The organism is Sphingomonas sp. Leaf231, assembly GCF_001421995.1.
Classification (GTDB): Bacteria; Pseudomonadota; Alphaproteobacteria; order Sphingomonadales; family Sphingomonadaceae; genus Sphingomonas.
Genome location: NZ_LMLS01000001.1, coordinates 55521 through 281451 on the forward strand (window position 1 = coordinate 55521; position 225931 = coordinate 281451).

Annotated in this window: 223 protein-coding genes, 1 tRNA gene and 2 pseudogenes (2 of these 226 only partly in view); 117 read left to right on the forward strand and 109 right to left on the reverse strand. The window is 67.0% G+C overall.

What is annotated here, in order from left to right:
- The 5 genes from trpB to ASE95_RS00340 form a co-directional block, all read left to right on the forward strand.
- Positions 1-1061 carry the 3' portion of a tryptophan synthase subunit beta gene (gene trpB, locus ASE95_RS00320; RefSeq protein WP_056629874.1) on the forward strand. It extends 169 nt beyond the left edge of the window, so only the last 1061 of its 1230 coding nucleotides appear in the window; its start codon lies beyond the left edge, outside the window; the stop codon is at positions 1059-1061.
- The gene (gene trpA / locus ASE95_RS00325; RefSeq protein WP_056629877.1) at positions 1058-1858 is read left to right on the forward strand and encodes a tryptophan synthase subunit alpha; all 801 of its coding nucleotides are present in this window, start codon (positions 1058-1060) and stop codon (positions 1856-1858) included. The genes trpB and trpA overlap by 4 nt, the downstream gene beginning before the upstream one ends.
- Positions 1855-2721 carry an acetyl-CoA carboxylase, carboxyltransferase subunit beta gene (accD, locus tag ASE95_RS00330; RefSeq protein WP_056629880.1) on the forward strand — a complete coding sequence of 289 codons (867 nt, stop codon included), beginning with the start codon at positions 1855-1857 and terminating at the stop codon, positions 2719-2721. The genes trpA and accD overlap by 4 nt, the downstream gene beginning before the upstream one ends.
- Positions 2722-2740: 19 nt before the next feature.
- The gene (locus tag ASE95_RS00335) at positions 2741-4060 is read left to right on the forward strand and encodes a bifunctional folylpolyglutamate synthase/dihydrofolate synthase (protein WP_056629884.1); all 1320 of its coding nucleotides are present in this window, start codon (positions 2741-2743) and stop codon (positions 4058-4060) included.
- A 69-nt stretch (positions 4061-4129) separates the two neighbouring features.
- The gene (locus ASE95_RS00340; protein WP_056629887.1) at positions 4130-4582 is read left to right on the forward strand and encodes a DUF6628 family protein; all 453 of its coding nucleotides are present in this window, start codon (positions 4130-4132) and stop codon (positions 4580-4582) included.
- A 4-nt stretch (positions 4583-4586) separates the two neighbouring features.
- Here ASE95_RS00340 and ASE95_RS00345 read toward each other — a convergent pair whose 3' ends face one another.
- Positions 4587-5933 carry an MFS transporter gene (locus ASE95_RS00345; RefSeq protein WP_056629891.1) on the reverse strand — a complete coding sequence of 449 codons (1347 nt, stop codon included), beginning with the start codon at positions 5931-5933 and terminating at the stop codon, positions 4587-4589.
- Between the two features lie 50 nt (positions 5934-5983).
- A complete protein-coding gene (locus tag ASE95_RS00350) occupies positions 5984-6433 on the reverse strand; it encodes a response regulator (protein WP_056629896.1) in 450 nt (149 codons plus the stop codon).
- Positions 6434-6529: 96 nt separating this feature from the next.
- Here ASE95_RS00350 and ASE95_RS00355 point away from each other — a divergent pair, with 96 nt between their 5' ends.
- Positions 6530-7666, forward strand: coding sequence for a pseudouridine synthase (locus tag ASE95_RS00355; protein WP_056629897.1), 1137 nt, complete (start codon positions 6530-6532; stop codon positions 7664-7666).
- Positions 7663-8202: a 16S rRNA (guanine(966)-N(2))-methyltransferase RsmD gene (gene rsmD / locus ASE95_RS00360; protein WP_056629900.1), complete on the forward strand. Its 540-nt coding sequence runs from the start codon at positions 7663-7665 to the stop codon at positions 8200-8202. The genes ASE95_RS00355 and rsmD overlap by 4 nt, the downstream gene beginning before the upstream one ends.
- A 22-nt stretch (positions 8203-8224) precedes the next feature.
- Here the strand turns inward: rsmD and ASE95_RS00365 are convergent, their stop codons facing one another.
- The 3 genes from ASE95_RS00365 to ASE95_RS00375 all read right to left on the reverse strand — a co-directional run bounded on the left by ASE95_RS00365 (position 8225) and on the right by ASE95_RS00375 (position 12728).
- Positions 8225-9508: an MFS transporter gene (locus ASE95_RS00365; RefSeq protein ID WP_056629902.1), complete on the reverse strand. Its 1284-nt coding sequence runs from the start codon at positions 9506-9508 to the stop codon at positions 8225-8227.
- Positions 9509-9789: 281 nt separating this feature from the next.
- A complete protein-coding gene (locus ASE95_RS00370) occupies positions 9790-10284 on the reverse strand; it encodes a DUF5872 domain-containing protein (RefSeq protein WP_056629905.1) in 495 nt (164 codons plus the stop codon).
- Between the two features lie 47 nt (positions 10285-10331).
- A complete protein-coding gene (locus ASE95_RS00375) occupies positions 10332-12728 on the reverse strand; it encodes an ATP-dependent helicase (protein WP_443025394.1) in 2397 nt (798 codons plus the stop codon).
- Between the two features lie 122 nt (positions 12729-12850).
- On the opposite strand from ASE95_RS00375, the gene ASE95_RS00380 reads away from it, so the two are divergent.
- Positions 12851-13363, forward strand: a complete 513-nt coding sequence (locus ASE95_RS00380; protein WP_327196688.1) for a GFA family protein — start codon at positions 12851-12853, stop codon at positions 13361-13363.
- 81 nt (positions 13364-13444) lie between these two features.
- Positions 13445-15079 (forward strand): inorganic phosphate transporter, encoded by a 1635-nt coding sequence (locus ASE95_RS00385; protein WP_056629910.1) that lies wholly within the window; start codon positions 13445-13447, stop codon positions 15077-15079.
- A 375-nt stretch (positions 15080-15454) separates the two neighbouring features.
- Here ASE95_RS00385 and ASE95_RS00390 read toward each other — a convergent pair whose 3' ends face one another.
- Complete coding sequence (locus tag ASE95_RS00390; RefSeq protein ID WP_056629913.1) at positions 15455-15796, reverse strand: hypothetical protein; 342 nt, start codon at positions 15794-15796, stop codon at positions 15455-15457.
- 78 nt (positions 15797-15874) lie between these two features.
- A complete protein-coding gene (locus ASE95_RS00395) occupies positions 15875-17998 on the reverse strand; it encodes a prolyl oligopeptidase family serine peptidase (protein WP_235528104.1) in 2124 nt (707 codons plus the stop codon).
- A 121-nt stretch (positions 17999-18119) separates the two neighbouring features.
- Between ASE95_RS00395 and ASE95_RS00400 the strand changes: the two genes are divergently transcribed.
- Positions 18120-19529 carry an MFS transporter gene (locus ASE95_RS00400; RefSeq protein ID WP_056629916.1) on the forward strand — a complete coding sequence of 470 codons (1410 nt, stop codon included), beginning with the start codon at positions 18120-18122 and terminating at the stop codon, positions 19527-19529.
- A 219-nt stretch (positions 19530-19748) separates the two neighbouring features.
- Here the strand turns inward: ASE95_RS00400 and ASE95_RS00405 are convergent, their stop codons facing one another.
- From ASE95_RS00405 to radA, 13 genes are all read right to left on the reverse strand, one after another.
- Positions 19749-19931 carry a CsbD family protein gene (locus tag ASE95_RS00405; RefSeq protein WP_056629920.1) on the reverse strand — a complete coding sequence of 61 codons (183 nt, stop codon included), beginning with the start codon at positions 19929-19931 and terminating at the stop codon, positions 19749-19751.
- Positions 19932-20024: 93 nt separating this feature from the next.
- On the reverse strand, positions 20025-20165 hold the full coding sequence (locus tag ASE95_RS17465) for an entericidin A/B family lipoprotein (protein ID WP_156347826.1): 141 nt from the start codon (positions 20163-20165) through the stop codon (positions 20025-20027).
- A 64-nt stretch (positions 20166-20229) separates the two neighbouring features.
- Positions 20230-21111 carry a hypothetical protein gene (locus ASE95_RS00410; protein WP_056629923.1) on the reverse strand — a complete coding sequence of 294 codons (882 nt, stop codon included), beginning with the start codon at positions 21109-21111 and terminating at the stop codon, positions 20230-20232.
- Positions 21112-21145: 34 nt separating this feature from the next.
- Positions 21146-21337 (reverse strand): CsbD family protein, encoded by a 192-nt coding sequence (locus ASE95_RS00415; protein ID WP_056629926.1) that lies wholly within the window; start codon positions 21335-21337, stop codon positions 21146-21148.
- On the reverse strand, positions 21334-22854 hold the full coding sequence (locus ASE95_RS00420) for a helix-turn-helix transcriptional regulator (RefSeq protein ID WP_056629928.1): 1521 nt from the start codon (positions 22852-22854) through the stop codon (positions 21334-21336). The genes ASE95_RS00415 and ASE95_RS00420 overlap by 4 nt, the downstream gene beginning before the upstream one ends.
- Positions 22855-22859: 5 nt before the next feature.
- Complete coding sequence (locus ASE95_RS00425) at positions 22860-23225, reverse strand: CsbD family protein (protein ID WP_056629931.1); 366 nt, start codon at positions 23223-23225, stop codon at positions 22860-22862.
- Between the two features lie 37 nt (positions 23226-23262).
- A complete protein-coding gene (locus tag ASE95_RS00430; RefSeq protein ID WP_235528105.1) occupies positions 23263-23679 on the reverse strand; it encodes a hypothetical protein in 417 nt (138 codons plus the stop codon).
- A gap of 288 nt (positions 23680-23967) precedes the next feature.
- Positions 23968-24222, reverse strand: a complete 255-nt coding sequence (locus tag ASE95_RS17470) for a hypothetical protein (RefSeq protein WP_156347827.1) — start codon at positions 24220-24222, stop codon at positions 23968-23970.
- A 200-nt stretch (positions 24223-24422) separates the two neighbouring features.
- A complete protein-coding gene (locus ASE95_RS00435; protein ID WP_056632794.1) occupies positions 24423-24740 on the reverse strand; it encodes a DUF423 domain-containing protein in 318 nt (105 codons plus the stop codon).
- 11 nt (positions 24741-24751) lie between these two features.
- Positions 24752-26515, reverse strand: coding sequence for a cation:proton antiporter domain-containing protein (locus ASE95_RS00440; RefSeq protein ID WP_056629939.1), 1764 nt, complete (start codon positions 26513-26515; stop codon positions 24752-24754).
- A complete protein-coding gene (locus ASE95_RS00445) occupies positions 26515-27006 on the reverse strand; it encodes an iron-sulfur cluster assembly scaffold protein (RefSeq protein WP_082449374.1) in 492 nt (163 codons plus the stop codon). Before ASE95_RS00445 ends, ASE95_RS00440 begins: the two co-directional genes overlap by 1 nt.
- Positions 27003-27557, reverse strand: a complete 555-nt coding sequence (locus ASE95_RS00450; protein WP_056629944.1) for a CvpA family protein — start codon at positions 27555-27557, stop codon at positions 27003-27005. Before ASE95_RS00450 ends, ASE95_RS00445 begins: the two co-directional genes overlap by 4 nt.
- 40 nt (positions 27558-27597) lie before the next feature.
- Positions 27598-28968 (reverse strand): DNA repair protein RadA, encoded by a 1371-nt coding sequence (gene radA, locus ASE95_RS00455; protein WP_056629948.1) that lies wholly within the window; start codon positions 28966-28968, stop codon positions 27598-27600.
- A gap of 159 nt (positions 28969-29127) precedes the next feature.
- On the opposite strand from radA, the gene ASE95_RS00460 reads away from it, so the two are divergent.
- Positions 29128-29781, forward strand: a complete 654-nt coding sequence (locus tag ASE95_RS00460) for a hypothetical protein (protein WP_156347828.1) — start codon at positions 29128-29130, stop codon at positions 29779-29781.
- Between the two features lie 118 nt (positions 29782-29899).
- Here ASE95_RS00460 and alaS read toward each other — a convergent pair whose 3' ends face one another.
- On the reverse strand, positions 29900-32563 hold the full coding sequence (alaS, locus tag ASE95_RS00465; RefSeq protein WP_056629953.1) for an alanine--tRNA ligase: 2664 nt from the start codon (positions 32561-32563) through the stop codon (positions 29900-29902).
- Between the two features lie 156 nt (positions 32564-32719).
- Between alaS and ASE95_RS18130 the strand changes: the two genes are divergently transcribed.
- Positions 32720-33439, forward strand: coding sequence for a choice-of-anchor E domain-containing protein (locus ASE95_RS18130; protein ID WP_056629957.1), 720 nt, complete (start codon positions 32720-32722; stop codon positions 33437-33439).
- Here the strand turns inward: ASE95_RS18130 and ASE95_RS00475 are convergent.
- On the reverse strand, positions 33436-34692 hold the full coding sequence (locus ASE95_RS00475) for a M24 family metallopeptidase (protein WP_056629961.1): 1257 nt from the start codon (positions 34690-34692) through the stop codon (positions 33436-33438). The genes ASE95_RS18130 and ASE95_RS00475 overlap by 4 nt on opposite strands.
- 72 nt (positions 34693-34764) lie before the next feature.
- On the opposite strand from ASE95_RS00475, the gene ASE95_RS00480 reads away from it, so the two are divergent.
- Positions 34765-36087 (forward strand): dicarboxylate/amino acid:cation symporter, encoded by a 1323-nt coding sequence (locus ASE95_RS00480; RefSeq protein WP_056629964.1) that lies wholly within the window; start codon positions 34765-34767, stop codon positions 36085-36087.
- An 87-nt stretch (positions 36088-36174) separates the two neighbouring features.
- On the opposite strand, the gene ASE95_RS00485 is transcribed toward ASE95_RS00480, so the two are convergent.
- Complete coding sequence (locus ASE95_RS00485) at positions 36175-37683, reverse strand: YifB family Mg chelatase-like AAA ATPase (protein ID WP_056629968.1); 1509 nt, start codon at positions 37681-37683, stop codon at positions 36175-36177.
- Positions 37684-38103: 420 nt separating this feature from the next.
- Between ASE95_RS00485 and rpmH the strand changes: the two genes are divergently transcribed.
- Genes rpmH through yihA form a run of 5 tightly spaced genes read left to right on the forward strand, consistent with a single transcriptional unit; the run spans position 38104 to position 41217 of the window.
- The gene (gene rpmH / locus ASE95_RS00490; protein ID WP_028056723.1) at positions 38104-38238 is read left to right on the forward strand and encodes a 50S ribosomal protein L34; all 135 of its coding nucleotides are present in this window, start codon (positions 38104-38106) and stop codon (positions 38236-38238) included.
- 47 nt (positions 38239-38285) lie between these two features.
- Complete coding sequence (rnpA, locus tag ASE95_RS00495) at positions 38286-38639, forward strand: ribonuclease P protein component (RefSeq protein ID WP_056629971.1); 354 nt, start codon at positions 38286-38288, stop codon at positions 38637-38639.
- The gene (yidD, locus tag ASE95_RS17150; protein ID WP_082449380.1) at positions 38636-38848 is read left to right on the forward strand and encodes a membrane protein insertion efficiency factor YidD; all 213 of its coding nucleotides are present in this window, start codon (positions 38636-38638) and stop codon (positions 38846-38848) included. Before rnpA ends, yidD begins: the two co-directional genes overlap by 4 nt.
- An 18-nt stretch (positions 38849-38866) precedes the next feature.
- On the forward strand, positions 38867-40570 hold the full coding sequence (gene yidC / locus ASE95_RS00500; protein WP_056629976.1) for a membrane protein insertase YidC: 1704 nt from the start codon (positions 38867-38869) through the stop codon (positions 40568-40570).
- On the forward strand, positions 40567-41217 hold the full coding sequence (yihA, locus tag ASE95_RS00505) for a ribosome biogenesis GTP-binding protein YihA/YsxC (protein ID WP_443025396.1): 651 nt from the start codon (positions 40567-40569) through the stop codon (positions 41215-41217). Before yidC ends, yihA begins: the two co-directional genes overlap by 4 nt.
- Before the next feature lie 7 nt (positions 41218-41224).
- On the opposite strand, the gene ASE95_RS17480 is transcribed toward yihA, so the two are convergent.
- On the reverse strand, positions 41225-41380 hold the full coding sequence (locus tag ASE95_RS17480; protein WP_156347829.1) for a hypothetical protein: 156 nt from the start codon (positions 41378-41380) through the stop codon (positions 41225-41227).
- 145 nt (positions 41381-41525) lie between these two features.
- Here ASE95_RS17480 and ASE95_RS00515 point away from each other — a divergent pair, with 145 nt between their 5' ends.
- Positions 41526-42203 (forward strand): glutathione S-transferase family protein, encoded by a 678-nt coding sequence (locus ASE95_RS00515; RefSeq protein ID WP_056629981.1) that lies wholly within the window; start codon positions 41526-41528, stop codon positions 42201-42203.
- 70 nt (positions 42204-42273) lie between these two features.
- On the forward strand, positions 42274-43407 hold the full coding sequence (gene dapE / locus ASE95_RS00520; RefSeq protein WP_082449386.1) for a succinyl-diaminopimelate desuccinylase: 1134 nt from the start codon (positions 42274-42276) through the stop codon (positions 43405-43407).
- Here dapE and ASE95_RS00525 read toward each other — a convergent pair.
- From ASE95_RS00525 to ASE95_RS00535, 3 genes are read right to left on the reverse strand one after another with little or no spacing between them, the layout of a single operon-like run.
- Positions 43390-43929 carry a Smr/MutS family protein gene (locus tag ASE95_RS00525; RefSeq protein WP_056629985.1) on the reverse strand — a complete coding sequence of 180 codons (540 nt, stop codon included), beginning with the start codon at positions 43927-43929 and terminating at the stop codon, positions 43390-43392. The genes dapE and ASE95_RS00525 overlap by 18 nt on opposite strands.
- Positions 43904-45199 carry a murein transglycosylase A gene (gene mltA, locus ASE95_RS00530; RefSeq protein ID WP_082449389.1) on the reverse strand — a complete coding sequence of 432 codons (1296 nt, stop codon included), beginning with the start codon at positions 45197-45199 and terminating at the stop codon, positions 43904-43906. The genes ASE95_RS00525 and mltA overlap by 26 nt, the downstream gene beginning before the upstream one ends.
- A gap of 22 nt (positions 45200-45221) precedes the next feature.
- Entirely contained in the window at positions 45222-45866 is a 645-nt protein-coding gene (locus ASE95_RS00535) for a Tim44/TimA family putative adaptor protein (RefSeq protein WP_156347899.1), read from the reverse strand.
- Between the two features lie 170 nt (positions 45867-46036).
- Here ASE95_RS00535 and secB point away from each other — a divergent pair, with 170 nt between their 5' ends.
- The 4 genes from secB (at position 46037) to ASE95_RS00555 (ending at position 49606) form a co-directional block, all read left to right on the forward strand.
- On the forward strand, positions 46037-46540 hold the full coding sequence (gene secB, locus ASE95_RS00540) for a protein-export chaperone SecB (protein WP_056629990.1): 504 nt from the start codon (positions 46037-46039) through the stop codon (positions 46538-46540).
- A 27-nt stretch (positions 46541-46567) separates the two neighbouring features.
- Positions 46568-48157, forward strand: a complete 1590-nt coding sequence (murJ, locus tag ASE95_RS00545) for a murein biosynthesis integral membrane protein MurJ (protein ID WP_056629993.1) — start codon at positions 46568-46570, stop codon at positions 48155-48157.
- Between the two features lie 5 nt (positions 48158-48162).
- On the forward strand, positions 48163-49170 hold the full coding sequence (gene trpS / locus ASE95_RS00550) for a tryptophan--tRNA ligase (RefSeq protein WP_056632804.1): 1008 nt from the start codon (positions 48163-48165) through the stop codon (positions 49168-49170).
- Between the two features lie 151 nt (positions 49171-49321).
- Positions 49322-49606 carry a PspC domain-containing protein gene (locus ASE95_RS00555; RefSeq protein ID WP_056629995.1) on the forward strand — a complete coding sequence of 95 codons (285 nt, stop codon included), beginning with the start codon at positions 49322-49324 and terminating at the stop codon, positions 49604-49606.
- A 16-nt stretch (positions 49607-49622) separates the two neighbouring features.
- Here the strand turns inward: ASE95_RS00555 and dnaA are convergent, their stop codons facing one another.
- The 3 genes from dnaA to mutM form a co-directional block, all read right to left on the reverse strand.
- A complete protein-coding gene (gene dnaA, locus ASE95_RS00560) occupies positions 49623-50999 on the reverse strand; it encodes a chromosomal replication initiator protein DnaA (protein WP_235528106.1) in 1377 nt (458 codons plus the stop codon).
- A gap of 460 nt (positions 51000-51459) precedes the next feature.
- Positions 51460-51723: a 30S ribosomal protein S20 gene (gene rpsT, locus ASE95_RS00565; RefSeq protein ID WP_056629997.1), complete on the reverse strand. Its 264-nt coding sequence runs from the start codon at positions 51721-51723 to the stop codon at positions 51460-51462.
- Positions 51724-51821: 98 nt separating this feature from the next.
- Positions 51822-52637: a bifunctional DNA-formamidopyrimidine glycosylase/DNA-(apurinic or apyrimidinic site) lyase gene (gene mutM / locus ASE95_RS00570; RefSeq protein ID WP_056630002.1), complete on the reverse strand. Its 816-nt coding sequence runs from the start codon at positions 52635-52637 to the stop codon at positions 51822-51824.
- A 46-nt stretch (positions 52638-52683) separates the two neighbouring features.
- On the opposite strand from mutM, the gene ASE95_RS00575 reads away from it, so the two are divergent.
- The 7 genes from ASE95_RS00575 to ASE95_RS00605 are packed head-to-tail and all read left to right on the forward strand — an operon-like array spanning position 52684 to position 58730.
- Entirely contained in the window at positions 52684-53415 is a 732-nt protein-coding gene (locus tag ASE95_RS00575) for a class I SAM-dependent methyltransferase (RefSeq protein ID WP_056630005.1), read from the forward strand.
- Entirely contained in the window at positions 53412-54950 is a 1539-nt protein-coding gene (gene ubiB, locus ASE95_RS00580; protein WP_056630007.1) for a 2-polyprenylphenol 6-hydroxylase, read from the forward strand. Before ASE95_RS00575 ends, ubiB begins: the two co-directional genes overlap by 4 nt.
- Positions 54944-55993, forward strand: a complete 1050-nt coding sequence (locus tag ASE95_RS00585) for a hypothetical protein (RefSeq protein ID WP_056630010.1) — start codon at positions 54944-54946, stop codon at positions 55991-55993. Before ubiB ends, ASE95_RS00585 begins: the two co-directional genes overlap by 7 nt.
- Positions 55990-57171: a bifunctional phosphopantothenoylcysteine decarboxylase/phosphopantothenate--cysteine ligase CoaBC gene (gene coaBC, locus ASE95_RS00590; RefSeq protein ID WP_056630014.1), complete on the forward strand. Its 1182-nt coding sequence runs from the start codon at positions 55990-55992 to the stop codon at positions 57169-57171. Before ASE95_RS00585 ends, coaBC begins: the two co-directional genes overlap by 4 nt.
- Positions 57161-57610 carry a dUTP diphosphatase gene (dut, locus tag ASE95_RS00595; protein ID WP_056630017.1) on the forward strand — a complete coding sequence of 150 codons (450 nt, stop codon included), beginning with the start codon at positions 57161-57163 and terminating at the stop codon, positions 57608-57610. Before coaBC ends, dut begins: the two co-directional genes overlap by 11 nt.
- Positions 57607-57969, forward strand: a complete 363-nt coding sequence (locus ASE95_RS00600; protein ID WP_056630021.1) for a hypothetical protein — start codon at positions 57607-57609, stop codon at positions 57967-57969. Before dut ends, ASE95_RS00600 begins: the two co-directional genes overlap by 4 nt.
- Entirely contained in the window at positions 57966-58730 is a 765-nt protein-coding gene (locus ASE95_RS00605; protein ID WP_056630024.1) for a HesA/MoeB/ThiF family protein, read from the forward strand. Before ASE95_RS00600 ends, ASE95_RS00605 begins: the two co-directional genes overlap by 4 nt.
- A 7-nt stretch (positions 58731-58737) precedes the next feature.
- Here the strand turns inward: ASE95_RS00605 and galU are convergent, their stop codons facing one another.
- Positions 58738-59607, reverse strand: a complete 870-nt coding sequence (galU, locus tag ASE95_RS00610) for a UTP--glucose-1-phosphate uridylyltransferase GalU (RefSeq protein WP_056630026.1) — start codon at positions 59605-59607, stop codon at positions 58738-58740.
- Positions 59608-59773: 166 nt separating this feature from the next.
- Between galU and ASE95_RS00615 the strand changes: the two genes are divergently transcribed.
- Both ASE95_RS00615 and ASE95_RS00620 read left to right on the forward strand, forming a co-directional pair.
- Complete coding sequence (locus tag ASE95_RS00615; RefSeq protein WP_056630029.1) at positions 59774-60532, forward strand: metallophosphoesterase family protein; 759 nt, start codon at positions 59774-59776, stop codon at positions 60530-60532.
- Between the two features lie 75 nt (positions 60533-60607).
- Positions 60608-60853: a hypothetical protein gene (locus tag ASE95_RS00620; RefSeq protein ID WP_056632810.1), complete on the forward strand. Its 246-nt coding sequence runs from the start codon at positions 60608-60610 to the stop codon at positions 60851-60853.
- A gap of 744 nt (positions 60854-61597) precedes the next feature.
- On the opposite strand, the gene ASE95_RS00625 is transcribed toward ASE95_RS00620, so the two are convergent.
- Genes ASE95_RS00625 through hisI form a run of 4 tightly spaced genes read right to left on the reverse strand, consistent with a single transcriptional unit; the run spans position 61598 to position 64697 of the window.
- Positions 61598-63397 (reverse strand): acyl-CoA dehydrogenase C-terminal domain-containing protein, encoded by a 1800-nt coding sequence (locus ASE95_RS00625; RefSeq protein WP_056630031.1) that lies wholly within the window; start codon positions 63395-63397, stop codon positions 61598-61600.
- A 4-nt stretch (positions 63398-63401) separates the two neighbouring features.
- Entirely contained in the window at positions 63402-63821 is a 420-nt protein-coding gene (locus ASE95_RS00630; protein WP_056630034.1) for a MerR family transcriptional regulator, read from the reverse strand.
- Between the two features lie 31 nt (positions 63822-63852).
- Entirely contained in the window at positions 63853-64338 is a 486-nt protein-coding gene (locus ASE95_RS00635) for a hypothetical protein (RefSeq protein WP_056630037.1), read from the reverse strand.
- Positions 64335-64697, reverse strand: a complete 363-nt coding sequence (hisI, locus tag ASE95_RS00640) for a phosphoribosyl-AMP cyclohydrolase (RefSeq protein WP_056630039.1) — start codon at positions 64695-64697, stop codon at positions 64335-64337. The genes ASE95_RS00635 and hisI overlap by 4 nt, the downstream gene beginning before the upstream one ends.
- A 129-nt stretch (positions 64698-64826) precedes the next feature.
- Between hisI and purF the strand changes: the two genes are divergently transcribed.
- Positions 64827-66284: an amidophosphoribosyltransferase gene (gene purF / locus ASE95_RS00645; RefSeq protein WP_056630042.1), complete on the forward strand. Its 1458-nt coding sequence runs from the start codon at positions 64827-64829 to the stop codon at positions 66282-66284.
- Entirely contained in the window at positions 66284-66997 is a 714-nt protein-coding gene (locus ASE95_RS00650; RefSeq protein WP_056630044.1) for an SDR family NAD(P)-dependent oxidoreductase, read from the forward strand. Before purF ends, ASE95_RS00650 begins: the two co-directional genes overlap by 1 nt.
- Positions 66998-67157: 160 nt before the next feature.
- On the opposite strand, the gene ASE95_RS00655 is transcribed toward ASE95_RS00650, so the two are convergent.
- From ASE95_RS00655 to ASE95_RS00665, 3 genes are read right to left on the reverse strand one after another with little or no spacing between them, the layout of a single operon-like run.
- Positions 67158-68369 carry an SAM-dependent methyltransferase gene (locus ASE95_RS00655; RefSeq protein WP_056630047.1) on the reverse strand — a complete coding sequence of 404 codons (1212 nt, stop codon included), beginning with the start codon at positions 68367-68369 and terminating at the stop codon, positions 67158-67160.
- 13 nt (positions 68370-68382) lie between these two features.
- Complete coding sequence (locus ASE95_RS00660) at positions 68383-69723, reverse strand: cryptochrome/photolyase family protein (RefSeq protein ID WP_056630050.1); 1341 nt, start codon at positions 69721-69723, stop codon at positions 68383-68385.
- 8 nt (positions 69724-69731) lie between these two features.
- Complete coding sequence (locus tag ASE95_RS00665; RefSeq protein ID WP_056632813.1) at positions 69732-70652, reverse strand: histone deacetylase family protein; 921 nt, start codon at positions 70650-70652, stop codon at positions 69732-69734.
- A 42-nt stretch (positions 70653-70694) separates the two neighbouring features.
- Here ASE95_RS00665 and ASE95_RS00670 point away from each other — a divergent pair, with 42 nt between their 5' ends.
- The 8 genes from ASE95_RS00670 (at position 70695) to ASE95_RS00705 (ending at position 79205) form a co-directional block, all read left to right on the forward strand.
- The gene (locus tag ASE95_RS00670; protein ID WP_056630053.1) at positions 70695-71678 is read left to right on the forward strand and encodes an alpha/beta hydrolase; all 984 of its coding nucleotides are present in this window, start codon (positions 70695-70697) and stop codon (positions 71676-71678) included.
- 31 nt (positions 71679-71709) lie between these two features.
- Positions 71710-72207: an RNA pyrophosphohydrolase gene (locus tag ASE95_RS00675; RefSeq protein WP_056630056.1), complete on the forward strand. Its 498-nt coding sequence runs from the start codon at positions 71710-71712 to the stop codon at positions 72205-72207.
- A gap of 16 nt (positions 72208-72223) precedes the next feature.
- Positions 72224-73282: a DUF481 domain-containing protein gene (locus ASE95_RS00680; RefSeq protein WP_235528107.1), complete on the forward strand. Its 1059-nt coding sequence runs from the start codon at positions 72224-72226 to the stop codon at positions 73280-73282.
- Positions 73283-73305: 23 nt separating this feature from the next.
- Positions 73306-74508, forward strand: coding sequence for a hydrolase (locus tag ASE95_RS00685; RefSeq protein ID WP_200918705.1), 1203 nt, complete (start codon positions 73306-73308; stop codon positions 74506-74508).
- A complete protein-coding gene (locus ASE95_RS00690; RefSeq protein WP_056630060.1) occupies positions 74505-75521 on the forward strand; it encodes an arginine N-succinyltransferase in 1017 nt (338 codons plus the stop codon). Before ASE95_RS00685 ends, ASE95_RS00690 begins: the two co-directional genes overlap by 4 nt.
- Positions 75518-76771: an N-succinylarginine dihydrolase gene (locus ASE95_RS00695; RefSeq protein WP_056630062.1), complete on the forward strand. Its 1254-nt coding sequence runs from the start codon at positions 75518-75520 to the stop codon at positions 76769-76771. The genes ASE95_RS00690 and ASE95_RS00695 overlap by 4 nt, the downstream gene beginning before the upstream one ends.
- Complete coding sequence (locus ASE95_RS00700) at positions 76768-77007, forward strand: hypothetical protein (protein ID WP_056630065.1); 240 nt, start codon at positions 76768-76770, stop codon at positions 77005-77007. The genes ASE95_RS00695 and ASE95_RS00700 overlap by 4 nt, the downstream gene beginning before the upstream one ends.
- 62 nt (positions 77008-77069) lie before the next feature.
- Positions 77070-79205, forward strand: a complete 2136-nt coding sequence (locus tag ASE95_RS00705; RefSeq protein ID WP_056630068.1) for a TonB-dependent receptor — start codon at positions 77070-77072, stop codon at positions 79203-79205.
- A 481-nt stretch (positions 79206-79686) separates the two neighbouring features.
- On the opposite strand, the gene ASE95_RS00710 is transcribed toward ASE95_RS00705, so the two are convergent.
- The 4 genes from ASE95_RS00710 to ASE95_RS00725 all read right to left on the reverse strand — a co-directional run bounded on the left by ASE95_RS00710 (position 79687) and on the right by ASE95_RS00725 (position 82586).
- Positions 79687-80202: a GNAT family N-acetyltransferase gene (locus tag ASE95_RS00710; RefSeq protein ID WP_056630071.1), complete on the reverse strand. Its 516-nt coding sequence runs from the start codon at positions 80200-80202 to the stop codon at positions 79687-79689.
- Between the two features lies 1 nt (position 80203).
- Positions 80204-80626, reverse strand: a complete 423-nt coding sequence (gene ndk / locus ASE95_RS00715) for a nucleoside-diphosphate kinase (RefSeq protein WP_022686546.1) — start codon at positions 80624-80626, stop codon at positions 80204-80206.
- A 77-nt stretch (positions 80627-80703) separates the two neighbouring features.
- Positions 80704-81144 carry a DNA polymerase III subunit chi gene (locus tag ASE95_RS00720; protein ID WP_056630073.1) on the reverse strand — a complete coding sequence of 147 codons (441 nt, stop codon included), beginning with the start codon at positions 81142-81144 and terminating at the stop codon, positions 80704-80706.
- Positions 81144-82586 carry a leucyl aminopeptidase gene (locus ASE95_RS00725; protein WP_056632822.1) on the reverse strand — a complete coding sequence of 481 codons (1443 nt, stop codon included), beginning with the start codon at positions 82584-82586 and terminating at the stop codon, positions 81144-81146. The genes ASE95_RS00720 and ASE95_RS00725 overlap by 1 nt, the downstream gene beginning before the upstream one ends.
- Before the next feature lie 152 nt (positions 82587-82738).
- Here ASE95_RS00725 and ASE95_RS00730 point away from each other — a divergent pair, with 152 nt between their 5' ends.
- From ASE95_RS00730 to rsmA, 4 genes are all read left to right on the forward strand, one after another.
- Positions 82739-84979 (forward strand): LPS-assembly protein LptD, encoded by a 2241-nt coding sequence (locus ASE95_RS00730; protein ID WP_200918706.1) that lies wholly within the window; start codon positions 82739-82741, stop codon positions 84977-84979.
- Positions 84980-85058: 79 nt separating this feature from the next.
- Positions 85059-86468, forward strand: a complete 1410-nt coding sequence (locus ASE95_RS00735) for a peptidylprolyl isomerase (protein ID WP_056632825.1) — start codon at positions 85059-85061, stop codon at positions 86466-86468.
- A gap of 10 nt (positions 86469-86478) precedes the next feature.
- A complete protein-coding gene (gene pdxA / locus ASE95_RS00740) occupies positions 86479-87480 on the forward strand; it encodes a 4-hydroxythreonine-4-phosphate dehydrogenase PdxA (protein WP_082449395.1) in 1002 nt (333 codons plus the stop codon).
- Entirely contained in the window at positions 87477-88301 is an 825-nt protein-coding gene (rsmA, locus tag ASE95_RS00745; protein WP_056630079.1) for a 16S rRNA (adenine(1518)-N(6)/adenine(1519)-N(6))-dimethyltransferase RsmA, read from the forward strand. The genes pdxA and rsmA overlap by 4 nt, the downstream gene beginning before the upstream one ends.
- A gap of 193 nt (positions 88302-88494) precedes the next feature.
- On the opposite strand, the gene ASE95_RS00750 is transcribed toward rsmA, so the two are convergent.
- The 4 genes from ASE95_RS00750 to ASE95_RS00770 all read right to left on the reverse strand — a co-directional run bounded on the left by ASE95_RS00750 (position 88495) and on the right by ASE95_RS00770 (position 93953).
- On the reverse strand, positions 88495-89019 hold the full coding sequence (locus tag ASE95_RS00750) for a tetratricopeptide repeat protein (protein ID WP_056632831.1): 525 nt from the start codon (positions 89017-89019) through the stop codon (positions 88495-88497).
- 33 nt (positions 89020-89052) lie between these two features.
- Entirely contained in the window at positions 89053-90204 is a 1152-nt protein-coding gene (locus ASE95_RS00755; RefSeq protein WP_056630083.1) for an RsmB/NOP family class I SAM-dependent RNA methyltransferase, read from the reverse strand.
- A 477-nt stretch (positions 90205-90681) separates the two neighbouring features.
- The gene (gene guaB, locus ASE95_RS00765) at positions 90682-92139 is read right to left on the reverse strand and encodes an IMP dehydrogenase (protein WP_056630091.1); all 1458 of its coding nucleotides are present in this window, start codon (positions 92137-92139) and stop codon (positions 90682-90684) included.
- Positions 92140-92342: 203 nt separating this feature from the next.
- Positions 92343-93953, reverse strand: coding sequence for a phosphoenolpyruvate carboxykinase (locus ASE95_RS00770; protein ID WP_056630095.1), 1611 nt, complete (start codon positions 93951-93953; stop codon positions 92343-92345).
- A 183-nt stretch (positions 93954-94136) separates the two neighbouring features.
- Here ASE95_RS00770 and ASE95_RS00775 point away from each other — a divergent pair, with 183 nt between their 5' ends.
- From ASE95_RS00775 to ASE95_RS00805, 7 genes are read left to right on the forward strand one after another with little or no spacing between them, the layout of a single operon-like run.
- A complete protein-coding gene (locus ASE95_RS00775; RefSeq protein WP_056630098.1) occupies positions 94137-94841 on the forward strand; it encodes a response regulator transcription factor in 705 nt (234 codons plus the stop codon).
- On the forward strand, positions 94810-96384 hold the full coding sequence (locus ASE95_RS00780; RefSeq protein ID WP_056630101.1) for a sensor histidine kinase: 1575 nt from the start codon (positions 94810-94812) through the stop codon (positions 96382-96384). The genes ASE95_RS00775 and ASE95_RS00780 overlap by 32 nt, the downstream gene beginning before the upstream one ends.
- A complete protein-coding gene (locus ASE95_RS00785) occupies positions 96381-96878 on the forward strand; it encodes an HPr kinase/phosphorylase (RefSeq protein ID WP_056630105.1) in 498 nt (165 codons plus the stop codon). The genes ASE95_RS00780 and ASE95_RS00785 overlap by 4 nt, the downstream gene beginning before the upstream one ends.
- The gene (gene rapZ / locus ASE95_RS00790) at positions 96875-97771 is read left to right on the forward strand and encodes an RNase adapter RapZ (RefSeq protein ID WP_056630108.1); all 897 of its coding nucleotides are present in this window, start codon (positions 96875-96877) and stop codon (positions 97769-97771) included. Before ASE95_RS00785 ends, rapZ begins: the two co-directional genes overlap by 4 nt.
- A gap of 47 nt (positions 97772-97818) precedes the next feature.
- Positions 97819-98226: a PTS sugar transporter subunit IIA gene (locus tag ASE95_RS00795; RefSeq protein WP_056632835.1), complete on the forward strand. Its 408-nt coding sequence runs from the start codon at positions 97819-97821 to the stop codon at positions 98224-98226.
- Positions 98223-98492: an HPr family phosphocarrier protein gene (locus tag ASE95_RS00800; RefSeq protein WP_056630111.1), complete on the forward strand. Its 270-nt coding sequence runs from the start codon at positions 98223-98225 to the stop codon at positions 98490-98492. The genes ASE95_RS00795 and ASE95_RS00800 overlap by 4 nt, the downstream gene beginning before the upstream one ends.
- 19 nt (positions 98493-98511) lie before the next feature.
- Entirely contained in the window at positions 98512-99309 is a 798-nt protein-coding gene (locus ASE95_RS00805; protein WP_056630115.1) for a TrmH family RNA methyltransferase, read from the forward strand.
- A gap of 27 nt (positions 99310-99336) precedes the next feature.
- On the opposite strand, the gene ASE95_RS00810 is transcribed toward ASE95_RS00805, so the two are convergent.
- The 4 genes from ASE95_RS00810 to recR form a co-directional block, all read right to left on the reverse strand.
- Positions 99337-99480, reverse strand: a complete 144-nt coding sequence (locus ASE95_RS00810) for a hypothetical protein (RefSeq protein ID WP_156347830.1) — start codon at positions 99478-99480, stop codon at positions 99337-99339.
- A 121-nt stretch (positions 99481-99601) separates the two neighbouring features.
- The gene (locus ASE95_RS00815) at positions 99602-100981 is read right to left on the reverse strand and encodes a DNA recombination protein RmuC (RefSeq protein WP_056630121.1); all 1380 of its coding nucleotides are present in this window, start codon (positions 100979-100981) and stop codon (positions 99602-99604) included.
- A 64-nt stretch (positions 100982-101045) separates the two neighbouring features.
- Entirely contained in the window at positions 101046-101579 is a 534-nt protein-coding gene (def, locus tag ASE95_RS00820) for a peptide deformylase (RefSeq protein WP_056630124.1), read from the reverse strand.
- A 32-nt stretch (positions 101580-101611) separates the two neighbouring features.
- On the reverse strand, positions 101612-102208 hold the full coding sequence (recR, locus tag ASE95_RS00825) for a recombination mediator RecR (RefSeq protein WP_056630126.1): 597 nt from the start codon (positions 102206-102208) through the stop codon (positions 101612-101614).
- 52 nt (positions 102209-102260) lie between these two features.
- Here recR and fmt point away from each other — a divergent pair, with 52 nt between their 5' ends.
- Together fmt and truA are read left to right on the forward strand one after the other, a co-directional pair.
- Positions 102261-103166 (forward strand): methionyl-tRNA formyltransferase, encoded by a 906-nt coding sequence (gene fmt / locus ASE95_RS00830; protein ID WP_056630130.1) that lies wholly within the window; start codon positions 102261-102263, stop codon positions 103164-103166.
- Entirely contained in the window at positions 103163-103954 is a 792-nt protein-coding gene (truA, locus tag ASE95_RS00835; protein ID WP_056630133.1) for a tRNA pseudouridine(38-40) synthase TruA, read from the forward strand. Before fmt ends, truA begins: the two co-directional genes overlap by 4 nt.
- Here the strand turns inward: truA and ASE95_RS00840 are convergent.
- From ASE95_RS00840 to dapA, 10 genes are all read right to left on the reverse strand, one after another.
- Complete coding sequence (locus ASE95_RS00840) at positions 103894-105072, reverse strand: class I SAM-dependent RNA methyltransferase (RefSeq protein WP_056630137.1); 1179 nt, start codon at positions 105070-105072, stop codon at positions 103894-103896. The genes truA and ASE95_RS00840 overlap by 61 nt on opposite strands.
- Complete coding sequence (locus ASE95_RS00845; protein ID WP_056630141.1) at positions 105069-106442, reverse strand: bifunctional ADP-dependent NAD(P)H-hydrate dehydratase/NAD(P)H-hydrate epimerase; 1374 nt, start codon at positions 106440-106442, stop codon at positions 105069-105071. The genes ASE95_RS00840 and ASE95_RS00845 overlap by 4 nt, the downstream gene beginning before the upstream one ends.
- Positions 106443-106480: 38 nt before the next feature.
- Entirely contained in the window at positions 106481-108202 is a 1722-nt protein-coding gene (gene ilvD / locus ASE95_RS00850; RefSeq protein ID WP_056630144.1) for a dihydroxy-acid dehydratase, read from the reverse strand.
- 50 nt (positions 108203-108252) lie between these two features.
- Positions 108253-108600, reverse strand: coding sequence for a response regulator (locus ASE95_RS00855; RefSeq protein WP_056630147.1), 348 nt, complete (start codon positions 108598-108600; stop codon positions 108253-108255).
- Between the two features lie 76 nt (positions 108601-108676).
- Positions 108677-111088 (reverse strand): response regulator, encoded by a 2412-nt coding sequence (locus tag ASE95_RS00860; RefSeq protein WP_056632838.1) that lies wholly within the window; start codon positions 111086-111088, stop codon positions 108677-108679.
- A gap of 17 nt (positions 111089-111105) precedes the next feature.
- Positions 111106-113160 (reverse strand): M13 family metallopeptidase, encoded by a 2055-nt coding sequence (locus tag ASE95_RS00865; protein ID WP_056630149.1) that lies wholly within the window; start codon positions 113158-113160, stop codon positions 111106-111108.
- A 63-nt stretch (positions 113161-113223) separates the two neighbouring features.
- Positions 113224-113784: a DUF2062 domain-containing protein gene (locus tag ASE95_RS00870; RefSeq protein WP_235528109.1), complete on the reverse strand. Its 561-nt coding sequence runs from the start codon at positions 113782-113784 to the stop codon at positions 113224-113226.
- 2 nt (positions 113785-113786) lie between these two features.
- Complete coding sequence (gene smpB, locus ASE95_RS00875) at positions 113787-114269, reverse strand: SsrA-binding protein SmpB (RefSeq protein WP_056630152.1); 483 nt, start codon at positions 114267-114269, stop codon at positions 113787-113789.
- A gap of 39 nt (positions 114270-114308) precedes the next feature.
- Positions 114309-114647 (reverse strand): hypothetical protein, encoded by a 339-nt coding sequence (locus ASE95_RS00880; protein ID WP_056630155.1) that lies wholly within the window; start codon positions 114645-114647, stop codon positions 114309-114311.
- Positions 114648-114652: 5 nt separating this feature from the next.
- Complete coding sequence (gene dapA, locus ASE95_RS00885; RefSeq protein ID WP_056630157.1) at positions 114653-115534, reverse strand: 4-hydroxy-tetrahydrodipicolinate synthase; 882 nt, start codon at positions 115532-115534, stop codon at positions 114653-114655.
- 245 nt (positions 115535-115779) lie between these two features.
- Between dapA and ASE95_RS00890 the strand changes: the two genes are divergently transcribed.
- The 5 genes from ASE95_RS00890 (at position 115780) to ASE95_RS00910 (ending at position 121114) form a co-directional block, all read left to right on the forward strand.
- Positions 115780-117627: a lytic transglycosylase domain-containing protein gene (locus ASE95_RS00890; protein ID WP_082449398.1), complete on the forward strand. Its 1848-nt coding sequence runs from the start codon at positions 115780-115782 to the stop codon at positions 117625-117627.
- 250 nt (positions 117628-117877) lie between these two features.
- Entirely contained in the window at positions 117878-118363 is a 486-nt protein-coding gene (greB, locus tag ASE95_RS00895) for a transcription elongation factor GreB (RefSeq protein ID WP_056630161.1), read from the forward strand.
- A 48-nt stretch (positions 118364-118411) separates the two neighbouring features.
- Positions 118412-118654, forward strand: coding sequence for a hypothetical protein (locus tag ASE95_RS00900; protein ID WP_056630166.1), 243 nt, complete (start codon positions 118412-118414; stop codon positions 118652-118654).
- 31 nt (positions 118655-118685) lie between these two features.
- The gene (locus tag ASE95_RS00905) at positions 118686-119483 is read left to right on the forward strand and encodes an NYN domain-containing protein (protein ID WP_056632844.1); all 798 of its coding nucleotides are present in this window, start codon (positions 118686-118688) and stop codon (positions 119481-119483) included.
- A gap of 2 nt (positions 119484-119485) precedes the next feature.
- Positions 119486-121114, forward strand: a complete 1629-nt coding sequence (locus ASE95_RS00910; RefSeq protein WP_056632847.1) for a M28 family peptidase — start codon at positions 119486-119488, stop codon at positions 121112-121114.
- Positions 121115-121354: 240 nt separating this feature from the next.
- Here ASE95_RS00910 and ettA read toward each other — a convergent pair whose 3' ends face one another.
- On the reverse strand, positions 121355-123034 hold the full coding sequence (ettA, locus tag ASE95_RS00915; protein ID WP_056630168.1) for an energy-dependent translational throttle protein EttA: 1680 nt from the start codon (positions 123032-123034) through the stop codon (positions 121355-121357).
- 108 nt (positions 123035-123142) lie between these two features.
- Between ettA and ASE95_RS00920 the strand changes: the two genes are divergently transcribed.
- From ASE95_RS00920 to ASE95_RS00940, 5 genes are all read left to right on the forward strand, one after another.
- On the forward strand, positions 123143-124540 hold the full coding sequence (locus ASE95_RS00920; RefSeq protein WP_056630173.1) for a M20/M25/M40 family metallo-hydrolase: 1398 nt from the start codon (positions 123143-123145) through the stop codon (positions 124538-124540).
- A gap of 162 nt (positions 124541-124702) precedes the next feature.
- On the forward strand, positions 124703-124966 hold the full coding sequence (locus tag ASE95_RS00925) for a hypothetical protein (protein WP_056630175.1): 264 nt from the start codon (positions 124703-124705) through the stop codon (positions 124964-124966).
- A 24-nt stretch (positions 124967-124990) separates the two neighbouring features.
- Complete coding sequence (locus ASE95_RS00930; RefSeq protein ID WP_156347831.1) at positions 124991-125251, forward strand: hypothetical protein; 261 nt, start codon at positions 124991-124993, stop codon at positions 125249-125251.
- 117 nt (positions 125252-125368) lie between these two features.
- A tRNA-Pro gene (locus ASE95_RS00935) sits at positions 125369-125445 on the forward strand.
- A gap of 98 nt (positions 125446-125543) precedes the next feature.
- Positions 125544-127571, forward strand: a complete 2028-nt coding sequence (locus ASE95_RS00940) for a hypothetical protein (protein ID WP_156347832.1) — start codon at positions 125544-125546, stop codon at positions 127569-127571.
- A 413-nt stretch (positions 127572-127984) separates the two neighbouring features.
- On the opposite strand, the gene ASE95_RS00950 is transcribed toward ASE95_RS00940, so the two are convergent.
- The gene (locus ASE95_RS00950) at positions 127985-131758 is read right to left on the reverse strand and encodes a hypothetical protein (protein ID WP_056630196.1); all 3774 of its coding nucleotides are present in this window, start codon (positions 131756-131758) and stop codon (positions 127985-127987) included.
- A gap of 193 nt (positions 131759-131951) precedes the next feature.
- On the opposite strand from ASE95_RS00950, the gene ASE95_RS00955 reads away from it, so the two are divergent.
- On the forward strand, positions 131952-132962 hold the full coding sequence (locus ASE95_RS00955) for a hypothetical protein (RefSeq protein ID WP_056630198.1): 1011 nt from the start codon (positions 131952-131954) through the stop codon (positions 132960-132962).
- Here ASE95_RS00955 and ASE95_RS18405 read toward each other — a convergent pair.
- The gene (locus ASE95_RS18405; RefSeq protein WP_268795783.1) at positions 132959-133090 is read right to left on the reverse strand and encodes a hypothetical protein; all 132 of its coding nucleotides are present in this window, start codon (positions 133088-133090) and stop codon (positions 132959-132961) included. The two genes, ASE95_RS00955 and ASE95_RS18405, sit on opposite strands and share 4 nt — an antisense overlap.
- Positions 133090-133836 carry a helix-turn-helix domain-containing protein gene (locus ASE95_RS00960; protein ID WP_082449775.1) on the reverse strand — a complete coding sequence of 249 codons (747 nt, stop codon included), beginning with the start codon at positions 133834-133836 and terminating at the stop codon, positions 133090-133092. Before ASE95_RS00960 ends, ASE95_RS18405 begins: the two co-directional genes overlap by 1 nt.
- 84 nt (positions 133837-133920) lie before the next feature.
- Between ASE95_RS00960 and ASE95_RS00965 the strand changes: the two genes are divergently transcribed.
- Positions 133921-134775, forward strand: coding sequence for a hypothetical protein (locus ASE95_RS00965; protein WP_056630206.1), 855 nt, complete (start codon positions 133921-133923; stop codon positions 134773-134775).
- Between the two features lie 450 nt (positions 134776-135225).
- On the opposite strand, the gene ASE95_RS00970 is transcribed toward ASE95_RS00965, so the two are convergent.
- Positions 135226-138402: a hypothetical protein gene (locus tag ASE95_RS00970; protein ID WP_056630215.1), complete on the reverse strand. Its 3177-nt coding sequence runs from the start codon at positions 138400-138402 to the stop codon at positions 135226-135228.
- A gap of 275 nt (positions 138403-138677) precedes the next feature.
- Between ASE95_RS00970 and ASE95_RS00975 the strand changes: the two genes are divergently transcribed.
- Genes ASE95_RS00975 through ASE95_RS00985 form a run of 3 tightly spaced genes read left to right on the forward strand, consistent with a single transcriptional unit; the run spans position 138678 to position 141863 of the window.
- A complete protein-coding gene (locus ASE95_RS00975) occupies positions 138678-140225 on the forward strand; it encodes an LA2681 family HEPN domain-containing protein (protein ID WP_056630219.1) in 1548 nt (515 codons plus the stop codon).
- A gap of 49 nt (positions 140226-140274) precedes the next feature.
- Complete coding sequence (locus ASE95_RS00980) at positions 140275-141408, forward strand: hypothetical protein (protein WP_056630221.1); 1134 nt, start codon at positions 140275-140277, stop codon at positions 141406-141408.
- Positions 141405-141863, forward strand: coding sequence for a hypothetical protein (locus ASE95_RS00985; protein WP_056630228.1), 459 nt, complete (start codon positions 141405-141407; stop codon positions 141861-141863). The genes ASE95_RS00980 and ASE95_RS00985 overlap by 4 nt, the downstream gene beginning before the upstream one ends.
- A 195-nt stretch (positions 141864-142058) precedes the next feature.
- On the opposite strand, the gene ASE95_RS00990 is transcribed toward ASE95_RS00985, so the two are convergent.
- The 5 genes and pseudogenes from ASE95_RS00990 to ASE95_RS18140 all read right to left on the reverse strand — a co-directional run.
- Positions 142059-142454 carry a lysozyme inhibitor LprI family protein gene (locus ASE95_RS00990; protein WP_056632850.1) on the reverse strand — a complete coding sequence of 132 codons (396 nt, stop codon included), beginning with the start codon at positions 142452-142454 and terminating at the stop codon, positions 142059-142061.
- 43 nt (positions 142455-142497) lie between these two features.
- Complete coding sequence (locus ASE95_RS00995) at positions 142498-142974, reverse strand: hypothetical protein (RefSeq protein ID WP_056630236.1); 477 nt, start codon at positions 142972-142974, stop codon at positions 142498-142500.
- A 12-nt stretch (positions 142975-142986) separates the two neighbouring features.
- Positions 142987-143688 carry a hypothetical protein gene (locus ASE95_RS01000; RefSeq protein ID WP_156347834.1) on the reverse strand — a complete coding sequence of 234 codons (702 nt, stop codon included), beginning with the start codon at positions 143686-143688 and terminating at the stop codon, positions 142987-142989.
- Positions 143689-143740: 52 nt separating this feature from the next.
- Complete coding sequence (locus tag ASE95_RS18135) at positions 143741-144967, reverse strand: hypothetical protein (RefSeq protein ID WP_235528218.1); 1227 nt, start codon at positions 144965-144967, stop codon at positions 143741-143743.
- A 31-nt stretch (positions 144968-144998) separates the two neighbouring features.
- Positions 144999-145931, reverse strand: a pseudogene (locus ASE95_RS18140) (S8 family serine peptidase); the annotation flags it as partial.
- Between the two features lie 519 nt (positions 145932-146450).
- On the opposite strand from ASE95_RS18140, the gene ASE95_RS01010 reads away from it, so the two are divergent.
- Complete coding sequence (locus ASE95_RS01010; protein ID WP_056630243.1) at positions 146451-147578, forward strand: DNA N-6-adenine-methyltransferase; 1128 nt, start codon at positions 146451-146453, stop codon at positions 147576-147578.
- A 375-nt stretch (positions 147579-147953) separates the two neighbouring features.
- Here ASE95_RS01010 and ASE95_RS01015 read toward each other — a convergent pair whose 3' ends face one another.
- The 3 genes from ASE95_RS01015 to ASE95_RS01025 all read right to left on the reverse strand — a co-directional run bounded on the left by ASE95_RS01015 (position 147954) and on the right by ASE95_RS01025 (position 151979).
- Positions 147954-148586, reverse strand: a complete 633-nt coding sequence (locus ASE95_RS01015; RefSeq protein ID WP_056630251.1) for a hypothetical protein — start codon at positions 148584-148586, stop codon at positions 147954-147956.
- On the reverse strand, positions 148586-149116 hold the full coding sequence (locus ASE95_RS01020) for a hypothetical protein (RefSeq protein ID WP_056630254.1): 531 nt from the start codon (positions 149114-149116) through the stop codon (positions 148586-148588). The genes ASE95_RS01015 and ASE95_RS01020 overlap by 1 nt, the downstream gene beginning before the upstream one ends.
- 145 nt (positions 149117-149261) lie before the next feature.
- Positions 149262-151979: a MobA/MobL family protein gene (locus tag ASE95_RS01025; protein WP_056630257.1), complete on the reverse strand. Its 2718-nt coding sequence runs from the start codon at positions 151977-151979 to the stop codon at positions 149262-149264.
- Positions 151980-152380: 401 nt separating this feature from the next.
- Here ASE95_RS01025 and ASE95_RS01030 point away from each other — a divergent pair, with 401 nt between their 5' ends.
- Together ASE95_RS01030 and ASE95_RS01035 are read left to right on the forward strand one after the other, a co-directional pair.
- Positions 152381-153382, forward strand: coding sequence for an alpha/beta fold hydrolase (locus tag ASE95_RS01030; RefSeq protein WP_056630260.1), 1002 nt, complete (start codon positions 152381-152383; stop codon positions 153380-153382).
- A gap of 5 nt (positions 153383-153387) precedes the next feature.
- Positions 153388-154431 (forward strand): serine hydrolase domain-containing protein, encoded by a 1044-nt coding sequence (locus ASE95_RS01035; protein ID WP_056630262.1) that lies wholly within the window; start codon positions 153388-153390, stop codon positions 154429-154431.
- A 2-nt stretch (positions 154432-154433) separates the two neighbouring features.
- On the opposite strand, the gene ASE95_RS01040 is transcribed toward ASE95_RS01035, so the two are convergent.
- Positions 154434-155690 (reverse strand): winged helix-turn-helix domain-containing protein, encoded by a 1257-nt coding sequence (locus tag ASE95_RS01040; RefSeq protein WP_082449404.1) that lies wholly within the window; start codon positions 155688-155690, stop codon positions 154434-154436.
- On the opposite strand from ASE95_RS01040, the pseudogene ASE95_RS18145 reads away from it, so the two are divergent.
- Positions 155664-155780, forward strand: a pseudogene (locus tag ASE95_RS18145) (LysR family transcriptional regulator); the annotation flags it as partial. The gene ASE95_RS01040 and the pseudogene ASE95_RS18145 overlap by 27 nt on opposite strands.
- On the opposite strand, the gene ASE95_RS01045 reads toward ASE95_RS18145, so the two are convergent.
- The gene (locus ASE95_RS01045; protein ID WP_235528110.1) at positions 155760-157172 is read right to left on the reverse strand and encodes an aminotransferase-like domain-containing protein; all 1413 of its coding nucleotides are present in this window, start codon (positions 157170-157172) and stop codon (positions 155760-155762) included. The pseudogene ASE95_RS18145 and the gene ASE95_RS01045 sit on opposite strands and share 21 nt — an antisense overlap.
- Before the next feature lie 111 nt (positions 157173-157283).
- On the opposite strand from ASE95_RS01045, the gene ASE95_RS01050 reads away from it, so the two are divergent.
- Together ASE95_RS01050 and ASE95_RS01055 are read left to right on the forward strand one after the other, a co-directional pair.
- The gene (locus ASE95_RS01050; RefSeq protein WP_056630269.1) at positions 157284-158126 is read left to right on the forward strand and encodes a PhzF family phenazine biosynthesis protein; all 843 of its coding nucleotides are present in this window, start codon (positions 157284-157286) and stop codon (positions 158124-158126) included.
- On the forward strand, positions 158126-158722 hold the full coding sequence (locus ASE95_RS01055) for a DJ-1/PfpI family protein (RefSeq protein ID WP_056630272.1): 597 nt from the start codon (positions 158126-158128) through the stop codon (positions 158720-158722). Before ASE95_RS01050 ends, ASE95_RS01055 begins: the two co-directional genes overlap by 1 nt.
- Here ASE95_RS01055 and ASE95_RS01060 read toward each other — a convergent pair.
- Together ASE95_RS01060 and ASE95_RS01065 are read right to left on the reverse strand one after the other, a co-directional pair.
- Positions 158719-159567, reverse strand: coding sequence for a DUF3883 domain-containing protein (locus tag ASE95_RS01060; RefSeq protein WP_056630274.1), 849 nt, complete (start codon positions 159565-159567; stop codon positions 158719-158721). The two genes, ASE95_RS01055 and ASE95_RS01060, sit on opposite strands and share 4 nt — an antisense overlap.
- A gap of 31 nt (positions 159568-159598) precedes the next feature.
- Positions 159599-160321, reverse strand: coding sequence for a helix-turn-helix transcriptional regulator (locus tag ASE95_RS01065; RefSeq protein ID WP_056630277.1), 723 nt, complete (start codon positions 160319-160321; stop codon positions 159599-159601).
- A 70-nt stretch (positions 160322-160391) separates the two neighbouring features.
- On the opposite strand from ASE95_RS01065, the gene ASE95_RS01070 reads away from it, so the two are divergent.
- The 4 genes from ASE95_RS01070 (at position 160392) to ASE95_RS01080 (ending at position 163760) form a co-directional block, all read left to right on the forward strand.
- Positions 160392-160961: a glutathione S-transferase family protein gene (locus tag ASE95_RS01070; RefSeq protein WP_056630278.1), complete on the forward strand. Its 570-nt coding sequence runs from the start codon at positions 160392-160394 to the stop codon at positions 160959-160961.
- 779 nt (positions 160962-161740) lie between these two features.
- On the forward strand, positions 161741-162277 hold the full coding sequence (locus ASE95_RS01075) for a GAF domain-containing protein (RefSeq protein WP_156347835.1): 537 nt from the start codon (positions 161741-161743) through the stop codon (positions 162275-162277).
- Positions 162278-162313: 36 nt separating this feature from the next.
- On the forward strand, positions 162314-162781 hold the full coding sequence (locus tag ASE95_RS17490) for a hypothetical protein (protein ID WP_156347836.1): 468 nt from the start codon (positions 162314-162316) through the stop codon (positions 162779-162781).
- On the forward strand, positions 162774-163760 hold the full coding sequence (locus tag ASE95_RS01080; protein ID WP_056630286.1) for a sensor domain-containing diguanylate cyclase: 987 nt from the start codon (positions 162774-162776) through the stop codon (positions 163758-163760). Before ASE95_RS17490 ends, ASE95_RS01080 begins: the two co-directional genes overlap by 8 nt.
- A gap of 26 nt (positions 163761-163786) precedes the next feature.
- Here the strand turns inward: ASE95_RS01080 and ASE95_RS01085 are convergent, their stop codons facing one another.
- From ASE95_RS01085 to ASE95_RS01095, 3 genes are all read right to left on the reverse strand, one after another.
- A complete protein-coding gene (locus tag ASE95_RS01085) occupies positions 163787-164005 on the reverse strand; it encodes a hypothetical protein (protein WP_056630290.1) in 219 nt (72 codons plus the stop codon).
- A gap of 23 nt (positions 164006-164028) precedes the next feature.
- Positions 164029-165627, reverse strand: coding sequence for a M61 family metallopeptidase (locus ASE95_RS01090; RefSeq protein ID WP_056630293.1), 1599 nt, complete (start codon positions 165625-165627; stop codon positions 164029-164031).
- 70 nt (positions 165628-165697) lie between these two features.
- Entirely contained in the window at positions 165698-165988 is a 291-nt protein-coding gene (locus ASE95_RS01095) for a hypothetical protein (RefSeq protein ID WP_056630295.1), read from the reverse strand.
- A 124-nt stretch (positions 165989-166112) separates the two neighbouring features.
- Here ASE95_RS01095 and ASE95_RS01100 point away from each other — a divergent pair, with 124 nt between their 5' ends.
- A complete protein-coding gene (locus ASE95_RS01100; RefSeq protein WP_056630298.1) occupies positions 166113-168440 on the forward strand; it encodes an FdhF/YdeP family oxidoreductase in 2328 nt (775 codons plus the stop codon).
- A gap of 138 nt (positions 168441-168578) precedes the next feature.
- Positions 168579-169925, forward strand: coding sequence for a PQQ-dependent sugar dehydrogenase (locus ASE95_RS01105; RefSeq protein WP_235528111.1), 1347 nt, complete (start codon positions 168579-168581; stop codon positions 169923-169925).
- A 113-nt stretch (positions 169926-170038) separates the two neighbouring features.
- Here the strand turns inward: ASE95_RS01105 and ASE95_RS01110 are convergent, their stop codons facing one another.
- Together ASE95_RS01110 and ASE95_RS01115 are read right to left on the reverse strand one after the other, a co-directional pair.
- The gene (locus tag ASE95_RS01110; protein WP_056630301.1) at positions 170039-170584 is read right to left on the reverse strand and encodes a sugar O-acetyltransferase; all 546 of its coding nucleotides are present in this window, start codon (positions 170582-170584) and stop codon (positions 170039-170041) included.
- 2 nt (positions 170585-170586) lie between these two features.
- Positions 170587-171267: a DUF1349 domain-containing protein gene (locus ASE95_RS01115; protein WP_056630305.1), complete on the reverse strand. Its 681-nt coding sequence runs from the start codon at positions 171265-171267 to the stop codon at positions 170587-170589.
- A gap of 109 nt (positions 171268-171376) precedes the next feature.
- Here ASE95_RS01115 and ASE95_RS01120 point away from each other — a divergent pair, with 109 nt between their 5' ends.
- The 3 genes from ASE95_RS01120 (at position 171377) to ASE95_RS01125 (ending at position 172995) form a co-directional block, all read left to right on the forward strand.
- Complete coding sequence (locus tag ASE95_RS01120; protein ID WP_200918707.1) at positions 171377-171910, forward strand: TetR/AcrR family transcriptional regulator; 534 nt, start codon at positions 171377-171379, stop codon at positions 171908-171910.
- Positions 171907-172029 carry a hypothetical protein gene (locus tag ASE95_RS18410; protein ID WP_268795784.1) on the forward strand — a complete coding sequence of 41 codons (123 nt, stop codon included), beginning with the start codon at positions 171907-171909 and terminating at the stop codon, positions 172027-172029. Before ASE95_RS01120 ends, ASE95_RS18410 begins: the two co-directional genes overlap by 4 nt.
- A gap of 153 nt (positions 172030-172182) precedes the next feature.
- Positions 172183-172995 carry an NIPSNAP family protein gene (locus ASE95_RS01125; protein ID WP_162234650.1) on the forward strand — a complete coding sequence of 271 codons (813 nt, stop codon included), beginning with the start codon at positions 172183-172185 and terminating at the stop codon, positions 172993-172995.
- A 55-nt stretch (positions 172996-173050) separates the two neighbouring features.
- Here the strand turns inward: ASE95_RS01125 and ASE95_RS01130 are convergent, their stop codons facing one another.
- Together ASE95_RS01130 and ASE95_RS01135 are read right to left on the reverse strand one after the other, a co-directional pair.
- Positions 173051-173602 carry a DUF2161 family putative PD-(D/E)XK-type phosphodiesterase gene (locus ASE95_RS01130; protein WP_200918708.1) on the reverse strand — a complete coding sequence of 184 codons (552 nt, stop codon included), beginning with the start codon at positions 173600-173602 and terminating at the stop codon, positions 173051-173053.
- 131 nt (positions 173603-173733) lie between these two features.
- Positions 173734-175131, reverse strand: a complete 1398-nt coding sequence (locus ASE95_RS01135) for a hypothetical protein (protein ID WP_200918709.1) — start codon at positions 175129-175131, stop codon at positions 173734-173736.
- Positions 175132-175483: 352 nt separating this feature from the next.
- On the opposite strand from ASE95_RS01135, the gene ASE95_RS01140 reads away from it, so the two are divergent.
- Positions 175484-176053 (forward strand): hemerythrin domain-containing protein, encoded by a 570-nt coding sequence (locus ASE95_RS01140; RefSeq protein WP_056632864.1) that lies wholly within the window; start codon positions 175484-175486, stop codon positions 176051-176053.
- Between the two features lie 142 nt (positions 176054-176195).
- Here ASE95_RS01140 and ASE95_RS01145 read toward each other — a convergent pair whose 3' ends face one another.
- Positions 176196-176540 carry a hypothetical protein gene (locus ASE95_RS01145; RefSeq protein ID WP_235528112.1) on the reverse strand — a complete coding sequence of 115 codons (345 nt, stop codon included), beginning with the start codon at positions 176538-176540 and terminating at the stop codon, positions 176196-176198.
- A 39-nt stretch (positions 176541-176579) separates the two neighbouring features.
- Positions 176580-176900: a hypothetical protein gene (locus ASE95_RS01150; RefSeq protein ID WP_056630316.1), complete on the reverse strand. Its 321-nt coding sequence runs from the start codon at positions 176898-176900 to the stop codon at positions 176580-176582.
- 206 nt (positions 176901-177106) lie between these two features.
- Here ASE95_RS01150 and ASE95_RS01155 point away from each other — a divergent pair, with 206 nt between their 5' ends.
- The 8 genes from ASE95_RS01155 (at position 177107) to ASE95_RS01190 (ending at position 186846) form a co-directional block, all read left to right on the forward strand.
- On the forward strand, positions 177107-179572 hold the full coding sequence (locus ASE95_RS01155) for a TonB-dependent receptor domain-containing protein (protein ID WP_056630319.1): 2466 nt from the start codon (positions 177107-177109) through the stop codon (positions 179570-179572).
- A gap of 163 nt (positions 179573-179735) precedes the next feature.
- On the forward strand, positions 179736-180095 hold the full coding sequence (locus tag ASE95_RS01160; RefSeq protein ID WP_056630322.1) for a hypothetical protein: 360 nt from the start codon (positions 179736-179738) through the stop codon (positions 180093-180095).
- A gap of 51 nt (positions 180096-180146) precedes the next feature.
- Positions 180147-180482 carry a hypothetical protein gene (locus ASE95_RS01165; protein ID WP_056630325.1) on the forward strand — a complete coding sequence of 112 codons (336 nt, stop codon included), beginning with the start codon at positions 180147-180149 and terminating at the stop codon, positions 180480-180482.
- Between the two features lie 212 nt (positions 180483-180694).
- Positions 180695-183103, forward strand: coding sequence for a hybrid sensor histidine kinase/response regulator (locus ASE95_RS01170; RefSeq protein ID WP_200918711.1), 2409 nt, complete (start codon positions 180695-180697; stop codon positions 183101-183103).
- A 117-nt stretch (positions 183104-183220) separates the two neighbouring features.
- Entirely contained in the window at positions 183221-183589 is a 369-nt protein-coding gene (locus ASE95_RS01175; protein WP_056632874.1) for a hypothetical protein, read from the forward strand.
- A gap of 10 nt (positions 183590-183599) precedes the next feature.
- Positions 183600-184889 (forward strand): sensor domain-containing diguanylate cyclase, encoded by a 1290-nt coding sequence (locus tag ASE95_RS01180; RefSeq protein ID WP_200918713.1) that lies wholly within the window; start codon positions 183600-183602, stop codon positions 184887-184889.
- A complete protein-coding gene (locus ASE95_RS01185; RefSeq protein ID WP_056630333.1) occupies positions 184886-186046 on the forward strand; it encodes an AMP-binding protein in 1161 nt (386 codons plus the stop codon). The genes ASE95_RS01180 and ASE95_RS01185 overlap by 4 nt, the downstream gene beginning before the upstream one ends.
- A gap of 20 nt (positions 186047-186066) precedes the next feature.
- On the forward strand, positions 186067-186846 hold the full coding sequence (locus tag ASE95_RS01190) for an EAL domain-containing protein (RefSeq protein WP_443025398.1): 780 nt from the start codon (positions 186067-186069) through the stop codon (positions 186844-186846).
- A gap of 39 nt (positions 186847-186885) precedes the next feature.
- Here the strand turns inward: ASE95_RS01190 and ASE95_RS01195 are convergent, their stop codons facing one another.
- The 3 genes from ASE95_RS01195 to ASE95_RS01205 form a co-directional block, all read right to left on the reverse strand.
- Entirely contained in the window at positions 186886-187536 is a 651-nt protein-coding gene (locus ASE95_RS01195; RefSeq protein WP_056630336.1) for a glutathione S-transferase, read from the reverse strand.
- A 72-nt stretch (positions 187537-187608) separates the two neighbouring features.
- Positions 187609-188097: a metallophosphoesterase family protein gene (locus ASE95_RS01200; protein WP_056630339.1), complete on the reverse strand. Its 489-nt coding sequence runs from the start codon at positions 188095-188097 to the stop codon at positions 187609-187611.
- A complete protein-coding gene (locus ASE95_RS01205; protein ID WP_235528113.1) occupies positions 188094-189176 on the reverse strand; it encodes an SPL family radical SAM protein in 1083 nt (360 codons plus the stop codon). Before ASE95_RS01205 ends, ASE95_RS01200 begins: the two co-directional genes overlap by 4 nt.
- 208 nt (positions 189177-189384) lie before the next feature.
- Here ASE95_RS01205 and ASE95_RS01210 point away from each other — a divergent pair, with 208 nt between their 5' ends.
- Together ASE95_RS01210 and ASE95_RS01215 are read left to right on the forward strand one after the other, a co-directional pair.
- The gene (locus ASE95_RS01210) at positions 189385-191481 is read left to right on the forward strand and encodes a hybrid sensor histidine kinase/response regulator (RefSeq protein WP_056630345.1); all 2097 of its coding nucleotides are present in this window, start codon (positions 189385-189387) and stop codon (positions 191479-191481) included.
- Between the two features lie 71 nt (positions 191482-191552).
- Complete coding sequence (locus tag ASE95_RS01215) at positions 191553-192503, forward strand: cation diffusion facilitator family transporter (protein ID WP_235528114.1); 951 nt, start codon at positions 191553-191555, stop codon at positions 192501-192503.
- On the opposite strand, the gene ASE95_RS01220 is transcribed toward ASE95_RS01215, so the two are convergent.
- On the reverse strand, positions 192500-193165 hold the full coding sequence (locus ASE95_RS01220; protein WP_082449413.1) for a DsbA family protein: 666 nt from the start codon (positions 193163-193165) through the stop codon (positions 192500-192502). The genes ASE95_RS01215 and ASE95_RS01220 overlap by 4 nt on opposite strands.
- Positions 193166-193337: 172 nt before the next feature.
- Here ASE95_RS01220 and ASE95_RS01225 point away from each other — a divergent pair, with 172 nt between their 5' ends.
- The gene (locus ASE95_RS01225) at positions 193338-194057 is read left to right on the forward strand and encodes a response regulator (RefSeq protein ID WP_056630351.1); all 720 of its coding nucleotides are present in this window, start codon (positions 193338-193340) and stop codon (positions 194055-194057) included.
- Positions 194054-195340 (forward strand): sensor histidine kinase, encoded by a 1287-nt coding sequence (locus tag ASE95_RS01230; RefSeq protein ID WP_156347838.1) that lies wholly within the window; start codon positions 194054-194056, stop codon positions 195338-195340. Before ASE95_RS01225 ends, ASE95_RS01230 begins: the two co-directional genes overlap by 4 nt.
- Before the next feature lie 11 nt (positions 195341-195351).
- Here ASE95_RS01230 and ASE95_RS01235 read toward each other — a convergent pair whose 3' ends face one another.
- The 3 genes from ASE95_RS01235 to ASE95_RS01245 form a co-directional block, all read right to left on the reverse strand.
- Positions 195352-196191 (reverse strand): amidohydrolase family protein, encoded by an 840-nt coding sequence (locus ASE95_RS01235; RefSeq protein ID WP_235528115.1) that lies wholly within the window; start codon positions 196189-196191, stop codon positions 195352-195354.
- A 22-nt stretch (positions 196192-196213) separates the two neighbouring features.
- Positions 196214-197524, reverse strand: coding sequence for an L-fucose:H+ symporter permease (gene fucP / locus ASE95_RS01240; protein ID WP_327196689.1), 1311 nt, complete (start codon positions 197522-197524; stop codon positions 196214-196216).
- Between the two features lie 113 nt (positions 197525-197637).
- Positions 197638-199452, reverse strand: coding sequence for a DUF885 domain-containing protein (locus ASE95_RS01245; protein WP_056632893.1), 1815 nt, complete (start codon positions 199450-199452; stop codon positions 197638-197640).
- Positions 199453-199598: 146 nt separating this feature from the next.
- Between ASE95_RS01245 and ASE95_RS01250 the strand changes: the two genes are divergently transcribed.
- Together ASE95_RS01250 and ASE95_RS01255 are read left to right on the forward strand one after the other, a co-directional pair.
- Entirely contained in the window at positions 199599-201380 is a 1782-nt protein-coding gene (locus ASE95_RS01250; RefSeq protein WP_056630363.1) for a cation:proton antiporter domain-containing protein, read from the forward strand.
- Between the two features lie 56 nt (positions 201381-201436).
- On the forward strand, positions 201437-202582 hold the full coding sequence (locus tag ASE95_RS01255; RefSeq protein WP_056630365.1) for a glycosyltransferase family 4 protein: 1146 nt from the start codon (positions 201437-201439) through the stop codon (positions 202580-202582).
- A 43-nt stretch (positions 202583-202625) separates the two neighbouring features.
- Here the strand turns inward: ASE95_RS01255 and ASE95_RS01260 are convergent, their stop codons facing one another.
- Positions 202626-202916: a DUF2218 domain-containing protein gene (locus tag ASE95_RS01260; RefSeq protein WP_056630367.1), complete on the reverse strand. Its 291-nt coding sequence runs from the start codon at positions 202914-202916 to the stop codon at positions 202626-202628.
- The gene (locus ASE95_RS01265) at positions 202913-203536 is read right to left on the reverse strand and encodes a PadR family transcriptional regulator (RefSeq protein ID WP_056632896.1); all 624 of its coding nucleotides are present in this window, start codon (positions 203534-203536) and stop codon (positions 202913-202915) included. Before ASE95_RS01265 ends, ASE95_RS01260 begins: the two co-directional genes overlap by 4 nt.
- 124 nt (positions 203537-203660) lie before the next feature.
- Here ASE95_RS01265 and ASE95_RS01270 point away from each other — a divergent pair, with 124 nt between their 5' ends.
- The 4 genes from ASE95_RS01270 to ASE95_RS01285 all read left to right on the forward strand — a co-directional run bounded on the left by ASE95_RS01270 (position 203661) and on the right by ASE95_RS01285 (position 207990).
- Entirely contained in the window at positions 203661-204995 is a 1335-nt protein-coding gene (locus ASE95_RS01270) for a replication-associated recombination protein A (RefSeq protein ID WP_056632899.1), read from the forward strand.
- A gap of 114 nt (positions 204996-205109) precedes the next feature.
- Positions 205110-206165, forward strand: a complete 1056-nt coding sequence (locus ASE95_RS01275; RefSeq protein ID WP_056630370.1) for a type III polyketide synthase — start codon at positions 205110-205112, stop codon at positions 206163-206165.
- Positions 206165-206848 carry a methyltransferase domain-containing protein gene (locus ASE95_RS01280; RefSeq protein WP_200918714.1) on the forward strand — a complete coding sequence of 228 codons (684 nt, stop codon included), beginning with the start codon at positions 206165-206167 and terminating at the stop codon, positions 206846-206848. The genes ASE95_RS01275 and ASE95_RS01280 overlap by 1 nt, the downstream gene beginning before the upstream one ends.
- Entirely contained in the window at positions 206830-207990 is a 1161-nt protein-coding gene (locus tag ASE95_RS01285; RefSeq protein ID WP_235528116.1) for an NAD(P)/FAD-dependent oxidoreductase, read from the forward strand. The genes ASE95_RS01280 and ASE95_RS01285 overlap by 19 nt, the downstream gene beginning before the upstream one ends.
- A gap of 75 nt (positions 207991-208065) precedes the next feature.
- Here the strand turns inward: ASE95_RS01285 and rplS are convergent, their stop codons facing one another.
- The 4 genes from rplS to ASE95_RS01305 are packed head-to-tail and all read right to left on the reverse strand — an operon-like array spanning position 208066 to position 209811.
- Entirely contained in the window at positions 208066-208449 is a 384-nt protein-coding gene (gene rplS, locus ASE95_RS01290) for a 50S ribosomal protein L19 (RefSeq protein ID WP_056630377.1), read from the reverse strand.
- Entirely contained in the window at positions 208446-209180 is a 735-nt protein-coding gene (trmD, locus tag ASE95_RS01295) for a tRNA (guanosine(37)-N1)-methyltransferase TrmD (protein ID WP_056630381.1), read from the reverse strand. The genes rplS and trmD overlap by 4 nt, the downstream gene beginning before the upstream one ends.
- Entirely contained in the window at positions 209177-209581 is a 405-nt protein-coding gene (locus ASE95_RS01300) for a type II toxin-antitoxin system VapC family toxin (RefSeq protein ID WP_235528117.1), read from the reverse strand. The genes trmD and ASE95_RS01300 overlap by 4 nt, the downstream gene beginning before the upstream one ends.
- Complete coding sequence (locus ASE95_RS01305; RefSeq protein ID WP_443025399.1) at positions 209548-209811, reverse strand: AbrB/MazE/SpoVT family DNA-binding domain-containing protein; 264 nt, start codon at positions 209809-209811, stop codon at positions 209548-209550. The genes ASE95_RS01300 and ASE95_RS01305 overlap by 34 nt, the downstream gene beginning before the upstream one ends.
- A gap of 92 nt (positions 209812-209903) precedes the next feature.
- Here ASE95_RS01305 and ASE95_RS01310 point away from each other — a divergent pair, with 92 nt between their 5' ends.
- Entirely contained in the window at positions 209904-210824 is a 921-nt protein-coding gene (locus ASE95_RS01310; RefSeq protein WP_235528118.1) for an NAD(P)/FAD-dependent oxidoreductase, read from the forward strand.
- Between the two features lie 7 nt (positions 210825-210831).
- Here the strand turns inward: ASE95_RS01310 and rimM are convergent, their stop codons facing one another.
- From rimM to ASE95_RS01330, 5 genes are all read right to left on the reverse strand, one after another.
- Positions 210832-211275 (reverse strand): ribosome maturation factor RimM, encoded by a 444-nt coding sequence (rimM, locus tag ASE95_RS01315; RefSeq protein WP_056630387.1) that lies wholly within the window; start codon positions 211273-211275, stop codon positions 210832-210834.
- Positions 211276-211306: 31 nt separating this feature from the next.
- Complete coding sequence (locus ASE95_RS17975; RefSeq protein ID WP_200918715.1) at positions 211307-211450, reverse strand: hypothetical protein; 144 nt, start codon at positions 211448-211450, stop codon at positions 211307-211309.
- Positions 211451-211507: 57 nt separating this feature from the next.
- Entirely contained in the window at positions 211508-211930 is a 423-nt protein-coding gene (rpsP, locus tag ASE95_RS01320) for a 30S ribosomal protein S16 (RefSeq protein WP_056630390.1), read from the reverse strand.
- Positions 211931-212053: 123 nt separating this feature from the next.
- Complete coding sequence (gene ffh, locus ASE95_RS01325) at positions 212054-213565, reverse strand: signal recognition particle protein (protein ID WP_056630393.1); 1512 nt, start codon at positions 213563-213565, stop codon at positions 212054-212056.
- Positions 213566-213767: 202 nt separating this feature from the next.
- Positions 213768-214340, reverse strand: a complete 573-nt coding sequence (locus tag ASE95_RS01330; RefSeq protein ID WP_082449425.1) for a DUF924 family protein — start codon at positions 214338-214340, stop codon at positions 213768-213770.
- Between ASE95_RS01330 and ASE95_RS01335 the strand changes: the two genes are divergently transcribed.
- The 3 genes from ASE95_RS01335 to ASE95_RS01345 are packed head-to-tail and all read left to right on the forward strand — an operon-like array spanning position 214339 to position 217159.
- Positions 214339-215517, forward strand: a complete 1179-nt coding sequence (locus ASE95_RS01335) for a MiaB/RimO family radical SAM methylthiotransferase (RefSeq protein WP_056630399.1) — start codon at positions 214339-214341, stop codon at positions 215515-215517. The two genes, ASE95_RS01330 and ASE95_RS01335, sit on opposite strands and share 2 nt — an antisense overlap.
- Positions 215514-216446 (forward strand): signal recognition particle-docking protein FtsY, encoded by a 933-nt coding sequence (ftsY, locus tag ASE95_RS01340; RefSeq protein ID WP_056630402.1) that lies wholly within the window; start codon positions 215514-215516, stop codon positions 216444-216446. The genes ASE95_RS01335 and ftsY overlap by 4 nt, the downstream gene beginning before the upstream one ends.
- Positions 216443-217159, forward strand: coding sequence for an inner membrane-spanning protein YciB (locus tag ASE95_RS01345; RefSeq protein WP_235528119.1), 717 nt, complete (start codon positions 216443-216445; stop codon positions 217157-217159). The genes ftsY and ASE95_RS01345 overlap by 4 nt, the downstream gene beginning before the upstream one ends.
- 24 nt (positions 217160-217183) lie before the next feature.
- Here ASE95_RS01345 and ASE95_RS01350 read toward each other — a convergent pair whose 3' ends face one another.
- The 5 genes from ASE95_RS01350 to pspF form a co-directional block, all read right to left on the reverse strand.
- A complete protein-coding gene (locus ASE95_RS01350) occupies positions 217184-218518 on the reverse strand; it encodes a PQQ-dependent sugar dehydrogenase (protein ID WP_056630405.1) in 1335 nt (444 codons plus the stop codon).
- Complete coding sequence (locus ASE95_RS01355) at positions 218515-218940, reverse strand: DUF2231 domain-containing protein (protein ID WP_056630408.1); 426 nt, start codon at positions 218938-218940, stop codon at positions 218515-218517. The genes ASE95_RS01350 and ASE95_RS01355 overlap by 4 nt, the downstream gene beginning before the upstream one ends.
- Positions 218941-219021: 81 nt before the next feature.
- On the reverse strand, positions 219022-221181 hold the full coding sequence (locus ASE95_RS01360; RefSeq protein ID WP_082449431.1) for a TonB-dependent siderophore receptor: 2160 nt from the start codon (positions 221179-221181) through the stop codon (positions 219022-219024).
- Positions 221182-221413: 232 nt separating this feature from the next.
- A complete protein-coding gene (locus ASE95_RS01365; RefSeq protein ID WP_056630412.1) occupies positions 221414-222025 on the reverse strand; it encodes a superoxide dismutase in 612 nt (203 codons plus the stop codon).
- Positions 222026-222086: 61 nt separating this feature from the next.
- Positions 222087-223151, reverse strand: coding sequence for a phage shock protein operon transcriptional activator (gene pspF / locus ASE95_RS01370; protein ID WP_056630415.1), 1065 nt, complete (start codon positions 223149-223151; stop codon positions 222087-222089).
- Here pspF and ASE95_RS17495 point away from each other — a divergent pair.
- The 8 genes from ASE95_RS17495 to ASE95_RS01405 all read left to right on the forward strand — a co-directional run.
- Positions 223138-223440 (forward strand): hypothetical protein, encoded by a 303-nt coding sequence (locus tag ASE95_RS17495; protein WP_156347839.1) that lies wholly within the window; start codon positions 223138-223140, stop codon positions 223438-223440. The genes pspF and ASE95_RS17495 overlap by 14 nt on opposite strands.
- An 86-nt stretch (positions 223441-223526) precedes the next feature.
- On the forward strand, positions 223527-224189 hold the full coding sequence (pspA, locus tag ASE95_RS01375) for a phage shock protein PspA (protein WP_056630418.1): 663 nt from the start codon (positions 223527-223529) through the stop codon (positions 224187-224189).
- A 1-nt stretch (position 224190) separates the two neighbouring features.
- Positions 224191-224472, forward strand: a complete 282-nt coding sequence (pspB, locus tag ASE95_RS01380; RefSeq protein WP_056630421.1) for an envelope stress response membrane protein PspB — start codon at positions 224191-224193, stop codon at positions 224470-224472.
- Positions 224472-224852 (forward strand): envelope stress response membrane protein PspC, encoded by a 381-nt coding sequence (pspC, locus tag ASE95_RS01385; protein ID WP_056630424.1) that lies wholly within the window; start codon positions 224472-224474, stop codon positions 224850-224852. The genes pspB and pspC overlap by 1 nt, the downstream gene beginning before the upstream one ends.
- Before the next feature lie 24 nt (positions 224853-224876).
- On the forward strand, positions 224877-225167 hold the full coding sequence (locus tag ASE95_RS01390; RefSeq protein WP_056630427.1) for a hypothetical protein: 291 nt from the start codon (positions 224877-224879) through the stop codon (positions 225165-225167).
- Positions 225168-225182: 15 nt separating this feature from the next.
- Positions 225183-225482, forward strand: a complete 300-nt coding sequence (locus ASE95_RS01395; protein WP_235528120.1) for a hypothetical protein — start codon at positions 225183-225185, stop codon at positions 225480-225482.
- Positions 225483-225512: 30 nt separating this feature from the next.
- The gene (locus tag ASE95_RS01400) at positions 225513-225761 is read left to right on the forward strand and encodes a hypothetical protein (protein ID WP_156347840.1); all 249 of its coding nucleotides are present in this window, start codon (positions 225513-225515) and stop codon (positions 225759-225761) included.
- 26 nt (positions 225762-225787) lie between these two features.
- Positions 225788-225931, forward strand: the 5' portion of a protein-coding gene (locus tag ASE95_RS01405) for a hypothetical protein (RefSeq protein ID WP_056630433.1). Its footprint extends 90 nt past the window's final position; 144 of the gene's 234 nt are visible here — the first part of the coding sequence; the start codon lies at positions 225788-225790; its stop codon lies beyond the right edge, outside the window.

The window sequence follows — 225931 nt, forward strand, 5'->3', positions numbered from 1 at the left end:
TCGAACATTACGTCGGCCGTCCCTCGCCGCTCTATTACGCGGAGCGGCTGACCGACACGTTGCGCGACAGCGCGGCCGACGGCATGGGTGCGCAAGTGTGGTTCAAGCGCGACGAGCTGAACCACACCGGTGCGCACAAGATCAACAATTGCATCGGCCAGATCCTGCTCGCCATCCGCATGGGCAAGACGCGCATCATCGCCGAGACGGGTGCGGGGCAGCACGGCGTGGCGACCGCGACGGTCTGCGCGCGCTTCGGCTTGCCGTGCGTGATCTACATGGGCGCCAAGGACGTCGAGCGGCAGCAGCCGAACGTGTTCCGCATGAAGCTGCTCGGTGCGGAGGTCCGCGCGGTCGAAAGCGGCGCGCGCACGCTGAAGGACGCGATGAACGAGGCGCTGCGCGACTGGGTCGCCAACGTCCACGACACCTTCTACATCATCGGCACCGCCGCCGGTCCGCATCCCTATCCCGAGCTGGTGCGCGATTTCCAAAGCGTGATCGGCCGCGAGGCGCGTGCGCAACTGCTCGACCGGACCGGGCGTCTGCCGGATCTGCTGGTCGCCGCGATCGGTGGCGGGTCGAACGCGATCGGGCTGTTCCACCCGTTCCTCGACGATGCCGACGTCAAGATGCTCGGCGTCGAGGCGGCGGGCGAAGGGCTGGACGCCCGGCATGCCGCCAGTCTGGCGGGCGGCTTTCCCGGCGTGCTCCACGGCAACAAGACCTATTTGCTCCAGGACGACGACGGCCAGATCGCGGAGGCGCATTCGATCTCGGCAGGGCTCGACTATCCCGGCATCGGTCCCGAACATGCGTGGCTGAAGGATAGCGGGCGCGTCGAATATACTGCGGTCACCGATCGCGAGGCGCTCGACGCGTTCCAGCTGCTGTGCCGGACCGAGGGGATCATCCCCGCGCTCGAACCGTCGCATGCGATCGCGGCGGTCGCGCACCGCGCCAAGGACATGCCACGCGACGTGATCATCCTCGCCAATCTGTGCGGGCGCGGCGACAAGGACATCTTCACCGTCGCCGACGCACTGGGGGTGCGGATTTGACCCGCCTTGCCGACGCCTTCATCGCCGATCGTCCGGCGCTGATCTGTTTCGTGACCGCGGGCGACCCCTCGGTCGCGGCGACCCCGGGGATCCTCGACGCCCTGGTGGAGGGTGGTGCGGACGTGATCGAGCTGGGCATGCCGTTCACCGACCCGATGGCCGATGGCCCCGCGATCCAGGCCGCGAACATCCGCGCGCTCGCCGGCGGGGTCACCACCGCCGACATCCTGACGATCGCGCGTAATTTCCGCGCCCGCCACCCGCTCACCCCGCTCGTCGTGATGGGCTATGCCAATCCGATGCTGCGGCGCGGACCGGAATGGTTCGCCACCGCGCTGCATGACGCGGGGGTGGACGGCGTGATCTGCGTCGATATTCCTCCCGAGGAGGACGATGCGCTCGGCCCGGCATTGCGCGCGATGGGGATAGACCTGATCCGCCTTGCGACGCCCACCACCCGCGACGGGCGCGTGGCGGAGGTGTTGAACGGGGCCGGCGGCTTCGTCTATTACGTTTCGGTCGCCGGGATCACCGGCAAGCAACAGGCGCAGCAGGCGTCGATCGAGGATGCCGTGGGGCGGCTGAAGCGGGCCACCGACCTGCCTGTCGCGGTTGGCTTCGGCGTCCGCACCCCGGATCAGGCGCGCGCGATCGGCCGCGTCGCGGACGGCGTGGTCGTCGGCTCGGCGATCGTCGAGATCGTCGCCGAACACGGTGCCGCTGCGGCCGCGCCGGTCACTGCCTATATCAAGACGCTGGCGGCCGCCGTGGCCGACGCACGAAAGGTTCCGGCATGAGCTGGCTCAGCAACGTTCGCAACGCGCTGTCGGGGATCGTTCCCGGCGCGGCAAAGGCGCAGACCGCCGATCACCTGTGGCACAAGTGCAAGGGCTGCGGGACGATGGTGTTCACCCGCGAGTTGGAGGAGAACCTTTACGTCTGCCCGACCTGCGATCATCACGAGCGGATCGGGCCGGGCGAGCGCTTCGCGCATTTGCTCGACCCCGCCAGCGTCGACGTGCTGCCCGCGCCGCGCTCGACCGAGGATCCGCTGAAGTTCCGCGATTCGAAGCGATACGCCGATCGACTGAAGGCGGCGCGCGCCGCCACCGGCGAACAGGATGCGTTCGTCAACGCGCGCGGTACGATCGCCGGCCACCGCGTCGTCATCGGCGTGCAGGATTTCGCGTTCATGGGCGGATCGATGGGTCAGGCCGTGGGAGAGGCGTTCATCCAGGGCGTCGAGACCGCGGTGAAGGATCGTGCGCCGTTCATCGTCTTCACCGCTTCGGGTGGCGCGCGGATGCAGGAAGGCATCCTCAGCCTGATGCAGATGCCGCGCAGCACCGTCGCGATCCAGATGCTCCACGATGCCGGGCTGCCGTACATCGTGGTGCTGACCGATCCGACGTCGGGCGGGGTCATGGCCGCCTATGCGATGCTCGGCGACGTGCATATTGCCGAACCGAAGGCCACGCTGGCGTTCACCGGGAGACGCGTGATCGAAAGCACGATCCGCGAAAAGCTGCCCGATGATTTCCAGACCAGCGAATATTACCTCGAACACGGGCTGATCGACATGGTCGTCCATCGCAGCGAACTGCGCGATCGTCTGGTCACCGTGATCAGCTATCTGTGCGGCGACCGCAAGGCGGCCTGACCCCCGGATCGAGCGCGCGATGGCCGATCACGCCGTCTCCACCAACCCGCACGTTCAGGCGCAGCTCGACCGTTTATGGTCGCTGTCGCCGGGTGCGGATGTGCTCGGCCTGGAACGGATCACGCGGCTGCTGGCGCGGCTGGGCGATCCGCACCAGGCGCTGCCGCCGGTGTTTCATGTCGCGGGGACGAACGGCAAGGGCTCGACGTGCGCCTTCCTGCGCGGCGCGCTGGAGGCGGCGGGGCACCGTGTCCATGCCTATACCAGCCCGCATCTGGTGCGCTTCAACGAACGCATCCGCCTTTCCGGGCGGCTGATTGACGACGACGCGCTCGCCGCGCTGCTCGGCGAGGTGCTGGACCGCGCTGACGGGATCGGCGCCAGCTTCTTCGAGATCACGACCGCCGCCGCGTTCCTCGCCTTCGCGCGCACCCCCGCCGATGCGTGCGTGATCGAGGTCGGCCTGGGCGGGCGGCTCGACGCGACCAACGTCCTGCCCGCCCCGCTCGTCTGCGGGATCGCCGCGCTCGGCATCGATCACCAGGCGTTCCTCGGCGACACGCTTCACGGCATCGCCGCCGAAAAGGCCGGGATCGCCAAGGTCGGCGCTCCGCTGGTTACCATGCGCTACCCAGATCCGGTCGCCGCGCCGATCGCGCGCGCTGCCCGCACCGCGGGCGCGCCGCTTCTCCCGCTCGGCAGCGCGTGGAACTACGACGTCACCGATGCCGTCCGTTATCGCGATGCACAGGGGGAATTGACCCTTCCGCTCCCGACGCTGCCGGGCGCGCATCAGGCAGGTAATCTGGCGCTCGCCACCGCGATGCTCCGCCACCAGCGCGTGCTGGCCATGCCGGCCCAGGCGCTGCACCACGCCGCACGTAACGCACGCTGGCCGGCGCGGCTGCAACGCCTCTCCTGCGGCCCGCTGACTGCGCCGTTGGGCGACACGGCGGTTTGGCTAGACGGCGGGCACAATGCCTCGGCGGGCGAAGCGATCGCCGCCGCGCTCCCGAACTTGATCGGCGCGGGCCGCCGCCTCACCGTTGTGCTCGGCATGCTGTCAAACAAGGATGCCGCCGGCTTCCTCGCGCCCTTCGCCGATTCGATCGATACGCTGGTCGCGCTGCCTGTTCCCGGTCACGCGCATCATGCGCCGGAGGCGCTGCTGTCGATCGCCGCAGGTCTGGCGATACCGCACCGGCGAATCGCCGCGTCGATCGGGAACGCGGTCGGACAGGTCGCCGCCGCCGTTCCGGAGCCGGGGACGCTCCTGATCGCTGGCTCGCTGTATCTGGCCGGCGAAGTGTTGAGGGCCAACGACGAACTGCCCGATTGACCGAACGTTTGCGATTGACTTGCAATAGCGGACCGGCGACCTTGTGCGAACAAGAGGAGTCGCCTGTACATGACCCAGCCAACCGCCGCCCATCTCGCCGCCGATCTGGCCACCAACGTCCTGCCGCACGCGCTGCCCGAATGCGGCAACGCACGTGCCGTCCTGTTCGCCATGCGCCGCATGGGAGCCAACGGCCTGTCGGATGCGCGGGCCGCACACGGCTTCTTCACCGCTTTCGGTGAAGCGTTTCGCCGGCCGCTGTTGCTGATGCGCGCGTTGATGGCGGACATGGCGACCAATGCGGCGGTGCCGATCGCCATCGCGCCGTGCTGCTGCGCGCGCATGACCCCGTCCGAACATGCGCTGCTGGCGATCGTGGCGCGGGTCGAGACACGCACCGACAATGCCCGCTTGCTGTTGCAGGACCTGCTGGGGCAGCGCCATGTCGATGCCGTGCTGGCCAGCGCCGCCGCGCTGGCCGCCGCCTTCGCCGACGAGGGGCGGCCCGTCGCGATGGGGTGAGGCGTCAGGCCGACATGCCGTCGCGCGCGTCGCCCGGCCCCTCGGTCCCGGCGCTGCCCACCGATCGGTCGACCAGCCCCGACCGGCTCATCCACCAGAACAAGGCGACGCCCGGCAGCGCGAGGACGACAGTCAGCAGGTAGAAGTCGACATAGCCGATACGTTCGACCACCGCCCCCGCGCTCGCGCCCGTGATGACGCGCCCCACCACGCTCGCCGCCGCGGAAATCAACGCATATTGCGCGGCGGTAAAGCGCAGGTCGCACAGCGCGGAGAAATAGGCGACCACCGTGACCCCGCCGATGCCGGAGGCGATGTTCTCGAACGTCATCGCCGCCGCCAGCCCGGCATTGCTGTGCCCCGCCGCCGCCAGCATCGCGAAACCGGCGTTCGACACGCCCATCAGCACCAGGCTGAGCAGCACCGATCGTTTAAGCCCCAGCCGCGCATATAGCGCGCCGCCCATGAAGATGCCGATCAGATACGCCCAGAACCCGACACCGACATCGTACAACGCAATCTCGTCGTTGCTGAACCCGGTATCGTTGAGGAGCAATCGGAGAACCAGCTGCCCAAGCGTGTCGCCGATCTTGTGGATCAGGATGAACGCCAGGACGACGAAGGCACCGGGCCGCGCGAAGAACTGCACGAACGGTCGCCAGATCGCCGCCAGCGCTGCGTTGATGCCGCGCCGCGCCTCGACATCGCGGTGCCGGCGGGGCTCGCCGACGATCAGCCCGGCCAGCATCGCCGGCAACGCCAGCACGGCGGTGGAAAGATAGGCTGCGGTCCAGCCGTGTCGCGCCGCGACGAACAGCGCCAGCGACGCAGCACCCGCCGATCCGATCCGCCAGCCATATTGGCTCATCCCCGATCCGACGCCCAGCTGGCGCGGCTCCAGGATTTCGATGCGATAGGCATCGATGACCACGTCGAACGTCGATCCGGCGATGCCGACCAGTATCGCCGCCGTCACGGTCGCGCCGATGCTGGCGCGCGGATCGACGATCGCCAGATTGGCGACCGCGGCGATCACCAATATTCCGGCGACCAGGAGCCACGACACCCGCTGCCCCAATGCGCCCAGCACCGGCAAGCGGACGCCGTCGACCACCCACGCCCACAGAAACTTGATGTTGTAGACGAGGAACGCGAGGCTGAAGGCGGTAACGGTCTTCTTGTCGATCCCGCCCTGCGCCAGTCGCGTGGTCAGCGTCGCGGCGATCATCGCATAGGGAAAGCCCGACGACACGCCCAGCGCGAACGCCGCCAGCGGTCCACGCTCCAGGTAAGGCCGCACGCCGTCTACCCAGGTCCGCTTGTCCGTTCGTCCGCCCGTGCCCGCCGCCATTCGCACCCTACCTCGCTGAAGCAAGGTACCGGCTTAGCGGCAAAACGGCGTCAGGTAAGCCCGCTCGTCGTCGGCCCGCCGCCGAACAGCCGCAGCCCGCCCGGCAGCCGGGTCAGCGCCTTGCCCTCCGCCGCCATTTCGATTGCATCGATCGATCCGAGCAGATCGCGCTGCGAATAGGGTTTGGCGAGGCAACCGACCGCCACTGTCGCGGCATCGGCGGGGCACGCGCCCGTTACGAACAGCACCGGAATACCGCGCGTCGACGCCGCACGTGCGACGTCCAGCCCGCTGCCATCGGCGAGATTGACATCGACCAGCACCAGATCGATGGCAGATCCACCTTCGATCAACCGTACCGCATCGGCCACGCGGTCGACTGTGGCGACGATGGTGAAGCCCTGATCGCTCAGCATTCGCTCGGTATCGAACGCGATCAGCGGCTCGTCCTCCACCACCAGCAGCTTTTCGATCGATCGCTGTCGCCGTCCGAACAACATCGCCTGTTTCCGCCCCGTTTTCTGTTTCGCCAACCGAACGATCGGACGGTGCAATTATTTCCCGCATCTTTCGGCGCGATCGGCTAAGCGCACGCGATGGCCGACGAACGTTCGCAACACCGCATCGCCAAACTGCTCGCCCGCGCCGGTATCGCTTCCCGGCGCGAGGTCGAACGGATGATCGCCGAGGGCCGCGTCGCCAAGGACGGTGTGCCGCTCGACACCGCCGCGACGGTGCTGGCCTCGCTCGACGGCATCACCGTCGATGGCGAACCCGTCGCCCCGGCCGAGCCGACGCGGCTGTTCCTGTTCCACAAGCCGACTGGCGTGCTGACCGCGGAACGCGACTTCACCGGGCGCCCGACGATCTACGATCGCTTGCCCAAGGATTTGCCGCGGCTGGTGCCGGTCGGCCGCCTCGATCTGAATACCGAGGGGCTGCTGCTGCTCACCACCGACGGTGAGCTGAAGCGCCAGCTGGAACTGCCCGCCACCGGCGTCGAGCGCACGTATCGCGCCCGCGCATATGGTCAGGTCAGTCAGGCCCAGCTGGAGGAACTGATCCACGGCATCGAGATCGAGGGTGTCCGCTACGGCTCGATCGACGCCAATCTCGAACGCCGCACCGGTGCCAACGTCTGGGTCGAAATGACGCTGAGCGAGGGCAAGAACCGCGAGGTGCGCCGCGTGCTCGAACATCTCGGCCTGCGCGTCAGCCGATTGATCCGCACCCGCTACGGCCCGTTCGTGCTGGGCGATCTGCCGGTCGGCGACATCGGGGAGGTGCGCGTCGCCGATCTCGTCGCCTTCCGCCAGACGCTGAAGACGGCCGCGAAACTACGCCCGCCGGTGCAGGACGTCGCCGTCCCGGGCGCGCGACGCGGCGCGGGCCGCCATGCCCCCGTCGCCCGCCCGGCGATCGGCCGGGGCGCGGGCGAGCGACCGCGCGGACCGGTTCGGCCGAGCGACGCCCCGCCCCGCCGTGCCCCGAACTACGCCGGCGGCGCGTCCGCCGCGCCCCGTGCACCGGTACCCGCGGGACGCGGCCCCGCCGCCACTGCGCGCCCGGCCGCGCCCACCCGCGCACCCAAGCCCGCCGCCGCGCCGCCGGTCGCCGAGCAACCCACCGCGCCGACGCGCCCCGATCGCATCAAGCGGCAGGCCGGCTGGGCCAGGCCGAAGCCGAAGACCGGGCCGAAACCCCGCAACGGCGCGCCACGGGGGCGCAAGTGAGGATCATCGCCGGCCAGTGGCGCGGGCGTCCGCTCGCCGCGCCCAAGGGTGACGCCACCCGGCCCACCGCCGATCGCACGCGTGAGGCGTTGTTCTCGATGCTTGCCAGTCGCGTCGGCAGCTTCGAAGGGCTGGCGGTGGCGGACCTGTTTGCCGGCTCCGGCGCATTGGGTCTGGAGGCATTGTCGCGCGGTGCGGCGACGTGCCTGTTCGTCGAACAGGACAAGCCCGCGCTCGACGTGTTGCGCGCCAACATCGCCAAGCTGGCGGCAAGCGGCACCGACGTCCGTGCCGCCTCCGTGCTGGCGCTTGGCCCGGCGCGTGCGCCGCTCGACATCGTCATGATGGACCCGCCCTACGGCACCGGCGCGGGTGTCGTCGCGGCGGACAAGCTGGCGCGGCTCGGCTGGATCGGTCCCGCGACATGGGTGTCGATCGAAACCGAGCGTGGCGAGGGCGAGGTACCCGCCGGCTTCACGCTCGACGCCGACCGCACCCATTCGCGTGCGCGGCTGATGCTGCTGCGTCGCGCCTGAGTCGCTCGCCTGATCCGCGGCGTCAGCCGCGCCGCGGTCGCATCGCCAGCAACGCGGCCAGGCTGACCAGCGACATCGCCGCCAGATACACGCCGACCAGCGACAACCCGCCATGCCGCGCCAGCGTCTCGGCGGCGACCGGGGTCAACCCGCCACCGATGATCCCGGCCATGTTGAACGCCAGGCTCACCCCGGTATAGCGGACCCGCGCCGGGAACAGTCCCGGCAGCCACGCGCCCAGCGGTCCGTAGACGAAGCCCATCGCGAACAGCGCCAGCGCAAGGCTAGCGAACACCAGCACCAGCGATCCGGAGCCGAGCCCCGGCGCCAGCACGAACCCCGCTACGACCGCGCCGACGCAGCCCCAGCTCAGCACGTGGCGTGCGTCGCGCCGGTCCGCCCAGATGCCGGACAGCACGATGCCGACCGCCATGAACAGGATCGCGCCCAACTGCATCGCCAGCATCGTCGGCCGTGCGATCCCCAGCCGGGTCGTGGCATAGCCCAGCGCGAACGCGGTTGCGATGTAATAGACCGCGAAACACGCGATCGCGCCCAATGTGCCGCCCAGCGCCGCGCGCCAATGATCGCGCAGCAGCTCGCCCATCGGCACCGCCGGTGGCGGCCCCTCCTCCAGCACCTGCGCAAAGGCCGGCGTCTCGGCGATCTTCAGACGCACCCACAGCCCCAGTCCGACGAGCACGATCGACAGCACGAACGGGATGCGCCAGCCCCACGCCATGAAGTCGGCCGGCGTCATCATCAATCCCAGCAGCAGGAACAGCCCGTTGGCCGCGATGAACCCCACCGGCGCGCCCAGCTGCGGCACCATGCCATATCGGCCGCGCCATCCCGCGGGCGCGTTCTCCACCGCCAGCAACGCCGCCCCGCCCCATTCACCACCCAGCCCGAACCCCTGTCCGAACCTCAGCACGCACAACAGGATCGGCGCGAGGTAACCGACCTGCGCGTAGGTCGGCAGGAACGCGATCGCCAGCGTCGACCCGCCCATCAGCATCAGGCTGACGACCAGCGTCGACTTGCGCCCGATCCGGTCGCCATAATGGCCGAACGCCCACGCACCCACCGGCCGCGCGAAGAACGCCACCGCCAGGCTGGCATAGGCCGCCAGCAACTGGGCCGACGGATCGCCCGCCGGAAAGAACAGCGGCCCGAACACCAGCGAAGCGGCGGTCGCATAGATGTAGAAGTCGTAGAACTCGACAGACGTGCCGACCAGACTGGCGAGCAGGATTCGGCGGTGGGAGGCAGCGGCTGGCGCGATGCGCGGGGCGGAAACGGACATCCACCTCCTTTCCGCTCCACGACCGCCCGCCGTCAACGCGCAAAAAAAGCTTCGCGTGTCACGAAAACCGTCCACCAGGACACATGACAGCAATATTGCCACGTTAGATCGGGGTTGCGGCACCGCCCCCCTGGCGGGTGCCGCGATCTGCCGGGCACTCCCCCTCGCCCGGCTATTCCCTGAACTATGGGGCGGCCCGTGCGGTCGCCCCGCCTTTTCCTTGTAGCGGCGTCCGCGCATCTTCGCTTGCGGATGGCGGACGGCGGACGGCGGACGGCGTGTCAGGGGACCAGGGCTTCGCGTAACTGGGCCTTGTTCATTTTCGATCGTCCCGGGACGTTGCGCTTCCTGGCCTCGGCATACAGATCGTCGCGCGAACGATGGTCGCGCGACGCCGCGGTTTTCGCGGAGATGGCGTCCGGCTGCGCGGAGAATTGATGCCCCTTCCTGGTGTCGGCGCGCTTCTTCGCGCTGGTTCGGGCATATTCCTGCGCGGACAGCCCGTCGCGCGCGTCCTTGGGCAAGTAACGCTCGCCGCTATCCGCGCTGCGCTCGCCCGATTTCGTGCCCCATTCCTCCCGGGTCCATTGCCGAAGCGAATTGTCGTCATCCTTGGTGCCGACATACCCGCCCCCTTGCTTCTTGTATTCGGCGACCGCCAGCTGCGCCTTGCGAGCCGACCATTGCCCTTTCCGCCCACCCTTCGCGCCGGCGGTGACCTCATCCTTCACTTTTTCCCACAGCGCGGGATCCGTCTTCTCGGCTGTCTCGGACATTGGCCGACCTCCCGATTGCGCAACGTTCGATGCCCCAAAGTGTGCCGTCACCCCGCCGTGACGAAGCTGTCCATCACCCGCTTGCGCCCGGCCTGTTCGAAATCGATCTCCAGCTTGTTGCCTTCGATCTCCGCGATCGTGCCGTACCCGAACTTCTGGTGAAACACGCGCTGCCCGGTCGTCAGGTCGTCGCGCCCCTTGTTGCCGATCGACACCGCCGATGCGCGGCTTTCCACCACGCGCGCCGGCTCGCGGGAAAAGGTGCGGCTGGACCAGTCGCCGCCCGGCTTGCCCGCGTTCAGCGTCCCCGCCGCGCGCTGCCACCCCGGCCCGCGCCCGGTGCCGCGCGCGACATCCGCAAACGGATCGGCGCGTTCGGACCAGTTCGCGCGCCACAGGCTCTCGCCGCCGGCCATGCTGGTCTCGGTGTCGATATGCTGCGGCGGCAATTCGCCGACGAACCGCGACGGGATCGAGCTGTTCCATTGCCCGTAGATGCGGCGGTTGGCGGCGTGGAGGATCGTTGCCCGTCGCCGCGCGCGCGTGATCGCGACATAGGCCAGCCGCCGTTCCTCCTCCAGCGACCGCGTCCCGCCTTCGTCGATGGCACGCTGCGAGGGAAACAGGCCCTCTTCCCAGCCGACGCAGAACACCGTGTCGAACTCCAGACCCTTGGCGGCGTGGATCGTCATGATCGTCACCTTCGGATCGTCGCGCGTGGCCTCATTGTCCATGACGAGGCTGACATGTTCCAGGAACGCACCGAGGTTTTCATATTCCTCCATCGCGCGCACCAGTTCGGTCAAATTCTCCAGCCGCCCGGCAGCATCGGTCGACTTCTCGGCCTGCCACATCGCGGTATAGCCGCTTTCGTCGAGAATCTGCCGCGCCAGTTCGGGATGCGGCAGGTCGCGCGCCATGTCGCGCCACCGCGCCACGTCGCCGACGAAGCGACCCAGCGCCTTGCGCGCCTGTGGCGTCAGTTCATCGGTATCGAGGATGCGCGCCGCCGCGATCGACAACGGCAGCCCCTCGGCCCGCGCCAGCTGGTGCAGCTTGGCGATCGCCTTGTCGCCCAGTCCCCGCTTGGGGGTGTTGACGACGCGCTCGAACGCCAGATCGTCGGCGGGTTGGTTCACGATCCGCAGATAGGCCAGCGCGTCCCTGATCTCGGCCCGCTCATAGAAGCGGAAACCGCCGACGATCCGATAAGGCAGCCCGATCGAGATGAACCGGTCCTCGAACTCGCGCGTCTGGTGCTGCGCGCGCACCAGGATCGCGACATCATCCAGGCTCTTGCCCGCGCGCTGCACCGCCTCGATCTCGTCGCCGACGCGCCGCGCCTCTTCCGGACCGTCCCATACGCCGAGCACGCGCACCTTTTCGCCCGCGTCCAGCTCGGTCCACAATTCCTTGCCCAGCCGGCCGCCGTTGTTGGCGATCACCCCCGCCGCCGCGCCGAGGATGTGCGGGGTGGACCGGTAATTCTGCTCCAGCCGGATCACCGCCGCGCCAGGGAAGTCCTTCTCGAACTTCAGGATGTTCTCGACCTGCGCGCCGCGCCACGAATAGATCGACTGATCGTCGTCGCCGACGCAGCAGATGTTGCGCCGTTCCTGCGCCAGCAAGCGCAGCCACAGATACTGGACCGAGTTGGTGTCCTGATATTCGTCGACCATGATGTAGCGGAAGCGTTGCTGATAATGGTCCAGCACGCTCTGGTCGCGCTTCAGGATGGTCAACACGTGGAGCAGCAGGTCGCCGAAGTCGCAGGCGTTCACCGCCTTCAACCGCTCCTGATATTGCTGGTACAATTCGCCGCCGCGCCCGTTGCCGTACCGCTCGCTCTCGCCCGCGTCGACGTCGGCGGGCACCAGCCCCTTGTTTTTCCATTCGTCGATCAGCCCGGCCAGCGACCGCGCCGGAAAGCGCTTTTCATCGATGTCCGCCGCCAGAATCAATTGCTTGAGCAGCCGCAGCTGGTCGTCGGTGTCGAGGATCGTGAAATTGCTTTGCAGCCCCACCAGCTCGGCATGGCGGCGTAGCATCTTCGCGCCGATCGCATGGAAGGTACCCAGCCACGGCATCCCCTCCACGGCGTCGCCGACCAGCCGCCCGACACGCTCGCGCATCTCGCGCGCCGCCTTGTTGGTGAAGGTGACCGACAGGATCTCCGACGGATAGGCCTTGCGGGTGAACAGCAGGTGCGCAAGCCGCGCGGTCAGCGCGGCGGTCTTGCCCGTGCCCGCGCCCGCCAGCACCAGCACGGGCCCATCGGTGGTCAGCACCGCCTGCCGCTGCGGCGGATTGAGGCCGGAAAGATAAGGCGGTTCCTGCGCGGCGGTACGAATATCGGTCACGCCCGAACAGGTAGGGAACGCGGCGGACGGGGGCAAGCAAAACGGCAGTTCGTTACCAGATCGAAATCGTCGTGGTGCCGGCATGCGGCGGTAAGCTATCGCGGCTGGGCGCACGGCGGGGGCGGACCTGCCGCACCGGCAGGTCGTTCGCCTCGGGCGGAGACGACGCCCGGCGCAGGGGCGGACCCGCCGCAGGAGCTTCGATCATGATCCGTTTCGAGCACGGCCGCGCGCGCGGCCGTGCCGACGCCTGCCTTGCGCATCGGCCTGCATCGTGCCAGACGGAACATACCGGCAACACGATCAGGAGAGCGGGAATGTCGATCACCGGCCAATGTCATTGCGGCGCGATCCGGTACACGGCGGAAGGCGCGGACGAACATCATGCGCTATGCCATTGCGCGGATTGCCGGCGCTGGTCCGGCGCACCGATGGTCGGCTGGATCGCTTTCCGGGAGGAGCAGGTGACCATCACCGGCACGGCGACCGTCTATTCCTCCTCCGAACATGGTCGCCGCGCCTTCTGCCGGGATTGCGGCACCGGACTGTTCTATCGGAACGCCGTCGTGTTGCCCGGGATCGTCGACATTCAGTCGGGTACGCTCGACTCGCCACAGGATCGTGCGCCCGCCGCGCAGATCATGTGCCGGGAAAAGCTGCCGTGGCTCGCCGAGGTCGAGACATTGCCGGCCTTCGACACCTATCCCGGAGTCGATTGATCCATTTTAAAGCTGGCGCATGATCCATGATCGCTGCACGTCATCAAACTGTCACCGTGAAGGCCGACAGGCCGACTCATCATGGCATCCACTGTCCTCGCGACGTCGTCCTCGCCCCCTTCGGCGGCAGTGCGGTCGTTCGACGCCCCGATCCATCCGGCGGCACGCCCGGTGTTTCTGGCGATCGTCATCGTCGGCTTCGCCTATGCGGGGATCAGCGTGCTGGTCGATACGCAACAGGTCGGGGAACAACTGGCGTTCGGCGTGTTCGCGTTCCTGGGGCTGGCGTTGCTGATCGCGCTCGGGTTCGAGTTCGTGAACGGCTTCCACGATACGGCCAATGCGGTGGCGACGGTGATCTATACCAACGCCCTGCCCGCCAATGTCGCGGTGGTCTGGTCCGGGTTCTTCAACTTTCTGGGTGTGATGGCGTCGTCCGGCGCGGTCGCCTATTCGATCATCACCCTGTTGCCGGTCGACCTGATCCTGAACGTCGGGTCGGGCGCAGGTTTCGCGATGATCTTCGCGCTGCTGTTCGCGGCGGTGATCTGGAATCTCGCCACCTGGTACGTCGGCTTGCCGAACAGTTCCAGCCACACGCTGATCGGCTCGGTGCTCGGTGTCGGGCTCGCCAATCAGTTGCTGACCAGCGGTGCCGGCGGCACCTCGGGCGTTGACTGGAGCCAGGCGACGAAGGTGCTGACCGGCCTGTGGATGGCGCCGCTGATCGGGTTCGGGGCCGCGGCGCTGCTGCTCGTCGTGATTCGCCACCTCACGCGCAATCCGCAATTGATGAAGCCGCCGGAGGGCGATGCACCGCCGCCACGCGGCATCCGTGCATTGCTGATCTTCACCTGCACCGCCGTTTCGTTCAGCCATGGCTCGAACGACGGGCAGAAGGGCATGGGCCTTATCATGCTCATCCTGATCGGCTGCGCGCCCACCGCCTACGCCCTGAACCGCACGATCCCTGCCAGCGAGATGCCGGCCTTCGTGCGCAGCGCGGCGGCGGCGGATGCGGTGCTGGTCCGCCACGGCGCGACCGCGATCGATCCCGCCACCGCCCGCAACCAGCTGAAGGATGCGCTCGCCAGTCGGCGGGTGATGACCCCCGCGGTCTATGGCGCGACCGTCGCCGTCTCGCGCGATCTGGCGCAGCGCGTGTCGGGCTATGGCTCGCTGGGCAACGTCCCCGCGCAGGCAGCGCCCAACATCCGCAACGATATGTATCTGGTGATGGACGCCACGCGGATGATCGCCGCCGCCCCGTCGAACCGGATGGGCGAGGCGGAAACCACGACGCTCGCCGACTATCGCAAGCAACTGGAGAAGGGCACCCGCTTCATCCCGCTGTGGGTGAAGGTCGCGGTCGCGCTGGCGCTGGGGCTCGGCACGATGGTCGGGTGGAAGCGGATCGTTGTCACGGTCGGCGAGAAGATCGGCAAACAGCACATGACCTACGGCATGGGCGCGTCGGCGGAGCTGGTGGCGGCTGCCACGATCCTCGCCGCCGATCGCTTCGGCCTGCCGGTATCGACGACGCACATCCTGTCGTCGGGCGTCGCGGGTGCCTCGGTCGCCAGCGGTCAGGGGCTGCAACGCCGCACGTTGTTGCAGCTGGCGGCGGCCTGGCTGATGACGTTGCCGGTCGCGATGCTGCTGGCAGGCACGCTCTACTGGCTGCTGCTCACGATCGTCCGCACCGCGGGCCTCTGACGGCCACCGCCGGCGCCGTGGCGGGCGGTCGCGACATCTGCGACTCGCCCTGCCAGCCTCGCGCGGCTGGCGCACTCCGGGTCACGCCGAACAGCGTCCGCTGTCCCGACCAACGCGTATGTAACGAACCGCGTTGGTGGGCCAACGCGGCACCTGGCGATCTCATCGACGGGCGACCTCCGCCTCTTGGCGATCGCCCACCTCGTGACGCCGCTGCGGACATGATCCCGGTTACCGTGCTTGCTGCGTCCCGGGAACACGTCCTGCATGGAAGATGCTTCGCCGATGAGGAGCCCGTGGAGACCGGCAGGATAAGGTAGGCCGCGGACGAACCATCCCCCAGCAGCCGCATGCGCAGTAAAAACCCGTGCTGGATCAGACGTCGACCGCCAGCAACGTCACGCCAGCATATTTCGCATCGCCGGCCACGAACAGCTCGCTGGGGGTAAATCGCCGTGGCGTGATCCGTAAGCCGGATAGCCCCGCCAGTTTGAACGCGCCGATCTTCGCCTCCTTGGGCGGCTGGCCGTCGCGGTCCAGCGTCAGCGCATCGAGATAGATTTCGCCGTGCTTCGTATAAAGCACATGCGGGGCCAGCGTCACGCTGCCGCGATTGTACGTTGCAGCGATCGCCTGTTGCTTGACGATCGCCTCGAAGACGATGGGAACGGTGTCGGGCACGGCCGGCGCGGGCCGGCTTTCGGTTTCGGCGCTCATCCCGCGCGCCTTAGCCGAATATGCCGCACCGCAGCAAGATCGCATGGGGAAACGCAGCGTTCCCCCTTGCGACCCAACCTATCGCGCCATCAGCTTCTGCGCGAAATACGTCATCTGCAACGCCTGCAAACGTGCGCCCTGCTCGATGTCCGCATCACCCGAATGGCCGCCGGCGGTATCCTCGTAAAAAAGATACGGCAGTCCGTATTCCTTCAGCCGCGCCGCGAACTTGCGCGCATGCTGCGGGCCGACGCGGTCGTCCTTGGTGGTCGTCCAGATATACGGCTCTGGATAGGCCACCCCGCGCCGGATATTGTGATAGGGCGAGATCTTGGCCAGGAACGCGCGTTCCTCGGGCACCGTCACCGAACCATATTCGTCGACCCACGACGCGCCCGCGGCGATCCCTTCGTAACGCAGCATGTCGAGCAGCGGCACCTGGATGGTCACCGCCTTCCACAATTCGGGGTGCTGGTTGAACTGCACGCCCATCAACAACCCGCCGTTCGACCCGCCATAGATGCCGAGCTTCGCCGCGCTGGTGAAGCGCCGCGTCATCAGATCGCGCGCCACTGCGGCGAAATCGTCGTAGATCACCTGCCGCTTGGTCTTGCGGCCCGCATCGTGCCACGTCGGCCCGAATTCGCCACCGCCGCGGATATTGGCGAGCACATACGCGCCGCCGCGCTCCAGCCACAACTTGCCGGTCGATGCCGAATAACCGGGCAGCATCGGCAGCTCGAACCCGCCGTACGCGGTCATGATCGTCGGCGTCGCGCCGTCACGTGCGGCGTCGCGGCGGTGAACGATGAAGTACGGCACCTTCGTCCCGTCGCTCGACACCGCCTCGTACTGTTCGGCGACCAGTCCGGCGGCATCGAACTTCGCCGGCAGCGCCTTGACCTGCACCGGCGCCGCGCCGCTTCCGGCATCGAAGCGCGCCAGCGTCGTCGGCGTCAGGAAACCGGTGGTGACCAGGAACGCGGTATCGTTGCGCTCCGACGTGCCGGCGATCCCGAAGCTGGCATTGTCGGGCAGCGCCATCGGCCGCGCGGTCCAGCCCGCCGCACCAGGCGTGAACACGGTGATCCGCCCGCGCACGTTGTCGGTGTAATCCAGGATCAGATGGTGCCGCGTCGCCTCCACCGCCGCCACCGCCTGGCGCGGCGTCGGTGCGAAGATCAGCGTCGGCGCGATTCGTCCCGCCTGCAGGTCGGTCAGCGACACCGATGCGACCGCGCCGGTGGGGATCGCGCCCCACGGCTCGCTGGTGGTGAACACCACCCGCCCGTCGACCATCGCGGCGGGGGCGGTACGCGCCGGCAGGTCCAGCTTCGTCACGCCGGCCGGCGTCCACAACGCACGCTCGGCACCGAAGAACGTCTTCTGCCGCTCGATGAACACCGCACGATGACCCTGCCCGTCGGTCATCACGCTGGCATAGCTGCCCAGCTGGTCCTCCGGCGCGCCGCGAAACACCTCGGTCGCCGCCGACAAAGGCGCACCGCGCACCACCTTCTTCACGACAAAAGGATAGCTCGACGCGGTCATCGTTCCCGCGCCCCAGTCGCGGCTGACCAGCAACGTGTCCTTGTCGACCCACACCGCGCCCTGCTTGGAGGTCGGCAGCACGAAGCCGTTGGCGACGAACGCGCCCGCCGCCAGATCGAACTCGCGATAGGTCACCGCATCCTCACCGCCCTCGGACAAGGCGATCAGGCACAACCGCTCCTCCGGGTCGAGGCAGGTCATGCCCTTGTAGACCCACTTGCGCCCTTCGGCCTTGCTCAGCGCATCCACGTCCAGCAGAGTGCGCCACGCCGGCTGCGCGGCGGCGTAATCGTCGGTGGTCGTCCAGCGCAGCACGCCCTGCGGATGATCGGCGTCGCGCCAGAAATTGATGATGCGCCCCATCGCCTGCTGCGGCATCGGGATACGATCCTTGGCGGCGGCGATCGCCAGCGCCTCGGCATAGAAGCTCTTGTAGCGCGGATCGTTCTGCAACCGCGGCAACGTGCGTGCATTCTCCGCCGCAACCCACGCCTGCGCACGCGCGCCGTCCTTGTCCTCCAGCCAGATATAGGGGTCGCCCCCGTTCGCGCCGTTGCCGGGGCCGCGTTGCGCCAGCGCCGCATCGGCGATCGCCCCCGACGCCACCAGCGCCGCCCCCGCCAGCCACATTCCGATCCGTGCGCGCGCCATGCCAGTCCTTCCATTCGTCATGATGGTCTTTTGCGATACCAACGCGCCGGGAACAACCCCGGCGGCAGCGCGTCCACCCGCGCAGGATGAGGCCCCCATCGCCGCCCCGCCGTCGCCCGCTATGACGACCACCGCCGCACCGGACGGCTTGCCCCTGCCGCGCCGCTACGCCGCGATCGCCTCGTTGTGTTTCGGCACCGCGCTGGTCATCATCGACGGCGGCGTCGCGAACGTGGCGTTGCCGACGATCGCACGCGACCTGCACGTCGGGTCGTCGTCGGTCGTCGCGATCGTCACCGTCTATCAACTGATGCTGGTCATGCTGATGCTGCCCTTCGCCGGTCTTGGTGACCGCATCGGGCTGAAGCGCATGTACCAGCTGGGCCAGCTGATCTTCACCGTTGCGACGTTGTTGTGCTTCTTCGCGAAAAGCCTGCCGTTTCTCCTCGTGGTGCGCGCGGTGCAGGCGATCGGCGCGGCGGGTGCGCTGGCGGTCGCCTCGTCCCTGATCCGGCAGACCTATCCCGCTGCGCAGCTCGGGCGCGGGCTGGGCGTCAACTCGGTGGTGGTCGCCTCGTCCGCCGCCGCGGCGCCAACGATCGGCGGGCTGGTGCTGTCGGTCGCTCCATGGCCATGGGTCTTCGCCAGCGCGATCCCGTTTGCGGTCGCCTCGCTCGTGCTCGGTCGTGCCCTGCCCGATCCGGCGCCGAACGACCGTCCGTTCGACGTTACCGGCGCGGTGATGTGTGCGGCGATGTTCGGGCTGGTGATCGGCGGCGCGGAAAGCGCGGTGCATGGCGACAGCCCGGTCGTCTCGGTCGCCATCGTCCTGCTCGGCCTCATGATCGGGCGTATCTACGTTCGGCGCGAACGGACGAATGCGCAGCCGATCCTGCCGGTCGACCTCCTGTCGCGCCCGGTGATCGCCTTGTCTACGATCGGCGGGTTTACCGCGTTCACCGCCTCCATGACGTTGCTGCTGTCGACACCGTTCCGGCTGACGCACGAATATGGAATGACCGCCGCGGCGGTCGGCGCGGCGATCGCGCCGTGGCCGCTCACCAACATGATCGTCGCGCCGCTGATGGGCTGGCTGTCGGACCGGGTGCCGGCCGGCCTGCTCGGCGGGATCGGCATGGCGATCTCCGGCACGGCCTTGCTGCTGATCGGCTTCATGCCCCCCGATCCTTCGTGGTTCGACATCGCATGGCGCATGTCGTTGTGCGGCGCAGGGTTCGGGACGTTCCTGCCCCCGAACGCGCGGCTCATCATCGGTTCGGCCCCGCGGGAGCGCGCCGCCGCGGCCGGCGGGCTGGTCAGCACCGTGCGGTTGGTCGGTCAGACCACCGGTGCGACGCTCGTCGCTGCGTTGCTGGCGCTGAACGTGGGGGCGGGCGCGACGCCGGCGCTGGTCGCCGCCGGCCTGGCGCTGGTCGCGGGACTGTGCAGCCTGGCGCGCCTGCGCCCGTCGATCCGTGATCCGCATCGCGACGAAGCGGACGACGTACAGCCGGCCGCAGGGGTACGATGAGAACACACCGCACGCGTCGATCAGATCTATCGCGCACGAGACGATCGTTCCCGAACAACGCCGCCGCGTGTGTCACGCCATACAGGCGTCACCCGGGCGTGGACGATTCGGGGATTTCGACTGTTACCCCGACAACAATGTCCGGGTGTGGAGCCGAAACTCACGCCGCCCGGACATCGTGCCCGGCAGGGCCGTCGAACCGACAGCCCCGCCCGATCGTCAGATCTTGTCGCCGAGCGCGCCCTTGACGCTGCCCTTCACGTCCTGGCCGGTGCCCTTCAGCTGCTGGGCATCGCCCTCCGCTTCGAGCCGCTCGTTGCCGGTTGCCTTGCCGACTTCTTCCTTGATCGTGCCGACGACCTTGTTTGCCGCCGCGCTGATCTTGTCGCTGAACTCGCCCATGATGACCTCCTTTAAAAGCCTGCCGATCGTGACAGTCGTGTTATGAACCCGGCGCGGGGCGTCGTCGTTCCACGGCGCGCCCTGCCGCGGCCATTACTTCTCGTTCTGGCCAGACGCATCCGACACCACGGACCCCGCGGACTTCATGTCCTTGCCCGCACCGTTCACCGTGTTGCACGCGGTGAGCGCGATCATCGCGGTCAGGGCGATGGTCGTTCCGATCTTCCCGGTCATGGCATTCTCCTTGGTGATGAAGAGGGGGTGCGGCGGGCCGGATACGCCGGCCCGCCACCTTCGATCAGCGCAACCTGCGACGGGTCGCCGTCGTTGCGCCGAACGTTGCCGCCGCCGCACCGACCAGCAAGGCCAGCACCAGGACGGACGACGTTCCCGCCGCTGCGCCTGCGGCCTTGTCGGTCGCCGACTTGGCGGTGGCGACGGTCTGGTTCTTGGTCTGGACGAACTGCTGCTTGGCGCGCGTCACTTGCGCCTGCGCCTCGGGGCGGCTGATCCTGCGCTGCGCCGCCACGATATCGACGATGCGGCGTTCGGCCCGCTGACCATCGGTGCCGCCGCGTGCGAGCGCCGGCAACTGGCTCGCGATTTCCTTCTGCGCCTGCTCCGGCGTCATCTGCGCCGGATCGGACGGCGCGTCCGACAGGTACGCCGCCGCCTCGCTGCGAATGTCGCCTTCATCTACGCCGGCCACCGATGCCGCCGCCGGCACCGCTGCCGCAACGGTGGTGCCCGCGCCGCCCGCGACCGCGCCGACGGTGCGGAACGCCCCGCCGATGATCCCGCCGACCGCCGAGGTGAGCAGATACAGCGTCAGGATCAATGTCACGCCCCATACGACCAGCCCGTGGACCAGCGCGTCGAACCGCTCGTGCACGCCCGCCACCCGCGCCGCGGCGTAACCGCCAGCGCCCAGCGCGACGACGGTGGTGACCAGCCAGTAGATCCCGGCCCCGATCCCGAACCCGGCCGCCCCCGGCGTCGTCCCCGCGACCGGATCGACCATCGTCAGCCCGATGCCGGCGCCAAGGATGCCCAGCACCAGCTGTACCGCGACGGCGATGACCACGCCGGCGAAGATCGCGCCCCACGATACCCGGGTATGCGTATCGCGCAGACGCGCGTCGTCAACCGGCGCGAGGCCGGTGGTTGCAATGCTAACCATGTTTACTCCTGTTGAAATCGAATGATCGCCGCGGTCAGCGCCGCGATGATGGTGTTTCCTGCGCGTCGGGGGCGTCGGCATCGTCCTGCTCGCCGGCACCGGCCTGCTTCTTGGCCGTGCCCTGCGCCTGCGCCACATCGTCGCCGATCAGCTTGCCGATCGCCTCCTGTACGGAACCCTTGGCCTTCCGCGCCCCGGCTGCATCGCGATCCCGCCCGGCGGTCATGCTACCGTCTCCGGAGCCGCCCTGCTGATCGCCACGCCCTCCCCGTCGAAGCCGCGTGCCCGCGCCCAGGCGACCGCCGCGATGCGACGGTTGACGCCGATCTTGCCATAGATCCGCGCGACATGGTTGCGCACGGTGTTGCTGGCCACGTTCAGCGATCGCGCGATCGTCTTGTCGTCATACCCGCGACAGATCAGCGCCAGCACATCGCGCTCGCGCGCGGTCAGGTCGTCCAGCCCCGGCCCGTCGACCTCCACCCTGGGCGCGCGCAGCCGGGCCAGCTTGTCCATCACGGTGCGGCTGAACCAGCTGGTGTCCTTCATCACCGCCTCGATCGCCTCGACCAGCTCCATCTCGGTCGCCTTGCGCTGGGTGATATCCTGGAACGCCCACAGGACGCATGCTTCGCCGCCCAGCCGGATCGCCTCCGTCGACACGATGCAATCGATCCTCGCACCGTCCTTGGCGTGGATGCACGCGTCGTGCGCCCGCAGGTCGTGGCCACCGTCGATCGCACTTTCGATGCGCTCGCGCACCGCGCCGCTCTCCCACAACTCCACCTCGCCCAGCGGTCGGCCGATGATCTCGGTCGCGTCATAACCGGTCATCCTGGTGAAGCTGGTGTTGACCTCGCACAGCAGATGGCCGTCGCGCACGCCGATCGCCATCGGCACCGGCGCCAGCTGGAACGTGCGCGTGAAACGCTCCTCGCTCTGGCGCAATGCGCCCTCCGCCTTGCGACGCGGTTCCAGATCGGCGAAGGTGAACAGCATGCACGGCTGATCGCCCATGTCGATCGGCTGCCCTGCTACGATCACCAGCCGGGTGCCGCCGTCCGACAACTCCAGCTCCGCCTCCATCTGCGGGATGGTCCGTCCCTCGCTCAGCCGCTCCTTGGCCAGATCGCGGCGATCCGCATGCCGCAGCACGTCGATGTCGTAGACGGTGCGCGACAGCACCTGATCGCGCGACCGGCCGATCATCTCCAGAAAACCCTGGTTGACCTTCACGAACCGCAAATCCTTCAGCCGACAGATGACCGCGGGCGCGGGATTGGCATTGAACGACTGTTCGAACCGGTCTTCCGCCTCGAACTTCGCGGAAACGTCCTGGATGACCAGCACCAGACATGCCGGCTCGCCATCGTCGTCGTCGTTCAGCACCAGGCTGCGGACCTGATGCACCCAGCGCGGCTCCTCCTCGCCGGCGACGGTCACCTCGACCACCACTTCTGAAAAGGCGTCGCCCGCCACCACGCGTTCGATGGGATAATCGTCCGCAGCCAGCCGGTGGTTGTTGCGGTAACGCAGTTGGAAGCGCGCCCGATATTCGTCGACTGTTGCGCCAAGTTCGGCGATGTCCTTCACCCCATGCATCGCCAGGGCGGCATCGTTCGCCCACAACAGGCTCTGGTCGGGATCGATCAGGATCACGCCCTCGTCCAGTCCGACGATGATCTGCCGCAAATGCCGCAGGTCGGCGGTTTCACGCAGGGTCTTGAACGATGCCTCGGCCATCGGGATCAGGCGCGCCGGGCGTGAACGAACCACGCCAGCGCATAGCCGCCGATCGCGGCCGCCACGGCCCACAAGGCGGGCTGGTCCCTGGCGGTCTGCGCTGCGGCCCGGCCGCCGTGCTGCGCGCTGTCGGCAAGCCGTGCGCCCGCCACCTTCAACCGGTCACGCGCCTCTTCCGCCAGTTCGGGCGCACTGTCGATCGCGTCGGAGGCGATCGATCGCGCGCGGCCATACGTGTGCTGCGCAGCCCCTGCGACCTGATCGACCACGCCGTTGACCTTCCAGTCGCGACTGTCGATCGTGTCGCCGACGGTCTTCTCCACCTTGCCGGCGACGTAGCGGGTTCCGCCCTTGAATTCGTCGTTGTTCATAATCGTATCCTTTGAAAATCAGGTCCGTGCGCTGCACTCAGGGCAGCACGCCGCAACCCGCCGCGGCCTTGCCCACCGCCACAGCGATGGCCGGGTCCTTCAGCTCGCCGGCGACCCGCAGAAGATCGCCCACCGTCAACACACCGGGGTCCGTGTCGCCCTTGCGATACGCCGCGGCAGCCCGGCCGAGTTTCTGCAGCTGACCCAGCGACAGGTCGCGCTGCAACCGCGTGCCGACGCAATCGGCGCGCTGCTCGTCCAGGCCGTAACGCTGCAGTCCGCTGGAGACGCGCGTCGCCGGCGCGGCACAACCTGATATCGCCGTTGCCATCAGCAACGCGGCAACCATGACTTTCATCGTCCCGTATCTCCGCGACCGATGTCGCTGAGACACGACCGGTTCGGGCGCATCAACCGTCCACCATGCTTCGCGTTCCTGGTCCTGTTGCGCCATGACAGGAGCAGGAAATACCATTTGAGATCATCATCGGCCGCCGTTCGGCAGTCCCGTTGCATTAATCGAAGTCGTTGATCCGCGTTCACGCGAGACTTCGCGATGCTCCCGCGAGATTCGGGCGGGACCGCACTTTTGCCGTCCCATTCGGGTCCGTAGCGGCTCGCCATCCCGCTCGCACCAGAGCGGTCACCGGCGCGAAAGGGGAACAGCGCGACCCGCTTCGAACGAACGCCTTCGCCTCGCTCCCGGTTAACTCTCCTGCCGTCGCGTCACTCGCGCTTTGGTTCAGGTGCGCAATGCAGGCTGCTTGTCGTCACGGCGACTGCCGCGGGATTCCGGCACATCCAGCCCTTCGGGATCGGCGTCCCGGACCGGCCGCATGATCGGCTTGCCAAGCATACATCCCCGATGGCCGCGAACGGCGGGTGCGGGCCGAGACTGCGGATCGTGACGGGTCTGGAACTCGGCGTCGGGCATCACGGCCTCGAAGTCGAAACGCCTCTCCCAAATCCCGCCCCGCCAGCGACCTGCCAGAAACATCGCACGATCGCATGATCCGCCGCGCAACGGGGAGTCTCGGGTGCGCGCGCGAGCAGGCGACACCCCCGCCGCCCTCGTCGCGGCCGCGACCTTCGCTAGGTGGAGGAACCGGCGTAACGGCACGCTTGCCTGATCCCCGGAAACGCGCGCCGCTGCCGCTCGTCCCCGATGCGTCGCCAACAAGACCGCCCGACGCGGCGTTACCCGCGCATCCCGCTCCACGCCAGCCACATCCACCCCGCGATCAGCAACGTTCCGCCGATCGGCGTCACCGCGCCCAGCCAGCGCGGCAGACCCAGTGCCATCAGGTACAGCGTCCCCGCGAAGATCGCACCGCCCGCCAGAAACAGCCACGCCGGTCCCCGCATCTCCATCCGGACCGCGACCAGCGCCGCCAGCGCATGAACCAGCTGGTAATGCGCGCCGGTCTTCAGCCACTCGACCGCGGCGCCCGACGCACCGTGCGCGCCGAACGCGCCCGCCGCCACGGCCAACGCGCCCGACAGGGCCGCCAGCATCACGATCACGCTCACGGCCGTTCACCCCCGCCCCATGGATGCTGCTCGACGACCATCGCCCGCGCGGCGCGTATGTCCCCGGCCTCGACCTGGATACGCAAGCGTTCCTTGTCCCGGGCGCGGTACATCTGCTCGGCACGGTCGATCTCGGCCGGCGCGATGCCCAGCCCACCCATCGCGAGCCGCGCCATGCGCACCGCCGATTCCAGCACCTCGCGCACCACCGCACGCGCGGGTCCCGGTTTCAGCTTGACGAGGGCACGTCGGTCGAACGCCCGCACGTACAGGGCGGCATTCGGAAACGCCTCGTGCACCGCCTCCAGCTGTTCGGGCGAAAGTTGGTCTCCGTCCATGCAGAACAGGATCAACTCGGCGTCCGCAGCGCCCGCCTGCCGCAACAGATCGAGCCGGGTGCCGTCGCCGTAATAGACCTTGGACCCGAACTCTGCGGCGATGTCGATCATCTCGATATCGGTGTCGATCAGCGTGACGGGGATATCCTGCGTCATCAGCATCTGGCCGACGGTCTGCCCGAAGCGTCCGTAGCCGACGATGATCGCATTGGCCCCGTCCGCCCTCGGCCCGTCGCGACCGTCCGAAACGGCGATCGGTTCCTCGCGGAACCGCCGCGTGAACATCATCAGGAACGGCGTGGTCGCCATCGACAGCGTGATGATCGCGCCGAACAGGCTGGCGGCGTCTGGTGCGATCAGCAACGCGTTCTGCGCCTGCGCCAGCAACACGAAACCGAACTCGCCGCCCTGGCTCAGCAACAGCCCCAGCGCCAGCGCCTGCCGCCACCCCATGCGAAACACGAGTCCCAGCAAGGTGATGATCCCCGCCTTGGTCGCGATCAGCGCCGCCGCCATCGCCACCACAAACACCGGGCGCTCGGCGATCGCGCCCAGATTCAGCATCATGCCCACCGCCAGGAAGAACAGCCCGAGCAGGATTGCGCGAAACGGTTCGACATCGGCTTCCAGTTCGTGGCGATACGGGCTGTCGGCCAGCATCACGCCCGCCACGAACGCGCCCAGCGCTGTCGAAAGGCCCAGGAACTCCATCACCGCCGCCGCGGCGATCACCGTGAACAGCGCGGCGAAGACGAACATCTCCCGCTCGCCCAGATTGCCGATCAACCGGAACAGCGGGCGCAGGATGAACCGGCCTGCCGCCACCAGCCCGCCGATCGCGACGACCGTGTACAAGCCCAGCAGCCAGCCGGACGGTCCGCCGACCTCGGCGGGATTTCGGCTCATGGCGGCGATGATCGTGATCATCGGGATGATCGACAGGTCCTGGAACAGCAGGATCGAAAACGCGCGCTCACCGAACGGCGTGCGCAGCCGACCGGCGGATTGCAGCATCGGCAACACCTGCGCCGTCGACGACAGCGCCAGCGGCATCCCCACCGCCAGCGCCGCCGCCAGCGAGAAGCGGGCCGCCAGCGCCAGGATCGCGGCCAGCACGAAACCGCAGGCGACGACCTGGATCAATCCCAGTCCGAAGATATCCTCTTTCAGCCGCCACAGCCGCTGCGGGCTAAGTTCCAGCCCGACGATGAACAGCAGCAGCGTAATGCCAAGCTCGGCGAACCCCAGCTTGCTCTCGGCATCGCCGACCAGCCCCAGCAACTGCGGTCCGACGATCGCGCCCGCCACCAAAAAGCCCAATGTCGCGCCCAGGCCGAGCCGGCGGAACACCAGCACGAACACCAGCCCCGACCCAAGCAGGATCGTCCCGTCGCGGACCATCGAAACGCCGGCATGTTCCATCAATCGTGCCCAGCCGGCGCGTCACCGATGCGAATCTGCCCATTTCGGGTAACACTGTCCTGCGCCCGGCCCGCCCGCGCCTGCTCCGCGGCTTCCGCCGCCGCCTCGAACGCCAGCCGGATCGAGGCGTGTCGCGCGGTCAGTTTCAGCCCCGGGGTAAACAGCGCCATACCCGGCCAATCCGGCACGTCTCCGGTGCCAGCAAGCCACTTCGTCAGTTCATCGCGCGCGACGATAATCTCTTCTACCGAGCGGCCGACGACATGTTGCGCCATCAGCGTCGAGGATGCTTGTCCGAGTAAACACGCCCGAACCTGCGTGCCGACCGCGGCGATCCGGCCATCCTCGCCCAGGCGCACGTCCACCGTCACGCGGCTTCCACAAACCGGAGAGCGACGTTCGGTCGATCCCGTCGCATCGGCCAGTCGATCCGGGAAGGGGTTTCCGATCGCCAGAGCGCTGATTTCAGGCGTGTATAATTCAAGGCTCATGATGTTGGGTCACTCTGGCGGGGGGCGGTTCGGGGGCCGAACACCGGCTGGCCCTTGCGGCGGCGATCGACGAAGTCGGCCACCGCCCCGCTGGTTGCGGCAAGCAGCGGATAGGTTCGCGCACTCTTCAACCAGATCGGCCGTCGACTCGGTCCGCCCCCGACCAGATCGAGCGCCAACACCAGGAAGAGATAGGCAAGACTGGCCAGAATCAATCCTTTGAGCGCGCCGAAGCCGAAGCCCAGCGCGCGATCGATCGGTCCCAGCACCGATGTGCGGGTGCGCGCGGCGATCGCATTGATGACGATCCGGCTGAGCAGGTAGGTGCCGCCCGTCAGCACCACGAACGCCAGCACCGCGGCACCCGACACGCTGGCGATCGATCCGGCCAACGCCTTCGCAAGGGGCAAGTGAAAGATCTTCAACGCGAAAATCATCGCCACCCAGGCGAATAACGCCAGCACTTCACCGACGAACCCACGCCGCATGCCCCCGATCGCCGCCAGTGCGACCAGCACGAAAACGGCGATGTCGAGCGGTTGCAGGTTCATGCGCCTTCCTTATGGCCGGTTGATGCGCTCGGCTAGTGGCTCAACCGCGGCCGAGCATATGGTCGACGAACTGCCCCAAGGTACGGAAGGCCGACTGCCGCATCGCGCCCTTTTCGACCGCCGCCGGCAACAGGGCACGCTCGAATCCAAGCTTGGCGGCCTCCTTCAGCCGCAGCGGAGCATGTGCGACCGGGCGAAGTTCACCCGACAGCGCAATTTCCCCGAAGGCCACCGCGTCGACCGGCACCGGGCGCTCGCTCAGCGCCGATACCAGTGCCGCCGCCACGGCCAGATCCGCAGCAGGATCCTGAATGCGATACCCGCCGGCGACGTTCAGATAAACCTCGCACGTCGAGAAGCTGAGCCCGCATCGTGCCTCCAGCACCGCGAGGATCATCGCAAGGCGCCCCGAGTCCCACCCGACTACCGCGCGGCGCGGCGTCGCCCCGCTCGCCAATCGTACCACCAGCGCCTGGATCTCGACCAGAACGGGCCGCGTGCCCTCCAGCGCGGGAAAGACGGTCGCTCCCGTCACACCCTCCTCACGCTGGGTCAGGAACAGGGCGGAAGGGTTTGACACCTCGACCAATCCGTCGCCCGCCATCGCGAACACGCCGATCTCGTCTGTACCACCGAAGCGGTTCTTCAGGCTACGCAGGATGCGATATTGGTGGCTACGCTCACCCTCGAAGCTCAGCACCGTGTCGACCATATGTTCCAGCACGCGCGGCCCCGCGATGCTGCCGTCCTTTGTGACATGTCCGACCAGCACCACCGCCGTGCCGCGTTCCTTGGCGAAGCGGATCAGTTCCTGCGAGGACGCGCGCACCTGGCTGACCGTGCCCGGTGCCCCTTCGATGAGGTCCGAATGCATCGTCTGGATCGAGTCGATGACCAGCAAACGCGGCGGCGTTCCCTGACCCAATGTGGTCAGGATGTCGCGCGTGGACGTGGCCGCTGCCAATTGCACGGGGGCATCGCCCAGCCCGAGCCGCCTTGCCCGCAACCGCACCTGATCGGCCGCTTCTTCGCCAGAAACGTAAGCAACATCATGCCCGGCCCGGGCCAGCGCCGCCGCCGCCTGCAACAACAGCGTCGACTTGCCGATACCGGGGTCGCCGCCGATCAAGGTCGCGGATCCGGCCACCAGTCCGCCGCCCAACGCGCGGTCGAATTCGGCGATGCCGAACGGCAATCGATCCGGCAACGTCGCCTCGGCATCCAGGGCGGAAAGCACGATCGTGCGTCCGCCGCCCTGCAAATTATGCTTTGCCTGGAACGGCGTGGCAGCAACAGCCGGGGCTTCCTCCACCAGCGTGTTCCATTCGTTGCAATCCGCGCATTGACCCTGCCAGCGGTGGCTGACCGATCCGCATGACTGACATACAAATCTCTTCTGAACCTTGGCCATGCGTTCACGTAGCGCATCAGGAACGATCAGGGAACACCGCTATCATGAACAAGTCGTTCATCGCACGTGCAGGCAGCAGGGCACAGTTTCGGAACCGAGATCGCAGCCGACCGTTTCGGTGTCGATCCATCTTTTCATCAACGAGTATGGGAGTTCCTCGTGAAGAACTTTGCTATCTTCGCCCTCGCCACCACCGCTTTCGTGTCCGGCGCTGCCAGCGCGCAGGCTCCGGCGCAGGCACCCGCCACTGCCGCGGCTCCCACCGGGGCGGCTGTAACGACCGGTGCCACGGTCTATGACACGTCGGGCGGGGTGGTTGGCACCGTGGAGAGCACCGACGGCACCACAGCCATTGTCAACACCGGCACGGTCAAGGCGGGTATTCCGCTGACGTCGCTTGGGCAGGGCGCGCAGGGTCCGGTGCTGGCGATGACCAAGGCGCAGCTTGAGGCGGCAGCTGGTCAGCAGCAGGCGCAGGCGACCGCCGAGTTCAAGTCGAAGCTGGTTCCCGGTGCGACGGTGTACGGCACCGGCGGCACGCAGCTGGGCACGATCAAGTCGGTGGACGCCAGCGGCGTGACCCTCACTACGGCGGATGGTGACGCAGTGCTGCCGGTCACCGGCTTCGGTCCGGGACCGCAGGGCATCTTGCTCGGCATGACTGCCGAACAGCTTAAGGCCGCGATGAGCGCAGCCGCGCCGGCGGCGTCGGCCGGTGCCGCCACCGATGCTGCAGCCACCGATCAGGCGGCCGCAACGACCGAGGCGACCACGACGACGACAACTACCAAGTCGAAGCGCAAGCCGCGTTAATCGCATGAGCGTCGGAGTCCAACGCTCCGCTGCTCATTCGCCAGAAAGCCGCCGCCGGTACTTTCATCGTACCGGCGGCGTTTTTGCATCTACATGGCCGGCAGACAGTCGAAGGCTATCAGAGTGTTGGCGGACCTTGTTCCAGTGCGGAGCGAACCGCAGCGACCGCATCGGCGGCCTTGTCGCCACCCGGGCCCCCACCTTGCGCCATATCGGGTCGTCCACCACCGCCCTGCCCGCCAAGTACCGGCACGGCTATCCGCAGCAGGTCGACCGCGCTGATCCGGCCGAGCAGATCATCGGTGACACCGACCGCAATCGAGGCACGGCCTTCGTTGACTGCGACCAGCACCGCCACCCCGGAGCCGATCCGCGTCTTGGCCTCGTCGACCGCGCCACGCAGTCCCTTTGCTTCGAAATCGAGTAGGACCTGCCCCACAAAACCCACGCCGCCGACCATTTCCGCAGCGGCCGCATCGCGGCCGCCGCCGCCGCCAAGCGCTAGCGACTTCTTCGCATCGGCCAATTCACGCTCCAGCCGACGTCGCTCCTCGATCAACGCGGCCACCCGTGCGGGCACCTCGTCCGGGGAGGTCTTCAATGCAGTCGCGGCTTCCCGCAATTTCTCGTCGCGCGCGTTGAGCCAGCTCCGCGCCGCTTCACCGGTCAACGCCTCGACCCGCCGCACGCCCGAGGAAACCGCGCTCTCGCCGATGATTTTGAAGATACCGATGTCGCCCAGCGCCCGTACATGCGTGCCGCCGCACAACTCGATCGAATAGGTCGTGCCGTCGTCGGCATTCCCCATCGACACGACCCGCACCTCGTCGCCGTATTTCTCACCGAACAACGCCATCGCGCCCATCTCGATCGCTTCATCGGGAGTCATCAGGCGTGTCTCGACGCTGCCATTGCCGCGCACCTGCGCGTTCACCGCACGTTCCGCCTCGGCCAGTTCCTCTGCCGACATCGCACTGGAATGCGACACGTCGAAGCGCAGGCGTTCCGGAGCGACCAAAGACCCCTTCTGCGCTACATGGGTGCCCAGCTTCTGACGCAGTGCTTCATGCAACAGGTGCGTCGCGGAGTGATTGGCCCGGATCGCGGCCCGGCGTGCGACATCGATCGCGAGCCGTACGGGATCGCCGATCTTCACTTCCCCGGCAGAAATCGTCGCACGGTGGACGAACAGCTTGCCCAACTGCTTCGACGTGTCGGCAACTTCGGCCTGCAAACCACTGTCATTGGAGATCTTGCCGGCATCACCGACCTGACCACCACTCTCGCCATAGAATGGGGTCTGGTTGACGATCACGTCGACCTGCTCCCCCGCGCCCGCACGCTCGACGCGCTCGCCGTCCTTGACCAAGGCCAGCACGACGCCTTCACCGACCTCGCTGGCATAACCCGTGAATTCGGTCGGCCCGACCTCCTCGACCAGATCGAACCACAGCTCGTCGGAGGCGCGCGCACCTGACCCCTTCCATGCAGCGCGGGCGGCCCGCTTCTGCTCGGCCATCGCGGCATCGAAGCCCGCACGGTCGACCTTGAAATCCTGCGCGCGCAGCGCATCCTCGGTCAAATCATAGGGAAAACCATAGGTATCGTAGAGGCGAAACGCCGTGTCGCCGGCCAGCGTATCGCCCGCCTTCATCCCTGCGGTGGCATCGTCGAGCAGGCGCAGTCCCTTGTCGAGCGTCTGTCGGAAGCGCGTCTCCTCCTGGCGCAGCGTAGCCTCGATAAGCGGTTGGGCGCGGACGAGTTCCGGATAGGCCGCCCCCATTTCCGCCACCAGTGCGGGCACCAGCCGGTGCATCAACGGCTCCTTGGCGGCCAGCAGATGCGCGTGTCGCATCGCCCGGCGCATGATCCGGCGCAGCACATAACCGCGCCCTTCGTTGGCGGGCAGCACGCCGTCCGCCACCAGAAAGCCGGCGCAACGCAAGTGATCCGCGATGACACGGTGGCTGGCCTGGTTCTCTCCCGTGGTGGCGGTGTGCGTCATCGCGCCGGAAGCGGCGATCAGCGCCTTGAACGTGTCGGTGTCGTAATTGTCGGTCACGCCCTGCATGACGGCGGCAATCCGTTCCAGGCCCATGCCGGTGTCGATCGAGGGGCGCGGGAGATCGCCGACGATCGCATCGGCCTCCTGCACGAACTGCATGAACACGAGATTCCAGATCTCGACGAAACGATCGCCATCCTCATCGGGCGATCCGGGCGGACCACCGGCGATATGCTCGCCATGGTCGTAGAAAATTTCGGAACATGGCCCGCATGGCCCATCCGAACCCATTGCCCAGAAATTGTCCTTGGTCGGGATGCGGATGATGCGATGATCGGGCAGGCCGGCGATCTTCTTCCACAAATCGAACGCCTGATCGTCGGTGTGGAATACGGTCGCCGTCAGCTTGTCGGGCGAAAGCCCCCATTCTTTCGTCAGCAGCGTCCATGCATGGGTGATCGCCTGCTCCTTGAAATAGTCGCCGAAGCTGAAATTGCCCAGCATCTCGAAGAAGGTATGATGCCGCGCGGTGTAGCCGACATTGTCGAGATCGTTGTGCTTGCCGCCTGCCCGAACGCATTTCTGCGATGAGCTGGCGGTCGAATATGAGCGCTTTTCCAGCCCGGTAAACACGTTCTTGAACGGCACCATACCGGCATTGACGAACATCAGCGTCGGGTCGTTCTGCGGCACCAATGGCGCGGAGGGTACGATCTGGTGGCCGGCAGAGCCGAAATAGTCGAGGAACGAGCGGCGGATGTCGTTGGTAGCGGTCATACATGGTGACTTAATCCGCGAAACCCGCCGTGCCTAGTCGCCTCGACAGCGCCGCTGTTGCGCGAAAGTCACCTTCCGCCTCTTTCCGCCAAGTCGCCTTGTGACACGCACATGGGTGTGCAAGGCGGATCAAGAAGCAGGTGGGGGTTAACGACAATGAAAGGTTCATTCTGGCTCGCCGCGGCAGCGGCGGCTTGCCTGACGAACGCTGCGTGGGCTGCGACGATCATTCAGGTGGATAGTGAGCAGGGCGCCTTGCGCGGGTTCGACGGATTCGACCCCACACAAGGCACGCTCAACAAGGTCACCCTGACCGTCGACTTGACGAAGACGCGCGCATGGGTGGTGAGCGCACCATCCGGCGGCATTACCTCGGCGAGCATCGACTGGGCGATCGACGGCAAGTGGCTGTTTCGGTCCGACAATGACGCGCTCGGTCGCCCGCTCGTATCGCTGACCGGCACCGGCCGCAGCGACGTGATGCTGGATCGGGCATTCGACGATGTGTCGTTCGGATATTTCGAGGTCACCGCCACAGGAAGCGCAAGCTACGATTTCGACCCGGCGGAGTTCGTCGGCAGACGCACCACGTTCGATGGCTTCGATCTCGGTTACCTGATCGACTCGGGCGATACGCGCTTTTCGGGCGTGCCGCTTGGCGGAGAGATCAACCAGCTGTCGGAGGGTTGCGGCGTGCTGGGGGGCGAGCCGCTGCGGTTGCCGGAAAGCCTGTGCGGCGCCGCGAACTACACGTTGACGTACGACTACACGCCGGCCGTTCCCGAACCCGGGACATGGGCGATGATGCTGACCGGGTTCGTCGTGACCGGCGCGGCGCTGCGTCGGCGGCGTCGAACAGCGTCCGCATTGGGCTAGACAGGTCGATCGATCGAGGCCGGCGGGGTGCTGAACCACGCCGGTCCATCGGCGGCCATGTGGAAGCAATCCTCCAGTCGCACGCCGAACTTACCGGGCAGGTACAGCCCGGGCTCATCGGAAAAGCACATGCCCTGCGCCAGTCTGGTTTGCTCGCCGTGGACGAGGTTGACCGGCTCGTGCCCATCCATGCCGATCCCGTGACCGGTCCGATGCGAGAGGCCGGGCAAACGGTAGCCCGGTCCATAGCCCAGCCGCTCGTAGAAGGCGCGCACCGCATCATCCACAGCGCCGGCCGCCACACCGTTTCGCGCCGTGCTGAATGCCAGCGCCTGCCCGGCCCTGACCTGATCCCATACCTTGCGCTGCTCCGCGGTCGCCGTGCCGTGCACCCAGGTACGCGACACGTCGGACTGGTAGCCCAGCACGGTGCAACCGCAATCCATCAGCACCACTTGTCCGCCATCGACGCGAACGACCTCGCGGCTGCCATGCGGCAGCGCGGAGGCCGGACCGATCAACGCTAGGGCGAATTCCGGATCGCCGCCCAGCTTCCGGGTTGCGGCGTTCATCAGCGCGCCGATCTGCGCTCCCGTCATCCCCTTCTCAACCCGCGGATAGGTCCAGCGATAGGCGGCGATCGTCACGTCGGTCGCCAGTTGCATCAGCGCGATCTCGGCCGCGGTCTTCACCATGCGACAGCCGCGTACGACCGGGTTGGCGCTGACCAGTCGAGCACCGGGCAACGCGCGGGCCAGTCCGTCGAACGCAAAATAGCGGGCGCTCTCCTCGATACCCACCGATCGCCCCGCCAGCTTCCGGTCGCGCAGGAAGCCCGCGACCACTTTCAGCGGATCTTCATCCTCCTGCCAGACGCGAACCTCGGCGGGCACGGCCAACGTCTGTTGTACCGAAGGTTCCTCGAAGAAAGGCGTGACGATACACGGCTCGCCCTCCACCGGCAGGATCGCCGCGGTCAACCGCTCGCTTCGCCCCCAACGGACACCGGTGAAATAGATCAGGCTCGATCCGGGCTCGATCAGGATTGCACCGATACCGTTCGCGCGCATGAGCGTTTGCGCCCGCTCCAGCCGTGCCGCCCGCTCCGCCGCGCCGATCGGCGCCGCATTGGTGGTCAGGTCTGTAAGTGCCTCAAGGTCCGGCCCGGCGGCACGTACTGCGGACGCAGCCAGAAGCGCCACACCGCCGCCGAGCAGCGCGCGTCGGGTCGGGCGAAAGGACGGATGGGTCATGGCCGATAGCGATACGGCGCTTGACCGCGCCGCCGCAATCCCCTTCCTAGCGAGCACGTACGGGAGCATCGAATGGCCAAGCGGCTGACCTTCTACATTCTTGCCGGGCTGGTGCTCGGGCTGATCGTCGGACTTGGGCTGAACGGCTGGCTCGACGACGGAACGCCCGCGGCACAGGCGCGGACGACCGAGATCGCCGGATATTTCTCGATACTGACGACATTATTCCTGCGCCTCATCAAGATGATCATCGCTCCTCTGGTATTCGCGACACTGGTGTCGGGGATCGCGCAAATGGGCGATACCGCCGCACTCGGCCGGATAGGCGCGCGGAGCCTGGCGTGGTTCATCTCGGCAAGCCTGTTGTCGCTCAGCCTCGGGCTGGTGATGGTCAACCTGTTGCAGCCCGGCGTCGGCGTCGGCCTTGCCCTGCCGCCCGCAGGGCAGTCGAGCGGACTGGAGACCGCGGCGTTCAACCTCAAGGACTTCTTTACCCACATCGTGCCGGCATCGATGGTCGACGCGATGGCCAAGAACGAGATCCTGCAGATCGTCGTGATGTCGGTCTTCGTCGGCGTCGCGATCACCGCCGTGGGCGAGAAAGCGGCGCCGCTTGTGAAAGCGATCGATGCGCTGGTGCACGTCATGTTGCAGGTCACCGATTACGTCATGCGCGTTGCTCCGGTCGCGGTCTTCGCGGCGGTCGCGGGTACGCTGACCGAGCGCGGACCGGCGGTGATCGGCCAGCTCGCCTATTTCATGGGCAGCTTCTACCTGACCCTGCTGGCACTCTGGGCGGTGCTGCTCGGCATCGGCTTCCTCTTCATCGGCCCGCGTATCCGCGAGCTGATCCGCCATGTCCGCGAACCGTTGCTGGTGGCGTTCTCGACCGCGTCGTCGGAAGCGGCATATCCGCGTATGCTGGAGGCGCTCGACCGCTTCGGCGTGCCCCCGCGCATCGCCAGTTTCGTGCTGCCGCTCGGCTATTCGTTCAACCTCGACGGCTCGATGATCTACATGACGTTCGCGTCGATCTTCATCGCACAGGCTTATGGCATCGACATGTCGATGGGTCAGATGGTGACGATGCTGCTGGTGCTGATGGTCACCAGCAAGGGCATCGCCGGCGTGCCCCGCGCCAGCCTGGTCGTGATCGCCGCGACGTTGCCGATGTTCAACCTGCCCGAAGCGGGGCTGCTGCTGATCCTGGCGATCGATCACTTCCTCGACATGGGCCGCACCGCGACGAATGTGATCGGCAACGCGGTGGCAAGTGCGGTAATCGCCAAGTGGGAAGGCGGGCTTGACCCTCGTGAACCCATCGCTGTCGATCCGCCCGCCGCCCCCGCGGGCAATGGGCCGGCTCGCCCGGTGGAGAGCTTCCGCGACGTGTGAGCCGCTTCCGTGGGGTGACGGCGTGGCGACACCTTCGCGGAGAGAACCGGGCACGCCTGCCCTGCCCGCGCCGATTTCCGCAAAAGCTTAGTTGCGTGGCGGCTGGCGTCGATAACTCAGCGCCTCGGCGACATGGATACGGCCAATCGTTTCGACGCCGGCAAGGTCGGCGATCGTTCGCGCCACCCGAAGTATTCGTGTATAGCCCCGCGCCGACAGCTTCATCGCGACCGCAGCTTGCGCGAGCAGGGCCCGCCCCGCCTCATCCGGCGTGGCGAAGCGCTCAAGCGCCTCGCCGTCCAGTTCGGCGTTGGTGCGCAGATGCAGCTCGGCCATGCGCGAGGATTGTATCGCCCGCGCCGACGCCACCCGCGCCGCGACCTCGGCCGATCCCTCGGCAGGCGGCGGCAACGCCAGATCGACCGCACTGACGGCAGCGACCTCGACATGCAGATCGATACGGTCCAGCAGCGGTCCGGAGACCTTGGCCTGGTAATCCGCCGCGCATTTCGGCGCCCGCGCGCAAGCGAGGCTGGCATCGCCAAGATGACCGCACCGGCACGGGTTCATCGCCGCGATCAATTGCACGCGCGCCGGGTAGGTCACATGTGCATTGGCCCGCGCGACGCTCACCGTACCGCTTTCGAGCGGCTGGCGGAGCGAATCGAGCACCGCGCGCTGGAACTCGGGCAGCTCGTCGAGGAACAGCACCCCGTGATGCGCCAGACTGACTTCGCCGGGCTTCACCTTCAATCCCCCGCCCGTCAGTGCCGCCATGCTCGCGGAATGGTGTGGGCTGCGGAATGGACGATCGCGGGTCAGCGCACCGCCCGGCAGTGTACCGGCGACCGACTGGACCATCGACACTTCCAGCGCCTCCGCTGGATCGAGCGGTGGCAGGATGCCAGGTAGGCAAGCCGCCATCAACGACTTTCCGGCCCCCGGCGGACCGACGAACAGAAGATTGTGTGCGCCAGCGGCGGCAATCTCCAGCGCGCGCTTCGCAACTTCCTGACCCTTCACCTGCCGTAGATCCGGGCCGCTTCGCGCGGAGGTCACCTCGCCTGGCTGCGGCGGCGCCAGCAAGCCGTGCCCCTTCAGATGGTTGAGCAAGCCCAACAGGTCTGGCGCGGCGACCACCTCGATGCTGCCACTCCACGCCGCTTCGGAGCCCTGCGCCGCGGGGCAGATCAGTCCCCTGCCCGTCTCGGCAGCATGGAGCGCGGCCAGCAGCACCCCCGGTGACGAAGCCAGTCGGCCGTCGAGACCCAGTTCGCCGACCACCACATAATCTGCCAACGCCTCGGCGTCGACCACGCCCATCGCCGCCAGCAGCCCGAGGGCGATTGGCAAGTCGAAATGCGAGCCCTCCTTGGGCAGATCGGCGGGGGAAAGGTTCACCGCAATCCGTTTCGGCGGCAGCGACAAGCCCATCCCGGCGATCGCGCCGCGCACCCGCTCCCGGCTCTCTCCGACTGCCTTGTCCGCAAGGCCGACGACGTTGAACGCCGGCAGGCCCGGGATCAGTTGGACCTGAACCTCGACGCTGCGCGCCTCCAGCCGCAGATAGGCTACTGTCGATACGATTGCGACCATGGTTCCCCCCGATGGTGTTCATAGCGGGTTTGGGCGCCCAGGGAATGGCACGCGGTGACTCGCAACCGCAACACACCTGCGCCAGATCTTTCGATATCTACAGCGGGCACTCGGCGGCGCGCTGCTCCTGCTTGCCGCCATCATCGCGCCGCTACCCGGACCGGGAGGCGTGTTTCCGATGGCAGCTGGCCTGACTCTCATCCTCCGCAACTCGGCACGAGCGATGGGCGGGTTCGCGCGGGCAAAACGACGCTGGCCGGGGACCGGGGGCGTCGTCGATCTGGCGATGCGGCGGGGCAGCGCGCGCGCGATCGTGCCGGTGCGCGTTGACTTCGACGCAGGCCTCCCCTAACGGCGATCTTCTTTCGGGCTGTCCGCAGGGGCGGCCTCTTTTGACATTCGATTTTCGGGACATGAACGATGAAGCGGACCTTTCAGCCGAGCAATCTGGTGCGCGCCCGCCGTCACGGCTTCCGCGCGCGGATGGCCACGGTCGGCGGCCGGGCGGTGATCCGTGCGCGCCGCGCCCGTGGCCGCAAGAAGCTGTCGGCGTAATCAACACGGACGCCGACCCGGCTGCGACTCGCGTCGCGGTCGGGCGGATGACCAGTCGGCCGGATTATCTGGCCGCGAATGCCGGGCGTCGGGCTCCGATGCCCGGCTTTGTGCTTCTCGTGAATATCCGCGACGACGGCGATGACGCCATGCGTATCGGGATCACGGTCACAAAGAAGGTTGGCAACGCGGTGGTGCGTAATCGCATCAAACGCCGCTTCCGCGCACTCGCCCGTGAAATCCTGCCCGAACATGGTTGGCCGGGTGCCGATCATGTCCTGATCGGACGCGAGGCGGCCTTGACCGCGGACTGGAGCACGCTGCGCGAGCATCTTGCCAAAGCGCTGGCGAAGAGCCGGACGATAGCGCCCGGTGGTAACCGGTCCAGGCCGAAACGGTGATGGCACGATTGCTGATCCTGCTGGCACGTGGGTGGCAACTCGGTCCGTCGTTATTGCTGCCCTCGTCGTGTCGCTTTCAGCCGTCATGTTCCGCCTATGCAATCGAGGCGCTTCGCCGCTATGGCGCTGGCAAAGGTAGCTGGCTGGCGGTGCGCCGCATCGCGCGCTGTCATCCCTGGGGCGGGCACGGTCATGATCCGGTGCCATAAGGAAAGCGTGGGACGCTGGTGAAGCAAGAAAGCAAGAACTTCGTGCTGTTCGCGGTGATCGCGGCGCTGATCCTGTTTGGATGGCCGCTGATCCAGAGCCGCGTCTTCCCGGCGGCGAACCCGCCCGCGACGAAGATCGTCGATGGGAAGAGCAAGCCGGTGCCCAACCCGGCGGCGGACCCCACCGCGGACTCGTCTGCCGCATTGCGCGACCGTCGCATCGTCCTGTCGGAGACCCCGCGCGTCCGCATCGACACGCCAGCCCTGAAGGGTTCGATCAGCCTCAAGGGCGCGCGGATCGACGATCTGGTGCTGATCCGCTATAACGAGACGGTTGCGAAGAACTCGCCGCCGATCCGCCTTTTCTCGCCCGCGGGAACGCAGGACGCCTACTTCGCAGGTTTCGGCTGGCGTGACGAGGGTCTGGTGCCGCCCGGCGCCGATACGGTCTGGGCCGCTTCGGCACCGACGCTGACGCCCGGCAAGCCGGTGACGCTGACCGCCAGCAATGCCAAGGGTCAGCGGTTCGCCATCGAAATCGCCGTCGACAACGATTATCTGTTCACGATCAAGCAGACCGTCGCCAACGGTGGTGGCGGCGCAGTGCCGGTCGCTGCTTACGGCCTCGTCAACCGTGTCGGCGTGTCGAAGGATCCGGACAGCTGGACGATCCACACCGGACCGATGTCGGTCAGCAACGGCGCGGCGCATTACAATCCGAATTTCAGCGACGTGGACAAGGCACCGACCACATTCACCACGACCGGTGGATGGCTCGGCTTCACCGACAAATACTGGCTCGCCGCGTTGGTCCCCGATCAGGCGCGTGCCTTCGACGGGCAGTTCCGCGCCGGTGCGAACCAGGCCTATCAGGCCGACTTCACCACCGCGCCGCAACTGCTTTCGCCGGGTCGCCAGCTGACTCAGACGGCCAAGCTGTTCGCCGGCGCGAAGGAGGTTAAGCTGCTCGATCGCTACACCGACAGCGGGCAGGTGGTGAAGCTGGACTATGCGATCGACTGGGGCTGGTTCCGCCTGGTCGAGAAGCCGATCTTCTATTATCTCGACTGGCTGTTCCGGCTGATCGGCAACTTCGGTGTGGCGATCATCCTTTTGACGCTGACGATCCGGGCGCTGGTGTTCCCGATCGCACAGCGGCAATTTGCCAGCATGGCGGCCATGCGCGCGCTTCAGCCGAAGATGAAGGCGCTTCAGGAACGGTACAAGGACGACAAGCAGCGCCAGCAACAAGAAATCATGGCGCTGTACAAGGCGGAGAAGGTCAACCCGCTCGCCGGTTGCGTGCCGACGCTGATCCAGATTCCGATCTTCTACGCGTTGTACAAGGCGCTGATGCTGACGATCGAAATGCGTCATCAGCCTTTCGCCTTGTGGATCAAGGATCTGTCCGCACCCGATCCCGCGACGATCCTGAACCTTTTCGGCTATATCCCGATCACGCTACCGCACTTCCTCGCAATCGGCGTCGTCCCGGTGCTGCTGGGCATCTCCATGTTCTTCCAGTTCCGCCTGAACCCGACACAGATGGATCCGGCGCAGCAGCAGGTGTTCAACATCCTGCCCTGGGTGCTGATGTTCGTGATGGCCCCTTTCGCGGTGGGGCTGCAGATCTACTGGATCACCACCAACTGCATATCGATCATGCAGCAGAAATGGCTCTACAGCCGCCATCCGCAGCTGAAGAATGCGCCGGAGAAGTGAGCGACGTGCAACCGATCTTCGACGAGGATGCGATCGAGGCGGCGCGCAAGCGTTTCGCCGGCCCGGTGGAGTTCCTGAAGTCTGCCCCGGCGCTCGAGCATCTGCCCGACGCGGAGGTGCCGGAGGTGGCGTTCGCCGGACGTTCGAACGTCGGCAAGTCGTCGCTGCTCAACGCGCTTGTGGGGCGCAAGGCGTTGGCGCGGACGTCGGTCACGCCCGGACGAACACAGGAGCTCAACTTCTTCGACGTGGGCGACCCACTGCTTTTCCGCGTGGTCGATATGCCTGGATATGGCTTCGCCAAGGCACCCAAGGACATCGTCAAGAAGTGGCGATTCCTGGTCAATGACTATCTGCGCGGCCGGCAGGCGCTAAAACGCGCACTGGTGCTGATCGACAGCCGCCACGGCATCAAGGACGTCGATCGCGAAATCCTCGAAATGCTCGACCGCGCCGCCGTCAGCTACCGTTTGGTAATGACCAAAGCCGACAAGGTCAAGGCAAGCGATCTTGCGGTCACGGTCGCGGCGACCGAGACAGAGGCGCGACGCCGTCCGGCGGCGCACCCGGACATCATCGTCACCTCCAGCGAAGGTGGCATGGGCATACCGGAGCTGCGCGCCGCTGTAATCGAGGCGATCGGCTAACCGATCGTCACCGCGCGGTCCGGCTGGCTGCCGCGATCTGCTGTCGCAGTATCTCGGACCGGCTTGGCAGCGGTGCATGCTGCATGAAGACGAAAGTCGGCGCCTGCACGAACGCCGGGATGGCGGCACCCAGTGCCATGTCGTTACCGGGAAGTTGGGTCATGCCACGCGCTCCGTCGTCATGGTGATGGTAACGTTCTTCGTACCGGAGCCTGCCTGCGATCAGGTGTAGGGCTTCGGTTAACGCGCGGGTCGCGATTGTCCCGCACGCCGTTGCCCCGCGGCGCATTGCCTCGTAACCGGGGACCATGAAGCTCATCATTGGCAACAAGGCCTATTCATCCTGGTCGCTCCGCGGCTGGCTCGCCTGTCGTCAGTCGGGACTGGCGTTCGAGGAAGTCGTGGTCCCGCTCTACGATCAGGAATGGGATCGCCGCCGCGAAGGAGACGAGTTTGCGCCGTCATCGGGAAAGGTGCCGATCCTGTGGGATGGCGATGCGGTCGTCTGGGACAGCCTTGCGATCGTCGATTATCTCGCCGACAAGGTAGGACGCGATCGCTTCTGGCCTGCCGACGATGCGGCACGCGCCATGGCCCGGTCGATGGCGGCCGAGATGCACTCCAGCTTCGCCGCCCTCCGCCGCAAGCACACCATGAATATCCGGCAGATCTATGCACCGACGACGCCTGACGATGATGTGCAGGTAGAACTTGAGCGGCTGTTCGAACTTTGGGCACAGGCACGCGCACGCTTCGGCAGCGCCACTGGACCAGACGGCGGCGACTTCCTGTTCGGAGCGTTCGGCGCTGCCGACATCATGTTCGCTCCGGTCTGCACGCGCATCGCGACGTACTCGCTGCCCACGCCACGGTTTGCCGCCGCCTATGTAATGGCAGTGCTGAACCATCCATTCATGCAGGATTGGATTGCGGCGGCGCAGGAGGAGGATTGGGTGATCGCTAAGTTCGAGCAGCCGATCGTATGAAGGCGATCGCTCGCGTTGGTTCGTCAGAACGTGGCAGTGACCGTTTGCCTCTGGCGCGACGTCACGGCTCGTGACGGACGTCGTTCAGCTCGCCAGCGCGCTGATGGCCGCCGAAAGCGTCACGCCGGCGCGCGGTGCCGTGTTCGACGTGCTGGAAGATGCCCTGCTGCCGCTGGGATTTGCCGTGGAGCGCCGAATGAGCGGCCACCCGCCGGACGGCCCGGTCGAAAACCTGCTGGCGACGCGCGGCGGTTACGGCCGGCATCTCGCGTTCGCCGGACATGTCGATGTCGTTCCAGCCGGCGACGGGTGGTCCGGCGCCCCCTTCGTTCCGCAGCTTCGCGAGGGGTTGCTGGTCGGGCGTGGTGCCGTCGACATGAAGGGAGCGGTCGCGGCATTCGTCGCTGCAGCGGCACGCGTCCCGGTGGACGGCGGACGACTGAGTCTCATCATCACCGGCGACGAGGAAGGCCCTGCGACGTTCGGCACCGTTGCGCTCATCGAACGGATGCGCGAGCGGGCCTCGATCCCCGACCTGTGTCTGGTCGGCGAGCCGACCTCGGTCGCGTCGCTTGGCGACATGGTGAAGATCGGGCGACGCGGGTCGGTCAACATCTGGATCGACGTCCCCGGTCGACAGGGGCACGTCGCCTACCCACACCTCGCCGACAATCCGGTCCCCCGCCTGCTCGCGATCCTCACGGAACTGGACGCACTCGTCCTCGACCACGGAAGCGAATGGTTCCAGCCTTCCAATCTCGAGGTCACCGACATCACCGTCGGCAACCCCGCCGCCAATGTCATCCCCGCGCGAGCGACCGCGCGCATCAGTATCCGCTTCAACGATCTACACAGCGGCGTAGACCTCGCCAGCCGGGTCACAGCGATCGTTCATCGGCATGCACCCGAAGCGGTCGTCACGCCCCGGATCTCGGGCGAGGCGTTTCTGACCCCGCCGGGTGCGTTGTCGGCGATGGTGTCCGCGGCGGTGCTGGAGGTGACCGGCCGTATCCCAGAACTCTCGACCACCGGCGGCACGTCCGATGCGCGCTTCCTTCGCGCCTTGTGCCCGGTCGTGGAATTCGGTCTCCTCAATGCCACGATGCACAAGGCCGATGAAGCCGTGTCCGTGGCCGATCTGGAGCAACTCACCGAAATCTACACGCTTATCATCCAGCGCGCGTGGTCAGCGCCGACGACGTAGGACGACGTAAAGCGCCCCTGCCCCGCCATGCCGGGGATGCGCGTTACGCACCGCCGCAATCGACCCGGCATAGCCGGACAATTTCAGCCAGTCCGGGATCGACTCACGGATCACCCCGCGGGCGTGAGGCCGCTGGCTTTCCGGACGCGGCGGCTTGCCGGTGACGAGCAGGATCACCCGATCGCCGTGCATGATCGCCTGCGCCAGCCCGAGTTCGAGCGCGGCATGTGCGGAGCTGAGTGTGTGCCCGTGCAGGTCGATCGTGCGGTCCGGCGCGACGGTCCCGCTCGCGAGGCGCCGGTCCCAGCCTCCATCAAGCGTATTGCCTGGCTCGCGACGTGGCATGAGCTGGGTGAGCGGAGCCTGTACGGACGGCATGAGGTTGCCCTTGTCCTTGATAGACGGCGCGGGTGGGCGACCAGCAGGCAGAGCCACCGCCTTGCGGCCCGGCATCGCGCGAACGGTTACCCGCACGCGCGCCCACAGCGCCTCCTCGTCAGGGCCGAGGCGTCGACCCGACACTCGCCTGCCCTGCTCGCCAGCGCTCGTAGCTGCCACGCGGCAACAGGACGAACGCGGTGCCCCGCGCGCTCATGCCGCCCGCAATCGCGCGCGCCTCCTCGCCCGCGCCCCAGAACGTATCGAAGCGGTTGCTTCCCTTGATCGCGCCACCCGTATCCTGCGCGATCCAGATGCCGTTCGCATCGCCGCGGTCCATCGACAGGAAAACCGGCGCACCCAGCGGCACGAACTTCGGATCCGCCGCCAAGGTTGCGCCGCCACTTACCGGCAACCCCAGCGCCCCTTGCGGCGCCCCGCTGAGTTCGCGAAAGAAAACATAGCTTCTGTTTTCGCGCATGATCGCGCGCCCCTCTTCGGGATGCGCATGCAGCCAGGCGACAATCCCCTGCATCGTCGACTGTCCGGGACCGAGTAGCCCGCGGCTCTTCATCAGAGCCCCGATACCGGTATAATCGCGGCCATTCTGCGTATCGTAGCCGATCCGCAACACCCCGCCCTCATCAAGTCGTATGAAGCCGGAACCCTGTACCTGAAGGAAGAACAGCTCCACCGCGTCGGCGGCATAGCCCAACACGCGCGCGCGACCGTTCAAGGCACCTTCCTCGATGGCCGTGCGATCGAAATAAGGCTGCAGCGCCTGACCCTGAACGCGACCGCGAATCTTCTTTCCCGCCCATGTCGGCGAAAACGCGCCTAGATCGACTTCGATCAGGTCGGTCGGACGTCCATAGATGGGCACGTAACCCCGTCGCGGCTGCCGCGAGCCCTTGATCTCGGGAATGTAGTAACCGGTGGCAAAGGCGCGGCCATCCGCCACCTGTACGGCCTCGAACCAGCGACGGAAGAACGACACCGCATCTTGCGCGCCGCCGCGCAGTGCATCGGCACAAGCGGGCTGCCAATCGGTGGCGATCGTCAGACCCGATGTGTCGGTGCGTCGCACGAGGCTTGGACACGAAATACGAAACGCTTCCAGCGCCGAAGCAGCCTTTGCGGCGTCCACCGGAAGCGTCGAAAGATCGGCGGCACGGGTCAATCCGGCCTGAGCGGCGCTGGTAGCGCCCGGTATCGCGATCGCGGGCACGGCCGACAGTGGCGTTGACGCGACCGGCTGTCGGGCAGGCCGCGGCGGAATCGAGGTGCCAGAGGGTCGCGGTACGGCATCGATCGATCGTCCGGGGGGCGGGGGCGGGACCGACCGCCCTCCCGGCCCGACACACGCCGTCGTGATGAGAGCGCCGGCTATCGCCAGCGTCGCTTTCGTTCGCATCCCGCCCCTGCTTCTTCGGCGATCAGGCTTCGTCGGTGTCGGCAAGGATCCAGTTCGGATCGGACGCGCGTACCGTACGAACGAACGTCCATACGTCGTGCGTCTGAACCGCGTCGCTGGTCGAACCGCCGATCACGTTGCTTTCCGCGTCGCGAGTCACTGCGGCGATATCCGCGTCAAAACGGACTGCGACACGCGCCTCACCCGCCGCAACGGCTGCCGAGACGATCGTCGCCTGTTCGATCGCAATCAGGCGATTCTCCAGGATCTGCCCTTGGCTGCGTCGCGCCTCGATCGCCTCAGCGAACGCCGCATGGACATCATCGCTGACCAAGCCGCGCAACGCTTCCTCGTCGCCACGCCAGAACGCTTCGAGGATCATGCGGTAGGCCGACTTTGCGCCCTCGAGAAAACGAGTGACGTCGAACTGCGGCTCGGCTGCGACGATCGCGCGCAAGCCTGGCTCGGTCGTACTGTCGAACGGGCGAGCCGCCAATTCCCGAGCATCCGCAGCACGCTCCACCGTTCGCGGTGCGGCCACGGTGCCGACCCGCTCCTCGGCTGGTTTGGGCAACGGCTGTTCATGGCCGGAGCGTTTGCCCAGAACCGAATAGAGCCGCAGGGCAAGGAAGCCGGCGACCATGGCAAGCAGGACAACGTAGAACACGGCAACTCCAGTAGGCTGGTGTGCGTACATAGGCGTGTGGGCACCTAACATCAAATCGCCCGAGACCACCATTGTATCCCGCATTGTATCGGCGGCGGGGCGCTGCTAACCGCGCCACACTTTCGCGTGGTGCCGGACGGCGCCCGTGGCATGACACTAGGGGACCGACGATGGACGAACTGGGCAATGCCGGCGGCGAGCCGCTGGCGAACGGCGCCGACACGATGCCGGCAGCAGGGCTGATCTCGCAATATGTGAAGGATCTGTCGTTCGAGAATCCGAATGCGCCTGCGGTCTACCAGGAACCGCAGCAGCCGGAGATCAATGTGCAGTTCGACATCGGCGCCGCACAGGTCGCCGACGAAGTACACGAAGTGACCCTGAAGATCGAGGTTCGCGCCACCACCGGCGGTAAGACCGCCTTTATCGCCGAGCTTGCCTACGCCGGTCTGTTCGGCCTGCGCAACGTGCCGGCGGAACATGTTCAGCCCTTCCTGTTGGGCGAAGGCCCGCGGCTGCTGTTCCCGTTCGCACGACGGGTCGTCGCCGATGCAATCCGTGACGGCGGTTTTCCGCCGTTGCTGCTTGAGCCAATCGACTTCAACGCGCTGTTCCTCCAGCAGGCGCAGGCACAGGGCGTTCAGTTCGGCAGTGACGACCTGGGCCAGGCCTGAGTTCCGGATACGGGCGGGGATCGTCGTATGAACCTCGCCCGCGCTTTGGGCTCGGTCGGCGGGCTGACATTGGTCAGCCGCGTACTGGCACTCGTCCGCGACACGCTCCAGGCCAGCTACGTCGGGGCAAGCTTCGCGTCGGACGCTTTTTTCGTCGCATTTCGCCTGCCCAATATGTTTCGTGCGCTGTTTGCGGAAGGTGCCTTTTCGGCGGCCTTCATCCCATTGTTCAACCGCAAGGTGGCCGAGGGCGGCGGAACCGCGGCGGGCGTCGACTTCGCGGAGCGTGCACTGGCGCTGCTCTTCCCGGTGCTGCTGGTCATGACCGCGATCATGCTGGCGGCGGCATCGCCGCTGACCTGGGCATTGTCAGGCGGTTTCGGACGGCAGCATCCTACCCTGGAGCAATTTGCGTTCGCGGTCACACTGTCGCGTTTCACCATTCCCTATCTTCTGCTGATCTCGCTGGTGTCTCTGCTGGGCGGCATCCTCAACTCACTGCAGCGCTTCTGGGTCAACGCGGCCGCGCCCATCCTGCTGAATGTGGCGATGGTCGCGGCGTTGATCTTCTTCCACGGCGACGATCCCTATGAAACCGCGCGTGCTCAGGCGGTCTCGGTGACTGCTGGTGGTGCGTTGCAGCTTGCGTGGCTATGGTGGGCGTGTCGACGCGCCGGCATCAGCCTTGCCCTGCGCCGGCCCCGTATCGACGACGACGTGAAGCAGATGCTGAAGCTGATCGTTCCGGCGGCGACGGGCGCCGGCGCGGCGCAGATCAACCTTGCGATTTCGACTGCGCTGGCCGGCGGCCTGCTCTCAGCGGGGTCGATCTCCGCGATCTATTACGCGGATCGGCTCAACCAGTTGCCGCTCGGCCTGATCGGGATCGGGCTGGGCACCATCCTGCTGCCCGTCGTCTCGCGGTTGCTGTCCGAAGGGCGCGAGGACGAGGCGATGGAAACGCAGAATCGGGGATTGGAACTGGCGCTGTTTCTTACCCTGCCCGCTACAGCAGCGTTCGTCTTCGCGGCCGAGCCCATCGTGCGCGGGTTGTTCCAGCACGGTGTCTTCGGCGTCGACGATACGGCGCGCGCCGCGATGGCTCTGGCCGCATTCTCGCTCGGCCTACCCAGCTACGTGCTGGTCAAGGTGCTGACCCCCGGCTTCTATGCGCGCGCCGACACCAGAACCCCGGTACGGCTTGCGCTTTATTCGGTGGCGATCAATCTGGTCGGCAACCTCATCCTCATCCCGACACTTGCGCGCTGGAACATCGGACAGGTGGGACCGCCACTGGCAACAGCGATCGCGTCGACCGTCAACGTCGCCTCGCTGTACACCGTTCTCGCGCGACGTGGTCATTTCACGATCGACCCACAGGTCAGGCGCAAGGTGCCGCGGCTGGCGCTCGCAGCATTGTTGATGGGCGGTGCGTTGTTGCTGGTCGGCCCATTGGTCGATTCATATTTGACGGGTCCGCTGATCGCCCGCGCGCTTGCGCTGACGACGCTGGTCGGCGCGGGAGTGGCAATCTACGTCCTCGCCTGTTTCGTCACTGGCGCGTATGGCTTGTCCGACATTCGTTCCCTCCTGCGTCGAAGAGCCTCTTCCCGATGACCAGCATGCGTGTTCTCTCCGGCATCAAACCCACCGGCAACCTGCACCTCGGCAATTATCTGGGCGCGGTGAAGCAATGGGTGGCGATGCAGGACGAGATCCAGGCATCGGGTGGGGAGACGATCTACTTCATCGCCGATCTCCACGGCCTGACCGAGTTCATCGCGCCCGCCGAGATGACCGCCAACACGATCGAGATGACTGCTACGCTGATCGCATCCGGGATCGATCCGGCGCGATCGATCGTGTTCAATCAGGCCCGGGTATCAGCGCATGCCGAACTGGCCTGGTTGCTGAACAACGTTGCTCGGGTCGGTTGGCTCAACCGCATGACGCAGTTCAAGGACAAGGCAGGCAAAAATCGGGAAGGCGCCTCGGTCGGGCTCTATGACTACCCGGTGCTGATGGCTGCCGACGTCCTGCTCTACAACGCGACCCACGTGCCCGTGGGGGAGGACCAGAAGCAGCATCTGGAACTGACCCGCGACATCGCCACCAAGTTCAACACCGACTTCGGCGTGGACCTGTTCACGCTTCCGGAGCCTTTGATCAGCAAGGCCGCGCCCCGCATCATGTCGTTGCGCGATGCGAACGCGAAGATGTCGAAGTCGAATCCGTCCGAGCAATCGCTGGTGAAGCTCGTCGATAGTGACGAGGTCATCGCCGACAAGTTCCGCAAGGCCAAGACCGATCCCGACCTGCTGCCCGCGACAATGGCCGAATTGGAGAGCCGCCCCGAGGCGCGCAATCTGATCACGATCTTTGCGGCGTTGGACGATCGAACGAGTGATGCGGTGCTGGCGGATTATGCCGGAAAGGGCTTTGGCCACTTCAAGCCGGACCTGGCCGACCTGGCGGTGGCGAAACTGGGTCCGATCCGCGACGAGGTCGTGCGGTTGCTCAACGATCGTGGCGCAATCGATGCTTTGCTGCGTGACGGTGCTGAACGAGCAAGCGCAATGGCAGGATCGACGCTGCGCCGCGCCCAGGAAGCCATGGGGTTAATGATCTAGCTGGTTGGCAAACGACGCCGCGTGCCACGCCAAGAAATGGCGTATGACGCGGCGCATCTTCCCGTCGCACCGGCGCAGCGCGCGGATATGCGAGCTTTTCTGCATCTGGCATCGGTCTTGCGTTGAACTCCGTACATCAACGGAGCCAAACATGATCGATCACGCTGCCGCCCATGCCGCCGCCCGCGACAACCTGTTTGGCATTTGCGCCGCGCTCGGCGAGGATTTCGGCGTCAATCCGGTGTGGCTGCGCCTCGCCCTTGCGATCGCGCTGCTCTTCGATCTTGAAAAGGTGCTGACGACCTACGCGGCGCTGGGCGTAGTCGTGCTCGTCAGCCGCCTGATCGTTCCCAACCCCAAACCTTCGTCGATCAATGCCGCACCATCCACGTCAGCGACGGGCTCGATCGACACGGAGTTTCGGAAGGCGGCTTGAGCATCGCGCGACCGGGTCAGTTTTCGAGTTGACCCAACAGCATACGAACCGCGAGGTCGACGTCCCGATCGGTGTCACGCAGTCCTTCGATGCGGCGCACGGCGTGGATCACCGTCGAATGATCGCGCCCTCCGAACTTACGTCCGATCTCCGGAAGCGAGCGCGTGGTCAGCCGCTTGGCCAGATACATGGCGATCTGGCGCGGGCGGGCCACCGCGCGCGCGCGGCGGGCAGAGATCAGGTCGATAGGCTTGAGTTCGAAATGCTCGCACACCAGCTTCTGGATTTGATCGATGGTTACCCGGCGCTGGTGTCCACGCAGCATGTCGCCCAGCGTCTGCGTCGCGAATTCGAGGTCGATGGTCGCGCCGGTCAGCATGGCATAGGCGGTGACGCGGGTCAGCGCGCCTTCGAGCTCGCGAATGTTGCTCGTCATCCGCGTGGCGAGCAGATCCAGCACATCGTCCGGCACGCGCAGGTCGGGTGTATCGGCGACCCGGCGCGACAGCACTTCACGACGCAATTCGGGCGACGAAGGCCGGATGTCCACGACCAGCCCCGAGCCCAGCCGCCCGATGATCCTCGATTCCACGCCGTCGAGGGCCTGTGGAGCACGATCGGCTGCGATCACCAGCCGCTTGCCGGCAGTGATGATCTCGTTGATCGTATGGAAGAATTCGTCCTGCGTGACGTCCTTGCCGGCGATGAATTGCAGATCGTCGATCAGCAGCAGATCGCACCCACGCAACTTTGCCTTGAACGCGAAGGTGTCGCGCGACCGCATCGCCGCGACGAACTCGAACATGAAGCGCTCTGCGGACAGCAGCATGACCCGCGCACCGGGATGCGCCGCCAGGAAGTCGTGGGCGATGGCGTTCAACAAATGGGTCTTGCCCTGCCCCGTCCCGCCATGGAGGAACAACGGGCTGAAGCGGACCGGACCGCGTTCGGCCAGTGCGCGCGCCGCGTTCAGCGCCACCACGTTCGACGGATCGACGACGAACCGCCCGAAGTTGAGCCGCGGGTCCAGCAGCGGGCGCTCCGCACCGACCGGCGCGGCCGCGGCCACTGGGGGGGCGGACAGCGGCACAGGGGCCGCCACGACGGCGGCAGGCGCTGCCAGCACCATCGGGGCTGCGATCCGCGGGGCGGTGTCGATCGCGACGCTGCGCACACCCGGGAGAACGGCGCGAAACTCATGGACTAGTCGCTCGGCGTAGTGGCTTTTCACCCAGTTGGTCATGAAGGCGGAGGGGAGCGTCAGGCGAACGTCGGTTTGGTCGTCCCCGTCGACCAGCGTGATCGGTGCCAGCCACTGGTCGAACACGCGTGCGCCCGCGGACCGGCGCAGGTTGGCGCGGACCCGGGCCCAGGCCCGTGCCAATTCGCTCATCCCACTTCCCTGTCCATCAGATTGCGTCACGCATACGTCTCCCATCACCGCGAACACGTTCGTTCGCGGTTTCCACATCAGCAAAGTCAAACGTCCCCCTGCCCGCGCCCCCTTGCGCGTCGGCCCTTCAGACGGTGTCCTTGTTCCGCGCTGCTCGAACGGCGCCGCGGTGCGACAGGATTAGGAACAGGAAGCGGAGTCGATCAACCCCGCCGACGGGTACGATTCCGAAATAAAGCGGATTGACTCGTCACCAGCGGCACAAATGCGTCATATTTCTGATAAGCCTTTGATAGAACTGTCTTTCTTGCCAACCTCGCGGACGGGCACAATCGCGAATCGCAGGGAATCCACGGCTTTCGCGATGGCTCCTTTTTGTTCCTGAGTGGCAATGCGACACGCACAAAAACGCCCGCCGGGATGTCCCGACGGGCGTTCTGCTTACCGAACCGGCAGTGGGTCAGGCCAGCGCGGCCACGCGCTTGGTCAGTCGCGAAAACTTGCGCGAGGCAGTGTTCCGGTGAAGCACACCCTTGGCCACGCCGCGTGCCATTTCAGGCTGCGCCGCAGCGAGTGCGGTGGCCGCCGCCGTCTTGTCACCCGACGCGAGTGCCGCCTCGACCTTCTTCACGAAGGTGCGGATGCGGCCAACGCGGGCACCATTGATTTCGGCCCGGCGCTGGTTGCGACGGATGCGCTTCTTGGCTTGCGGCGTGTTCGCCATGAACGTCCTCTGAAAAGTTTACGAATCGATGGAAAAGGGAAGCCGGGAAACCCTGCACCCTCGTAAGGCGCGGCCCATACCCCGCAGGGACGACAGCGTCAACTCTGCTGGCAGCAAGGGCACCAGAAGGTCGAGCGTCCGCCCTCTACATACCGCGTGACGACCCCACCGCACGCACATGGTTCGCCCGAACGTCCATAAACAGCGAATTGCTTGGAGAAATAGCCGAGTTCGCCGTCCGGACGCGCGTAATCGCGTAAGGACGACCCGCCGGCGTCGATCGCGGCCTCCAATACGTCGCGGACGGCAGGTACGAGACGCGCAAGCGCTGCCTCGTCCAGCGCGCCCGCCGCCATCCGTGGATCGATGCGCGCGTGATGGAGAGCCTCGCACACGTAGATATTGCCGAGTCCGGCAACGATCCGCTGATCGAGAAGCGCCAGCTTGATCGACAAGCGCCGACCGGTCAGGACGGTGTGCAAGTACTCGGCGGTGAAGCCGTCGCCCAACGGTTCGGGGCCGAGCGAGCGGAACGCCGGAAATGCCGCGACATCGTCACTGCGCCACAAATCGATCGAGCCGAACCGCCGCGGATCGTTGAGGGCCAGTCGACGCCCCTCATCTGTTTCGATGATGAGGTGGTCGTGGATCATCAAGTCGCCGGGATCGACGCGCCACCGCCCTGACATGCCGAGATGGAAGATCAGCGAGTCGCCGCGGTCGGTCTCGATCAGCCCGTATTTCGCACGTCGACCCAGCGCGACCACGCGCGCACCCGTCAGTCGTTGTCGCAAGTCCACCGGGAACGGCCGGCGCAGATCGCTCCGCCGGGCATCGACCCGTCTCAGCATCTGCCCCTCCAGCACGGGGCGCAGCCCGCGCACGGTGGTTTCGACCTCTGGCAATTCCGGCATCGACGCCCCCTAGCCCCTCGGCGGCGGGGCCGCTAGAGCGACGGGCATGAACGAAACCGTATCCTTCGGCTACGAAGATGTCAGCCCGACCGAGAAGACCGCCCGCGTCCGGGGAGTTTTCTCCAACGTCGCCAGCCGCTACGACTTGATGAACGACGCCATGTCCGGGGGCATGCACCGGCTGTGGAAGGATCGGTTCGTTCGCCGCGTGAAGCCACGCGCGCACGAGCAGATCCTCGACATGGCGGGTGGCACCGGCGACATCGCGTTCCGGCTCGCCGAAAGCGGGGCGGCGATCACCGTCGCGGACATCAACCCGGAAATGCTTGAGGTCGGTATCGATCGGGCGCAGCAGCGTGGACTGGATGGCCTAGTCTGGACGGAGGCCAATGCCGAGACTTTGACGTTTCCGGACCGCTTCTTCGATGCGTACACGATCGCGTTCGGCATCCGCAACGTGACCGATATCCCTTCGGCCTTGCGGGAGGCGCATCGTGTCCTGCGCCGCGGCGGGCGCTTCTTCTGCCTGGAGTTCTCGACCAACGTCTGGCCGGGCTTCTCCGAAGCCTATGACGCATATTCGCATCATCTGGTACCGCGGCTTGGCCAGTTGCTCGCCAACGACGCGGACAGCTATCGGTACCTCGTTGAGTCGATCCGCCGGTTCCCGGACATGCCGGCGTTCGAGCGGATGATCGCGGAGGCTGGCTTCGTGCAGACCAGGGTCGAGCCGATCATGGGCGGGCTGGTCGCGATCCACAGCGGCTGGAAGATTTGACCTCCTCGCTGGTTCATGGCTGGAGGCTTCTGAAATGGGGTCGGATCCTCGCGCGCCACGGCGCGCTGCGGGGATTGGAGCGTGACCTCAACACGCCCCCGCGCTTGCGGCGATTGTTGAGGCTTGCCCGCTTCGGCGCGCGCGTTCCCGACGTACCGCGCTATGCCGATGCGTTCGAGGCGCTCGGGCCGGCCGCGATCAAATTGGGCCAGACGCTGGCGACTCGGCCCGATCTCGTTGGTGACGCGGCTGCGGCTGACCTGCTCCGACTGCAGGACGCAGTACCGCCAGTACCGTTCACCGTGATCGAACAAACGATGCGCGCCAGCTTCGGGCGTCCGCTGGACCGGCTGTTCTCTCATATTGAACCGGAACCGGTCGGCGCAGCGTCGATCGCGCAGGTTCATCGCGCCATCACGCTCGACGGGCGTCAGGTTGCGGTGAAGGTGCTGCGTCCCGGCGTCGAGGAAGATTTCGCGCGCGCGATTGCGACCTACGAATGGGCCGCCGCACAGATCGAGCCGATGGGCGGCGAAATCGCGCGACTGCAGCCACGGCTGGTGATCGAGACGTTCAAGCGCTGGACCGCGCGCGAGCTGAATTTCACGCGCGAGGCGGCTTCGGCTTCCGAGCTCGCGGAAACCATGACGTCGGAGCCGGAATTTTTTGTGCCTGCCGTCGACTGGGCGCGCACCACCGGCAAGGTGCTGACGATCGAATGGATCGACGGCATCAAATTGAGCGATCGTGCGGCGTTGCGGGCAGCAGGTTACGATCTGCCCGAACTGGCGCGCGTGCTGGTCCACGCTTTCCTGCGTCAGGCGATCGCCGACGGGTTCTTCCACGCGGACATGCATCAGGGCAATCTTTTCGCACTGCCTGGCAACCGGGTCGCGGCGATCGATTTCGGCATCATGGGACGGATCGATCGACGCGCGCGCGTCTGGCTGGCGGAGATCCTGTACGGCCTGATTACCGGCAATTACCGCCGTGTGGCCGAGATACACTTCGAGGCGCAATACGTGCCCTCGCATCACAGCGTCGAGGAGTTCGCCACCGCACTTCGCGCCGTGGGAGAGCCGATGCGGGGGTTGCCGGTCAAGGACATGTCGATCGGCATGATGCTCGACGGCCTGTTCGGCATCACCCGTGACTTCGACATGGTGACGCAACCGCACCTGCTGCTCCTGCAAAAAACAATGGTGATGGTTGAAGGGGTAGCGACCGGGCTGGACCCCGACATCAACCTGTGGGTGACCGCTGCCCCGCTGGTAGAAGACTGGATCCGCACCGAATTAGGGCCGGAGGCGGCGTTGGCGGACCGCTTGGTGGCGGACGTGCGGACGCTCGCGCGGCTACCCGATCTCGTCCGCCGGATCGAGGCGCGCTATCCTGCACCGGGTGGCGCTCCGCCGCGCCCGCCATTGCGCGAGATCGAGCGGGTACGGGTCGGTGGTGGCTGGCGCTACGCGCTGGCCGGCGCGATCGGGGTCGCCGCGGGGATCGCGGGTATGATGCTGGCGGCCGGATGGTAGGCGTTCGCCCGGCGCATGGTACGGCCGGGCGATGGCTGACGATCCCGAGCCGCGTGGCGGGGCTCGGCAGGCGCGACGCGCGCCTCGTGCTGACGGGTTGGACAGTGCTGCTGATCGTGGCTGCGATCATCGCTTCGTCTGCACCGACCATGCCCGAATTCCTCCACGATGCGATCGTGGCGGCGATCCGGCATGGCGGCGAATTCTATGAATCCACGCGCGATTTGCTGCGGACTGAGCCCGATGCATATGCCGCGATGGCGCTACCGGCGCCGCTGGCGGTGATCGAAGCCGCGCTGCCGCGCGGGGCCACAATGGGCCTGATCGCCGCGGCGTTGACGGCGTTGCTGTGGACGGGCGGGCTGCGTCTGGGGGGATTGTTCGCGCGCGCGTCGGGGGTGGTGATGGTGGTCAGCTTGCTCGCCGGCGGCATCGTTGCGACGGCCGGGCTGTGGATGACAGCGCCGCATGCGGGCGCGGCGGCGACCTTGTCGGCCATCGCGATCGTGGCGCGCCGGCACGATCGCTACGTCGCGGCGAGCGCGATCGCCTGCTCGGCCGCGCTGCTCGACCCTGCGGCCCTGGTCACGATCGTCGTGATGGGCGTGTCGGCGCTGATCGATGGATCGCGGCGGGAGGCTGGCGCCTGGCTTGGCGCGTTGACGGTCGCGTCGAGCATTTTCGTGCTGCATCTCAACGCGTTGCAAGGCGTCGTTCTATCCGACCATGCAGTTGGTGCGGAAGGGAATGCGCTTGCGCGACTTGTCGGTGCGGCTTTCCCGACGTTTGGCGCCCCGATCGCTGCGCCGTTGCTGCTGATGTCGGCGATCGGCTGGACGAGCATCGGCGACACGATCGGCGTTCGCGTGATGGCGGTGATGATCGGCGGCGTGGCGCTCGACGGGATCATGGGGCTTCGGTGCGCGACGCTGATCGCACCGCTAGCCGCGCCGGGCCTGGCGCTGGCGGCGGGAAGCATCGGCGAGTTGGCGCGCGCCGCACTCGACAGGCGGCGGATAACCGTAACAAGGGTGACGCGATGAGCCGGATCCTCCTGATCGTCGGTGGCGGCATCGCCGCTTACAAATCCTGCGAGCTTATCCGTGGCCTACGTGCTGCGGGGCATGACGTCCGTTGCGTACTGACCGACGGCGGCGCGCATTTCGTCACCGCGATGACGCTGGCCGCGCTGACCGAAAACAAGGTTCACACAACATTGTGGGACCTGAAGGACGAAGCGGAGATGGGCCATATCCGGCTCAGCCGTGAAGCCGACCTGCTCGTCGTTGCCCCCGCAACCGCTGATCTGATCGCCCGCGCGGCCAGTGGCTTGGCGAACGATCTTGCCACCACGTTGCTGCTCGCCACCGACAAGCCGGTGCTGATGGCCCCGGCGATGAACGTCCGCATGTGGCAGCATCCCGCCACGCGCCGCAACGTCGCCACGCTACGCGCGGACGGGCTTCACGTCATGGAGCCGGACGAAGGCGCGATGGCGTGCGGTGAATATGGCCCGGGACGCCTACCCGAGCCTGCCGCCATCCTTGCGCGGATCGAAGAGGCATTACGAATGCCGTCGCCTAAAGCACTGACAGGCAAGCATATTATCGTCACTGCCGGACCAACCCACGAGCCGATCGACCCCGTGCGCTACATCGCTAATCGATCGTCGGGCAAACAGGGGTTCGCCATCGCCGCCGCACTGGCCGGTCGAGGTGCGCGGGTTTCGCTGATCGCGGGACCGGTCGATTTGCCGACGCCGCGCGATGTCGACCGGTATGACGTTGAAACCGCGGATCAAATGTTCGCAGCCACGAAGGCGATGTTGCCCGCCGATGCCGCGGTGATGGTGGCGGCGGTCGCCGATTGGCGTGTTGAGGATGTCGCGGTGCAGAAGCGCAAGAAGGGTGAAGACCGGGCGCTGCCACTGAACCTCGTGCCCAATGTCGACATCCTCGCAATGGTGGCGCGCGATCCGCGACGACCCCGCTTGGTCGTTGGTTTCGCAGCCGAAACCGAGCACGTCCTGAACCACGCCATCGCCAAGCGGGAACGCAAGGGAGCGGACTGGATCGTCGCCAACGACGTGTCGGGCGACGTGATGGGAGGTGAGGCCAATAGCGTGCATCTGGTTTCGGACGCCGGTGTCGAAAGCTGGGAGCGCCTGCCAAAATCCGAAGTAGCCGAACGACTTGCCGACAGGATTTCCGATGCCTTGTGAAACGATACCGATCGCAATGCGCCGCCTGCCGCATGGCGAGGGCCTGACCCTGCCCGCCTATGCGACCGCAGGCGCGGCCGGCATGGACGTGGTCGCGGCGGAGGACGTGACGCTGGCGCCGGGGGAGCGACGCGCGGTCGCCACCGGATTTGCCATCGCGATTCCGGAAGGTTACGAGGTTCAGGTGAGACCGCGTTCCGGTCTGGCGCTGAAGCATGGCGTTACCTGCCTCAACACACCTGGCACGATCGATGAGGATTATCGCGGCGAAGTGAAGGTAATCCTTGCCAATCTTGGCCAAGCGCCATTCGAGGTGCGGCGTGGCGAGCGGATCGCCCAGCTGGTTCCCGCGCCCGTGCTGCGGGCGACATTGATCGAGGTCGACGTGCTGGATGCCACCGACCGCGGCGAAGGCGGGTTCGGATCGACCGGACGATGATGATCGCCGCGCTGCTTCTTGTCGGACAAGCACTACCGATGACACCCCCGTCGGACTGGGAGCCGTTGCCGCATCTGCGCCTCCCCCCCTCGGCGACGGTGCCGCCGCAATTTGCGGAGTTCGTCCGCAACGAGGTTCGTGAAGCGCGATGCACGCTTCCCAAGGAAAATGTCGCATTGGAACTGGCTGTGCTGGTGGGTGCGAACGGCCGCGTCCGCCGGATCGTGCCGCGCGCGATCGGCTGCCCGACAGTCGAACAATTCGCCGCCGGCATCGTGCTGCGCGCGGCGCGGGACGCGGTCCGTCCGCCGGCGGTGGACACCTGGTACCAGACGAGCGTGGCGCTGCCCCGGCCATGACGCTCGGTCCCGACGAGCTCGCACGATACGCCCGGCACATCGTGCTGCCGGAAATCGGCGGCGCGGGGCAGTTGCGGCTAGCGCGCGCGCATGTCGTCGTGATCGGTGCGGGCGGGATCGGTTCGCCGGTGATCCAGTATCTCGCCGCGGCGGGGATCGGGCGTCTGACAATCGTCGACGACGATCGCGTCGATCTTAGCAACCTGCAACGCCAGACCCTGTTCGTCACCGGTGACGTCGGTCGGTTCAAGGCCGAACTGGCGGCGGAAGCGGCCGCGCAGCTGAACCCGCATGTCGAGGTCGTCGCGCGCGTGACGCGAATCGGTGCGGATAATGTCGACGCGCTGTTCGGCGACCAGCCGACCGTGGTGGTCGACGGCTGCGACAATTTCGAGACGCGGTTGCTCGTCGCCGACGCGGCGCTGGCGCGGCGCATCCCGCTCGTGTCCGCGGCCGTCGGTCGGTTCGAGGGGCAGGTCGGCGTGTACCGCGGGTGGGAGGCCGATCGTCCCTGCTATCGCTGCTTCGTCGGCGACGCGCCAGCGCGCGATGCGCTGACCTGCGCCGAAGAAGGCGTGCTGGGCCCGGTCACCGGGATCGTCGGCAGCATCGCCGCGCTTGAGGCGATCCGTCAGATCGCGCCGTTCGGCGACGACAGCGCCGGGCGGGTCATGCTGCTCGACATGTTGTCGTTGCGTTTCCGCACGCTGGCGCTGCCGCCGGACCCCGCGTGTCGCGCATGTGGCGCGACACGCGGGTAGGAGGCGATCAGCCCAGATGGGCTTGCGCGAAGGCTCGGACCGCCGGACCGATATCGGCACGAGCCATCGCGAGCGCAAGATTGGCGGTAACGAAACCGGTCTTGTCGCCGCAATCGTAACGCTGGCCATTGAAGGTAAAGCCGTGGAACGGCTGCTTTCCGATCAGCTTGGCCATGGCATCGGTAAGCTGGATTTCGTCGCCGGCCCCCTTTTCCTTGGCATCGAGGATCTTCATGACCTCGGGCTGGAGGATGTAGCGACCCGGAATCATCAGGTTGGACGGGGCGCTGCCCTTCGCCGGCTTCTCGACCAGCGCGGTCACCTCGGTCAGTGCGCCATCGCGCGCGCCGGGTGAGATGATGCCGTATTTGTCGGTCTCCCCGGCTGCGACTTCCAGCGCACCGATGACGTTGCCGCCGACCTTGTCATAGGCTGCAACCATCTGCGCCATGAAATTGGGCGAGCCGACCATCAGTTCGTCGGGGAGCAGCACCGCGAACGGCTCGTCGCCGACGATGTCGCGCGCGCACCAGACGGCGTGGCCGAGCCCAAGCGGCTCCTGCTGGCGGACGTAGACCGGCGAACCCGGCTGCTGGCGGATGTTCTCGATAATCGACAGGCTTTTGCCGCGAGCGCGCATCGTCGCTTCGAGTTCGTAGGAGATATCGAAATGATCCTCCAGCGCACCCTTGCCGCGCCCGGTGACGAAGATGATCTGCTCGATCCCCGCCTCAAGCGCTTCCTCGACCGCATATTGGATCAGCGGCTTGTCGACGACCGTCAGCATTTCCTTCGGCATCGCCTTGGTGGCGGGCAGGAAGCGGGTTCCCAGCCCCGCCACGGGGAAAATCGCCTTGCGTACCGGCTTGATGGTCATTCGATCCTCCTGTTGGCGCGGCGGTCTGTACCGATGACTGCCAAGTATCGCAATTCGATAGCGTAATGATCGTCAGATGGCACGGCGGACGGCACCGTGCTTGCGATGGGAGCGTGACGCGCCTAAGCACCGGACCCCTCCCGACATCGCTGGTTTTCGCGTTCTCATGCTCAAGAAGCTGCTTCGTTCGTCCCGCGCCGTCGCTGCGCCGGGGCCGGCCCCCGCCCCCGGTACACGCATCTATGCCATTGGCGACATTCACGGATGCCGCGACGAACTCGATCGCTTGCTGACGATGATCGACACCGACGACGCCGCCCGCGGCGCGGCGGACACGATGCTGGTCATCCTCGGCGATCTGATCGATCGCGGCCCCGATTCGGCCGGCGTCGTCGAACGGCTGATGACGCTGGCGCAACAGCGCCCCGCCACCCGTTTCCTGAAGGGCAACCATGAGGAATTGTTCCTCCACGCGCTGGCCGGGCAGAAGGATGCGCTGCGGATGTTCTGCCGCGTGGGCGGCAAGGAAACGGTGCTGAGTTATGGCATCGACGCAGCCGAGTATGACTCACTGGATTATCCCCAGCTTGCGGAGCGCATGGCGGCGCTGGTGCCGGCGGAGCATCGCGCGTTCCTCGAAGGGTTCGAGGATATGATCGTGTCCGGCGACTATGCCTTCGTCCATGCCGGCATTCGGCCCGACCTGCCGCTGGACGACCAGCGCCCGAGCGACCTGCGGTGGATCCGCGAAAGCTTTCTGGAGCATCGCGGCGCCCACCCCAAGATGATCGTCCATGGCCACACCATCACCGCACAGGTCGATCGCCGCGCCAACCGGATCGGGGTGGATACGGGTGCCTATGCCTCCGGAAAGCTGACCGCTCTCGGGATCGAGGGGCACGAGACCTGGATCCTGAACACATGATGCACCGCGGCAGTTGACCCTTGCGTTTTCAGGATTCGCGGTTATGAGGTGGCCTGCACGCAAAGGGAGTTCATTATGCGTATTGCGAAGTACATGCTCGCAGCTGCTGTCGCCACGATGGCGGTTGCACCGGCGATGGCCGCCCCCGCCAACTCGGCAGCGAGCCTCTCGGTCGCCAAGTCGGTGCGCGCTGGCGCCCCGTCGGCGAAGAAGAACGAGCTCGCCGGTGGTGGCGTGATCGTTGCGGTTCTGGCGGCTGCTGCCGTTGTGGCCGGCATCGTCGTCGTCGCTGACGAAGACGATGATGCGGACAGCAACTAAGCTGTTACGTCTCCCCCTCGGGAGAAAGAGATAGCGGCCTTCGGGCCGCTATTTTTTTGTCTGCTCGTGGAGGCTCGTCTGGTCGCGGGAGCTTTGCGGGCGCTCGCTTGGGAGCGGGACGCGGGCCAGCGTGTCGCGGGCTGTGCCGACTGAGGGGGGGCTTTCCGTTGGTTGCGATCATGGCGACTGGCTTCGGTCAGCACGGGCCAGGCGTCAGGACGCAATGGATTGCTTCGCTGCGCTCGCAATGGCGGGGCTGCATGTCCGACCGGACGGCGGCGTGGTCGCGTGGCCGCACAGTTTCGGGGGCAGCCCGCGCGTGACGCATCCCGTCATGAACAGCACGCCGCCCGTCGTCCAGCGTGCCGAACGCCCGGTTCCGACGCCCCATCGCGGGCGAGACGGCGGCTGCGAAGAGATAGTCGCTACGCCAGGTTTCGCGCCTTAGGCTTCGTTCGTGACGGTGACATCGCCCTTCTGCCGTGCAGGCGACGCTGGCCCTTGCCGCGCGCGTGGCCAGTAGCGTCCCGATCGAGTCCGGGGTGACGGTGCGATACGGTGCGGAGACGCTGAACGTCGACCGCCCCTGGCATCGACCCCGACGACGTACATAGGAGACAACCCCGCCCGTACAGGCCGCGCGCCTCAAGATCATTCCGTCCTTGCACCGAGGGCGCACTTACTACGCGGGCGGTAGGTGGTGTGCACCCGGACCACGCTCGTGGCACCGCGGCACCCCCTTGTTCAGGCCGCGAACATCTCCGGCGGGAGTGCCATGATCGCCTCCGCGCCACTTTCGATCTGGCGGCGAAGCGAGCCGGCTTCCGGAAGCACGCGCTCGGCGAAATAGCGCGCGGTGACCAGCTTGGCGTCGAGGAAGGCGGTGTCGCCGTGCCCTTCGTCCTTCAGTCTCGCCGCGGCGGCGGCCATGCGCAGCCACATCAGCCCGACCGCGACGGTGCCGACCAGATGCATGTACGGCACTGCGCCCGCGCCGATGTTCTCGGGGTTCTTCATGCCGTTGGCGAGGAACCACATCGTCGCGGCCTGTAGCTCGCCCGCGGCCTTTTCCAGCCGCTGCGCGATATCGGCGGTGGCGGGGGTCGCCTTGCCCGCGGCGATCTCCTCCATCACCAGGCGGCCGAACGCCTGCACCGCGCGGCCGCCGTTCTGCGCCAGCTTGCGACCGACCAGATCCATCGCCTGCACGCCGTTGGTGCCTTCGTAGATCTGCGCGATCCGCGCGTCGCGGACATATTGCTCCATGCCCCATTCGCGGATGTAACCGTGGCCGCCATAGACCTGCTGCGCGTTGGTGGCGATCTGATAGCCGCGATCGGTGCCGACGCCCTTGATGACGGGGGTGAGCAGCCCGAGCAGGTCACCCGACAGCTGCCGCTCCTCGTCGGTCCCGGCGCCATGTTCCAGATCAGCCTGGAGCGCGCCCCACAGGCACAAGGCGCGCAGCCCCTCGGTCCACGCCTTGGCGTCCATCAGCATCCGGCGGACGTCGGGATGGACGAACAGCGTGTCCGCCTTCTCGCCCGGGTCGGCGGGGCCGGTCAGCGCGCGCCCCTGACGGCGATCCTTCGCGTATCGCACAGCGTTCTGGTAGGCGGTCTCGGCCACGCCCAATCCCTGCAGCCCGACGCCCAGGCGCGCGGCGTTCATCATGATGAACATCGCGGCAAGCCCCTTCATCTCGTCGCCGACCAGCCAGCCGGTCGCGCCATCATAGTTCATGACGCAGGTCGAATTGCCGTGGATGCCCATCTTGTGTTCGATCGATCCGCACGAGACCGCGTTGCGCGCGCCCAGCGAACCGTCGTCGTTCACCATCACCTTGGGCACGACGAACAGCGAGATGCCCTTCGAACTGTCCGGCGCGCCCGGCGTCTTGGCCAGCACGAGATGGATGATGTTGTCGGTCAGGTCATGTTCGCCCGCCGAAATGAAGATCTTCGTGCCGGTGATCCGGTAGCTGCCGTCGGCCTGCGGTTCGGCACGGGTGCGGATCAGGCCAAGGTCGGTGCCGCATTGCGGCTCGGTCAGGTTCATGGTGCCGCCCCATTCGCCGGCCACCATCCTGGGCAGATATTTCTGCTGCTGCTCCGGGCTGCCCTTCACCACCAAGGCGGCGATCGCGCCATGGGCGAGGCCGGGATACATGGCGAAGGCCATGTTGGCGGAGATCATATATTCCTGGAACGCGGTGGAGACGACATGGGGCAACCCCTGCCCGCCGAACGCCTCCGGTGCGCTGAGCGTGCCCCAGCCCGATTCGACGAACTTCGCATACGCCTCCTTGAAGCCGGCCGGCGTGGTCACGCTGCCGTCCTCGTGGCGGGTGCACCCCTCCAGATCGCCCGACTGGTTGAGCGGAAACAGCACCTCGGCCACGAAGCGGCCGCCTTCTTCCAGTACCGCCTCTACCGTGTCGGGCGTAGCGGCGGCAAAGCCAGGCACGTTGGCGTAGCGGTCCAGCCCTACGACATGTTCGAGCACGAAACGGGTGTCGCGGATCGGTGGCGTATACTGAGGCATCGTCTCACTCTTTCCTTGCTGCGCCCGCCTCGAGCACGCCGACGAAGGCGGACAGCTCGGTAATGGCGGCGTCGATGTCGTGCTTCTGCTGTTCCAGTGCCGCGATCCGTTCGCGGCACCGCGCTATCGCGACCAGCCGTTGCGTCGCGCGGCCATCGCCGAGATCGTAGAGGTCGATCATCTCGCGAATGTCGGCGAGGCTGAAGCCCAGCCGCTTGCCGCGCATGATCCACGCCAGCCGTGCGCGATCGCGGTGCGAATAGATCCGCGCCATGCCGCGCCGTTCCGGTGCGATCAGCCCCTCGTCCTCGTAGAACCGCAACGCACGTGGCGTCAGCCCGAACTCCGCCGACAGATCGGTGATCGTGAAAACCTCCCGATCGGGGCGCGGTGGAACGACGGCATAGGCAGCGGTGGCGTTCATGAGGTGCTGATACCCTCCCCTTACGTAAACGTCAATCAGTACAGAGCAGTGCACCGTCGGCACCGCGCAGGCGTGCGGCTTCCCCACCAGCTCCGCTGAGGCGATCCACCGTCAGCGCGTCCAGCGCGGCGCGGCCCTGACATAACGGCGCGCACTTCGCGGGGGTCTGCGCCGGAAACGACAGCCGGTCGCCGTCGTGCGACACCTTGACGCGGCACCCCGCGCCAAGATCCACGTCCAGTGTGGCGCGTCCACGCGCGGTGCCGTGCGCGATACACCGCTGACCCGCGCCGTAATCGACGCTGACACCGATGCGGTAGCGGTCGGGAGCGATGCGGGCCATGCAGACGCGATCCTCGCCAGCGGCATAGACGCCCACGGCGTCGGCCGGGTCGGCGACGATTCCGGCATCCAGCGCCGCCGCCTCCAGCGCACGCCCGGCCGCCGCATCGTCACTCGCCTCGGTTGAGCGCTCGCAGCCCGCCAGTAGGAGCGCGGCGAGCACGACACGCCTCAATCGACGCGCTCCAGCCCCGAATCGGTCAGGCGGCGATAGAAGCAACTCGGCGCGCCGGTGTGGCAGGCCGGCCCGGCGGGGTCGGCGATGATCCACAGCGCATCCTGATCGCAATCGACGCGGATTTCCGCCACGCGCAACACGTGGCCGGAGGTCTCGCCCTTTTTCCACAACCGGCCACGGCTGCGCGAGAAGAAGGTGGCGTAGCCGGTCGCGCGGGTGGCGGCGATGGCGTCGGCATTCATATGCGCCACCATCAACACCGCACCGCTCGCCCGGTCGGTGACCACCGCCGTGACCAGCCCGGCGGCATCGAACCTGGGCAGAAAATCGCTGCCGTTCTCTCGCGGATCGCTCATGATGCGGAGCGGTAGAGCAGCAGGCGGCGGGCCACAACGCGCGATATGCGCGATCGCTCCGCTGCGGTTGATGACATTTGCACGACGCTCGCTATATGCGGCTCCGCACCACGCGAGCCCCCACCGCTTATGCTGACCACCCATCCGTTCGACGACGACCATCTGCACGAGGAGTGCGGCATCTTCGGCGCCTCCGGCTCCGAAGGCGCCGCGGCGCTCGTGGCGCTGGGCCTCCACGCGCTCCAGCATCGCGGTCAGGAAGCTGCGGGCATCACCAGCTTCGACGGCCACGTCTTCCACACCCATCGCGCGATGGGCCATGTCGCGGGCAATTTCGACCGCGACGAAGTGATCCGGGCGCTGGCAGGCGACGTCGCCTGCGGCCATGTCCGCTATTCGACGACCGGCGAGACCGCGCTGCGCAACGTCCAGCCGCTGTACGCCGAGTTGCAGTCCGGCGGGTTTGCGATTGCGCATAACGGCAACATTTCCAATGCTATGCGGCTGCGACGCGAGCTGATCCGGCGCGGCTCCATCTTTCAGTCGACATCCGACACCGAGACGATCATCCATCTGGTCGCGACCAGCCAGTATCGCACGTTGCTGGACAAGTTCATCGACGCGCTGAAGCAGGTCGAGGGCGCCTATGCGCTGATCGTGATGACCCCCGACGGGATGATCGCGTGCCGCGACCCGCTGGGCATCCGTCCGCTGGTGATGGGCAAGCTGGGCGAGACCTATATCTTCGCCAGCGAAACCGTGGCGCTCGACGTGGTCGGCGCGACGTTCGAACGATCGGTCGAGCCGGGCGAGCTGGTGATCGTGCAGAATGGCGAGTTGCGCTCGATTCGCCCGTTCGAGCAGGTGCCGGCGCGGCCGTGCATCTTCGAATGGGTGTATTTCTCGCGGCCCGATTCGATCGTCGACGATCATTCGATCTATTCGGTGCGCAAGAACATCGGCGCGCAGCTGGCGATCGAATCCCCTGTCGGGGCCGATCTGGTCATCCCGGTGCCGGATTCGGGCGTGCCTGCCGCCATCGGTTACGCGCAGCAATCGGGTATCCCGTTCGAGCTGGGGATCATCCGGTCGCATTATGTCGGGCGCACGTTCATCCAGCCGGGCGACAAGGTCCGCCATCTCGGCGTCAAGCTGAAGCACAATGCCAATCGCGCACTGATCCAGGGGCGAAAGGTGGTGCTGGTCGACGATTCGATCGTGCGCGGGACGACCAGCCTGAAGATCGTGCAGATGATGCGCGAGGCGGGCGCGGCGGAAGTGCACATGCGCATCGCGTCGCCGCCGACCCGACACAGCTGCTTCTACGGCGTCGATACGCCGGAGCGCGCCAAGTTGCTGGCGGCGAAGCTGGATCTGGGCGGAATGACCGACTTCATCCATGCCGACAGCCTGGCATTCGTGTCGATCGACGGGCTGTACAAGGCACTGGGCGAGTCGCAGCGCGCCGAAGGACGGCCGCGTTATTGCGATGCGTGCTTCACCGGCGATTATCCCACGACGCTGACCGATCATGACGAATCGAGCGCGGTCGACCAGTTCGCGATGCTGGCCGAGCGGGTGAATTGATGACGGACGCATTGCCGTTGAAGGACAAGCTCGCGCTCGTCACCGGGGCGAGCCGCGGGATCGGCGCGGCGACCGCGATCGCGCTGGGCGCGAAGGGTGCGCATGTCGTGTTGACCGCGCGCACCGCCGCCGGCCTGGAAGAGGTCGAGCAGGCGATCTTCGACGCGGGCGGATCGGCGACGATCGCACCGCTGGATCTGGCGCAAAGCGATTCGATCGCGCGGCTGGCGACGGCGATCGGCGAACGCTGGCAGGCGCTGGACATGATGGTGCTGAACGCCGGCATGCTCGGCACGCTGGCGGCGGTGCCTGCGATCGACGCGAAGGAGCTGGCGCAGGTGCTGACGCTGAACGTATCGGCGCAGGTGGCGATGATCCAGTCGTTCGACGCGATGCTCCGGCGGTCGCCGGGCGCGCGGGTGATCGGCGTGACCTCCTCCGTCGGGCGAACGGCACGCGCCTATTGGGGCGCGTATGGCGCGTCGAAGGCGGCGTTCGAGACGCTGCTGGAGGCATATGGCGACGAAACCGCCGAGGTCAGCAAGGTGCGGGTCGCGGTGCTGGACCCCGGCGCGACGCGAACCAAGATGCGCGCGCGCGCCTATCCGGGCGAAGATCCGGCGTCGGTGAAGCCGCCCGAGGTGGTGGCGGAACGGATCGTGGCGTTGGCGGTCGACGGGTTTGGCGTGAACCACCGGGAGCGGGTGGGCTGAGGGTTCTTTTGCGCGTGCCGCGCCCTCGAAAGCATGAAGACTGGTTTCTGGTGGGTGCGCGACGCTCGCACTGACGGCACGGCATCGATGCCAATCCGCAACCGTTTGCCGCGCGTTGCGGGGTCGGACGGCTTCCGGTGGGAAGCTGCCCCGGGGCGGGTCAGGGTTTGACGAGCGTGACGTGCAGCACGTCGATCCCGCCCCCGCGGAAGCCGCCTTCGCAATACATCAGGTAATATCGCCACAGCCGCTGGAAGCGCGGGTCGAAGCGGTCGGGCAAGCGGCCTTCGGCGGCGGCATGATCGAAGCGGCGACGCCATTCGTGGAGCGTCGCGGCATAGTCATGGCCGAACCGCTGTTCGTCATGCCATGCCAGCCCGTGCGCGGCGGCGAGCGCGCGGAACCGGCTGGCGGAGATCAGCGATCCGCCGGGGAAGACGTAGCGCTGGATGAAGTCGGCGCTGCCGTTATAGGCGTCCCAGATATCGTCGGCGATGGTGATGAACTGGAGCGCCGCGCGGCCGCCGGGTTTGAGGACGCGGGCGACGGTGGCGAGATAGGCGGGCCAATATTCGGGGCCGACCGCCTCGACCATCTCGATGCTGGCGACCGCGTCATAGCCCTCATGTGCGTCGCGATAATCGGTGAGCGCGACGGTGACGCCGGGCAGGTCGCGGGCCAGGACGTGGTCGCGCTGTTCGGTGGACAGCGTCAGGCCGTGGACCTGCACGCCGGCGGCGGCGGCGGTGGCGGCGAACGAGCCCCAGCCGCAGCCGATCTCCAGAACGCGCTGCCCGGCGGTGGCGCGGGTGCGTCCGAGGATCGCGTCGAGCTTGCGTTGTTGCGCGCGCTCCAGCGGTTCGCCGGCCACCATGCCGAGCGCGCTGGAATATGTGAGCGTGGCGTCGAGCCATTCGCGATAGAAGTCGTTGCCGAGGTCATAATGCGCGGCGATGTTGCGGCGCGCGCCGCTGCGATGGTTGCGGCGCAGGCGGTGACCGATCCACATCGCGAGTCGCGCGACATGCTTGGCGCGCGCGACGTCGCCGAGCGCGGCGCGATTGCGGACGAACAGGTCGAAGATCGGGACGGGATCTGGGCTGGTCCAGTCGCCCGCCTGCCATGCCTCATACCAGCCGATCGAGCCGGCGGTGACCAGCCGGCGCAGCGCGCGCCAGCGGATCAGCCGGATATGCGCCACCGGGCCGGGGGCGTGGCCGCCGACCAGCCGCCGCGTACCGTCGGGCAGCTCAGCCTCGATCGCGCCGGCGCGCAGGCCGCGGTCGATCCTGTCGAGGATGCGGTGGTAGAGCGGCGCGAGCAGTTGCGCGCGACGCGACGGTGGCAGGGGGTGTGAGGTGGCCGCGTCCATGGCGGACGCCGCCCTATCGCACCTTCCGGTTCGCCGCCAGCGCGCGTTCGCGTGCCTCGCGGTGGCCGATCAGCTTGGCGGGATAAGCGTCGGGGCGCTGGCCGCTCGCATCGGGATCGTGGATAGCAGCATCGGGGAGGCCGGCGAGTTCGGGCACCCAGTGACGAATATAGTCGCCCGCGCCGAACTTCTCCGATTGCGACAAGGGCGCCATGATCCGGCCGAACATGTTGGCGTCGACCCCGGTGCCGGCGACCCATTGCCAGTTGACGGCGTTGTTGCCGTAATCGGCATCGACCAGACAATCCCAGAACCAGCGTTCGCCGGCGCGCCAGTCGATCAGCAAGTGCTTCACGAGGAACGAGGCGGTAATCATCCGCACACGATTGTGCATCCAGCCGGTGTGCCACAACTGCCGCATCCCGGCGTCGACGATCGGATAGCCGGTGCACCCGCGCTGCCATGCGCGCAGATCGGCATCGGCACCTGCTCCGGTGCGCCAGGGCAGCTTGTCATAGGCGGCACGGCCGTTGCGACCGGCGTAATCGGGTAGCGCAAGGACGACGCCGTCGGTGAAGTCGCGCCACGCCAGTTCCTTGCGGAACGTAACGTCGTGCGTATCGCTGGCGTGCCACACGGCGCGCGGCGAGACCTCGCCGAAATGGAGATGCGGCGATAGGCGCGACGTGCCCTCCTCCGCGGGCAGGTTGCGGCGATCGTCGTAACCTTCGAGGTCGAGTGCGGCGATCTTGCGCTGCGCCTCCTCCTCGCCGGGCGTCCAGTCGAACGCGCCCGACCAGTCCGGCGTGGTGGGCAACAGCTGCCAGTCGGCGAGCGTGTCGCCCGATGGCCATTCGTCCGGCGCGGGGATTTCGTCGGGAATCGACAGCGGCTTTTCCGGGGGCAGATGTTCCTGCAATCCCTTCCAGAACGCGGAATAGATGCGGAACTGGCTGCCCGATCCGGTGGTGACATGTTCGGGCGGGGCCAGATGGTTGCCGTCGTGCAGGCACAGGCGCTCGCCCAACGCAGCCTCCGCATTGCGCCACCACGGTTCGTAGTGACGGATGGCGTGAATCGCGTCGGCGCCGGTCTGCTCCATCAGCCCGGTGAGGATTGCGACGGCATCGCCGCGGCGCAGGATCAGCTGGCTGCCATGTTCCTTCAGCGCGGCGGCGAGCGCGGTCAGGCTGTGGTGCAGCCACCAACGTTGCGCGCCGCCGATCCGCCAGTCACCCGCCGCAGCGTCGTCGAGGACATACACCGGGATCACCGCGCCCTGACAGGCGGCGGCGACGAGCGCCGGTTGATCGTGAAGGCGCAGGTCCTGCCGCAGCCAGAGCAAGGTGGTCATCGATCGCGCTACGAACGATGCGCCCCACCGGTTCCGGCGAACGCCGCCGCCAGCGTCTCGATGACGCGGACGTGGCGCGCGGCGATCGCCATGACGTCGTCACCGTAACCGCCGCCGACGGTGCAGGCGAGCGGCGCGCCAGCGCCGATCGCGAGCCGCGCGACGAGGCGGTCGCGCGCGACGAGCCCGTCCCCGGTGAGCGCAAGCCGGCCGAGCCGGTCGCCCGCGAACGGATCGACCCCGCCCTGATAGAGGATCAACGTCGGTCGCCACTCCGCGATCATCGGGGCGAGCGTTTCCTCCAGCACGGCGAGATACGCGTCATCGCCCAGCGCGTCGGCAAGCGGCACGTCGAGCGTGGAGCGCGCCTTGCGGACGGGGAAGTTCTTCTCGGCATGGATCGAATAGGTGGCGATCTGCGGATGGCCGGCGGTGAGCGCGGCGGTGCCGTCCCCCTGATGGACGTCGACGTCGACGATCAGCACACGCTCGGTCGCCCCCTCCTCCACCAGCCGCAGTGCCGCGACGGCGAGGTCGTTGAACACGCAATAGCCCGCTCCCGTATCCGCCAGGGCATGGTGGCTGCCACCGGCGGTGTTGGCGGCGAAGCCGTGATCGAGCGCGAGGCGGGCAGCGAGGTACGTACCGCCGGGCACCATCTGCGCCCGGCGGGCCACGACCGGGGAGACGGGAAAGCCGATGCGGCGTTCCTTGGCCGGGGGCACCTGCGCCGACAGGACTTCCGCGACATAATCGGGATCGTGCGCGCGCTCCAGCCAGTGGCGCGGCATCGCATCGGGCACGAACCACGTCGCGCGGTCGCCCCAGGCCTGCAACAGGTCGCGGATCGCACCGTTCTTGCCCCAGCGATACGTGCTGCGCGCCGGGGCCTCGGTAACGTAGTCGGGGTGATGTACGATGGCGATCATCCGCATAAGATAGGGGCGCGCCGCCCCGCGCAGGAGTGCCCGATGACCGAGCCCACGACCGATGCCGCCCCTTTCGTCCGCGCCGACGTGCGGGCGTTCCTTGGCTATCTCAACAACCTGCCCGGTCCGCGCACCCACGAGATGACGCTGGTGGAGGCGCGGACGGCGATGCGGGCGATGTGCGACGTCGCCGATCCGCCGCGTGGCGAACTGGCGGTGATCCGCGATGTGACGATCCGCGGCGCAGGATCGGACGATATGCCGGCGCGGCTGTATGATGCGCGGGAAACGCGTGCGCCGGGGCCGGCGGTGGTGTTCTTCCATGGCGGCGGCTGGGTGATCGGCGACATCGACAGCCATGCCAGCCTTGCCGCCGAGATGGCGCGGCAGCTGGACCTGCCGGTGATCTCGGTCGGTTATCGGCTGGCCCCGGAAGCGCCCTTCCCCGCCGCGCCGGACGATGCCGAGGCGGCGGCGCGCTGGGTGGCGGAAAGCCCGGACGCGCTGGGCCGCGCCGTGACCGGGCTGGTGGTGAGCGGCGACAGCGCCGGGGGCAATCTGGCGATCGTGGTCGCCGCCGCGCTGCGCGATCGCCCCGCCGCGGTGCCGGTGATCGTACAGGCGCCGATCTATCCGGCGACCGACGCGACGCGGCATTATGCGTCGTTCGATTCATTCGCCGACGGTTACCTGCTGACCCGCGAAACGATGGCGTGGTTCGGCGGGCAATATCGGCCGGTGGCGGACGACCCGCGCTTCTCCCCGCTGGCGGGCGAACTGGCCGGGTTGCCGCCGGCGGTGATCGTGAGCGCCGGACTGGACCCGCTGCGCGATCAGGCACGCGCCTATGCCGCGGCGCTGGCGCTGGCCGGGGTGGCGGTGACGTATCAGGAGGCGGCAGGCAATATCCATGGTTTCGCCACGCTGCGCCGCGCCATCCCGTCGAGCCAAGGCGACATCGCCGCCTTTCTTGATGCGGTGAACGCGGCGGTCGCGTCCGCGCAGCGCGCGCAGGCGGCGGGTTGATGCCGCCGCGCGCGCGGCCTATCGGGCGGCGATGACAACGCCAGATACGCTGCCCTATCGCCCGTGCGCCGGAGTGATGCTCCTCAACCGCGACGGGCAAGTGTTCGTCGGCCAACGGCTCGATAACATCTTGGAAGCGTGGCAGATGCCGCAGGGCGGGATCGACCCCGGCGAGGATGCGCAGGCCGCCGCGATCCGCGAATTGTGGGAAGAGACCGGCGTGACCGCCGACAAGGTGACGTTGATCGCCGAGGCGCCGGACGAGCTGTTCTACGACCTGCCCGCCGAGATGGTCGGCAAGGTGTGGAAGGGCCGGTATCGCGGCCAGCGTCAGCGGTGGTTCCTGTTCCGCTTCGACGGCGAGGACCACGACGTCCGCATCGATACGCCGCACCCCGAATTCCGGGCGTGGCGCTGGGCTGCACCCGAAGATCTGCCGACGTTGATCGTGCCGTTCAAGGCGCAGCTGTACCGCGACGTGCTCGCCGCGTTCGCCCCGCACCTGCCGGGCGGCGGCGGCGCGGCCTGAGCACGGCACGCCCGATATGCTGACGACGGTCATCGGCACGATCTGCCTTGCCGCGCTGCCCGATCCGGTGGTGGCGCAGGCGACCCGGCGTCCGGCGCGGGCGCGGCGCGCGCGGCGGACCACGACGCTGACCCGACCGGAAGCGGAAGTCGAGCCGGTCACCATCGACGCCCCGATGCCACAGGTGCCGGCGGCGGAACTGGGCGAGTTGGGCGTGACGCTGGGCAAGATCCCCGGCCCGGAGATTCCGCCGGAAATCCGCGCGATGCTGGATGCCGCGATGCAGGCCGGCGACGAGGGCGGCGTCGACACGCTCGTCAAATACGCGCGCAACGGCGACCCCGGATCGCGCGACCTGGTGCTGCGCCGCGCGAGCGAGTGGAAGGATGCGCGCGCGCGTGCCCGCAACGAACGGGTGCGGCAGGCAAGCGCGTTTCAGTTGTGGAGCGGACGCGTGGAAGCCGGCGGGTTCATCTCGACCGGCAATTCGGATGTGACCGGCCTGACCGGCGTGGCCGACCTGACTCGCGAGGGGCTGCGCTGGCGGCACCGGGTGATGGCGCAGGCCGATTTCCAGCGCACCGGCGGCGTCACCAGCCGCGAACGCTACGTCGCGGCGTACCAGCCGAACTACAAGATCAACGACCGTGGCTATGTCTACGGCAACGGCCAGTACGAATCGGACCGGTTCCTGGGTTATTTCAGCCGTTATTCGGGGTCGGTCGGCGCGGGTTACAGCGTGATCCGGCGCAACGGGCTGACGCTCGACCTCGAACTCGGCCCGGCATTTCGCCAGACCGAGTTCACCGATCGCACGATGCAGGGCAGTCTGGCGGCGCGCGGCAGCATGGAGCTGAACTGGACGCTGCTCAGCGGGCTGGTGGTGACGCAAAGCGCGTCGGGTTACCGGGAACGATACAACAGCACGGTACGCAGCGTATCGGCGATCGAAGCGAAATTGCTGGGGCCATTGTCGGCGCGGCTTTCCTATACGCTGCAATATGAAAGCGAGCCGCCGAACGGGCGGGTGACGACGGATACCACCAGCCGCGCGGCGCTGGTCTATACCTTCTGACCGACACAGGTTAGAACCCGCCCATGGAGAAATTGACGGTCACCGAACGTGCGGCGGTCGAGCGTCTCGACGCTGGCGCGATGCTGGCGCGGGTCGAACGCTGGGCGGCGATCAACAGCGGGACACGCAACCTGCCCGGCTGCGCGGCGATGGCGACGATGCTGTCCGAGGCGTTCGGAGTGTTGCCCGGCACGGTGCGGCTGATCGATCCCGCGCCGGTGCAGGCCGTAGGCGCGGACGGCGCGGTGAGCGAGTTGTCGCACGGGCAGCATCTGCACCTGAGCGTCCGCCCCGACGCACGCCTGCGGATGTTGCTGACGGGGCATATGGACACCGTCTACCCCGCCGACCATCCGTTTCAGGCGATGACGTGGCGCGAGCCGGGGGTGCTGAACGGGCCGGGCGTCGCCGACATGAAGGGCGGACTGGCGCTGATGCTGGAGGCGTTGCTGGCGATCGAGGCGATCGCGCCGCACATCGGGTACGACGTGCTGATCAACGCCGACGAGGAGACCGGATCGCTGTCGTCCGCGGCGTTGCTGGCGGAGGTGGCGCACGGCAAGGCGGCGGCGCTGACCTACGAACCCGCGCTGCCCGACGGAACGCTAGCCGGCGCGCGTGGCGGAACCGGCAATTTCTCAATCGTCGTGCACGGACGCGCCGCACATGCCGGACGCAATCCGGAGGACGGACGCAATGCCATCGTCGCGGCCGGCGCGCTGGCGGTACGGCTGCACGGCGAACGCTCGCCGCGGCTGGCGGTGAACCCGGCGCGCGTCGATGGTGGCGGGCCGAACAACGTCGTCCCGGATCTGGCGGTGCTGCGCGTCAACTTCCGCCCTGCCGATGCAGCCGAGATCGCGCGCGCGCGTGCCGCGATCGATACGGCGGTGGCCGAGGTGGCCACGGCGCATGACGTGACGATCGCGGTGCACGGCGGCTTCAATCGCCCGCCCAAGCCGATCGACGCAGGCGCGGCGCGGCTGTTCGGGCTGGTGCAGGCCAGCGGTGCCGATCTGGGACAGGCGATCGGGTGGCGCGACACCGGTGGCGTGTGCGACGGCAACAATATCGCGGCGTGCGGCGTCCCGGTGGTCGACACCATGGGCGCGCGCGGCGGCGCAATCCATTCGATGGAGGAATTCCTGATCGTCGACAGCCTTGCCGAGCGTGCCGCCCTGTCCGCGGTCACGATGCTGCGAATCGCGGACGGGGCGCTGGCATGACCTTCGTGATCCGCGCCGCGGGTTCTGGCGATCTGGCGCATCTGTACGAGATGGCGAAGCTGACCGGGGGCGGGTTCACCAACCTGCCGCCGGATCGCGCCGCGCTGACCGCCAAGCTGGCGCGCAGCGCGCAGGCGTTCGGGCATGACGAGGCGACGCTGGCCGACGAAGCGTTCGTGCTGATGCTGGAGAATGACGCCACCGGCGAGGTGCGCGGCACCTGCCAGCTGTTCACGCATGTCGGGCAGAAGCATCCCTTCTACAGCTACCGCGTCGGCACGCTGACCCAGTATAGCCGCGAACTGACGCGGACGTTTCGGGCCGAGATGCTGTCGTTGACCACCGACCTGGAGGGCGCGAGCGAGGTCGGCGGACTGTTCCTCCATCCCGGCGAGCGCGCCGGGGGACTGGGTTTGCTGCTGGCGCGCAGCCGCTATCTGTTCATCCGCGCGCATCGCCCGCGCTTCGCCGACCGGACGCTGGCCGAGTTGCGCGGGGTGATCGACGAGGCGGGCGGCTCGCCGTTCTGGGACGGGCTGGCCGGGCGGTTCTTCGGCATGGGGTTTCAGGAAGCGGACCAGTTCAATGCGGTCAACGGGCACCAGTTCATCGCCGACCTGATGCCCAAGCACCCGATCTACACCGCGATGCTGAGCGACCACGCCCGTGCCGCGATCGGGCTGCCGCATCCATCGGGACGCGCGGCGATGCGGATGCTGGAGAACGAGGGGTTCGCATATGAAAAATACGTCGATATCTTCGATGGCGGGCCGACGATGACGGTCAGGACCGACCAGATCCGCACGATCCGCGATGCGCGGGACGCGGAGGTGGCAGCGATCGGTGACGACGGCGATACCGAGGCGCTGGTCGCGACCGGCCGGCTGGCGGACTTCCGTTGCGCCTATGCCCGGATCGCAATGGCGGACGGCGGCGTCATGCTCGATCCGCGCGGCGCGGCGGCGCTGCGCGTCGGGACCGGCGACCGGGTAAGCTGGATCGGACGGATATGATACGCGAGATCAATTTCGACGGCATTATCGGGCCGAGCCACAATTACGCCGGGCTGAGCCCCGGCAATCTGGCGGCGACCGCCAACGCCGGGGCGGTCGCGCATCCACGCGCCGCGGCGCTGCAAGGCGTGGCGAAGATGCGCGCCAATCTGGCGCTAGGGTTGGTGCAGGGCGTGCTGATCCCGCCGCCACGCCCAAACCACGAATGGCTGGCGCGGTTGGCCACCGACTACGACGCAGCCCCGCCGCATATGAAGGCGCAGGCGCTGTCCGCGTCGTCGATGTGGGCCGCCAATGCGGCGACCGTCTCGCCCGCGCCCGACACCGTGGACGGGCGCTGTCAACTGACCGTCGCCAATCTGGGGACGATGCCGCATCGCAGCCACGAATGGCCGGACACGCTGGCGCAACTGCGGGTGGCGTTCGGGGACGAACGGCATTTCGCGGTGCGCGCACCTGTGCCGGCGCCGTTCGGCGACGAGGGCGCGGCCAACCACATGCGGCTGTGCGCCGCGCATGACGCGCCGGGCGTCGAGGTGTTCGTCTACGGCGTGAGCGGGGGCCCCTTCCCTGCCCGCCAGCATGTCGAGGCGAGCCGCGCGCTCGCGCGCGCGCACGGGCTGGACCCGGCACGGACGCTGTTCGTCCAGCAATCGGTCGCAGCGATCGCGGCGGGAGCGTTCCACAACGACGTCGTCGCGGTCGCCAACGAACGCGTGCTGTTGACGCACGAACTGGCGTTCGAGGATCGCGACGGTTTCCACGCCGACCTCCGCCGCCTGTTGCCGGAGGTCGAGATCGTCGAGGTGCCCGCCGCCGAGGTGAGCCTGGCCGACGCGATTGGATCGTATCTGTTCAACGCGCAGCTGGTGACCCCGCCGGACGGGTTGCCGACGCTGATCGTTCCGGAGGAAGCGCGGGCGAACCCGCGCGTGTGGGCGTGGATCGAGGCGCATGTCGCCGGCAATGGCGCGATCCGCCGGGTCGAGGTGGTCGACGTGCGCGAGTCGATGGCAAACGGTGGCGGGCCGGCATGCCTGCGGCTGCGCGTGGCGTGCGATCCGGCGACGGTCGACCCGCGCTTTCTGGTCGACGCCCACCGGCTGGACCTGATCGCCGGAGTCATCGAGCGGCACTGGCCCGAGACGATCGGGCCGGAGGCGATCGGTGACGCCGCGCTGCTGGTGCGCATCGCGGAAGCGCGGTCGGCGCTGGTCGAGGCGCTGGGCCTGACGGAGTTGCAGGGATGACCGCCCGGCTGGTGCGATGGTGGCGCGGGTTCGCCCGGCTGTTCGTCATCAAGACCAAGTTCGAGGCGTTCATGCTGATCTACGCCATCGCGGTCGGCGCGGTGGAGCGTGGCATGACCTATCTGCACCGCTTCCCCGGCAGTCCTGGCTGGATCATGTTCACGGCATGCACGATCGTCGTCTTCATGGCGGGCGGCAAGATTCTGGACGGAGTGGCACGCGACGCGACGGACTGAGCGTCTTCGCTATTGTTATGTTGTAACATGAGGCTATTGGGCAGCGATCAACGGAGTCGTCCATGAAAGCCATCCTGTTCGCCGCGGTCGCGCTTGCGCCGCTTGCCCTGACCCTGCCCGCCGCGGCACAGACCCAAGACACGCCGGCGCGGCAGCGCGATCCGCACCGCTCCGATGAGGTGATCGTCACAGCGCCGATCCAGACCAGCGAGACCGATGTGCTGCAAGGCACGTCGGTGCTGACCGGTGCGAACCTGACCCGCGAGTTGCGCCCGACGATCGGCGAGACGCTGGCACGGTTGCCGGGCGTGTCGGCGACCTCGTTCGGTCCCAATGCCTCGCGTCCGATCCTGCGCGGTTTCCAGGGCGATCGCATCCGCGTGCTGACCGACGGGATCGGCTCGATCGACGTATCGAACACCTCGGTCGATCACGCGGTGGTCATCGATCCGCTGCTCGCCGAGCGGATCGAGGTGCTGCGCGGACCGGCGGCGTTGCTGTACGGGTCTTCGGCGGTGGGCGGCGTGGTCAACGTCGTCGATCGCCGCATCCCGCGCGCGCTGCCCCAGAACGGCTACCGCGTCGATGCGATCGGCAGCTACGGCAGCGCGGCGGACGCGCGCTCGATCGGCGGCGCGGCGGACGTCACCGCAGCCGGCCCGCTGGTCCTGCATGTCGACGGCTCGTATCTGAAGTCGGACGACCTGCGCACCGGCGGGTTCATCCTGTCACGCGCCGCACGCCGCGCCTCGCTGGCCGCCGCGGGGGTGCCGCAGGAGGGCGAGGAAGCGATCGACTTCGCGGGCAATGCGGGGCTGCGCGGCAAGCTGCCCAACAGCGCTTCGGAGACGTGGACGGCGGGCGCGGGGGCGTCGATCATCACCGACGGCGGGATGCTGGGTGCCTCCTACGCGCATTACGACAGCCTGTACGGCGTGCCGGTCCGCTACGCGACAGCGGCCGGGCAGGAGCAGGAAGCGCCGCGGTTGGACGTGGCGCAGGACCGCTACGACCTGCGCGCCGAAGTGACGCCGCACGGTGCGGTGATCGATGCGATCCGCGTTCGCGCCGCCCATGCCAACTATCGCCACTTCGAGCTGGAGGAGGACGGATCGGTCGGTACCGCCTTCTATAACAAGGGGCTGGAGGGCCGGCTGGAGGTAGTGCAGGCCAAGCGCGGCGCGTGGCAGGGTGCCAGCGGCGTGCAATATTTCAGCCGCGCGTTCGACGTGGTCGGCGAAGAGGCGTTCCTGCCGCGTAACGACACCCAGCAGACCGGCCTGTTCACGCTGCAACAATATGAGGACGGGCGCTTCAAGGCCGAGGGCGGGGTGCGTTACGAGCACACCTCGCTGACCGCAGACGCCGGGTTCCGGGAAGGGACCGAGCGCTTCACCGCGCAGCAGCGGCAATTCGACACCTGGTCCGGATCGCTGGGCGCGGCCTATACGCTGACCGACGGCGTCCGGATCGGGCTGAACGGATCGCGCACCGCGCGCGCGCCGTCGGCGGAGGAGCTGTTCGCCAACGGGCCGCACGCCGGCACGCAGGCCTATGAACTGGGCAATCCCGACTTCCGTGCGGAAACGTCATGGGGACTGGAAGCGACGCTGCACGCGCATAACGACATTTTCAGCCTGGATGCGTCGGCCTATTACAACTGGTTCGACAATTACATCTACGAAACGCAGGTCGCCGAGGTGCCGTGCGTCGCGGCGGCGGGTGACGAGATCGATCTGCCATGCTTCCGCTACGATCAGGCGAAGGCGCGTTATTACGGTTTCGAAGCCGATGCCTCGGCACGGCTGGCCACGATCGGCGCGCATATCATTACCGCCGACCTGCTGGGCGATTACGTCCACGCCGAGGTGGTCGATCGTGGGCCGGTTCCGCGCATCCCGCCCTTGCGTCTGCTTGGCGGGATCGAGGCGCGCAGCGACACCAGCGGCGGGCGCGTCGAGGTGGAACGGGTGTTCCCGCAGAGCCGCACCGCGGCGTTCGAGACGCGCACCGACAGCTACACGATGGTCAACGCATCGCTGTCGTTCCACCCATGGGGCGGCAGCGACCGGCGCAGCATCCTGCTGGCGGCGAACAACATCTTCGACGTCGAGGCGCGACGTGCGTCGAGCGTGCTGAAGGATTTCGCACCATTGACGGGTCGCGACGTCCGGGTGACGTTCCGGGTTGGCATTTAGGCCGAACCGACGTTCAGCGCCTCACGGTTGCCGGACTGTCCGGCGACGATGACTGTCCGGTCGGGCGAAGCACGCTCGCACGATCGGGCAGGTCTGCGCCTTGCGTCCGTAATGGCGAGCGCAGCGAAGCAATCCAGCGTTCCGGGCGACGCCCTGGGTTGCCTTGCTGCGCTCCCATCGACGGCGCTTTCGGGGGTCCGGCGGGATGTCAATCGGCCGCACGGCGACGCTGCCTGCGCGCACCGGCGGGACGACCGCTCTGGCGGGCGGGCCGGTCAGAGCTTCGATGGCGAACCGGCGATCGGGTTTTCGACTGCGCGTCATGTGAAGCGCTCGTCGCTTTCGGCATGATACCGGCCTGATTTTGCGGGCCAGCGCCGCCGGGGGAACGCCGGATCACGCCCGGCCGACCGACGGGTGTGTTACGTCCAGGTCGTCCCCGCGGAGGTTATCGGTGGCGTCGCGCCACAGACCGGGACGGCTATAGCGAGCGGGCGTAGATCAGGTCGTCGTGGCGGGTGGTGCCGACCAGGAAGCGGCGCGTGCCGGCGACCGAAAAACCCTGTTTCTCATAGAAACGCTGCGCGCGGCGATTGCGGCCGTAGACGCCAAGCAACATGCGGCGATGTCCCGCCGCCCGGGCGTCTACGATGGCGCGCGCCATCAATTCGGGGCCGAGACCGGTGCCGTAGGTAGGAAACAGCGCATAGATGCGCTTGAGTTCGACATCGCCCGTCTGCGGGGCGACCGGCAGGTCGGGTGCGGTGAGCAGCGTATAGCCCAGCGGCGCGCTGCCCTCCCCTGCCTCGGCCAGCGTGGCGATCGCACCCTCTGCGAGGTAGCGATCGAAGGCTGCGGGGCTATTGTTGCGGGCGACGTGCGCGACGATGTCGGCGCCGTACAGGATACCCGCGAACGCCTCCAGAAAGGTGGCGCCCGCGACCAGCGAGAGGGCGGCGGCATCCGCCGACCCCGCGCGGCGCAGGCGCCATTTCATATCAGCCGACGATCTCTTCCGGCTTGAAGAAATACGCGATCTCGATCTCTGCGTTTTCGTCGGAGTCCGAACCGTGCACGGTGTTCGCCTCGATCGACTCGGCCAGTTCCTTGCGGATCGTGCCCGGCGCGGCGTTCTCGGGGTTGGTGGCACCCATGATGTCGCGGTTGCGCTGCATGGCGTTCTCGCCTTCCAGCACCTGCACGACAACCGGGCCGGAGATCATGAAGCCGACCAGATCGTTGAAGAACGGACGCTCCTTGTGGACGGCATAAAAGCCTTCGGCCTGCTCGCGGGTCATCTGGATGCGCTTGGACGCGACGACGCGCAGGCCGGCTTCCTCCAGCATCTTCGTGACCGCACCGGTCAGGTTGCGGCGCGTGGCGTCGGGCTTGATGATCGAAAAGGTACGGTTCGCGGCCATGACGGTCACGGGCTCCTGATGAAAAATGGGAAGTGGCGACGCCCTAGGCGGGGGGCGGCGCGGATGCAAGCGAGCGCTCAGGCGGCCTGTTCCCAGCGGCCGGCATCGTTCTGCTTCCAGTAGCGACGCTCCACGCCGTCGCGGGCGGCCAATTCCTTCCACGCGGCGCGGGCGGCGCGGATGTGATCCTCGTCGAAGAAATGGAACGCGCGATCGAAGTCGAGCGCGGCGTCGCGCCATTCGCCGTCGACCAGCGCGATGTGGCGCGCGCGATTGGCGGGATCGACGTCGGGCGCAATCAGGATCGGCTGGCGATCGTCGGCGGCGCTACCGCGCTGCGCGTGCGGCAGGAAGCTGTCGGGCGCGTAATTCCACAACAGCCGGTCGAGCGCCGCGCGCCGGTCCTCATCGGCGGCGACGATCAGCAGCCGTGCGCCCGACGCCACCACCTTCGCCGCGATCTGCGGCAGCGCACGCTCCAGCGGCATCCGGCTAAGGTGGTAGAAGTCGACCTGCATCAGCCTTCGCAGACGTCCGCGACGAACCGGTCGAGGACGCGCACGCCGTAACCCGTCGCCCCCTTGCCCCAGGTTGCACCATCCTTCTCGGACCAGACCATACCGGCGATATCGAGATGCGCCCAGGCGACGCCATCGTCGACGTAGCGTTGCAGGAACTGCGCCGCGGTGATCGAGCCGGCACCGCGCGGACCGACGTTCTTCATGTCGGCGATGGGCGAGTCGATCAGCCGGTCGTAGGCGTCGGCGAGCGGGAAACGCCACAATTTGTCGCCGGTGGCGCGGCCCGCCTCAAGCAACTGGTCGGCCAGCGTATCGTCATTGGCGAACAGGCCGCCATATTCGTTGCCGAGGCTGACGATCATCGCGCCGGTCAGCGTGGCGAGATCAACGATCCGTGCCGGCTTGTGCGTGTTCTGCACCCAGGTGATGCAGTCGCAGAGCACCAGCCGGCCCTCGGCATCGGTGTTGATGACCTCGATCGTCTGGCCCGACATGCTGGTCACAACGTCACCGGGGCGTTGCGCATCGCCATCGGGCATGTTCTCGACCAGCCCCATCACGCCGATGACGTTCGCGCCAGCCTTGCGGGTGGCGAGCGACAGCATCGCGCCGGCGACCGCCGCCGCACCGCCCATGTCCCACTTCATGTCCTCCATGCCGGCGGCGGGCTTGATCGAAATACCGCCGGTGTCGAAGGTCACGCCCTTGCCGACCAGCGCGGTGAGCGGGGCATCGTCCCCCGCTCCGCTCCAGCGGAGCGCCAGCACGCGCGCCTCACGCCGCGAACCCTGCGACACGCCGAGCAGCGCGCCCATGCCGAGTTCGGCCATCTGCCCCTCGTCGAGGACTGTGACCTCCAGCCCCAGACCGTCGACTGCGGCGAGGACGCGCTCCACGAACGTTTCCGGATAGAGGATGTTCGGCGGCAGCGTCGCGAGCGTGCGCGCCAGGCCCAGCCCCCTGGTCACCGCGTCGCGGCCGGTCCATTCGGCATCGTCGCCAACGATCGTGACCTTCGCCAAGGTCGGCTTCTGCTTCTCCGGCAGCTTGGTGCGATATTCGTCGAAGCGCCAGGCGCGCTGCGCCGCGCCTGCGGCGAAACGCGCGACATACAGCGCGTCGATGCCGGACAGGTCGGCGACCGCTTCCGTCACGCCGGAGGTGAGCAGTCGTGCGGTCAATGCGCCGCCCGCACGCTCGAACGCCGCATCATCGCCCGTACCGACGCCCAGCAGCAGCACGCGCTGCGTCGTATCGCCCGATGCCACGAACAGCTCGGCGGCGGTGCCCGCCTCCCCGGTGAAGCGCTGCCCCGCGGCGGCGCCGGCCAGCAGTGCGTCCGCACCGTCCACCAGCCCGGTCAGCGCGGCGTCCTTGCGGACCGGCAGCGCAATGACGGCCGGGCTGGCGGGGCGTTGCGTGGTGAAGGCGATCTGCATTCCGTTGTCCTCTTCGATCATGTCGCTAACCTAGGGACGCCCCCATCAAATGGCAAAGCGTTGCAGGCGCGGCGCGGCGATGCGATAGGCGCGGGAACGTGCCGCCGCCATTTCCGGCCGGCGGTGCAGACGGGGCAACGACAGACAACGTGATGCGCTTGGATCTTCTCGCCAGTGGCGCGCTGTGGCTGGCGCTCGCCACCCCGGCCGCGGCGCAGTCGCTGCAGGATCGCGGCGGCGATGCTTCGGCCCCTGCCCCTGCCTCTGCCCCCGTCGCGGCGGAAAGCGCGGAACAGGTGCAGTTCAGCGCCGGTACGCTGGAATACGACTATCAGGCCGACATCGTGACCGCGACGGGTGCGGTGCGCATGTCCCGCGCCGGCGACCGGCTGCGCGCCGAAAAGGTGACGTGGAACCGCAAGACCGGGAAGGTGATGGCGACCGGCGATGTCGCGGTGACCAACCCGGAAGGCGACGTCGCCTATGGCGACTCGATCGAGCTGACCGACACGCTGAAGGACGGTGTGGTCGACAATCTGCTGGTGGTGCTGGAACAGGGCGGCCGGTTGGCGGCGGTACGCGGCGTGCGCGAGGGCGACGGAACGATGAACCTCGACCGTGCGGTCTACTCCCCTTGCGCGGTTGCCGGGTCGGACGGCTGCCCGCGCGACCCGACGTGGAAGATCACCGCGGTCAAGGTCACGTATCGCCCCGACAAGCAGCGCATCTATTACGAAGGCGCGCGATTCCACCTGTTCGGGTTGACCAGCCCGGCGCTGCCGCGGTTCAGCAACTCGATCGCGGCGAGCAACGACACCGGCATCCTGACGCCGTCGATCGGACTGACGCGGCTGAACGGCGCGGAACTGGTCGTGCCGGTCAATTTCGCCCTCGGCCCCAATCATTCGCTGGTCGTCGCGCCCCACATCTTTTCGTCGGAAGTGCCGATGCTGGAGGCGCGCTACAGCGGCCTGAACGAACTCGGCGCCTTCTCGCTGCGCGGGTTTGCGACCGGCAGTCGGCGCAGCGAGGACCTGTCGTCCGGCTTCACCTCCGAAACCGAGCGCGCGTTCCGCGGCTATGTCGACGGCGTCGGGCGTTTCCAGTTCGATCCAAACTGGAGCCTGTCGGGGTCGTTGCGGCTGGTGACCGACCGCACGTTCCTGCGCCGGTACGACATCTCGAACGAGGACCGGCTGCGCACCACGCTGGCGCTGGAGCGCGTCGACCCGAACAGCTATCTGTCGATCGCCGGCTGGGCGGTGCAAACACTGCGCGTCGGCGACCTGCAGGGCATGCAGCCGGTGGCGCTGCCCGAGATCGATTACCGACGCCGTGCGCCGGGCGCGCTGCTGGGCGGGACGCTGCAGGTTCAGCTCAACACGCTGGCGATCGGGCGCAAGGCCGGGCAGGATACGCAACGCGCGTTCGGCAGCGCGCGCTGGGACTGGCGCGGGATCACCGTGATGGGTCAGGAAGTGACGCTGACCGCGTTCGGGCGCGGCGACGCCTATGACACGCAGAACGTCGCGGCGACCTCGATCGCCAGCTACCGCGGGATCGAGGGTTTCCAGACGCGGCTGATCGGTGCGCTGGCCGCGGACGTGCGCTGGCCATTCGTCGGCGAGTTGTTCGGCGGTTTCCAGCGCTTCACGCCCCGCGTACAGGTGGTCGCGACACCCAAGACCCGCAACATCCAGATCCCGAACGAGGATGCGCGCGCGGTGGATCTGGAGGATTCCAACCTCTTCGCGCTGAACCGCTTCTCCGGCTACGATCGCTGGGAGGATTCGAGCCGCATCACTTATGGCGCGGAATGGGCGCTGGACATGGACCGTGTCGCGATCTCCGCCAACGTCGGGCAGAGTTACCGGCTGGCCGAGCGCCCGAGCATCCTGCCCGACGGGACCGGCCTGTCCGACCGCTTCTCCGACATCGTCGGGCGCACCAACGTCCGTTTCGGCGAGATGGTGACGCTGACCCACCGGTACCGGCTCGACAAGGATCATTTCGCGATCCGCCGCAACGAGCTGGATGCGACGGTAGGGTCGCGGCAGACGTATGCGACGGTCGGCTACCTGCGCCTGAACCGGGACATCGACGTGCTGGAGGACCTCCAGGATCGTGAGGAAGTGCGCGTCGGCGGACGCGTCGGCGTCACGCGGTTCTGGTCGGTGTGGGGATCGGCGATCGTCGACCTGACCAACCGTGCCGAAGATCCGCTGTCCACCTCCGACGGGTTCACGCCGCTCCGCCACCGCGTCGGCGTCGCCTATCAGGACGATTGTCTCGATCTGGGCGTGACGTGGAAGCGCGACTATCGCAACGTCGGCGACGCGCGCAGCGGCAACAGTTACCTGTTGACGCTTTCCTTCAAGAACCTCGGCCGCTAAGCCCCGGTTCAGTTGATTTTCGGCACATGCGCCTAACGTGCCCGCGGGCGCACAGCATCGGGATTTCGGGACGGACGTGATGACGAAGACGAAGGGCGCGGCGCTGACCCGCCGATTGTTGGGCACGATCGTGGCGCTGGGCGTGACGGGCGCCGCCTTGGCGCAAGGCGGGGCGCAGAGCGGCGCGCAGGGCGGCGCACGTAACGGCGGGCAGGACCCGGCGCAGGACACGCCTGCGCGCGACGCCACCGGGCTGAACCTGCCCACCGATTTCCAGATCTTCGGCAAGCTGGATCCCAACGTCCGCAAGGCGACCGCGATCGTCAACGAGGCGATCATCACCGGCACCGACGTCGACCAGCGCGTCAACTTCATCGCCGCTGCCAATGGCGCCAAGCTGAACGCCGAGGAGCGCGAGCGCCTGCAATTGCAGGTGCTGCGCCAGCTGATCGACGAGACGCTGCAGATCCAGCAGGCCAAGGTCAACGATATCACGGTGACCAAGGGCGAGATCGACCAGGCCTTCGCCGGAGTCGCCCGCAACCTGCAGAAGACGCCGGCGGTGCTGACGACATGGCTGCGCGAGGAGGGATCGTCGGATCGCTCGCTGCGACGTCAGATCGAGGGCGAACTGGCGTGGAACCGCTATCTTCGCAAGCGGGTGGAGCCTTTCGTCAACGTCGGCGACGAGGAGGTCAAGGCGATCCTCGACCGGCTGGAAGCCGCGAAGGGCACGGAGGAATATCACCTCAACGAAATCTATCTCGCCGCCACGCCGGACCGGCAGCAGCAGGTGTTCGACAGCACCAAGCAGCTGATCGCCGAAATCGGCAAGGGTCAGGCGCCGTTCGCCTATTTCGCGCGCAACTTCTCCGAAGCCTCGACGCGCGGCGTCGGCGGCGATCTGGGCTGGGTGCGCAGCGCGCAGCTGCCCGCCCCGCTGGCGGAGGCCGCGCAGACCATGCAGGTCGGGCAGGTCGCAGGACCGGTCGCGACGCCGGGCGGCTTCTCGATCCTGTACCTGGTCGACAAGCGGCAGGTGCTGATGGCCGATCCGCGCGATGCGCGCCTTAGCCTGAAGCAGCTGACGATCAAGTTCCCGGCCGGCACGACGCAGACGCAGGCGACCGCACGCACCAGCGCGTTCGCAGAGGCGATCCAGAAGCTGCAGGGTTGCGGATCGGTCGACAAGATGGCCGCGTCGCTGAATGCCGAAGTGGTCGACAACGATGCGATCCGCATCCGCGATCTGCCGCCGCCCCTGCAGGCGATCATGCTGAAGCTGCAGGTCGGGCAGGCGACGCCGCCGTTCGGATCGCCGTCCGAGGGCGTGCGCACCCTGGTGATGTGCGGTCGCGACGAGGCACCGGGCGGTCAGCTGCCCGGCGCGCAGCAGATCCAGAACCAGCTGGAGCAACAGCGCGTGAACTTGCGCGCGCAGCAGGCACTGCGCGACCTGCGGCGCGATGCGGTGATCGATTATCGCTGAGGAGTGGCGGATGACCCGGCCGATCGTGATCTCGATGGGCGATCCCGCGGGGATCGGGCCGGAGACGATCGCCAAGGCATGGGACGCGCGCGTCGCCCGCGCGTTGCCGCCGTTCGTGGCGGTGGGCGACCGTCGTGCGATCGCCCGGGTGTGGGACGGCCCGGTCGCCGCGGTTTCCGACCTGAACATGGTCGAGCAGGTATTTCCCGATGCCCTGCCGGTGCTGGCCGTCGAGGATGGCGGCGAGATCGTGCCGGGCGTACCCGATCCGGATGGCGCGCGCTGCGCGGTGCGTGCGCTGGAACTGGCGACCGGGCTGGTGCGATCGGGCGCGGGACGCGCGCTCGTGACCGGGCCGGTGGCCAAGGCGCAGCTGTACCAGATCGGCTTCACCTATCCCGGCCAGACTGAATTCGTGGCCGAGCGCTGCGGCATATCGCGCGGCAATGCGGTGATGATGCTGGCCGGACCGGGCCTGCGCGTCGTGCCGATGACCACGCACGTTCCCCTGTCGGACGTGCCCGGTCTGCTGACGATCGAGCTGATCCTGGCAAAGGCGCGGGTGACCGCGCGCGCGATGGTGCGCAATTTCGGGATCGAGCAGCCGCGCCTCGCCTTCGCCGGGCTGAACCCGCACGCCGGTGAAGGCGGCGCGCTGGGCCGCGAGGAAATCGAGGTGATGCAGCCGGCGATCGAGCAATTGCGCGACGAGGGTATCGACGTGCGCGGGCCGCTGGCCGCCGACACGATGTTCCACGAACGCGCCCGCGCCGGCTATGACGTGGCCCTCTGCCCCTATCACGATCAGGCATTGGTGCCGCTGAAGACATTGTTCTTCGACGACGGCGTCAACATCACGCTGGGGCTGCCGATCGTGCGGACCTCCCCCGATCACGGCACCGCGTTCGCGATCGCTGGCAAGGGCGTGGCGCATCCCGGCGCGACGATCGCGGCGATCCTGATGGCCGACCAGGCCGCGTCGCACCGCATTCGCGCCACGCCGGCGGCATGACCATCGCCCCCGAACTGCCGCCGCTGCGAGAGGTGATCGCGCGTCATGGCCTGTCCGCATCCAAGGCGCTGGGGCAGAATTTTCTGTTCGACGCGCAATTGCTGGGCCGGATCGCGCGGATTCCCGGCGACCTCGCGGAGGCCGAGGTGCTGGAGGTCGGCCCCGGTCCCGGCGGGTTGACCCGCGCCTTGCTGGCGCAGGGCGCGCGGGTGACAGCGATCGAGCGCGACCGGCGGTGCATCCCCGCGCTTGCCGAGCTGGAGGCGGCCTATCCGGGCAAGCTGCGCGTGATCGAGGGCGATGCGACCGAAGTCGACGCGCGCACGCTGTTCGAGGGTGCGCCGCACATCGTTTCCAACTTGCCGTATAATGTCGGCACCGCCCTGTTGATCGGGTGGCTGTCGGCGGACTGGATGCCGTGGTGGCGGTCGCTGACGCTGATGTTCCAGCGCGAGGTTGCAGAGCGGATCATCGCGCCGACCGACGGCGACGCGTACGGACGGCTCGCGGTACTGGCGCAGTGGCGCAGCAGCGCGCGGATCGCGATGCCGGTGCACCGCTCCGCCTTCACCCCGCCGCCCAAGGTGATGTCGGCGGTGGTGCATGTGACGCCAACCGCGGCGCCGGAGGGCGTCGCGCTGCCGGTGCTGGAACGCGTCACGGCGGCGGCGTTCGGGCAAAGGCGCAAGATGCTGCGTCAGTCATTGCGCGGCGTGGCAGGGGCGATGGAGGCGCTGTCGGCCGAGGGGATCGACGCGACGCGGCGGGCGGAAACGGTGAGCGTGGCGGAGTTCGTCGCGGTGGCGAAGCGGCTTGGCTAGCGCCATCCCGCGCGTCGGCCCGGGAAGCCGGGACCGCTCGCTTTCGCGATCAGCGTGACGACCTTCATCCCGCTCGTCCGAAATCTTCGCCGCGGGCGCTAGCTACCGATGCCGAAGGTAGCGCCCGATCAAGTCCGGCGCGACGCGATAACGTGGCGGCCAGATGCGAACGGGCGCGTTCGCGGGCGACGGCTCAATCCTGCGCCGACGGCTGCTTGCCGGTGGCGACGGTGGTCGTGTTGACGCCGACCTGTGCGGTCGTGACCGGCGGACCCTTGGCGATGACGGCGGCCAGCGTGGTCGCCTGCGGGCAGCCGCCCTTGCACAATGTCCGCACCTTCGCGAGGTTCTGCCGCGCGCGTTCGACCGCGCCCTTGGCGACCATCGCCTCGCCCTGCCCCGACAGCGCGGTGACGTCGTTTGGTTCGAGCAGCAACGCCTCACGATACAGGCGGATCGCCTTGCCCGGCAGCCCGCGGCCGTCCGCGACCTGCGCGAGCGCGACGAACGCCTGCCGGTTGCGCGGATCGACTGCCACCGCGCTTTCGAGCAGATCGGTGGCGACGTCGAGATTGCCCGCCGTCCGGGCAGCCTTGCCCTGTTGCAGCAACGCCATGCTGCGCGCGTCGATCTGGTCGTCAGGCCGCTGCCCGTGCAACACGGTGGAGATCGACACCAGCGCCAGCGAGGCGGCCATGGCGATGGCGGTGAAACGCATGAACGGCTCCAGCTTCGACACGATGCGGCCCGGTTAGCATGGCGCCCGCAGCCGTGCGACGAAAAAACCGTCGGTGCCGTCGTGCTTGGGGGTCAGGCGAACGCCGGCGTGATGCGGGCGACCGAACGGCAGCGCCAGCGGCTCCGCCTGCCAGCCGGGATGCGCAGCCAGGAAGGCGTCGACCTGCGCCGCGCCCTCCGCATCGAGCAGCGAGCAAACGATGTAGACGAGCGCGCCGCCCGGCTTTACCGCGCCTGCGCCGATCGACAGGACATGGGCCTGCGTCTCGATCAACCGGTCGAGCCGCGCAGGGGTCAACCGCCAGCGTGCCTCCGGATTGCGCCGCCACGTGCCGGTCCCCGAACAGGGCGCGTCGATCAGCGCCACGTCGGGCGCGACATCGGCGAGCGCCTCCGCCTCGTGACCGGGATCGAGCAACCGAGTCTCGATGATCGTCGCCTCGGCCTTCGCCGCGCGGGGGGCGAGGCGCGACAGCCGCGCGCGATCAATATCGCTGGCGACGATCCGTCCGTCGTTCGCCATCAGCGCGGCAAGCGCGAGGCTCTTGCCCCCCGCCCCCGCGCACAGATCGAGCACGGTCATGCCGGCGCGGGCATCGGCGGCAAGCGTTACCGCCTGGCTGCCGGCATCCTGCACCTCGACGCGTCCGGCCAGCGCGACGACATCGCTGCCCGCTGCCAAACGACGTGCAAGCGGCAGGCCCGCGACCGGTTCGGCACCAGGCAGCTCGATATCGGCGTGATCGGGGTGGAGGCGCACGTCGAGCGGCGCGCGATCGATCAGCGCACGTTGTTCGTCCGCATCGATGCCGGATGCGGCGAGCAGCTCCTCCAGCCAGCGGGGGTGCAGCCCCTCTGGCGCGGGCGCTTCGTCGCCGATCGGTGCAGGTCCGTGGGTCGAGCCGTCGAAGGTGGCCGTGAGAACCGGATCGGTGGCGGCGAGCGCGAGCAAGGCGGCGCGACCGTTGGCGGGACGTTCGCCAAGCCGGCGGATCGCGGCATAGACCAGTTCGCGCACCGCGCGACGATCCTTGGAGCCGGCATAGCGACGCTGTCCGAAGTAGCGCGACACGAGCGTGTCGGCGGCGGCACCGCCGTCATGCGCAGCGGTGACGATCGCGTCGAGCAGCTCGATCGCGGCCTGGGTGCGTGCGGCGGGGGTCATCGAATGTTGCGAATGTTGAGGCTCCGGGAGCGGTGGTGGGGGGCGAATGTTGCGAATGTTGAGACACTGGCGCTGCGCCGGTGTCGACGTGTGCGGCGATAGGCCTGGCCAGACGATTGGTGGGTCGGTGGTGCCGCGGGGGACGTGGCGGGGATGGCGGATGGCGCGCTGGCGGTCGGCGCGGTCATGCGATCATGCCGTTGCGGACGGCGGAGTGTCGATGCGGCGCGCTGGTGGCACCGGATCGCTTCGCCTCGCTCGTACCGACGGGAGAGGGTGCGCGCGCGACGACGCGACGGAACGGCACCCGGGCGGCTGTTCTCGCGCTGGTGGCATGCGCCATACAGCCGGCGACCGACGATGCAAGCGGTGCGCCGGCTTCGTGGGCCGGCGCGGCGGGACGGGCATCGGGGAACGTCATCACGGATCGCTTGTGCCACAGGCGCGCGGCGTAGGACAGCCGCACGCCCGCCGGGGTCAGCGGGTCGGATAATTTGGCGCTTCGCGGGTGATCGTCACGTCGTGGACATGGCTCTCCTTCAGCCCCGCGCCGGTGATCTGCACGAATTGCGCGCGCGCCTGAAGATCCGGGATCGTCGCCGAACCGGTATAGCCCATCGCCGCCTTGATGCCGCCGACCAGCTGGTGGATCACGTCGCGCGCCGGGCCCTTATAGGGCACCTGCCCTTCGATCCCCTCCGGCACCAGCTTCAATTGGTCGCGCACCTCGCCCTGGAAATAACGGTCGGCCGAGCCGCGGCCCATCGCGCCAACGCTTCCCATGCCGCGGTAGGATTTGTACGCACGCCCTTGATAAAGGAAGGTTTCGCCCGGCGCTTCCTCGGTGCCCGCCAGCAGCGAACCGACCATGCAGGTCGATGCGCCCGCCGCCAGCGCCTTGGCAAGGTCGCCCGAGGTGCGCAATCCACCGTCGGCGATCACCGGCACGCCGGCCTTCGCCCCCGCCTCCGCGCAATCCATCACCGCAGTCAGCTGCGGCACGCCGACGCCGGCGACGACGCGGGTCGTGCAGATCGAGCCGGGGCCGATGCCGACCTTGATCCCGTCCGCCCCGGCATCGATCAGCGCGCGCGTCGCCTCCGCGGTGGCGACGTTGCCCGCGATCACCTGCACCGCGTTGGAGAGCTTCTTCACACGCTCGACCGCGCGTGCGACCTCGCTGTTGTGGCCGTGCGCGGTATCGATGACGATCAGGTCGCATTCGGCATCGACCAGCGCCTCGGTGCGTCCGAAACCCTTGTCGCCAACCGTGGTGGCGGCGGCGACGCGCAGGCGACCGGCGGCGTCCTTGGTCGCGTTCGGGTACATCACCGCCTTTTCGATGTCCTTGACGGTGATGAGGCCGACGCAGCGATAGGCGTCATCGACCACCAGCAGCTTTTCGATCCGGCGCTGGTGGAGCAGGCGCCGCGCCTCCTCCTGTCCGACGCCGACCGCGACGGTGGCGAGATGATCGCGCGTCATCAGCTCCGCGACCGGCTGGTGCGGGTTCTCGGCGAAGCGGACGTCGCGGTTGGTCAGGATGCCTACCAGCTTGCCATCGGCCTCCACCACCGGGATACCGCTGATGCGGTGCGCGGCCATCAGCGCCTGCGCCTGCGCCAGCGTGGCCTGCGGTGCGATCGTGATCGGATTGACGACCATGCCGCTCTCGAAACGCTTGACCTGCCGGACCGCAGCGACCTGTTCGTCGACGGTCAGGTTGCGGTGGAGCACGCCCATCCCGCCGAGCTGCGCCATGACGATCGCCATGTCAGCCTCCGTCACCGTATCCATCGCGGAGGAGAGGACGGGAATGTTGAGCGAGATGCCGCGCGTTACCTGCGTCCGCGTGTCGGCCTCGCCGGGAAGCACGCTGGATTCCGCCGGCACGAGCAGCACGTCGTCGAAGGTGAGGCCAAGGCGGATGTTCATGGAACGCCGAATCCTGTGGGGGTGAGGAAGTGGCGCGCCATGTAACCGCAACCGGGGCGGACGGCTAGGACGTATCGACAACCGGCTCGCCCGGTGGTGGGCCACTGCGCCGCTACCCCGGGGGCAGCGCGCCGATGCCGGGCTATTCGGTGCCCTTGCGGATCTCGTCACCCCGGATCGGGTCCGGGGTGACGAGGCGGGTGTCAGACGGTCGCCTTGACGACCTTCGGCGCGGCTTCGCGAACGCCCTGATCGACGTGTTCGGCGAACTGCGCGAAATTGTCGTTGAACAGATCGACCAGCTTCGCCGCGGTCGCATCGTAGGCGGCCTTGTCCGCCCAGGTTTCGCGCGGATCGAGGATCGCGGTGTCGACGCCGGACACCGATACCGGCACCTTGAACCCGAAGTTGGGATCGGTGCGGAACTCGGCGTCGTTCAGGCTGCCGTCGAGCGCGGCGTCGAGCAGCGCGCGCGTCGCCTTGATCGGCATGCGGTGCCCGGTGCCGTATTTGCCGCCGGTCCAGCCGGTGTTGACCAGCCAGCAATCGACCCCGCCGCGCGCGATCCGCTCCTTCAGCAAATTGCCGTAGACCGACGGGTGGCGCGGCATGAACGGCGCGCCGAAGCAGGTCGAGAAGGTCGCGTCCGGCTCCGTCACGCCGATCTCGGTGCCCGCGACCCGCGCCGTATAGCCCGACAGGAAATGGTACATCGCCTGATCGGGGGTGAGTTTCGAGATCGGCGGCAGGACCCCGTAGGCGTCGGCGGTCAGCATCACGATGCTGCGCGGGGTGCCGCCCATGTTGTCGTCCGAAGCGTTCGGGATGAAGTCGATCGGATAGGCGCCACGGCTGTTTTCGGCCAGGCTGTTGTCATCGAGGTCGAGCTGGCGCGTCACCTCGTCCATCACGACGTTTTCAAGCACCGTGCCGAACCGCTTGGTGGTCGCGAAGATTTCCGGTTCGGCATCGGCCGACAGACGGATCATCTTGGCGTAGCAGCCACCCTCGAAGTTGAAGACCGCATCATCGGACCAGCCATGTTCGTCGTCACCGATCAGCGTGCGCTTCGGATCGGCGGACAAGGTGGTCTTGCCGGTGCCGGACAGGCCGAAGAACACCGCGGTGCGACCGTCATCGCCCATGTTGGCGGAACAATGCATCGGCATCACGCCCGTGGGCGGCAGCAGGTAGTTGAGGATGCCGAACACCGACTTCTTCATCTCGCCGGCATAGCGCGTGCCGCCGATCAGGATCAGCTTCTCGGTCATGTTGACCGCGATCACCGTCTCGCTGCGGCAGCCGTGGCGCGCGGGATCGGCGCGGAAGCTGGGCAGGTCGATGATCGTATAGTCGGGCGCGAACGACTTCAGCTCGCGCTCCTCGGGCCGCACCAGCATCGTGCGGATGAACAGGTTATGCCACGCCAGTTCGTTGATGACGCGCACGCCGACGCGGTGCCCCGGCTGCGATCCGCCGTACAGATCCTGCACGAACAGGTCGCTCTTGCCGTGCAGCGCGGTGAGGAAATCGGCCTTGAGGGCGGCGAAATGCGCCGGCTCCATCGCCTTGTTCGACTTGCCCCACCACACCGTCGATTCGGTTTCGGCGTCACGGACGATGAACTTGTCCTGCGCCGAGCGCCCGGTGTGCGCGCCGGTTTCGACGACCAGCGGGCCGTCGGCGGACAGCTTGCCCTCGCTGCGTGCCACGGCGGCCTCGGTCAGGCGCGCGGTGACCAGGTTCCAGTGCAGCGTGGCGCGGGTTTCGATGCCCTGCGTTTCCAGCCCGGCGTCGGGAATACGGTCGCTCAATGGTCCATCCTCTGCTCTGGCGCGTGCTCCGATCGTCGAGGCGGCGCCGTTCGATGGACGGCGAAATACGTCATGCCGCGCACGGCGTCAAACGTGTTAAACAAACGATCGCGGCGAGCCGTCCCCATTGAGCGGCGCGACGCTTTGCCCTACCCCACCCGCCGTGATGACCGGAACGCTGCCATGACCGCCACGATCGCGCTGGTCGACGACGACCGCAACATCCTGACCTCGGTCTCGATCGCGTTGCAGGCCGAGGGGTTCCTGACGCGGCTGTATTCCGACGGCGAGGCGGCGTTGAAGGCGCTGACCGACAACCCGCCCGATCTGGCGATCTTCGACATCAAGATGCCGAAAATGGACGGGCTGGAACTGTTGCGGCGGCTGCGCGAGAAAAGCCGCCTGCCGGTGATCTTCCTGACCAGCAAGGATGACGAGCTGGACGAGGCGCTGGGGCTGGCGATGGGCGCGGACGATTATATCGCCAAGCCGTTCAGCCAGCGGCTGCTGATCGCGCGGATCCGCGCGATCCTGCGCCGCACCGAACCGAGCGCGCCGGGCGCGGAGGGTGGGGCCGAGGCGCAGGGGCCGCTGGAGCGCGGGCGGCTGGTGATGGACCCGGCGCGGCATCGCGTCGCCTGGGACGGCAAGCCCGTCACGCTGACCGTCACCGAATTCCTGATCCTGGAGACGCTGGCGCAGCGGCCTGGCATCGTGAAGACGCGCAACCAGTTGATGGATGCCGCGTATCAGGACGACATCTACGTCGACGACCGCACCATCGACAGCCATATCAAGCGCCTGCGCCGCAAGTTCCGCGAAGCCGATCCCGCCTTCGATTCGATCGAGACGCTATATGGCGCCGGCTATCGCTTTTCGGAGGAGTGACGCCGCCGAGCAGGCGCGCGCGTGGTCCGGCAAGGTCTCGCTCACGCCGCGCATCCTGGCGGTCAACGTGCTGGCGCTGCTGCTGCTGGCCGGTGGCTTCTTCTATCTCGAATCGTTCCGCAGCCGCATCCTCGACCAGCGCACGACGCAGGCCGGGCGCGAGGTGCGGTTGATGGCCGAGGCGCTGGCAATCGTCGCGCCGCCGATGCGCGACGCCACGATCGCGCAACTGGCACGCCAGACCGGCACCCGGCTGCGGCTGTACGATCGCGGCGGCGTGCCGCTGGCCGACAGCCGCGCGCTGGGCATCGCCAATTTTCGGCTCGACGATCCCGACGACGACCCGCTCGCCCGCCGCAGCGCACGGTGGCTGGATGCCGGGATCGACCGCGTGGTGCGCGCGCCGCTGGCCCCGGGCTATCGCGAGCGACGCGACGGACGGCGCTGGCCCGACGTGCGCGCGGTATTCGGAGGCGCGCCGACCGCGCAGACCTTGTGGCGCGCGCCCGATCGCACGCCCGTCATCACCGCCGCCGCGCCGCTGCCGGGTGGACTCGCGCTGATGTCGACCGTCAACGCGCAGGACGTGACCGAGCGGGTGCGCGCCGAACGGTTCCGCCTGAGCGTGGTGATCCTGGTGGCGAGTGCGATCTCGATCGGGCTGTCGCTGTTCCTCGCGCGGACGATCGTGGTGCCGTTGCGCCTGTTGGCGCGCGCGGCGGTGCGGGTGCGGCTGGGGCGCGCGCGCGAGGTGATCGTGCCGCGCCTGCCAGAACGGCGGGACGAGATCGGGATGCTGGCGCGCGCGCTGTCCGACATGACGCTGGCGCTGCGTGCGCGGATCGACGCCACCGAGGCGTTCGCCGCCGACGTGACCCACGAATTGAAGAACCCCCTCGCCTCGCTGCGCTCCGCGATCGACGCGCTTGAACGGGTCGAGGACCCAGAGCTGCGCGCGCGCCTGCTGGACATCGTCAAGGACGATGTCCACCGACTGGACCGGCTGATCAGCGACATCTCGGAGGCATCGCGGCTTGATGCGCAACTGAGTCGCGCGACCTTCGATCCGGTCGACGTCGCCGCGATGCTGGCGGCGATGGTCGCCCAGTGCGAGGCGCGCGGGCTGCCCGACGACGTGCGCGTCCGTTTCGATGCGGAGGGCGGCGAATTGATCGTCTCGGCCGAAGGCGCGCGGCTGGAACGGGTGTTCGCCAATCTGATCGACAATGCGATCTCCTTCTCGCCGCCGGGCGGGCTGGTGCATATCGCGGCGCGGCGCGATCGCTCGATGCTGGAAGTGTGGGTTGAGGATGAAGGCCCGGGCGTGCCCGAGGAAGCACGCGACGCGATCTTCCGCCGCTTCCACTCGGTGCGGCCGGCGCAGGAGACGTTCGGGCAGCATTCCGGACTGGGGCTGGCGATCGCCCGGACGATCGTGGAGGGGCATCAGGGCGAGATCGGCGTCGAATCGCGCGAGGATCGGCTGAGCGGCGCGCGCTTCGTGGTGCGCCTGCCGCTGGCGACGCCCGGAGCCGGTGCGTGACCCCGCCTTCGACGCCGGTCACGATCCACGCGACGTGCGTGGCGATCGGCGCATGCGGCGTGTTGCTGACCGGGCCATCGGGCGCGGGCAAATCCGATCTGGCGATGCGACTGATCGATCGCGGAGCCGTTCTGGTATCCGATGACTATACGGTCCTCACCCGTGACGGCGGCATGTTGATCGCCGCCGCCCCTTCCACGATCGCGGGGCGCATGGAGGTGCGCGGGATCGGGATCGTCGCCCGCCCCGCGCGTGCCACGGTGCAGGTCGCGCTGGCGGTGGTGCTGTCCAGTGAGGACGAGCGCATGCCCGAGCCGCATGACGTGATGCTCCACGGCATCGCGGTGCCGCAGGTGGTGATCGACCCGCGCTGGCCCTCCGCACCGATCAAGGTCGAATGGGCGCTTGCCGAACGGTCGCGCGCCGTAGAGGCGGGGAGCCACGAGGCGGCAGGCCGGGACGCCGCGGGCGAAGACACGGGGATGCGCGAATGAACGAAGTGCTGCTGGTCACCGGGATGGCCGGCGCGGGCGTGTCCACGGTGTTGAAGACGCTGGAGGACATGGGCTGGGAGACGGTGGACAATGTGCCGCTGTCGCTGTTGTCGCGCGTCGTCGCGCCGCCGACCGATCCGGACGAGGCGCCGCGCCCGCTGGCGATCGGTTTCGGCACGCGGACGCGCAACTTCGATGCCGAAACCGCGCTGCGCCGCTTCGAGGAACTGCGGCAGCGCGGCGACAATGTCGGGCTGCTGTTCCTCGATTGCTCGGGAGAGGAACTGACCCGGCGGTTCGCCGAGACGCGACGCCGCCATCCGCTCGCCGACGACCGCCCCGCCGTCGAGGGTATACAGCGCGAGCGACGGCTGCTCGCCCCGCTGCGGGAGCGTGCCAACCGGCTGATCGACACCACGCACGAAAAGGCGAATACGCTGGCGCAGCAAGTGCGCCAGGCGTTCACGCGCGACACCGCCATCGGTACCACGCTGACGGTCGAATCGTTCGGGTTCGCGCGCGGTATTCCGGCGGGCGTCGACATGGTGTTCGACATGCGCTTCCTGCGGAATCCGCATTGGGACGCCCGGCTTCGTCCCTATACGGGACAGGACCCGGCGGTGGCGGCCTATATCGCCGGCGACCCGACATACGCGGAGGCGGTGACGCGGATCGAGGATCTGCTGCTGCTGCTGCTGCCGCGGTACCGGGCGGAGGGGAAGCCCTATGTCACGGTCGCATTCGGATGTACGGGGGGCAAGCATCGGTCGGTCCATGTCGCGGAACGGGTGGCTGAACGGTTGCGCGACGCGGGGTTTTGCCCCACCATCGTGCATCGGGACCTTGCGGCGGCCCCGCAGGATGCGCTCGAAGGACGCCCCACGGGTCAATGAACGGATTGTCGAAGCCAATGTCGGGGCCAATGTCGGGGTCGGTACCAGTGATCGGTTTGGTGCTTGTCACCCACGGACGGCTCGCGGATGAGTTCGTCGTGGCGATGGAGCATGTCGTCGGCCCGCAGCGTCAGGTGCGCACCGTGGCGATCGGCCCGGATGACGACATGGAGGCGCGCCGCGCCGACATCGCCGGCGCGATTGGTGATGTCGACGAAGGGCGCGGCGTGATCGTGCTGACCGACCTGTTCGGAGGAACGCCGTCCAATCTCGCGATTTCGTTGATGGAACGCGGACGGGTCGAGGTGATCGCCGGGATCAACCTGCCGATGTTGATCCGGCTGGAATCCGCGCGCAAGTCGATGACGGTGGTCGCCGCCGTGGCCGCTGCGCGCGAGGCAGGCCGGAAATATATCTCGGTCGCTTCCGAGGTGCTCGGGGAGGCGGCGGCATGAGCGTGTCGCGCACCGTAGAGGTCACCAATCGCCGCGGGCTGCACGCGCGCGCCAGCGCGAAGTTCGTGACGCTCGCGTCCGGCCAGCCGACCGAGGTGAAGGTGGCCAAGGGCGATTCGGAAGTGATCGGCACGTCGATCATGGGGCTGATGATGCTGGGCGCTGCGAAGGGCGACCATATCACGATTTCCGCGCAGGGCGACGCTGCCGAAGGCGTCGTCGCGACGATGTGTGCGCTGGTCGAGGGCAAGTTCGGCGAGGATTGATCCTCCGCGAACGTTCGCCATGCCCAAGGTCATCACCTCCTTTTCGAATCCGCTGGTCAAGCGCGTGCAGGCGCTTCGCGACAAGCGCCACCGCCGTGAGGAGGGATTGTTCCTCGCCGAGGGGCTGCGCATCCTGACCGAGGCGCTGGAAACCGGACGCATCCCGCGCATCCTGTTCTTCGCGGCGGCGAGCGCGGGGCACCCGCTGGTCCGTGCGCTGATCGAGGCCGTGGAGGGCGATTTCGGCGAGGCGATCGAGACGACGCCCGACATTCTTTCCAAATTGTCCGGCAAGGACAATCCGCAAGCGGTCGTCGGCGTGTTCGACACGTTCGAAACCACGCTCGACATGCTCGACCGCACCGCATCGCCGATCTGGCTGGTGGCGGAGCGGCTGCGCGATCCCGGCAATCTGGGCACGATCCTGCGCACCGGCGACGCGGTGGGTGCTGGCGCGCTGATCCTTGTCGACGAATGCGTCGATCCGTTCTCGACCGAGGCGGTGCGCGCCAGCATGGGAGCATTGTTCACGGTGCCGATCGTGCGCGTGATCTGGCCCGAGTTCCTGGCGTGGCTGCGCGAGGGGCCGGGGCAGCTCGTCGGGCTGAGCCTGCAGACCGAGCACGGCTATCGCGAGGCCGATTATGCGGCGCCGACCTTCCTGCTGACCGGCAACGAGGCGCAGGGGCTTCCCGACGAATATGAGGCCGAATGCGATCTGCTGGTCAAGATGCCGATGCTGGGCAAGGCCGATAGCCTGAATGCGGCGGTCGCGACCGCGGTGATGGCCTATGAGGTGCTGGCGCGGCATCGATAGGCGCGAACCGGAATGCAGCGCGACGGGTCATTCGGTCCGCATGGCCTGCATCGTGCCCAACGGATCGATCGTGAATTCGCGATGAAGCCGAAAATGATCTTCGTCCTCAAGCGCGACCGGACCGATCCCGGCACGCGTCACCGACAACAATCGCACGGCCGGCACCACCATGATGACCTGTGTGGTTTCCGACGCATGGATCTGGTGCGGCAACCGGGCAAAGGTGAACTGCCGACGCGGCGAGAGTGCGGATTCGGACTCGTCGAAAAGGAATCTGCACCGCGCGCGACGCCTATTCCGCCGCGTCCTCGATCGCGGCCAGCTTGGTCAGCGGGCGCGCGGCCTGTTCGCCGACGGGAAGCGCCTCGATCGATTTGTTGCCGGTGTCGATGTTGAGCGCCTCGAACCGGCGCGCGCTGGTCAGCACCTGGCTCTCCAGGCTGCCGACGAAGCTGTTGTATGCGCCCATCGCGGTATCGAGGTTCTTGCCGAGCCGGGCGACATGCCCGCCCATCACCGCCAGCCGTTGGTAGAGTTCCTTGCCGAGTGCGCCGATCTCCTGCGCCTCGCGCGCCAGTTTCTCCTGACGCCACACCGCCGACACCGTGCGCGCGATCGCGATCAGGTTCGTCGGCGTCGCCAGCAAGACCCGCCGCTCGAACGCATAATCCCATAGCGTCGCATCATGTTCGAGCGCGGCGGACAGGAAATGTTCGCCGGGCACGAACATCACGACATATTCCGGCGCATCGTCGAACTGCGTCCAATAAGCCTTGGCGCCGAGCGCGTTGACGTGCGCGCGCATCGATGCGGCGTGCGCCGCGAGGCCCAGTTGCCGCTCCGCCTCGTCGACCGCGCCGAATGCGTCCTGATAAGCGTTGAGCGACACCTTGGCATCGACGATCAGCGACTTGCCACCGGGCACGCGGACGATCGCGTCGGGACGCAGCCGTGCGCCTTCGTCCCCGGTGACGCTCACCTCCATGCGGAAATCGGTATGTTCGGCCAGACCGCATGATTCCAGCACGTTGCGCAATTGCTGCTCGCCCCAGCGCCCGCGTGCCTTCGGCGCGTTGCGCAAGGCGTTGACCAGCTTGGCCGCCTCGCCCGACACGCGCTCCTGCCCGACGCGCATGGCCTCGATCTGGCCGTGAAGCTGTCCGAAGGCGTCGCGCCGCTCCGCCTCGATCCTGGCGACGCCTTCCTCATAGCGTTGCAGGCGGTCGTTGACGGGTTGCAACAGCGCGCGCAGCCCCTGCCCCGATTGCTCCTCGGACTGGCGGAAGCGCGCCTCTGCGCGTTCGAGGAACGACTTCTGCGCCTCGCCCAGCGCGTTCTGCGCAACGTCGCGGAAGCGCAGGCTCATCTCGTCGGCAGCCGCGCGCAGATCGGTGATGCGCTGCTCGGCGGCGCGGCCCTCGGCCTCCAGCCGCGAGACCTGAAGACGCGCGGTCTCGCGTTCGTCGCGGGCCTGCGCCAATTCGGTGCGCAACCCCTCCGTCGCGCGGGCGCGTTCCTCCGCCGCGGCCAGATCGGTAATCGCGCGCTTGAACTGTTCGACCTGTTCGTCGCGTTCGCGGCGATAGCCGTCCGCCATGCGCTTGCCCGCGATCCAGCCGAGCAGCGCACCCAGAGCGACCGCGACGAACGCGACAAGAAGATATTCGACCATCACCGGAACATAGAACGAACGACGCCCCGGCGACAACCGCTAAAAGGCGGCGACCGGCGGCACCTCAGCCGGCGCGGCGCAGCTTTTCGAGCTTCTTCATGAGCATCCCGCGCTTCAGCCGCGAAATGTGGTCGATGAACAACACGCCGTTCAGGTGATCGATCTCATGCTGCATACAGGTCGACAGCAGGCCGTCGAACTCCGCCTCGTGCCGCTCGCCCGCGGTGTCCAGCCATGTCACGCGGCACCGGTCGGGGCGCGTCACCTCGGCATATTGGTCGGGGATCGACAGGCAACCTTCGTTGTAGCTGGAGACTTCCTCGCTGAGCCACGTCATCTCGGGGTTGATGAACGACCGCGGCTCGCGCGCCGCCTCGCGCGGTTCGTCCTCCGCCAGTTCGCGCTCCTGCAGGTCGATGACGACGATGCGCTGCATGATGCCGACCTGCACCGCCGCCAGCCCGATGCCATGCGCGTCGTACATCGTTTCGAACATGTCGGCGACGATGCCGCGCACGGCGTCGTTCACCTCCGCCACCGGAACGGCGGTTTCGCGCAGGCGCGCGTCGGGGACTTCTACGATCGGAAGAATGGCCATGGCGGCGGCGCTATAAGCGTGCCGTGGGCGCGTCAAGCGACCGGACGTCGCGCGCGCAATGCCTGTGCCAGCGTACCCTCGTCGAGATAGTCGAGCTCGCCGCCAACGGGCAGGCCATGGGCGAGCTGCGTCAGGCGTACCGGATGCTTCTCCAGCCGCTCCGCAAGGTAATGCGCGGTCGTCTGTCCCTCCAGGGTCGCGTTCATCGCCAGCACGACCTCGTCCACCCCGCCCGCCGCGACGCGCGCGACGAGACCGTCGATGGCGAGATCCTCCGGCCGGACGCCCTCCAGCGCCGACAGCCGCCCGCCCAGCACATGGAATCGGCCGGGGAACAGCCGGCCACGCTCCAGCGCCCACAGGTCGCTGACATCCTCCACCACGCACAGGCTACGGGCATCGCGGCGTGGATCGGCGCAGATCGCACACGGATCGGTCGTGTCAACATTGCCACAAATACCGCAGGTTGCGAGGCGTTCCTCCACCGCAATCAGAGCCGAACGCAGCGGAGCCAGCGATGATTCGCGGCGCTTCAGCAAGTGCAGCACCGCGCGTCGCGCCGAACGCGGGCCAAAGCCGGGGAGCCGCGCCAGCGCGCTTGTCAGCGCCTCGATCTCGGGGGATGCCATGCGGAACAGATAGGGGGTTGCGCGGCGCGCCGCCAGCGTGTCGAGAGGCGCGATGCGGATCATCTTCATGGGAACTCCCGGCTTCGCCGTGCCGACGCTGGAGGCGCTGGTGGCGGACGGACACGAGGTCGTGGCAGCGTATAGCCAGCCGCCGCGTCCGGGCGGACGGCGCGGGCGCGAGTTGGTACGGTCGCCGGTGCACGTCCGTGCGGAGGCACTGGGCGTGCCGGTACTGACCCCCGCGACCTTGCGTGCCCCGGAGGCGCAAGCGGTGTTCGCCGCGCACGACGCGGACGTGGCGGTGGTGGCGGCCTATGGCCTGATCCTGCCGCGCCCGATACTGGATGCGCCGCGGCTGGGGTGTCTGAACGTCCACGGATCGCTGCTGCCGCGGTGGCGCGGTGCGGCGCCGGTGCAGCGTGCGATCCTGGCCGGCGACGCGGAGACCGGCGTCGGCATCATGCAGATGGAGACCGGGCTGGATACCGGGCCGGTGCGGCTGGAGGGACGCATCTCAATCGACGGGAAGAATGCCGGGCAAGTTACGGAAGAATTAGCTGAGATGGGGGCCGCGCTGATGGTGCGCGTGCTGCGTGATGTCGCCGCGCATCCGGCGGTGGCGCAGCCGGGGGCGGGCGTCACCTATGCCGAGAAGATCCGGAAGGAGGAGGCACGGCTCGATTTCACTGCCGACGCCCAGCAGGTATTGCGGCAGGTGCTGGCGTTCGCACCGACGCCGGGGGCGTTCTTCGAACATGCTGGCGAGCGGGTGAAGATGCTCGCCGCAGAAACCGTCGACGATGCGGGCGCAGCCGGCGCGGTGATCGACGACGCGCTGACGATCGCATGCGGAGAAGGCGCGATACGCCCGGTGGTGGTGCAGCGTGCGGGGCGCGGGACGATGAGCGTGGCGGAATTGCTGCGCGGGTTCGCGATCCCGCGCGGCGCGGCGCTGTGACCCGGTTCGCGCTGACCGTCGAATATGACGGGCGGCCTTTCATGGGCTGGCAACGGCAGGCGCACGGGCCAAGCGTGCAGCAGGCGATCGAGGAAGCGGCGCATGCGGTGACCGGCGAGACGGTGGTTGTTCATGCCGCGGGACGCACCGACGCGGGGGTACATGGACTGGCGATGCGCGCGCACCTGGACGTAGCGAAACCGATCGCGGCGTTTCGGCTGGGCGAGGCGCTGAACGCGTTGCTGCGGCCCGCGCCGGTCGCGATCCGCGACTGCGTGGCGGTGGCGGACGACTGGCACGCGCGTTTCTCGTGCCTGGCGCGGGCGTATGAATACCGCATCGTCAACCGCCGCGCGCCATTGACGTACGAGAAGGGACTGGCGTGGCAGATCGCGCCGCCGCTGGACGCCGCCGCGATGCACGATGCCGCACAATCGCTGGTCGGCCTGCACGATTTCACCACCTTCCGTTCGGCGCATTGCCAATCGGCCAGCCCGATCAAATCGGTCGACTGGATCGACGTGGCGCGCGACGGGGACCGGATCACGGTGCGGGTCGAGGCGCGCTCGTTCCTTCACCATCAGGTGCGCTCGATGGTCGGGTGCCTGGCGCTGATCGGGATGGGACGGTGGTCCGCCGACGATCTGCGCGACGCATTGCGCGCCGCCGACCGCACGCGGCTGGGGCTGAATGCGCCGCCCGACGGGCTGTTCTTCGTCGCGGCGTTCTACGCAGGTGACCGGCTGAAGCGCGACGCCAGTTCGACATGCGTCGACCAGCGGAACTGACCGACCGGCTGCACCCAGTCGAGAGTGTAGCCAGCCTTCGACAATTCCTCAGCATCCCGGGCGAAGCTGTTGGGATTGCAAGAAACATACAAGATCGTCGGCACGTGCGAATTGGCCAGCTGCACGATCTGGTCGCGCGCACCGGCGCGCGGCGGATCGATGACGATCGCGTCGAAGCGGTTGAGCTCGGCGCTGGTCAACGGGCGACGGAACAGGTCGCGATGCTCGGTAAAGACCGGGCGTTGCGCGCGCCCGGCCGCAGCCTTGAGTGACAGGATCGCGTCGCGCGCGCCCTCCGCGGCATAGACGCGGCCGGGCAGCGCGAAGGCGAAGGTGCCGAGGCCCGCGAACAGGTCCGCGACGATCGGCGCACCGGCCACTCCCTCCCGCACCGCCGCGACGAGCGTCGCCTCCCCTTCGGCGGTCGCTTGCAGGAACGCGCCCGGGGGCAGCGGCACCGCGATGCCGCCGAGCGTGATCGTGACCGGCTGGGGTTCCCAGCGTGTCTCCGGCCCCAGTCCGTCGTCGAAGGCGACGCGCGCGACGCGATGCTCCTGCGCGAAGGCGGTCAGCGCGTCGTGGTGCGCGAGCCCTTCGGGTGCGACACCCTTGACCAGGATATCGACGCCCTGATCGGCGAGCGTGAGGTGTACGTCGACCCGGCGTTTGGCCCTGAACGTCGGCAGTAACCGCTTGAGCGGGCGGACCAGCGCGAACAATCGGGGCGCCATGACGTGGCATTCGTGGAGGTCGACGATCTGGTGGCTACGTTCGGCGGTGAAGCCGATCCGGCCGGAGGGCTCGACGTGCAGCGTCGCGCGGCGGCGGGTGCGCGGCGGCGAGAGCGCGGGCGGACGGATCGGTGCGGACACGCCGTGCGCGGCGAGCGCGCCGGCGATGCGATCGGTGATGAACGCCGACCAGCTGTCGTCATCAAGGTGCTGAAGCTGGCAGCCACCGCATTCGGGGAAGTGACGGCACGGCGGCACGGCGTGATGCGCGCCGGGGATGATCGCGCCATCCGCCGCGATCGTGTCGCCGGGGGCGGCGAACGCGACGTGGCGACCGTCCTCGGCAACGCCTTCGCCGCGAGCGGCGACGCGGACGATCGTGCTCATGCGCGGGCCTCCGCCAGCGCGCGGGCGAGATCGTCGGCGATAAAGGCGGGGCCGAGCCGCCGCGCCGCCTCCGCGTGGAGCCATACGCCCGCCGCGGCGGCGTCGAGCGGGGCGCGCCCGCCCGCCAGCATCGCGGCGATCGCACCGGCCAGCACGTCGCCGCTGCCGGCGGTCGACAGCCACGACGTCGCCGTATCGGACAGGATCGCACGACCGTCCGGCGCGGCGACCACCGTATCCGGCCCCTTGAAGACGATCGTCGCACCGGCGCGCGTGGCAGCGGCACGGGCGGCGGTGAGTTTGTCGGTGCCGGGCGCGCCGAACAGCGCCGCGAACTCGCCGGCATGGGGCGTGAGGACGATCGTGCCGCCGCGTTCACGAAGGCGCTCCGGGGTGATAAGGTGGAGCGCGTCGCCGTCGATCACCAGCGGGTGCGCGGTGGCCAATACGCGATCGAGCAGGGCGCGCGCCTCGTCGCCGCGGCCCAACCCCGGCCCGATCAGCAGCGCGCCGATCCGTGGATCGGCAAGCGCCTCGTCGTCGCAGCGGCGGCGGACCAGCGCATGCGGCGTGCCGGGAATCGTCGCGCCCAGCAACGCGACATAGCCCGCCCCGGCGTGCAGCGCGGCCTCGGCGGCAAGGTGCGCCGCGCCCGCCATCCGCCCGCGCACCACCGCGACCATGCCGCGCGTGAACTTGTGCGCATCCACCGACGGCGCGGCGAGGTCCGGACGCGACAGGACGCGAACGTCGCCATCGATCTCCACGCCGATCGGCACGATCCGCACCGCGCCGCACCGCGACGCCGCGGGCTGAAGCAAATGCGCGGGCTTCACCGCGCCGAGCGCGAGGGTGACGTGCACCGCGGACACATCGCCAGGCAGCGCGCCATCGTCGGCGGCGATGCCGCTGGGCACATCGACCGCGATCGACAGCGACGCGGCATCGACCAAGCAAGCGAGTGCGGCGGCGGCGGCGGCGTCGAGCGCGCGCGACAGCCCGGTGCCGAACAGCGCATCGACCACTACCGGCGCGGGGGCTGCGGTGGCGAGCGACTCGATCGGGCCGTTCCATAACGCGCGCGCGGCGATCGCGGCGGGGCTGCGTGGCGCGTCCGACGCAGCGACCCGCACCGGGCGGCCGGCGGCGTGGAGCCGCGCCGCCGCGACATAGCCGTCGCCGCCGTTGTTGCCCGGGCCACACAGCACCAGCACTTCGTTAACGCCCGCCAGCCGGCGGACGGCGTTCGCCACCCCGGCGCCGGCGCGTTGCATCAGCGTGTCGACGGACACGCCGGCGGCGATGGAAGCTTCCTCCGCCGCGCGCATCGCGGCGGCGGTGAGCACGGGGGTTCCGGCGATCGGGATCATGCCGCCGCTATGGCAAACCCATGCGGCGGCGTCACCGGTCAAATGTCGGCGTAGACGTGACGTTCGGCCCTGGCACCGGGATGCGTCACCGCGCCCTGATATGCCGGGCCGACGTTCTGTGCGTAGCGCCACAGCGCACCGGCGCCGTAATCGTTGGTCCGCGCCTGCCAGCGGGTACGCCGTTCGGCGAGCGTCGCCTCGTCCACCAGCAGGTCGATCGTCCCCTCCTCCGCATCGATGCGGATCGGATCGCCGTTTTCGACCAGCGCGATCGGGCCACCCTCGGCCGCCTCGGGGCCGACATGGCCGATGCAGAAGCCGCGCGTCGCCCCGGAAAAGCGCCCATCGGTGATCAGCGCGACCTTCTCACCCATGCCCAAGCCGTAAAGCGCGGCGGTGGTGGACAGCATCTCGCGCATCCCGGGCCCGCCCTTCGGCCCTTCGTAGCGGATGACGACCACCTCGCCCTCCACGATCGAGCGCGCCTCGACCGCGGCGAAGGCGTCTTCCTCGCAATCGAAACAGCGCGCCGGCCCCTCGAATTGCAGGCGGTGCATGCCGGCGACCTTCACGATCGCACCGTTGGGGGCCAGCGTGCCGCGCAGGCCGACGACGCCGCCAGTCGGGGTGATCGGCGTGCGCACGTCGTAGATCACCTTCTGGTCGGGGTTCCACGTCACCTGATCGATGTTCTCGCCCAGCGTCCGGCCGGTCACCGTCATGCACTCGCCATCCAGCAAGCCGCCCGCCAGCATCGTCTTCATCAGCATGTAGACGCCGCCGGCCTCGTACATGTCACGCGCGACATACTTGCCGCCCGGCTTGAGGTCAGCGATGTAAGGTGTTGATTTGAATGCCTCGGCCACATCGAACAGGTCGAAATCGATCCCCGCCTCACATGCCATGGCCGGCAGATGGAGCGCGGCGTTGGTCGAGCCGCCGGTCGCCGCCACCACGCGCGCGGCGTTGATGAAGGCGGCGCGGGTGCAGATGTCGCGGGGGCGCAGATTGCGGGCGACCAGCTCCATCACCTGCGCACCGGCGGCGACGGCGATCTGCTCACGCGTGCTGAACGGCGCGGGCACCATGTTGCTGTTGGGGAGCGACAGGCCGATCGCCTCACCGACGCAGGCCATGGTGTTGGCGGTGAACTGCCCGCCGCAGGCACCGTGGCCGGGGCATGCGACCTTTTCCAGCTCATGCACCTCGGACAGGGGGCACGCCCCAGCGGCATATTTACCGACCACCTCGAACACGTCGACGACGGTGACGTCGCGATCGTGGAAGCGGCCTGGGAGGATCGAGCCGCCGTAGACGAAGATCGACGGGATGTTGAGCCGCAGCATCGCCATCATCATGCCCGGCAACGACTTGTCGCAACCCGCGAAGCCGACCAGCGCGTCGTAGCAATGGCCGCGGACCGACAGTTCGACCGAATCGGCAATCACCTCGCGGCTGACCAGCGAGGATTTCATCCCCTGATGGCCCATCGCGATACCGTCGGTCACGGTGATGGTGTTGAAGCGGCGCGGCATGCCGCCGCCCTGCTCCACCCCGCGCCGCGCCGCGTCGGCCTGTGCATCGAGGGTGGTGTTGCACGGTGCGCTGTCGTTACCCGCGGAGGCGAGCGCAACGAACGGACGCGCGATCTCCTCCTCGGTGAGGCCCATCGCATAATAATAGCTGCGATGGGGTGCGCGTTCGGGGCCGACCGACACGTGGCGGCTCGGCAGGCGGGACTTGTCGAAGGTCTGGGTCATATCGCGCACGCCTATGTCGCCGAACGGCGTCCCGACGCAAGGATAATGCGTCAGCCGAGTTGCGCGAGCGCCTTCCCGACGCCATCGATCGTGAACGGCTTGGACAGCCGCGGCCGCTCGCGGTGATCCGCGGCGATCTCCTCACCACCGCCACCGGTCGCGAAGACGAACGGAATGTTGCGTTCGGCCAATGCGTCGGCGATCGCGAAGCTCTTCTCGCCGCCGCGCAGGTTCACGTCGAGGATCGCCGCGTCGAAGCCGCCGGCCTCGACCAGGGGCAACGCCGCCGCCACGCTGTCGGCGGTACCGGCATGCGTCTTGTCCAGTGCATCGAGAAAATCCTCGAGCATCATTGCGATCAGGGGTTCGTCTTCGACCAGCAGTACACGCATCGTCATGCGCCCTGCCATAGCGCGCCTGTTGCAGCGCGCAACCACCGCTACCCCACAGAGCGCGGGTTTCCGGCCAGTGCCATCAACCCGCGCCCTTCACCGCTTCTTCCGCCACCAGGACGTCGCGGGTCGCTTCCGCCAGCTGCTGGACCGAGAACGGCTTGGGCAGGAAGGCGACGTTGTCGAGATCGATCGAGCGGCGCAGCTGTTCCTCGGCATAGCCGGACATGAACAGGATCGGAATGTCGGGATGGATCTTGCGCAACTGCCGCGCCAGCGTCGGGCCGTCCATCAGCGGCATCATCACGTCGGAAATGACCAGCGTCGGCCGGTCGACCCCCTGGATCAGCTCCATCGCCGCCTCGCCATTTTCGGCCGCCAACACCGTATAGCCTTGTCGCGCCAGCGCACGCTCCGCCACCGCGCGAACCATGTCCTCGTCCTCGACCAGCAGGATCGTGCCGGTGCCCCACAGATCCCCCGACCGGTGGCGCGCCGCCTGCTTGGCCTGCGCGGCGACCGTGACTGCGTCGGGCACGCCGGCGGTGTGGACGGGCAGATAGATGGTGAAGGTCGCGCCCAGCCCCGGCCGCGAATCGGCGAAGATGAAGCCTCCCGATTGCTTGACGATACCGTACACCGTCGAAAGGCCGAGCCCGGTGCCCTTGCCCACCTCCTTGGTGGTGAAAAAGGGTTCGAAGATCTTGGGCAGCACGTCGACCGGGATGCCGGTGCCGGTGTCCGAAATCTCCAGCGCGGTATAATCGCCTGGCGGGACGATATCGCCGCGCCGCCGGATCTCCGCGATCGGCACCGGACGCGTCTGGATGGTAAGCTTGCCGCCGGTCCCCTTGCTGAGCATCGCATCGCGGGCGTTGACCGCCAGATTGACGACGACCTGTTCGAGCTGGCCGGGATCGGCCCGCACCGGCCCGAGGTCGCGACCGTGCTTGACCTCCATCGTCACGGTTTCACCCATCAGGCGGCGAAGCAGGTTCGACACCTCCGATACGACGTCCGGCAACTGCAACACCTGCGGGCGCAGCGTCTGTTGGCGCGAGAAGGCGAGCAGCTGACGCGTCAGGCTGGCGGCGCGGTTGGAATTGGCGCGGATCTGCTGGATGTCGTCATAGTCGCTGTCGCCGGGCGAATGACGCATCAGCATCAGATCGCAATGACCGATGATCGCGGTGAGGATATTGTTGAAATCGTGCGCGACACCCCCGGCAAGCTGGCCGACGGCCTGCATCTTGGTCGCCTGCGCCACTTCGCGCTTCAGCCGGTTCTCCTCGCCATTGTCCTTCAGGCTGAGCAGCACCGCCGCATCGCCCAGACCGCGCGCGGCGGCGATCGACAGCGCGACGGGTTCGTCGGGATGGTCCTTCAGTCGCACCGCCAGATCGGTCGAGCGCGCCGCCGAACTGGCGAAACGACGGATCGCATCGGCGACCGCGCTCTTGTCCTCGCGCACCATCAGGTCGCCGGGGTAGATCGGCGGCGCGCCGGCATCGACGTTGGCGGCGCGCGCGAAGGCGCTGTTCATCTGGAGAAAACGGCCCTCGCGATCGATCAGCGCGACGCCGAACGGCATCAGCATCAGCAAGGCCTCGATCCCGTCGCCCGATCCGCCCAGCCCGGGATCGCTGTCAATCAGCGCGACCAGGATCGGAGCCTCCGGATCGTCGGCGAGCGGGATCTGCACCAGCCGCAGCGGATTGGCGGCGGCCCCCTCCGCCACGAAGCGGACGGTGCCGCCCTGATCCTCGGCCAGGAAGCGCGCGAGATCCTCGCCGATGATCGACACCTCGCTTGACGGTGCCGCCCGCGCGCGCAGCACCGCATTGGCCGACACCACATACCCCTCGGCCGTGATAAGCGCCGCCATGACGCCCGCCGCGCCCAGTTGCGCGCCGAGCGCATCGTCAAGCGCCTCCACCAGCCGGGCGGGCAGACCGGGCGCGACCGTGCGACCAGCGAAGCGCCAGACCAGCACGTCCTGCTGCTGCCCGGCGCGGGTGATCGTCGCCTCGATCGCGCCGACCGATCCGCGCAGCGTCACCCGCGCGCGGCCGTCACGCCATGCGACCCGGCCGGCGACTTCGAGTTCACCGGCACCGTCGCCGGCCAGCGGCAGCGATGGCGGGGTCGGGAAGCCGGCGAACAGATGCTCGTATTGATCGTTGGCGCACATCAGCCGGCCGCCGCGATCGGTGATTGCGATCCCGTCCGGGCTGGCCTCCGCCATGACGCGCATCAATTCCCAGTCGTTGCCGACCGAAACCGAATCGCGTGGAGATCGATGCGCGTGCGTCAGCGCCAGCCCCGCGCCCGCCAGCACGATCGCGGCGGCGACGAAGCCGCCCGCCACCATCGGGTCGCCGATCAGCCACAGGATCAGCGCAGCGGCCACCAGCCCGGCCACCGCCGCAATGGCCAGCCCGGCGGCGCCGCCGTTCCACCACCGCCGCTTGCCCTCGATCGACGCCAGCCGCATCACCATCGCTCAGCCGATCACCAGATCCGCGCGCGCGCATCGGGCGCGAGATACAGCTTCTCGCCGGCCTGCGCCTTATAGGCCGAATACCACGGGTCCATGTTGCGGACGATGTTGCCGCGTTGTTCGGATGGCGCATGCGGATCGGTCAGCAACCGCTGCCGCAGGCTCGCCTCGCGGTAGTTACGCCGCCAGACCTGCGCCCAGCCGAGATAGAAGCGCTGATCGCCGGTGAAGCCGTCGATCACTGGCGCCGGCTTCCCGCCCAGCGTCGCGACATAGGCGTCGTGCGCGGCAGCGAGGCCGGCGAGATCCGCCGAATTCTCGCCCAGCGTCAGTTCGCCCTTCACGTGCATCCCGGGCAGCGGTTCATAGGCGTCGTATTGCTTGACCAGTCGCTCGCTCAGCGCCTTGAACTTCTGCACGTCGGCATCGGTCCACCATTGCGTCAGTCGCCCCCTGGCATCGTATTTCGCGCCCTGATCGTCGAAATGGTGGCTCATCTCATGCCCGATCACCGCGCCGATGCCGCCGTAATTGACCGCCGGATCGGCCTTGGGATCGAAGAACGGCGGTTGAAGGATCGCGGCGGGGAAGGTGATCGCGACCAGCCCGAAATTGGCCTGCGCGTTCACCAGCATCGGCGACATGCCCCATTCCCAGCGGTAGATCGGCTTGCCCAGCTTGGTCACGTTGTAATCGTGCCGCCACTGGTTGGCGCGCATCATATTGCCGAACGCATCGCCGGCCCGCACGTCGAGGTTCGAATAGTCGCGCCACCGTTCGGGATAGCCGATGCGCGAGGTGAAGGCGGCCAGCTTGGCCTGCGCCTTCACCTTCGTCTCCGGCGCCATCCAGTCGAGCGCCTCGACCCGCCGGCCCAACGCGGTGAGGACGTTTTTCACCATCGTATCCGCCGCGGCCTTCGTCTCGGGCGGGAAATAGCGCGCGACATAGATCTTGCTGACCTCGTCGTTGAGCGCGGAGGAAGTGAAGCCCACGGCGCGCTTCCACCGCTCCTGCTGCTGCGGCGTGCCGCTGAGGGCGGTGCCGTTAAAGGCGAAGCTTTCCTGATCCACCGCGCGCGGCAGCACGTCGGCGAACCCGTCGAGGCTGCGCACGAGCAACTGATCGCGCAACACGCCGATCGGAGTGGCCGCGATCAGCTTCGCAGTGCCGGCGATGGCGGTCGGCTGCGCGACGATCAGCGTCGGGGCGCTGGCACGCTCCGCCTTCAGAAAGGCGTCGAAATCGAAGCCGGGCGCGCTGGCACGCAGCTGCTCCAGCATCATCTTGTTATAGGTCTTGTCGGCGTCGCGGCTGTCGATGCGCGTCCAGTGGACACGCGCCAGCTCGGTCTCGAACGCCAGCAGCGCGGCGGCGCGCGGCGCGGCATCCCGCTCCCCCGCCAGCGTCAGCAATTTGGCGAGATGCGCCTGATAAGCGGCCCTGGTTTGCGCCAGCCGCGCATCCGTAGCGAGATAATAATCACGGTCGGGCATCCCCAACCCGCCCTGCATCAGGTTCACGGCGTAGACGTCGGGATCCTTGTCGTCCTGCCCGACGTACAGGCCGAACGGAATGTCGACGCCGTTGCGATCGGCCTCCGCCAGCAACGCCGGGTAGCCGGCCTTGTCGACGCGCCGGATCTTGGTCAGCCACGGCTGGATCGGCGCGAGGCCGGCCCGCTCGATCGCAGCGGTATCGAGGTAGGCGGCGTAGGCGCGGCCGATCTTCGACGCCGGGTCGCCCTTCGCCGCTTCGAGGATGCCGCGCGTCCGCTCACGCGACAGATCCTGCAGGACGTTGAACGCGCCGTAATTCGATTCATCGGCGGGGATGGCGGTGTTCTTCGCCCAGGTTCCGTTGGCGAAGGCGTAGAAGTCGTCGCCGGGTTTCACCGCGCGATCCATGCCGGCGGCGTCGAAGCCGAACGTGCCATAGGTAGGACCGTCGCCGGACGGCGTGGCGGAGGGAACGGCGGGCGCGGATGCCGGGGGCGCCGATTGGGCGAGGAGCGCGGCGGGCAGCAGGGCGAGAAGCGACGTCAGCGTAACAACGGTAAAGCGCATTGAGTTGGCATCCTTGTGGAAAGTGCCGGATGCGGTCGTCTTAACCAGCCTGCGCAGACCGCGCTAGTTGCCGTGGTGACGACTTCGCCACTTGCGCGCGATCCAGAGCCGCCACAGCAGCGCCGCAAGACCATAGCCGAGCAGCGCACCGGCCAGCGAGCAGACGACCATGCCGACGGCGGTGGCGGGGCCTACGTCCTGCAGGAACCAGTCCACCCAGCCCGGCGCGCCCTGCACCGCGTCGCCCAGCGGCTGACCCGGCACCGAATGGTCGAGGTGGAGCAACCAGCCGCCGACCTTGTAGTACATCACGAACAGCAACGGCGTGGTCAGCGGGTTGGTGAAGAAGGTGGTGAGCGCCGCCGCCGGGACATTGGCACGGAACGGCAGCGCCAGCACCGCCGACGCGGGTATCTGGCCCATCGGAATCAGGATGCCGGTAAACATGCCCAGCGCCACGCCGCGCGGCACCGACCGGCGGGTGAAGCGCCACAATTCAGGGGCCAGCACGCGGTGCGCGACGGGGCGCAGCACGCGGCTGTTCTGCATCGACTCGCGCGTCGGCAGGTTACGACGGCTCCACGCCGCCAGTCGTTCCCACAGGGTCACCGGCCGGGTCGCCACGCTCAGCCGTGATCGCGCATGATACGCCCGGCCTCACGCTTCCAGTCGCGTTCCTTCAGATGCTCGCGCTTGTCATGCGCCTTGCGCCCCTTGGCGAGTGCCAGTTCCACTTTCGCACGCCCCTGCCCGTTGAAATAGACGGTCAGCGGGACCAGCGTCATGCCGTCCCGCGCCACCGCGCCGTGCAGCTTGTTTATCTCGCGCACGTGAAGCAGCAGTTTACGCGGACGCTTGGGTTCGTGGTTGAAGCGGTTGCCGTGGCTGAATTCGGGGATGTTCGAATTGACCAGCCACACCTCCTCGCCCTTCACCTCGGCATAGCTTTCCGCGATCGATCCCTCGCCGAAGCGCAGCGATTTCACCTCCGTGCCGGTCAGGACGATCCCCGCCTCGTACGTGGTATCGACCGCATAATCGAAACGGGCGCGTCGGTTCTCGGCGACGATCTTCTTCTTGTCGAAGGTGGCGGGTTTGGGACGCGACATGGGGGTGATGTAGGCGCGTCGGGCGCGCGGGGCAAAGCCTCAGTCCCGCAATTTTCCGAGCGGGATCTTCAGGCGCAACATGGCGCGGTTGCTCTGCACTCCGCCGACGGTCGCGCTCTCGGCTTCTGCGGCGAGCGCGGCTCGGCCACCGAGGATGCGAGTCTCGGCTTTCGGCAACGCTGCCGGGTCGGACGTGTAACGCCCCTCCAGCGGGCGAAGCCGGAAGCTATCCTGATCAGTGCGGCGACCGCAGACCACGATATCGCTTCCACCCCCTCCCCCGCGAGTGCCACAGCGTCCGGGCGCGCGTGGTACGTCGAGCGATGGCCCGGCAACGGCGGTCTGGAGGATGAACCACAGCACCGCCACCACCGCCATGCCCTCTACAATCCGGCGCGTTCGAGGCCGGCGTCCACCGCCGCGCGGCTTGCCTCCGATGGCCAGGTCATCGGGAGGCGCAGCCCGGCGGGGAAGGCGGGACGCACCTTCGTCATCGCATATTTGACCGGCCCCGGCGACGCGTCCGTGAACAGCGAGGTGTGGAGCGCGAACAGGCGATCGTGCAGGTCGCGCGCGGCGACGTAATCGCTCCGGTCACACGCGCGCTGGAAGTCGGCGCACAGGCGCGGCGCGACGTTGGCGCTGACCGAGATGCAGCCGGTCCCGCCGGCCGCATTGTAGGAAAGCGCGAGATCGTCGTTGCCCGACAATTGGCAGAAATCCGCGCCAAGCGCGGCACGATGCTGGGTGACGCGGGTCAGCACGCCCGACGCATCCTTGACCGCGACGAAGACCTTCGGGAAGTCTGCGACGACGCGGATCAATGTTTCGGGCTGGATATCGGTGACGGTGCGCGCCGGTACGTTGTAGAGCACGACCGGCAGCGGCGCGTCGGCGGCGAGCGCGGCGAAGTGGCGGTAGATCCCCTCCTGCGACGGTCGATTGTAATAGGGCGGCACCATCAGCGCGGCGTCCGCCCCCGCCTCACGCGCGGCATGCAGGTTGGCGGCGGCCACGCGCGTGTCGTTGGACCCCGCCCCCGCGATCACCGGGACGCGGCCCGCCGCCTGATCGACGCAGATGCGGACGATCGCGAATTGCTCCTCCTTGGTCAGCGTCGCCGCCTCCCCGGTGGTGCCGCACGGAACCAGCGCCGCCGACCCTTCGGCGATCTGCCACTCGATCAGGTCGCGATAGGCGCGCTCCACGAATGCGCCGTCCGAATCGAACGGCGTGACCAGCGCCGGGATGGAACCTGAGAACATGGGAGGTATTTGCTCCTGTGGCGCGATTAGGGGACGTCGTTCAGCGCAGATACGGCTAGGGTCGCTATCCTGTCCACCACGGGCGTCGATCAGAAACAGTGAAGGCGGGTGTGTTGATCCTTTTCGTTGCAGCAGCAGGTCTGGCAGTGGTCGCCGGGCAATATGGCGCGGTGCCCGCCACCCAGGCGCCGGTTCCGGCCCCCGCCCCAGCCTCCGCGCCAGCCCCCGCAGCGCCGCTGGCCGGCATGGCGCAGCCGCTGGCGCAGTGGAAAGCGTTGCAGCAGACCGATGCGCTGCCGTTCGACAGCTATTTCTCCTTCATCGCCGCGCATCCCGGCTGGCCGGGCGAGGCCGCGATGCGGCGCACGCTGGAGCGCAAGGCATCGACCGATCCCAACACGCCGCCGGCCAGCGTCGTCGCATTCTGCCGACGGTGGAAGCCCCTGACCGCCGCCGGCTGGATCGCCTGTGCGCGGGCGTACCAGATGACGGGCGCGAGCGCCGACGCGCAGGTGGCGGCGCGTACCGGGTGGCGGATGGGGAATTTGTCAGCGCAGGACGAGACGACGGTACTGACCCAATTCGCATCGTCACTGTCGCCCGCGGATCACGACCGGCGGATGGACGCATTGCTGTGGCAGGGCGCGACCGGTGCGGCAGCGCGGATGCTACCCTATACCAGCCCCGCCGCGCGTGCGCTGTTCACCGCGCGGCTGGCGTTCCGCAGCGATGCGGAGAATGCGTCGGCGCTGGCGGCCACCTACGACGCGGCGGGCGCGCGCGACGCGGGCTACGTCGCGGACAAGGCGACGTGGCTGCGCAACGCCGGCGCCAGCCCCAGCGCGCGGACATGGCTGGCGCGCACCCGCACGGGCATGACGCTGCCGGGGAATGTCGAGCGGTTCTACGAGGCGTTGCTGGTCAATGCGCGCGGCGCGGCGGCGGACGGCCAGTGGCAGCTCGCCTATGACATCGCGCGCCAGATCGACGACGCTTATCCAGCCGGCACCGATGTTTCCACCAAGCCATATGGTGAGCGGGACGACTACACCTCGCTGGCGTGGCTGGCGGGTCAGGCGGCGCTGAAGCTGAACCGCCCCGCCGATGCACGGGCGATGTTCGAGCGGTACGGACGCGGCAGCCAGTCCCCGCAGACCCGCGCCAAGGGCTTCTATTGGGCGGCACGCGCCGCCGAGCAGGCGCGCCAGCCGGATGCCAACGCCATGTTCGAGCGGACCGCGGGTTACCGCGACCAATATTACGGGCAATTGGCGATCGAGCACCTCGGCCGGGCGCTGACCGCCCCGCCAGCGGCACCCGCGCCGACGCTCGCCCCCGCCGCCCGCAGCGCGTTTTACGCGCGCGAGACGGTGCGCGCGGCGCAGTTTCTGGGGCAGACCGGCCAGTATCAGGATCAAACCGCCTTCGTGAAGCAGATCGCGGCCGATGCGACCAGCGACACCGACCATTATCTGGCCGACGAATTGTCGCGGTCGATGCGCCGACCCGATCTGGGCGTGCTGGTCGGGCGCAGCGCGATGCAGAACGGACTGACCGAATATAGCGCCAACGGCTTTCCGACGGTGACGGTGCCGGTTGGATATGAGTCGCAATGGCCGCTGATCCATGCCGTCGCGCGGCAGGAGAGCCAGTTCGACCGCACCGCGCGCAGCCCCGTGGGCGCGAGCGGGCTGATGCAGCTGATGCCCGGCACGGCGCGCGAACAGGCAGGCAAGCTGGGGCTGCCCTATGATCCCGCGCGGCTGACCGAGGACACCAGCTACAACATCCAGCTGGGGTCGAGCTACTTCCAGCGGATATTCGGCCTGTACGGCAGCTATCCACTGGCGATCGCGGCCTATAACGCCGGGCCGGGGAACGTGAACAAATGGCTGCGCGCCAATGGCGATCCGCGCACCGGGGCGGTGGATGCGGTGGACTGGGTCGAAGCGATCCCGTTCGGGGAGACGCGCAACTACGTCCAGCGCGTGCTGGAGAATGCGGTCGTGTACGACCTGATGAACCCCGCGCGCGCCAAAAGCCGCGGGCCGAACAACCTGAGCTGGTATCTGGGGCGCGCGCGCGGCGGGTGATCGGCCGGCTCGACCGCTTGCCAGTCTATGGGTGGCACATCACGCGTACCCGCTCGCGGCGCGTCAGGTCAGGGCTGTTGCCACACTCGCCGACGACGATTGTCCATCGGTTGGGGCGAAGCGCGCTCGCACGATCGCGCCGATTTGCGCCAGCCATCCGTCGTGGCGATCCGGCTGGGTGGCGATCGGTCCTCGGGAGGGATGAAGCGGCCTCTTCAATCCGGCGCGCCATGCGCCTAATCCGGCGTGGATGATCGATCGCCTGAACCCCATCACCCCCGACGGCTTCGCCCGGTTGCGGCAGGAATATGAGACATTGTTCGCAACCGAACGGCCCGCGCTGGTCGAGACGATTTCGTGGGCGGCGGGGAACGGCGACCGGTCGGAGAACGGCGACTATATCTACGGGCGCAAGCGGCTGCGCGAGATCGACCGGCGGCTCGGCTGGCTGTCGAAACGGATGAAGGCGGCCAAGGTGGTCGATCCGGCGCAGCAGCAGGACCGGTCGCGCGTGTGGTTCGGCGCGACGGTGACGATCGCGGACGAGGACGACAACCAGCGCGTGCTGACACTGGTCGGCGACGATGAGACCGACGCCGGCGCAGGGCGTATCGGGTGGAACGCGCCGATCACGCGCGCGCTGCGCGGGGCCGCGATCGGCGACGTGCGGCGAGTGACGCTGCCGGCGGGCGAGCGGGAATATGAGATCGTCGCCATCTCCTATCCGACCGGCTGAGGAACGCGCCGGCCTAGCCAAGTGTTTGAACGCCGAAGGAGATTTCCGATGGCCGACGAACATCCCCGCGTCCAGTCCGCGCGCGATCACGACGACAAGGACATCATCGAGGGCATGATCCCCGCTGGCGGTGCGGTGCCCTCCACCGGCGGCGGCGCATTGGCGCGCGATCTTGGCTCGCAGGACGATCTGCACCAGGTCGACGATCCCGACGGCCACGAGCGAGTGACCAAGCAGGCGGCGCAGGACGCCGGCCAATCCTATCGCAGCGATCGTCCCGTACGCGATTGACCTTGCGGTGTCGGCGGCCGATGCAGCGGGCATGGCCGCCGACGACAACCCCGCCCGCAACATCGCCCTGCTGATCGACGCCGATAATGCGTCATGGCAGGCGCTTGACCCCGTGCTGACCGCCTTGGCCGAGTTCGGCCGGGTCAATGTGCGCCGCGTCTACGGCAATTGGTCGAAGGAAGGCCTGAAGGGCTGGCGCGACATGAGCGTCATGCACGGGATCGAGCCGCAGCAGCAGTTCGACCTGACCCGCGGCAAGAACGCGACCGACATGAAGATGACGATCGATGCGATGGACCTGCTTCATCGCGGACGGATCGACGCGTTCGGGATCATGTCGTCGGACAGCGACTTCATGCCGCTTGCGACGCGTATCCGACAGGACGGGCTGGACGTCTATGGTTTCGGCAACAGCAATACGCCGGCCGGCTTCCGCAACGCCTGCACGCGCTTCATCGACGTCAATGCGTTGATGGAGACGACAAAGCCCAAGCGCGCGCGCCGGGTCGACGTGCCGATCACCGAATCGGTGCCGCCGGCGATCGGGACGACGGCGGTGGCTGCGCCGGTCGCGGCCCCCGCGCCGGGCGCGACCGCGAGGATCGACGATCCGGAACTGCTGCATCTGCTGCACGATGCCTATGATTCGCTGAAGCCCGACGCCAAGGGCTTCGTCGGCCTGTCGGCACTGGGGCAGCGCGCCGCCAACCGGTCGAGCTTCGACGTGCGCAACTATGGCTACAAGCGACTGTCGGATCTGGTCGACGCGATCCCATCGATCGATGTCGACCGCCGCGACAGCCGTGTCTTCGTGCGATGGAAGGATTGACGATGCGGCTTCCCCTGATGCTGACGCTGGCCGCAACGATCGCCGGACCGGCGAGTGCCGAGGACGCGGTGCCGCAGCGGTTGTCCGACGATGTGAAGGTCCTCGCCTCGCCCGCGTTCGGCGGGCGTGCGCCGGGCACCGATGGCGAGAAGAAGACGCTCGACTGGCTGGTGGCGCGGTTCACGGCGCTGGGACTGCAACCCGGTGGCCCGAACGGGCAGTGGTTGCAGAAGGTGCCGTTGATCCACACGCGGATCGCGCCCGAAGCGCGCATGTCGATCGGCGCGACCGCGATGGCGCAGGGCAAGGAGATCGCGGTCACCACGGTCGGCGCGGCGGCACGGGTGGCGATCGCGGACTCGCCGATGGTCTTCGTCGGTTACGGCGTCGCCGCGCCCGAGGCGGGCTGGGACGATTTCAAGGGCGTGGACCTGCGCGGCAAGACCTTGGTGTTTCTGGTCAACGACCCCGATTTCGAAGCCCGGCCGGGCGACGATGCCAAGGGGCGGTTCGGTGACCGGCGCATGACCTATTACGGGCGCTGGACCTACAAGTTCGAGGAGGCGGCGCGGCGCGGCGCGGCGGCGGCGCTGATCGTCCACGACACCGCGGGCGCGGGCTATCCGTGGTCGACGGTCAACGCCTCCAATGGCGAGAATTACGACATCGTGCGCGATGCGAAGGATGCGCGGGTGCCGTTGCAGGGCTGGATCGCGCATGACGTCGCCGACCGGCTGTTCGCGGAGGCAGGGCTCGACCTCGCCAAGCTGCGGGTCGCGGCGCGATCGAAGGCGTTCCGCCCGGTGGCGATGACGCCGCGCTTCTCGGCGACTGCGGACGTCGCGGTGGAGCGGATCGAGAGCGCCAACGTGCTGGCCAGGATCCCGGGCACGACGCGGCCAGACGAGACCGTGATGTTCGCCGCGCACTGGGACGCTTACGGACAGGGACCGGCGGATGCGGCGGGCAAGACCCTGCGGCCGGGCGCGAACGACGATGCGCTGGGCACGGCGGGGGTGGTCGAATTGGCGCGGCTGTTCAAGGCGGGGCCGGCACCCGAGCGGACGCTGGTGTTCGCACTGTGGACCGGCGAGGAGCGCGGGCTGCTCGGTTCCGAACATTATGCCGCCCATCCCGTCGATCCGCTGGCGAAGACCGCCGCGAACCTGACGCTCGACATCCTGCAAACCGCCGGTCCCGCGAAGGACGTGGTGCTGGTGGGCCAGGGGCAGTCGTCGCTGGATGCGATGCTGGCCGATGCGGCCCGGGCGCAGGGCCGGACGGTCACGCCGGAGACGTTCAGCGAGCGCGGGCTGTTCTACCGCGCCGATCACTTCTCGGTAGTGCGGCGCGGGGTGCCGTCGCTGCTGCTGATGGCGCTGGGCGGCGCATCAGATCTACGCGAGGGCGGCCGCGCCGCAGGGCAGAAATGGCTCGACGATTACATGGCCTGCTACCACAAGACCTGCGATGCGTGGGACGCCGGCTGGAACCTGCGCGGCGCGGCAGCGGACGTCGACCTGTTCCATGCGATGGGGCAGCGGCTGGCGAAGACGGGCGTTTGGCCGACGTGGAGCGCGGCCAGCGAGTTCCTCAACATCCGCGACAGGAGTGCAGCGGAGCGCAAGTGACGACGCGGCGGCCGGTGAGCCAGGCGAAGCGGCACCGGCAGACCGCGGAATAACCACGCCTCATCAGCGACCGTGCGTTCGTGACCACGCTGGACGCCGGCGGGGTAGACTTTGCATAAGCCGCGTCCGGCCGCCGTCCAGCGTAACGAAACGCCCCGGGCTACGGCCCGGAACGCTCCATACCGGCTTGCAACGGCGATAGGCGAGGCAGGGCGCGCGCTTTCGGGGCGCCCTGCCCGTTCAGCGCGTCAGCTTCTTGTACGCCAGCCGGGTCGGGCGATCGGCGGCATCGCCCAGGCGGCGGCGCTTGTCTTCCTCGTAGCTTTCGTAATTGCCCTCGAACCATTCGACATGGCTGTCGCCCTCGAACGCGAGGATGTGCGTGCACAGGCGATCGAGGAAGAAGCGATCGTGGCTGATGACCACCGCGCAGCCCGCGAACGTCTCCAGCGCCTCCTCCAAAGCGCGAAGCGTCTCCACGTCGAGGTCGTTGGTCGGCTCGTCGAGCAGCAGGACGTTGCCGCCCTCTTTCAGCATCTTGGCCATGTGGACGCGGTTGCGCTCACCACCGGAAAGCTGACCGACCTTCTTCTGCTGATCCGGGCCACGGAAGTTGAACGCGCCGACATAGGCCCGCGTGCCCATTTCCTGCTTGCCGAAGCGGAAGACCTCCAGTTCGTCGGAGATTTCCTGCCAGACGTTCTTGTTGGGATCGAGATCGTCGCGGCTCTGATCGACATAGCCGAGCTTCACGGTCGAGCCGACCTCGATCGTACCCTCATCCGGGGTTTCCTGACCGGTGATGAGCTTGAACAACGTCGACTTGCCCGCGCCGTTCGGCCCGATCACGCCGACGATACCGCCCGGCGGCAGGGTGAAGTCGAGGTTGTCGAACAGCAATTTGTCGCCATAGGATTTGGTCAGCCCCTTGGCCTCGATCACCTTGCCGCCCAGTCGCGACGGCAGCTGGATCAGGATCGCGGCCTTGCCGGCGACGCGATTCTCCTGCTTCTCCATCAGCTCGTCGAACGCGCGGATGCGGGCCTTGCTCTTGGTCTGGCGTGCCTTGGGAGTCTGGCGCATCCACGCCAGTTCGTCGGCGATCGCCTTCTGCTTGCCGGCCTCCTCGCGCTCTTCCTGCTCCAGGCGCTTGGCCTTTTTCTCGAGATAGCCGGAATAGTTCGATTCGTAGGTGTAATAACGCCCGCGATCGAGCTCGAGCACCCAGTTGACGACGTTGTCGAGGAAGTAGCGATCGTGGGTGACGAGGATGACGTTGCCGGTATATTCCTTCAGGTAGTTTTCCAGCCACGACACGCTTTCGGCATCGAGGTGGTTGGTCGGCTCGTCGAGCAGCAGGATGTCGGGCTTTTCCAGCAACAGCTTGCACAACGCCACGCGGCGCTTCTCACCACCCGACAGGTTGGTGACCGCGGAATCGCCCGGCGGGCAGCGCAGCGCCTCCATCGCCTGTTCCAGCTGGCTGTCGAGCGCCCAGCCGTCGACCGCGTCGATCTTCGCCTGGAGATCGCCCATCTCCTCCATCAGCGCGTCGAAATCGGTGTCGTCCCCGGGATCGCCCATCTCGGCCGAGATCGCGTTGAAACGGTCGACGAGATCCGCAACCGGGCGCACGCCGTCCTTGACGTTGCCCATCACGTCCTTGTCAGGGTCCAGCTGCGGCTCCTGCGCCAGATAGCCGACGCGGACGCCCTCCGCAGCCCAGGCCTCTCCGACGAAATCGGGGTCCATGCCCGCCATGATCTTCATCAGCGTCGACTTGCCCGAGCCGTTCGGGCCGATGATCGCGATCTTCGCGGAAGGGATGAACTGCAGGTGGATATTGTTCAGGACGGGCTTGTTCGCGCCCGGGAAGGTCTTGGTCAGACCCTTCATGACATAGGTGTACTGAACGGCCATGTGGCGCGCGGCTCCATATAAGGGGGTGCGGCGAAAAAATCGTTGGCGCGCATGTAAGCGCAGCCCGCGCCGTTGGCAAACCACCCGGCGGCGGTTACGCCACGGTCCATGAAGCACCTGTATCCGTTGACGATCGCCCTGCTGCTCGCCGTACCCGCCTCGGCGCAGCGCACCGCCCCGCCCACCCCCGCGACGGTCGACCCGCATGTCGCCGGCCTGCGCGACGCCGCACTGAAGGACGACGTCGCCTATGACATCGTCGAGGGGCTGACCACGGAGGTCGGCGCGCGGCTGGCCGGGACCGAGGCCGAGGCGCGGGCGCGCGACTGGTCGGTGGCCAGGCTGAAGGCGCTGGGGTTCAGCAATGTGCGCAACGAACCGTACCGGATGCCGGTGTGGGTGCGCGGCGCGGAGGAAGCCGAGATCGTCGCGCCGGTGGCGCACAGGCTGGCGCTGGCCGCGCTGGGCAATTCGGGGAGCACCGGCCCGCGCGGGCTGACCGGCGAGCTGGCGGTGTTCGCGACCTATGGCGATTTCGCCAACGCCCCGGCGGCGGCGATCCGCGGCAAGATCGTCTATATCGGCAACGCGATGCAGCCGACGCAGGACGGGTCGAGCTATGGCGCGAGTGGCCCTGCCCGCTTCACCGGCCCGGCGATGGCGGCGCAGAAGGGCGCGGCGGCGATCGTGATCCGCTCGATCGGCACCGATGCCCACCGCCTGCCGCACACCGGCGTGACCGATTTTCCGGCCGGCGTGAAGCCGATCCCGGCCGCGGCGCTATCCACGCCCGACGGTGCGCTGATCGAGCGGCTGGCGAAGCGCGGCCAGCCGATCCGGCTCCGCCTTCTGCTGACCCCGCGCATGATCGGCGAACGCGAATCGGGCAACGTCATCGCGGAGGTGCCGGGCACCGACCCCGCCGCCGGCATCGTGCTGATCGGCGGGCACCTCGATAGCTGGGATCTCGGCACCGGCGCGATCGACGACGCCAGCGGCGTGGCGATCACCGCGGCCGCGGCCAAGCGGATCATGGACAGCGGACGCCGCCCGCGCCGCACGATCCGCGTCGTGTGGTTCGGCGCGGAGGAAGTCGGCGGCTTCGGCGGCAAGGAATATGCGAAGCGCCACGGGACGGAACGCCACGCCACCGCATCCGAAAGCGATTTCGGCGCCGACCGCGTCTGGCGGTTCGAGACGCAGCTTCCCGACAGCGCGAAGGCGGTGACCGCACGGCTGGCCAGCGCGTTGGCCCCATTGGGGATTGTCCCGGGATCAGGTGGTGCGGGTGATGGCACCGACATCGCGCCGACGATCGCGACCGGGGTGGCGGGGATCGACCTGAACCAGTCGGGTCTGCGCTATTTCGACACCCACCACACCCCCGACGACGTGCTGGAACGCGTCGATCCCGAACAGTTGCGCCAGAACGTCGCGGCATGGACGACGATGCTCGCGATCGTGGCCGACGCGCCGGAAGATATCGGCGCGGTGCCGCGACCGTGACGGTCGTTCGCCGCACCGCCACGTCGGGTCACCGTTCGTCGCAAGCTTACCATCCGATGAATTTTGCTTATTGACCCCCCCGATTGGTAGGGTATTGCGGAGGTTCGCGACGGCGCTGGGGTCGGGCGCGAGTGTTTTTATGAAATGCTTGGGAGCATTCCGATGAAGAAGATCCTGCTCGTTGCCGCCGCCGCCGGCCTGATGTCGGTCGCCGCCTGCTCGAAGTCGCCCGAGGCTTCGGCGGTCGAGAACAACTCCGAAATGATGGCTGACAACATGGACGCCATGGCTGCCAACGTCGCCGACATGTCGAACACCACTGCGAACCCGTTCGCAGAGGACAATGCCGAAGCGGCCGCCGAGAACATCACGACCGCCGCCGACAACGTCCGCGACGCGGGCGAGGACGCTGCGAAGAACATGTAATCGAATGGGGCCGTGCCGATGGTCATGAGGAAATATCCTTTTCTGCTCGCAATCGCGCTTAGTGGCGCATCGGCTTGCAGCGACCGTTCCGGCACGGCCTCGATCGAGAACAATACCGAGGCGATGGCCGATGCGCTCGAGCGCAAGGCCGACAACCTCGATGCGATGGCCGATGCCGCCGCCAACGACAGTGCCGCCGCGATGCTGGATGGTGCTGCCGACAATCTTGACGATCAGGTGGATAACATCCGCGAACTGGTCGACGAGCGTAACGATCCGCGCTGAGCGGACCGAAACGGGCGGAGGTATCGACGTTGCGAGGCGCCTCAGGGCGCCTCTTCTTTTTCGGGAGCATCGCCCTTGCGCGCGAACACCGCGCAGCCTAGGCAAAGCCCCACGCGTCGGGGAGTGGCGCAGTCTGGTAGCGCGCCTGCTTTGGGAGCAGGATGTCGCAGGTTCGAATCCTGTCTCCCCGACCATCTCACACTAAGTCATTGATTTCACGTCGCCAACCCGGCGATCGGGAACCGTTGTACCCACGGTTGTACCCCTCGCTGTACCCATTGGGGGCGATGACGTGGGATTGCCGAACCTGAAACTGCGCGGCGGCAGCTATCATTGGCGGCGGAAAATCATGGTGGCCGGCCAGCCGCTGCCACTCTCGATTTCGTTACGCACCGGGAATTTTTACCGTGCCCGCCTTATATCTGCCCGACTGAGCGTCGCAGTTGAGGGTTTGCGCATGGGCTATGGTCAGTTCAGCGGCATGAGCCGCGAGCAGATGAAGCAGGTGTTCAGCGATGCCCTGCGCTGGCAGTTGCAGCGGATCGAACAGGATCAGACTGGCAGCCTGGCGGACGCGGGCGATCACGCCACCGCCAACTCGCTTCATGCCGAGGCATGGGAGTTCCTCGCCCGCGGCGGTGTCGCGGCACACTGGACGCTCGACGAACATCAGCGCCTCGTTGCGAACGGCTGGAGCCCCGCGCAGGCCAAGATCGTCGCGAACATCGTCTTCGACCTTCAGAACGGCGGCACCATTTCCGGGGCGCAGGTGGCGACCTATAGCGCGGCCTTCGGCTTCCCCGTCACGGCGGACAACGTCGGGCGCGTTCAACGCCTGATCTGCAAGGCGAAGGCAGCGGCGTGCCGCGAGGCGACGGCGCGGCTTTCCTGGCCCGAGGACGAAAGCGAGGCATGGATCGACGAGGCACTCGGCGACGACACCCCCTTCGCTTTCGAACGATCCAGGCCCACCGCCGTGCCAGAGGTCATTATGCCTGTCCCGCCTGCCACGGCCGTGGATGACGAACCGACGCCCCCGCTGCCGATCCGTCCGAAGAAGGATCTGGTCGAAGCCAGCGAGGACGCGATCGCCGAGCACCAGAAGGCCGGCGACTGGGACACCGACACGGTCAAGCAGGTGCGAACCGCAATCCGTCTGTTCGATTACGCCTGCGGCACCGGCATCATGATCGAAGACCTCGAGCAATCCCACGTCCGGGCCTTCACCAAGCTGTGTGCCGCCCTGCCGAACCGCTGGGGCCGAACCCGCGAGGAGCGCGCCGGTGGCCTCGAGGCCAGCCTTGCCCGTGCCGCGACGCTGCCTGCGTCCGAAGTCGGCCTCGGCCAGGTGACGATCAACAAGCATCTGACGTGGGTGACGTCGGTCCTCGACCATGCCGCGGGCGACGATGGCGATGAAACGGGGCATCGCCCTGCGATCCCGCTTCTGTTCAAGACGGCACGGAAGGGTAAGGGCAAGGGTCCGCGCAAGGACCGCAAGCGCAAGCGTGACAAGCGTGCCAACTGGACGAAGGCCGAGGTCGCGCGTCTACTGTCCGCGCCGATCTGGGCGGGCACGAAGGGTATCGATCATCGCCTGACGCCTGGAACCGAGATCATCCATGACGCCTGGTACTGGTTGCCGCTCATGCTGCCCCTGTATGGCGGCCGCAGTTCCGAACTCGCTGGCCTGGGGCTGGCCGAGGTTCACGAGCAGGAGCCGATCCCCTATTTCGTCATCGACTATACCGAGGATCGCCCGCTCAAGAACGTCCAGTCGATCCGCAAGCTGCCGATTCATCCCGAACTGATCCGGCTCGGCTTCATCGAATATATCGGTGAATTGCGACGCGCTGGCTGCACGATGCTCTTCCCCGAAATGGTGTCGGCCGACTCGTCCAGCTTCGCGAGCACCTTTTACAAGACGATCTTCAGCAAGCTGCGGCGTTGGGCGTTTCCAGAAGGCACCGAATGGCGTCGGCGGATCGGCGGGGCGTGGAAGGACAAGGACGTCCACAGCTATCGCGGCCTCGCTACCACCGCGTTGAAGGGCCGGGTGAGCGACAGCGTACGCTGCGACATCTTCGGGCACGAGGGTGAAACCGAAACCGCCAGCACCTACGACGACGAGGCAGACCTGCAGTTGAAGTTTGATGCGCTGGCGCTGCTGACGCCCTTCACCGCGCATATTGAGCCGCATCTGCCGGTCAGGATCAGGCCGCTGGATCGTCTTCGTCACGGTGCGTCGTGGCGGCAATCTCGTCTGAAGAAGGCACGTTTTGGAAGCACGGCAGGTGTGACGGCGACAGGTAGGACGTAGATTACGCGGTCTCTCCCGGTGTTTGTCCGGTCAGCGTGAAAAAGACCCACAAGTGGACGTTCAAGCCGCCCAGCTCGCTTCCCAGCTTCGGTCGTTCATTCATGTAGACTGATCCGCTCGCCGTAAGCGACGTGTCGAGGAAGCGGAACGGCGAAGGTGGGACTTTGCTGCCGTTCGTAGGCGACACGTCGGACGGCAGCTCCTGCCGGGAACGGACATCCGGCATTTATTTGACCGGGATCGCAGAACGACGCGAGCTGTCCGATTGAAGACTGACCGCTTCCGGGAAATCGATCAAGACTAGCAGTCATTCGCTAGCGCAAAGCGCGGTGCAATCAGTGGATGCCTGATACAGATTTCGGGACATTCGTATTTTGACCTGTCAATCTATACGCCGGTAGCACTCCAGACGATCATTCGAAGCTCTCTTCGCCGCCGCGTTCGCGGTTGCGCTCGCTTTCGATCCAGCGGTCGATCTCGGGCAGCATTTCCTCGACCCAGGCGCGCACGTCCGCGTCCGCCAATTCATGCAGCGTCAGCAGTTGCCGCTTCCGCTTGTAAAGGATGTCGGCCAGCGAACCACTCCAGCTGTGGGGATGGAGGCGCATCCAGAAGTCGCCGAGGAATTCTTTCTTGCTCGGCGCATGGCTCAATACCTCAAGGAAGAGCGGCGAAAACTCGTTGTCCTCGTCGTCACGCGTGCGGTTGAACATCGGCAGCGACCGTCCGAGCAGCGGGTAGCGCCGCACCCCGTTGCGATCCGCCCATTGTCGGAGGATGGTGGGATCCATGTCCTCGATTGGGCTTCCCATCCCATATCCCATCTCGAAGACCCGCATTTTCTTTGCAGTGCCGGGGAGCAGGAACACGTCGAGCGCAACGAGAGGCTGGGTCTCGAACAACCCCTTCAGAACGTAGCTCAGATCCTGGATCGAGAGATAGACGGTCTCCATCGCGGACCGGATGTGCTCGCATACGGTACGGGCGGTGCTCCCGCCGTCCGTCCCGGCACAGCAGACTCGGATGCAGGTCCGAAGGCCAAAATCGCGGAGCATGCCCTTCTTGCTGAAATCGGCGCGAACGAGCAGATCCCTGCCAACATCGATCAACAACGGGTGGCGAACACGGCCCTCCTCGCGATCACGGTAGAAATACATGTGCAGAATATCGAGGGCGATCTCGACGCCATCGGTGAGGGCCGCGATATCGACGAGGAGCAGGCCGAGATCCTCGGGCGGAGCCTCGCCGACGACACCGCTCGCGATATGCATGAAGGACCAGGCTACGAGTTTCCCGCGACCGATGGCGCGGCGCAGCCGCGCGATGCCGTCATGATCGATCGCAACCCTTGCTTGGAGATAGGGTACGTCCTGCGCCAGATCGGGATCGTCGATCGTGCGCTCAAGCGCATCGGCGGTGAAACTGGCGTTGCGCTGGTTCGCTTCGTAAATGAAGCCGCCGAGCGTGGTCGCGTTACGCTGCTTGGGATCGATTTCGCGGAACCGGTCAGTCAGCTCCTGCCAAATCGATGACAGATCGTCCGCGCCCGCAGCAAGCCCGCGTCCGCATTCATAGGCGCGATGTGGCGACTTCTCGTTAAGCAACTCACCCAGGAACTCGGACCGAGTTTCGGCATCCTGGGCAAGTGACCGGCCGATATCCACGGCCAACTGCGCTGCCCTGGTCCAGGATTTGATGCCATCCTCGTCGTCGGTCTCGCAGTCAGCCACGTCCCATCCGCTGCTGGTGCTTGACAGCACCACCGCGCGGGCCTGGTGAAGCAGGTCGGATGGCTTGAGCCGCTGGATGATGGATTCGAGTTTGGTTTTGATGTCCGCCGGCATCTCCGGATTGCTGAAGCGGAATGCCACGCGGAACGCGATCCACCCTGCGATCCAAGGCTTCTCCTTGACGAGCGTGGTCGCGGCGCGGTCAAGCGCGTCGTGACAGGCGCCATAATGCCAGAGATCCTGAACGCTGTTGGCGAGCACCTGGCGCGCTTCATCGAGTTGCGGCGCGAGGCTTACGGCGAGCTCTATGGCCTTTTCGTACCAATCCCAGGTGTCGCGGTTGATTTTCGGTTGCCAGCCCCAGTCGCGTGACCGCGCACCGAAATCGAAGTCGCTCGTCGCATTGAACTGCCGTGCGGTCAGCAGTGAGTCGAAAGCGATCGTACCGGCACGCCGTAGCCCCTCATCCTTCGAGGTTGCCAATCGGCGGACGACGGCGCGGCGCTGCTCCGGCTCGGCTCGGGTGCCCGAGAGGTAAAGCTGAAAGAGTTCGCCGAACGGCGCACGGGCTGAGCTGTTATTGAAGTCGGCAGGCTCGGCGGCGATGAAGCGTGCCAACAGCATCGCCGACCGTTCGAACAGGGCTGGATCATAGGCCAGCGCCTTGAGGAGCCGAATCCAGGCGGGGCGATTGGTGGCCGTCGTTGCGACGATATCCAATCCGCCGTCGCCATCGAGTGTCAGCTCGAGTCTCGACAGCACCGCATCGGGAGCGACGGGCGCGAGGTTGGTGACGATCTGGATGCCGGTATCGCCCAGCGCGATGAGGTCGCCGAGCGGTCCATCGGCGCGAAGCCAGCGTGTGACGGCCGACTGCGCAGCCTTCACGTCGTGGAGATAGCCGATTCGACGCGACAACGATTTGCGCATGCGGTCCGGCAATCCAGCCGCGAAGCGATCGAAGTCTGCAGCGGGAATCCGCTCTAGGGCAAAGGTCGCGAGCGGGTTCGCAATCGCATGCGGCAAGATGGCGCGCCATCGACCGCGGGTCTGCGCGACGCCACGCCGACCTAGCTCAACCAGCGCCGCGAACAGCGTATGGGGCGCGACCTGACGGACCGATGCAACGGCGGCGAGTTCGCCACCGGCTGATGCGTCCTCGCCATCGATCGAGTAGAGAAGCGCCAGATCCTCGGCCGCGGCGAGCAGGCTCTGATCTTTCTCGTTGCGCTGATGGAAGATGCGCTCGAAGAGCTCCCGGCTCTTGAGCTTGCCAAGAGTCTCACCGCGTTCGAGCGTCTCGGCGACCGCACGGGCGACACGGAAATTGCCATCGCTGAATTCCGCAATTCGTTCGCGATCGACCTTCGAGACGTGCGGAAACAGCGCCTCCAGCCATTCCGCGACCAGCGCCGGCGCAGCGGACTGGAGTCGGAACACCTCGGTGCGCTCCGGTTCATCATCGCGAACGTCATATTCGACGGTGATCAGACTGATGGCGCTGGAGCCATCGGAGCAGATCCGAGCAAGCTCGCCGTGCGTCGTGGGATTGCAATTATCGACGATCAGGATGGCGCGCTGGCCGCGAAGGATCAGCTGGCGCGCCATGTCCCGCGCGCTGGGTTCGGTCTCGGTCGAGTAGTCCGTGTAGATAGCGAGGCCAGGGTCGAGCGGGTCGTCGCCGACCCCGTTCTCGAAGAGAGCCTGAACGAAACGGGTCTTGCCGAGGCCGGACAGACCGATCAACCTGATGCACTGTTTCGGTGTCCGGAGCGCGGCGCGAAGGCGCGCTATGCCCTCGGCAATGGTGAGCGGTTCGCGCTCGCGCGAACGCTCGTCGACGAGGCAGGCCTTGTCGTTGAGCAGATAGGGCGTCGCTTCCCCGACCTGCGTGCCGGTCCAATTGCCTACGCTTCCCCAGCCGGAAAGCCCAAGACCCACGCGTGAGCGGACCCAAGCTGCGATGCCGGGATATTCGTTTGCCCAGGTCGCCAGCCGCTCGCGATCGTAAAAATCGGTCTTGAGCTGGCTTGCGGTCGGGCAGTCGTGCAGGGCGCTCCGGATAGTGGCTTTGCGATCGGCCAGGGGCTTGTCCGCGACCGAACCCTGAGCGCTGACGATGACATAGGCGCCGGATGCATTCGCGAGATCGGTGATGACCGGCCGCAATATGTCGTCGGGCCGCATCTCATCCTTGATCGCGGCGGCGGGCATGTCCGGCTTCTTGACCTGGAAGCCGGTTTGCGCGCGCGGCACGAAATCGGAGTCTGCGAGCGGAACCGGACAGTCGACGCGAACATCGAGTCCACCATCCGCCGCATCCTGGTTTCCGCCGGCGGTGACCGCGGAGAGCGGTGCGCCCTGTTTGCGCAGTTCGGCCAATGCCAGTCGCGCGACGAGCGTCCGAAGATCGCTATCGTTGAGATTGACGATATCGGTGCCGGTGACTTCGAACATGATCTCACGCGATAAGGGAGGCCTAGAATAGCCTGATGGCCATCCCGCGACAAAGGCTTGTCGCATCAGGATAGACCAGTCTCCGGTCTCATCGACGGATCGTCACTTTTTGCGCTTCGCGTCCACGGTGGCCCCGGCGTGCGGGACGAAGATCGTGTCACGGTGATGGACGAGATGCCGTATAGCGTGCGTCATGGTCACGATCGCGCAGCTTGCTGCCATCCCCTTTCTCGACACGTCCGCGCTCGCTGGACGCTTTCTGCCGTCGCTGGCGTTTCATGATGATGGTTGGCGTCTGTGGACCGCTGCCGGCGAGCGGGGCGAGATGCTCATCGAGATAAAGGGTGTGCCGGCCGAGGCGTGCTATTTCGCACGACAGGCGGAGGCCGCTGGCGACCTGAACCTGCCATTCTTTGATTTTCTGGCGCAGCGCGCCAACTTCATGGCGTTGCAGCGCGCATTTGCCGGCATTCAGGACGACATTTTCAACCTATCGGGATCCCTCGCCAAGCTCGCCCTCGTAGAGCAATCTCGGGATCGGGTGCCGCACGGTATTTCGCGCATGGCGACCAGCGAGGTCGAGTATATCATCATGATGCTGCGGAGCCTGCTGGACCTGTTCCAGGAAGTGATGATGAAGCTCTGGGACAGCATCGAGCTGATCGACGGGGACGCCGCAAAGCGCAAGCTCAAGCCGTCCTTTGCCGATATGCTGACGTTCAAGGGCGCGCCGAGCCCAGCCGACGAGATTGCTCAGCGTTTCGGCCTGCCGATGGAAATTGCCACCTGTTATGACCGCGGCCGCGCGATCTTCAACGGTCTGAAGCGATTGCGTGATAATCTCGTCCACAAGGGCTCGCAGCTGCCGCACATCTTCGGCGGTGAAGGCCCTTTCGTGATCGCGCTTAGGGACAACCCGTTTCCGGACCTCGGCATCTGGGAAGAGACGGAGCGTCAACCAAATGACCTGTTCCCGCTGTTGCCCGTCCTTGAGATCCTGATTTTCCGGACCTTTCTGATCTGTGACGAACTGTCCGCGGGCTATCAGCGGGTGATTCAATTTCCGCCGCCAGTCGCGCCCGGCATGGCATTCTTCGCCCGCGGCTATTTTACCAGCCGGATCGCCGATGCTCTGGTATCTGGCGCACGGCGAGCGGACTTCCAACCTATGGAGCCACAGCCGAAGGCGGCCGCGGCTAGCTAATGGGGCAGCGCCAGATAGCCGCTCATAGCGGCAGCGATCGCCGCGATTACCAACCAGGCCAGCCACTTTCCAAGCTCCTCGGCGAACGCACCTGCGAAACGGACGCTCGTTTTCGGGTCGGCGGCCATCACAAACCTCGTTGGAAATAGTCTGCGAGCATCTGACGGACATCGACCACTTCCTCGGCCCAGAGGGTCGACAGGTTCGCGGCGGCCGGATCGCGTCTGCGAGAGCGGATCGCAAGGAGGGCAATCTGGATCGGTTCGGTCCCGTCATTGGGCCGCGCCATATACGTGCCCGTCAGGCACACGGCACAATGGACACGCTCGATCCGTTCGGCACAATTGAAGACGTCCCGCCAAAGTTCGCGCACTTTCAGATCGCGACCGGGCTTTGGGCCGATAATGCCCAGGCGCTCGGCCTGAACGAAGCCGGCAAGATCGAACCATTCACGCAATTCAGCGACATCGGCAGCGGCGCTTTCATCCAAATCGGAATCGGTTAGGAGGCTGGTCGCTTCAAGCATCGCGCGAAGCTGAATCTCGGTCCGGAAGGGGACCACGTCGACGGCGACGCTTCCCTTGGTCCATGCGAACATATCCATGAGGTTGGCTTCGAGCTCGTCCGGGGTAGGCCTCACGCGCTCACGCAAAAACTCATCTTCAGGCCGACGCAGCGCGACGGCAAGTTTGCGCAGCTGGGACGGATGAACGCGTAGGCCCCGCTCGACGCGGCCTATCGTAGCAAGCGAGACGCCGGCTTCACTCGCCAACGTATCCTGCTTCCAGCCGAAGATCCGGCGCTGAAGCTTGACGAAGTTGGCGATCCCGGCGGGATCGAGAAAGAATGTCTCTGGAGTGTCGATCGTGTCCATGTCCATGACTATGATGCACCGCCGCTGCAAAATTGAGGGGAATATGCACGTCAGTTCGGATCAGCGACGACCGGGGAGGCCTTCGTGCTGACGCCAAAGCGATGCGTCATCGACACCAACTGGCTGAGCAATGCGGCGCTCGAGGAGTATCTCGCAAAGTCATCCAAGAATCACGCCGTGCTCGCGGAAATGACCCTGGTCGAGGTCCATAAAAAAGCCGCAGCGGTCAACGCGCGTCGTCTCATGAAGACGCTTTGCCAATATCCTAGGCAGGTGATCGTCCTTCGGAGCACGCGAGAACTGTATCGGGATGGCGGCGCGAGCAAGGGTTTAGCCGACCGCCTAACCGAGGCGACGCAGACGGCCCAGTTCGGAGAGTATTGCCGGACCGTCATCGATGCGCCTAACGATGGTCTCGTCGACGAGCACTTCGCCCTCATGGAGGAGCAATCGAGAGGTCAGATCGACGATCTGCGCGCCAATGTCAGCAACATTCTCGTCCTGTTCGAGCGCTTTGTGACGATATTCGAAAAGGGCGAGCTCGACCGTCTCCGTAAGCACATTCCATACAATGAGCCGCTGCAGCGGAAGCTCATCCAACTGGCTATGGATATGCACAAGATGCTCCTGCGCTCACTGAGCATCGAGGCTCAACATCATCCGAAGGACATGCAGCGAGCCCTGAACACATTCGTTTTCCGCTACGCGCTTTGCGTGGTTCTCTTCCTGACAAGATGGATTCGTCAAGGAGAGAGCAAGGAGATCAAGCAGGAGCGCCTCATCAATCACGTGATGGATCTCAAGACCGCAGCTGTCGCCACATTCTTCGACGGCCTCAAGACGGAAGACGGAATGCCGCGGGACGTGCATCTCGAAGCGAAGCACGTCCTGGGTGCAATCGGAGCCTATGTGAACTGCGGAAAGGGCCTGCCTCGATAGCCAGGGCGTATCTGGCGGCTCGCCAAAGCGAGTCTGATGCGAGTGCGACCACGCCTACAATGTTCAAACGATAGCCGTAGCGGTCGCTGCTGTGGTGATGGATCGACGTAGAAGCTGACTGGCAGATTTCGGGAATGGCTCGAAGGGGCGGGTATGACCGCCTTTAGGGCGCACTGCTGCCAAACGGCTTCGTGTTGGGCCACGGCTGGTTCTGGCGGAAGCTGCCGTTCGAAGCCCGATCGCCAAACGACATATTCTGGTCGTGATCTGCTGCGGCCGAACTGCCGACGGCAGACCCAGTTGTGGAAATTCAATCGAGCATCGACGTTCATCGAAAGCGGACACTCGTTCACCCCGGCCAAACGCGACCGCTAAGCGCCCCAATCTCGGTCGTTCACGCTAGCCTTGTCGGCGACCGGAAAGCTGCCACTTGCCCAAACCTCGGAGCAATCAATCGGGGATGCACTTACGGGCCGGGGATATGTTGAAGCCTTCGGGTGTCGGTTTGTATGCGTCCGTAGCGCGCGACCAGTTCTTTTCGCGGCTCTGTTGCCGGCGTAACCGGGTCGGCTCAATCTCAACTACGACCAATTGGTCATTTTCCCCTCCGCGGACGCGGCACACGTCACGATGGAACGATTCCTTGGCCGGCCGGCGCAGCCGGCTATCGCCGTAGCGCCGGTTGTTAACCAACGCCATATAGGCATGAACATCGAGCGCAGCTGCATCGATCAACGCGGAGAAGCTTTCCAGGTCTTTGTTCCACGAGAGCGTTATCAGACAGTCAACCTGGCCTTGGAATTCCTTCCGATGCTTTATGTTCTGAAGCTCACTACACACAAGTACGCCGAAAAAAAGACCGTTGTGCTGGTACACCCGCTTTAGATCATTTTCATCGGCCCAGCTCAGCCCGTAGCTGGTATGCAGCAACTCGTCCTCTCCCGGTGCCGGCTTACACTTGCGTTGTCGAACTTGGATCGACGACGCGTAGCCTAAGCGATCGTCGGTCAGCACAAGCACAGCTGAGCTGTAGATCTGTTTTCTGTCGGGGTGACGCGTGTAATCGACCCCAGCGATCAGGCTGATTCCACTAGCACGCAATCGTCCAGCAATGGTGTTAATCCAGCGCTCGGGCACCGACAGTTCTGGGAGGAGCAGATAATCTGGTTTCGGTTTAGCGTGGATCGCATCGTTCACGATATCCGCTAGCTGCCAATATCGACGCGGCGACAAGTCGGGGTCTCCCGCCGCTCCTTCTTCCCAGCTTTTGTCTCTCACTTCGAAGCTGGTCAGCCCTAGCCTTACGGCTCGGCCCAGTCCTGAGCGCCTCACAACGATCGGCGGGGGACGATCGTTGCTGTTAGGTACAACTGCGGACGGGCGCGTCCTCTCGTCGTCATTCTTGTCTCCCACGTCAGGCGTCTCGGGTTCCAGCTCTTCCGCTAGATCGCCGCGCACCCAAATTCCACGAACCGCGCGCGTGTAATCAGCCCATGTATGGGCGGCAGCGACAGGCTCGTCGAATACGCACTCATCGGGCAAGTAGAGCGCAATCTCCTCCGGCGTGTATGGCCGTGTTGGGAATAGGAATGGCAAGATCGACCGCGGCACGAGATCGCCCGCCGCCGGGATGGCGAGCAGCGCCACACGACGCGGCGGTGGTCCGCTGGCGTTCAGCTCAGTGCGTTCCAGGAACTGGCGAAGGCAATCGACGTGCTGGTAGCGACCCGCCAACAGCGCCTCGTTAGGTTGCTCTGCCGGCTGCGCCACCGCGTCGGTGCGCAGGTGCTCGCGATAGGGTGTCCTAGCCCAGTCCGCCTCGCGCGCCTGTCGCGCCAATGTCGTCAGCTCGACCACGGTAAGTCCTAAGTCTTTGATCAGACCTGCGAATGCTCGCGCTCGTGACGGCGTGGAGGAGATTGGATACGCGCGGATCAACGCTTCCCGGAAGAAACGCCTGACCTGCTCGCGAGTGTCGTTCCAGACTTCCGGTGGGACGGAGCCGGCATGGATCCCGTTGATCTGCATCCGTGTTGTCCGAGTCGACTCCTCCAGCTTGAAGATGGCGGAAATAGTTTCCCGATACACCCGTCTTGCAGGTATCCAGTCGCCAAGCGACACCGCAAACGACAACAAGCGTGGCAAGTGGTCGATCTGTTCCAACACCTTGTCAGCGCGGATGACGTGTTCGTGGGCGAACTCGTAGAAATCGTCGCGTTGCGGTCTCCAGTCCTGCGGTCGAAGGTCTCGCGCCAGCGTGTTTACTGCGCGTAACAACACCGACCATCCGAGTCGGCGCAGCGTTAACCCGTCCGCCCGCCGCAGACTGTCGGCGTCATCAGCCGAGTCGGTTGCGGCCAGCGCCCGCGCAGCATGCGATTTCTCGATATGCTCAGGCTGCGGCATCGTCCTCCGCTCGCTCGACACCTCTCGGATTTGCGAGGCGATATGATCGAGCAAATCGGCACCCGACCGACCGCTTAGGAAGAAAGTCTTTTGTTTTGCGGCCTGTAATGTCAGCTGGGTTCTGCCGCCCCATTCCGGCAGCGTCAGGCCGACGTTTCCGGAAGAGTCGCGGCGAAACGCGGGGACCCGCTGCGTAATAAAGGTCCAGAGGTCGCTTGGCGAGTTGATGTCATCACTATCATGGAGGACTAGAAACAAGTCATCGACGTAGCGAGCATAGTAGATCGGGCTTAACTGTCGCTCTACCTGCCGATCCAAAAACGCGAGCAGCACATTCGAAATCACCCGGACGACCGACAGGCCGATAGGAATGCCGCCGTGTTGCCTGGCATCGATGGGGCATCCAAGTGCGGACAGCCTCTCGCGGCAGCGCGCCGACCATTCGCTCAGCGCCGCGCTAATGAGCTGGCTGAACGCCAATTCAAACGGGGTTAGCTCAACACCCAAATACTCTAGAAATCGCGCATCGACGAGAAAGCTGGGGTCGATGCTGTGATAAAAATTGCCGACATCGAGGGTCATCGCGATAATCGGCTGCTCCCGCTTGATAGCGTCGCGCATGGCATCGAGGCCGTCGTCGCGCCATTTGCGGTAAGGTTCGAAATAGGGCTCGAATGAACCTAAAGACTCTAGGTGATAGTCGCCGACCCACTTGCGGTCCTTGTCCGCTCGATAGCGCCGGACACGCGAAGCGAGCGCGCGAGATGACAGGCACGCGTCGAACTTATGGCCGACCAAGTTGACCCACAGCGCCGATAAAACATGGGCCTCTACGCTGAAGTCGCCGATTAGCCGGAATTCAGGGATCGGTGTTCGCTGGTCGGTAGACCGCCGAAAGGCCCGTTCCGCGTCCGAGAAAAAGGCGTGCGCCATCGACGCGTCGCCGTCTTGCTTCTCGGGCGCCTGCTGTTCGAAATTTAGCCGCTTGGGGAAGATGATTGGCTGCTTGATGCCTTCGGTCAGTATGGCGGCGGCTTCGCCTGCTTGTAGTCGCACCAGCAATGCCGCGAGCTTATCAGGCAGCGACTGTTCGTAAGCGATGAACGGCTCCGCTACTCTGATGGAGGACTCATAGAAGCAGTCGACTTTGGCCTTGCGATACGCGAAGAACAGATCGGTGAGTGACAGGTCGCTCCAATCACTAAAATCTACACCTGCCACGTCGCCTCCGCTTCCCTGACGATCACGTCAACAACGTTGATGTCATCTATTAGGCCTTACCGTATCCGAAAGCCTCGCGTTCGGACAGGCTCTGCGAGGCTCGACGTGATGTGTCCGCATTCGCCCCAGCAACGCCGAGAGCACACAGGTCGCTAACGGCCCATTAGCGGTCCTCGCGACGCCTTCACAGTGAGCGGCTGGAACTGGGCGTCGCCAGCCGCAACCGCTGCAAGAGACGCGTTTCTATCGCGGGCGAAGGGCCTTATCCTAACCCGATGATCGCCGACCATGAATTTGACGGGCTGACCGCGGCCGAGGCGCTCGACAGGGTCGGCGCGATGGTCGATCTCGCCGGCGACCGCAATGATGCCGGCCTAACAGCGCATGCCTTGGCGTTGAGCGAACGCCTCGCATCGCGGCCGGGATTGACCCCCGAAGTCCGCATTTTGCTCCACTATTTTCGCGCCAATGCCTTCGACAACGAAATGCATCACGCGAGCGACGCGCAGAGCTGGTCTTGGGAGCTGTCGCATTACGACCAAGTGCTGCTCGAATTGCGCAGTGCGGTGCGCGAAGAGGGTTTTTCGGACTTCGACCGGTTTCGGCAGTGCCAGATCCTGACGAACCTCGGCAACAAGCTAAGTGCGATTGGCCGGCCTTGTGAAGCGCTCGCGCATTGGGACCGGGCGATCGCGCTCAATGCCCGTTTCGCGATGGCGCTCGGCAATCGCGGCCACGGCCTGATCGCCTATGCTCGCTCGCTCTACGATGGCGGCCATGCCGGAGTGCTTATGGGCAGCGCGTATGCGGCGCTGACCGCCGCGAGCGACGCCGATGCGATCTTCGATTCACACGAGAGCCTGGCGCTGGCCAAACGGTTCGAAGCGATGGCCGCGCAGCTCGCCAGCACGCTGCCGCTCGACGCCATCGCGCAGGATCTGAACCGCCAATATAGTCTCGGCCGCTCGCGCGCCGAGCGAAGCTATCGCCATTGGGCGCTCGACAACCGCCTTTTCCTAAGTCCGCTCAACGACCTTGGGCCGTACAGCATCGCCGCGCACGATGTCCTGCATCTGCCGTCGATGACGCTCGAGCTCGCCGACGCCGGGCCGGGCCCGCCGGTCGCGTTCGGTTTCTACAACCAGCTCAAGCAGGAATATGTCTCGGCACGCTGGCTCTGTTACGAGGGTCTGAGCGAGCATCGGGCGCATTTCAGCGACCGCGAGACCCATCTTTTCGACACGCTCAGCATTCCCGCCTATTCGCTGGCCGTGGAAAAGACCAAGATCGCGTTCCGGCTGGGCTATTCGCTGTTCGACAAGATCGCCTTTTTCATCAATGATTATTTCCGGGTCGGCTTGCCCGAGCGCGCGGTCAGCTTTCGCGGCATCTGGTACGAGCGCAAGGGCGACCCCAAGCCGATCAGCACCGTCTTTAAGGATCGCGAGAACTGGCCGCTGCGCGGCCTCTACTGGCTGTCCAAGGACATCTATGAGCCGGCCTTTCAGCAGGTTTCCGAGCCTGATGCCGAAGGACTGGCCGACCTCAGGAATTATCTCGAACACAAATATTGCCAGATCCATGAGGACCTCGGCCTCGGCTATAGCCGGTTTGCTCCACCCAACGGCAACGATCTAGGCTTTCGCCTCGGACGCGATTTGCTCGAAGCCAAGACGCTCCACATCCTCAAGCTCGCGCGGGCCGCGCTTATTTATCTGTCCCTGGCGGTGCATCGTGAGGAAGCGATCCGCCGCGCTGCCCGTCCCGAAGGCCTCGTCGTCTCGACGCCGCTGTGGAAATGGAAAGAGCGGCGACGGCTGTGATCCAGTGCAGCGCGACGCGCGGGCTCGTTGGCGGCGAAGGAGCAACGTTATGATCGCCGATCCTGACGACGAGGTTTTCGAATGGCCCTGGCCCGAAGGGCCCGGTGCCGAGCATGTCTTCGCTAAGCAAGTCGAGCTTGCCGGTCTGCTCGCAACGCGCGTGCCGGTGTTCCTGGACACTAATTTCTGGGTCTGGGCGCGACAGGCCGCGTTCGGCGAGACCGACGAAGCGGAACTAATTTCGCTGCTTGGCGCGCTTAGGATGGCGGTTCAGTCAGGCAAAGTGTTCTTCCCAATTACCCACGATTTGATCGAGGAATTCAGCAAGCAGCCACCTGATCGTCTCGAGTGCACGATGATCCTTGTCGATTTGCTCAGCCTCGGCGTTGCGATGGTGCCGCATCACGAGCGCGTGGCGATCGAGATAGAACGGTTCACCGCGCGCGCTCATCCCGAGCATCCGCCGAAACCCCGGACGCTATGGACGAGCTACGCCTTCGCGCTGGGATATGAGGATTTGCGGCCGCCCGGCATCGCGGTCGATGATGCGTTGTTGGTGCTGATGGCTGAGACGGCATGGATGACGCCACCCTCGCGGCTGGCGCGCAATCTCGACGCGGCGATGTTCGACGCGCGTGCGCGAAGTCAGCGCCTCGCCAATTTTCTGAACGAACAGGCCGCGCTTCATGCCCATGAACTCGACGGGCGAGCGAGCGCGGTGCGCCACGAGGTCGCCGGCGCGGCGAGCATGATCGAAGGCATCGCGGCGCGCGAATATCGGCGCATGGCCGAAGCCGCGGGCCATCTGGCCGAAGCCCGGGATATCCCGAAGAGCCGGGCGGTAGGCAAGCGCATCGCGAACATGGTGGCGATTGCGCTCGAACAGGAGGTCAATCAGCGCGCGTTCGGCAGTCTCTATATCGGCGCCATGCTCCACGCCGCGATCCGCTCGGAGACCAAGCGCAAGATCAAGCCGAACGACGTGTACGATTTCCGGCACGCGGCCGCAGCGCTCCCGCATTGCCGCGCCTTCTTCACCGACGGGCCACTCGCGAAGCTGATCACCAGCGGCCATATGAAACTTGACCGGCTGTACGATTGCACCGTCGTCGCGACGCCCGCCGAAGCGATCGCGGTGCTGGGCGACCTAGTGATCGGCACCGACCGGGCCGCGCAGGTATGAGCCAAGACCCGCGGCCGGACGACACGGCGATCCTCGCTGCAGCCACGGAATTCCGCGCAGCGTTGGACGCGATCGACCGGACGCATTGGCGGCATATCCATATCTGTAACTTCCCGCGCGGCGCGTGCGGCCATTGCGCCGAGCTGCTCGCGCGCCATTTGCACAAGCGCTTCGGCATCACGCCGGACTATGTCAGCTGTAATCTTGAGGGCGAGGACGGCCGGTTCGAGTGCGGCCACACGTGGCTCGAATGGAACGGCCTGCTGATCGATATTTCGGGTGACCAGTTCGGCTGGGCGCCGGTAATCGTGACTCGCACGCCGGGACCCGATTACACTGGTAGCCGCCTCAACACGCGCCACCGCTGGGCGCTCGACCCGGATTGGTGGGGCCGGCAGTGCGGAGCTATCTGGCACGCCGCCCAAAGCTATTTGGCGGAGACGGCAGTGCGGTAGCGAGCGCGCTCATTCTTTCGCGATCGCGGCCACGAGCGCGGCGCGAAAGCGGCTCTGCCGGTTTCCTCCGATAATCGGCCTTCAGATCCTTGCTCCAGTGGATGAACGAAAGGCCGGTTACAACGATGGTCGCTTAAAAGCGGCCAGTCCGCTTCCCACCAATGAACCCACGTCCGCGTCTTGCCATATCCCAAATCAGTCCTCACTTCTAGGCTTCGGCAGCAGCGGTGGTGTGCTGTCGGCGTAGGTAAGCAAATTCTGCCAGATGACCATCGTGCGCGCTTTGGTGATTCTCGTCCGACAGCCGAGCGCCATGGCACCCCGGACCGTGCCCTGGCCCCACCATTCATAGACGGCATCGCATTCGGCGTCGCGATAGGCGATCCACGCTCGTTCGGACGCGCGCAGCTTTGCCAGCGCGGTCGTGCCTTGTTCCTTAGTGAGGCGGGTCACCGCCGCGGCGTAATATCGGTTGAGCTCGGTGTCAGCGCGGGCAAGGTCCTCAGCGAGGCATTGTTCGACCTCCGGCGTGGTCGAACCCGCACATGGGTTGCCGGCCGCCAAGAGCAGCGTCGCGATGATGATCGACATATCCATCCCTTCCTCGGTCCCGGTCCCGCCAAGCGCGTCCAACTCACAATGTTTCGATCCGGCCGGCCGCACCGGGCTCCTTCGCGATCGACCGGATCGTCACCCAGTCCACCACGACCTGCGTGCCCCAAGCAACGACAGCCAGCGCCGCCCACGGCCAGCCGCGCGTCAGCCACACATCCAGATGGAAGCCGTTGGCCGGCAGCGTCAGCCCGCAGGCGATCAATGCCAGCCACTTCAAACTGTTCATGGCGAACGACGCTCCGCTCATGATCCACAGTTTCGCGCGCGACGAGCCCGGCCGCCATGCCGCCCACAGCAGCAGCGTGGCAGGCATGCCGAGCCCGGCCCACGGCGTCCAGGCGGGACCGAGGTTCACCTTTGCGGCCATGGCGGCGACGAACGACAGCACGCACAGCAGCAGGATCATTGGCAGCGCCCGGAAGAAGCCGGTCGCGTTCAGCACGCCCACCAGCATCAGCAGCGCGACGATTGCAATGGCTCCGATCACGGCAATCATGGCCGAGCTTCCTCAGAACGCCGCACGTTCGGTCCCGGGCGCGGCGCGCTCCACGGCCGCAGCAAAAACCCGCTCGCGTTCGCGATCCTGATCGGTGCCGTCGGCCAGCCTGATCGTGTTGTCGTTGTAGATGACCGACGCCTTCAGGTTCGGCAGCGCTTCCGGCCTACGTTGGAAGGGCGTGATCGAGCCGCACACTGACTTGAGCGGCGCGCTGCACCAGTTCAGCGTCATCCCCTGATCCCGGCGGCCGTCGGGCTGGCCGTATTTCGCCGTGACCTGGCGAAGGAAGGCATCGCCCTTCATCACATCCTGCGGCATCTGCAGGTAGACACTGGTGACAGACGACCCACCGGATGGCGCAGCGGTCAGGCCGACGGTGATCGCCTCGCGATTGGGGCCGACGCCCTGCAACTGCGTCATCACCCGGTCGGCCATCGCGCGAGACGAGGCGGCGCCGGTCCGCCGCCGCGCCGCTTCTGCCCGGACACGGGCCGCGAAGCTTGGGCCGTAGCTCACGCCGTTCGTCGCGGGCATCGCATAGCCGGCCTTCACCAGCGCGGCTCTTGCCTCGCCCGCCGACATGCCCAGGCGAACCCCGGCGACATCGAGCGGAAACGCGGGTGTCGTGGCCACCGCACCACCGGCGGACTGTTGCGCCGAAGCGTCGGGCAGCGCCTGGGCTGCTGCGGCCATGGGCGCGGCGGCGATCACGATGGCCGCGGCCAGGAGCGTCTTGTTCATGTGTCCTGTTCCTTCTGATGGTTCAGCGGATGGCGATGGTGACGAAGGCGGCGGTATCGGACGCACCGGCCACGTGACCGGCGTCGAAGGCGCGAGCTATGCCCACGCGGAACAAGGAGGTGCGCGACAGGGCGGTCGACCAGCCAAGTTCCAGATCCAGCTCGCGATCGTTCGGGGCGAGATCGACGGCGACGGCGCGCGTCGAGAGCGCGCCGGTGACGAGATCGAACGACACCGGCGCGAGCAGCACCGCTCTCGCGCGCTCCACCCGCAGCGTCGACGACAGGCCGAGCGTTGCGCGGCCGCCGAACAGCTCGCGCGCGCCTTCCAGCGAGAAGGCGCTGCCGATCAGCGGGCCATCAAAGCGCAACAGGTTCGAGCCGCCGTGCGCGCGCGTCGAGGACGCGGTGGCGCGGGCGGTCAGGTCCACGCCGACCAGCGTGCGGCGGTAGGTCAGGGTGGCGAGCGTGGTTCGGCCACCGCTCAAACCCAGAGCTGCGTCACCGCGCATGCCGAGCACCTGACCGCGTTCGGCAAGGTCGGACAATTCGAGGCCGAACCCCAGCGGCGTGGCGAAGCCGATCACCTGCTGGCGCAGGCGCCCGTCCCTAGACGTGCCGCTCGACAAGGACGCCGACCAGCCCCCGGCCGACCACGCCGACATGCCGCCGACCGGCAGCGAGGCGATGCCGCGGAGCGCTGATCCCGCCAGCCCGTTCCCGCCGCCGACCGCAACGTTGGTGCCGAGCGTGACCTGCTGCCCGGCGACAGGCGAGAAGGACACGACGGCGGGAACGTCCGGACGCCGCATCGCCTGAGCGCCAACGTTCGTCGCGAACCCGAAGCGCGCGGCCTCGGCCTGCGCCGCGCGCCACGGCGCATCGGTCGGCGCTAGCATTGCCCCGGCGAGCAGGCCGGAGCTTCGGGCACGCACGCCAGTCGAGGCGGTCATGGTGAAGTCGCGGCCGTAGCGGTCGAAAACCGTCATGCCGCCGACCTGACCGCTCAGCGCCGCCGCCGCAGCCGACCCGCCAAACGGCGCCGAGGTGGTCAGCGAGGAGAAGCGGGTCAGCACGGCGTCGGCCGCCACGAAGGACGACGCGGGCGCCTGCGCCTGCATCGCCTTCTCGACGTTGAGGATGCCGGCACCATAGACCGCGTCGACGCCCGGCGCACCGGCATCGGTCGCGGTGTCGAGCAGGATGCGGCTGATCGCCTTCAGCCGCTCCCGCGACCGCCGGGGCGGCAAAGCTGTTGCCGGTGACACTGACGACATTGCCGTCCTTGTCGACGACGTGGACGTTGTTGCCGCCGGCTGCGAGCATCCGGTCGGCGAGCGGACCGGCATTGCCGTTCGCACTGCGCGGATTGCCGTTCTGGTCGACCCCGATCGCAAAGAGGAACCAGTCCTTGTTGGCGCGGTCGGTGCCGACGAAATTCTCGGCGAACTCGCCGGTGAAGCTGTCCTTGCCGGTCGCGTTGTCGATCGAATTGACCAGCAGCCGGTCGGCGAGGCGAACCTGATCCATCGCGGCGCGCTGGTCCTGCGCCAGTTGGCCGGTGCCGAAGCCGTTCAGTGACAGCACGCTGACGAACGCACCTTTCTCGACCGCGTAGCGGATCGCGGGCGCGATCAGCATCGCGTTCGCGCTGCTGCTCTCTGGGATCGGACCGGTGCTGCCAGCGGTCTGTCCCGACAGGTCGGCACCGACGATCTTGAGCGCCAGCAACGTCGCCTCTGGCGCCAGCCCCTGCGGCCCCGAACTGTTGCGGGCCGCGAGCGCGATCGAGGCGACCTCAGTGCCGTGGCCGACCCTGTCGTCGATCGGAAATGGCGCGAGCGTTTCGGCCGGACAGGTGCCGCATCTGGCGATCCGCTGCTCGAAACCAGTGCTGTCCGCCGAGATGCGCCCGGCGAACTCGGGCGTCGCGCGGTTGATGCCGGTGTCGAGCACCGCGATCGTCACGCCCTTGCCGGTGATGCCGCGGTCATAGGCATAGGCGGCCTTGGCGATGACCACGGCTCCCGATGCCTTGTATTCGGCGCTATCCGCCGACGGCGACGGTGCCGGGCTGGGCGCAGGTGTCGGTGCCGGTGTGGCGGTCGGCGGCGCGGTCGATCCGCCCGAGTTGACGCCACCGCCACCGCCACCGCCACCGCCACCGCCACCGCCGCAAGCGGCCAGCAGCAGCCCCGCCGAGATCACCGACATGTTCGCTATGCGTGCGCGGTCCCCGCGCTTCTGTCGCTCAACACCCAACGCTCGAACCCCCCGTTCGCGTCGGTGCCGATTGGCTTCTCCAGCCGGCGGCACCGCCCCTGTTCACGAGGCGGTGCCGGCCCGAAAGCCGGAAGTTGGAAACCTGCAACAAGACAGGCGCGAACGCCTTTAGGCCCGAGGGCCTTGGACATACGCGTCCGCCTCCCGGCCGAAACTGGTTCGACCGGGCATACGGCTACTTGTTGACGAGGTTTCCACGCCTCGGCCCACCTGCTGGTGAGCGGGCGCAGGTTAAGCGATCTGGACGCCTGTCGGCAACGCAAATCTTCGCGACACGAAGTCGAGCATTCTTGACATGGTAAAAAGATGTTTACTTTTTGTCGGTGAACTTAGACAGTCTGCGGAAATCGCCGAGAAGTAATAAACCGCTACGCTGGCGAGTCGGAACAGTATTGATCCAACGGCTGCCGCTGCTCATATCGACCAGTATATGATCCTTTTTGGTAGCATATGCTGGTCGCGGCACTGATCGAAGCGCGGCAGTCGATGGGCATGTCGCAAGTCGCCCTCGCGACACGGATCGGCGTGGCACCGCTGCAGATCAAGCGGCTCGAACGTGGCATCGGGTCGGTGGCCACGCTGACGGCGGTGATGGCGGCGCTCGACTTTCGGCTGACCGGCATTGCGCCGGGCAAGGATCTCGCCGCCCAACTGCGCGCCTGCCGCTTGCGGCGCGGCTTGACGCTCGTCGATGTGGCGGCGCGCGCGAGGCTGTCGCGCACCACGGTCGCCAACCTCGAGCGCGGTGGCGGAACGGTCGCGACCCTCTTGCGCTTGATGAAAGTGATCGCACCGCGAGCGCGGCGCCGGGCACAGGAACGCGTTTACTGGAGCGAGGGCGATAAAGCGGACCGCGACGTCCGCTTCACGCCGCCCGAATTCCTGGCCAGGATCGACGACGCGTTCGGCGCGATCGATCTCGACCCGTGCGGTCATATGCTGAGCCCGGTGGTCGCGAAGCGCCGCATCCTTCTGGAGGAAGGCGGCGACGGGTTCGTCGACGACTGGTCCGGCGGTCTCGCCTTCGTCAATCCACCCTTTTCTCAGACGTTGCTCTGGTTGAAGCGCGCCCACGACCAATGGTCGCGAGGGAATGTCGGCAGCATCGTCTGCCTTGTTCCTGTGCGCGTCGATTCCCGCTTTTTCCACGAGACGTTGAGCGTCGAGGCGGACATCTTCTTCCTGCTGGGCCGGCTCCGGTTCGCCGATATCCGCGGCCGGTCGCAGCACACGCCTTTTTCGCTGATGCTGGCGACGTTCGGCACCTCGGTGCAGCAGCGGGCACGCTGGGCGGAGATCGCCGAGGGGTATTGGCTGACCCGCTCACGCGGGCTCGCCTCACTGCCAGATCGGCCAGTCGTTGATGACGACGCGGCCCGCGACATCGACACCGCACTCGACCAGCCGGCGCAGGCGTGCATCGGCGCGGGCGATGCCCTGCTCGGCATCGGTGGGCTTGAAGGGCAAGTGGATGATCTCGCCCGGTGCCAGCCGGAAGCTGCCACGGACATGCGGCTGCGACAGCAACAGCGCGCGCGACCCGGTCTTCGACAGCCACAGCCGGCAGCCGGGGTGTGAGAAGCAGATCCGGTCGCGCGGCACGAAGATCGAGATGTCGGTCATCACGGTCTCGCCGGCTTGCTCCTCGAAGGTGAGGTGGACGAGGTCGGCCTGCGCATCGCAGGCCATCTCCCCCAGCCGGAGCCGCGCGAGCGGATCGAGACGGTGACCGGCGAGCAGCGCCGCAGACGGCCGCAGCGTGCGGTTGCCGAGCAACATCGTGGAGACGGCGGCGAGGTAAGCGCGGGCGGCGGAGTTGGTGGTCATCTGGTTCTTCCCGATTTCGTCCCCACCATCGGGGACACTTCATCGGACCATTCCCCTTTGGGCGGGCGCCGCGCCGCCTTGGCCGAAGGCACCCGCGATCATCATCGCGGGTGCTCGCAGGCATGCTCAGCCCGGCGCGAAGCGCGGCGCCCATTCGTCATGGAACGCCGACCATTCGGCCTCGAAGGCGACCTGTGCGTCCTTGACGACGAGATCGCGGTGTAGCTCCCCCCATCCGCTGGCACGGTGAACCCGTGCCGGCACCACGCAATGCGCGTGCGGGCGGCGCGCCGACAGCTCGTCGCCCGGCATGTGGACGACGGTGAGGCTGGTCAGCCGGCGTTCGAGCGCGAGGTGCCGTAGCGCATAGGCGCCGACCATCGACAGGATGTCGGCCGGCTGCCAGCCGTGATCGAACCGCATGGTCAGGACGACCGCGAGCAATTTCTGGTGCGGTTTGACCCTGGCGTCATAGCCAGCGAACACCGTCTCCAGCGCATCCGGCTCGATCGCGACGCCGGGCGCGGGCACGAGCCGGCTGGTCGTGCAGGTGATCGGCCACAGCCCGTCCGCTCCCCACGCCGCATCGTCCGGCTTGCTCGGCTGGAGCTTCGCGCGGGCGAGGTCGGCGGTGGTGTTGCGCTTGCCCTTCGCCTTCGGGCGCATCAGCGCGAAGCCGAACGCGGGCGACGAGCCCAGCGGGTCGTCGAACAGCATGTCGTCGGCGGCCGCCGGGCTGATCCATGGGAGCGCCGTCATCACAGGTCCCCCCAGATCTGCGCGAGGAAGGCGTCGGCGCGCTCGAACCCCGCCGCCATTTCGTGGGCGTAAAGCCTGGGCAGTTCGGAGGCGACCTGAAGGCGCTTCGAACCGAGCAGGATCGAGGTCCCGGGATCCTCGGCCCATGCGTGTTCCGCCACCAGCCAGATCTGACCGTGTTCCGTCAGCCACGGGCGCCGCTCGTGACACCACAGGTTCTGCTGGCGGCGCCAGCGGCCAACGGCGCAGTAGAGCATCGGCTTGCCGGCGGTCGACGCCTTGACGACCAGCGCGTCGCAGCGCGCCTCGCGCATGCCGCGATTGACGATGGCGAGGTCACCGCGCGACGGCTCGATCGAGGGCACCAGCAGCAACTCCGACGCGGCGACGTGGAGATAGTTGCTGAACGGCGGGCGCAGCATCAGCGGTGTCTTACGGTCGAAGTGCCAGCCGGCGCGTTCAGCGAGGGCGAGCGCGCCAGACAGTGCGCGCGCCTGGGCCAGCGCACGCTCCTTGGTAACCAGATACATGAAAGTCCTTGGGGTTTTCTGCGCGAGGGCGGCGGGCTGCACGCTGCCTCCGCGCGATCATTTCGCCTTCACGGCACAGCCGCAGGCTCCCTCCATGCTCCTCCCCGCCGGCCCCGGCGGTCCTTCCCGGATGGGTGGGCGACGCCTACCGTTCCGGCCCCTTGCCGCGCGGAATGACTGGTCCCGCGGTGTTTCCCGGCCCCTTCGGCCTTGTCACCAGGTGATCGGACACAGGCACGACGATCGCCGCCTGCGCGGACAAGCCGCCGACCGGCTTTTCCTCCGCAACAGGTGCGGTGTCATTCTGCTTCGGCGTGCTATCGACCAATGACAGGGTGCGGTCACCCTCCGGCTTGGGCAGCGCGCGTTGCACGTCCGGATGTTCCTGCCAGTGCTGCCACAAGGTTTGAAGCGCTTGTGGTCCGCCCTCGATAGTCGGGTCGAACGCTCGCTTCCTGATGGCGTCGACGAGCCGCTTGATCTCAGCCGCCTGCGATTTGGCGATGCCGGTCAGCCGCTTGTCGATGAGCACCCGAAAGGACGGGCTGGCCAACAATGCCGCATCGCTCGGCGGCAGTGCGTCGATGGTGAGTCGTCCGGCGACCCTGACAACAGGAACACGGTCCCGCGCGATGCGGAGGAACAGGGCGTCGAGTTCGTGGCGCCGTCCGAGCGTGATGCGCGCCTCTTCGTCGGCCCGAGGCGCGACCACACGCGCTGGCCGCGGCTCGTCGCGTGTAATGGCTTCGGTTATCCGATCCGGCGCCACCGCTTCGGCCGAAGCGGTGGCTTCCCCACTCGCGTGATGTCGCCCGTGGTGGACGGGTACCGCGTCTGGTTCAGCTGGCGGTGTGGTATCGACAACATGCACGCGCCGCTGGATCGGTGCGTTGTCGACGATCGCGTCGTCATTGGCCGGCACGACCGCCATCACACCCACCGACGTGAGCGACTTGGCGCCAGCCAGCGCGCCGACAGCTTGCAGTGCCTGCTGTTCGGAGATCAATCCGACGGGCGGAGCGAAATCGAGCCCAGCCACGAGCTTCAGGCGCGCCTTCCTCTCACGTGCGATTTCCGCCAAGCGGGCATCGATTGCGACATGCCGCAGGTGCAATTTGCCGATCGCTACGGCTGCCGCCTCAATATCAGCCTTACCCGCCGCGATGGCGGCCTCGACTTTGGCAAGATGCTCCTCGGCTTCCTGCTTGCGCTTTTCGACCGCTTTACGATGCGCGGCGCTACCACTCACCTGGGCAAGGGACATGACGCAATGGTCGAGCGTCGCCTGCGCACGGGACCGCGCCTGATCGCGGAAGCGATCGTTCTCCCACGCCAGATCCCGCGTCTCCTCAAGCGCGTGCAGCACCGCGCGGCGTTCCCCCATCAGAGCAACGCCCTCGGGCGACCCGACGACGCTCTTCGCGAGCGCATCATTCTGCTGCTGCCATGGCCCGAAGTAGCTTTCGGTCCTGCGCCGCTCGGCGAGCGCGGCGTATTGCCAGCTGGCACCCGCATTGTAGCGGCCGATCACGGTCGGCACGCCCGCCCGCTCCAGCGCGGCGGCCCGGGTGCCGAGGTGCAATTCGGGTGTTTTCTCGATCCCAAGCGCCTCGTGCGACCGCGCGTCGATCCGGCGCTGGATGCCCCGGAGCGCCAGCCGGTCGTTGCAGATGCCGGCGAAGCGCTCCCGCAGGTGTGGCACGAAGGCTTTGCCGGCGATCGCGCCGTTATAGTGCTCCGACCGCTTGTCTGGCGCGAGGCTGCGGCTGACCTCGACGATCTTTTCCTGCCGGTGCGGATAGCGGACGCGGGTCTCGCCCTTGCGCTTGAACTCCTCGGCAATTTCGAAATCCCACTTACCCGGGTCCGGCATCCATTTGGCGGGGCGATCATGCGCAATGACGTGGAGGTGGAAGTTGCGCCTGTCGTTGCCCGGCCCCGGCGCGTGGATCACCGCCGTATACATCATGCCCGTGGCTCGCCCCTCCGCGTCGCGGGCGAAGGAGCCGAGATGGTTGCAGAAGTCGCGAACGATCGCAGTGCGGTCGCTGGGTCCAAGTTCGTGCGGTAACTCGGCCACGTAGCGATACTGGGTCCGGCCGGCGGAACCGGGTGTGAAGAAGACCGGCGGTTCATTGTCTGGCCAGTCGGGCAACTGCCGAAGCACGCCGAGGATGGCGTCACAGGCGTCCTCCTCGGCGTGATAGCGTTTCGCCTTGAACGACGTCTTCTTCGCCCGGCTGGCTGCCCAGCGCTTCCGCTCGGCGCGGCAATGCGCGACGAATGCTGGTGGGAGGTCGGCTGCCGCCGCGTCCAACCACTCGCTGATAGCGCCGGCCTTGATGCTCAGCCCCGCATGGCCCTGGCGTTCGCACCGATCGACCGCCTCCCAATAGGTGCGGCGACGCTCGGGATCGTCCGATATGTTGCTGAAGATAAGCGCGCGATCCATGCTCTCGACCGCATCGTCGCGCTCGACATAGGCGGCGTGGCCGAGCGCCGAGCCAACCTCGACTGCTTCGACACGCTCGACATAGGCGGCATGGCTCGCTGCCAAACCGCCCGTCGCTGCGGCGACGGACGACCGGGCCACGGAACAGGAATGAAAATGGAAGCTGGTCGTGACCCCGTCCGCCGCCCGCGGGCGACCCGGACGAGGCAGCGGTGCGCTGAAGTCGGCGGCGATCATCCACGCGCTTCGGCCGCTGGTCGGTCTCTTCGCGGCCTCTTCTTTGGCCTGTTCCTTGATCTTGACCCGTCCGATCTTGAGCAACTGCTCGGCTTCCTCGCGCGCGCGCAGCAGCGCGGCGAGCTTGCCATTCGCCGCTCCGATGCTCTGGCTGATTGCCCGCTCGCCGACCACACTTCGCCTCCAGCACGCCGTGCCGACGGCGTGACGGCATCAGTGTGTAATGGATCGGCGCCGACCGATAGCCCCCCCCTCGTGACGGCAACCGTCACCTTCCGGATCACCCGCCCGCGGGTGAGGAGGACCGCGCCCGCCAGGCGCCATCCGGACCCGGCAATCGGGTCCGCGCACCAGCGTCGCTCAGGGTTCCCCAGCGACGCGGAATTGCGCCTGAAATTTCCTCCTCCCCGGCTACAGAGGCTGCTGCACTTCCCACGTTCTTTGCCTTCGTGAAGGTTCGCGCCGGACCTCTTCCATTGCCGTGCCGGCGGGATCGCTCCGACCATCAACACTGCGTACCGAACGTCAAGATCGCGCGGCAGGGATACCGGGGTCATGACCGGTGTTACCTTGTGATGTTCCGCCGCCACCTCGCCGCCATCGCCTGCCTGGCGATGCTTCCAACCACTGCCGCTGCGCAGACGATACCGCTCGGCGCCAATCTGGAGCGGTTCGACTATCCCGCGCCGGTGCGCTGGTTCGAAGCGAACTCACAGAGCCATCCCGTCCGCATGGCCTTTCTCGACTGGCCGGCGACTGCCGCCCCCAACGGCACGACGGTCGTCCTTCTGCACGGCAAGAACTTCTGCGCCGCGACCTGGGGCGACACCGCGCGGGGGCTGACCGCGGCCGGGTATCGCGTCATCGCCCCGGACCAGATCGGCTTCTGCAAGTCGTCCAAGCCGAGCGGCTATCAGTATAGCTTCCATGCCATGGCCGCGCTGACCGCGGCGCTGCTCGATCAGGCAGGCATCGGCAAGGTGGTTCTGATAGGCCATTCGACGGGCGGCATCCTCGCGGCGCGCTTCGCGTTGCTCCATCCCGCACGGGTCACGCGGCTGGTACTGGTCAATCCGCTCGGGCTGAACGACACGCTGAGCGAGGGTGTGCCTTATACCGACCTCGGCAAGCTGCGCGCCGAGGAAGCGAAGGTCGACGCCGCGTCGATCAAGGCCTATCAGCTTCGCAACTATTATCACGGTGAGTGGCGCCCAGCCTATGACCGCTGGGTCGCGATGCTGGCCGGGCAATATGCCAGCCCCGATGGCGACACGGTGCGCGACGCCCAGGCACGGCTCTCCGACATGATCCAGACCCAGCCGGTCGCTGCCGAACTGCCGCGGCTGACGGTGCCCACCACGCTCATCATCGGGCAGCGCGACCTGACCGCCTTTCGTGCGAGCAGCGCGCCGGAGGACCAGCGCGCGCGGGTTCGCACCGTGCCGCAAGCGGCCGAGGAGGCGGTGAAGCGCATCCCGGGCGCCCGCCTGATCCGCCTCGACGATCTCGGCCATTCGCCGCAGGTTGAGGCGCCCACCGTCTTTCTGCCAACCCTCCGCGCTGCGATCACGCCGTGAGGGGGATGGCCGGCGCGCTGGCGCTGCTGCTCGCCGGGGGCTGCGATGCCACCCCTGCGCCGCAGCAACCGGCAGAGTCCCGCCCGGTCGAGACGCTCGGCCTGGACGGCGCCATCCTCGCCGACACCGTCGCCCAGGCCCGGCGTCTTCCGCGAATCCGTTCGCTGCTGATCAGGCGCGATGGGCAGGTGCTGGTGGAAGAGCGCTTCAACGGCGGGCCGCCGCTCGACCGGCCGGTCAACATCAAGTCCGCGTCCAAGTCGGTGCTGTCCGCGCTGGTCGGCCTCGCGATCGCGAAGGGCGTGCTGACCGGGGTCGACCAGCGCGTCGTCTCCGTGCTCGGCAACGAGGCACCGCCCAAGGCCGATCCGCGTCTCGCCCGATTGACCGTCGAGGATCTGCTGACGATGCGCGGCGGTCTGGAGCGCACATCCGGCGAGAATTACGGGCGCTGGGTGTCCAGCCGCAACTGGGTCCGGTTCGCGCTAGCCCGCCCCTTTGTCGAGCAGCCCGGCGGCGCGATGCTGTATTCGACCGGCAACACGCATCTGCTGTCGGCGATGCTGACCCGGGCATCGGGCCGCGACACCCACGCCCTGATGCGCGACTGGCTGGCGGGGCCCCTCGGCATCACGATCCCGCCTTGGTCGCGTGACCCCCAGGGCATCTATTTCGGCGGCAACGACATGCTGATGTCGCCGCGCAGTCTGGCGCGGTTCGGCGAGCTCTATCGGCTGGGCGGGGTGATCGATGGCCGGCGGATCATTCCCGCGCGCTGGATCGAGGGGAGCTGGACCCCGCGTACCGTGTCGCCGTGGAGCGGCGGCCAATATGGCTATGGCTGGTTCGTCGGCACCAGCCGCGGTCATCCGCTGCGCTTCGCCTGGGGCTATGGCGGGCAGATGCTGTTCGTTGTGCCGGACCTCAAGCTGACGGTGGTCATGACCTCCGATCCCGGCGGCGCGCGCGACAATGGCCATATCGCTGCTCTACATGCGCTTCTTGACGACGGCATCGTTCCCGCGGCCGAGCGGGGTGGAACGATGTGACCTCAATCGCGATCCACGACCGCGCCGATCCGAACGGCAGGCAAGCCGAGCCACGCCGCCATCCGATCCAGTTCGATCCGTAGCCGGTCCAGCGTATCGGCAGGTGTCGCCGGCTCCAGCGTGATGCGGTGCGCGAGCAGCAGCCCGGCCTGCCGGTCGGCCTTCAGATCGACCCGCGCGACCAGCGCCTCGTCCATCAGGAAGGGCAGCACGTAATAGCCGTGCGTGCGACGATCCAGTGGGACATAGATCTCGATGCGATAGCGGAAACCGAACAGTCGCTCGGTGCGGGCCCGCTCCCAGATCAACGGATCGAACGGCGCGAGCAAGGCAGCGCCGCGCACCCGGCGGGGCACGCCCGCGTCGCGGTGCATCCACGCCTTCTGGCTCCAGCCCTCCACCCGCACGGGAACGAGCACGCCATCCTCCGCCAGATCGGCGATGGCGTGATCCGCTTCGGCCGGTTTAAGCCGGAAATAGTCGCGCAGGTCGCTGGCGGTCGCGACGCCCAGCGCACGGGCGCTCCGTTCGATCAGCGCGCACTGCGCTACCTCGGCGGATGGCGTGGGAAGCTCCACCACCGCAGGCGGGATGACCCGTTCGGTCAGGTCGTACACGCGCGCGAAGCCGCCCCGCCGTGTCGCGGTGGTGATCCGCCCGGACCAGAACAGCCATTCGAGCGCGTGCTTGACGTGGCTCCATTCCCACCAGCCGCTACGACTCGACCCGTTCTCGAAATGGGCTGCGGTCAGCGGGCCTTCGGCGGTGATCCGTTCGAGCACGGCGTCCGCCTCGGCACGGCGTTCCAACGCGAAGCGGCGCAGCGCCTGATAGCCGATCTCGCCACGCTCCGCCCGCGCCATCCGCCAGCGGAGCAGCGGGTGCAGGTCGAGCGGCAGCAACGATGCCTCGTGCGCCCAATATTCGAACATCAGCCGCTGCCGGGTCGCCCCCCACGCATCGCCCTCCAGCAGTGCGCGATCATAGCCGCCGAGCCGGGCGAAGGCGGGCAGATAATGCGCGCGCGTCAGCACGTTGACGCTGTCGATCTGGAAGAGGTGGAGCCGGTTGGCGGTGCTGCGCAGGTGGCGAGCGGACGGGACCGAGGGTCGAGATCGGCCGAAGCCCTGCGCTGCCAATGCGATCCGACGCGCTTCGCCGATGGAGATGCCCATGACCGGCGAAGACCACGTCGGAGCGCACGGCGTCAATATGCCCGATTCAGGCGCGGTAATCCGGGCGATGTCGAGCTGATCCATGCCGTCTTTATCGGCGGTGCAACCACGCCGGCGCGGGTGCGGGTATTCGTCGACTTTCTGGTCGAGCGGCTAGCTGGTCGCGCCGTCTAGCGGCCGGGAAAGGGCGGTTTCCAGAAAGGCATATAGCCGCTGGTCATCGCTCATCGCGACGTTGAAGCGCATATGGTCGCGCCAGCCCCCGCTGGTGCTGAACACAGGCCCCGGCGCCAGCACGATGCCCTCGGCGATCGCGCGGCGGGCGAGGTCGACGGCATCGGTGCCGTCGGGCAGTCTCGCCCACAGGAAGATGCCGGCCGCCGGCTCGATCCAAGGCTCGATGCCCACCAAGCGCAGCCGCATCGCTACTTTGGCGGTCGCGCGAGCCAGCCGCGTCCGAACGCCTTCGACGTGACGGCGATAACAGCCATCGGTCAGCACATTATGGAGCAGGCTGGCCGCGAGCGGACTGCCCGCCATCGACGTGGCGATCCGCAGGTCGGCCAGCCCCTCGATCCAGTCCGGCCGCGCCGCGATGTGACCGCAGCGCACCGCCGCGGACAGCGATTTCGAAAAGCTGCCGATGCGGATCGTCCGGTCGAGGCCGTCGAAGGCGGCAAGGCGTGGCGATGGCGTATGTTCGAAGTCGGCGAAGATGTCGTCCTCGATGATGACCATATCGTGCGCCTCGGCGATCTTGAGCAGCCGATGCGCGGTGGGCGCAGCAAGCGATGCTCCCGTCGGGTTATGGACGCCCGAGTTCGTCAGGTAGAAACGCGGTCGATGCGTCGCGGCGGCCTCGGCGAAGGCGGCGACGTCCGGCCCGGTCGGCGTCATCGGCACGCCGATCACTTTCGCCCGATGCGCCCGCAGCAGCGCGAGGAAGTTGAAGTAGCACGGATCGTCGACCAGCACGGTATCGTCGGGCTGAAGCAGGAACCGGCACACCAGATCGAGCGCATGGGTGCCGCTGTCGGTCAGCAGGATCTGGTCGGGACCGGCCTCGATCCCCTGATCCGCCATTCGCCGCGCGAGCAGCATGCGGAGCGGTCGCGAGCCGCGTGGCGAGGCATAGCCGGCCAGCGTGCCGTCACCGTCCGCGCGTGCCGCCCCGCGCATCGCCTTGCGGAGCGCGTCGCCTGCGAGCCAATCGTCGGGCAGCCAGCCGCATCCGGGCATCAACTCGTGTCGGCGCTCGCCCAGCGACTGACGCAGCATCCACAGCGGGTCGACCTCGCGTTCCTTCGCGGTGCCAAGTCGGTCTAGCGCCAGCGGTGCGAGCGGCGCGGCGACATAGAAGCCCGAGCCCGGTCGCGAACGGATAACGCCGTCGCCGGCTAGCCGCTCATAGGCCTCGACCACGGTCGAGCGCGCGACGCCGCTCGACTCCGCCATGGCCCGGATCGAGGGGAGCCGCGCGCCGGGCGTGAGTGTGCGCGCCTCGATCCGGTCGCGGATCGTGCGCGCCACCATCCCGGTACGGGTCTCGTCGGGCTTGCTTGCCACCGTGCTGCACCTTTGACCAATACAGTTCGGTCGTATCGTATTCCTCCGTCACTGTCCGCGCCAGTCTGCCAGCGGCTATGTCGAGGCATCATCAACAGGAGATCTACCCCCGTGACCCGTCCCTTCCGCCTCGTCGACGTGTTCGGCACCGACCCGCTGACCGGTAACCCGCTGGCCGTCATCGCCGATGCGGAGGGACTGACGACGCAAGAAATGCAGGCGATCGCGAGCTGGCTGAACTTTTCGGAGACGACCTTCCTGCTGCCGCCGATCGACCCGTCCGCCGACTATCGCGTGCGCATCTTCACCATGGTGCATGAACTGCCCTTCGCCGGGCACCCGACCCTTGGCAGCGCGCATGCGTGGCTGGAAGCGGGCGGTCAGCCGAAGCGGGACGGCGTGGTCGTGCAGGAATGTGGCGTCGGCCTGGTGACGATCCGCCATGACGGCGACCATCTCGCCTTCGCCGCGCCACCGCTGCTCCGCGGTGGGACGCCGACCGAGGCGGAGATCGCCCAAGTTGCAGACTTGCTGCACATCGACCGAACCGCGATCGTCGATGCGACTTGGGCGGATAACGGTCCAGGCTGGATCGCGGTCATGCTGGAATCTGCCGACGCGGTGCTGGCGATCGAGCCGGCGCGGCATCATCCCGAGCATATCGACATCGGCATCGTCGGCCCGCACGCGCCCGGCAGCGAGGTCGCGTTCGAACTCCGTGCGCTCTTTACCGACGCGCATGGCGGGCTGATCGAGGACCCCGTGACGGGCAGCCTCAACGCCTCGGTCGGCCAATGGCTGTTCGCCAGCGGCCGGGCGAACGGCAGTTACGTCGCGGCGCAAGGCACGCGGCTGGGGCGAACCGGGCGCATCCACGTCTCGCAGGACGACACCGGACAGGTCTGGGTCGCGGGCGCGACGCGGACGTTGTTCAGCGGTCGGACACACGGCTGATGCAGGTCGCGATCCTCACCTTCGATGGCTTCAACGAACTGGATTCGTTTGTCGCCGCCGCGATCCTCAATCGGCTGCGCCCGCATGGCTGGGCCGCGCACATCACCGCGCCGACCGAGACGGTGACGTCGACGAACGGCGTCGTCGTCCACCGGCAACGCCCGCTCGCGTTCGTCGAGGAAGCGGATGCGGTCCTGATCGGCAGCGGTTTCCGCACGCGCGAGATCGCCTCAGATGCGTCGATGCTGGCGCGGTTGCGGCTGGACCCCACGCGACAGCTGATCGCCGCGCAATGCTCGGGCACGCTGCTGCTGGCGAAGCTCGGCCTGATCGGCGACCTGCCGGCCTGCACCGACCTCACCACCAAGCCGTGGGTGGTGGAAGCAGGCGTAACCGTGATCGATGCTCCGTTCGCCGCATACGGCAACATCGCGACGGCTGGCGGCTGCCTCGCGGCACCCTATCTCGCCGCCTGGATGATCGCCCGCCGCGGGTCGTCCGATTTGGCACGCGAGGCGCTGCACTATGTCGCACCGGTCGGCGAGAAGGGCCGGTTCGTGGACCACGCGCTGTCCGTGATCGACGAGGTGCGTTAATCCCGAAAGCTGGCCTGGAAGCTGGTCGGCATCAGCGACACATGCGCGTCCAGCGGCGGCCGCAACTCGAACGCGCGGGGATCGCGGGCGAAGTTCCACAACCGGACAAGGCACCAGTCACGGCGGCGTTCGTCGGCCACCGCCAGCTCGTTGCGGCTGATGTGGAAGGGCGTGCGCTCCCACCCGTTGGTCGTTTTCACTTCGATGAGGCGTGGGCGACCGTCGATCTCGAAGCTGGCGATGTCGTAGCCGGCACCATCGCCATCCTGCTCCGACACCCAGCGAACGCGAGCGGCCAGATCATCGCGCCCGCCGGCCGCCAGCGACGATTGCTCGTGCCGGACGATCCGCTCTTCACCGGCGCGCCCCAGCGCACGGTTGCGGGCATCACGCTCCGCCACGTCGAAGCGCCGGGCGATATGCTGCATCTGTTCGAGTTCGTCCGGCGGCGGCGCATTGCCGAGCGTAGGCGGCGGGCCGATCCACAGGGTCGGCGTTTCCTGCACGCGCGACGACGACCCTCCGGCCAGCGACAGGCGCGTCTCGGGCGACAACCACGCCGGATGCGTCGCCAGCCAGCGCGCTACGGCATCGACCAGCGATCCTTGGAAGTTGAAGGCAGGCTTGTAGCCGGGGATCCAATCCTCGCCGAGCCCCTTCAGGACGGCGCTGATGTTCTGATGCTTGTATTCGATCGACCCGCGCGGGCGGTTGATCGCTTCCTGCAACCGGCGATTATGCTCGGCTTTGCTGTAGGGACGGCCAGCCTCATCGTCGGCCAGCATCGCGAAGTAGTCGGCGACGATCGCGTCATTTTGTTGATCGGTCCAGTCGCCGAAGGCCATCGGCCGAAGCTAGGCGATGCGGGCGAAGCTGTCACGATGGAAGGCGCGCCTGTTGCTCCTTCCTCTTCCACTCCGCGGTCCGCAGCACGACATAGTCGCGAAGGAGTTGTACCCGGCGGGGACGGAAGCTGCGTCCGCCCCGTTCCAGCGCTTCGATCCGCGGCACCTCGAACGTGCGATGCGCCTCGCGCAGCAGGCACCAGCCGACCAGCATCAGCGTCCTCGGGCTGTAGGACATGCCGAGCGGCAGAATTTCACGTTCTGTCCGCCGCCCCTTTGCATCGCGATAGGTGATGCGGACGCTGAATTCGTCCCAGCAGGCTTCGCGCAGGAGATTGAGGTCGATCGTGACGGCGGCACGCGGCTCCGGCAGACGCCACGCTCGCATCGTCGCGTGCGCCGCCTGCCGCGCTTGCCGGTCGGGCAAGGTCGCGACGATCCGCGCGAGCGCGTTGCGCCCCGCCGTCGTCAGCGTGTCGTCGCCAAGATCGCCGAGACTCGCGACCCCCAGCATCAACGCCTCGATCTCGATGCGCGAGAAGCTTTGCGGCGGGAGCGCCGGATCCTCGGTCAGCGTGTAGCCGTAACCCGCCGCCCCATCGATCAGCACCCCGCCGGCGCGCAGCGTCGCGATGTCACGATAGAGCTGTCGCGGCGAGACCTCCGTCTCCGCGGCAAGGCGGGTCGCCGTCACCGGCTTTGGTAGCCGCCGCAGCGCGTCGAGCAACCGCATCAGTCGATCCGATCGTGCCATCCCTGCTGCCCGAAATTGTCAGGAACGCTTTCGTAGGGTGACGACGTCATTCAACGCAAGGAGCAACCTGATGCGCACCCTTTACTATTCACCCAACTCCCGGTCCGATACGGTCGTCGCGCTCGCGCGGATGCTCTCGGCCAACATCGACATGCGCGAGGTGACCATCGCGCGACAGGACGGATCGGGCAGCCGCGATCCCGCGAACCCGCACCCGGAAGGCAAGGTGCCCTATCTGACCGACGGCAATGACGCCGTGCGCGAGCGGGGCGCGATCATGCTCTACCTGACCGATGCCTATCCCGATGCCGGGCTCGGGCCGCTGCCGGGCGAGGCGGGGCGCGGCGCCTATCTGTCGTGGCTGTTCTATTATCAGGGCATTATCGAGCCGCTACTGATCCTGAAATGGGCGAACGTCGACCATCCCGCGATCACCGCCGGCCTGCGCGACTTCGATACGATGATCGAGCGACTGGCCGAGCCACTCCGGCAGGGGCCGTGGCTGCTCGGCGAGCGTTTCTCCGCCGCCGACATGCTGTGCAGTTCGCCCTTCTTCTGGTTCGCCGACATGATGCCCGCCGACCCGGCGATCCGCGACTGGGTGGCGCGGTGCGCCGAACGGATGGGCGAGGGGAAGTAGGACCAGGTCGGCCCACAGTCCTGTGATGGTGCCGGGCAAGATCCACGGTCGAGCTTCGCCATCGATCGGCGGTTGAAAAATGCCGCCGATCGATCATCGGCCGCTTGCCATTTTGCGCACCTTTTTGTACCCATCGCTGTGCAACTCGCAGACAGACGAGTTGTTCGTTGACGTGGAATCAACGACTTAGCGGGTCGGGAGAAATTTGGAGGAATCCTGTCTCCCCGACCAATAAACGACCGATTTCTGCCTTTTAGCGTGAGAGCCAAGCATCTCGCCCGTGCCGCAATCCGGAACAAACCGGACACAAGCGGATGGGTATGACAGACGGCTCACGGAATAATCCCGAAACCACCTTACCATGCCTTGACGGCGGTCGAAGATCGTCGCTTGTTCCGATCGTCGCAATCAGGCGATGAGAAGCCGCTCTTGGGTATGTTTCGCCCACGCTGGCCGGGATGATCCGGTCAAGATTGGGCAGTCGCGACAGGTCCACATCCGCATGCGGGCTTTTGCCGCTGCGCATCCGGCGCAATACGTTACTCGGCACCATCCCGAATACCGTCATTGGCGAGCGCAGCTTGTCCAACGCGTTTGGTGATCAATGCCGCGGACTGCGGATCTGCTGATGCGACCGGCTGAGCCTCGACCAGGCCGATTTTCCGACCTCGTCGCGAAGAGAAGGTAGAATTTCCAGGTTGCGCGAATAGGGTTGTATTCAGACGCAAATTTACGTTAGGTCCGTATTGGACCTGTTCGCGCGGGCCGATGGAGCGCAGATGAACATCTCGATTTTTCACCCCCCGCCCGTGCCGATCAACGAAGCAAAGCGCGACGCGGCAGTGTCGGCAAGCGGTGCGCTTGAGGCCTTGGACGACCCGGTTCTTGGCCGGCTCGCAGAAGGCGTTTGCCGGAGCCTGGACGTGAGCGCGTCATTGCTGTCAATCTTACATCGCGACACGCAATATGTGATCGCCGCGCATGGGATCGCCACAGGCGCGTATCGCCGAAAGAATTCGTTCTCAGGACATGCAATTGCGTCGGGACACGACGTGTTTTTCGTTCCCGATCTGCTCGCCGACGACAGGTTTGCCGATAATCCGTGGGTCAACGGCGATATCGCGCGCTTCAGGTTCTATGTCGCCGCCATCATACGACCAGACGGCGAACACGCGATCGGAACGATCAGCGCCGTAGATCCGACCGCCCGTGCGACCCTGGCACCCCACGCTCGCAACGTAATGGTCAGCGCTTCCAGCGCCGTCACCGAACGCCTTCAACAACTGCAGCTTCGATCACCGTCCGCTGATGATTGATCAACCACGTCCCGGAAGGGCACTTATGGAAAGCGCTTGAGTCTTCGCTTTCCACTTGCACTCATGGCGCGGCTGTTTTTTCTGACAGGTAAGCGTGCTGCGCTACTTCCTTGCGTAGCTGATGAATTTGCGGTGCCTGCATGGACGGAGGCCGGCAGCACCACTGGCGCCGAGCCCGCGACAGCCCGCATGAATGTACAACAGACGCGAATTTTTAACCATCGACCGCTTATCCGCAAGTCATCGGGAGCGAAGGACCTAATCGTGCGAGTTGACGAGTTACAACCCACCCCCTCCATCGCCGAACCGCTTGAGATACCAGCGGAGCTGCTGAGCAGCGTCCACCGGCATCAAGCCCATCTGACTGCGCTGATTTCAAGCTTGCGCGCAGCCGGATTGCAAGACGAGATGATCGAGAACAGCGTGCGCGCACTGGTCGACAGTTACGCAGATGAACTAACGACGGCAATACGCGCCATGGCGAAGGAGCGGCACCATGGATGACCTGTTGTTGCACGACGACGAAGCCAGAATCCTCGCCTTGCGCCGCCTCAACGTTCTTGACAGCTCCATCGAGGAGCCATTCGAAAAGATAGTCTCGCTGGTTCGTACCGTTCTTGCGGTTCCGATGTCGACCGTGACACTCGTTGATCGCGACCGACAGTGGTTCAAAGCGCGTCGAGGCGTCGACGTCGCCGAGACGCCGCGGGCTGTTTCCTTCTGCACGCATACCATTCAACAACGCGAGCCGTTTATCGTTGAAGATGCGTGCAACGATCAGCGCTTTGCTTCCAGCCCCCTTGTGACTGGCGCACCGCACATCCGCAGCTACGCCGGCGTGCCGCTCCGCACGCCGGAAGGCTATAACGTCGGCGCTCTTTGCGCGATGGATACGCGTCCGCGCCGGTTTAGCCCTGCCGATATCGCGATCCTCAGCAACTTCGCCAACATCGTTTGCGACGAACTCGAACTTCGCGTCATCGCTCAAGTGGATCAGCTGACCGGCGCGCTAAGCAGGCGGGGGTTTATCGATCAGGCCGAGCGTGAGATTGCGCGCTCGCAGCGATACGGCCGGCCGAGCTCGCTGGTCATGCTCGACGTCGATCACTTCAAGGCGGTCAACGACACATACGGCCATGGCGTCGGCGATCAGGTCTTACAGAAGATCGCCGAACTCGCCGAGATCAAACTTCGTCCGACCGACGTATTTGGCCGTCTTGGTGGTGAGGAGTTCGGAATCCTCCTGAGCGAAACGTCCGGGGAACAGGCGGTCGTCGTGACGGAACGGCTGCGAAAGGCGATTTCCGATCAGCAGATGAACCTTCCGGACGGTCGCGCCGTGAAGGTTACCGCAAGCTTCGGCATCGCGGCGTTGACGCCGAACGTCACTGCGGCCCCTGCCTGGCTCGAAAGCGCGGATCAGATGCTTTATGCTGCGAAGGCGGGCGGCAGGAATTGCACGAACCTGGCGGGAGCAGCCTGAGCAAGCGACCACGCCGGTGCGACGGATCATGGGCGCAGTGGCGCGAGGATTGCGTCGATCCGTCGCGGCACATCCTCGATCCGTTCGAGATGCGGATAGCGCAGGCCCCTGCTTGCCTCGACATACGCGTTGTCGACATAGCTGCCGCGACGCGTGGCGAGCGCCACCCGTCCGTCGTTGCGTCCATCGCCGGCGTCGCGGACGGCCTGCCGCAATCCATCGGGCGAGAAGCTGCGCCCGTTCACGCCGGTGATCGACGTGCCGACGGTCAGCGCTGCCCGATACCCCTCCCCGTCCCACGCACATCGGTGATCTTGCCACCAGGCGTCAGGGTCAGCCCGATCGCATGCGTCAGGTCGATGGTCCCGGACACCGCTTCATAGCCCGCCTGATAGGCGCTCGGCGTGTCACGATAGACCAGACGATAGCCGCCGCGCTCCAGCCCGGCGAGCGGTGCATGGTCGTGCGTGCGCGTCAGCTGCTCCTCGAAGAACCGTTTCCACTCGTAGGCGGCAACCCCGTTCAGCGTCGCGATCACCTCTTCGAAGTCATACGTGTCCGTGGTCGGATCGGCGGCCTCGGCCCCGAAGAACGCGCGCGCGAAATCGTCCAGCGACCGCGTGTCGCCGGACAACTCGCGCAGCCGCGTGTCGACGTCCAGCCAGACCAGCGATCCTTCGGCGTAATAATCCTCGCTACGCTGCCAGCTGGGCCAAGGTAGCGGCGCACGCGCGGCGATGATCGGATCGCGCCTGGTGTCGATCGTCGGCCGCCAGCGGCTGCCAGGCCGTACGTCGTAGCGCGCCGCGGTCTGCGCCAGTGCGCCCAGCGTCTGTTCGGGCGTCCACAGCCCCGATCGCGCGCAGAGTATCTGGCTCCAATATTGGGTCTGCCCTTCGTACACCCACATCAGGCTGTTGCGGATCGGCTTTTCGAAGCAGGGCTGCCACGAATCCTTGCCGCGGCGATGCTTGCCGTTCCAGCTATGCACATATTCGTGCGGGATCGTGTCGCGGCGAACGAAGCTTCCCGCCCAGTCGGTGAAATAGCCCGGGAGGCTCACGGCCTCGAACGACCGGTGATGCTCGATCCCCTCGCTCGACAGCGTATCGCTGAGCGCCAGCAACATCTCGAACCGGTCGTAGGGGCGCGTGCCGAACAGCCGGTCCGCCTGCTCGACGACGGCACGATGCCGGTCGATGTGCTCCCGCTTGGCGGCGAGTTGATGCGGCTGGTCGGCGACGATGGTGAGGTGCACCTGATCGTCCAGCGTTTCGCGACGAACGTGACGGCCGGCGAGCACCGGCGAATCGACCAGCACGTCCAGCGTGGTCGCCTCAAACTTGACGATGCCGTCGGACGGCCCGTCGAACCGCAGCGCACAGGCCAGCTGCCACGCCGGCGGCACGATGAGGCTCGCCTCCACCGCAATCTGACGGGCGTAGTGACCGGTTGGATACAGCACGACGGTATGCCAGGGCAGACACAGCATGTCGGGCGAGCACAGCACACGCCCCTGCGATGCATCGGTCGGCGACAGGAACTGGAACTCCGCCTCGATCGCATCGACCCCGTCCGGCACTTCGATGGCGAAGGCGTTGACGGTCACCGGATGGCGCCGCCATGTGCAATCGCGATCCCCGGCGCGCACGCGCAGCCCGGCGAACAGCTCGATCGGGGCCTGCGGCGAATGGAAGCCGGGGAGCCACTTGGGATAGAGCAGCATCAATTCGCCCGCGCGCTCCACGGGGATCGTTTCATGCGCGCGAAAGATGCCGCGGCGCACGTCCGTCACGTCGACTGTCAGGCGGATGACACCGGGATAGGGGGCATCGACAGGATCGGGGATCGGCGGCAGCTCGGGCAAGGGATGGGGCGGAACATTACCGTGCAACACGCTCTCCGACAGATTTGGGTGCAGTAACCGGCAGGTGCGATCAGGCTTGCGAAGGACGAGACCCGACGCCCGAGGGCGCGGCGGGCGAAACCGGTTGCGACGGCCCCCGCCGCGCCCGGAGCGCGCCGGCCGTGGCGAGCGACAGCCCCGCCACCGCACCCGCCAGCAACAGGCTGGGCCGCATCCCGGTCCACCGCGCCGCGCGGTCAAGCGCCACCTCCGCGCCGCCCGCGGCGTTGACCAGCCGCGGCACCACCTGAGTGTCCACGAACACCTTGGGTGCGGACGGCCCGCGATCCTTCTTCAGCATGTAATCGCGGCCAACTGTCATCAAAATATCCTTCGTTGATAGATGCCTAACCGAAGTGAAAGACTGCAAAGCCGGTAGCGTTCCAACGTAAAAGGGCGGCGAATGTTGCGCTCCTGCGACACCTTGCCGCGACCGGAGGTGCCCGATGAAGCCGACGTTCAAACCGTATCGCCTTCCCTCCGGCGGCTGGGGATCGGCGCGCTCCGTCGGCAATATACTGCGCCGCGAAGGGGTCGTCGGCAGCGCCGGCATCGCCTTGTCGCGTCACAACAAGGTGGACGGTTATCAATGCAACAGCTGTGCCTGGGTGAAGCCCGCCAGCCCGCTGCCGTTCGAATTCTGCGAAAACGGCGTGAAGGCGGTGGCGTGGGAATTAATTGCGCATCGCTGCACGCCGGCTTTCTTCGCAGAGCACACCGTCTCGGAACTGCGCGAGTGGGACGACTATCACCTCGAACAACCCGGACGGCTGACCCATCCGCTACGCTACGATGCGGATACCGACCGGTACGTTCCGGTGTCGTGGGGGCATGCGATCGAAGAGATCGCGCGCGAATTGCGTGATGTGCAGGACAAGCTGCATGGCACCGTCTTCTACAGCTCGGGACGGCTGTCGAACGAGGCGAGCTACCTCTATCAGCTATTCGCGCGCCTTTATGGCAACAACAACCTGCCCGACAGTTCGAACATGTGCCATGAAACCACGTCGGTGGCGCTGCCGATCAGCATCGGCCAGGGCGTCGGCACGGTTGACCTCGGCGATTTCGCGAAGACCGAATGCATCATGTTCTTCGGGCAGAACCCCGGCAGCAACTCGCCGCGCATGCTGCACCCGTTGCAGGAGGCGAGCCAGCGCGGGGTGCCGATCATCACCTACAACCCCCTGCGCGAGCGGGGGCTGGAACGCTTTCTCAATCCGCAATCGCCGACCGAAATGCTGACCGGCAAGGAGACGCGGATCAGCTCGCAATATCATCAGGTCAAGAATGGCGGCGATCTCGCGGCACTTGCCGGCATCTGCAAGGCGGTGCTGAGCGCACACGACCAGGCGCTGGGTCGCGGCGAGGCGGGGGTGATCGATACCGCGTTCATCGCCGAACACACCCGCGGCTTCGATCATTTCGCCGACTGGCTGCGGGCGCAGGATTGGGACGAACTCGAACGCCGCTCCGGCCTGCACCGCGCCGACATGGAGGCGACCGCGCGCGTTTACGCCGCCGCCGGTCCGGCGATCGGCATATACGGGATGGGTCTCACCCAACATCGCGCGGGGGTGGAAACCGTGCAGATGCTGGTCAACCTGCTCCTGATGCGCGGCAATATCGGTCGGCCCGGCGCAGGTATCTGTCCGGTGCGCGGCCATTCGAACGTCCAGGGCCAGCGCACCATGGGCGTGACAGAAAAGCCCGAGCTGTTCCCGCTCGACCGGCTCGGCGAACAGTTCGGCTTCACCGCCCCCAAGGAACCGGGCTACAACACCGTCGAGGCGTGCGAGGCGATCCTGAAGGGCGATGTGCGCGCCTTCGTCATGCTCGGTGGAAACTTCGTCCGTGCCATCCCCGATCATGGACGGATGGAGCCCGCGTGGCGCAAGCTGCGGCTCACCGTGAACGTGCTGACGAAGCTCAACCGCAGCGCGCTGCTGCCCGGCGAGGTGAGCTACATCCTCCCGGTGATCGGCCGGCTGGAGATCGACGAAACCGCGGCGGGCCAACAGATGCTGTCGATGGAGGACACCTCGGGTTGCGTCCACGGCAATCGTGGCATGCGCACCCCCGCCTCGCCGCACCTCATTAGTGAGATCCGCCTGCTTTGCGAGCTCGCCAAGCAGGTGTTCGAACCCAATGCCAACGTGCGCTGGGACGCGTACATGACCGATTACGCCGAAATCAGGAAGGAGATCGCCGAGACGCTGCCCGAAGGCTTCCACGACTACGAACAGCGGATGTGGGAACCGGGCGGGTTTCAGCGCGACCTTCCGGCGAAACGGCGAGAGTGGCGCACCGACAGCGGTCGGGCGCAGTTCGTCACGCCCAGGGCACTCGACGAGGATCTCGACATGCCTGCGGTCGGCCATGACGTTCTGCGGCTGATGACGTTGCGCTCGAACGATCAGTTCAACACCACGGTCTACGGCTACGACGACCGCTTCCGCGGCATCAATGGCATCCGCACCGTGGTGCTGATGAACCGCTCGGAAATCGACCGGCTGGGGCTCAAGGTGGGCCAGGCCGTGACACTGCGCACCGTCGCCGATGACGGCGTCGACCGCCATCTCTCCGGCCTGATCGTCGTCGCCTATGACATACCGGTCGGGTGCATCGGCGGCTATTACCCCGAATGCAACGTGCTGATGCCGATGTGGCATTATGCGGTTGGCAGCAAGACGCCGGCGGCCAAGTCGATACCGGTGACGGTTCACAGCGACGGCGATGCGATCATCGCGCCGCAGATGGAATATGCCACCGGCTGAACCGTTGCCGATATAACGGGATGACTGCGGCGCGGCGCGAGCGGATGACATGCGACCGCTGCGGCTGCCCGCCCGATGGTTCAGGCAGCGCGGCTTCCCCCGATCCTGCCATCCTTTGGCCGTTCGAGGCTCCCGCGCTTGTCGAAGATCAAGCAATCAGTGGCTGGTATGATGGTTCGGGTTTCGGCAGGGACGACGCACGATCCTGAAAGGCTGCGTATGCTTCGTTCCCCTCTCGCTACCTTGACGGTGCTCACAGCGCTCGCCGGCTGTGGTTCATCAAAGGCGCCATCGGAGCCATCGACCACACCGGCAGCGGCCCCGATCAATTATGGCTCGACGACGCCGTCGGCAGCCAGGCCGTTCAAGATCACGCCGGTCGCGACGTTCGATAATCCATGGGCGCTCGCCTTTCTGCCCGACCGCAAGATGCTGGTCACCGAAAAGACCGGCCGCCTTTGGCTCATCAATTCCGACGGGGCCAAGGTGCGGGTCGACGGCACGCCGGACGTCCATTTCGAAGGGCAAGGTGGCTTGCTGTTCGTCGCGACTTCCCCGACGTTCCCGCAAAGCCGGCAGGTCTACCTCACCTATTCCGAACCCGGAGAAGACGGCGACGGGCTGGCCCTCGCACGTGCGACGCTGGATATCGACCACGCGAAGCCTGCGTTACGGAATGTCGAGGTGCTCTGGCGACAGTTGCCGCGCGGCAAGGGTGGACAGTTCGGCGGCTACATCGCGTTCTCACCGGATGGCCGCTATCTCTTTCTGACCTCGGGCGAGCGGCAGCGCTTTACGCCGGCGCAGGACCCGGATCAGGCGCTCGGCAAGATCCTGCGGCTCACCCTCGATGGAAAGCCCGCCCCCGGCAATCCCGGCGCCGCCAAGGTCGGCGGCACTACGATCACGGTCATCGACCCGCCGGAGAATAGCGGATCGGCGGCAAAGGCCGCAGGGCGCAAGGTAACGCTCGACCGTCCAAACCTGACTCCGGCGGAAACCTGGACGTCGGGGCATCGCAATCCTTACGGCCTGGCGTTCGACGGACAGGGACGCCTGTGGGAAACCGAAATGGGCCCGCAAGGCGGCGACGAGCTGAACCTTATAGAACCCGGGCGCAATTACGGCTGGCCGGTCGTGTCATACGGCAAGAATTACGACGACACGAAGATCGCTTCCCACAAAGGCGCGGCGAAGTTCCAGGAGCCGGCACTTTACTGGGATCCGATCGTCGCCCCGGCCGGGCTGACCTTCTACCAGGGCAACATGTTTCCGGAGTGGCGCGGTTCCGCGTTTGTCGGAGGGCTCGCTTCCACCGCGCTGATCCGCATCGCATTCGACGGGATCGTTCCCCGCGAGGCAGAACGCTGGGACATGGGAAATCGCGTACGCGCGGTCATGACGGGTCCGGATGGCGCCTTATGGCTGCTCGAAGATGGCTCGGAAGGGCGCCTGCTTCGGCTCACCTCCAGACGGGCAGGCTGAGGCGTATCATGGATCGAGGCGCGTACGCTCCGGACAAGCGGCTTCGCGCCGCGGTGCCGACGATGGCGTACGATCACCCGTGGCCTCACCACACGCATGGTGCGGCCTGACGGTCACCGCGCGCGTGCGGGATTGCCCATGACGGTCTGCCCGGCCGCGACATCGCGGGTCACCACGCTACCCGCACCGACGATCGCATCGTCGCCGACCGTGACGCCGGGCAGGATCAACGCGCCGCCGCCGATCCACACGTTCGAACCGATCCGGATCGCGCGTCCGAACTCCAGCAGGCGCGCCCGCAACGCGGCGTCACGTGGGTGGTCGGCGGTGAGGATCTGCACGCCCGGGCCGATCTGGGTTCCCGCACCGATATCGACCCGCGCCACATCCAGCACGACGCATCCGAAATTAAGGAACACGCGCTCGCCGATATGGATGTTGTAGCCATAATCGCAGTAGAACGGCGCGCGCACCGTCGTCGCGTGCCCGACCTCGCCCAGCCCTTCACGCAGAAGCCGGGTGCGATCGGCCGACGCAACTTCGGACGGGTGGTTGTAACGAGCCATCCATGCCGCGGCACGGGCCGCATCGGCGATCAGTTCGGGATCGTCGGCGGTATACGGCTCACCGGCCAGCATCTTCGCCTTCTCGCTCGTCATCGTCAGCTCAGATCGTGCAGGTCTTTGCCGAGCGGCGGCGTGATCCGCAGATCGGAGAAGCGGACACGCAACCCTTCACGCTCCGGCGTGCAGGCCATCGGACCTACCCGGTAGGAGGGCGCAACCGGAAATGGTGCCAGCCGGACCAGTGGCCACACCTTGCCGTCGGCCGACACTTGCAGGCGCAGGACGCCGCCAGCAACCGTGGCCCGCATCCAGAAGTCACGGGGATCGTGGGTGTAGGGGCTGGTTGCCCAGTCCGAGCGGCCGTCAGTCAGCACGCTGCTCAACATCGGACGACCATCGGACAGTTCGATACCAGCCTTGACCCAGCGTCGCTCGTCCAGCCGGATCATGATGCCGGCCTGGTCATAGAGCTGCTGGTAATCTCCCCTGATCCGCAGCTGGGCCGTAAAAGCCGCTGGAGTGGCGAAACCAAGGAAGTGCCCGCTGTCGCGGGTAAAGCCATAATGCGTCTCGCGCCAAAAATCGGTGGCACGATCCGTGACGAGCGTCAGGTCGCCGGCATCGTTCGCGCTCCAGCGTCCCGGCCCGTTCAGCCAGGCACCGTCCCTGCGACCCAGCACGACGTGCGCCTTCGCTTCGCCATGCACGGCCGATGGCAGCGTCAATGCGGCGACACCGCCGATGATCGTACGACGTGACATTGTTGCTTCCGGCATGACCCCCGCCTCCTTCGTGCGCTACGACATAATCATGCCAGCAGCCGACACGGCTGTATGTACAAACGTACACGCGTTTTGCAACGGAGTCGGGATGACGGACGAAACGATGAAGCGAAACGACCCCGGCCGTCGACAAAGGATCATCGACGCGACCCTCGACGTCGTGGCTGTGCATGGCGTGACCGGAACGACGCATCGGCGGATCGCGGCCGCCGCCGCCGTGCCGCTTGGATCGGTGACCTATTATTTCGCGACGCTCGACGATCTGGTCACGACGGCGTTCGTGCAACTGGCCGAGCAATCGTCGTGTACATTCGCGGACCGCCTGGCCGAAGCGACTGACCGGAACAGCGCCAAGGAGGCTGTCGTCGCCATCATCGCCGGATCGATATGGGCGACGCCGCGGACGCTGCTGCTCAGCTATGAGCTTTATGCCTTTGCCGCGCGCCATCCACCCGTTGCGGCGGTGATGCGACGGTGGATGAGCAACAGCCGCAGCGCGCTCGAACGCTTCTTCGACCCGCTGACGGCGAGAGCGCTCGATGCGCTGGTCGAAGGAATCGGCATTCACAATTCGATCGATGCCGCGCCCCTCGACCAGGAGGCGATCCGTACGATCGTGGACCGGATCGCGGAATGACGTCGTTCGAGGGTTCGATCACCCGTTATTTCTTCCCGACCGTACCGATCTGGACGATGGCCTTCGCACCACGGGCGAAGGCGGGCGCCGCAGCCGCGATGCTCCGCATGCGCGACTGACCTGTTCACGATCCCCGTACGCAGCGCTCCCCCTTGCGTCGGCGCTCCGGCGACTGCCATTCGGCGCTGCGGAGTTCGCGTATACCAAGACGTGGATTGACGAGGCTCGCCACTTGCGCTTCGTACGATGTGACGGAATTTGGCGGGAATATGATGGCTTACCAGTTCGACCGACGTTCCCTGATCGCGGGTGCCACCGCCGGTGGCATGACGCTCGCAAGCAGCAAGGCCGGGGTTGCCCGCCCGGCCGCAGCGGGAACGCCCGAGATCTTCGAGCTTCGGACGTACCAGCTGGTCAACGGTCCGATGCGGGAACGGCTGGACGCTTATTTGAAGAACGCCCTCATACCGGCCGCGCGCCGTGCAGGTTGCGGCCCGATCGGAACGTTCGCGGTCAGCATCGGTGCGGGCAGCCCCGGCATCCATGTCCTCATACCGCACCCCTCGATCGCGCACTTCGTCGCCTTGCCTGAAAGGCTCGCCGCCGATCCCAGCTATGTGAGGGCCGCCGAGCCGTTCTCCGGCGCGACGCCGGCGGGGCCCGCCTATGCAACGATGAACGTCAAGCTGATGCGGGGATTTCCGCACTTCCCGCGTGTCGAGGTTCCGGACGGGTCGGCCGGCACCTCGACACGCATCTTCGAGCTACGCACCTATTTCAGCCATAGCGAGAAGGCGGGATCGACGAAGATCGACATGTTCGACACTGGAGGCGAAATCGAGATATTCCGTCGCACGGGGTTGAAACCGGTGTTCTTCGCGCAGGATCTGACCGGCCCTCGCTTGCCCAGCCTCACTTACATGCTGACCTTTCCGGATCTCGCGACGCGGGAACGAAACTGGCGCACGTTCGGAACGGACCCGGCGTGGCGGCAGCTGATCGCCACCCCGGGCCTGACCGATCCCGACATCACCACCGGGATCGACAACCAGATCCTCAGCCCCACACCTTACTCGCAAATCTGACCGGGCGAGTTCGAGCACCAGGCCGGGCCGCGTATCCGGCTCCGTGCCCGATCCATTACGGGTCGCTCGCGGTGCCTTGTTGCCGCCCCTTCTCGCTCAGGCGATAATGACCGGGCCGCTCGCGTTCGAACCAGCCATAAACGTTGCGCAGCAGGATCTTGCCCGCATCGTCGGCCAGATGGCGCAAGTCGCGCGGCCTTGCCGTCCCCTCCCCGATGGCCTCCAGACAGGCGAGCGCACGCTGGCGGTATGCGGTCATGATCGGCTGACGGGTGGAGCCGCCGGCACTCGGATCGCCGCGGCGATGCGCATGTTCGAGCAGAAGCCGACGACGCATCGGCAGATTAGCACGCGGCCGGTAGGGCATGGGTTCGCCAAGCACCTCGACGCGGCCTGCGGCAGGATCGACGGCGAGCAGACCGACGCCCAGCAGACGGCAGAGACGCACGACGCGGGGATCGCGGTCGCGCCCCCGGCGCGAGGCGATGATCGCAAGATAGATCGTATCGGCCCCGCGCATCCGGTCGACTGCCTGCAACACCAGTTCGAGCGTGAACGAGAGCTTCAACTCGGCGATAACGAGGATCGGCGGCTCGCCGTCGCGCACCCCGACCGCATCGCAGCCGCAAATCTCGCCTTTGACGACGAAGCCCTGCGCCTCCAGAAACGTCTTCACCGGCGGGTATAAAGCGGTCTCGCGCCATCCGGTCGCCGGTAACGTAGCATCTGCGGTCGCACTCATAGCGCCGGAGCGATGGCGACGGCGAGATCATAGCGCAAGGGGTCGAGCGGGGCCGCGAGCACTCCGTTGGCACTTACACCGGCTCCCCGCGCAAGGATCGCCCCGGCCCGCGTGTCATAGGTGACGATCGTATAGCGTCCGTCCGCCAGTCCCGGCACACGCAGGACGGTGGCGTTCGCTGCTTCACGCGCAAGCAGCGTCCCGGCGTCGGACAGCGCGTCGGTCGGCACCAGCCAGACGAGCGCCTGCCGTTCGTCGCCGCAGCCGACCATCGCCACGCCGGGGTCGTCGCAGGTCAGCTCCGCCGTCAGGTTGCGGCGCCGGAACGTCGACCAATCGATCAGCGGCAGGAAGTCCGCCAGCGCGCGCTGCGCCTGGTGCATCCCCGGCGTCAGCACGTGCGGGTGCCGGTTGGGCCACCGCATGCCGCCCCCCGCCCCGCCGCTGGCGATGTGCGCCCATTGAATGTGCCGGAAATATTCGTCGTCGACCGCGCTCGGCAAGGTGCGCTTGCGGTCCTTGAAGCTGTGGATCGGCCCGTGCTCGGAATCGAAGACCGGCCGGTCGGGGCCCGCCGCGATCACCGCCTCGCGCATCAAACGCGCGGCGGCAAGCGCCGGGGCGACAGTATCGCGCGGGTCGTCGATCGTGCCGTGTTCGTAAAGGTGGGTGTTGGCAAAATCGAGCGTCGGGTGGCGAAATACCGGATCGACCAGTGCGGGATGACGGACCAGTTCGGGGCCGAAAATCGAAACCGTCTGAAGATTGGCATAGCCCCGTCGCGCCCGCTCCCGCGCCCGCAGCCACGTGGATACATCGTCGATGAACGGGGCGACGGTCGCCGGATCGTTCCCGCCATGCGCCGGGTGGATCTCGTTCCACAGATCCCAGGCGAACAGCGCCGGGCTGCCGCCCCAGCGGTCGCTGGCGAATGCCAGCCGGTTCTTGATCGCCTGCCGCATGTCCGGGCTGGTCAACCAGCCGTCGCGATTGGCAAGCCCCCCGCCGCCCGCTTGCGCATAGGGATGACTACCCCACCTGATCCACATGAAGAAGGTGTCGTATGGCGTGAGCAGGACACGCAATCCGGTTCGCTCCAGCAGGACGAACAGGTCGTCCCACAGCTGTACCATGTTGGGCACGAACCGACCCGCCGGACGCTCGAAATAGCGATGCTCGCGATGGCAATATTCCAGCATCAGCCGGATACAGGTGACGCCATGCGCCCGAAGATCCAGCAGGTGCCGTTCGACGGCCGCGGGATCTCGACGCCGGAACAGCGGCGCGAGGTGCGGCCAGGTGATCGCGTCATTGTGGCCGATCGGCGTCCAGGGGCGTGCCCCGTCCATCACGAAGTACGGAGCATTCGGCGCCAGGCGGATATGCGCCTTCATCGGAGCGAGCGAACCTGTTGGGACATGCACCGGCGCGACCTAATGAACATCCGGTGCGGTCACCATCACGAAAGCGGCAAGCCGACACGACAGTCGCGCTTTATTGATGCCGATCATGACGAAAGTTGGCCGTTCGATGGCGATCGGACACTTCTTATCTTCGGATAGCAAGTCGGGTTGTTGATCCCCGTTACGATAAACGGTGACTTGGTATCGGTGATCATAGCTTCGGACCGTCAAAACCTGCCAGCTGTTTGCAGCAGACGTCTGCTGGGAACGCCGCTTCCTTTATCTGACTACGGAACAGTGCCTTGACGGCGATCGTTACTGCCGAAAATCGGGAGAGCTCATGATGACGACGGTACGCGAGGTCAGCCCTGGGAACACGAAGCGGACGGTGGCGATCGGCGTCGGTGCCGGCGTGACCGCCGGCCTGCTCATCAATCTGTTTCGGAAAGTCGCCGTACAGGCGCCGACAGTTCTGGCGGGGCAATGGGACAAGGCGCTGGCGGCAGAGCACGCCGCAGCACTGAAGATCTTCGACCTTATCGAGGCGACCGACAAAGAAGCGACGGCAAGGCGCGGTATTCTTTTGACGCAATTGAAGCATGCGATTCAGAAGCACGCGTTCCAGGAAGAAAACGTCGTTTATACGATGATGCGGGATCATGGGCTAACCGAAGCTGCAGACCATCTCAATCATGAACATGGCTATGTGAAGCAATATTTCTTCGATCTTACCGAGATGGACAAATCCGACCCCGCCTGGCTGCCGAAGCTGAAAGAGTTCCGCCGCCTGATAGAGAGCCATATGCAGGAGGAGGAAAACGATCTCTTTCCCCGCCTGCGAACCAAGCTAACGGACGATCAGAACAAGCATGTAACCACGGCGATGAACAAGGAAGGCTTGAAGCTGGCCTGACCAGGTCGCAGGGAAATCTCGGTTCCGCTGCCGAAGGCGCGACGTCATGCGAATACACGTGACGACGCGCCTGCCGCGGACAAGGTACGCCACGCAGGTGGCACCGCGACCGCGTGGTTCTGTGCCGTTCCACGGGGTAAGCCTACAAACCCGCTTGATCGATCATCAGCGCGACCTCGTTCGGCAACGCGGTTTCGGTCGCGGGTATGAAGCGGTTCAGCAAGGTCTGCACGCGCTTGCGGGCCACCTGATAAGCCTTGTGCCGGATCACGCGTATGGCGTTGGTCCGCCATGACGGGCTTTCGCCGAGCAAAGCCTCCCACTTGGCCTCTTCCGCCTCGAGGATCGATACCGCGAGCCGCAGTCCATCCCTCCGCCCGCGTGCATATTCGTCTGATATAACCGGTTTCACCATCTTGGAGGTCAGGCTGGCCTCGCCCGCGTCCGTTGGCAAGGGAGATTCCCGTCGAACGCCCGCCTGCGCCATGCGGCGAATGTGGAGCCAATCGCATCCGCTCCGGCGGTCTCAATTCCCTTGGGCGTCGACCACGACCACCACTGGCTTGCCGCGGGACATCGGCGCCCAGCCCGCCGACAAGGCGGCGCGCACGCATCGTGAGATGGTCGCGCCATCAAGCTGCAGGCGACCGCGTGGCAGCCCCTTCAACAGCCGCTTGGGTGGCGGAAACTCCAGCCATGCTTCGCGCTGCGCATCGTGCTGCGAAAGCGAAATCGTCATTCCCTTCCAACCCTCGTCATCGGACAGATGCGGCTCGCGCTGGAGGTGCCAATCATATGTGATGCCATCGACATCGACGGTACCGGCATTGCTTCGTGACTTCGACATGCGCGCAACTCTAGCACGCCGATCCTGGCGAGGCACAGTCCCCGGCGTCGCCCCGCCCCGGCCGAAGATCGCTGTTCGCGGCGGAACGCTCCGACCGCCGAACCTCGCCACGGCACCGACGTAAAGCGGCCGCCAGAAAATACATAAATTTTAATCGTTTGCACCTAGGCGCCCGGCTCTCAAGTCAGACAGGTTCGAGGTTCCACGTGACTCCGCTATTTCTCGCCGCCGCCGCATCGTCGGTGGCCATTTCGCCTGTTGCCATCGACACGGCTATTCCGCAGAATCCATCCGGTGACACCGCGTCGTCGGATACCGTGACGACGGGCGTCGCAAAGGGGCGCGACCGGCTGGACAGCGCGACGTCGACCAGCAGCCTGAAGGAAAGCGACATCACGAAGCTGGCGCCGCGATCGATCGGCGATCTGCTGCGCGACGTTCCCGGTATCCGCTCGGAGGCGGCGACCGGCGAAGGGTTGGCGAGCGTCTCGATCCGCGGCCTGCCGCTGGCCTCTTCGGGCATCAAGTTCGTGCAGTTGCAGGAAGACGGGCTGCCCGTTCTCGAATTCGGCGATATTCAAGGGCTTGGCCCAGACAGCCTGATCCGCGCCGACCTGAACCTGTCGCAGGTCGAGGTGATCCGTGGTGGTTCCGCCTCCACGTTCGCGTCCAACTCGCCGGGCGGGCTCATCAACTTTATTTCGAAGACCGGGGAGAAGGAAGGTGGCGCGATCGCGCTGACCAGCGGGCTGGATTACGATCAGTATCGCGCCGATTTCGATGTGGGCGGCAAGCTGGGTGACACCGCGCGCTTCCATCTCGGTGGCTTTTTCCGCCAGGGCGAGGGTCCGCGGCGCACCGGTTACGACGCGCAGCGCGGCGGGCAGGTCAAGTTGAACGTCACCAAGACGTTCAGCGGCGGCTATATCCGCGTGTACGGCAAGTATCTCGACGATCGCTCACCGTTTTACGATACCGTGCCCGTGCGCGCGACGGGCACCAATTCGGCGCCGAAGGTACGCGAGGTGGCCGGTTTCGATGCCACGCGCGACATGCTGCTGTCGCGCAACATCCGCAGCAACCTGGTCCTCGACGGCAACAACAACCCTGTCGTCCACGACCTTGCCGAAGGGATTACGACCAAGGCCAAGTCGATCGGCCTTGAGAGCCAGGTCGATGTCGCCGGCTGGACCGTGACCGAGCGTTTCCGCTTTTCCGGCATCTCCGCCGCCTTCGTGACGCCGTTCACCTCCGCCTTCCTGCCCGCGTCGCAGGCGGCGGCACAGCTGGGGGGTGCCGGGGCGCGGCTTGCCTATGCCAACGGGCCGCTTGTGGGACAGGCGATCACCGATCCGGCGGCGCTGAACGGCAACGGCCTGCTCGCCGCGCTCAACATCCTCGATCTGCGTGTCAAATCGATGCGCAACGTCACCAATGACGTTCGTGCCAGCCGCGTGTGGGAAGTGGGCGAAGGTGATCTGACCACCACCGCCGGCTTCTATGCCGCACGGCAATCGATCGCCCGCGATGCCTTGTGGTCGACCATGGTGTCGGACGTCCGCGGCGACGGTCGGGCGGCGTTGATCGACGTGACGACGGCGGGTGGGCGCGCACTGACGCAAAACGGCGTCTATGCCTACAACCTCGCACTGGCCGGTGGCACGCGCCGCCGCAGCGTCGATGTGGAATATTCGGTCAACGCGCCGTTCGCCTCGGCCAATTACCACATCGGTCGCGTCGCGATCGGCGCCAGCGTGCGGTACGACTTCGGCACCGCCAGGGGGCAGGTGTTCGGATCGGACCTGGGGGGCGGGCGCGTCGGCACCGTCACACGCGACATCGACGGCGATGGCGTGATCTCCGCGCCGGAGACGCGCGTCGGGGTGACACCTCTGACCGCGCCCGCTCCGGTCGACTACAGCTATCGCTACCTTTCCTATTCGAGCGGCATCAACTTCCGTATCGCCGAGCCGCTGGCGGTCTTCGCCCGTTATAGTCGTGGCGCGCGCGCCAACGCGGACCGTATCCTGTTCAGCCCGATCGTCGACATCGCGGACGGCAGCCTCACCACCCGCAGCGCCGCCTACGATCCGGTCAAGCAGGCCGAACTCGGAATCAAATATCGTAACGCCGGTCTGACGCTGAACCTGACCGGCTTCTGGGCGAAGGCGCAGGACACCAACGTCGACGTCGTCACCAGCCAGATCATCCAGCGCGATTATCGTGCGACCGGTCTGGAGTTCGAGGGCGGCGTGCGGCGTGGCCCGTTCTCGCTGACGGCGGGGGCGACCTATACCGATGCGGAGATCACGCGCGACGCGGTCAATCCGGCGGTGGTCGGCAACACGCCGCGTCACCAGGCGAAGCTGATCTTCCAGGCGACGCCGCAGGTCACCACCGACCGCTTCAGCATGGGCGCGGTCTTCATCGGCACGACCGGCAGCTACGCGCAGGACACCAACATCCTGAAGGCGCCCGGCTTCGTCACCACCAATGCCTTCTTGCAGGTGCAGCTGGCATCGCGACTGATGCTTGGTGTCAACGCCAACAACCTGTTCGACACGCTGGCGATCACGACCTTCGACGAGGCCGCGATCCCCGCATCGACTATTCTGCGCGCGCGGCCGCTTAACGGACGTACCGTCTCCGCGATGGTTCGTCTCGACTTCTAGACCGGCCGAACGCGGACCGACGGGCCAGCCGCCTCATCACGCTTGTGGTGAGGCGGCGCCGGGCGATCCGGCAGCTCGGCGGTCCGCTACCACACTGCCGCCGGACCCGTGTTCAGATCGGCGTCATTGCGCTACGTCGGCGGGCGACAGCACGGGAAAGCAGATGAGCGTTTCGAATATATGGGACGGCGAGCTTGTCCGCCGATGGCTTGAGAGTCGGCTTCAGGCAGCACGGCTCGACCAGGCAACCGCAGACAGGCGCGGGTATGAGGCGCGCGACGACTATGACACGGCCGCTGCGGAGGAATGGGTCTGCCGTGCCTTGCTGACCGGCGCGGATGCCGCGGATCGGTCTGCATTTGCGGCTTATCTCAAGACGTTGCTCGTCAAGGATGAATATCCCACCACGGGAATTCACGACGACAGGCGGTTCGAACGGGCGGTGCGCGCCCATCTCCGCAGGATCGCGAAGATGGCCAGGACCAATGACGGGTTCGGCAACACCTTACGCTATCAGGGGTGACGCCCCCTTGCAGGGGTATCGACTTACGACACGAATCTGACGGACAGAAACATGGCGCGCAGACATTCGAGACACGATCCCGATCCGGCGGCGGATCACGACGAGAAACCAGCGGAAGTGGTGACCTGCTGGCTTTGCGGGCGACCCGTCGGCAAGACCACCGTCTGGCACCATCCCGTCCCGAAAAGCCGGGGCGGTCGTGACGTCGTTCCCATGCATCCGATCTGCCAGCAAACGCTGATGGCCAATTTCACCAACTCCGAACTGCAGCGACACGGCATGGATGTCGAAGCGCTGCTGGCTCATCCCGACGTGCGCAAGTTCGTCGACTGGGTAGCGAACAAGGATCCCGATTTCACCGCCACCACCGCGAAGAAGCGACGGTAAACGGCCCGGTGCCGTTTGCCCCCTGCGGCGTGGAGCACCTCGCTCGATGAAACCGCTCTGCCGCCGCCCCCGCGAGCCGAGGGCGATGCCTGAGCCTTTCGCTTGCGATCTCAAGCCGCTAGCTATTGCGGAGGTCATCAATCTTCAAGTTGTCAGCACCTGACATGCACAATCAGCAATCTTGCCTTCATGGCGGCGGTGAAGCCGGTGGGGTGCTTCGGGCGACCGACTGGACGCGCAACCCGCTCGGGCCGGTCGAAAGCTGGCCGCTTGCGCTGCGAACCGTCGTGCGGCTCGTCCTTGGGTCCGAATTCCCGATGATGATCCATTGGGGTCCCGCGCTCGTCACCTTCTACAACGATGCCTATGCGCCCAGCCTCGGCCACAAACATCCCGGCAATCTGGGGCGGCCGGCGCGCGAATATTGGTCCGAGATGTGGGACCAGCTTGCTCCGATCTTCGACAAGGTGCTGGCGGGCGGCTCCTATTTCGTCGAGGATGCGCGATACACGCCCGATCGCACCGGCACCCGCGAAGACGCGTATTTCACGCATTGTCACAGTCCGCTGTGGGATGACGATGGGCAGATCGCGGGGATCTTCCTCGTCGTCACCGAGACGACCCGCCGCGTCACGGCCGAGCGGATGCTGAACGAGAGCAACATGCAACTGGAGCGCGAAATCGCCGCATTCCAGAACAGCGAGGCGCGGCTCGGAGCATTGGTCGGGGCCTCGTCAGAGGTACTCTATTCGATGAGCGCGGATTGGCGTGAGATGCGCCAGCTGTCGGGCGGCTCGTTCCTTGCCGACACGCGGACCGCCAACCCGAACTGGCTGACGGAATATATCCCCGCAGACGAACGGCCGAAGGTGTCGGCAGCTATCCGCGACGCGCTGATGTCGAAATCGCTGTTCAACCTGGAACATCGCGTCAATCGCGCCGATGGCACCGTCGGCTGGACGCTTTCCCGCGCCACGCCGCTGTTCGACGACGATGGCGAGATCACCGAATGGTTCGGTGCGGCCGCCGACATGACCGAGCGGAAGCGGCTGGAAACCGAGCTTCAGACCCGCAACGAACAACTGGCGATCGACGTGACGATGCGCACGGCCGAACGCGACAGGCTTTGGGAAACGTCCCCCGATCTGCTGGTGGCGATCGGGTTCGACGGCATATTCAGGAAGGTCAATCCGGCCTGGACGACGATCCTCGGCTACGAACCCGATGATCTGATCGGGCATCACGTCAACGAATTCATCATTCCCGAGCATCATGCCAGGACGGAGGAAGCACTCCACCTGCTGGTGACGGGGGGGCAGCCGGCGATCGAGAACCGCTACAGGCACAAGGACGGCTCGCTCCGGACGATTTCGTGGGTGGCGGCACCCGCGGACGACGTGACCTACGCGACCGGACGCGACGTAACCGCCGCCAAGGAAGCGGCCGAGGCGCTTCGCCAGGCCGAAGAACAACTTCGTCAGGCGCAGAAGGTCGAGGCGGTCGGCCAGCTTACCGGCGGTGTCGCGCACGACTTCAACAATCTGCTGACGGTGATCCGCGGCTCCGTGGACTTGCTGCGTCGCCCGGGGCTGACCGAGGAGCGCCGCAGTCGCTACATCGACGCGATCGCCGCCACCTCGGAACGAGCCTCGCGGCTGACCAGTCAGCTTCTGGCGTTCGCGCGCCGCCAGACCCTGAAGCCCGTCGTGTTCGATGCGGGTAAAAGCGTCACCAATCTGGACGACATGCTGCGCACCCTTACCGGATCGCAGGTCGAGGTCCGGATCGACGCAGCAGATGAGCCCTGCCCCGTGAACGCCGATCCCAGCCAGTTCGACACCGCATTGATCAACATGGCGGTGAATGCCCGCGACGCGATGAACGGCGCGGGCGAGCTCGTCATCCGCGTTCATGCCGTCGACGGCATGCCTGCCATTCGGCGGCACGCCGCGGTCGACGGTGACTATGTCGCGATATCGATCTCGGACACCGGGACTGGCATCCGTCCCGACGATCTCGACCGCATCTTCGAGCCGTTCTTCACGACCAAGACCGTCGGTCAGGGCACCGGACTGGGCCTAAGTCAGGTGTTTGGTTTCGCCAAGCAGTCCGGCGGGGAAGTCATCGTCGAAAGCACCCCCGGCAACGGTGCGACCTTCACGCTCTTCCTTCCCAGATCATCGGCCGAAGCCGGCCTCGCGGCGATCGAAACACAGGCGGCGTCACCGATCGGCGAGGGCACCCGCGTCTTGATCGTTGAGGACAATTTCGAGGTCGGACAGTTCGCGACGGATGCTGCGGCCGCGCTTGGCTGCGATACCGTTCTCGCCGTCAATGCCCGTGATGCGCTCGACAAGCTCGGAAACGGCGCTGCACAGTTCGACATCGTTTTCTCCGACGTGGTGATGCCGGGAATGTCGGGGGTGGAATTGGGCCGGGAAGTGAACCGTCTTCATCCCGGCCTCCCGGTGATCCTGACCAGCGGATATTCCACCGCGCTGGCGCAGAACGGGACCCAGGGTTTCGAGGTACTCCAGAAACCATATTCGGTGGAGGAGCTTGCCCGCGCGCTCCGCAAGGCGAGAATGGACGCCGGCGGCGGCGGGACAGGCCCGGCATAAGCCCGAAGTGCTTGAAAAAATTCCGATGATCTCCGGCGAGGAAGCCCGGCGCGCGGGTGGTCCTTAGCCGATGTTTAACGCTCCTGGGGCATGAACGGCCATCCGAAGGAGTGGGTCGTGTCGATCAAAGAAGCTGGTTTCCAAGACGTTGCTCTTAACGATCTGGAGGCGATGAGCGTCGGGGAGCGCGACGCGATGCCGTTCGGCATTGTCGGCTTCGGTGCCGACACGATCGTGCAGACCTACAATGCCACGGAGGCCCGCATGTCGGGGCTGGACCCATCCACCGTCATCGGCGTGCCATTCTTCGATGCGGTCGCGCAATGCATGAACAACTTCATGGTCGCACAACGGTTCGAGGACGAGCCGCGGCTCGACGCCATCATACCTTATGTGCTGACGTTGCGGATGCGACCGACCAAAGTCCGCCTTCGGTTGCTGGCCGATCCCGACGCGGCCCGTCGCTACATTCTCATCGAACGATGAGACCGCGATCGTGAACGACACGTCGAGCGAGGAACAGCTCCTCGAATTCCTTTATGCATGCCCCGTCGGGCTGATCGAGTGCGACCTTGATGGCGAGATCGGGCTGATGAACCCGCATGCCATGCAGCACCTGTTGCCGCTGGCCGGCCAGCGCGATGCCGGCAATCTGTTCGCTGCGCTGGAGCAGCACGCACCTGAAATGCGAGGTTTGGTGTCGGTCTATAAGCCGGCGACCGGCAAGATCTGTGACGGCCACCGCATCTTCGTCGATCTCGGTTCCGGCCGGCGCACGCGGGCTCCGCAAGTGCTTGCCTGTACGATGGTGAAGCTGGGCCCCGATCGCCTGATGGTGACGCTGTCCGACATCAGCCAGCAGGTGGTGCAGGAGGAAAGACTGCGTCAGGCGGATACGTGGTTCGCGACCCTTCTGGATGGCGCCAGCGACTATGCGGCGCTGGCGATTACGCCGAGCGGGGAAATCGCCTCGGCGAACGCCTGCTTCACGCGACAGACGGGTCACGACTGCGCGGCGGTGATCGGCCGCAACCTGGCGGACATCCTCGATACCGACGGCGGTGGTGGCGACCTGCGACTGGAGGAGCAGGTCGAGATCGCCGGGCGGGACGGCTGGCATCTTCAGGAGGGATGGCAAAGCCGCGCAAACGGCCAGCCTTATTGGTGCCAGCGCCTCGTCGTCGCACGTCCCGACGGGGACTCGCCGTTCCCGACCGGATTCTCCGTCGTCCTGCGCGACGTGCCGCGACGTGACGCCGCGGGCGAAGACATGCGCCGCCTTCTCACGTGCGATCCCCTGACGGGCGCATCGAATCGACGGCACTTCAGCCAGATCGCGGAGCGCGAACAGGCGCACTGGCGGGACTTGCGGCAACCGCTTTCGCTGATCGTCCTGGACCTCGATCATTTCAAGGCGGTCAACGACACCTACGGCCACCCGGTGGGCGACGCCCTGCTTTGCCGGGTCGTGGACGCGTGCACCATGCTCCTTCCCGCGCGCGGCATCTTCGCGCGATTGGGCGGGGAGGAATTCGGCGCCCTGCTACCCCGACACGATCGCGAGAAAGCAGTCGGTCTTGCCGAGCACATGCGCGCGGCGATTGCCGGTGTGGAGATCGAAACCCCGAAGGGCACGTTGCGCGCCACGGCCAGCCTTGGCTGGGCCACGCTTGAGGAAGCCGATGGCTCGATAGATGCCTTGATAATGCTGGCCGACAATCGCCTCTATGCCGCCAAACGCGCCGGGCGAAACCAGGTGTATCGTCCGCAGGTTCACGCCGCATGACCCCGGTCCTGTCCCGCGCGACCGTCCAGCGGATCGCCTGCGCCGTCGTCGCGGCGGAGGTGCGCCGCGTGCGCGGCTCCGCGCTGCCGCTGCCGCACCAATGGCCCGAAACCATGGCGATCGGCGACGATGGGCTGGGACTGGACTCGCTTGAACAATTGGGTGCGCTTGGCGCGCTGGCGGAAACGTTCGGGCTGGACGACACGATGCTCGGCCGGGAACCGCCACGCACGGTGGGGGCATGGATCGACTGGATCATGGGCCGGTTCGCGCGGGGCGGCGGACACGTCACGGTCCGGACATCGGGTTCGACCGGTCGGCCCGTGCCATGCACGCACGCCCTAGCGGATCTCCTGGCAGAGACGCAGTTCCTTGCCGGGTACGTTCACGAACGGCGTCGGGTCGTGGCGCTGGTGCCGGCGCATCACCTGTACGGCATGATCTGGACCGCATTGCTGCCCGCCGTGCTCGACATCCCCGTCGTCACCCGTACGGTCGGCGCGTCGCTGGAACTTGCGCCCGGCGACCTCGTCATCGCGGTGCCGGATCAGTGGCAAGCCATCCTCAGCCTCACCCGCGGCTTCCCGACCGATCTCGTCGGGGTCAGCTCCGGAGGGCCGTTGAACGACGCACTCGCGGCGGACCTGCTCGCATCCGGGGTGGCGCGGCTGCTGGATATCTATGGCTCATCGGAAACGGGCGGGATCGCCCTGCGTGAGGTGCCCGCCCGGTCGTATCGGCTGCTGCCCCGTTGGCAGCTACTGGCGCGGGACGACGGCGACTGGGAGTTGGGCGACGATCGTGGCTGGCGCCATGATCTTCCGGACCGGATCGAACGCGTCGGCGAACGGGACATTCGTCCGACCGGGCGTCGCGACGGCGCGGTGCAGGTCGGCGGCCACAACGTCTGGCCCACGCGCGTCGCGGACATGCTGCGCACGCTGGAAGGAGTTGCCGATGCGGCGGTGCGGCTGCACGTCAGCGGGCGACTGAAGGCCTATATCGTTCCGGCCGTCGAACGCGACCGGTCGCAACTCACCACCATGATCGAACGTGCGGTGGCGGATCGGCTGTCGATGGCCGAGCGGCCCGTCACCCTGACGTTCGGCTCCACCCTGCCGCGCAACGTGATGGGTAAACTGGAAGACTGGACGTGATACACTTTACGGGACGGGCCATGGACGTCGCACGGGCGAAGCCGGTGACGATGAGCGAGGTGTGCCAGGGTTGCCGGAGCGGCGCCCCGCTGCCGATCGACATCACCATGGCGTTCCAGCCGATCGTCGACATCGGGACGGGGCGCGTGTTCGGGTACGAAGCGTTGGTGCGCGGCATCGACGGGCGCTCGGCGGGCGACGTGCTGTCCGGCGTGTCGCCCGACATGATCTACAAGTTCGACCAGACGTGCCGGGTGACCGCGATCGAGCTGGCCGGGCGGCTCTTTTCGCCCGACGACGGGGCCAGGCTGTCGATCAACTTCATGCCGAACGCCGTCTACGAACCGGACGCGTGTATCCGCGCGTCGCTGGCGGCGGCACGCCGGGTGGGCTTCGATCCGGGCCGGCTGATGTTCGAGTTCACCGAGGATGAGCGGATGCGCGACGTCGCGCATGTGCGGCGCATCGTCGACGCGTATCGCGCTCGTGGGTTCACGACCGCGATCGACGATTTCGGCGCCGGTTACGCCGGGCTGGGATTGCTTGCCGATCTACGGCCGGACATGCTGAAGCTGGATATGGCGCTGATCCGCGGGATCGACGGGTCGACTGCCCGGCAGGCGATCGTCGCGGGCGTGCTGCAGATGGCCGACGCGCTTGGCGTGCGGTGCATCGCCGAAGGCATCGAAACCGCTGCCGAGCTTCGCACGCTGCATGAACTCGGCATTTCCTTGTGTCAGGGCTATCTACTGGCCCGACCCGTCACAGAGGCGCTGCCTTCGATCACGATACCGATATAGCGGTCGCGGTCTTCCGACGCGGTTCGGGGCGCTGCCGGATCAGCCCCGCGCGGACCTGATGCTCGCGCCTTCGACGATGACCGGCGGGTCACCCGGCGACCACGGCGCCACGCGCTGCATGATCCGCTCGAACAGGTCGGAGGCGAGATGGTTGGCTAGCCACGCCTGCAGGGAAGGCAATCGTCGGGTTTCGAACCATGCACGGTCGACCGCGGCGAACTGTCGGACGAACGGCATGATCGCGAGGTCCGCCAGCCCGCGCGCCGATCCGCAGATCTGGCCCGCCACCGCGATCCGCGCATCGATATCGTGCAGGAAGCGCACGCCTTGGTCGCGATGCCCGACAGGCTCCGAACCATGACGATCCGGGTATTTGTACCGGTCGAGGTGGTGCTTGAACATGCCGTCGTTCAGGGCGATCAACGCCGGATCGTCGCGCGTCCGCCATCCCTCGGGGTCATGCTCCTCCAGCGCCCAGCGCATGATCGAGAGGCTTTCCTCGATCACCGCCCCGTCGGCGGTTCGGAGGACCGGCACCGTCCCCTTGGATGATAGTGACAACAGAGCCGCAGGCTTGCTGGCTAGCCGCACCTCGCGAAGTTCGTGGCGGGTACCGCTTACCGCCAGCGCCAGCCGCGCCCGCATCGCGAACGGGCACCGACGAAAGCTGTAGAGGATGTGGTCGGCCATCGGCCCCCTATGCGGCCCGAGACGGTCACTTGATAGTCTCGCGATCCGCCTACCCGTCACGACCCGCCGGCATCAGGCCGGCGGCAGCAATTGTTGCAGCCGCACCGGCGCGAAATCGCGCGCATCGACGCCGACGTCGAACTGCCGCGGCATCGGCTTCAACCGGCCATGGCTGTGCCCGTGAAGGTTCAGCGCCCCCTTGTGCTGGCCATTCCAGCTGCGAAAGGGATAATGGCACAGCACCAGACGTCGCCCGTCCACCTCGATCTCCGCATAATCTACCACGCTCGCCCATCCCGTGGCGGCGGCGGTCTCGTCCGGATCGTTGTTGCCGCGCAGCAGGTGCTTGATCCCGTGAAGCCGCGCGAGCAGCGCCGGGACATCGGCTGCACGGCGTGCGACGTCGCCCAGATGCCACACGACATCCTCCGGTGCGACCGTCGCATTCCAGCGCTCGATCAGCACCGTGTCCATTTCGGCTACGCTGGCGAACGGCCGCTTCTGGATATTGATCGTGCGGTGATCGCCGAAGTGCGTATCGCCGGTGAAGAAGACGGTCATGTCCAGTAGAGGATGCGCCCCATGGGCAGCACCGCCGCGATGCGCTCCTCGAAAAAGCTGCGCATCGCACGCATCGTCACGGCGTCATAGACGTGCTTCTCCGACCCGAACTTCGTGCGCTTGATGGTCCGGTTGGCCTGCCCCATCTCCAGCGACGATCCCGGGTACCAGCTCTCCAGCACCGCCTTCGATCCGGCGGTATAGCGATGGGTGATAAGCTCGATCGTCAGGTCGATCCCGGGGATTTTCGCGAGGATCGCCGCCGCGTCCACCAACAACGCGCCATAGGCGTCGCGCCAGCCCTCCGCCGCGATGATCGGGGCGATCGTCAGGCCTATCGGATAACCGGCCACCGCCATCCGTCCCAGCGCCGCCAACCGCGCGGCGACCGGGGCGGTGCCGCCCTCGAACCGCGCGAACATCGGCGGGTTGATCGACGCCCGCATCCGGGTGCGTCGTCGATGGTCGATGTCCAGCAGCGGGGCGACGTCCGCGAACTTGGTGGTGAAGCGCAGTTGCGCCGGCGCGTCCCACCGTCCGAACCACGCGATCGTCGCCGACAGCACGCCGGTGATCGGCTCGAGCGCGAGCGGATCGGTGTAGCACGACGCCTCGAACGTCGTCCCCTCGTGCGCGCGGTCGCGACTTCGCGACGTGACGCTCCCATCGCCCAGATAAGCCGGGAGCGCGTCGAGTATCTCATCGACGTTGGCGTAGACGCGCGTGATCGGCGCCCCTTTCAGGGAGCCTGCCAGATAGCAATAACTGCAATGCGCCGGGCAACCCTCGGCAAGATCGACGCGCCAGTCCGCGCTTGGTGCGATCGGCTGGAGCCGCCGCCTGGACGGCGGCGCGACCACGACGGCCAACGTCGATTTGGCGGCCGCATAGGCACGGCGCGGATCGTCCGGCATATCGAGCGCCAGCCGGTCGCCGGGCAGCAGGATGACCTCCACGCCATGTGCCGCCGCACGCTCGGCGATCGCCCGGCCATGCGCGAAACCCATCGACGATCGCGTCACCAGCAACCGGCGCGGCAGCCATTCGGCGCGCGCTCCGCTCTTATTCTGTCGTGCCACACCCATGCGTGAACAACGACTATCGCCGTTCAACGGTCCGCGACCGGTCATTCATCGCTTGCTACACACGTTCACCGGTGCATCTCCGTTCGACGGTGCCCGTGCCGACATAAGTACCGCCGTCGGCTCTCGTGCAGTCGCATGACGGCTTCCGCCATGTGGATCGCCGGGCTAGATCATCGGCCACCCGCCACATCCAACGGAAATCATGACCGCGCCAACTCCCACCCCGGACGACCTGCCGCCGGGTCTCGCCTTCCTTGCCGGGGGCGGGTCCGCGACGCAGCTCATTCTGGCCCGCGACTGGCGCGACCATCCGCTGGGGCCGCCGGAACACTGGCCCGCACCGTTCAAGGTCGCGCTCAGCCTGCTGCTCAACTCACCGGAATCGATGATCCTGTGCTGGGGGGCGGAAGATCTGTTCTTCTTCTTCAACGAGACCTATTTTCCGTTGCTTGGCCCACGACTGGACCGGGCGATGGGTGCGCCGATGCGGGAAGTGTGGGCGGATGCATGGCAGCAAGCGCAACCGATCGTTACGGACGCCTTCGCCGGGCGCAGCCAGCGCTTCGTCGATCTGCCATGGAAACTTGATACCGACCGCGGCGCGGCGGAAACGTGGTGGAGCTTCTCCTATTCGCGCGTGCTGGGCGTCGATGGCGCGATCGTCGGGCTGTTCATCTTCACCAACGAAACCACCCAGAGCGTGCTGGCGCACCGCGCGCTGATCGCCAGCCGGGCCGAACTGGAGCATCTCAACGCCGATCTGTCGCGGCAGGTGACGGCACGTACGGCGGAACGTGACCGCATGTGGGTCGCCTCGCCGGATCTGATGGCGATCGTGTCGCACGACGGATATTATTCGGCGGTCAATCCGGCGTGGACCGAGATACTGGGTTACGCGACCGACGAATTGGTCGGGCATCACGCGCTCGACCTGATCCATCCGGTCGATATGGCCTCCACGAGCGCCGCGATGGTGAACGCGCAAGCCGGTACGATGCCGACGTTCGAAAATCGCCTGCGTCACAAGGATGGCGGCTATCGGTGGCTGCAATGGGTTGCGGCGGCGGGTGCGGACGAGGTGTTCGCGGTCGGTCGCCACGTCACGGATGCAAAGGAGGCCGAAGCGCAACTGCGCACCGCGACCGAGCAGCTGCATCAGGCGCAGAAGATGGAAGCGATCGGCCAGCTGACCGGTGGGGTCGCGCACGACTTCAACAACCTGCTGACGATCATTCGGGGATCGGTGGAGCTGCTGCGCCGCCCCGGTCTGCCGGCCACCAAGCGCGACCGCTATATCGAGGCGATCGGGGACACCGCGGAGCGCGCCGCCAAGCTGACCGGTCAGTTGCTGGCCTTCGCACGCCGCCAGGCACTGACCCCGGAGTTGATCGACGTCGGCCACGCGGTCGGCGGCATCGCGGAGATGATCCAGACGCTGATCGGTGCGCGTATCACGCTGAAGCTGGATATCCCCGCGGAACGATGCCTGACCGAGATCGACCGGAGCCAGTTCGAAACCGCCATCGTCAACCTGGCAATCAATGCGCGTGACGCCATGGAGGGACATGGCACGTTGCGGATCGCGGTATCGCCGGTGCGCGCCATTCCATCGCTGCGCGGTCACCACGGCGTCGAGGGCGATTTTCTGAGCGTGTCGGTGGCCGACGACGGCACGGGGATCGCCGCCGACGCCCTGCCGCACATCTTCGAACCGTTTTTCACGACCAAGGGTGTCGGAAAGGGCACCGGGCTGGGGCTGAGCCAGGTCATCGGTTTCGCCAAGCAATCCGGCGGCGACATCAGCGTGGACAGCCCGCCGGACGGAGGTACGACGTTCACGCTGTACCTGCCGCGTGTCGCCGGCGACACGACGCATTCAGGGACGACGGAGGACGACGGCCCCGCCGACGGACACGGCGCATGCGTGCTGTTGGTCGAGGACAATGATGAGGTCGGCCGCTTCGCCACCACCGCGCTCGACGAACTCGGCTATCGCAGCATCCTGGCGACGAACGGTGCGGAGGCGCTGGCGATGCTGGACGCGGATGCCGCGCGGTTCGACGTGGTCTTTTCCGACGTGGTGATGCCGGGCATGAACGGCGTAGATCTGGCGAAGCGGCTGAACGCGGACCATCCGAAACTGCCCGTCGTGCTGACCAGCGGCTATGCGCATGTCCTGGCGGAAAACGCGCAGCACGGCTTCGAATTGCTCCACAAACCCTATTCGATCGAGCAATTGTCGCGCATCCTGCGCCGCGCGCTCGGGCGCAGCGCGCGGTGGCGCGATCGCGACCGCTGATCGCCGGAACGTACGCGCCGCCGGAACCTTGATCGGGCATGCCGCGTCTCGACGCGCATGAGGGAGCCGGCGTGAGCGAGACCAAACCGAAGGGATGGCGCGACAATATCGTGCTGTTCGGCGCGCTGGCCGCCAATCTCGGCATTGCCGTGGCAAAATTCGTCGCCGCGGGGTTCACCGGATCGTCCTCGATGCTGACCGAGGGCGTCCACTCGCTGGTCGACAGCGGCAATCAGGTCCTGCTGCTCTACGGACAGAAGCGCGCCCGTCGCCCGGCGGACCCCGCGCACCCCTTCGGCTATGGAAGGGAACTGTATTTCTGGGCGTTCGTCGTCGCGATCCTGATCTTCGCGATCGGTGCGGGCGTGTCGATCTACGAAGGTTATCTCCACGTCGTCACGCCGGAGCCGCTGGCCGACCCGCTGGTCAACTACATCGTGCTGGGGATCGCGGCCTTGATGGAGGGTGCGTCGTGGACGATCGCAATGCGCGAATTCGATGCCAGGCGCGGTGATCTCGGCTGGTGGCAGGCGATCCACGAATCGAAGGACCCGGCCGGATTCATCGTGCTGTTCGAGGACAGTGCGGCATTGATCGGCTTGGTCGTGGCGGCGATCGGTGTCTGGTGCAGTCATCATTTCGACGATGCGCGGCTGGACGGTTATGCCTCGATCGTGATCGGGGTGCTGCTCGCGGCGGTGGCGATCGTACTGGCGCGCGAGTCGAAGGGGCTGTTGATCGGCGAGCGCGCCGACCCGGCGGTGATCGCCCGCGCCCGTGCGATCATCCTCGGCCATCGCGAGGTGAGGTACGTCAACCATGTCCGCACCATCCACTCCGCCCCCGACATGGTCTTCGTCGCGATCAGCGCCGACTTCGACGATGCGCTCGACATGGGGAGCGCGGAAGCGTTGATCGAGACGATCGAGACCGAGTTGCGCGCCGCCCTGCCCCAATTGTCGTCGATCTACATCCGCCCGGAAAAGCAGGCTGCGGCGGTCACCTTCCCGCCTGTGGGCTAGAGCTTTCGCGCGCGCGCGAACAGCCGGGCGAAGTCAGTGGCGTCGATCGCGCCGAGCACCAGCAACGACCCCGCCAGATACCCCGGCGTGCCGGGCAGGCCGATGGCGCGTGCTTCGGCCGCATGACGCTGCAATCGCGCGGCGATCCGCTCACGCCCTGCGGACAGGTCCGCCAACAGGCGCAACCAGTCGCCGCCCGCCTCCGTCACCACGGCACGAAGCATTCGCTCGTCGAACGCGCCGCTGGCGGTCATCAATCCGCGATGCACCACGGGGTAGATACCCTGCGTATCGCTCGCCAGCGCCACCTGCGCCGCGCGTGCGGAGCGCGCACCGAAGATCGGCCAGTCCTTGAAAAGCAGCCGGACGTCGCCGTCCGCCGCCACCGCGGCATCCAGCGCGGGAAACGCGTGGCGACACGCGGGGCAGCGGTAATCGGTGAATACCGCCAGCCGCAGCGAGGCCGATCCCGGTCCGATCGCCGGCGCGTCCTCGTCGTCCAGGATCGCCGCGACCGCACCGGACGTACGCACGTCGCGCCCGATCGTTCGGTACCGCGACAGAACTCGCCCGCCGGCCCAGCCCAGGACGCCGGCTCCGGCCAGCGCCAACAGGGCACGCCGGTCGATCCGCGTGCGACGATGTGGCTCTGCCTCGTTCATGCCGCGCCCACATCGGGCCACGCGCACGTACCGGCAAGGGCTTGATGATCGCAGCGAGCATTGCGGGGCGGCGTGGAAGCCCCCCTCCCCGTCCGCGCTCCGCAATGCTCCGGCCGTCCCCCCGGTCGACCGCAACGCCCCTAGCCGAGCACCGTACGACCGATGTAGGTCGATGACCGACAAGGATGTTCCGCACGACGATTACGGTCACCCGGGGCGGACGGGAGAGACGAGAGGGTTGGCGATGTTTCGATTGTTGATCGTCGACGACCATCCGATCGTCCTCACCGGTCTGGCTCTGTTGCTGGATGGCGATCCGCGCTTCGCCATCGCCGGGTCCACGACGTCAACCGCCGGCGCGTTGATGCTGGCGGAACAGGTCCAGCCCGACCTCATCGTCACCGACCTGATGTTAGGTGACGGAGACGGAATCGCGCTGATCGAGGATTTGCGCACGATGCTGCCGGAGGCACGCATCATCGTCTATTCCAGCAGCGACGAACTCGTCTGGGGTCCGCGCGCAATCCGTGCCGGGGCGCACGGCTATGTCGCAAAGTCCGACCCGCTGGAAATGGTGGCGGTCGCGCTCGACCGCGTCGTGGCCGGCGCGGTGCATGTCGGCGAAGCGGTGCAGCAGGCGTTGCTCGGCGAGGTCATCCGTCAGCGCGACCGACACAGCGACATCGACGGGCTGTCCGCGCGCGAGCTGCAGGTGCTGCGTCTGATCGGCAGCGGCGCGACGCTCCAGTCGCTGGCGCAGCAATTGCAGATCAGCGTGAAGACGGTCGGCACCTATCGCGAGCGGCTGAAGATCAAGCTGGGGCTGGACAGCGCCCGGATGCTGGAACGCTATGCCGCGGATCATGCCGACGGGCGGGCCGCCCGATCGTGAGGAACCTGCTCGCACGCTGGGACGTGACCCCGGTGGAGAAGGCGGAACTGTCGTTCCCTTCGCAGGTGCTGCTGGTCAACGTCCGCCGGATCGAGCCGGCCTGCCTGCTGGGCATCTTCACCAAGAGCGCGGAAATCCTCGGCGGCTTCACATCGACGCTGCGCCTCGTGGAGATCCCGCTGGCGATCTTCTTCCTGCTGATGACGCAGGCGATACGGCGCGGCGCCTCGCGCCGACGCTCGATCGCCTTCGTTGCCGCGTTCCTGACCCTCACCTTGCTGATGACGCAGTTCAACGTCGCCGCGCTCGGCGCGCAGGGACGACTGACCAGCGCCTATCCACTGATGCTCCTGTCGCTCGCATTGCTCTTCGTGGTGCCGCCTCGGGTCATGCTGGCGGGCACGTCGATGCTGTTCGCCAGCTATTGCGCGATCGTCTGGCGGATCGAGGCGGGGGTCGCGGAAAAGTTCGTCGCGATCGAGAACACCGGGCTGACCTCGATCATCGCGGTGGTCGCGGCGACGCTGATCCATTCCAATCGGCAGCGCGATCATGAACAGCAACGGCAGATCCGTCGCCAGAACGACGCCCTGCGTGATCGCAACGCCGAACTCGATGCGTTGATGGCGATCACCGCCCACGATCTGCGCAGCCCGCTGCACGGCATCCGCAACCTGTTCGATCTGGCGATGCGTCGCGCCGGGCACGATACCGCCCTGCCGCTCCGCGTGCTCGAACAGACGATCGCCAGCGTCGACGGCATGCTCGCGCTGGTCACCCGGCTGCTCGACGCGCATGCCGCCGAGCAGCGCCCGCTCACCGCGATCGCGGAGGAGGATGTACGCGGCGTGGTGCTGGGCGCGGAAGCGCGCGTCGCGCCGCTCGCACGCTCGGCAGGGGTCGCGGTGGAGATCGACCTGCCCCCGCGCCCGCTGGTCGCGATCTGCGATGTTGCGGCGCTCGGCCAGATGCTCGACAATTTGCTTTCCAATGCGGTGCGTTACAGCCCGGCCGCCGCCGTGGTGACGATCACCGCGCGACGGGATCACGAACGTATCGTGCTGTCGGTGCGTGATCGGGGACCGGGCGTGGCGGGCAGCCAGCTCCGGCGATTGTTCATGAAGTTTCAGCGTGGGGCGGCGCCGGCCGGTGATGCGGCTCCGGGTACCGGGATGGGGCTGTTCATCGTCGCCACGCTTGCCGCGCGGATGGACGCCACCATCCGCCACGAACCGGCACCGGGCGGCGGCGCATCGTTCGTGATCTCCCTGCGCGCCGCGTAACCGCGCGGGCGTCACCTCGCCATGATGGTCAGCCGATAGGTACGAAGCGCAGTGCCGCCGAAGATCGCCGCTGCGGCACCGGGACAGTGCCGCGCCACGTAATCGGCGATCACATCGTGCACGCGGGCATAATCCGCCGCCAGCAGGCACACCGGCCAGTCCGATCCCCACATCAGCCGCTCCGGCCCGAACGACGCAAAGATATGGTCCAGATAGCGTTCCAGCTCGTCCGCGGCCCAGCGCCCGTGATCCGCCTCGGTCACCAGCCCCGATACCTTGCACGTCACATGCGGATGGGCGGCGACGGCGGCGAGTTGGTCGGCCCACGGCTGCCACCCGCCGCGCGCGATCGCCGGCTTGGCAGCATGGTCGAGGATGAAGCGTCCCTCGCCGACCCGGTCGAGGAAGGCCGGTACCGTCGACAGTTGGCGCGGGTTCACCAGCAGGTCGTAGGTCCGCTCCCGCGCCGCGATCGCGCGCACCCCTCGCACCACCGCGTCGCGCAGCAGGAAATCGTCCGGCTCGGCCTCCACGATATGGCGGTAACCGACGATCAACGGCGCGGTGTCGGCGGCCAATCGCTCGGCGATGTCCTCGGCGCGCAGGTCGATCCAGCCGACCACACCGACGATCGCCGCGCAGTGCGCCGCCGCCGCCAGCAACGCCTGCGTCTCGCCGGGCACCTGCCGCGCCTGCACTGCGATCGCGGCGTCGATGCCCCGCGTCGACAAGGCCGCATCGAGGTCGCCGACCTCGAAATCGCGTGCGAGCGGCCCTTCCGGGGCGATCCAGTCGAACGTCGCGGCATCGTAGCGCCACAGATGGTGATGCGCGTCGATCCGCGGGGTCACGGCTGCCTCGATTGGCGACATGTCAGGCCGTCCTGCGGGCACGGAGCGCATAGGCCGTCACCACCACGAAGCAGGCCGCCGGCACCAGCATCGCGGCGGCGATCCCGGCCCGGTCCGATACGAAGCCGATCACGCCGGTCAACACCGCCCCGCCGATGATCGCCATGATGATCAGCGACGAGCCGAGCCGGCGCAGCGGCCCCAGCGTCTCGACGCCCAGGGCGAAGATCGTCGGGAACTGGATCGACATGAAGAAACTGGTGGCGACCAGCGCGTAGAGTCCGATCGCGCCGCCGACCAAGGCCGCCGTCATCGCCAGCAAGGCGGAGATGCCGGCGAAGATCGTCAGCAGGCGCACGGGCGCGATCCATGTCATCAGCGTGGTGCCGACGAAGCGCCCACCGGCGAACAGCACCAGCGACACGAACAGCATGTCCGCGCCCTGCCGCTCGCTCCAGCCGAGCGCCCCTTGCGCGTAGCGGATCGTGTAGCTCCACAATCCCACTTGCGCCCCGACGTAACAGAATTGCGCGATCACCGCGCCGGTCAGCCGCGGGTGGCGCAGCAGGTCGGCGAAGCGTTCGTTGCGTGCCGCGCCCGCATCGATGCGCGGAGCAGCGGCGCGCGGAAAGGCGGTGAAGGCAGTGGCGAGCGCGAACAGCAGCACGATGACCGCGATCGCCAGATAGGGCGTGGCGACCGCCTGCACCTCGGCCCGGTAGAATGCAGCGCGCGCGGCGGCGTCCATCCCGGCCAGCGTCGCCTCGTCATGCTCGATGCCGGACAGGATGAAATTGCGGCCGATCATGATGCCGGTGATCGCGCCGAACGGATTGGCGGCCTGCGCCCAGTTCAGCCGCCGCGTCGCAGTGGCCGGGTCGCCCAGTTCAGTCATCAGCGGATTGGCCGACGTTTCCAGAAACGCCAGCCCGGCGGCGATGATGAACAACGCCAGCAGGAACAGCTGGTACGCACTGATCGCCGCAGCCGGATAGAATAGCAGCGCCCCCGCGCCGTACAGTAGCAGCCCGGTGACGATCGCTACCTTGTAGCCGAAGCGACGCAGCACGATGGAGGCGGGGATCGCAAACACGAAATAGCCGAAATAGAACACTTGCTGGACGAAGCTGGTGCCGAAGTCGGACAGCGTGAACGCCTTCCTGAACTGCGCGATCAGGATGTCGTTCAGGTTGTTGGCCATGCCCCACAGGAAGAACAGCGACGTGGTGATGATCAGCGCCGGCAGCCAGCGGCGTGACGCGCCGGGTTCCGACGCCGTCGCGCGGGGATGATCCTCCGCCGGGGGGGAGCCTTGCCACGCCATTGCCGTCATCCTCTATGCCTGGGCCGGGTCGTTTCGCCCGCGCCGCCATTACGTCACGATCGTCCCAGAGCATGGTCAGCCGCCGCGATCAACCACACCCTGACCCGCGGCGTGGCGCGCGCTCAGCCCATGCGTTCGCGCACCGCCCGTTCCAGCACCGTCAGCGGCATCGCGCCGAGCGTCAGGATGCGGTGGAACGCCTTGGCATCCCAGTTCTTGCCCGCTTTTCGCCTCGCCTCATCGCGCAGCCGGGTCCACACGGTGTGGCCGATCTTGTAGCTGCACGCCTGCCCCGGCCAGACGGTGTAGCGGTCGATCTCACCCTGGCTGCGTCCCCGCGCGATCCCGGTGGTGGCGATCAGATAGTCGGTCGCGCGTTCGCGGCTCCACCGTTTGGCGTGCATGCCCGAATCGACCACCAACCGCGTCGCGCGGAACAGCAGCGATTGCAGATAGCCGACCTGACCCAGCGGATCGCCGTCGTACATCCCCATCTCGTCGGCCAGCTGCTCGGAATACAACGCCCAGCCCTCCGAATAGCCGGAATAGAAGCCGCGTCGGCGGATCAGCGGGATATCCTGGCTTTCCAGCGCCGACATCACCTGCAGGTGATGCCCCGGCACCGCTTCGTGATAGCTGAGCGTCGCCAGCCCGAATTTCGGTCGGTCGAACGTATCGCGCAGGTTGATGAAGTAGATCGCCGGGCGCGCTCCGTCCAGCGAAGCGGACTGGTAGTAACCGCCCGGCGCGCCGGCCTGGATCGCTTCGGGCACGCGGCGCACCTCGACGCGCGCGCGCGGCAGGATCGCGAACTGCTCGGGCAGCCGCTTCGTCATCGCCGTCACCTGCGCGCGGAGTTGCTCCAGCAACGCCTCGCGCCCGGCATCGGTGTTCGGATAGAGCTGGTCCGGGCGCTTGTTGAGTGCGACCAGCCGCTCGCCGACCGTCCCATGCGTCATGCCCTGCGCGCGCAGGATGCCGTCGATCCGCGCGCCGATCTCCGCCACCTGCGCAAGGCCCAGGCGGTGGATCTCGTCGCCGGTCAACTCGGTAGTGGTCGCGGCGCTGGCCGCCGCGGCATAATAGGCCGCGCCGTCGGGCAACCGCCACACGCCCGCGTCGTGCACCGCGCGGCCACGCAGCTCGGTCACCAGCGCCCGCTGACGATCCAGCGCGGGGAAGACGCGCTCGGTCATCAACTTCGTCACCGCCGCGGCACGGTCTGCCGGCAGGTTCGCCGCCTTCAGCTTGGCGGCGAAGTCGGTCGCCGGGCCGGTCGCCTCCGCCGCGCGGTCGCGCACCGAGGCCAGTTGCTTCAGCGTGGTGTCGAGGATGTAGTCGGGCGCGAACACGCCCTTGCCCGCATCCTCGCGCTGGCGCTGCGTCTCGGCATCGATCACCCCGCCCCATGCCGCGACCCGCGCCACATAGGCATCGGCGTCCGCGGCGTTGCCGACGCGGTGCTGGTTGGCGAGGAAGTCGGGCACGTCGCGATATGCGCCGGTCAGCTGCGTCAGGACATAGGGCGCATACCGCCCCGCGCTGGCCCCGAACGTGTAGCGCTCCCCGGCGAGCAACCGGTCCAGGCTATAGGCGACCACGTCGTAATCGAGCCGCGCCGTCTCTCCCAGCGCGTCGCGCGGGATCGCCCGCAACGCCGCCTGCTCGGTCCGTGCGCGCGCGAACTCCCGCGCCTCGCCCGCACGGCTGGCATCGGACAATCGCGATTTCAGCGCCGCGCGCGGCCCGGTGTCCAGCCCCAGCGACGTCGCCTGCTCGGGGCTGTCGTCCAGCCGCGCGTAGAAGAACCGGTCGAGCAGCGCGCGCAGCTCGGCATCGCGCGGACCGGCGGCGGTTGTCGCGGCATCGGCGATGCGGGGCAATGCGGCGCAAGCGGCGGCTGCGCTGGCGGAGGCGAGAAATTGGCGGCGACGCATGATAACTCCCGGATCGGCAGACATGCATCGCAGAGTGGCGGCGGCGATCGTCTTTGTCGAGCCGACAGAGAAGCTTGAGTTGATCGGTGCATTTTTCGACCGCGACAGGGCGACAAACGCGCCCGCGCCTGCGTAAGGTCGTGCGCATGGCGATCGGATTGCACAACGAAGGCTTCTCGGACGCGCTGGTGGTGCTGGGTGCCGCCGGCCTCGTCATCCCGGCGTTCGCGCGGTTTCGCATCAGCCCGGTGATCGGGTTCATCCTGGTCGGCGCGCTGGTCGGCCCCGCCGGGCTCGGCGCGCTCGTGCCGCGGGCGCCATGGCTGTACTATTTCACGATCTCCGACCCGGAATCGATCGAGCCGTTTGCCGAATTCGGGATTGTGCTGCTGCTGTTCTCGATCGGGCTGGAATTGTCGTTCCGGCGATTATGGGCGATGCGGCGGCTGGTGTTCGGCACCGGTCCGGCGGCGCTGGTCGGGTGCGCGGTGCTGGTCGCGGTGGTGCTGCACCTGATGGGTCAGGGATGGGGCGGCGCGGCGGGACTGGGCCTCGCGCTCGCGCTCTCGTCCACCGCGCTGGTGCTGCCGTTGGTGGGCACGACCAGCCCGGTCGGGCGCGGTGCGTTTGCGATCCTGTTGTTCCAGGATCTCGCGCTCGTCCCGATCATCTTCGCGCTGGGCGCGATGGCCCCGACCGCCAGCGACGAGGGATGGGTAGGCATCGCCGGGGTCGCGTTGCGCGGCGCGCTGACGGTGGTGGCGATGTACGTCGGCGGGCGGCTGGTGCTGCCGCGGCTGTTCGCGCAGGCGGCGCGGACGAAAAGCCCCGAACTGTTCCTCGCCGCATCGTTGCTGGTGGTGATCATCGCCAGCGTGGCCACCACCGCCGCAGGACTGTCGCCGATCGTCGGCGCGTTGCTGGCCGGCCTGCTGATCGCCGAAACCGAGTATCATACCGAGGTCGAGGTGATGACCGCGCCATTCAAGGGACTGGCGCTGGGCGTGTTCCTGATCACGGTGGGCATGAGCCTGGACCTGTCGGCGATCATCGCCAATTGGGCGTCGTTGCTCGCCGCGGTGCTGGGGATCGTCGCGGTCAAGGCGGTGGTCACGTTCCTGTTGCTGCGGGTCGCCAATGCGCGGCGCGGGATCGCGGCGGAAACCGGCATGTTGATGGGCAGCCCGTCGGAGACGACGCTGATCGTGCTGGCGACCGCGGCGCAGGCGCAGTTGATCACCGCCGCCACCGCCACCTTCTGGCAGACGGTCACCGCGATCGGGCTGACGATCACCCCCTTGCTCGCGCTGCTCGGCCGCGTGATCGCGCGGCGGATCGAACGTCGTGAGACGACGCCGCCCGATGCGATCGACCATAGCGAGGGCGAACGTGCGGTGGTGTTCGGCTTCGGCCGCGTCGGGCGACTGGTCGCCGACATGCTGGCGCGCCACGACCAGCCCTATGTCGCGGTGGAGGCCGACATCGATGCCGTGACGCAGGCGCGCGCCGCCGGTTATCCGATCGTGTTCGGCGATGTCGCGCGCGGCGAACTGATCGATCGGCTCGACCTTGGCAACGCCCGTGCCCTGATCCTGACGATGGACGAGCCGGTACTGACGGTGCGGCTGACCAAGCGGCTGCGCGCCGCCTATCCCGCGCTGCCGATCATCGCGCGCGCCCGCGACACCGCGCATGCCGCCGAACTGTACAAGGCCGGGGTGACCGACGCGGTACCCGAAACGCTGGAAAGCTCGCTGCAATTGTCCGAAGCCGTGCTGGTCGATCTGGGCGTCGCGATGGGGCCGGTGATCGCGTCGATCCATGACAAGCGCGAGGAACTGCGCGAGACGATCCGCCGCACCGCAATGCTCGATCGCGAACCGCGCATCCGTCGCATCCGGCGGAGCGACGAGATACGGGCGGTGTAGATGGCGGATGCGCAAAGGTCGCGATTTTGCCGCACATCGGCGCTAGCGCGTACAGCATGAACCCCTCCGAATGGCGCGTCGCCTTCTTCAGCGGCAATTACAATTACGTCCGCGACGGCGCCAATCAGGCGCAAAACCTGCTGGTCGGGCACCTGCTGGAACGGGGCGTGCAGGTACGCGTCTATTCGCCGACCACGCCCACCCCCGCGTTCGAGGCGCGTGGCACGGTGGTCGACGTGCCCGCGATCCCGATGCCGGGTGGGCGCGGCGAATACAAGCTGGGGCGCGGCCTTCCCGCCAGGCCGCGCCGTGATCTGGAGGCGTTCGACCCGCATCTGGTGCACGTCTCCGCGCCCGAGTTCCTGGGCCATGCCGCGGTCAGCTGGGCCCGCGCGCGCGGCGTGCCGGTGGTGTCGGCGGTGCACACGCGGTTCGAGACGTATTTCCAATATTACGGGCTGTCGCTGGTCCAGCCGGTGATCCGCGCCATCCTGCGTCGCTTCTACAATCGCGCCGATCGCGTGCTGGTGCCGACCCCCTCGATGGCCGGGGTGATGCAGGAACTGGGCGTGACCACGCCAGTGTCGCTGTGGGGGCGCGGCGTGAACCATCGCCGCTTCCACCCCGACGTGCGCGACATGGCGTGGCGGCGCGCGCTGGGGATCGCCGACGACGAAGTGGCGATCGGCTTTCTCGGCCGGCTGGTGCTCGAAAAAGGGTTGGGCGTGTTCGCCGACGTGCTGGCACGGCTGGCGGCGCAGGGCGTGCAGCACCGCGTGCTGGTGGTTGGCAAGGGGCCGGCGCGCGACTGGTTCGCACAACGCGTACCGCAGGCCGCGTTCGCGGGCTTCCAGAGCGGCGACGACCTGGGCCGCGCGGTCGCGTCGATGGACGTGCTGTTCAACCCCAGCGTCACGGAGACTTGGGGGCAGGTGACCTCGGAAGCGATGGCGGCCGGCGTGCCGGTGGTCGCCGCACGCGCGACCGGGGCGATGGACCTGCTGGAGGATGGGCGCACCGGCTTTCTCGTCACGCCGCAGGATGTGGACGGCTATGCCGCGGCGATCGCGCGGTTGATCGACGAGCCGGCGTTACGCGTGGCGATGGGTCGGGCGGCGCACCACCGCGCACGCGATTTCCGCTGGGACACCGCCAACGCCGCGGTGGTGCAGGCGTATCGCGAGGTGCTGGCCGACCGGTAACGCAGCGCGGGGCTGCGCCACCGGCTGCTCGACGGGGTTGTGCTCAGGCCTGCTGCCAGTCGAACGTCAGCGGCGCTTCACGGAACGCGAAGCGATCGAGATGGCTCGCCACCACATCGCGCATCCGCGCTACGTCGCCATCATCTGCCACCGTCAACCGCACGTCCAGCGTCGCGCTGTCCGCGCGCAGGTCCAGCGTCGCTCCGTTCGGAAAGGCGATCGTTGCCTCCTGTTCCGAAAAGCTGACCTCCATCTTGTGGCTCCAATGCTTGGCGAGTTGCTGGAGATACCGGCTGGCCGAATGCGTCGGCACGCGGGCGATCGAGACGCTCACTTCAACCGCTCCACCTTCTGCGCGACCTCGTCGATCAACGCTGCGATCTCGTGCAGCAACTCGGGCGTGGCGTCGGCGCGCGTCGCGCGATCGACCACCGCATGGCGCAGGTTGTGCATCGCGCGGCGCACCGGCGCGCCCTCGCCCTCCCCGCGCGTCCGCTGCGCGCCCATCGTCTCCAGCCGGGCGACCAACGCCGCGACCGCCTCCGCATGCTCGCCGAGATGCGCCTGACCGGCATCGGTGATCGCGAAGCGCTTGCGCGAACCGGCGCTCTCCTGTGCGGAGATCAACTCCATCTCGTCGAGCAGCGTCAGCGTCGGGTAGACGATTCCGGGACTGGGTGCATAGGCACCGGCGGTCAGCGCCTCGATCGCCTTGATGAGTTCATAGCCGTGGCGCGGTTCCTGCGCGATCAGATGCAGCAGCACCAGCCGCAACTCGCCGCCGTCGAACATCCGCCGGCTGCGCCCGCCGCCACCGCCGCGACGATGTTCGCCGTCGTTCAGCCGTTCGGCCCAGTGAAGGAAGCGTTCGATACCGATACCGCCGCCGCGGCGGTGCTGGCCATGATATTGGTGATGGTGACGACCTGTGCCGCCGGGTGAAAATCGAAACATCCCATGCATTCCTGTGTGGTTCATGATCTCAAGATATATCTTGAAACCGCACGATCAAGAGCATTCAAGATATATCTTTTGACAAAGGCATGACGCTGCCCGCGGCTGCGCCTACATGACGGGCATGGCCGACCTTTTCGCCGGGTTCGATCCCGTCGCCTCCCCCGCCGCCCCCGTCACCGACGATCATGCCCCGTTGGCCGACCGGCTGCGCCCGCGCGTGCTGGCGGAGGTGATCGGGCAACGCCACCTGCTCGGCCCCGATGCGCCGTTGACGATGATGATCCGTACCCGCCGCCTGTCGTCGTTCGTGCTGTGGGGACCGCCCGGCGTGGGCAAGACGACGATCGCACGGTTGATCGCGGCGGAGGCGGGCTATGCCTTCGTCCAGTTGTCTGCGGTGTCGACCGGCATCGCCGACCTGCGCCGCACGCTGGCCGCGGCGCGTGACCTGCGCGCCACCGGGCGATCGACGGTGGCGTTCATCGACGAATTGCACCGCTTCTCGCGACCGGTGCAGGACGCGCTGCTACCCGCTGTAGAGGACGGGACGATCGTGTTGATCGGCGCGACCACCGAGAACCCCAGCTTCAGCCTGGTCGCGGCATTGCTGTCGCGCGCCAAGGTATTCACACTCGAACGGCTGAATGCCGCCGAACTCGACACCGTCGTGGCGCGGGCGGAAGCGCACATCGGGCGCACGCTGGCGCTGGAGCCCGATGCGCGCGACGCGCTGATCGCGATGGCGGACGGCGACGCGCGCTACCTGCTGGGTCTGTACGAGACGCTGTTCCTGGTCGAGCAGCCGGCGCCGATCGACGTCGCCACGCTTGCCGCGATCGTCCAGAAACGCGCACCGCTCTATGATCGTGGACAGGAGGAGCATTTCAATCTGCTCAGCTGCTTCCACAAAAGCCTGCGCGGCAGCGATGCCGATGCCGCGCTCTACTGGGCGGCGCGGATGGTGCGCGGCGGCGAGGACGCGGGCGTGATCTTTCGTCGGTTGGCGTGCGCGGCATCCGAGGATGTCGGCATGGCCGATCCGCAGGCGTTGGTGCAGGTAATGACCGCGTGGCAGGCGTTCGAGCGGGTCGGCATGCCGGAAGGCCGGTTGTTCCTGGCACAGGCGATCAACTATGTCGCCACCGCGCCGAAGTCGAACGCCTCCTATGTCGCGTTCGACCGGGCGAGTGCGCTGGCCAAGGAAACCGGGTCGTTGCCGCCGCCCAAGCACATCCTGAACGCGCCGACCAAGCTGATGAAGGAACTCGGCTATCACGCCGGCTATCGCTACGATCATGATTTCCCCGACGCCTATGCCGCGCAGGATTACTTTCCGGCGGAGGCGGGCGACGCGCATCGCTTCTACGAACCCAACGAACGCGGGTATGAGCGCGAAATCAGGAAGCGGCTCGCCTTCTGGGCGGAGGCGCGTGCGCGGCGGCAGGAGGACGAGTGAAGACACCGCGGCGATTGTCTTTGTACGGCAAAGCGATAACCGCGACGGAATGAACGTCGCAACAATCCTCCGTCGTCAGGGTCGATCCCCGCGCCCGTGCGTTCGGACGCGGTAATGCCTTCCACGCCCCACATCGCCGCGATCGGCACCGCGGTGCCCGCCCACGACATCCATGCCAGCTTCGTCGACTGGGCGTCCACCCGCTTGCCGGAGCGTGAGGCGCGTCTGTTTCAGCGGATGGCGGCACGCGGCGGGATCGCGCACCGATGGTCGGTGCTGCCGGCCGAACATGGTTCGCCGGTCGGAGCCGGGGGCTTCTATGCGGTCGAGCCGCATCCCGGCACTGCCGCACGTATGGCGCTTTATGCCCGTGCGGCCCCCGCGCTGGCGCTGGAGGCGATCGCACGATTGGCGGAGCAGGTGCGGCTGGACGGCATCACGCATCTGGTCGTCGCCAGCTGCACCGGCTTCGTCGCGCCGGGCATCGATCAGATCGTGGCGCGCGCACTGGGCCTGTCGGGCGGGGTTGAGCGCACGCTGATCGGCTTCATGGGCTGTTACGCCGCGGTCGCCGCCTTGCGCACCGCGCGGCACATCGTGCGTTCCGAACGCGCAGCGCGGGTGCTGGTCGTCACGGTCGAATTATCGACGCTGCATCTGCAAGCCGACCGCACGCTGGAACCGTTGCTGGCGATGTTGCAATTCGGCGACGGCGCGGCGGCGGCGCTGGTCACCGCGACACCTGCCGGGCTGGCGATCGGTCGTCCGTTCAGCGCCACGCTGCCCGGCTCGGCCGAGGCGATCCGATGGGACATCACCGACCGCGGCTTTGCGATGCATCTGTCGGGCGAGGTGCCGGGCCGGATCGGCGCGGCGCTGCGTGATCCCGCGCTGGTCGACGCGATCACCGGCGGGACCACGGCGGACCGCTGGGCGGTCCACGCCGGCGGACGATCGATCCTCGACGCCGTGGAAAGCGCGCTGGCGCTGCCGCCCGCGGCGCTGGCGGATTCGCGCGCGGTGCTGGCGGCGAACGGCAACATGTCGTCCGCGACGCTGATGTTCGTGCTGGCGCGCATCCTGGCGGGCGCGCCGGTTCGCCACGGTATCGCGCTCGCCTTCGGCCCCGGCCTCGCCGCCGAGGGTTTTTCCTTCGCCAGCGCCGCGTGATGCTCGATGTGCGCGCCACTGCCGAGGAGTTGATGGACGCCGACGACCTGCCGGCGGAAACATACGCCGCCGTCGTCGGCGATCTGGCGCGGGTCAACCGCGTGACGCTCGCTGCCCGCCCGACGCTGCGCTTCCTTGCGGCGGCAACGGTGCCGGGGCGTCGCTACCGCTTGCTCGACGTCGGTTTCGGTGACGGCGACATGCTGCGCAGGATCGCGCGCTGGGGCGCGAAGCGTGACGTGTCGTTCGAGCTGACCGGCATGGACCTCAACCCGCGCAGTGCGCTGGCGGCACGCGCGCATACCCCTCCCCACGTGGCGATCGACTGGCGTACCGGCGATTATCTCGCGCTGGCGGGCGGTGGCTGGGATTTCGTGATCTCCAGTCTGGTCGCGCATCATATGACCCGCGCGCAGCTGCTCGCCTTCCTGCGCTTCATGCAGGCGGAGGCGCGCGTCGGGTGGATCGTCAATGATCTGCACCGGCATGGCTTCGCCTATCTCGGCTGGCCGTTGCTGGCGCGATTGGCCGGGTGGCATCCGATCGTCCGCCACGATGGCCGCCTGTCGATCGCGCGGAGCTATCGGCCCGACGAATGGCCGCCCTTGCTCGCCGAGGCCGGCATCACCGATGCACGCGTCGTTCGCGCCTTTCCGTTCCGGCTGTGCGTCACGCGGCGTTGATCCTCGGCGGCGGGCCGGCAGGCGCGGCGGCGGCGATCACGCTGGCCCGCGCCGGTGCCCGCCCGCTGCTGATCGAACGCACCCGCGACACGGGCGACGCGCTGTGCGGAGGGTTCCTCAGCTGGCGGACGCTGACCGCGCTGGCGCGGCTTGGCGTGGATGCCGACGCGCTCAACCCGGCACGGATCACGCGCGTCCGGATTTTCGCACGCGGCCGCATGGTAGAGGCGGCGCTGCCCGCGCCCGCGATCGGCGTGTCGCGCCGTCGGCTCGACACGTTGCTGCTGCGCTACGCCGCCGCCTGCGGGGCGATGGTGGAGCGTGGCCAGGCCGCGCGCGCGGTCGCGCAGGGCGTGGTGCGCACCGGTGACGGCGCGACGTTGACGGCGGCGGCTCTGTTCCTCGCCAGCGGCAAGCACGATGTGCGCGGGCTGGCCCGCCCCGGCGACGCACGCGGCGGCGATCCGGCGCTGGGCATCCGCACCCGGCGTGGGCCGAATGCCGCGCTGACCCGCATGATCGGCGATGCGATCGAACTGCACCTGTTCGATCGCGGCTATGCCGGCGTGGTCGTGCAGGAGGACGGCAGCGCCAACATCTGCCTTGCGGTACGCCGCTCGCGGCTGGCCGAGGCGGGCGACCCCGCGCGGCTGCTGGCGGCGCTGGCGCAAGAAGCACCGGCGCTGGGCGAACGGTTGGCGGCGGGCGCGGCGGGCCCGGTGGAGGCGATCGCCAACGTCCCGTATGGCTGGCGGGCGCGCCACGGTGCGGACGGGCTATATCGGCTCGGCGATCAGGCCGCGGTGATCCCGTCGCTGGCGGGCGAAGGCATGGGCATCGCACTGGCCAGCGGCGCGTCGGCCGCGCAGGCGTGGCTGCGTGACGGTGTGGCGGGCGCGCCGGGCTGGCAGGTACGTTTCGCGGCACAAGCGGCACGCCCGCTGGCGATCGCCGGTATGGTGCGCAGCATCGCCGAGCGACCGGGTCTCTGCGCACCGTTGCTGCGGCTTGCGGCGCGATCCGGGCTGATCGACGCGGTGGCCATGGCAACGCGGATCGCGCACCCCGCCCGGTCCTCCACCCTCACTGCAGACATGGACGAATCGAGCGGCGATCGCCGCGCCGACGTCGGTCTCACCTAAACGCCGCCGCAAACGAAAGAGGGCGCGGCGGTTTCCCGCCACGCCCCCTCGCAAAGCCAGCTCGGCCTGCTGCGATTACTCGGCAGCGGCGACCGGGCGCGTGTCGCGACGCTCGGCGATACGCGCCGACTTACCGGTGCGACCACGCAGATAGTACAGCTTGGCGCGACGCACCGCACCCTTGCGCACGACCTCGATCGAATCGATGTTCGGCGAATACAGCGGGAAGACGCGCTCCACGCCCTCACCGAAGCTCATCTTGCGCACAGTGAACGACGAACCCATGCCGCGGTTGGCGCGGGCGATGCACACGCCTTCGTAATTCTGGACGCGGGTGCGCTCACCCTCGACCACCTTCACGCCGACCTTCAGCGTGTCGCCGGGGCGGAATTCGGGAATCTTCTTGTTCTCGAGGAACTTGGCGATCTGCTCGGCTTCGAGCGTCTGGATCAGGTTCATTGGTCGTCCTCAGTCCGTTGCCGCGCGCCAGAGGGCGTGCCGACCCGAGCGCCCTCGTGACGCTCCCACAGGTCTGGCCGCCGTAGCCGTGTATCGATCTCCGCCTGCCGTTGCCGCCAGGCCGCGATCTTCGCATGATCCCCCGATCGCAGCACCTGCGGGATCGTGCGCCCCTCCCATTCGACCGGTCGGGTGTAGTGCGGATATTCGAGGAGGCCGCTTTCGAAGCTTTCCTCGACTCCGCTCGAAGCCGCGCCCATTACGCCGGGCAGCAGCCGAACGCAAGCGTCGAGCAGCACCAGCGTCGCCATCTCACCGCCCGACAGGATGTAATCGCCGATCGATACCTGTTCGACGCCGCGGGCTTCCAGCAACCGCTCGTCGAACCCCTCGAACCGGCCGCACAGGACCACCGCCCCCGGCCCTGCCGCCAGTGCCCGGACCCGTTCCTGCGTCAGCGGCCGTCCTCGCGGCGTCATCGCGAGCAAAGGTCGACCGTCGGCATGCGCGTCGACCGCACGCGCGAGGATATCCGCCCGCAGCACCATTCCCGCACCGCCGCCCGCCGGCGTATCGTCGACGGTCCGGTGGCGATCGGTGGTGAAATCACGGATGTTGACGGCATCCAGCGCCCACCGCCCCTCGCCCAGCGCACGCCCCGCCAGCGAGGTGCCGAGCGGGCCGGGAAACATCTCCGGATACAGCGTCAGGATCGTCGCGTGGAAGGTCATCGCGTCCAGTTTTCGATATTCAGGCCGGGGATGTCGGCGAAGTCCTTTTCGTTGTTTGTGATCAACGTTACGTCGAGTGACCGCGCATGTGCCGCGATCAGCATGTCGAAGCTGCGCCTCCGGAAGGGCAATTGCGCGTAGATCCTCGCTGCGAGGTGGTCGAACGGCAACACTTGGAACAATCGGGGAAACTGGTCGAGGACAGCCAGCGGTGGCCGCTTTCCGTTCCAGCTTCCCAACGCCACTTCAGCAAACGCGATCGACGAGATGGAAATGTCGCCCGGCCTGCACCGCTCGACGCGTTCGCGAAGTTTTTGCGGCCCACCACCCAGAAGCGCGATGATGATATTCGCATCAAGCATGAAACTCACGAAATTGGTTCCTGCTGCCAGCCAGGCCATTCGGGATCATCCCACACGCGCGGCGACCGCTCGAACTCACGCTGATCGGACGTCAGTGGCTTTAGGTCGGGGCATGAGCCCCAGATGCCGCCGAGATCAATCCGACCGTCGCCATCAACCGCTTCGAACGAGAATTTCCCGGCTTCTTCGCGAACGCACACTTCCTGCCCTGCGGCGAAGCCGAGCGCCTTCGGCAGCCGCAAGGCAACAGAATTGCCGGATTTGAACACCTTGGCCCGATATTCGTTACCCATCGCCGACCTCCCGTATGTACGCCATGTATATACGGCTCCGAACGGTCGCAAGGCGGAGGCTTGGTACCGTGGACGATTGCATCATCATCGGCGCAGGCCCGGCCGGCTTGACCGCCGCGATCTACCTCGCCCGCTTCCACCTGGCGATCCGGCTGTTCGACAGCGGGTCGAGCCGTGCGGCGATGATCCCGTGCACGCACAACCACGCCGGCTTCCCCGACGGGATCTCCGGGCCGGCGCTGCTCGGGTTGATGCAGGCGCAGGCCGCCCGCTACGGTGCCCGGCGCGAGGAAACGAAGGTCACCGCCCTCGCCCGTAATGGCGACGGGTTCGTCGTCACCACCAACGGCGCCGTGCACCGCGCGCGCACCGTGCTGCTGGCCACCGGCGTCGTCAACCACCGCCCCGCGCACCTGTTGCCGGAGGTGCACGACCCCGCGCTGGAACGTGGGCTGCTGCGCTATTGCCCGGTGTGCGACGGATATGAGGTGACCGACCGCCGCGTCGCCGTGATCGGCACCGGCGATCACGGCACGCGCGAGGCACTGTTCCTGCGCGGCTTCACGCGTGACATCACGCTGGTGTCTCCGGAGGCGGAACATGCGCTGGACGCCCCCTGCGCACGCGCGCTGGACGAAGCCGGGATCGTCCGCGTCGACGGCCCGTGCGGCGGCTATGCGATCGAGGCGGCGGAGGCGGGCGAGCGACTGGCGTTCGACACCGCCCGCGGGCGAATGGCGTTCGACAGCGTCTATCCCGCACTGGGTTCGCGCATACGGTCGCGGCTGGCGGTGGAGGCCGGCGCGCGCGCCAGCGACGAAGGCTGCCTGGAAGTCGACGATCACCAGCGCACCAGCGTGCCCGGACTGTTCGCCGCGGGCGACGTGGTGAAGGGGTTGGACCAGATCAGCCACGCGATGGGCGAGGCCGGCGTCGCGGCGACCGCGATCCGCAACCTGCTGGCGGAACAGCGGCCGCTACGACGCTGATCCGGTGTCAGGGCTCGATGAAGTCGGCCTCGATCACCAGCCGTTCGCCACTCCATTCAGGCACCGCCGTCATCGGCACCATGAACGTTTTGCCGCCCGGACGTTCGACCTCGACCACGTCGCCGGCGCCGAAGTTCTCGACCGCCACCACGCGCCCCAGTGCCGCGCCGTCGGTCGACACCGCGGTCAGCCCCAGCAAGTCGGCGTGATAATATTCGCCTTCGCCCAACGGTGGCAGCGCGTCGCGCGGCACCGTCAACACCGTGCCGCGCAACGCCTCTGCCGCGTTGCGATCCGCGACCTCGGCGAAGCGCGCGATCGTGCCGTCCCGCAGCTTCACCAGCGTCAGCGCGCCGTCGTTGAACGAGCGATGCGCACCAAGATCGTCGGCGAACACCTTCAGCCGCACCTCGCCCGCGATGCCATGCGCACCCGCCACCGCGGCCAGCACGACAGTGCCGGGCGCGGGTGGGGATGCGGACTCAGTCCGCGGGTTCGTCGGGGGAGCCGTCTTCTCCGTCGGGGGCGTCGTCGCGCCCTTCGGCGGGGTCGACGGCCGAGACGCCTTGGTTGGTCGCGTCTTCATGGTCCTCGGGCGCGGTGCGCGGATCGGGATCGCTGGTCATCGTGCGCTCTCCTCTCTGGATGAGCGGGGGCAACGCACGACGACCGCGATCGGATGCTTATTCGGCGTCGGCGGTCGCTTCGGCCGGCTGTTCCGCCGGGGCGGCGGGGGCGGCAGCGGCCGCAGCGGCTGCCTCTTCCTGCGCCTTCAGCTTCTCGGCCCGCTCCTCGGCGCGCTCCTTGGCCTTCTCGCCCGGCTCGGCCTTCTTCGGGTTGCTGCGCACCGCGCGCTCCTTCACCCCGGCCACGTCCAGGAAGCGGGCGACGCGGTCGGTCGGCTGCGCACCCATCGCCAGCCAGTGCTTGGCGCGCTCCGCGTCGAGCACGATGCGCTTCTCGTCGTCCTTGGCGAGCAGCGGGTTGTAGTTGCCCAGCTTCTCGATGAACTTGCCATCACGCGGGCTACGCGCGTCGGCCACGACGATGCGGTAATACGGACGCTTCTTCGAGCCACCACGCGACAGGCGAATGCTGAGTGCCATTGTCTTTCCTTGCCTTCTTTGGTTCTTCACCCCTGCGGAGGCAGGGGTCTGTCTTCGCTTCAACAATCGGCGCCCCTCGACGTGGAGAGACATGGGCCCCTGCCTCCGCAGGGGCGACGATCGCTATTTCTTGAACTTGAATCCGCCCGGCATGCCGCCGCCGGGCATACCCGGCAGACCGGGAAGCCCCGGACCGCCGCCAGGGCCGCCCAGCTTGCCCATCACGTCGCCCATGTCGGCGCCGCCGATCGCATTGCCCAGCCCGCCCAGGCCGCCCTTGCCCAGCATCGCCATCATGCCCTTGATCCCGCCCATCTTCTTGATCTTCTTCATGGCGGTGGACATTTCGAGATGCATCTTCAGCAGCTTGTTGACTTCCTGCACGGTGGTGCCGGAACCCTTGGCGATACGGATCTTGCGCTTGGCGTTGATCAACTCGGGCTTCGCACGCTCCTTGATGGTCATCGAACCGATCATCGCATCCAGATGCACCAGCATCTTGTCGCTGCCCGGCGTCGCATCCATCGCGGCCTGCGCCTTCTTCATGCCCGGCAGCATCCCCGCCAGCGCACCCAGTCCGCCCATCCGCTTCATCTGCGCCAGCTGGCTGCGCAGGTCGTTCATGTCGAACTGACCCTTGGCGAGCCGGTTCGCCATCCGCTCGGCGTCTTCCTGCTGGATCGACTCCGCGGCACGCTCGACCAGCGACACGACGTCGCCCATGCCCAGGATGCGGCCGGCGACGCGGCTGGGGTGGAATGCCTCCAGCGCGTCCAGCTTCTCGCCGACGCCGGCGAACTTGATCGGCTTGCCGGTGACCGCGCGCATCGACAACGCCGCGCCGCCGCGCGCATCGCCGTCCATGCGGGTCAGCACCACGCCGGTCAGCGCCACCTGTTCGGAGAAGTTCTGCGCGACGTTGACCGCGTCCTGTCCGGTCAGCGAATCGACGACCAGCAGGATCTCCTGCGGCTTCGCCACCTCGGCGACCGCCTTCATCTCGTCCATCAACGCCTGATCGACGTGCAGTCGGCCCGCGGTGTCGAGCATCAGCACGTCGAAGCCCTGCAGCTTCGCGGCCTGCACCGCACGGCGTGCGATTTCCACCGGCTGCTGCCCGGCGACGATCGGCAGCGTCGCCACCTCCACCTGCGTGCCGAGCGTCGCCAGCTGCTCCTGCGCGGCCGGGCGATTGACGTCCAGCGACGCCATCAGCACCTTCTTGGCCGTCCGCCCGGTCATCGAACCGGTCGACAGGCGCTTGGCGATCTTGGCGGTGGTGGTCGTCTTGCCCGAACCTTGCAGGCCGACCATCATCACGATGGCGGGCGGCGCGACGTTAAGGTCGAGTTCGGCACCCTCCGGGTTCTCGCCGCCCAGCATCCGCACCAGCGCGTCGTTGACGATCTTGACGACCTGCTGCCCCGGCGTGACCGAACGCAGCACGTTCTGCCCGATCGCCTCTTCGGTAACCTCGTCGACGAACTGGCGCGCGACGGGCAATGCGACGTCCGCCTCCAGCAGCGCGACGCGCACCTCGCGCATCGCCTGACGCACGTCCGCCTCGGTCAGCGCGCCACGGCCACGCAGCCGGTCGAACACTCCACCAAGACGATCGCTGAGGCTATCGAACATCCACAATCCCTTCCACCGCGCCAAACGCAAAAGCGCCGGCGGGCGAAACCTCGCCGGCCAGCGTGCGCCGCAAGGGCGCTTGTCCTATGCGTTCACAACGGAACTGGCGCGGCGGATAGCGGAATGTGCGGGACGAGGCAAGCCGGTTCCGCCCCGGCCGGCCATCGCAGCGACACGATGCCACGGATCGGTCGCGCGGTGCCTACCACCCGCCGCCCGCCTGCAGATAGGCCCGCTCCTCCTCGGTCGTCTCACGACCCAGCGCGGCATTGCGCGACGGAAAACGGCCGAACCTTGCCAGCACCGCCGCATGGTCGCGTGCGAACGTCAGGTTTTCCTCGATGCCCAGCGCCTCGAACATCGCTACGCTACGCGCCTGCCCCTCCGCGTCTTCGGCGTGCATCAGCGGCATGTACAGGAACACCCGCTCCGCCGCCGGCAGCGAGCGGTCCCAGCCCTGCGCGATGGCGAACTCGGTCAACTCGCGCGCCAGCGGGTCGGCCGCGAACGCCGCCGCCTGCCCACGCAGCAGGTTGCGCGAGAATTGGTCGAGCAGGATCACCGCCGCCAACAGGTGCCGCGCATGCCCGCGCCACGCCGCCGCGCGCGTCGCCAGCACGCGTTCGCGCAGCCCGGCGAAGCGCGCGTCGATCTGCCGGTCCAGCGCGACGTCCTTCGCAAACTGCTGCGCAGTGGTCAGCCCGAACCAGAAGTCGAGCACGTCTCGCGCGGCGGAGTCGACTTCACCCTCGGTCATAACTAGATCGCGCCCCATGTCGTTTTCCCATCAGCCAGAGGTCGTGACGCTCGGCTGCCGCCTCAATATCGCCGAAAGCGCCGCGATCCGCCAGATGGCGGGGCGTGGGCAGGTGGTGGTGAACGGTTGCGGCGTCACCAATCAGGCGATGAAGGACACGCGGGTCGCGATCCGCCGCCTGCGCCGCGCGCGCCCGGATGCCGAACTGATCGTCACCGGCTGCGCCGCGGAGATGGACCGCGCGGGCTTCGCGGCGATGCCGGAGGTCGACCGCATCGTCGCCAACGCCGCCAAGCTGCTGCCGGCGACCTGGGGCGGCCGGCCCAATGCGCCGCGGCCGGTGCCACAGACGCGAGCCTTCGTCGGGGTGCAGAACGGCTGCGACCATCACTGCACCTTCTGCGCGATTCCGCAGGGGCGTGGCCGCAACCGCGCCGATCCGGTGGCGGAGGTGGTGCCGCGCATCGCCGCGCTGGTCGAGGGCGGACAGCGTGAAGTGGTGCTGAGCGGCGTCGATCTCGCCAGCTACGACGATCGCGGCGCGGGTCTCGCGGTGCTGGTCGAACGGTTGCTGGCGCAGGTGCCCGGGCTGGCGCGCGTGCGGCTGTCCTCGCTCGATCCCGCCGCGATCGACGACCATCTGCTCGCGCTGCTGACACAGGAGGCGCGGGTGATGCCGCATGTCCATCTGTCGGTACAGGCGGGCGACGACCTGATCCTGAAGCGGATGCGGCGTCGTCATGCGCGCGGCGACGTGCTGCGCGTGATCGAACGGCTGCGCGCGGCGCGCGACATCGCGATCGGCGCGGACCTGATCGCCGGATTCCCGACCGAGGACGAGGCGATGTTCGCCAACACGCTCGCGCTGATCGAAGAGGGCGATATCACCCACGCACACGTCTTCCCTTACTCGCCACGCGCCGGCACCCCCGCCGCGCGAATGCCGCAGGTCGCCCCTGCGGTGGCGCGCGCGCGCGCGGCGCGGCTGCGGGCCACCGCTGCGGCACGGCTCGAACGCCGTCTCACCGCGCACGTCGGCAGCGTGCAACAGGTGCTGGTCGAGCGCCCCGGCGACCGCGGCCACGCCCCCGATTTCACGGAGGTTCGCCTCGCCTCCCCCTGTCCCATCGGCAGCATCGTCGCGGTGACCGTCACCGCCGCCGCCGCCGACCATCTCACCGGAACCATCGCATGAGCACGAGCTGGCATGACAAGCTGCTGGGCGGCTTCCGCCGCACCTCCGACCGGCTGGTCGGCAACCTGGCCGGACTGGGCGGCGCACGCCTGGACGAGGCGACGCTGGACGAGGTGGAGGAGGCACTGATCGCCTCCGACCTCGGCCCCGCCACGGCCGCCAAGGTGCGCGGCCGGCTGGCGGAGGGGACGTTCGAGCGCAACATGGAGGAGCTGGGCATTCGCCTGGTCGTCGCCGAAGAGGTGGAAAACGTTCTTCGGGAGGTCGCGAAGCCGATCGCCATCGACGCCTTCCCGCGGCCGCAGGTGATCCTGGTGATCGGCGTCAACGGATCGGGCAAGACGACGACCATCGCGAAGCTGGCGCATCTGTTCCTCGAACAGGATTATGCCGTGATGCTCGCGGCGGGCGACACCTTCCGCGCCGCCGCGATCGGCCAGCTGCGGACCTGGGCGGAGCGGATCGGCGTACCGATCGTCACCGGTCCCGAGGGCGGCGATGCCGCAGGGATCGTGTGGGACGCGGTGAAGCAGGCGACGGCGATCGGCACCGACGTGCTGATCGTCGACACCGCCGGGCGGCTGCAGAACAAGCGCGAGCTGATGGACGAACTGGCCAAGATCCGCCGCGTGCTGGGCCGCCTGAACCCCGCCTCCCCGCACGACGTGCTGCTGGTGCTCGATGCCACCACCGGCCAGAACGCGCTGAGCCAGATCGAGGTGTTCAAGGAGGTCGCCGGGGTCACCGGCCTCGTCATGACCAAGCTGGACGGCACCGCGCGCGGCGGCGTGCTGGTGGCGGCGGCGGAACGGTACGGCTTGCCGATCCACGCGATCGGGGTGGGTGAACAGATGGACGATCTGCGCCCGTTCGACGCGCGCGAAGTCAGCCGGATCATCGCCGGCATCGAAGGGGGCAAGCAACGATGAACGACGACATGACGGCTGGTCCGAAGCCGGGCCACGGCGGCGTCCGCGCGCTGGTCGATTACGGCCCGCTCGCATTGTTCTTCGTCGCCAACTTCCTGATCCCGGCAGAGGTGGCGCGCGGCATCGTCGCGCAATTCACGCCGATGCTGTCGGGCATGAAGCAGGTCGAGGCGCTGCTGATGGCGCGCGTGATCCTGGCGACCACCGTGTTCGTGATCGCCAGCATCGTCGCGCTGGTCATCGCCCGGCTGAAGCTGGGGCGCGTGCCTGCGATGCTGCTGATCTCCGCCGGGCTGGTGATCGTGTTCGGCGGGTTGACGATGTACTTTCGCGACCCGCGCTTCATCCAGACCAAGCCGACGATCGTCTATGCGCTGCTCGCCGCCACGCTCGGCTTCGGGCTCGCCACCGGGCGCCCGCTGCTCCAGCAATTGATGGGCAGCAGCTATCCCGGCCTGCGCGAAAGCGGGTGGCGACGACTGACGCTGAACTGGGTATGGTTCTTCGCGATCATGGCGGTGCTGAACGAGGCGGTGTGGCGCGGCGCGGCGGTGGCGATCGGTCCGCAGCGCGGCTGGGATCTGTGGGCGATCTACAAGGTGTGGATCGTGATCCCGTTCACCATGCTGTTCGCGATCGCCAACGTGCCGATGCTGATGCGCCACGGACTGACGCTCGGCGACGAGCCGCCGCCGGTGCCGCCCGAAGGCTGATGCCCGATCGCGATCACGGCGCGGTCACCCACCCGGACGGGCGCTCCGCGCGGCGGCGACCGTCGTCGCGGTCGGGGTCACCCGCCATACCGTGTTCGACAAGTCGTCGGCGACGAACAACGCGCGGCGCGGGGCATCGTACAGCACGCCGACCGGCCGCCCGCGCGCCTTGCCGTCGGGGCCGATGAACCCGGTCACCACATCGCGCGGCTGCCCCGCCGGCCGCCCGCCCGAGAATGGCACCCACGCGACCTTGTACCCGGCGAGATCCTTGCGATTCCAGCTGCCATGCTCCCCGACGAACGCACCTTCGCCGAATGGCCCGTCCCAGCCGCCACTCGACACGAACGACAGCCCCAGCGCGGCGACATGCGAGCCGAGCGCATAATCGGGCGCGACCGCCTTCGCGACCAGATCGGGGCGCTGCGGGTGCGCGCGCGCGTCGACGTTCCGACCCCAGTAACTGTACGGCCAGCCATAGAAGGCACCGTCGCGCACCTGCGTCAGGTAATCCGGCACCAGCCGCGGCCCCAGTTCGTCACGCTCGTTGACCACGCTCCACAGCGCGTTGGTGGTCGGCTCGATCGCCAGCGCGGTCGGATTGCGGATGCCGGTCGCGATCGCGCGGTGCGCACCCGTCGCGGGGTCGATCTCCCATACCACCGCGCGGTCCTGCTCCACCTCCAGGCCGCGCTCGCCGACATTGCTGTTCGATCCGATGCCGACGTACAGCTTCGATCCATCGGCGCTCGCCACCAGCGACTTGGTCCAGTGATGGTTGATCCGCGACGGCAACCTCGTCACTTCCCACCCGGGCGTCGCGATGCTGGTCGCACCCGGCGTGTAGGTGAAGCGCTTCAGCGCGCCCTGCTCGGCCACGTACAATTCGTTGCCGATCATCGCCATGCCATAAGGCGCGTCGAGTTTGTCGATGAAGGTGGTGCGCAATTCCGGCCGTCCGTCGCCATCGGCATCGCGTAGCAGGGTGATGCGGTTGCCACCCTTCACCTTGGTGGTGCCCAGACCCTGGATATAGCCCGCGATCACATCCTTCGGGCGCATCGCCGGGGCGTCGCCGCCGCCCTTGCCCTCCGCCACCAGCAAGTCGCCATTGGGCAGCACCAGCATCTGGCGCGGCACCTTCAGGTCGGTGGCGAGCGCGACGATGCTGTAACCCGCCGGCACGGTCGGCTTCGCATCGCCCCATGCCACCGGACTGGCGATCTTCATCGACGGCACCAGCGACTGTTGCTGCGCCGGCAGCTGCGGGTCCGGTCCGGTCTGGCGCACGTCTTGCGGCTGGCTGCCGCACGCCGCCAGCAGCGCGACCGGGGCCACCGTTGCAGCCAGGCGGATCATCGCGTCACCTCCGTCACCGGTGCGGTCGTTCGCGCCCCGAACGCGAACCATCCCGCTGCCAGCACCGCGACGGCCGAGACAAGCGACAGCAGCAACCCGCCGACCTCGACCGAGGCCCAGGCGTCGCGGCTATGATGAAAGGCGTTGACCAGCCCCGCCAGCCACGCCACTCCCAACAGCACCGGGTAAGGCCATGCCGCACGCCGCCGCACCGCGTCGAGAACCGCCCATGCCAGCGCCGGCGCTCCGATCAGCAAAGCGCCGGTGATCGCCCAGGACGCCATGTTCGACCATTGCATCTCCGCGCTGCCCAGATACGTCGCATCCGCAGCCAGCGCAGTCGGGAACAGCGCGACCGGAAAGGCGAGCAGCAATCCGTGCACCGGGTGGATGCGCCGCGGCGCGACGATGGGCGTGACCATGCGAACTCCCCGGCGCCGACATGGGCCTGGGTTGACAATGATTTCACCGCCGCATGGTTGCCGCCGCGTCGCGCACCCGCATCAGAAGCGCGCGCGCACCCCGATCGTCGCGGTGCGCGGCGCGCCCGGCTGCACCCATTGCGGCGAATAGCTGTTGGCATACCAATGCGCGTCGAACAGATTGGCGACGGATGCGAACAGCGTGGTTTCCGGTGTCAGGTCCACCTCGCCGAACACGCGCGCCAACGTGTGCGCCGGCAAGGCGAAGGTGGTGCCGGTCTGACCGTTCCGCTCCCCGACATGCTGAACGCCCGCGCCGAGCAGCGCACCGCGGTCGCCGATCGTCATGTGCCGCGCCAGCTGGACGTTCACATTGTGACGCGGAATGTTGATGAGCGGATCGCCCGGCAGGATCTGGAACGAGAAGGCGGGATCGCGCACCTGCGACCGCGCCTCCGCATCGGTATAGGCATAACTCACCAGCACTTCGAAGCCGCGCGGCAATTGCCCGGTTACGTCCAGTTCCACCCCGCGGCTGCGCGCCTTGCCGATCGCCACGGAAAAGCCGGGGTTGAGCGTATCGGTCGCCAGCACGTTCGACTTCTGCAACTGGTACACCGACAGCGTGCCAGACAATCGCCCGCCCAGCGTCGACAGCTTCACGCCCGCTTCGATCGACGTGCTCGTCTCCGGCTCGAACACCGCGCCGCGCGCATCCGCGCCGATGTTGGCGCGATACCCCTGCCCATAGGCGGCATATAGCGACAGCGGATCGCTCACTTCGTAGACGATGCCGGCTTGCGGGCTGAACCGCGCGCGCTGACGTCGCCCGGCCACGCCCGTCAACCGGTCGCCCACCCGCAGCAGGAAGTCGTCGTACCGCCCGCCGATGCGGACCTGCAACCGGTCGGTCACGCTGATCTGGTCCTGCACATACGCTCCGGCGGTGCGCTGCACGTCGAGCCGATTGGTGATCGGCACCCCCGCCGGCACCGGCCAGCGACCGTAGACCGGGTTCAGGAGATCCAGCACATAGCCCTGCCGATCGGTGGTCGTCGCGTTTACGGCCGGCCCGCGAAAGCGCGTGAAGAACTGGTCGGTGTCGAAATAATCCACGTCGCCGCCGATCAGCACGCGGTGCCGCAACGCGCCCGTCGTGAACTCACCCGCCACTTCGGCGCGCAGCACGCTGTGCCCGGAGGTATAGCGCCGCGTCCGGCGCTGCCGCGACAGCGTGCGCCCGTCGATGAAGAGCTTCTGGCGCGCGGTGGCGGTTTCCGCGTCAGAGGATGCGCCGGTCAGCCGCGTGTTGCGGTGGCTCGCCCCGACCAGCAGTGTCCACCCGCTGCCCAATTCGTGCTGCAGGCGCAACTGATGGCCGAATGTGCGGGCCACCGTGTCGCCGTCCCCCGGTTCGCCCAGAAAGCGATCGCGGGGCACGGTTCGGAAGTTGCCGTTCAGCACCACGATACCGCGATCGAACGGCACCGCCACGCGCGTCCATTCCATGTCGTAGATCAAGCGCGTGCCTGCGCCAATCGCCAGTCCGACGGACGGCAGAAAGCCCCAGCGGCGTTGCGACACGGTATCGCGGAACGTGTCGCCTTTTTCGGCATAGCCGATCAGCCGCGCGGTCAGATTGCCGGTCAGCGCCACGTTCGCGTCGCCCTCAGCACGCACCGTGTCGAAGCTGCGATATTGCACGCCCGCGGTGCCGAACGTGCGCCCGAACTGCGCCTGCTTGGTTACCAGATTGATCGAACCGCCCGGTTCGCCGCGGCCCAGCACCGCCGCCGCCGGCCCCTTCAGCACCTCGACACGCTCGATTCCCGCCACGTCGCGCTGTCCGCTGAAACCGCGTCCGGCATTGAACCCGTTGACGAGGTAGCCGCTCGGCAGGTTCTCGTCGCCGACGAAGCCGCGCACCGCGAAACTGTCCCACAGCCCGCCCAGCGTGTTCTGCCGCACGACCGACGCATTCAGGTCCAGCGCATCGGTCAGCCGCAGCAGGCCGTTTTCCCGCAAGGTGCCGGCATCGATGGTGGCGATCGCCTGCGGGATTTCGCGCATCGTGAAATTGCCGCGATACGGCTGGCGCACGCCGTGGACCGTGACCTCCTCGTTTTCGACAGCGGGTGGCTCGTCGTCGGGCAACGCATGGGCCGGCGCGACGCCGAGCGCGAACGCGAGCGGAAGGCCGGCGACCAGCGCGGCGGCACGAAACGGATAACGCACGATCATATTCCCTTTTTCGCGAGCGACGGCGGTCACCGCCGTCGCTTACGCGTCAGGGCTCATGACGGTGACGTTGTATCATTGCAAATGCAATTTTCATCGTTGGCCCGGCTCCGATGGCGGACGCGAAAAGGGGAAGGTCCGGTCGCCCGAACCTTCCCCGTTTCGCATCCGCCATGCGCAGAGGCCACATCGCGGGACGTCACGCGGGCCGGCACCGCGCCGGCCCGCAGCAGGATCAGGCGGCCGCGGCCTCGTACCGGCGTCCGGCCTCGTCCCAGTTCACCACGTCCCACCACGCCTTCAGGTAGCCCGGGCGATCGTTCATGTAGGTGAGGTAATAGGCGTGTTCCCACACGTCGTTGCCCAGGATCGGCGTGCCTTTCTCCTTGGCGTCGTCCATCAGGGGATTGTCCTGGTTCGGCGTCGAGGTCACCTTCAGCACGCCCGACTGGTCGGCGATCACCCATGCCCAGCCCGAGCCGAACTGCCCCGCGCCCTTGCCGTTGAAATCCTCCTTCAGCTTGTCGAGTCCGCCGTAAGCGTCGATCGCCTCGGCCAGCTTGCCCGACGGCTGGGTCGATCCCTTCGGCCCCATGATCTTCCAGAAGAAATCGTGGTTCCAGAACCCGCCGCCATTGTTGCGGATCAGCGGTGGCAGCGACGACACGCGCGCCAGGATCTCCTCGATCGACAGCCCCTCCAGCGACGAATCGGCGGCGACGCCTTCGTTCAGCTTGTTGGTATAGGCGGCGTGGTGCTTGTCGTGGTGGAAGGTCATCGTCTCCTTGGAGATGACCGGCTCCAGCGCGTCATAGGCGTAAGGCAGCGGCGGCAGTTCGAAAGCCATAAATCCTCCTTGGGGTTCGCGTGCGCAACGCGATGGCCTCCAAATGGCTCCCGCGCGCTCGTTACGCAACCGCTCCGATTAGGTCGTGGCGGCGCAGCGCGTGGCGCAGCTGGTCGTAGCTCAGCCCCAGCGCCTCCGCCGTCGCGCGCTGGTTGAAGCGATGCTCCGCCAGCGAGCGGGTCAGCAGGTCGCGCTCGAACAGCGCCACCCGGCTCTTGAAATCGGACGGCCCGACCTCGCACGCCGCCACTTCCTCGTCGGCGCCGTCCGCCGGCACCGGCGTGGACGCGGATGTCGGGGACGCTGCCGGTGTCGCCGCCGCCTCGGGCCGCTTCCCGTTCGATCCCGCCGGGCGGTAGGGGGAGGCGAACGGATCGAACTCGATCGCGCCGATCGCGCCCGGCCGCTCCCATCGATACACCGCGCGCTCGACGACGTTGCGCAATTCGCGCACGTTGCCGGGCCAGCGATGTTCGCGCATCGCCTCCTGCATCTCGGGGGTGAAGCCCATCCATTCGTCGCGGCCCAGTTCCGCGGCCATGCGCCGGCCGAAGAAGTCGGCCAGCACCGGGATGTCGCTGCGCCGCGCCCGCAGCGGCGGCAGCGTCACGACCTCGAAGCACAAGCGGTCGAGCAGGTCGGCACGAAACGTATGCGCCTCGACCCGGTCGGGCAGATGCTCGTTGGTGGCCGCGACGATCCGCACGTCGACCCGGATCGGACGCGACGCGCCGATCCGCGTCACCTCGCCATATTCGACCGCGCGTAGCAACCGTTCCTGCGCGCCCATCGACAGCGTGCCGAGTTCGTCGAGGAACAGCGTGCCCCCGTCCGCCTCCTCGAACCGACCGACCCGCGCCTTGGTCGCGCCGGTGAACGCACCCGCTTCGTGCCCGAACAACTCCGCCTCGATCAGCGTCTCGGGCAGCGCGGCGCAGTTCATCGTCACCATCGGCTGGTCCCAGCGCGGGCTGAGGTGATGGAGTCGTTCGGCGACCAGTTCCTTGCCGGTCCCACGCTCGCCGATCACCAGCACCGGGCGATCCAGCCCGGCGGCGCGGCTCGCACGCTCCAGCGCGTCGAGAAAGACGCCCGATTGACCGATCACCTGCGTGCTGCGCTTCATGCGCCAACGATTGGCGCAAATTGCCAAGCGATGGCAACTGCCAAGTTTTCCTGTTTGCCCGCGAATGCCCGAAAACCGCGCATTTCCTCGCATTTTGCAATTGGCACGGCTCCTGCAATGCTTCGTGCAACAACGCTTTCAGGGAATATCCACCATGACCAACACCATCACCAGCAAGGTCGCCGCCCTCGCCCTCACCATCCTGGTCAGCACGACCATGGTCATGGGCGCAGTCGGTCCGGCGACCACGCTGCCCACCCCCCTCGCCTCCGTTCACGCGACTGCGTGAGCGGCGGGCGGGGCGCGGGAACAGACCCTCCCCGCACCCCGCCCAATCCGCTATGACGGCGCGAATACCCAAGGAGTTGCTATCGAATGGGCATTTTCTCCCGCACCCGCGACATCGTCGCCGCCAACATGGCCGAGTTGCTCGACCGTGCGGACGACCCGGCCAAGATGGTCCGCATGATCATCGCGGAAATGGAGGACACGCTGGTCGAGGTCCGCGCCTCCGCCGCCCGCACCATCGCCGACCAGAAAGAGATGCGTCGCCATATCGCCAAGCTCGCCGAGCTTGAGGCCAGCTGGACCGAAAAGGCCGAACTGGCGCTGTCCAAGGACCGCGAGGATCTGGCCAAGGCCGCGCTGGTCGAACGCCGCAAGGCCGCCGAAATGGCCGCGCAGCTAAGCGAGGAAGTGGGAACGCTCGACGCCGCCCTGCGCGCAGCGGAGGACGACATCGCCAAGGTCCAGAGCAAGCTGCGCGAGGCGCGTGCCAAGCAGAATGCGATCGCGACGCGGCTGGAAAGCGCCAACACCAAGGCGCGCCTGCGCGAGATGTGGAACGGTCCACGCACGCACGAGGCTTTCAGCCGCTTCGAGACGCTGGAGCGCCGCGCGGACGAGGCGGAGGGCCGGGCCGAGGCGATGGGCCTCACCGCCAAGACGCTGGAAGACGAATTCAACGAGCTGCGGTCGAACGACAAGGTCGACGCCGAGCTGGCCGCGCTGAAGAAGCGCCTGAACAAGGAGGGTTGATATGGACTTGACGGGCGTCATCGCCATTCTGGCATTCATGATCGGCTTGCCGTGGCTGATCCTCCACTATGTCACCAAGTGGAAGACCGCCCCCAAGATGACCGGCGAGGACGAGCAGTTGCTCGACGAGATGTACAATCTCGCCCGCCGGCTGGAGGATCGCGTCACCACCGTCGAGCGGATCGTCGCCGCCGACAATCCCGATTTCCGCCCGGGTGTCGCCGACTATCGCTCGACGCCCGACTATCGCCTCGACCAGCCTTCTTCGCAGCGGAGGAACTGATGTCCGACAGCCGCACCAAATTCTACCTCGATCGTCAGAACGCCAAGTGGAAGGGCGTGTGCTCGGGGATCGCCGACTACACCGGCATCGAGGTCATGTGGGTCCGCATCGCGATGATCCTGCTGACGCTGGCCGGCGGGTTCCCATGGACGCTCATCGCTTACTGGCTGATCGCCTGGATGGCCGAGCCGAAGCCGCTCAACCTGTACCAGGACCGCGCCGACCAGAAGTTCTGGCAGGGCGTGCGCGCCAACCCTACCCGCTCGACCGCCGAAGTGCGCGCCAAGTTCCGCGACCTGGACCGCCGCCTCGCCGATATCGAACTACATTACACCAGCCGCAACTCGTCGCTCGCCAACGAGATCGAGAGCCTGCGCTAGTCGCGTCGGAAAGGGAGAAGATCGATGCATGGACCGTGGTTCGCACTGGCCTTCGTGATGATCGCGATGACCGGCTGGGTGCTCAACAATCTCATCCGTGCCCGCCACGGCTATTCGATCAGCGACGACTGGGGTCGCAACATCGAACGCAGCGATCCCGATGCCGGCCGCAACCTGCGGCTGCTGACGGGCGAGAACGAGCGGTTGACCGCACAGGTCGGCCGCCTGGAGGAGCGGATCGCGGTACTGGAGCGGATCGCCACCGATCCCGCGGAGCGTACCGCCCGTGAGATCGAGGCGCTGCGCGACCGTTAATCAGGAGCCGATGTCATGACCGACAAGATGCTGTTCATCCTGTGCTTTTTCATGATCGTGGTCGGATTGCCGGTGATCCTGGGGATCACGGCCGAGATGTTCCGGCGCTGGTTGAAGCACAAGGAAGTGATGTCCGACGTCATGACCCGGGCGACCGCCGAAAAGGCCGCGCAATATGCGGCGCATACCGAACGGCTCGAAGCACGGGTGCGCGTGCTGGAACGGATCGCCACCGACAAGGGCGTGGCGCTGGCCGACCAGATCGACGCGCTGCGCGATGCGCCCGATCGGATGATCGATCGTCCGCTGAACTGAACCGAACGACGATGAAGGGGAGTGAGTAACGTGCCGTGGTCCGTAGCGATAATGGTGGTCCTGATCGTGATGATCGTCACGATCGGAAAGGTCAGCAAGGAGAAGTGGCGCGCCATGGCCGCGCAGTCGGAGGAACCGACGCTTCCCGACGCGCGCCGCCCGAACAACGACGAAATCCGCCAGCTGAAGGAACGCGTCGCCGTTCTGGAACGCGTCATCACCGACACCCATGGCCGCGCCGATCTGGAACGTCAGATCGAGCAACTGCGCGACCGCTGACCCGCCTGTCGAAGGAGAAGGCAGCCATGTCCGATCCCCAAGTCTATCTGACCATCGCCGCGGCGACGCTCGCCGGCCTGGCGATGACCATCCACGCCGCGCTCAACGGCTGGCGCGGCTGGCTCCAGCTGAAAAGCCAGGAACTGCGCCTCGCCAACGAATTGCCGCCG

Coding starts and splice junctions, on each gene's coding strand:
- accD (WP_056629880.1), top strand. CDS start 1,855: ATGAGCTGGCTCAGCAACGTTCGCAACGCGCTGTCGGGGATCGTTCCC.
- ASE95_RS00335 (WP_056629884.1), top strand. CDS start 2,741: ATGGCCGATCACGCCGTCTCCACCAACCCGCACGTTCAGGCGCAGCTC.
- ASE95_RS00340 (WP_056629887.1), top strand. CDS start 4,130: ATGACCCAGCCAACCGCCGCCCATCTCGCCGCCGATCTGGCCACCAAC.
- ASE95_RS00345 (WP_056629891.1), bottom strand. CDS start 5,933: ATGGCGGCGGGCACGGGCGGACGAACGGACAAGCGGACCTGGGTAGAC.
- ASE95_RS00350 (WP_056629896.1), bottom strand. CDS start 6,433: ATGTTGTTCGGACGGCGACAGCGATCGATCGAAAAGCTGCTGGTGGTG.
- ASE95_RS00355 (WP_056629897.1), top strand. CDS start 6,530: ATGGCCGACGAACGTTCGCAACACCGCATCGCCAAACTGCTCGCCCGC.
- ASE95_RS00365 (WP_056629902.1), bottom strand. CDS start 9,508: ATGTCCGTTTCCGCCCCGCGCATCGCGCCAGCCGCTGCCTCCCACCGC.
- ASE95_RS00370 (WP_056629905.1), bottom strand. CDS start 10,284: ATGTCCGAGACAGCCGAGAAGACGGATCCCGCGCTGTGGGAAAAAGTG.
- ASE95_RS00375 (WP_443025394.1), bottom strand. CDS start 12,728: ATGCCGGCACCACGACGATTTCGATCTGGTAACGAACTGCCGTTTTGC.
- ASE95_RS00380 (WP_327196688.1), top strand. CDS start 12,851: ATGATCCGTTTCGAGCACGGCCGCGCGCGCGGCCGTGCCGACGCCTGC.
- ASE95_RS00385 (WP_056629910.1), top strand. CDS start 13,445: ATGGCATCCACTGTCCTCGCGACGTCGTCCTCGCCCCCTTCGGCGGCA.
- ASE95_RS00390 (WP_056629913.1), bottom strand. CDS start 15,796: ATGAGCGCCGAAACCGAAAGCCGGCCCGCGCCGGCCGTGCCCGACACC.
- ASE95_RS00395 (WP_235528104.1), bottom strand. CDS start 17,998: ATGGCGCGCGCACGGATCGGAATGTGGCTGGCGGGGGCGGCGCTGGTG.
- ASE95_RS00400 (WP_056629916.1), top strand. CDS start 18,120: ATGACGACCACCGCCGCACCGGACGGCTTGCCCCTGCCGCGCCGCTAC.
- ASE95_RS00405 (WP_056629920.1), bottom strand. CDS start 19,931: ATGGGCGAGTTCAGCGACAAGATCAGCGCGGCGGCAAACAAGGTCGTC.
- ASE95_RS17465 (WP_156347826.1), bottom strand. CDS start 20,165: ATGACCGGGAAGATCGGAACGACCATCGCCCTGACCGCGATGATCGCG.
- ASE95_RS00410 (WP_056629923.1), bottom strand. CDS start 21,111: ATGGTTAGCATTGCAACCACCGGCCTCGCGCCGGTTGACGACGCGCGT.
- ASE95_RS00415 (WP_056629926.1), bottom strand. CDS start 21,337: ATGACCGCCGGGCGGGATCGCGATGCAGCCGGGGCGCGGAAGGCCAAG.
- ASE95_RS00420 (WP_056629928.1), bottom strand. CDS start 22,854: ATGGCCGAGGCATCGTTCAAGACCCTGCGTGAAACCGCCGACCTGCGG.
- ASE95_RS00425 (WP_056629931.1), bottom strand. CDS start 23,225: ATGAACAACGACGAATTCAAGGGCGGAACCCGCTACGTCGCCGGCAAG.
- ASE95_RS00430 (WP_235528105.1), bottom strand. CDS start 23,679: ATGGCGCAACAGGACCAGGAACGCGAAGCATGGTGGACGGTTGATGCG.
- ASE95_RS17470 (WP_156347827.1), bottom strand. CDS start 24,222: ATGTTTCTGGCAGGTCGCTGGCGGGGCGGGATTTGGGAGAGGCGTTTC.
- ASE95_RS00435 (WP_056632794.1), bottom strand. CDS start 24,740: ATGCTGGCGGCCCTGTCGGGCGCGTTGGCCGTGGCGGCGGGCGCGTTC.
- ASE95_RS00440 (WP_056629939.1), bottom strand. CDS start 26,515: ATGGAACATGCCGGCGTTTCGATGGTCCGCGACGGGACGATCCTGCTT.
- ASE95_RS00445 (WP_082449374.1), bottom strand. CDS start 27,006: ATGAGCCTTGAATTATACACGCCTGAAATCAGCGCTCTGGCGATCGGA.
- ASE95_RS00450 (WP_056629944.1), bottom strand. CDS start 27,557: ATGAACCTGCAACCGCTCGACATCGCCGTTTTCGTGCTGGTCGCACTG.
- radA (WP_056629948.1), bottom strand. CDS start 28,968: ATGGCCAAGGTTCAGAAGAGATTTGTATGTCAGTCATGCGGATCGGTC.
- alaS (WP_056629953.1), bottom strand. CDS start 32,563: ATGACCGCTACCAACGACATCCGCCGCTCGTTCCTCGACTATTTCGGC.
- ASE95_RS18130 (WP_056629957.1), top strand. CDS start 32,720: ATGAAAGGTTCATTCTGGCTCGCCGCGGCAGCGGCGGCTTGCCTGACG.
- ASE95_RS00475 (WP_056629961.1), bottom strand. CDS start 34,692: ATGACCCATCCGTCCTTTCGCCCGACCCGACGCGCGCTGCTCGGCGGC.
- ASE95_RS00480 (WP_056629964.1), top strand. CDS start 34,765: ATGGCCAAGCGGCTGACCTTCTACATTCTTGCCGGGCTGGTGCTCGGG.
- ASE95_RS00485 (WP_056629968.1), bottom strand. CDS start 37,683: ATGGTCGCAATCGTATCGACAGTAGCCTATCTGCGGCTGGAGGCGCGC.
- rpmH (WP_028056723.1), top strand. CDS start 38,104: ATGAAGCGGACCTTTCAGCCGAGCAATCTGGTGCGCGCCCGCCGTCAC.
- rnpA (WP_056629971.1), top strand. CDS start 38,286: ATGACCAGTCGGCCGGATTATCTGGCCGCGAATGCCGGGCGTCGGGCT.
- ASE95_RS17480 (WP_156347829.1), bottom strand. CDS start 41,380: ATGACCCAACTTCCCGGTAACGACATGGCACTGGGTGCCGCCATCCCG.
- ASE95_RS00515 (WP_056629981.1), top strand. CDS start 41,526: ATGAAGCTCATCATTGGCAACAAGGCCTATTCATCCTGGTCGCTCCGC.
- mltA (WP_082449389.1), bottom strand. CDS start 45,199: ATGCGAACGAAAGCGACGCTGGCGATAGCCGGCGCTCTCATCACGACG.
- secB (WP_056629990.1), top strand. CDS start 46,037: ATGGACGAACTGGGCAATGCCGGCGGCGAGCCGCTGGCGAACGGCGCC.
- murJ (WP_056629993.1), top strand. CDS start 46,568: ATGAACCTCGCCCGCGCTTTGGGCTCGGTCGGCGGGCTGACATTGGTC.
- trpS (WP_056632804.1), top strand. CDS start 48,163: ATGCGTGTTCTCTCCGGCATCAAACCCACCGGCAACCTGCACCTCGGC.
- ASE95_RS00555 (WP_056629995.1), top strand. CDS start 49,322: ATGATCGATCACGCTGCCGCCCATGCCGCCGCCCGCGACAACCTGTTT.
- dnaA (WP_235528106.1), bottom strand. CDS start 50,999: ATGAGCGAATTGGCACGGGCCTGGGCCCGGGTCCGCGCCAACCTGCGC.
- rpsT (WP_056629997.1), bottom strand. CDS start 51,723: ATGGCGAACACGCCGCAAGCCAAGAAGCGCATCCGTCGCAACCAGCGC.
- mutM (WP_056630002.1), bottom strand. CDS start 52,637: ATGCCGGAATTGCCAGAGGTCGAAACCACCGTGCGCGGGCTGCGCCCC.
- ASE95_RS00575 (WP_056630005.1), top strand. CDS start 52,684: ATGAACGAAACCGTATCCTTCGGCTACGAAGATGTCAGCCCGACCGAG.
- ASE95_RS00585 (WP_056630010.1), top strand. CDS start 54,944: ATGGTAGGCGTTCGCCCGGCGCATGGTACGGCCGGGCGATGGCTGACG.
- coaBC (WP_056630014.1), top strand. CDS start 55,990: ATGAGCCGGATCCTCCTGATCGTCGGTGGCGGCATCGCCGCTTACAAA.
- dut (WP_056630017.1), top strand. CDS start 57,161: ATGCCTTGTGAAACGATACCGATCGCAATGCGCCGCCTGCCGCATGGC.
- ASE95_RS00600 (WP_056630021.1), top strand. CDS start 57,607: ATGATGATCGCCGCGCTGCTTCTTGTCGGACAAGCACTACCGATGACA.
- ASE95_RS00605 (WP_056630024.1), top strand. CDS start 57,966: ATGACGCTCGGTCCCGACGAGCTCGCACGATACGCCCGGCACATCGTG.
- galU (WP_056630026.1), bottom strand. CDS start 59,607: ATGACCATCAAGCCGGTACGCAAGGCGATTTTCCCCGTGGCGGGGCTG.
- ASE95_RS00615 (WP_056630029.1), top strand. CDS start 59,774: ATGCTCAAGAAGCTGCTTCGTTCGTCCCGCGCCGTCGCTGCGCCGGGG.
- ASE95_RS00620 (WP_056632810.1), top strand. CDS start 60,608: ATGCGTATTGCGAAGTACATGCTCGCAGCTGCTGTCGCCACGATGGCG.
- ASE95_RS00625 (WP_056630031.1), bottom strand. CDS start 63,397: ATGCCTCAGTATACGCCACCGATCCGCGACACCCGTTTCGTGCTCGAA.
- ASE95_RS00630 (WP_056630034.1), bottom strand. CDS start 63,821: ATGAACGCCACCGCTGCCTATGCCGTCGTTCCACCGCGCCCCGATCGG.
- hisI (WP_056630039.1), bottom strand. CDS start 64,697: ATGAGCGATCCGCGAGAGAACGGCAGCGATTTTCTGCCCAGGTTCGAT.
- purF (WP_056630042.1), top strand. CDS start 64,827: ATGCTGACCACCCATCCGTTCGACGACGACCATCTGCACGAGGAGTGC.
- ASE95_RS00650 (WP_056630044.1), top strand. CDS start 66,284: ATGACGGACGCATTGCCGTTGAAGGACAAGCTCGCGCTCGTCACCGGG.
- ASE95_RS00655 (WP_056630047.1), bottom strand. CDS start 68,369: ATGGACGCGGCCACCTCACACCCCCTGCCACCGTCGCGTCGCGCGCAA.
- ASE95_RS00660 (WP_056630050.1), bottom strand. CDS start 69,723: ATGACCACCTTGCTCTGGCTGCGGCAGGACCTGCGCCTTCACGATCAA.
- ASE95_RS00665 (WP_056632813.1), bottom strand. CDS start 70,652: ATGATCGCCATCGTACATCACCCCGACTACGTTACCGAGGCCCCGGCG.
- ASE95_RS00670 (WP_056630053.1), top strand. CDS start 70,695: ATGACCGAGCCCACGACCGATGCCGCCCCTTTCGTCCGCGCCGACGTG.
- ASE95_RS00675 (WP_056630056.1), top strand. CDS start 71,710: ATGACAACGCCAGATACGCTGCCCTATCGCCCGTGCGCCGGAGTGATG.
- ASE95_RS00680 (WP_235528107.1), top strand. CDS start 72,224: ATGCTGACGACGGTCATCGGCACGATCTGCCTTGCCGCGCTGCCCGAT.
- ASE95_RS00685 (WP_200918705.1), top strand. CDS start 73,306: ATGGAGAAATTGACGGTCACCGAACGTGCGGCGGTCGAGCGTCTCGAC.
- ASE95_RS00690 (WP_056630060.1), top strand. CDS start 74,505: ATGACCTTCGTGATCCGCGCCGCGGGTTCTGGCGATCTGGCGCATCTG.
- ASE95_RS00695 (WP_056630062.1), top strand. CDS start 75,518: ATGATACGCGAGATCAATTTCGACGGCATTATCGGGCCGAGCCACAAT.
- ASE95_RS00700 (WP_056630065.1), top strand. CDS start 76,768: ATGACCGCCCGGCTGGTGCGATGGTGGCGCGGGTTCGCCCGGCTGTTC.
- ASE95_RS00705 (WP_056630068.1), top strand. CDS start 77,070: ATGAAAGCCATCCTGTTCGCCGCGGTCGCGCTTGCGCCGCTTGCCCTG.
- ASE95_RS00710 (WP_056630071.1), bottom strand. CDS start 80,202: ATGAAATGGCGCCTGCGCCGCGCGGGGTCGGCGGATGCCGCCGCCCTC.
- ndk (WP_022686546.1), bottom strand. CDS start 80,626: ATGGCCGCGAACCGTACCTTTTCGATCATCAAGCCCGACGCCACGCGC.
- ASE95_RS00720 (WP_056630073.1), bottom strand. CDS start 81,144: ATGCAGGTCGACTTCTACCACCTTAGCCGGATGCCGCTGGAGCGTGCG.
- ASE95_RS00725 (WP_056632822.1), bottom strand. CDS start 82,586: ATGCAGATCGCCTTCACCACGCAACGCCCCGCCAGCCCGGCCGTCATT.
- ASE95_RS00730 (WP_200918706.1), top strand. CDS start 82,739: ATGCGCTTGGATCTTCTCGCCAGTGGCGCGCTGTGGCTGGCGCTCGCC.
- ASE95_RS00735 (WP_056632825.1), top strand. CDS start 85,059: ATGACGAAGACGAAGGGCGCGGCGCTGACCCGCCGATTGTTGGGCACG.
- pdxA (WP_082449395.1), top strand. CDS start 86,479: ATGACCCGGCCGATCGTGATCTCGATGGGCGATCCCGCGGGGATCGGG.
- rsmA (WP_056630079.1), top strand. CDS start 87,477: ATGACCATCGCCCCCGAACTGCCGCCGCTGCGAGAGGTGATCGCGCGT.
- ASE95_RS00750 (WP_056632831.1), bottom strand. CDS start 89,019: ATGCGTTTCACCGCCATCGCCATGGCCGCCTCGCTGGCGCTGGTGTCG.
- ASE95_RS00755 (WP_056630083.1), bottom strand. CDS start 90,204: ATGACCCCCGCCGCACGCACCCAGGCCGCGATCGAGCTGCTCGACGCG.
- guaB (WP_056630091.1), bottom strand. CDS start 92,139: ATGAACATCCGCCTTGGCCTCACCTTCGACGACGTGCTGCTCGTGCCG.
- ASE95_RS00775 (WP_056630098.1), top strand. CDS start 94,137: ATGACCGCCACGATCGCGCTGGTCGACGACGACCGCAACATCCTGACC.
- ASE95_RS00780 (WP_056630101.1), top strand. CDS start 94,810: ATGGCGCCGGCTATCGCTTTTCGGAGGAGTGACGCCGCCGAGCAGGCG.
- rapZ (WP_056630108.1), top strand. CDS start 96,875: ATGAACGAAGTGCTGCTGGTCACCGGGATGGCCGGCGCGGGCGTGTCC.
- ASE95_RS00800 (WP_056630111.1), top strand. CDS start 98,223: ATGAGCGTGTCGCGCACCGTAGAGGTCACCAATCGCCGCGGGCTGCAC.
- ASE95_RS00805 (WP_056630115.1), top strand. CDS start 98,512: ATGCCCAAGGTCATCACCTCCTTTTCGAATCCGCTGGTCAAGCGCGTG.
- ASE95_RS00810 (WP_156347830.1), bottom strand. CDS start 99,480: ATGGTGGTGCCGGCCGTGCGATTGTTGTCGGTGACGCGTGCCGGGATC.
- ASE95_RS00815 (WP_056630121.1), bottom strand. CDS start 100,981: ATGGTCGAATATCTTCTTGTCGCGTTCGTCGCGGTCGCTCTGGGTGCG.
- def (WP_056630124.1), bottom strand. CDS start 101,579: ATGGCCATTCTTCCGATCGTAGAAGTCCCCGACGCGCGCCTGCGCGAA.
- recR (WP_056630126.1), bottom strand. CDS start 102,208: ATGGCATCCCCCGAGATCGAGGCGCTGACAAGCGCGCTGGCGCGGCTC.
- fmt (WP_056630130.1), top strand. CDS start 102,261: ATGCGGATCATCTTCATGGGAACTCCCGGCTTCGCCGTGCCGACGCTG.
- ASE95_RS00840 (WP_056630137.1), bottom strand. CDS start 105,072: ATGAGCACGATCGTCCGCGTCGCCGCTCGCGGCGAAGGCGTTGCCGAG.
- ASE95_RS00845 (WP_056630141.1), bottom strand. CDS start 106,442: ATGATCCCGATCGCCGGAACCCCCGTGCTCACCGCCGCCGCGATGCGC.
- ilvD (WP_056630144.1), bottom strand. CDS start 108,202: ATGACCCAGACCTTCGACAAGTCCCGCCTGCCGAGCCGCCACGTGTCG.
- ASE95_RS00855 (WP_056630147.1), bottom strand. CDS start 108,600: ATGACGATGCGTGTACTGCTGGTCGAAGACGAACCCCTGATCGCAATG.
- ASE95_RS00860 (WP_056632838.1), bottom strand. CDS start 111,088: ATGCGGCTGGCGTCGATCGAGGGCAAGCGGCGGTGGTGGAACGGCGGC.
- ASE95_RS00865 (WP_056630149.1), bottom strand. CDS start 113,160: ATGCGCTTTACCGTTGTTACGCTGACGTCGCTTCTCGCCCTGCTGCCC.
- smpB (WP_056630152.1), bottom strand. CDS start 114,269: ATGTCGCGTCCCAAACCCGCCACCTTCGACAAGAAGAAGATCGTCGCC.
- ASE95_RS00880 (WP_056630155.1), bottom strand. CDS start 114,647: ATGGCGGTGGTGGCGGTGCTGTGGTTCATCCTCCAGACCGCCGTTGCC.
- dapA (WP_056630157.1), bottom strand. CDS start 115,534: ATGTTCTCAGGTTCCATCCCGGCGCTGGTCACGCCGTTCGATTCGGAC.
- ASE95_RS00890 (WP_082449398.1), top strand. CDS start 115,780: ATGGCGCAGCCGCTGGCGCAGTGGAAAGCGTTGCAGCAGACCGATGCG.
- greB (WP_056630161.1), top strand. CDS start 117,878: ATGATCGATCGCCTGAACCCCATCACCCCCGACGGCTTCGCCCGGTTG.
- ASE95_RS00900 (WP_056630166.1), top strand. CDS start 118,412: ATGGCCGACGAACATCCCCGCGTCCAGTCCGCGCGCGATCACGACGAC.
- ASE95_RS00905 (WP_056632844.1), top strand. CDS start 118,686: ATGGCCGCCGACGACAACCCCGCCCGCAACATCGCCCTGCTGATCGAC.
- ASE95_RS00910 (WP_056632847.1), top strand. CDS start 119,486: ATGCGGCTTCCCCTGATGCTGACGCTGGCCGCAACGATCGCCGGACCG.
- ettA (WP_056630168.1), bottom strand. CDS start 123,034: ATGGCCGTTCAGTACACCTATGTCATGAAGGGTCTGACCAAGACCTTC.
- ASE95_RS00920 (WP_056630173.1), top strand. CDS start 123,143: ATGAAGCACCTGTATCCGTTGACGATCGCCCTGCTGCTCGCCGTACCC.
- ASE95_RS00925 (WP_056630175.1), top strand. CDS start 124,703: ATGAAGAAGATCCTGCTCGTTGCCGCCGCCGCCGGCCTGATGTCGGTC.
- ASE95_RS00930 (WP_156347831.1), top strand. CDS start 124,991: ATGAGGAAATATCCTTTTCTGCTCGCAATCGCGCTTAGTGGCGCATCG.
- ASE95_RS00950 (WP_056630196.1), bottom strand. CDS start 131,758: ATGTTCGAAGTCACCGGCACCGATATCGTCAATCTCAACGATAGCGAT.
- ASE95_RS00955 (WP_056630198.1), top strand. CDS start 131,952: ATGGTCACGATCGCGCAGCTTGCTGCCATCCCCTTTCTCGACACGTCC.
- ASE95_RS18405 (WP_268795783.1), bottom strand. CDS start 133,090: ATGGCCGCCGACCCGAAAACGAGCGTCCGTTTCGCAGGTGCGTTCGCC.
- ASE95_RS00960 (WP_082449775.1), bottom strand. CDS start 133,836: ATGGACACGATCGACACTCCAGAGACATTCTTTCTCGATCCCGCCGGG.
- ASE95_RS00975 (WP_056630219.1), top strand. CDS start 138,678: ATGATCGCCGACCATGAATTTGACGGGCTGACCGCGGCCGAGGCGCTC.
- ASE95_RS00980 (WP_056630221.1), top strand. CDS start 140,275: ATGATCGCCGATCCTGACGACGAGGTTTTCGAATGGCCCTGGCCCGAA.
- ASE95_RS00985 (WP_056630228.1), top strand. CDS start 141,405: ATGAGCCAAGACCCGCGGCCGGACGACACGGCGATCCTCGCTGCAGCC.
- ASE95_RS00990 (WP_056632850.1), bottom strand. CDS start 142,454: ATGTCGATCATCATCGCGACGCTGCTCTTGGCGGCCGGCAACCCATGT.
- ASE95_RS00995 (WP_056630236.1), bottom strand. CDS start 142,974: ATGATTGCCGTGATCGGAGCCATTGCAATCGTCGCGCTGCTGATGCTG.
- ASE95_RS01010 (WP_056630243.1), top strand. CDS start 146,451: ATGCTGGTCGCGGCACTGATCGAAGCGCGGCAGTCGATGGGCATGTCG.
- ASE95_RS01015 (WP_056630251.1), bottom strand. CDS start 148,586: ATGACGGCGCTCCCATGGATCAGCCCGGCGGCCGCCGACGACATGCTG.
- ASE95_RS01020 (WP_056630254.1), bottom strand. CDS start 149,116: ATGTATCTGGTTACCAAGGAGCGTGCGCTGGCCCAGGCGCGCGCACTG.
- ASE95_RS01030 (WP_056630260.1), top strand. CDS start 152,381: ATGTTCCGCCGCCACCTCGCCGCCATCGCCTGCCTGGCGATGCTTCCA.
- ASE95_RS01035 (WP_056630262.1), top strand. CDS start 153,388: ATGGCCGGCGCGCTGGCGCTGCTGCTCGCCGGGGGCTGCGATGCCACC.
- ASE95_RS01040 (WP_082449404.1), bottom strand. CDS start 155,690: ATGGATCAGCTCGACATCGCCCGGATTACCGCGCCTGAATCGGGCATA.
- ASE95_RS01055 (WP_056630272.1), top strand. CDS start 158,126: ATGCAGGTCGCGATCCTCACCTTCGATGGCTTCAACGAACTGGATTCG.
- ASE95_RS01060 (WP_056630274.1), bottom strand. CDS start 159,567: ATGGCCTTCGGCGACTGGACCGATCAACAAAATGACGCGATCGTCGCC.
- ASE95_RS01065 (WP_056630277.1), bottom strand. CDS start 160,321: ATGGCACGATCGGATCGACTGATGCGGTTGCTCGACGCGCTGCGGCGG.
- ASE95_RS01070 (WP_056630278.1), top strand. CDS start 160,392: ATGCGCACCCTTTACTATTCACCCAACTCCCGGTCCGATACGGTCGTC.
- ASE95_RS01075 (WP_156347835.1), top strand. CDS start 161,741: ATGAACATCTCGATTTTTCACCCCCCGCCCGTGCCGATCAACGAAGCA.
- ASE95_RS01080 (WP_056630286.1), top strand. CDS start 162,774: ATGGATGACCTGTTGTTGCACGACGACGAAGCCAGAATCCTCGCCTTG.
- ASE95_RS01095 (WP_056630295.1), bottom strand. CDS start 165,988: ATGACAGTTGGCCGCGATTACATGCTGAAGAAGGATCGCGGGCCGTCC.
- ASE95_RS01100 (WP_056630298.1), top strand. CDS start 166,113: ATGAAGCCGACGTTCAAACCGTATCGCCTTCCCTCCGGCGGCTGGGGA.
- ASE95_RS01110 (WP_056630301.1), bottom strand. CDS start 170,584: ATGACGAGCGAGAAGGCGAAGATGCTGGCCGGTGAGCCGTATACCGCC.
- ASE95_RS01115 (WP_056630305.1), bottom strand. CDS start 171,267: ATGCCGGAAGCAACAATGTCACGTCGTACGATCATCGGCGGTGTCGCC.
- ASE95_RS01120 (WP_200918707.1), top strand. CDS start 171,377: ATGAAGCGAAACGACCCCGGCCGTCGACAAAGGATCATCGACGCGACC.
- ASE95_RS18410 (WP_268795784.1), top strand. CDS start 171,907: ATGACGTCGTTCGAGGGTTCGATCACCCGTTATTTCTTCCCGACCGTA.
- ASE95_RS01125 (WP_162234650.1), top strand. CDS start 172,183: ATGGCTTACCAGTTCGACCGACGTTCCCTGATCGCGGGTGCCACCGCC.
- ASE95_RS01135 (WP_200918709.1), bottom strand. CDS start 175,131: ATGAAGGCGCATATCCGCCTGGCGCCGAATGCTCCGTACTTCGTGATG.
- ASE95_RS01140 (WP_056632864.1), top strand. CDS start 175,484: ATGACGACGGTACGCGAGGTCAGCCCTGGGAACACGAAGCGGACGGTG.
- ASE95_RS01145 (WP_235528112.1), bottom strand. CDS start 176,540: ATGGCGCAGGCGGGCGTTCGACGGGAATCTCCCTTGCCAACGGACGCG.
- ASE95_RS01150 (WP_056630316.1), bottom strand. CDS start 176,900: ATGTCGAAGTCACGAAGCAATGCCGGTACCGTCGATGTCGATGGCATC.
- ASE95_RS01160 (WP_056630322.1), top strand. CDS start 179,736: ATGAGCGTTTCGAATATATGGGACGGCGAGCTTGTCCGCCGATGGCTT.
- ASE95_RS01165 (WP_056630325.1), top strand. CDS start 180,147: ATGGCGCGCAGACATTCGAGACACGATCCCGATCCGGCGGCGGATCAC.
- ASE95_RS01185 (WP_056630333.1), top strand. CDS start 184,886: ATGACCCCGGTCCTGTCCCGCGCGACCGTCCAGCGGATCGCCTGCGCC.
- ASE95_RS01190 (WP_443025398.1), top strand. CDS start 186,067: ATGGACGTCGCACGGGCGAAGCCGGTGACGATGAGCGAGGTGTGCCAG.
- ASE95_RS01195 (WP_056630336.1), bottom strand. CDS start 187,536: ATGGCCGACCACATCCTCTACAGCTTTCGTCGGTGCCCGTTCGCGATG.
- ASE95_RS01200 (WP_056630339.1), bottom strand. CDS start 188,097: ATGACCGTCTTCTTCACCGGCGATACGCACTTCGGCGATCACCGCACG.
- ASE95_RS01210 (WP_056630345.1), top strand. CDS start 189,385: ATGACCGCGCCAACTCCCACCCCGGACGACCTGCCGCCGGGTCTCGCC.
- ASE95_RS01220 (WP_082449413.1), bottom strand. CDS start 193,165: ATGAACGAGGCAGAGCCACATCGTCGCACGCGGATCGACCGGCGTGCC.
- ASE95_RS01225 (WP_056630351.1), top strand. CDS start 193,338: ATGACCGACAAGGATGTTCCGCACGACGATTACGGTCACCCGGGGCGG.
- fucP (WP_327196689.1), bottom strand. CDS start 197,524: ATGACGGCAATGGCGTGGCAAGGCTCCCCCCCGGCGGAGGATCATCCC.
- ASE95_RS01245 (WP_056632893.1), bottom strand. CDS start 199,452: ATGCGTCGCCGCCAATTTCTCGCCTCCGCCAGCGCAGCCGCCGCTTGC.
- ASE95_RS01250 (WP_056630363.1), top strand. CDS start 199,599: ATGGCGATCGGATTGCACAACGAAGGCTTCTCGGACGCGCTGGTGGTG.
- ASE95_RS01255 (WP_056630365.1), top strand. CDS start 201,437: ATGAACCCCTCCGAATGGCGCGTCGCCTTCTTCAGCGGCAATTACAAT.
- ASE95_RS01265 (WP_056632896.1), bottom strand. CDS start 203,536: ATGTTTCGATTTTCACCCGGCGGCACAGGTCGTCACCATCACCAATAT.
- ASE95_RS01270 (WP_056632899.1), top strand. CDS start 203,661: ATGGCCGACCTTTTCGCCGGGTTCGATCCCGTCGCCTCCCCCGCCGCC.
- ASE95_RS01275 (WP_056630370.1), top strand. CDS start 205,110: ATGCCTTCCACGCCCCACATCGCCGCGATCGGCACCGCGGTGCCCGCC.
- ASE95_RS01280 (WP_200918714.1), top strand. CDS start 206,165: ATGCTCGATGTGCGCGCCACTGCCGAGGAGTTGATGGACGCCGACGAC.
- rplS (WP_056630377.1), bottom strand. CDS start 208,449: ATGAACCTGATCCAGACGCTCGAAGCCGAGCAGATCGCCAAGTTCCTC.
- trmD (WP_056630381.1), bottom strand. CDS start 209,180: ATGACCTTCCACGCGACGATCCTGACGCTGTATCCGGAGATGTTTCCC.
- ASE95_RS01300 (WP_235528117.1), bottom strand. CDS start 209,581: ATGGCCTGGCTGGCAGCAGGAACCAATTTCGTGAGTTTCATGCTTGAT.
- ASE95_RS17975 (WP_200918715.1), bottom strand. CDS start 211,450: ATGACCAGCGATCCCGATCCGCGCACCGCGCCCGAGGACCATGAAGAC.
- rpsP (WP_056630390.1), bottom strand. CDS start 211,930: ATGGCACTCAGCATTCGCCTGTCGCGTGGTGGCTCGAAGAAGCGTCCG.
- ffh (WP_056630393.1), bottom strand. CDS start 213,565: ATGTTCGATAGCCTCAGCGATCGTCTTGGTGGAGTGTTCGACCGGCTG.
- ASE95_RS01335 (WP_056630399.1), top strand. CDS start 214,339: ATGTCGTTTTCCCATCAGCCAGAGGTCGTGACGCTCGGCTGCCGCCTC.
- ASE95_RS01330 (WP_082449425.1), bottom strand. CDS start 214,340: ATGGGGCGCGATCTAGTTATGACCGAGGGTGAAGTCGACTCCGCCGCG.
- ftsY (WP_056630402.1), top strand. CDS start 215,514: ATGAGCACGAGCTGGCATGACAAGCTGCTGGGCGGCTTCCGCCGCACC.
- ASE95_RS01345 (WP_235528119.1), top strand. CDS start 216,443: ATGAACGACGACATGACGGCTGGTCCGAAGCCGGGCCACGGCGGCGTC.
- ASE95_RS01350 (WP_056630405.1), bottom strand. CDS start 218,518: ATGATCCGCCTGGCTGCAACGGTGGCCCCGGTCGCGCTGCTGGCGGCG.
- ASE95_RS01355 (WP_056630408.1), bottom strand. CDS start 218,940: ATGGTCACGCCCATCGTCGCGCCGCGGCGCATCCACCCGGTGCACGGA.
- ASE95_RS01360 (WP_082449431.1), bottom strand. CDS start 221,181: ATGATCGTGCGTTATCCGTTTCGTGCCGCCGCGCTGGTCGCCGGCCTT.
- ASE95_RS01365 (WP_056630412.1), bottom strand. CDS start 222,025: ATGGCTTTCGAACTGCCGCCGCTGCCTTACGCCTATGACGCGCTGGAG.
- pspF (WP_056630415.1), bottom strand. CDS start 223,151: ATGAAGCGCAGCACGCAGGTGATCGGTCAATCGGGCGTCTTTCTCGAC.
- pspA (WP_056630418.1), top strand. CDS start 223,527: ATGGGCATTTTCTCCCGCACCCGCGACATCGTCGCCGCCAACATGGCC.
- pspB (WP_056630421.1), top strand. CDS start 224,191: ATGGACTTGACGGGCGTCATCGCCATTCTGGCATTCATGATCGGCTTG.
- pspC (WP_056630424.1), top strand. CDS start 224,472: ATGTCCGACAGCCGCACCAAATTCTACCTCGATCGTCAGAACGCCAAG.
- ASE95_RS01390 (WP_056630427.1), top strand. CDS start 224,877: ATGCATGGACCGTGGTTCGCACTGGCCTTCGTGATGATCGCGATGACC.
- ASE95_RS01395 (WP_235528120.1), top strand. CDS start 225,183: ATGACCGACAAGATGCTGTTCATCCTGTGCTTTTTCATGATCGTGGTC.